The organism is Kribbella sp. NPDC059898, assembly GCF_042730855.1.
Taxonomy (GTDB): Bacteria; Actinomycetota; Actinomycetes; order Propionibacteriales; family Kribbellaceae; genus Kribbella.
On record NZ_JBHWKR010000003.1, the window covers coordinates 558,418 to 780,294 of the forward strand.

The 221,877-nt window shown below is 69.1% G+C and carries 212 protein-coding genes (1 of these 212 only partly in view); 95 read left to right on the forward strand and 117 right to left on the reverse strand.

All coding sequences use genetic code 11. The features are described from left to right. Positions 1-25 carry the 3' end of a hypothetical protein gene (locus ACFV9C_RS12870; protein WP_380193188.1) on the forward strand. 131 nt of this gene lie to the left of the window's left edge, so only the last 25 of its 156 coding nucleotides appear in the window; its start codon lies beyond the left edge, outside the window; the stop codon is at positions 23-25. Positions 26-1,462: 1,437 nt separating this feature from the next. Here the strand turns inward: ACFV9C_RS12870 and ACFV9C_RS12875 are convergent. From ACFV9C_RS12875 to ACFV9C_RS12890, 4 genes are read right to left on the reverse strand one after another with little or no spacing between them, the layout of a single operon-like run. Beyond that, positions 1,463-2,923: a mannitol dehydrogenase family protein gene (locus ACFV9C_RS12875; protein WP_380193190.1), complete on the reverse strand. Its 1,461-nt coding sequence runs from the start codon at positions 2,921-2,923 to the stop codon at positions 1,463-1,465. Then, positions 2,916-3,686: an ATP-binding cassette domain-containing protein gene (locus ACFV9C_RS12880; RefSeq protein WP_380193192.1), complete on the reverse strand. Its 771-nt coding sequence runs from the start codon at positions 3,684-3,686 to the stop codon at positions 2,916-2,918. The genes ACFV9C_RS12875 and ACFV9C_RS12880 overlap by 8 nt, the downstream gene beginning before the upstream one ends. Further along, on the reverse strand, positions 3,679-4,704 hold the full coding sequence (locus ACFV9C_RS12885; protein WP_380193194.1) for an ABC transporter permease: 1,026 nt from the start codon (positions 4,702-4,704) through the stop codon (positions 3,679-3,681). Before ACFV9C_RS12885 ends, ACFV9C_RS12880 begins: the two co-directional genes overlap by 8 nt. An 11-nt stretch (positions 4,705-4,715) precedes the next feature. Next, positions 4,716-5,705, reverse strand: a complete 990-nt coding sequence (locus ACFV9C_RS12890; protein WP_380193195.1) for an ABC transporter substrate-binding protein — start codon at positions 5,703-5,705, stop codon at positions 4,716-4,718. Positions 5,706-5,852: 147 nt separating this feature from the next. Here ACFV9C_RS12890 and ACFV9C_RS12895 point away from each other — a divergent pair, with 147 nt between their 5' ends. From ACFV9C_RS12895 to ACFV9C_RS12905, 3 genes are all read left to right on the forward strand, one after another. Further along, positions 5,853-6,875 carry a LacI family DNA-binding transcriptional regulator gene (locus ACFV9C_RS12895; protein ID WP_380193548.1) on the forward strand — a complete coding sequence of 341 codons (1,023 nt, stop codon included), beginning with the start codon at positions 5,853-5,855 and terminating at the stop codon, positions 6,873-6,875. Next, positions 6,872-7,501: a nucleoside/nucleotide kinase family protein gene (locus ACFV9C_RS12900; RefSeq protein WP_380193197.1), complete on the forward strand. Its 630-nt coding sequence runs from the start codon at positions 6,872-6,874 to the stop codon at positions 7,499-7,501. The genes ACFV9C_RS12895 and ACFV9C_RS12900 overlap by 4 nt, the downstream gene beginning before the upstream one ends. Before the next feature lie 74 nt (positions 7,502-7,575). Continuing rightward, positions 7,576-8,124 carry an NADPH-dependent F420 reductase gene (locus tag ACFV9C_RS12905; RefSeq protein ID WP_380193198.1) on the forward strand — a complete coding sequence of 183 codons (549 nt, stop codon included), beginning with the start codon at positions 7,576-7,578 and terminating at the stop codon, positions 8,122-8,124. On the opposite strand, the gene ACFV9C_RS12910 is transcribed toward ACFV9C_RS12905, so the two are convergent. Continuing rightward, positions 8,094-8,717 carry a carbohydrate-binding protein gene (locus ACFV9C_RS12910; RefSeq protein ID WP_380193200.1) on the reverse strand — a complete coding sequence of 208 codons (624 nt, stop codon included), beginning with the start codon at positions 8,715-8,717 and terminating at the stop codon, positions 8,094-8,096. The two genes, ACFV9C_RS12905 and ACFV9C_RS12910, sit on opposite strands and share 31 nt — an antisense overlap. A 92-nt stretch (positions 8,718-8,809) precedes the next feature. Continuing rightward, complete coding sequence (locus ACFV9C_RS12915; RefSeq protein WP_380193201.1) at positions 8,810-9,667, reverse strand: SDR family oxidoreductase; 858 nt, start codon at positions 9,665-9,667, stop codon at positions 8,810-8,812. A gap of 84 nt (positions 9,668-9,751) precedes the next feature. Here ACFV9C_RS12915 and ACFV9C_RS12920 point away from each other — a divergent pair, with 84 nt between their 5' ends. Beyond that, on the forward strand, positions 9,752-10,384 hold the full coding sequence (locus tag ACFV9C_RS12920) for a TetR family transcriptional regulator (RefSeq protein ID WP_380193203.1): 633 nt from the start codon (positions 9,752-9,754) through the stop codon (positions 10,382-10,384). A 112-nt stretch (positions 10,385-10,496) separates the two neighbouring features. On the opposite strand, the gene ACFV9C_RS12925 is transcribed toward ACFV9C_RS12920, so the two are convergent. Beyond that, positions 10,497-10,871: a hypothetical protein gene (locus ACFV9C_RS12925; protein ID WP_380193205.1), complete on the reverse strand. Its 375-nt coding sequence runs from the start codon at positions 10,869-10,871 to the stop codon at positions 10,497-10,499. Positions 10,872-11,041: 170 nt separating this feature from the next. Between ACFV9C_RS12925 and ACFV9C_RS12930 the strand changes: the two genes are divergently transcribed. Together ACFV9C_RS12930 and ACFV9C_RS12935 are read left to right on the forward strand one after the other, a co-directional pair. Then, positions 11,042-13,840, forward strand: coding sequence for an AAA family ATPase (locus tag ACFV9C_RS12930; protein WP_380193207.1), 2,799 nt, complete (start codon positions 11,042-11,044; stop codon positions 13,838-13,840). An 89-nt stretch (positions 13,841-13,929) separates the two neighbouring features. Next, positions 13,930-14,610: an alpha/beta hydrolase gene (locus ACFV9C_RS12935; RefSeq protein WP_380193209.1), complete on the forward strand. Its 681-nt coding sequence runs from the start codon at positions 13,930-13,932 to the stop codon at positions 14,608-14,610. Here the strand turns inward: ACFV9C_RS12935 and ACFV9C_RS12940 are convergent. Beyond that, positions 14,607-15,473: an alpha/beta fold hydrolase gene (locus ACFV9C_RS12940; protein ID WP_380193210.1), complete on the reverse strand. Its 867-nt coding sequence runs from the start codon at positions 15,471-15,473 to the stop codon at positions 14,607-14,609. The genes ACFV9C_RS12935 and ACFV9C_RS12940 overlap by 4 nt on opposite strands. Positions 15,474-15,594: 121 nt before the next feature. On the opposite strand from ACFV9C_RS12940, the gene ACFV9C_RS12945 reads away from it, so the two are divergent. The 4 genes from ACFV9C_RS12945 to ACFV9C_RS12960 all read left to right on the forward strand — a co-directional run bounded on the left by ACFV9C_RS12945 (position 15,595) and on the right by ACFV9C_RS12960 (position 19,915). Next, positions 15,595-16,434 carry an alpha/beta fold hydrolase gene (locus ACFV9C_RS12945; protein WP_380193211.1) on the forward strand — a complete coding sequence of 280 codons (840 nt, stop codon included), beginning with the start codon at positions 15,595-15,597 and terminating at the stop codon, positions 16,432-16,434. Between the two features lie 14 nt (positions 16,435-16,448). Next, the gene (locus tag ACFV9C_RS12950; protein WP_380193213.1) at positions 16,449-16,871 is read left to right on the forward strand and encodes a 4-oxalocrotonate tautomerase family protein; all 423 of its coding nucleotides are present in this window, start codon (positions 16,449-16,451) and stop codon (positions 16,869-16,871) included. A gap of 79 nt (positions 16,872-16,950) precedes the next feature. Further along, positions 16,951-17,148, forward strand: a complete 198-nt coding sequence (locus ACFV9C_RS12955) for a hypothetical protein (protein ID WP_380193215.1) — start codon at positions 16,951-16,953, stop codon at positions 17,146-17,148. Between the two features lie 58 nt (positions 17,149-17,206). Further along, positions 17,207-19,915 carry a helix-turn-helix transcriptional regulator gene (locus tag ACFV9C_RS12960; RefSeq protein ID WP_380193217.1) on the forward strand — a complete coding sequence of 903 codons (2,709 nt, stop codon included), beginning with the start codon at positions 17,207-17,209 and terminating at the stop codon, positions 19,913-19,915. A 101-nt stretch (positions 19,916-20,016) separates the two neighbouring features. Here the strand turns inward: ACFV9C_RS12960 and ACFV9C_RS12965 are convergent, their stop codons facing one another. After that, a complete protein-coding gene (locus ACFV9C_RS12965) occupies positions 20,017-20,505 on the reverse strand; it encodes a MarR family winged helix-turn-helix transcriptional regulator (RefSeq protein ID WP_380193219.1) in 489 nt (162 codons plus the stop codon). Positions 20,506-20,605: 100 nt separating this feature from the next. Here ACFV9C_RS12965 and ACFV9C_RS12970 point away from each other — a divergent pair, with 100 nt between their 5' ends. Further along, the gene (locus ACFV9C_RS12970; RefSeq protein WP_380193221.1) at positions 20,606-20,977 is read left to right on the forward strand and encodes a nuclear transport factor 2 family protein; all 372 of its coding nucleotides are present in this window, start codon (positions 20,606-20,608) and stop codon (positions 20,975-20,977) included. Between the two features lie 38 nt (positions 20,978-21,015). Here ACFV9C_RS12970 and ACFV9C_RS12975 read toward each other — a convergent pair whose 3' ends face one another. Genes ACFV9C_RS12975 through ACFV9C_RS12990 form a run of 4 tightly spaced genes read right to left on the reverse strand, consistent with a single transcriptional unit; the run spans position 21,016 to position 24,780 of the window. Further along, entirely contained in the window at positions 21,016-22,017 is a 1,002-nt protein-coding gene (locus tag ACFV9C_RS12975) for an alpha/beta hydrolase (protein WP_380193222.1), read from the reverse strand. After that, a complete protein-coding gene (locus ACFV9C_RS12980) occupies positions 22,014-23,027 on the reverse strand; it encodes an ABC transporter permease (RefSeq protein WP_380193224.1) in 1,014 nt (337 codons plus the stop codon). The genes ACFV9C_RS12975 and ACFV9C_RS12980 overlap by 4 nt, the downstream gene beginning before the upstream one ends. After that, positions 23,024-23,803, reverse strand: coding sequence for an ATP-binding cassette domain-containing protein (locus tag ACFV9C_RS12985; RefSeq protein WP_380193226.1), 780 nt, complete (start codon positions 23,801-23,803; stop codon positions 23,024-23,026). Before ACFV9C_RS12985 ends, ACFV9C_RS12980 begins: the two co-directional genes overlap by 4 nt. Beyond that, positions 23,800-24,780, reverse strand: a complete 981-nt coding sequence (locus ACFV9C_RS12990) for a sugar ABC transporter substrate-binding protein (RefSeq protein WP_380193228.1) — start codon at positions 24,778-24,780, stop codon at positions 23,800-23,802. Before ACFV9C_RS12990 ends, ACFV9C_RS12985 begins: the two co-directional genes overlap by 4 nt. Before the next feature lie 141 nt (positions 24,781-24,921). Between ACFV9C_RS12990 and ACFV9C_RS12995 the strand changes: the two genes are divergently transcribed. Continuing rightward, positions 24,922-25,563, forward strand: coding sequence for a TetR/AcrR family transcriptional regulator (locus ACFV9C_RS12995; RefSeq protein WP_380193231.1), 642 nt, complete (start codon positions 24,922-24,924; stop codon positions 25,561-25,563). Here ACFV9C_RS12995 and ACFV9C_RS13000 read toward each other — a convergent pair. After that, positions 25,523-28,303 (reverse strand): AAA family ATPase, encoded by a 2,781-nt coding sequence (locus ACFV9C_RS13000; protein ID WP_380193232.1) that lies wholly within the window; start codon positions 28,301-28,303, stop codon positions 25,523-25,525. The genes ACFV9C_RS12995 and ACFV9C_RS13000 overlap by 41 nt on opposite strands. A 123-nt stretch (positions 28,304-28,426) precedes the next feature. On the opposite strand from ACFV9C_RS13000, the gene ACFV9C_RS13005 reads away from it, so the two are divergent. Genes ACFV9C_RS13005 through ACFV9C_RS13015 form a run of 3 tightly spaced genes read left to right on the forward strand, consistent with a single transcriptional unit; the run spans position 28,427 to position 30,906 of the window. Next, positions 28,427-29,128: an alpha/beta fold hydrolase gene (locus ACFV9C_RS13005; RefSeq protein WP_380193233.1), complete on the forward strand. Its 702-nt coding sequence runs from the start codon at positions 28,427-28,429 to the stop codon at positions 29,126-29,128. Positions 29,129-29,139: 11 nt separating this feature from the next. Then, a complete protein-coding gene (locus tag ACFV9C_RS13010; protein ID WP_380193235.1) occupies positions 29,140-29,949 on the forward strand; it encodes an alpha/beta fold hydrolase in 810 nt (269 codons plus the stop codon). 27 nt (positions 29,950-29,976) lie between these two features. Beyond that, entirely contained in the window at positions 29,977-30,906 is a 930-nt protein-coding gene (locus tag ACFV9C_RS13015) for a prolyl oligopeptidase family serine peptidase (RefSeq protein WP_380193236.1), read from the forward strand. Here the strand turns inward: ACFV9C_RS13015 and ACFV9C_RS13020 are convergent. Continuing rightward, positions 30,903-31,466, reverse strand: a complete 564-nt coding sequence (locus tag ACFV9C_RS13020; protein WP_380193237.1) for a TetR/AcrR family transcriptional regulator — start codon at positions 31,464-31,466, stop codon at positions 30,903-30,905. The genes ACFV9C_RS13015 and ACFV9C_RS13020 overlap by 4 nt on opposite strands. A gap of 79 nt (positions 31,467-31,545) precedes the next feature. Between ACFV9C_RS13020 and ACFV9C_RS13025 the strand changes: the two genes are divergently transcribed. Next, a complete protein-coding gene (locus tag ACFV9C_RS13025) occupies positions 31,546-32,475 on the forward strand; it encodes a ketopantoate reductase family protein (protein WP_380193238.1) in 930 nt (309 codons plus the stop codon). Here the strand turns inward: ACFV9C_RS13025 and ACFV9C_RS13030 are convergent. The 3 genes from ACFV9C_RS13030 to ACFV9C_RS13040 are packed head-to-tail and all read right to left on the reverse strand — an operon-like array spanning position 32,458 to position 35,136. Continuing rightward, positions 32,458-33,492, reverse strand: coding sequence for an MBL fold metallo-hydrolase (locus ACFV9C_RS13030; protein WP_380193240.1), 1,035 nt, complete (start codon positions 33,490-33,492; stop codon positions 32,458-32,460). The two genes, ACFV9C_RS13025 and ACFV9C_RS13030, sit on opposite strands and share 18 nt — an antisense overlap. A 19-nt stretch (positions 33,493-33,511) precedes the next feature. After that, positions 33,512-34,186, reverse strand: a complete 675-nt coding sequence (locus ACFV9C_RS13035) for an SDR family NAD(P)-dependent oxidoreductase (RefSeq protein ID WP_380193241.1) — start codon at positions 34,184-34,186, stop codon at positions 33,512-33,514. Then, positions 34,183-35,136, reverse strand: a complete 954-nt coding sequence (locus tag ACFV9C_RS13040) for an MBL fold metallo-hydrolase (RefSeq protein WP_380193244.1) — start codon at positions 35,134-35,136, stop codon at positions 34,183-34,185. Before ACFV9C_RS13040 ends, ACFV9C_RS13035 begins: the two co-directional genes overlap by 4 nt. Positions 35,137-35,232: 96 nt before the next feature. Here ACFV9C_RS13040 and ACFV9C_RS13045 point away from each other — a divergent pair, with 96 nt between their 5' ends. After that, complete coding sequence (locus ACFV9C_RS13045; protein ID WP_380193245.1) at positions 35,233-37,800, forward strand: LuxR C-terminal-related transcriptional regulator; 2,568 nt, start codon at positions 35,233-35,235, stop codon at positions 37,798-37,800. Here the strand turns inward: ACFV9C_RS13045 and ACFV9C_RS13050 are convergent. Continuing rightward, positions 37,783-38,403, reverse strand: coding sequence for an ester cyclase (locus tag ACFV9C_RS13050; protein ID WP_380193246.1), 621 nt, complete (start codon positions 38,401-38,403; stop codon positions 37,783-37,785). The genes ACFV9C_RS13045 and ACFV9C_RS13050 overlap by 18 nt on opposite strands. After that, positions 38,400-39,896 carry an MFS transporter gene (locus ACFV9C_RS13055; protein WP_380193248.1) on the reverse strand — a complete coding sequence of 499 codons (1,497 nt, stop codon included), beginning with the start codon at positions 39,894-39,896 and terminating at the stop codon, positions 38,400-38,402. The genes ACFV9C_RS13050 and ACFV9C_RS13055 overlap by 4 nt, the downstream gene beginning before the upstream one ends. 235 nt (positions 39,897-40,131) lie before the next feature. Between ACFV9C_RS13055 and ACFV9C_RS13060 the strand changes: the two genes are divergently transcribed. The 3 genes from ACFV9C_RS13060 to ACFV9C_RS13070 all read left to right on the forward strand — a co-directional run bounded on the left by ACFV9C_RS13060 (position 40,132) and on the right by ACFV9C_RS13070 (position 43,004). Beyond that, positions 40,132-40,974: an AAA family ATPase gene (locus ACFV9C_RS13060; protein WP_380193249.1), complete on the forward strand. Its 843-nt coding sequence runs from the start codon at positions 40,132-40,134 to the stop codon at positions 40,972-40,974. Then, positions 40,928-42,715, forward strand: a complete 1,788-nt coding sequence (locus ACFV9C_RS13065; protein WP_380193251.1) for a LuxR C-terminal-related transcriptional regulator — start codon at positions 40,928-40,930, stop codon at positions 42,713-42,715. The genes ACFV9C_RS13060 and ACFV9C_RS13065 overlap by 47 nt, the downstream gene beginning before the upstream one ends. A gap of 67 nt (positions 42,716-42,782) precedes the next feature. Then, positions 42,783-43,004: a hypothetical protein gene (locus ACFV9C_RS13070; RefSeq protein ID WP_380193253.1), complete on the forward strand. Its 222-nt coding sequence runs from the start codon at positions 42,783-42,785 to the stop codon at positions 43,002-43,004. Here ACFV9C_RS13070 and ACFV9C_RS13075 read toward each other — a convergent pair. The 3 genes from ACFV9C_RS13075 to ACFV9C_RS13085 are packed head-to-tail and all read right to left on the reverse strand — an operon-like array spanning position 42,987 to position 45,988. Continuing rightward, positions 42,987-43,826: an amidohydrolase family protein gene (locus ACFV9C_RS13075; RefSeq protein WP_380193255.1), complete on the reverse strand. Its 840-nt coding sequence runs from the start codon at positions 43,824-43,826 to the stop codon at positions 42,987-42,989. The genes ACFV9C_RS13070 and ACFV9C_RS13075 overlap by 18 nt on opposite strands. Beyond that, complete coding sequence (locus tag ACFV9C_RS13080) at positions 43,816-44,793, reverse strand: aldo/keto reductase (protein WP_380193256.1); 978 nt, start codon at positions 44,791-44,793, stop codon at positions 43,816-43,818. Before ACFV9C_RS13080 ends, ACFV9C_RS13075 begins: the two co-directional genes overlap by 11 nt. Beyond that, the gene (locus ACFV9C_RS13085) at positions 44,786-45,988 is read right to left on the reverse strand and encodes a mandelate racemase/muconate lactonizing enzyme family protein (protein WP_380193259.1); all 1,203 of its coding nucleotides are present in this window, start codon (positions 45,986-45,988) and stop codon (positions 44,786-44,788) included. Before ACFV9C_RS13085 ends, ACFV9C_RS13080 begins: the two co-directional genes overlap by 8 nt. Positions 45,989-46,155: 167 nt before the next feature. Here ACFV9C_RS13085 and ACFV9C_RS13090 point away from each other — a divergent pair, with 167 nt between their 5' ends. The 9 genes from ACFV9C_RS13090 to ACFV9C_RS13130 all read left to right on the forward strand — a co-directional run bounded on the left by ACFV9C_RS13090 (position 46,156) and on the right by ACFV9C_RS13130 (position 55,745). Next, positions 46,156-47,088 (forward strand): LysR family transcriptional regulator, encoded by a 933-nt coding sequence (locus ACFV9C_RS13090; RefSeq protein WP_380193260.1) that lies wholly within the window; start codon positions 46,156-46,158, stop codon positions 47,086-47,088. Between the two features lie 250 nt (positions 47,089-47,338). After that, positions 47,339-48,178: a carbohydrate ABC transporter permease gene (locus ACFV9C_RS13095; RefSeq protein WP_380193262.1), complete on the forward strand. Its 840-nt coding sequence runs from the start codon at positions 47,339-47,341 to the stop codon at positions 48,176-48,178. A gap of 7 nt (positions 48,179-48,185) precedes the next feature. Further along, on the forward strand, positions 48,186-49,061 hold the full coding sequence (locus ACFV9C_RS13100; protein WP_380193264.1) for a carbohydrate ABC transporter permease: 876 nt from the start codon (positions 48,186-48,188) through the stop codon (positions 49,059-49,061). A gap of 28 nt (positions 49,062-49,089) precedes the next feature. Further along, complete coding sequence (locus tag ACFV9C_RS13105) at positions 49,090-50,445, forward strand: ABC transporter substrate-binding protein (RefSeq protein ID WP_380193266.1); 1,356 nt, start codon at positions 49,090-49,092, stop codon at positions 50,443-50,445. 7 nt (positions 50,446-50,452) lie between these two features. After that, positions 50,453-52,759 carry a glycoside hydrolase N-terminal domain-containing protein gene (locus ACFV9C_RS13110; protein WP_380193267.1) on the forward strand — a complete coding sequence of 769 codons (2,307 nt, stop codon included), beginning with the start codon at positions 50,453-50,455 and terminating at the stop codon, positions 52,757-52,759. Between the two features lie 76 nt (positions 52,760-52,835). Further along, positions 52,836-53,738 (forward strand): alpha/beta hydrolase, encoded by a 903-nt coding sequence (locus tag ACFV9C_RS13115; protein WP_380193268.1) that lies wholly within the window; start codon positions 52,836-52,838, stop codon positions 53,736-53,738. Further along, a complete protein-coding gene (locus ACFV9C_RS13120) occupies positions 53,735-54,163 on the forward strand; it encodes a nitroreductase family deazaflavin-dependent oxidoreductase (RefSeq protein WP_380193270.1) in 429 nt (142 codons plus the stop codon). The genes ACFV9C_RS13115 and ACFV9C_RS13120 overlap by 4 nt, the downstream gene beginning before the upstream one ends. Next, positions 54,160-55,041, forward strand: a complete 882-nt coding sequence (locus ACFV9C_RS13125; RefSeq protein WP_380193272.1) for an NmrA/HSCARG family protein — start codon at positions 54,160-54,162, stop codon at positions 55,039-55,041. The genes ACFV9C_RS13120 and ACFV9C_RS13125 overlap by 4 nt, the downstream gene beginning before the upstream one ends. Then, on the forward strand, positions 55,038-55,745 hold the full coding sequence (locus tag ACFV9C_RS13130) for an SDR family NAD(P)-dependent oxidoreductase (protein WP_380193274.1): 708 nt from the start codon (positions 55,038-55,040) through the stop codon (positions 55,743-55,745). The genes ACFV9C_RS13125 and ACFV9C_RS13130 overlap by 4 nt, the downstream gene beginning before the upstream one ends. Before the next feature lie 32 nt (positions 55,746-55,777). Here the strand turns inward: ACFV9C_RS13130 and ACFV9C_RS13135 are convergent, their stop codons facing one another. Then, the gene (locus ACFV9C_RS13135; protein WP_380193276.1) at positions 55,778-56,191 is read right to left on the reverse strand and encodes an alpha/beta fold hydrolase; all 414 of its coding nucleotides are present in this window, start codon (positions 56,189-56,191) and stop codon (positions 55,778-55,780) included. 306 nt (positions 56,192-56,497) lie between these two features. Continuing rightward, entirely contained in the window at positions 56,498-57,415 is a 918-nt protein-coding gene (locus tag ACFV9C_RS13140; protein ID WP_380193278.1) for an NmrA/HSCARG family protein, read from the reverse strand. Between the two features lie 98 nt (positions 57,416-57,513). Between ACFV9C_RS13140 and ACFV9C_RS13145 the strand changes: the two genes are divergently transcribed. Continuing rightward, a complete protein-coding gene (locus tag ACFV9C_RS13145) occupies positions 57,514-58,065 on the forward strand; it encodes a TetR/AcrR family transcriptional regulator (RefSeq protein WP_380193280.1) in 552 nt (183 codons plus the stop codon). A gap of 64 nt (positions 58,066-58,129) precedes the next feature. Here ACFV9C_RS13145 and ACFV9C_RS13150 read toward each other — a convergent pair whose 3' ends face one another. The 6 genes from ACFV9C_RS13150 to ACFV9C_RS13175 all read right to left on the reverse strand — a co-directional run bounded on the left by ACFV9C_RS13150 (position 58,130) and on the right by ACFV9C_RS13175 (position 61,862). Further along, a complete protein-coding gene (locus tag ACFV9C_RS13150) occupies positions 58,130-58,363 on the reverse strand; it encodes an SDR family oxidoreductase (RefSeq protein WP_380193281.1) in 234 nt (77 codons plus the stop codon). A gap of 347 nt (positions 58,364-58,710) precedes the next feature. Beyond that, a complete protein-coding gene (locus ACFV9C_RS13155) occupies positions 58,711-59,205 on the reverse strand; it encodes a DUF3995 domain-containing protein (RefSeq protein WP_380193283.1) in 495 nt (164 codons plus the stop codon). Beyond that, a complete protein-coding gene (locus tag ACFV9C_RS13160; RefSeq protein ID WP_380193285.1) occupies positions 59,198-59,641 on the reverse strand; it encodes a hypothetical protein in 444 nt (147 codons plus the stop codon). Before ACFV9C_RS13160 ends, ACFV9C_RS13155 begins: the two co-directional genes overlap by 8 nt. Before the next feature lie 254 nt (positions 59,642-59,895). Further along, entirely contained in the window at positions 59,896-60,270 is a 375-nt protein-coding gene (locus ACFV9C_RS13165) for a hypothetical protein (protein WP_380193286.1), read from the reverse strand. A 369-nt stretch (positions 60,271-60,639) separates the two neighbouring features. Continuing rightward, positions 60,640-61,137 (reverse strand): DUF1269 domain-containing protein, encoded by a 498-nt coding sequence (locus ACFV9C_RS13170; RefSeq protein ID WP_380193287.1) that lies wholly within the window; start codon positions 61,135-61,137, stop codon positions 60,640-60,642. A gap of 113 nt (positions 61,138-61,250) precedes the next feature. Beyond that, entirely contained in the window at positions 61,251-61,862 is a 612-nt protein-coding gene (locus ACFV9C_RS13175; protein WP_380193289.1) for a MarC family protein, read from the reverse strand. Positions 61,863-62,021: 159 nt separating this feature from the next. Here ACFV9C_RS13175 and ACFV9C_RS13180 point away from each other — a divergent pair, with 159 nt between their 5' ends. The 8 genes from ACFV9C_RS13180 to ACFV9C_RS13215 all read left to right on the forward strand — a co-directional run bounded on the left by ACFV9C_RS13180 (position 62,022) and on the right by ACFV9C_RS13215 (position 70,319). Further along, a complete protein-coding gene (locus ACFV9C_RS13180) occupies positions 62,022-62,486 on the forward strand; it encodes a CBS domain-containing protein (RefSeq protein ID WP_380193290.1) in 465 nt (154 codons plus the stop codon). Positions 62,487-62,546: 60 nt separating this feature from the next. Then, the gene (locus ACFV9C_RS13185; protein WP_380193292.1) at positions 62,547-63,455 is read left to right on the forward strand and encodes a LysR family transcriptional regulator; all 909 of its coding nucleotides are present in this window, start codon (positions 62,547-62,549) and stop codon (positions 63,453-63,455) included. 148 nt (positions 63,456-63,603) lie between these two features. Next, on the forward strand, positions 63,604-65,019 hold the full coding sequence (locus ACFV9C_RS13190) for an OFA family MFS transporter (RefSeq protein WP_380193294.1): 1,416 nt from the start codon (positions 63,604-63,606) through the stop codon (positions 65,017-65,019). Positions 65,020-65,038: 19 nt separating this feature from the next. Next, on the forward strand, positions 65,039-65,176 hold the full coding sequence (locus ACFV9C_RS13195) for a hypothetical protein (protein ID WP_380193296.1): 138 nt from the start codon (positions 65,039-65,041) through the stop codon (positions 65,174-65,176). Between the two features lie 76 nt (positions 65,177-65,252). Beyond that, positions 65,253-65,735 (forward strand): NAD(P)H-dependent oxidoreductase subunit E, encoded by a 483-nt coding sequence (locus ACFV9C_RS13200; RefSeq protein ID WP_380193297.1) that lies wholly within the window; start codon positions 65,253-65,255, stop codon positions 65,733-65,735. Continuing rightward, entirely contained in the window at positions 65,732-67,279 is a 1,548-nt protein-coding gene (locus ACFV9C_RS13205; RefSeq protein ID WP_380193299.1) for a formate dehydrogenase beta subunit, read from the forward strand. Before ACFV9C_RS13200 ends, ACFV9C_RS13205 begins: the two co-directional genes overlap by 4 nt. Then, positions 67,276-70,119: a formate dehydrogenase subunit alpha gene (gene fdhF, locus ACFV9C_RS13210; RefSeq protein WP_380193301.1), complete on the forward strand. Its 2,844-nt coding sequence runs from the start codon at positions 67,276-67,278 to the stop codon at positions 70,117-70,119. Before ACFV9C_RS13205 ends, fdhF begins: the two co-directional genes overlap by 4 nt. Then, positions 70,116-70,319, forward strand: coding sequence for a formate dehydrogenase subunit delta (locus ACFV9C_RS13215; RefSeq protein ID WP_380193303.1), 204 nt, complete (start codon positions 70,116-70,118; stop codon positions 70,317-70,319). The genes fdhF and ACFV9C_RS13215 overlap by 4 nt, the downstream gene beginning before the upstream one ends. A gap of 3 nt (positions 70,320-70,322) precedes the next feature. Here ACFV9C_RS13215 and fdhD read toward each other — a convergent pair whose 3' ends face one another. From fdhD to ACFV9C_RS13245, 6 genes are all read right to left on the reverse strand, one after another. Continuing rightward, positions 70,323-71,147, reverse strand: coding sequence for a formate dehydrogenase accessory sulfurtransferase FdhD (fdhD, locus tag ACFV9C_RS13220; RefSeq protein ID WP_380193304.1), 825 nt, complete (start codon positions 71,145-71,147; stop codon positions 70,323-70,325). Beyond that, positions 71,135-72,343, reverse strand: a complete 1,209-nt coding sequence (locus tag ACFV9C_RS13225; RefSeq protein ID WP_380193305.1) for an MFS transporter — start codon at positions 72,341-72,343, stop codon at positions 71,135-71,137. The genes fdhD and ACFV9C_RS13225 overlap by 13 nt, the downstream gene beginning before the upstream one ends. Next, complete coding sequence (locus tag ACFV9C_RS13230) at positions 72,327-74,612, reverse strand: FdhF/YdeP family oxidoreductase (protein ID WP_380193307.1); 2,286 nt, start codon at positions 74,610-74,612, stop codon at positions 72,327-72,329. The genes ACFV9C_RS13225 and ACFV9C_RS13230 overlap by 17 nt, the downstream gene beginning before the upstream one ends. A gap of 72 nt (positions 74,613-74,684) precedes the next feature. Continuing rightward, positions 74,685-75,656, reverse strand: coding sequence for an AAA family ATPase (locus ACFV9C_RS13235; RefSeq protein WP_380193310.1), 972 nt, complete (start codon positions 75,654-75,656; stop codon positions 74,685-74,687). Between the two features lie 4 nt (positions 75,657-75,660). Further along, positions 75,661-76,086, reverse strand: a complete 426-nt coding sequence (locus ACFV9C_RS13240) for a ribulose bisphosphate carboxylase small subunit (RefSeq protein WP_380193312.1) — start codon at positions 76,084-76,086, stop codon at positions 75,661-75,663. 13 nt (positions 76,087-76,099) lie between these two features. After that, on the reverse strand, positions 76,100-77,536 hold the full coding sequence (locus tag ACFV9C_RS13245) for a form I ribulose bisphosphate carboxylase large subunit (protein WP_380193314.1): 1,437 nt from the start codon (positions 77,534-77,536) through the stop codon (positions 76,100-76,102). A 99-nt stretch (positions 77,537-77,635) separates the two neighbouring features. Here ACFV9C_RS13245 and ACFV9C_RS13250 point away from each other — a divergent pair, with 99 nt between their 5' ends. Then, positions 77,636-78,538 (forward strand): LysR family transcriptional regulator, encoded by a 903-nt coding sequence (locus ACFV9C_RS13250; protein ID WP_380193316.1) that lies wholly within the window; start codon positions 77,636-77,638, stop codon positions 78,536-78,538. Positions 78,539-78,574: 36 nt separating this feature from the next. Continuing rightward, complete coding sequence (locus ACFV9C_RS13255) at positions 78,575-79,576, forward strand: class I fructose-bisphosphate aldolase (RefSeq protein ID WP_380193317.1); 1,002 nt, start codon at positions 78,575-78,577, stop codon at positions 79,574-79,576. Positions 79,577-79,589: 13 nt separating this feature from the next. Here the strand turns inward: ACFV9C_RS13255 and ACFV9C_RS13260 are convergent, their stop codons facing one another. Next, entirely contained in the window at positions 79,590-80,747 is a 1,158-nt protein-coding gene (locus ACFV9C_RS13260; RefSeq protein WP_380193319.1) for a GAF domain-containing sensor histidine kinase, read from the reverse strand. After that, positions 80,744-81,430 (reverse strand): response regulator, encoded by a 687-nt coding sequence (locus ACFV9C_RS13265; protein WP_380193321.1) that lies wholly within the window; start codon positions 81,428-81,430, stop codon positions 80,744-80,746. Before ACFV9C_RS13265 ends, ACFV9C_RS13260 begins: the two co-directional genes overlap by 4 nt. Before the next feature lie 138 nt (positions 81,431-81,568). Between ACFV9C_RS13265 and rpe the strand changes: the two genes are divergently transcribed. The 3 genes from rpe to ACFV9C_RS13280 are packed head-to-tail and all read left to right on the forward strand — an operon-like array spanning position 81,569 to position 84,874. Next, a complete protein-coding gene (rpe, locus tag ACFV9C_RS13270) occupies positions 81,569-82,243 on the forward strand; it encodes a ribulose-phosphate 3-epimerase (RefSeq protein ID WP_380193323.1) in 675 nt (224 codons plus the stop codon). Next, on the forward strand, positions 82,243-84,171 hold the full coding sequence (gene tkt / locus ACFV9C_RS13275; protein WP_380193324.1) for a transketolase: 1,929 nt from the start codon (positions 82,243-82,245) through the stop codon (positions 84,169-84,171). Before rpe ends, tkt begins: the two co-directional genes overlap by 1 nt. A 1-nt stretch (position 84,172) precedes the next feature. After that, complete coding sequence (locus ACFV9C_RS13280) at positions 84,173-84,874, forward strand: HAD-IA family hydrolase (protein ID WP_380193325.1); 702 nt, start codon at positions 84,173-84,175, stop codon at positions 84,872-84,874. 98 nt (positions 84,875-84,972) lie between these two features. Here ACFV9C_RS13280 and ACFV9C_RS13285 read toward each other — a convergent pair whose 3' ends face one another. Continuing rightward, on the reverse strand, positions 84,973-85,851 hold the full coding sequence (locus ACFV9C_RS13285) for a phosphoribulokinase (RefSeq protein WP_380193326.1): 879 nt from the start codon (positions 85,849-85,851) through the stop codon (positions 84,973-84,975). Between the two features lie 9 nt (positions 85,852-85,860). Then, positions 85,861-86,943 (reverse strand): class 1 fructose-bisphosphatase, encoded by a 1,083-nt coding sequence (locus ACFV9C_RS13290; RefSeq protein ID WP_380193328.1) that lies wholly within the window; start codon positions 86,941-86,943, stop codon positions 85,861-85,863. A 188-nt stretch (positions 86,944-87,131) separates the two neighbouring features. Here ACFV9C_RS13290 and ACFV9C_RS13295 point away from each other — a divergent pair, with 188 nt between their 5' ends. Next, the gene (locus ACFV9C_RS13295; RefSeq protein WP_380193329.1) at positions 87,132-88,148 is read left to right on the forward strand and encodes an HAD-IIA family hydrolase; all 1,017 of its coding nucleotides are present in this window, start codon (positions 87,132-87,134) and stop codon (positions 88,146-88,148) included. Positions 88,149-88,198: 50 nt separating this feature from the next. Here the strand turns inward: ACFV9C_RS13295 and ACFV9C_RS13300 are convergent, their stop codons facing one another. Together ACFV9C_RS13300 and ACFV9C_RS13305 are read right to left on the reverse strand one after the other, a co-directional pair. Then, on the reverse strand, positions 88,199-88,858 hold the full coding sequence (locus ACFV9C_RS13300) for a hypothetical protein (RefSeq protein ID WP_380193331.1): 660 nt from the start codon (positions 88,856-88,858) through the stop codon (positions 88,199-88,201). Between the two features lie 27 nt (positions 88,859-88,885). Then, complete coding sequence (locus tag ACFV9C_RS13305) at positions 88,886-89,047, reverse strand: hypothetical protein (protein ID WP_380193332.1); 162 nt, start codon at positions 89,045-89,047, stop codon at positions 88,886-88,888. 317 nt (positions 89,048-89,364) lie between these two features. Here ACFV9C_RS13305 and ACFV9C_RS13310 point away from each other — a divergent pair, with 317 nt between their 5' ends. Beyond that, on the forward strand, positions 89,365-90,588 hold the full coding sequence (locus ACFV9C_RS13310) for a PucR family transcriptional regulator (protein ID WP_380193334.1): 1,224 nt from the start codon (positions 89,365-89,367) through the stop codon (positions 90,586-90,588). A 101-nt stretch (positions 90,589-90,689) separates the two neighbouring features. On the opposite strand, the gene ACFV9C_RS13315 is transcribed toward ACFV9C_RS13310, so the two are convergent. Then, positions 90,690-92,843 carry an alkaline phosphatase family protein gene (locus tag ACFV9C_RS13315; RefSeq protein WP_380193336.1) on the reverse strand — a complete coding sequence of 718 codons (2,154 nt, stop codon included), beginning with the start codon at positions 92,841-92,843 and terminating at the stop codon, positions 90,690-90,692. A 204-nt stretch (positions 92,844-93,047) separates the two neighbouring features. Between ACFV9C_RS13315 and ACFV9C_RS13320 the strand changes: the two genes are divergently transcribed. Beyond that, positions 93,048-94,205: an imelysin family protein gene (locus tag ACFV9C_RS13320; protein ID WP_380193337.1), complete on the forward strand. Its 1,158-nt coding sequence runs from the start codon at positions 93,048-93,050 to the stop codon at positions 94,203-94,205. Then, entirely contained in the window at positions 94,198-95,382 is a 1,185-nt protein-coding gene (locus tag ACFV9C_RS13325; RefSeq protein WP_380193338.1) for a Dyp-type peroxidase, read from the forward strand. Before ACFV9C_RS13320 ends, ACFV9C_RS13325 begins: the two co-directional genes overlap by 8 nt. A gap of 3 nt (positions 95,383-95,385) precedes the next feature. On the opposite strand, the gene ACFV9C_RS13330 is transcribed toward ACFV9C_RS13325, so the two are convergent. Next, positions 95,386-96,090 carry an NUDIX domain-containing protein gene (locus ACFV9C_RS13330; protein WP_380193340.1) on the reverse strand — a complete coding sequence of 235 codons (705 nt, stop codon included), beginning with the start codon at positions 96,088-96,090 and terminating at the stop codon, positions 95,386-95,388. A gap of 67 nt (positions 96,091-96,157) precedes the next feature. Here ACFV9C_RS13330 and nadC point away from each other — a divergent pair, with 67 nt between their 5' ends. The 3 genes from nadC to nadB are packed head-to-tail and all read left to right on the forward strand — an operon-like array spanning position 96,158 to position 99,530. Next, positions 96,158-97,027 carry a carboxylating nicotinate-nucleotide diphosphorylase gene (nadC, locus tag ACFV9C_RS13335; RefSeq protein ID WP_380193342.1) on the forward strand — a complete coding sequence of 290 codons (870 nt, stop codon included), beginning with the start codon at positions 96,158-96,160 and terminating at the stop codon, positions 97,025-97,027. A gap of 32 nt (positions 97,028-97,059) precedes the next feature. Next, on the forward strand, positions 97,060-98,028 hold the full coding sequence (gene nadA, locus ACFV9C_RS13340) for a quinolinate synthase NadA (RefSeq protein WP_380193344.1): 969 nt from the start codon (positions 97,060-97,062) through the stop codon (positions 98,026-98,028). Beyond that, complete coding sequence (nadB, locus tag ACFV9C_RS13345) at positions 98,025-99,530, forward strand: L-aspartate oxidase (RefSeq protein WP_380193346.1); 1,506 nt, start codon at positions 98,025-98,027, stop codon at positions 99,528-99,530. The genes nadA and nadB overlap by 4 nt, the downstream gene beginning before the upstream one ends. A gap of 6 nt (positions 99,531-99,536) precedes the next feature. Here the strand turns inward: nadB and ACFV9C_RS13350 are convergent, their stop codons facing one another. Next, positions 99,537-99,971: a ribonuclease H gene (locus tag ACFV9C_RS13350; protein WP_380193347.1), complete on the reverse strand. Its 435-nt coding sequence runs from the start codon at positions 99,969-99,971 to the stop codon at positions 99,537-99,539. Positions 99,972-100,061: 90 nt separating this feature from the next. Between ACFV9C_RS13350 and ACFV9C_RS13355 the strand changes: the two genes are divergently transcribed. Beyond that, a complete protein-coding gene (locus ACFV9C_RS13355) occupies positions 100,062-100,820 on the forward strand; it encodes a PIG-L deacetylase family protein (protein ID WP_380193348.1) in 759 nt (252 codons plus the stop codon). Here ACFV9C_RS13355 and ACFV9C_RS13360 read toward each other — a convergent pair. After that, a complete protein-coding gene (locus tag ACFV9C_RS13360) occupies positions 100,811-101,149 on the reverse strand; it encodes a TraR/DksA family transcriptional regulator (RefSeq protein WP_380193350.1) in 339 nt (112 codons plus the stop codon). The two genes, ACFV9C_RS13355 and ACFV9C_RS13360, sit on opposite strands and share 10 nt — an antisense overlap. Positions 101,150-101,309: 160 nt before the next feature. Here ACFV9C_RS13360 and ACFV9C_RS13365 point away from each other — a divergent pair, with 160 nt between their 5' ends. From ACFV9C_RS13365 to ACFV9C_RS13380, 4 genes are read left to right on the forward strand one after another with little or no spacing between them, the layout of a single operon-like run. Beyond that, positions 101,310-101,927, forward strand: coding sequence for a chemotaxis protein CheB (locus tag ACFV9C_RS13365; RefSeq protein WP_380193352.1), 618 nt, complete (start codon positions 101,310-101,312; stop codon positions 101,925-101,927). Next, positions 101,927-103,777, forward strand: coding sequence for a CheR family methyltransferase (locus tag ACFV9C_RS13370; protein ID WP_380193353.1), 1,851 nt, complete (start codon positions 101,927-101,929; stop codon positions 103,775-103,777). The genes ACFV9C_RS13365 and ACFV9C_RS13370 overlap by 1 nt, the downstream gene beginning before the upstream one ends. A 10-nt stretch (positions 103,778-103,787) precedes the next feature. Beyond that, on the forward strand, positions 103,788-104,573 hold the full coding sequence (locus ACFV9C_RS13375; RefSeq protein WP_380193355.1) for an ANTAR domain-containing protein: 786 nt from the start codon (positions 103,788-103,790) through the stop codon (positions 104,571-104,573). Next, positions 104,570-105,277: a GAF and ANTAR domain-containing protein gene (locus ACFV9C_RS13380; protein ID WP_380193356.1), complete on the forward strand. Its 708-nt coding sequence runs from the start codon at positions 104,570-104,572 to the stop codon at positions 105,275-105,277. The genes ACFV9C_RS13375 and ACFV9C_RS13380 overlap by 4 nt, the downstream gene beginning before the upstream one ends. A 10-nt stretch (positions 105,278-105,287) precedes the next feature. On the opposite strand, the gene ACFV9C_RS13385 is transcribed toward ACFV9C_RS13380, so the two are convergent. From ACFV9C_RS13385 to ACFV9C_RS13395, 3 genes are all read right to left on the reverse strand, one after another. Beyond that, entirely contained in the window at positions 105,288-105,956 is a 669-nt protein-coding gene (locus tag ACFV9C_RS13385; protein ID WP_380193358.1) for an alpha-ketoglutarate-dependent dioxygenase AlkB family protein, read from the reverse strand. Then, positions 105,953-106,390, reverse strand: a complete 438-nt coding sequence (locus ACFV9C_RS13390) for a hypothetical protein (RefSeq protein ID WP_380193359.1) — start codon at positions 106,388-106,390, stop codon at positions 105,953-105,955. The genes ACFV9C_RS13385 and ACFV9C_RS13390 overlap by 4 nt, the downstream gene beginning before the upstream one ends. Before the next feature lie 111 nt (positions 106,391-106,501). After that, positions 106,502-106,936, reverse strand: coding sequence for an Lrp/AsnC family transcriptional regulator (locus ACFV9C_RS13395; protein ID WP_380193360.1), 435 nt, complete (start codon positions 106,934-106,936; stop codon positions 106,502-106,504). A gap of 152 nt (positions 106,937-107,088) precedes the next feature. On the opposite strand from ACFV9C_RS13395, the gene ACFV9C_RS13400 reads away from it, so the two are divergent. Genes ACFV9C_RS13400 through ACFV9C_RS13410 form a run of 3 tightly spaced genes read left to right on the forward strand, consistent with a single transcriptional unit; the run spans position 107,089 to position 110,392 of the window. After that, a complete protein-coding gene (locus tag ACFV9C_RS13400) occupies positions 107,089-108,279 on the forward strand; it encodes a trans-sulfuration enzyme family protein (RefSeq protein WP_380193362.1) in 1,191 nt (396 codons plus the stop codon). Next, complete coding sequence (locus tag ACFV9C_RS13405; protein ID WP_380193363.1) at positions 108,276-109,556, forward strand: amidohydrolase family protein; 1,281 nt, start codon at positions 108,276-108,278, stop codon at positions 109,554-109,556. The genes ACFV9C_RS13400 and ACFV9C_RS13405 overlap by 4 nt, the downstream gene beginning before the upstream one ends. Further along, the gene (locus tag ACFV9C_RS13410) at positions 109,553-110,392 is read left to right on the forward strand and encodes a PhzF family phenazine biosynthesis protein (RefSeq protein ID WP_380193365.1); all 840 of its coding nucleotides are present in this window, start codon (positions 109,553-109,555) and stop codon (positions 110,390-110,392) included. Before ACFV9C_RS13405 ends, ACFV9C_RS13410 begins: the two co-directional genes overlap by 4 nt. 3 nt (positions 110,393-110,395) lie before the next feature. Here ACFV9C_RS13410 and ACFV9C_RS13415 read toward each other — a convergent pair whose 3' ends face one another. Further along, a complete protein-coding gene (locus tag ACFV9C_RS13415; protein WP_380193367.1) occupies positions 110,396-111,469 on the reverse strand; it encodes a zinc-dependent alcohol dehydrogenase family protein in 1,074 nt (357 codons plus the stop codon). A gap of 152 nt (positions 111,470-111,621) precedes the next feature. On the opposite strand from ACFV9C_RS13415, the gene ACFV9C_RS13420 reads away from it, so the two are divergent. Continuing rightward, positions 111,622-112,488, forward strand: a complete 867-nt coding sequence (locus tag ACFV9C_RS13420; protein WP_380193369.1) for a universal stress protein — start codon at positions 111,622-111,624, stop codon at positions 112,486-112,488. On the opposite strand, the gene ACFV9C_RS13425 is transcribed toward ACFV9C_RS13420, so the two are convergent. After that, on the reverse strand, positions 112,478-113,287 hold the full coding sequence (locus ACFV9C_RS13425) for an amino acid-binding protein (protein ID WP_380193371.1): 810 nt from the start codon (positions 113,285-113,287) through the stop codon (positions 112,478-112,480). The genes ACFV9C_RS13420 and ACFV9C_RS13425 overlap by 11 nt on opposite strands. Positions 113,288-113,441: 154 nt before the next feature. On the opposite strand from ACFV9C_RS13425, the gene ACFV9C_RS13430 reads away from it, so the two are divergent. Then, on the forward strand, positions 113,442-114,224 hold the full coding sequence (locus ACFV9C_RS13430; RefSeq protein WP_380193373.1) for a universal stress protein: 783 nt from the start codon (positions 113,442-113,444) through the stop codon (positions 114,222-114,224). Between the two features lie 109 nt (positions 114,225-114,333). On the opposite strand, the gene ACFV9C_RS13435 is transcribed toward ACFV9C_RS13430, so the two are convergent. Next, the gene (locus tag ACFV9C_RS13435) at positions 114,334-115,068 is read right to left on the reverse strand and encodes a dienelactone hydrolase family protein (RefSeq protein ID WP_380193376.1); all 735 of its coding nucleotides are present in this window, start codon (positions 115,066-115,068) and stop codon (positions 114,334-114,336) included. Positions 115,069-115,144: 76 nt separating this feature from the next. Between ACFV9C_RS13435 and ACFV9C_RS13440 the strand changes: the two genes are divergently transcribed. Continuing rightward, positions 115,145-116,749, forward strand: a complete 1,605-nt coding sequence (locus ACFV9C_RS13440) for a SulP family inorganic anion transporter (RefSeq protein WP_380193377.1) — start codon at positions 115,145-115,147, stop codon at positions 116,747-116,749. Here ACFV9C_RS13440 and ACFV9C_RS13445 read toward each other — a convergent pair. From ACFV9C_RS13445 to ACFV9C_RS13490, 10 genes are all read right to left on the reverse strand, one after another. Then, the gene (locus ACFV9C_RS13445) at positions 116,711-117,490 is read right to left on the reverse strand and encodes a class I SAM-dependent methyltransferase (RefSeq protein WP_380193379.1); all 780 of its coding nucleotides are present in this window, start codon (positions 117,488-117,490) and stop codon (positions 116,711-116,713) included. The two genes, ACFV9C_RS13440 and ACFV9C_RS13445, sit on opposite strands and share 39 nt — an antisense overlap. Before the next feature lie 197 nt (positions 117,491-117,687). Next, positions 117,688-119,001, reverse strand: a complete 1,314-nt coding sequence (locus ACFV9C_RS13450) for a sensor histidine kinase (protein ID WP_380193380.1) — start codon at positions 118,999-119,001, stop codon at positions 117,688-117,690. Then, a complete protein-coding gene (locus ACFV9C_RS13455) occupies positions 118,998-119,669 on the reverse strand; it encodes a response regulator transcription factor (RefSeq protein WP_380193381.1) in 672 nt (223 codons plus the stop codon). Before ACFV9C_RS13455 ends, ACFV9C_RS13450 begins: the two co-directional genes overlap by 4 nt. Positions 119,670-119,705: 36 nt before the next feature. Then, entirely contained in the window at positions 119,706-120,224 is a 519-nt protein-coding gene (locus ACFV9C_RS13460; protein ID WP_380193382.1) for a hypothetical protein, read from the reverse strand. A gap of 82 nt (positions 120,225-120,306) precedes the next feature. Beyond that, a complete protein-coding gene (locus tag ACFV9C_RS13465) occupies positions 120,307-123,231 on the reverse strand; it encodes a DUF5722 domain-containing protein (protein ID WP_380193384.1) in 2,925 nt (974 codons plus the stop codon). 14 nt (positions 123,232-123,245) lie between these two features. Next, on the reverse strand, positions 123,246-124,688 hold the full coding sequence (locus ACFV9C_RS13470; protein WP_380193386.1) for an ABC transporter substrate-binding protein: 1,443 nt from the start codon (positions 124,686-124,688) through the stop codon (positions 123,246-123,248). Between the two features lie 27 nt (positions 124,689-124,715). After that, entirely contained in the window at positions 124,716-125,579 is an 864-nt protein-coding gene (locus ACFV9C_RS13475) for a carbohydrate ABC transporter permease (RefSeq protein ID WP_380193388.1), read from the reverse strand. A gap of 2 nt (positions 125,580-125,581) precedes the next feature. Continuing rightward, on the reverse strand, positions 125,582-126,502 hold the full coding sequence (locus tag ACFV9C_RS13480; RefSeq protein WP_380193389.1) for a carbohydrate ABC transporter permease: 921 nt from the start codon (positions 126,500-126,502) through the stop codon (positions 125,582-125,584). A gap of 119 nt (positions 126,503-126,621) precedes the next feature. Next, positions 126,622-127,632, reverse strand: coding sequence for a LacI family DNA-binding transcriptional regulator (locus ACFV9C_RS13485; protein WP_380193391.1), 1,011 nt, complete (start codon positions 127,630-127,632; stop codon positions 126,622-126,624). A gap of 16 nt (positions 127,633-127,648) precedes the next feature. Further along, positions 127,649-129,214 carry a DUF5722 domain-containing protein gene (locus ACFV9C_RS13490; protein WP_380193393.1) on the reverse strand — a complete coding sequence of 522 codons (1,566 nt, stop codon included), beginning with the start codon at positions 129,212-129,214 and terminating at the stop codon, positions 127,649-127,651. Between the two features lie 174 nt (positions 129,215-129,388). Between ACFV9C_RS13490 and ACFV9C_RS13495 the strand changes: the two genes are divergently transcribed. After that, positions 129,389-130,345 (forward strand): VWA domain-containing protein, encoded by a 957-nt coding sequence (locus ACFV9C_RS13495; protein WP_380193395.1) that lies wholly within the window; start codon positions 129,389-129,391, stop codon positions 130,343-130,345. Positions 130,346-130,360: 15 nt separating this feature from the next. Here ACFV9C_RS13495 and ACFV9C_RS13500 read toward each other — a convergent pair whose 3' ends face one another. The 3 genes from ACFV9C_RS13500 to ACFV9C_RS13510 all read right to left on the reverse strand — a co-directional run bounded on the left by ACFV9C_RS13500 (position 130,361) and on the right by ACFV9C_RS13510 (position 132,577). Next, the gene (locus tag ACFV9C_RS13500; protein WP_380193397.1) at positions 130,361-131,242 is read right to left on the reverse strand and encodes a hypothetical protein; all 882 of its coding nucleotides are present in this window, start codon (positions 131,240-131,242) and stop codon (positions 130,361-130,363) included. Continuing rightward, a complete protein-coding gene (locus ACFV9C_RS13505) occupies positions 131,239-131,733 on the reverse strand; it encodes a SigE family RNA polymerase sigma factor (protein WP_380193399.1) in 495 nt (164 codons plus the stop codon). Before ACFV9C_RS13505 ends, ACFV9C_RS13500 begins: the two co-directional genes overlap by 4 nt. A 67-nt stretch (positions 131,734-131,800) precedes the next feature. Continuing rightward, positions 131,801-132,577 carry a phytanoyl-CoA dioxygenase family protein gene (locus ACFV9C_RS13510; protein WP_380193400.1) on the reverse strand — a complete coding sequence of 259 codons (777 nt, stop codon included), beginning with the start codon at positions 132,575-132,577 and terminating at the stop codon, positions 131,801-131,803. A gap of 170 nt (positions 132,578-132,747) precedes the next feature. Here ACFV9C_RS13510 and ACFV9C_RS13515 point away from each other — a divergent pair, with 170 nt between their 5' ends. Together ACFV9C_RS13515 and ACFV9C_RS13520 are read left to right on the forward strand one after the other, a co-directional pair. Continuing rightward, positions 132,748-132,945 carry a hypothetical protein gene (locus ACFV9C_RS13515; RefSeq protein ID WP_380193402.1) on the forward strand — a complete coding sequence of 66 codons (198 nt, stop codon included), beginning with the start codon at positions 132,748-132,750 and terminating at the stop codon, positions 132,943-132,945. 167 nt (positions 132,946-133,112) lie between these two features. Next, positions 133,113-133,943 carry a ZIP family metal transporter gene (locus tag ACFV9C_RS13520; RefSeq protein WP_380193404.1) on the forward strand — a complete coding sequence of 277 codons (831 nt, stop codon included), beginning with the start codon at positions 133,113-133,115 and terminating at the stop codon, positions 133,941-133,943. 11 nt (positions 133,944-133,954) lie between these two features. Here the strand turns inward: ACFV9C_RS13520 and ACFV9C_RS13525 are convergent, their stop codons facing one another. After that, the gene (locus ACFV9C_RS13525) at positions 133,955-134,668 is read right to left on the reverse strand and encodes a helix-turn-helix domain-containing protein (protein WP_380193405.1); all 714 of its coding nucleotides are present in this window, start codon (positions 134,666-134,668) and stop codon (positions 133,955-133,957) included. Between the two features lie 71 nt (positions 134,669-134,739). On the opposite strand from ACFV9C_RS13525, the gene ACFV9C_RS13530 reads away from it, so the two are divergent. Genes ACFV9C_RS13530 through ACFV9C_RS13540 form a run of 3 tightly spaced genes read left to right on the forward strand, consistent with a single transcriptional unit; the run spans position 134,740 to position 137,718 of the window. Continuing rightward, positions 134,740-136,254 (forward strand): FAD-dependent oxidoreductase, encoded by a 1,515-nt coding sequence (locus ACFV9C_RS13530; RefSeq protein ID WP_380193407.1) that lies wholly within the window; start codon positions 134,740-134,742, stop codon positions 136,252-136,254. A gap of 20 nt (positions 136,255-136,274) precedes the next feature. Continuing rightward, positions 136,275-137,423: a cellulase family glycosylhydrolase gene (locus ACFV9C_RS13535; RefSeq protein WP_380193409.1), complete on the forward strand. Its 1,149-nt coding sequence runs from the start codon at positions 136,275-136,277 to the stop codon at positions 137,421-137,423. Between the two features lie 55 nt (positions 137,424-137,478). After that, positions 137,479-137,718, forward strand: a complete 240-nt coding sequence (locus ACFV9C_RS13540) for a hypothetical protein (protein WP_380193410.1) — start codon at positions 137,479-137,481, stop codon at positions 137,716-137,718. Here ACFV9C_RS13540 and ACFV9C_RS13545 read toward each other — a convergent pair. The 6 genes from ACFV9C_RS13545 to ACFV9C_RS13570 all read right to left on the reverse strand — a co-directional run bounded on the left by ACFV9C_RS13545 (position 137,708) and on the right by ACFV9C_RS13570 (position 141,011). Further along, positions 137,708-138,184 (reverse strand): GNAT family N-acetyltransferase, encoded by a 477-nt coding sequence (locus ACFV9C_RS13545; protein WP_380193411.1) that lies wholly within the window; start codon positions 138,182-138,184, stop codon positions 137,708-137,710. The two genes, ACFV9C_RS13540 and ACFV9C_RS13545, sit on opposite strands and share 11 nt — an antisense overlap. 18 nt (positions 138,185-138,202) lie before the next feature. Further along, complete coding sequence (locus tag ACFV9C_RS13550) at positions 138,203-139,111, reverse strand: SDR family NAD(P)-dependent oxidoreductase (RefSeq protein WP_380193413.1); 909 nt, start codon at positions 139,109-139,111, stop codon at positions 138,203-138,205. 9 nt (positions 139,112-139,120) lie between these two features. Further along, positions 139,121-139,459, reverse strand: a complete 339-nt coding sequence (locus ACFV9C_RS13555; protein ID WP_380193414.1) for a GNAT family N-acetyltransferase — start codon at positions 139,457-139,459, stop codon at positions 139,121-139,123. Beyond that, entirely contained in the window at positions 139,456-139,950 is a 495-nt protein-coding gene (locus ACFV9C_RS13560) for a carboxymuconolactone decarboxylase family protein (RefSeq protein ID WP_380193415.1), read from the reverse strand. Before ACFV9C_RS13560 ends, ACFV9C_RS13555 begins: the two co-directional genes overlap by 4 nt. 66 nt (positions 139,951-140,016) lie before the next feature. After that, positions 140,017-140,604 (reverse strand): O-methyltransferase, encoded by a 588-nt coding sequence (locus ACFV9C_RS13565; protein ID WP_380193417.1) that lies wholly within the window; start codon positions 140,602-140,604, stop codon positions 140,017-140,019. Positions 140,605-140,609: 5 nt separating this feature from the next. Then, complete coding sequence (locus ACFV9C_RS13570; protein WP_380193419.1) at positions 140,610-141,011, reverse strand: hypothetical protein; 402 nt, start codon at positions 141,009-141,011, stop codon at positions 140,610-140,612. 3 nt (positions 141,012-141,014) lie between these two features. On the opposite strand from ACFV9C_RS13570, the gene ACFV9C_RS13575 reads away from it, so the two are divergent. Continuing rightward, on the forward strand, positions 141,015-141,581 hold the full coding sequence (locus ACFV9C_RS13575) for a DUF2249 domain-containing protein (protein WP_380193421.1): 567 nt from the start codon (positions 141,015-141,017) through the stop codon (positions 141,579-141,581). On the opposite strand, the gene ACFV9C_RS13580 is transcribed toward ACFV9C_RS13575, so the two are convergent. Further along, complete coding sequence (locus ACFV9C_RS13580; protein ID WP_380193422.1) at positions 141,565-141,735, reverse strand: hypothetical protein; 171 nt, start codon at positions 141,733-141,735, stop codon at positions 141,565-141,567. The two genes, ACFV9C_RS13575 and ACFV9C_RS13580, sit on opposite strands and share 17 nt — an antisense overlap. A 155-nt stretch (positions 141,736-141,890) precedes the next feature. Between ACFV9C_RS13580 and ACFV9C_RS13585 the strand changes: the two genes are divergently transcribed. Continuing rightward, positions 141,891-143,357 (forward strand): N,N-dimethylformamidase beta subunit family domain-containing protein, encoded by a 1,467-nt coding sequence (locus ACFV9C_RS13585; RefSeq protein WP_380193424.1) that lies wholly within the window; start codon positions 141,891-141,893, stop codon positions 143,355-143,357. Here the strand turns inward: ACFV9C_RS13585 and ACFV9C_RS13590 are convergent. From ACFV9C_RS13590 to ACFV9C_RS13615, 6 genes are read right to left on the reverse strand one after another with little or no spacing between them, the layout of a single operon-like run. Next, positions 143,354-144,331, reverse strand: coding sequence for a cytochrome c oxidase assembly protein (locus ACFV9C_RS13590; RefSeq protein ID WP_380193425.1), 978 nt, complete (start codon positions 144,329-144,331; stop codon positions 143,354-143,356). The genes ACFV9C_RS13585 and ACFV9C_RS13590 overlap by 4 nt on opposite strands. A gap of 28 nt (positions 144,332-144,359) precedes the next feature. Then, positions 144,360-145,862 (reverse strand): inositol monophosphatase family protein, encoded by a 1,503-nt coding sequence (locus tag ACFV9C_RS13595; protein WP_380193427.1) that lies wholly within the window; start codon positions 145,860-145,862, stop codon positions 144,360-144,362. After that, positions 145,859-146,932, reverse strand: coding sequence for an ABC transporter ATP-binding protein (locus ACFV9C_RS13600; protein ID WP_380193428.1), 1,074 nt, complete (start codon positions 146,930-146,932; stop codon positions 145,859-145,861). Before ACFV9C_RS13600 ends, ACFV9C_RS13595 begins: the two co-directional genes overlap by 4 nt. Before the next feature lie 10 nt (positions 146,933-146,942). Beyond that, positions 146,943-147,806: an ABC transporter permease gene (locus ACFV9C_RS13605; RefSeq protein WP_380193430.1), complete on the reverse strand. Its 864-nt coding sequence runs from the start codon at positions 147,804-147,806 to the stop codon at positions 146,943-146,945. Continuing rightward, the gene (locus tag ACFV9C_RS13610; protein ID WP_380193432.1) at positions 147,806-148,717 is read right to left on the reverse strand and encodes an ABC transporter permease; all 912 of its coding nucleotides are present in this window, start codon (positions 148,715-148,717) and stop codon (positions 147,806-147,808) included. The genes ACFV9C_RS13605 and ACFV9C_RS13610 overlap by 1 nt, the downstream gene beginning before the upstream one ends. Next, on the reverse strand, positions 148,714-149,871 hold the full coding sequence (locus ACFV9C_RS13615; RefSeq protein ID WP_380193434.1) for an extracellular solute-binding protein: 1,158 nt from the start codon (positions 149,869-149,871) through the stop codon (positions 148,714-148,716). Before ACFV9C_RS13615 ends, ACFV9C_RS13610 begins: the two co-directional genes overlap by 4 nt. 205 nt (positions 149,872-150,076) lie before the next feature. Between ACFV9C_RS13615 and ACFV9C_RS13620 the strand changes: the two genes are divergently transcribed. The 3 genes from ACFV9C_RS13620 (at position 150,077) to ACFV9C_RS13630 (ending at position 153,354) form a co-directional block, all read left to right on the forward strand. Beyond that, on the forward strand, positions 150,077-150,511 hold the full coding sequence (locus tag ACFV9C_RS13620) for a pyridoxamine 5'-phosphate oxidase family protein (protein WP_380193436.1): 435 nt from the start codon (positions 150,077-150,079) through the stop codon (positions 150,509-150,511). A 9-nt stretch (positions 150,512-150,520) separates the two neighbouring features. Beyond that, a complete protein-coding gene (locus ACFV9C_RS13625) occupies positions 150,521-152,266 on the forward strand; it encodes a GAF domain-containing protein (RefSeq protein WP_380193438.1) in 1,746 nt (581 codons plus the stop codon). 110 nt (positions 152,267-152,376) lie between these two features. Further along, positions 152,377-153,354, forward strand: coding sequence for an Acg family FMN-binding oxidoreductase (locus ACFV9C_RS13630; RefSeq protein WP_380193440.1), 978 nt, complete (start codon positions 152,377-152,379; stop codon positions 153,352-153,354). Positions 153,355-153,360: 6 nt separating this feature from the next. On the opposite strand, the gene ACFV9C_RS13635 is transcribed toward ACFV9C_RS13630, so the two are convergent. After that, positions 153,361-154,200 (reverse strand): universal stress protein, encoded by an 840-nt coding sequence (locus ACFV9C_RS13635; protein WP_380193441.1) that lies wholly within the window; start codon positions 154,198-154,200, stop codon positions 153,361-153,363. A gap of 111 nt (positions 154,201-154,311) precedes the next feature. Beyond that, the gene (locus tag ACFV9C_RS13640) at positions 154,312-155,037 is read right to left on the reverse strand and encodes a VIT family protein (protein ID WP_380193442.1); all 726 of its coding nucleotides are present in this window, start codon (positions 155,035-155,037) and stop codon (positions 154,312-154,314) included. A gap of 107 nt (positions 155,038-155,144) precedes the next feature. On the opposite strand from ACFV9C_RS13640, the gene ACFV9C_RS13645 reads away from it, so the two are divergent. Beyond that, a complete protein-coding gene (locus ACFV9C_RS13645) occupies positions 155,145-155,924 on the forward strand; it encodes a RibD family protein (protein ID WP_380193444.1) in 780 nt (259 codons plus the stop codon). Here ACFV9C_RS13645 and ACFV9C_RS13650 read toward each other — a convergent pair. Both ACFV9C_RS13650 and ACFV9C_RS13655 read right to left on the reverse strand, forming a co-directional pair. Beyond that, positions 155,885-157,840 carry a beta-galactosidase gene (locus tag ACFV9C_RS13650; RefSeq protein ID WP_380193445.1) on the reverse strand — a complete coding sequence of 652 codons (1,956 nt, stop codon included), beginning with the start codon at positions 157,838-157,840 and terminating at the stop codon, positions 155,885-155,887. The two genes, ACFV9C_RS13645 and ACFV9C_RS13650, sit on opposite strands and share 40 nt — an antisense overlap. Beyond that, on the reverse strand, positions 157,837-158,688 hold the full coding sequence (locus tag ACFV9C_RS13655; RefSeq protein ID WP_380193446.1) for an AraC family transcriptional regulator: 852 nt from the start codon (positions 158,686-158,688) through the stop codon (positions 157,837-157,839). Before ACFV9C_RS13655 ends, ACFV9C_RS13650 begins: the two co-directional genes overlap by 4 nt. Before the next feature lie 85 nt (positions 158,689-158,773). On the opposite strand from ACFV9C_RS13655, the gene ACFV9C_RS13660 reads away from it, so the two are divergent. Beyond that, positions 158,774-159,589: a phytanoyl-CoA dioxygenase family protein gene (locus ACFV9C_RS13660; protein WP_380193447.1), complete on the forward strand. Its 816-nt coding sequence runs from the start codon at positions 158,774-158,776 to the stop codon at positions 159,587-159,589. A 3-nt stretch (positions 159,590-159,592) separates the two neighbouring features. Here ACFV9C_RS13660 and ACFV9C_RS13665 read toward each other — a convergent pair whose 3' ends face one another. Together ACFV9C_RS13665 and ACFV9C_RS13670 are read right to left on the reverse strand one after the other, a co-directional pair. Beyond that, on the reverse strand, positions 159,593-161,131 hold the full coding sequence (locus tag ACFV9C_RS13665) for a CehA/McbA family metallohydrolase (protein ID WP_380193448.1): 1,539 nt from the start codon (positions 161,129-161,131) through the stop codon (positions 159,593-159,595). Positions 161,132-161,198: 67 nt separating this feature from the next. After that, positions 161,199-161,642 carry a hypothetical protein gene (locus ACFV9C_RS13670; RefSeq protein ID WP_380193450.1) on the reverse strand — a complete coding sequence of 148 codons (444 nt, stop codon included), beginning with the start codon at positions 161,640-161,642 and terminating at the stop codon, positions 161,199-161,201. A gap of 34 nt (positions 161,643-161,676) precedes the next feature. On the opposite strand from ACFV9C_RS13670, the gene ACFV9C_RS13675 reads away from it, so the two are divergent. Then, positions 161,677-163,431, forward strand: a complete 1,755-nt coding sequence (locus ACFV9C_RS13675; protein ID WP_380193452.1) for a hypothetical protein — start codon at positions 161,677-161,679, stop codon at positions 163,429-163,431. A gap of 3 nt (positions 163,432-163,434) precedes the next feature. Here ACFV9C_RS13675 and ACFV9C_RS13680 read toward each other — a convergent pair whose 3' ends face one another. Both ACFV9C_RS13680 and ACFV9C_RS13685 read right to left on the reverse strand, forming a co-directional pair. Further along, positions 163,435-165,525, reverse strand: a complete 2,091-nt coding sequence (locus ACFV9C_RS13680; RefSeq protein WP_380193454.1) for a hypothetical protein — start codon at positions 165,523-165,525, stop codon at positions 163,435-163,437. A 62-nt stretch (positions 165,526-165,587) separates the two neighbouring features. Next, positions 165,588-169,022: an indolepyruvate ferredoxin oxidoreductase family protein gene (locus tag ACFV9C_RS13685; protein WP_380193455.1), complete on the reverse strand. Its 3,435-nt coding sequence runs from the start codon at positions 169,020-169,022 to the stop codon at positions 165,588-165,590. 156 nt (positions 169,023-169,178) lie between these two features. On the opposite strand from ACFV9C_RS13685, the gene ACFV9C_RS13690 reads away from it, so the two are divergent. Then, positions 169,179-169,628, forward strand: coding sequence for an Lrp/AsnC family transcriptional regulator (locus ACFV9C_RS13690; protein ID WP_380193457.1), 450 nt, complete (start codon positions 169,179-169,181; stop codon positions 169,626-169,628). A gap of 28 nt (positions 169,629-169,656) precedes the next feature. Here the strand turns inward: ACFV9C_RS13690 and aqpZ are convergent, their stop codons facing one another. From aqpZ to ACFV9C_RS13730, 8 genes are all read right to left on the reverse strand, one after another. Next, complete coding sequence (gene aqpZ / locus ACFV9C_RS13695; RefSeq protein ID WP_380193459.1) at positions 169,657-170,418, reverse strand: aquaporin Z; 762 nt, start codon at positions 170,416-170,418, stop codon at positions 169,657-169,659. Positions 170,419-170,482: 64 nt separating this feature from the next. Next, entirely contained in the window at positions 170,483-171,937 is a 1,455-nt protein-coding gene (locus ACFV9C_RS13700) for an LCP family protein (RefSeq protein WP_380193461.1), read from the reverse strand. 33 nt (positions 171,938-171,970) lie between these two features. Next, the gene (locus ACFV9C_RS13705; RefSeq protein WP_380193463.1) at positions 171,971-173,563 is read right to left on the reverse strand and encodes a DUF4091 domain-containing protein; all 1,593 of its coding nucleotides are present in this window, start codon (positions 173,561-173,563) and stop codon (positions 171,971-171,973) included. 158 nt (positions 173,564-173,721) lie between these two features. Further along, the gene (locus ACFV9C_RS13710) at positions 173,722-174,450 is read right to left on the reverse strand and encodes a polysaccharide deacetylase family protein (RefSeq protein WP_380193465.1); all 729 of its coding nucleotides are present in this window, start codon (positions 174,448-174,450) and stop codon (positions 173,722-173,724) included. Continuing rightward, the gene (locus ACFV9C_RS13715) at positions 174,450-175,286 is read right to left on the reverse strand and encodes a glycosyltransferase family 2 protein (protein ID WP_380193467.1); all 837 of its coding nucleotides are present in this window, start codon (positions 175,284-175,286) and stop codon (positions 174,450-174,452) included. The genes ACFV9C_RS13710 and ACFV9C_RS13715 overlap by 1 nt, the downstream gene beginning before the upstream one ends. An 82-nt stretch (positions 175,287-175,368) precedes the next feature. Then, complete coding sequence (locus tag ACFV9C_RS13720; protein WP_380193468.1) at positions 175,369-176,382, reverse strand: hypothetical protein; 1,014 nt, start codon at positions 176,380-176,382, stop codon at positions 175,369-175,371. A 67-nt stretch (positions 176,383-176,449) separates the two neighbouring features. After that, entirely contained in the window at positions 176,450-177,034 is a 585-nt protein-coding gene (locus ACFV9C_RS13725; RefSeq protein ID WP_380193469.1) for a MerR family DNA-binding transcriptional regulator, read from the reverse strand. 42 nt (positions 177,035-177,076) lie between these two features. Then, complete coding sequence (locus ACFV9C_RS13730; RefSeq protein ID WP_380193471.1) at positions 177,077-178,384, reverse strand: serine hydrolase domain-containing protein; 1,308 nt, start codon at positions 178,382-178,384, stop codon at positions 177,077-177,079. Between ACFV9C_RS13730 and ACFV9C_RS13735 the strand changes: the two genes are divergently transcribed. Both ACFV9C_RS13735 and ligA read left to right on the forward strand, forming a co-directional pair. Further along, positions 178,383-178,517 (forward strand): hypothetical protein, encoded by a 135-nt coding sequence (locus ACFV9C_RS13735; RefSeq protein WP_380193473.1) that lies wholly within the window; start codon positions 178,383-178,385, stop codon positions 178,515-178,517. The genes ACFV9C_RS13730 and ACFV9C_RS13735 overlap by 2 nt on opposite strands. A 166-nt stretch (positions 178,518-178,683) precedes the next feature. After that, positions 178,684-180,681: an NAD-dependent DNA ligase LigA gene (gene ligA, locus ACFV9C_RS13740; protein WP_380193475.1), complete on the forward strand. Its 1,998-nt coding sequence runs from the start codon at positions 178,684-178,686 to the stop codon at positions 180,679-180,681. A 176-nt stretch (positions 180,682-180,857) separates the two neighbouring features. On the opposite strand, the gene ACFV9C_RS13745 is transcribed toward ligA, so the two are convergent. Next, the gene (locus ACFV9C_RS13745; RefSeq protein ID WP_380193476.1) at positions 180,858-181,163 is read right to left on the reverse strand and encodes a hypothetical protein; all 306 of its coding nucleotides are present in this window, start codon (positions 181,161-181,163) and stop codon (positions 180,858-180,860) included. Positions 181,164-181,326: 163 nt separating this feature from the next. On the opposite strand from ACFV9C_RS13745, the gene ACFV9C_RS13750 reads away from it, so the two are divergent. Next, on the forward strand, positions 181,327-182,937 hold the full coding sequence (locus ACFV9C_RS13750) for a DHA2 family efflux MFS transporter permease subunit (RefSeq protein WP_380193478.1): 1,611 nt from the start codon (positions 181,327-181,329) through the stop codon (positions 182,935-182,937). Here ACFV9C_RS13750 and ACFV9C_RS13755 read toward each other — a convergent pair. Beyond that, the gene (locus ACFV9C_RS13755; protein WP_380193480.1) at positions 182,934-183,500 is read right to left on the reverse strand and encodes a GNAT family N-acetyltransferase; all 567 of its coding nucleotides are present in this window, start codon (positions 183,498-183,500) and stop codon (positions 182,934-182,936) included. The two genes, ACFV9C_RS13750 and ACFV9C_RS13755, sit on opposite strands and share 4 nt — an antisense overlap. A gap of 59 nt (positions 183,501-183,559) precedes the next feature. Here ACFV9C_RS13755 and ACFV9C_RS13760 point away from each other — a divergent pair, with 59 nt between their 5' ends. Continuing rightward, positions 183,560-183,709, forward strand: a complete 150-nt coding sequence (locus tag ACFV9C_RS13760) for a hypothetical protein (protein WP_380193481.1) — start codon at positions 183,560-183,562, stop codon at positions 183,707-183,709. Here the strand turns inward: ACFV9C_RS13760 and ACFV9C_RS13765 are convergent. From ACFV9C_RS13765 to ACFV9C_RS13775, 3 genes are all read right to left on the reverse strand, one after another. Further along, entirely contained in the window at positions 183,687-186,725 is a 3,039-nt protein-coding gene (locus ACFV9C_RS13765; protein WP_380193483.1) for a BTAD domain-containing putative transcriptional regulator, read from the reverse strand. The genes ACFV9C_RS13760 and ACFV9C_RS13765 overlap by 23 nt on opposite strands. An 85-nt stretch (positions 186,726-186,810) precedes the next feature. Beyond that, the gene (locus tag ACFV9C_RS13770) at positions 186,811-187,191 is read right to left on the reverse strand and encodes a hypothetical protein (protein WP_380193485.1); all 381 of its coding nucleotides are present in this window, start codon (positions 187,189-187,191) and stop codon (positions 186,811-186,813) included. Positions 187,192-187,317: 126 nt separating this feature from the next. Beyond that, positions 187,318-187,758 carry a hypothetical protein gene (locus ACFV9C_RS13775; RefSeq protein ID WP_380193487.1) on the reverse strand — a complete coding sequence of 147 codons (441 nt, stop codon included), beginning with the start codon at positions 187,756-187,758 and terminating at the stop codon, positions 187,318-187,320. Between the two features lie 119 nt (positions 187,759-187,877). Between ACFV9C_RS13775 and ACFV9C_RS13780 the strand changes: the two genes are divergently transcribed. Further along, entirely contained in the window at positions 187,878-188,447 is a 570-nt protein-coding gene (locus tag ACFV9C_RS13780; protein ID WP_380193489.1) for a hypothetical protein, read from the forward strand. Between the two features lie 35 nt (positions 188,448-188,482). Here the strand turns inward: ACFV9C_RS13780 and ACFV9C_RS13785 are convergent, their stop codons facing one another. Together ACFV9C_RS13785 and ACFV9C_RS13790 are read right to left on the reverse strand one after the other, a co-directional pair. Further along, the gene (locus tag ACFV9C_RS13785) at positions 188,483-191,854 is read right to left on the reverse strand and encodes a sugar-binding protein (protein WP_380193490.1); all 3,372 of its coding nucleotides are present in this window, start codon (positions 191,852-191,854) and stop codon (positions 188,483-188,485) included. Then, positions 191,851-192,912: a LacI family DNA-binding transcriptional regulator gene (locus ACFV9C_RS13790; protein WP_380193492.1), complete on the reverse strand. Its 1,062-nt coding sequence runs from the start codon at positions 192,910-192,912 to the stop codon at positions 191,851-191,853. The genes ACFV9C_RS13785 and ACFV9C_RS13790 overlap by 4 nt, the downstream gene beginning before the upstream one ends. A gap of 200 nt (positions 192,913-193,112) precedes the next feature. Between ACFV9C_RS13790 and ACFV9C_RS13795 the strand changes: the two genes are divergently transcribed. Beyond that, positions 193,113-194,054 (forward strand): hypothetical protein, encoded by a 942-nt coding sequence (locus tag ACFV9C_RS13795; protein WP_380193493.1) that lies wholly within the window; start codon positions 193,113-193,115, stop codon positions 194,052-194,054. 13 nt (positions 194,055-194,067) lie between these two features. Here ACFV9C_RS13795 and ACFV9C_RS13800 read toward each other — a convergent pair whose 3' ends face one another. Then, positions 194,068-194,565 carry a hypothetical protein gene (locus ACFV9C_RS13800; RefSeq protein WP_380193495.1) on the reverse strand — a complete coding sequence of 166 codons (498 nt, stop codon included), beginning with the start codon at positions 194,563-194,565 and terminating at the stop codon, positions 194,068-194,070. A gap of 75 nt (positions 194,566-194,640) precedes the next feature. Further along, positions 194,641-196,545, reverse strand: coding sequence for a DUF222 domain-containing protein (locus ACFV9C_RS13805; protein WP_380193497.1), 1,905 nt, complete (start codon positions 196,543-196,545; stop codon positions 194,641-194,643). A gap of 160 nt (positions 196,546-196,705) precedes the next feature. Here ACFV9C_RS13805 and ACFV9C_RS13810 point away from each other — a divergent pair, with 160 nt between their 5' ends. The 3 genes from ACFV9C_RS13810 to ACFV9C_RS13820 all read left to right on the forward strand — a co-directional run bounded on the left by ACFV9C_RS13810 (position 196,706) and on the right by ACFV9C_RS13820 (position 201,614). Next, the gene (locus ACFV9C_RS13810) at positions 196,706-197,614 is read left to right on the forward strand and encodes an LLM class flavin-dependent oxidoreductase (protein WP_380193498.1); all 909 of its coding nucleotides are present in this window, start codon (positions 196,706-196,708) and stop codon (positions 197,612-197,614) included. Between the two features lie 141 nt (positions 197,615-197,755). Next, the gene (locus tag ACFV9C_RS13815) at positions 197,756-200,002 is read left to right on the forward strand and encodes a N,N-dimethylformamidase beta subunit family domain-containing protein (RefSeq protein ID WP_380193499.1); all 2,247 of its coding nucleotides are present in this window, start codon (positions 197,756-197,758) and stop codon (positions 200,000-200,002) included. 10 nt (positions 200,003-200,012) lie between these two features. Further along, positions 200,013-201,614 carry a DUF4139 domain-containing protein gene (locus ACFV9C_RS13820; RefSeq protein ID WP_380193501.1) on the forward strand — a complete coding sequence of 534 codons (1,602 nt, stop codon included), beginning with the start codon at positions 200,013-200,015 and terminating at the stop codon, positions 201,612-201,614. Here ACFV9C_RS13820 and ACFV9C_RS13825 read toward each other — a convergent pair whose 3' ends face one another. Then, entirely contained in the window at positions 201,615-203,162 is a 1,548-nt protein-coding gene (locus ACFV9C_RS13825; RefSeq protein WP_380193502.1) for a multicopper oxidase family protein, read from the reverse strand. Next, positions 203,155-203,517: a hypothetical protein gene (locus ACFV9C_RS13830; RefSeq protein WP_380193503.1), complete on the reverse strand. Its 363-nt coding sequence runs from the start codon at positions 203,515-203,517 to the stop codon at positions 203,155-203,157. The genes ACFV9C_RS13825 and ACFV9C_RS13830 overlap by 8 nt, the downstream gene beginning before the upstream one ends. Positions 203,518-203,590: 73 nt before the next feature. On the opposite strand from ACFV9C_RS13830, the gene ACFV9C_RS13835 reads away from it, so the two are divergent. Then, positions 203,591-204,508 carry a LysR family transcriptional regulator gene (locus tag ACFV9C_RS13835; RefSeq protein WP_380193505.1) on the forward strand — a complete coding sequence of 306 codons (918 nt, stop codon included), beginning with the start codon at positions 203,591-203,593 and terminating at the stop codon, positions 204,506-204,508. Here ACFV9C_RS13835 and ACFV9C_RS13840 read toward each other — a convergent pair. Further along, positions 204,444-205,592 (reverse strand): PucR family transcriptional regulator, encoded by a 1,149-nt coding sequence (locus tag ACFV9C_RS13840; protein WP_380193506.1) that lies wholly within the window; start codon positions 205,590-205,592, stop codon positions 204,444-204,446. The genes ACFV9C_RS13835 and ACFV9C_RS13840 overlap by 65 nt on opposite strands. 132 nt (positions 205,593-205,724) lie before the next feature. Here ACFV9C_RS13840 and ACFV9C_RS13845 point away from each other — a divergent pair, with 132 nt between their 5' ends. The 4 genes from ACFV9C_RS13845 to ACFV9C_RS13860 are packed head-to-tail and all read left to right on the forward strand — an operon-like array spanning position 205,725 to position 210,862. Beyond that, positions 205,725-207,218 (forward strand): long-chain fatty acid--CoA ligase, encoded by a 1,494-nt coding sequence (locus ACFV9C_RS13845; protein WP_380193507.1) that lies wholly within the window; start codon positions 205,725-205,727, stop codon positions 207,216-207,218. Beyond that, a complete protein-coding gene (locus ACFV9C_RS13850) occupies positions 207,215-208,894 on the forward strand; it encodes a PHA/PHB synthase family protein (protein ID WP_380193508.1) in 1,680 nt (559 codons plus the stop codon). The genes ACFV9C_RS13845 and ACFV9C_RS13850 overlap by 4 nt, the downstream gene beginning before the upstream one ends. Before the next feature lie 10 nt (positions 208,895-208,904). After that, entirely contained in the window at positions 208,905-209,693 is a 789-nt protein-coding gene (gene phaZ, locus ACFV9C_RS13855) for a poly(3-hydroxyalkanoate) depolymerase (protein WP_380193550.1), read from the forward strand. Further along, positions 209,690-210,862, forward strand: a complete 1,173-nt coding sequence (locus tag ACFV9C_RS13860) for an acyl-CoA dehydrogenase family protein (RefSeq protein WP_380193509.1) — start codon at positions 209,690-209,692, stop codon at positions 210,860-210,862. The genes phaZ and ACFV9C_RS13860 overlap by 4 nt, the downstream gene beginning before the upstream one ends. Before the next feature lie 4 nt (positions 210,863-210,866). Here ACFV9C_RS13860 and ACFV9C_RS13865 read toward each other — a convergent pair whose 3' ends face one another. The 8 genes from ACFV9C_RS13865 to ACFV9C_RS13900 all read right to left on the reverse strand — a co-directional run bounded on the left by ACFV9C_RS13865 (position 210,867) and on the right by ACFV9C_RS13900 (position 218,966). After that, positions 210,867-211,130, reverse strand: a complete 264-nt coding sequence (locus ACFV9C_RS13865) for a hypothetical protein (RefSeq protein ID WP_380193511.1) — start codon at positions 211,128-211,130, stop codon at positions 210,867-210,869. A gap of 20 nt (positions 211,131-211,150) precedes the next feature. Next, positions 211,151-212,659, reverse strand: coding sequence for an NADH-quinone oxidoreductase subunit C (locus tag ACFV9C_RS13870; protein WP_380193513.1), 1,509 nt, complete (start codon positions 212,657-212,659; stop codon positions 211,151-211,153). Next, positions 212,656-214,134 (reverse strand): proton-conducting transporter membrane subunit, encoded by a 1,479-nt coding sequence (locus ACFV9C_RS13875; RefSeq protein WP_380193514.1) that lies wholly within the window; start codon positions 214,132-214,134, stop codon positions 212,656-212,658. Before ACFV9C_RS13875 ends, ACFV9C_RS13870 begins: the two co-directional genes overlap by 4 nt. After that, positions 214,134-214,778 carry a hypothetical protein gene (locus ACFV9C_RS13880; protein ID WP_380193516.1) on the reverse strand — a complete coding sequence of 215 codons (645 nt, stop codon included), beginning with the start codon at positions 214,776-214,778 and terminating at the stop codon, positions 214,134-214,136. The genes ACFV9C_RS13875 and ACFV9C_RS13880 overlap by 1 nt, the downstream gene beginning before the upstream one ends. A gap of 5 nt (positions 214,779-214,783) precedes the next feature. Next, positions 214,784-215,713, reverse strand: coding sequence for a respiratory chain complex I subunit 1 family protein (locus tag ACFV9C_RS13885; RefSeq protein ID WP_380193518.1), 930 nt, complete (start codon positions 215,711-215,713; stop codon positions 214,784-214,786). After that, positions 215,710-217,725: a proton-conducting transporter membrane subunit gene (locus ACFV9C_RS13890; RefSeq protein WP_380193520.1), complete on the reverse strand. Its 2,016-nt coding sequence runs from the start codon at positions 217,723-217,725 to the stop codon at positions 215,710-215,712. The genes ACFV9C_RS13885 and ACFV9C_RS13890 overlap by 4 nt, the downstream gene beginning before the upstream one ends. After that, on the reverse strand, positions 217,722-218,234 hold the full coding sequence (locus tag ACFV9C_RS13895) for an NADH-quinone oxidoreductase subunit B family protein (RefSeq protein WP_380193522.1): 513 nt from the start codon (positions 218,232-218,234) through the stop codon (positions 217,722-217,724). The genes ACFV9C_RS13890 and ACFV9C_RS13895 overlap by 4 nt, the downstream gene beginning before the upstream one ends. A 222-nt stretch (positions 218,235-218,456) precedes the next feature. Beyond that, complete coding sequence (locus ACFV9C_RS13900; protein ID WP_380193525.1) at positions 218,457-218,966, reverse strand: DUF2505 domain-containing protein; 510 nt, start codon at positions 218,964-218,966, stop codon at positions 218,457-218,459. 146 nt (positions 218,967-219,112) lie between these two features. On the opposite strand from ACFV9C_RS13900, the gene ACFV9C_RS13905 reads away from it, so the two are divergent. The 4 genes from ACFV9C_RS13905 to ACFV9C_RS13920 all read left to right on the forward strand — a co-directional run bounded on the left by ACFV9C_RS13905 (position 219,113) and on the right by ACFV9C_RS13920 (position 221,103). Further along, the gene (locus ACFV9C_RS13905; RefSeq protein ID WP_380193526.1) at positions 219,113-219,688 is read left to right on the forward strand and encodes a sigma-70 family RNA polymerase sigma factor; all 576 of its coding nucleotides are present in this window, start codon (positions 219,113-219,115) and stop codon (positions 219,686-219,688) included. 20 nt (positions 219,689-219,708) lie between these two features. Then, entirely contained in the window at positions 219,709-220,095 is a 387-nt protein-coding gene (locus tag ACFV9C_RS13910) for an ArsR/SmtB family transcription factor (protein ID WP_380193528.1), read from the forward strand. Between the two features lie 220 nt (positions 220,096-220,315). Further along, complete coding sequence (locus tag ACFV9C_RS13915) at positions 220,316-220,876, forward strand: hypothetical protein (RefSeq protein WP_380193529.1); 561 nt, start codon at positions 220,316-220,318, stop codon at positions 220,874-220,876. A gap of 14 nt (positions 220,877-220,890) precedes the next feature. Next, a complete protein-coding gene (locus tag ACFV9C_RS13920) occupies positions 220,891-221,103 on the forward strand; it encodes an antitoxin (RefSeq protein ID WP_380193531.1) in 213 nt (70 codons plus the stop codon). 51 nt (positions 221,104-221,154) lie between these two features. Here ACFV9C_RS13920 and ACFV9C_RS13925 read toward each other — a convergent pair whose 3' ends face one another. Further along, a complete protein-coding gene (locus tag ACFV9C_RS13925; RefSeq protein WP_380193533.1) occupies positions 221,155-221,730 on the reverse strand; it encodes a TetR/AcrR family transcriptional regulator in 576 nt (191 codons plus the stop codon). Positions 221,731-221,877 lie beyond the last annotated feature (147 nt).

Genomic DNA, 221,877 nt, shown 5'->3' on the forward strand with positions numbered 1-221,877 from the left:
CATCTACACGCGCTCGTGCGGTTAAGGTGCGTGTCCGGCCTCGGACACGCACACTATCCACACGCTGGCCTGGTGTGATCGACACTTCGGCCGCCCGGGTTCTGTGGTCATAGTTGATCGTCAGACGCAGCCCGTCGTACAAGGCGGCGAGGTCGTCCATTCACCCGGTCGAGTACTCGACCGATGTCTCCGAGTGGGTCGATTATCGTCTGGCTCGTCAGCTCGGCCGGATCCCATCCCGCCTCAAGGGCACGACGAAGTCTGACCATCGTTTCGTCCGCTGAAGCGATCCGTCGTCGGTACTCCGCCTCGGCGCGCTGCTCGGGGCCGCCTTCGTTCGCGGCGCTGGCGAGAGCGTCGACTGTCGAGTCGATGTGCTCGGGCCTGAAGAGCTTCGCAATCCAATCGTCAACTTTGCTGCTGAGCTGATCTTCCCTTAGTACACCGTTGGCGGATGACCGTCGGCAGCGGTTGATCCGGGCGCCAGCGTTTGGACGGCGCAGCGGCTGAAGGCCGTCTTCTTCCGCATCGCGCCTTCCATCTTCCGGCCACAGATCGTGCAACGGAAACGATCGCGGAACAGGCAGGAAGGTCGCGTCCGTACCCGAGTCCGCTCGCGAGAGGTCGGCTCGCGAAGGTCAGCCCCGCGCCGCGAGCGGATCTCAAGCTGGACGCGTGTGAAGACCTCCACGGAGAGCGCGGGATGCGCTGGCCTAGCTTCGCAACGATCTGGCCCCCGAGCGGCTCAACAAGCCGCGAGGCCTCGCCCATTTGCCACGCCAGTGAGGTCTTCGGCTCCTGATTGTCCTCAGTGGAACAGCGTCCGTAGAACGTCAGGCGACCGAACCCCTCGCCTTCCGACGGCTTGTCAGCGAGTGCCTCCGTCCCCAACAGCTCGTCGAGGACCTCCCACTCACCCTGCCCGTCGCCGCTCAATCCCCTGACCCTCCGTCTTGGAGCCGGCCTCGGATCCACGCTCCACCCGCGTCAGTCCTACAACAATCCGGCAAAGAACACGGGCAGCCTGTGGATAGAGCATCGGCATCGCCGCCGGCGCCGAATCCGACCTCGTTGCCTACCTGGTCGGCTACTATTTCGGACTACGCGCGTACGCCATCGGCTCGTCGATCTTCACCCTCGGCATCGCACTCGGGCCTTTCACTCTCGCCGCGGTCGTCGACCGCACCGGCACGTACGCGTACTGACCGTGCCGACGGCGCCGCCCTCAACCGGACCCGATCGGGCGTTCGATCCGGCCCCGCCCGCATCCGCCCAGCACACAGATGAGGACCGCGACCGCAGCGATTCACCGCGCTCGCCCCGAGAACCAGGGAACCCGCTGCGAGCAGGTCGGCCAAGCGTTTGAGTACTCGAACGCGGCCGTACCAAGGGCAATGTCGTCGTGACAATCTGACCAAGCTCGACGTACTCGGCGCGACCTCGCGGGCATTGTGGTCGCTCCCTAGGCCATCGTGAGCTCGCGCAGCGCGGTGCGGGTTCCCTTGGTGCGGATCAGCTCGAGCGCCTCGGTGTACGCCGAGGCGAAGCGGGGCGAATTCGCCAGTGCGCCGAAGACAGACTCGTCCTCGATGAAGGCAGTCGGGTTACTTGCCTGCCGTTGCGCTGCTGCCGTCAACTGGTCGCGGCGGGGGTCGACGACATCGATCCAGTGGCCGGCTTCGTCCGTACCCTCGGCGTACCGTGCCCAGCTGGCGACCACCGCCGCACAGGCCCGTACCGGCCCGCCGCGTTCGAGTTGCGCGGCGACGACCGGGAGCACGAACTTGGGGATGCGGTCGGACGTGTCCGCGCAGATCCGCGCCAGCGGGTCACGCATCTCCGCGTTGCCGAAGCGCTCCAGCACGGTCCGTCCGTACGCGCGCGGATCCACGCCGGCGATCGGGCGCAGCGTCGGTACGGCCTCCTCGAGATACGCCGCCAGCAGCGCTCGCACGTCCGGATCCGCGATCGCTTCGTGGACGTAGGTGTGGCCGAGGAGACATCCGAAATAGCACAGAGCCTGGTGTGTGCCGTTGGCGAGCCGGAGCTTCATCAGTTCGTACGGCTCCACGTCGCCCACCACCTCGACGCCGGCGTCCTCAAGCGGCGGGCGCCCGGCCGCGAAGGTTTCCTCGAGCACCCACTGGTGGAACGGCTCGCAGGTCACCGGCCACCGATCGCGGTAGCCGTACGCCGACTCGACATAGGCACGGTCCGCGTCCACTGTCCCCGGCGTCACCCGATCCACCATCGAACTCGGGAACGCGACATTCGCCCGCATCCAGCGCGCCACACCCTGATCCGCCGCCTCCGCGAACCCGAGGAACGCCGAGGCTGCCACGCTCCCGTTGTGCTCGATGTTGTCGCACGACATGATCGTCAGCCCGCCGGCACCGCGGTCGCGTCGCAGCCGCATTGCCTGCAGAACCAGACCGAACACGGTCCGCGACGGCGTCCGGTCGCGGAGATCCGCCTGGATCTCCGTCGACGCGCCGGTGAAGTCGCCAGTCACCGGATCGGTCCCGTAGCCGCCCTCGGTGATCGTGAGCGACACGATCCGGATCGCGGGGTCGGCCAACGATTCGATGAGCTCCGCGCCGTACCGGTAGCCGTTCACCGACCCGATCACCCGGCTCGGCCGGGAGCCGTCCGGTTCCTTGACGGTGAGTGTGTACAGGTAGTCCTGGGCAGCCAGCGCGTCCCGGACGCGCCGGTCCCCCGGCCGCACACCGCCGCCGCAGATCCCCCAGTCGAGCGCAGTGCCCTGCCGCAGCAACTGATCGACGTACATCGCCTGGTGCGAACGATGGAAATGGCCGACCCCGAGATGCACGATTCCGTTGCGGAGCGCGCTCCGGTCGTACGTCGGAACGTTGACGGCGGCGGGGATCCTGTCCAGGGTCGACGAGGTCAGGTCATACATCGGCGGCCCTTTCGGCGGTCAGTCCGGTGATTGCCTTGAGCAAAGAATCGGGGGTGAAGGTGGAGGTGGGTTCATCGGCCACCACCCGCCCGAGCCGCAGCACGACCGTGCGGTCCGTGGTCTCCAGTACGTGCGGCAGGGTGTGCGAAATGAACACGACCCCGAGGCCGCGGTCGCGAGCCCGGCGGATCACCCGCAGCACCTCGCCGGACTGTCGTGCGCCCAGGTGGTTGGTCGGCTCGTCGAGGATGATCACTTTGCGAGCCCAGGCGACGGCGCGGCCGATCGCGACCGCCTGGCGCTGACCTCCCGACAGCTTGCTGACCGTACGACGGACTCCGGTCAGGTCGACGCCGACTTGCTCGAGCTGTTCGCGCGTGGTCGCCGCCATCGCCTTGTTGTCGAGCACACCGAGCTTGCCGAGCAGACCGGGACGCAGCCGCTCGCGGCCCAGGAAGACGTTGGCGTTCACCGACAGATCCGGGCACAACCCCGCATCCTGGTACAGCGTCTCGATCCCCGCCTCCAGCGCCTCGTGCGGGGAGCGCCAGCTCCGCTGCACGCCGTCGAGGTACACCGAACCACCGTCCGGCTGATGCACGCCGGACAACACCTTGACCAGGGTCGACTTCCCGGCGCCGTTGTCGCCGACCAGTCCGACGACCTCGCCGGCGTGCAGCGCCAGGTCGACGTTCTCCAGCGCGACGACGCTGCCGTACGACTTGCTGACGCCGCGCGCCTCGTAGATGGGTGCCTCAGCCACGACCGGATCCCCTTCCACTCCGCAGATTGACTTGCTGTACGCCGACCGCGGCCGCGATCAATGCGCCGATGACGACCTGCTGCCAGTTCGGAGCGACGCCGATCAGGATCAGACCACTCAGTACCGACGTCGTGATCAGCGCACCGAGCACCGTGCCCGACATCCGCCCGCTCCCGCCGAACAGACTCGTCCCGCCGATCACCGCCGCCGCGATCGCGGCCAGCTCCTGGCCCTGCCCGGACGTCGGCGACCCGGAGCCGAGCCGGAAGTAGATGAACAGGCCACCGACGCCCGCAAGCAGTCCGGACAACAGGTAGACCTTCACCAGATGGGCGTTCACGCCGATTCCCGCACCGCGGGCGGCGAACGAGTTCGAGCCGATGGCGTAGGTCCAGCGCCCGAACCGGGTCAACCCGAGCACCATCCACGTGACCGCCAGCACGACGAGAACCACGATCAACGGCAGCGTAAGCAGTGAGCCGTACTGCGTGTTGCCGAGCTCGATGACCTTGACCGGGCCGCCGGCGATCTGGACGCCGCCGGTGACGACCAGCGTCAGCCCCGCGCCGGCGCCCATTGTCGCCAGCGTCGCGATGAACGGCGCCAACCCGACGCGCGTGATCAGCAGGCCGTTCACCAGCCCGACGAGCATGCCGGTCACCAGCGCGGCGACCACACCGGCGGCGATGGTGACCGCCGTACCGTTGCCGCCCTCGGTGAGCGCGCGCATCACCAGTGCGCACGCGACCCCGCACAGGCCGAGGTTCGAGCCGACCGAAAGGTCGATGCCGCCGGTGATCACGACGAACGTCTGACCGATCGCGAGCAGCATCACCGGCGCCCAGTCCTGCAGGATGTTCGCGAACGCGAACGTGCTGAAGAACACCGGGTTCAGCACTGTGAAGAACGCGACCATGATCGCGAGCACACCGAGCAGCAAGACGTCCTGCCGAAGCAACAGACCGGCAAGTCGATGCCCGTCGACCGGCCGTGCCGGCTGGGTGGTTGTGGCTGTCATCTCCGTTCTCCTCATTTCGCCGGGTACTGATACTTGGCGTTCGCGGCGAGGTTCTCCGCGGTCAGTACGACGTTGGGCAGCACAACCTGCTTCTGGATCTGGCCGGTGTTCTGCTTCTTCAACGTGTCGACGAGGTCCTGTAGCGCGAGCGCCGCCTCGTCGCCCGGCTTCTGCGCCACCAGAGCGGAGTACAGCCCGGCCTTGAGATCCGCGACCTGGTTGTCGTACGCGTCGTACCCGATGAGCTTGACCTTGCCTGCCTTGTTGGTGTTGCGAAGCGCGGCGACCGTGCCGGTGCCCGTCGTGCCGTCGACGGCGAAGATGCCCTTGAGGTCCGGGTACTTGAGCAAGATGTTCGTCACGGCCGAGGTCGCCTTGGCCGGCTGGCTGTAGGCGAACTCCTCGCCGACCAACTGGATGTTCGGATGGTTCTTCAGCTCGTCCTTGAACCCCTTCGAACGCAGCCGGTTCGTGGTCGCGGTCGGCGAGCTGTTCATGACGAAGACCTGCCCGGCGTCGCCGATCTGCGCGGCGAGCGTCTTGGCGGCCTGGCGACCGCCGTCCTCGCTGTCGCCGGTGATCGCCGCGGTCAGGTAGCTCTGATCGGTGACCGTCGTGTCGACCGTGACGACCGGGATCTTGAGCGCCTTCGCCTTGGAGACGCTCGGCTGCAACGCGTCCGGATCCGTCGGGACCAGGACCAGGCCGTCCACCCTCTGCGTGAGCACCGCGTCGACGAACGGGATCTGCGACTGCGGCGAGTACTCGCTCGGCGAGCCCTGCCAGATCAGCTTGACCCCGAGCTCCGTCGCCTTCGCCTCGGCCCCGACCTGCATCGCCCGGAAGAACGGATCGGACGCGATACCCGGCACGAACCCAATCGACAACTGCTTTCCAGCAGCCGCACTGCTGCTCGCCGACGTCCCACTTCCACACGCGGCCGGCACCACGGCAAGTACGCCGGCCACCACGACACCCACGACTCTTCGACTGATTCTCATCCCACTCGTCTCCTCTGCGACCTGCCAAAACGGGGACGCAAGCGCTTGCGTCCTCACCGTGACACGCTCGCAAGCGCTTGCGCAAGACCTTGCGCGGAGATAAGTTCAGAACGCCGGAACACAGAGGAGGAGGTCGCCGTGACCACGATGGCGGAGGTGGCCAGGCTCGCGGGCGTGTCGTCGACAACGGTCTCGCACGTCCTCAACAAGACACGTCCCGTCGCACCCGAGACCGAACACTTGGTGATGCAGGCGGTCGCCGCGACCGGCTACCGGCACAACCTCGCGGCCCGCGCACTGGCCACGCAGTCGACAGACACCATCGGCGTGGCGATGTCCGTCGTCACCAACCCGTACTTCGCCGAGCTCGTCCGGGACATCGAGCGACTGCTCCGGCACGCCGGCTACACCATGATCGTTGCCGACACCAACGATGACCCCGCCGTCGCGACCGACGTCATCAACCACTTGATGGCCCGCCGGGTCAGTGGACTGATCGTCAGCCCGCTGGAGGGCGACGCCCAGCTGACCGGCAGTCTGACCAAGCTGCTCGACGACGACTTCCCACTACTCTTCCTCGACCGGCGCTCCGACCTTCCCGGCGACCAGGTGTACTCCGAGTGTGTGGACTCGATCTACCACCTCACCGCGCACCTCGCCGGCCAGGGGCATCGTCGGATCGGGTACATCCAGGGCAGCCTGACGTCGATGTCGGCGACCGACCGCCTGGCCGGGTACCGGAAGGCGGTCACCGAGCTTGGCCTGGACGACGATCCGCGCCTCGTCATCGCCGGCGAGTCCGACGAACACGTCACCGAACAACGGGTCGCGGCCCATCTCGCCGTTCCCGACGAGCGCGCCACCGCCCTGGTCGTGTCCAACAACCAGATGACCCTCGGGACCATGCGCGCCATCAAGCAGGCGCGGCTCCGACTGCCGCGCGACATCGCGCTGATCTGTTACGACGACTTCGAGTGGGCCGACCTCTTCGAGCCGCAGATCACCGCGATGGCCCAGGACGCGGCGACCCTCGCCGCGACCGCGGTGGACCTGTTGCTGGCGCGGATGAAGTCACCCGACCGTCCGCACCAGTCGGTCGCGGTCCCGACCGAGTTCCACCACCGCGACTCGTGCGGCTGCGGACGCCGCAAACACCGAGCGGCACGATGACCGCAGTCGTCGATGTCACCGTGGCCGGTCTCGCCGAGCGCGTACGACGGGTTGCCGCCGGCTCGACTCGTACCATCGTCGGACTCGCCGGACCACCCGGCGCCGGGAAAAGCACCGTCGCCGAGGCACTCGTGCACGAGTTGAGCCCCGACGCCGTACTCGTGCCGATGGACGGATTCCACCTGAGCAACGCAGTACTCGAAGCACTCGGACGCCGCGACCGCAAAGGTGCGCCGGACACCTTCGACGCCGCCGGGTACGTCGCCCTGCTCCGCCGGCTACGGACTCCCGGCCGCGACGTCGTCTACGCGCCGACGTTCTTCCGCGACATCGAGGAGCCGATCGGGTCGAGCATCCCAATCGCACTCGACACCCCGATCGTGGTCACCGAAGGCAACTACCTGCTGCTCGACACGCCCCCGTGGTCCCAGGTACGCGGACTCCTGGACGCTGCCTGGTACCTCGAAGTCGACGACGCCGTACGCCTCGAGCGGCTCGTCGCCCGCCACATCGCCTACGACAAGCCGCCCGAAGCAGCCCGCGCCTGGGCAGAGGGCACCGACCAACGCAACGCGGAGGCCGTGGCTGCCTCCGCGCGCAACGCCGACCTCGTGTTGCGGATCTGATCGGGCTGTCGGACCGAGTTGGTGGAGTAGCGTGCGTTTGCTGGGTAGTGACCTCGAGCCGGATGGGTGGAGCGATGCGGATCATTGTGGTTGGCCGGGGACATGTCGGTGGTGGGCTGGCGGGGCGGTGGAGGGCGGCTGGGCACGAGGTGACCGCGGTAGGGCGGGACGGTGGGGATGCCACTGGGGCCGACGTGGTGGTTGTGGCGGTTCCGGGAGACGCTGTCGAGGCCGGGTTGGCTGCGGTCGCCGGGCTCGATGGGCAGCTGACCATTGATGCCACCAACAAGTTCGGCGCACGACCGGACGGGTACGACTCGGTCGCGCAGCAGGTCAAGGCGATCGTTGGTGGCCCCACCGCCAAGGCCTTCAACACCAACTTCGCGTCGCTCTACGACGCTGTGGACGCCGAGCGCGTACCGCCGGGAACCCTGTACGCCGCCGACACCGAGGCTCGCGAGACAACCGAGCAACTGATCCGCGACGCCGGGTTCGATCCGATCCATCTCGGCGATCTGACCCTGGCACCGTTACTGGAGAGCCTTATCGCCCTGACGTCCGCGCTCGACCGCGGAGACCTCGGCCCGTTCTTCTACCGCTTCAACCGACCAGGCGAGCTCTGACCTTGGCCCGCTGTGGTGAACAGCAGGCTGTTCAGGTTCCAGCCTCCGTTGTCCTGGTAGATCGTCACAGTCTGCCGCCCCGCCGGCAGGGTCACCTGCGCGGTGACGGTTGACCAGTTCTGCCAGCCACCGGTCGCGGGCACGCTGACGGGCCCACTCAGGTTGGTACCGGAACTGTCGGCCAGGTGGAACGCGCTGTTCGCCGCGCCCGGTGCCGCGACACGCATCGCCACGCTGTACACACCCGCCTCGGCGACATCGACCGTATAGCGGAACCATTGGCCCGTGCTGGTCCAGCCCAGGTTGTACCCGCCGCCCGTATCCCCCGTGGCCTCGAGGTCGACTCCGTCGGCGCGATAGCCGTTCGCGGTGCCATTCACCGAGTTCACGTTGTATGCGACACCTTGCCCGCCGGTGTTGTAGTTCTCGGCTTGCACGGTTCCGGGGACTGCGGCAGCCGATCCGCCGTACGGGCCTTCCTGCCAGCTGTTTCCGCTGAGCGTTGCCGCGAAACCACCAGAGTTGTTGAGGTACGGCGTGCCGCCGCCGCTGACCGTATTAGGCCGTCCCGAGTGGGCGCCTGCGGCGATCACCGATGTCAGTCAATTGCGCCAAATGATCAACAATTTGCGTAGACATCGTACGAGGATGAAACGCGAACGCCGGCCGTCCGTCAAGATCGCAGCTATCGGTCGGCGGGGACGGGAGTCGGCATCAGAGTTGCCCAGAGCGGGCTGGTTTCGGCGCGGTTGTGGGCGCTGTGCTCTTCGAAGTACCAGTCCTGGCCGAGGAGTTGCTTCACGCGTGGGATGGCTTCACCGTCCGGTCCGCTGTAGTAGTGGACCTTCCGGGCGTCGCCGTCGGTCACCATCCGGAACATCACCTCGGCCGTGATCGCCGGGTCGGAGCGAACCAGGTTCTGCGCCGCGAACTTGTCCCATGCGGCCTGGTAGTCGTCCGGGACACTCTCGGCGAGGTCGACCTTGCTGAAGATCCTGGTCTCCATGCTGCCCGGATGCAGCGCTTTCACGATCACGCCGAGCCCCGCCAGCTCGGTGTGCAGCCCCTCGGTGAGCGATGCGACCGCGGCCTTGGACGCCTGGTAGTTGGAGGTGAACGGGTATCCGGCGTCCGCACTGATCGAGCTGACGTTGACGATCACACCGGACCGCTGCTTGCGGAAGATCGGGATGAACGCCTTGTTCAGCGCGATGAGCCCGAAGACGTTGGTCTGGAACTGCCGATGGACCTGATCCATCGTCGTCGCCTCCAACGGCCCGCCCTGGTAGTAGCCCGCATTGTTGATCAAGGCATCGACCCGCCCGAACTGAGTCCGCGCGAGCTCACCGAAGGCCAGGTCGGCCTCTTCGTCGTCCACGTCCAGCAGCAGCGTCTTCACGTGGTCGAGCTCCGCGTGCACGTCCAAGTCGTGCTTCTTGCGGACGGTGGCGACCACGTTCCACCCGGCCCGCGCGAACCGCTCGACCGCGATCCGGCCGAAGCCGCTCGAGGTTCCGGTGATGACGATCGTCGGCAGTGACATCGCAATTCCTTTCGTTTGGGATCCCTCCATTTAGTGCAACACGGTTGCACTAATAATGCAACCCCGTTGCGCTAGCATGGGAGTATGCCCTTCGAACGCGCCCGCTCCGCCGACGCCAAGCAGCTCCGCGAGGACGCGATCCTGCGGTCCGCCACCGACCTCGCGCTGGCCCGCGGGATCCGCGACGTCACGCTGACCGACATCGCCGCCGGCGTCGGCATGCACAAGTCGACGATGCTGCGGTACTTCGAGACGCGCGAGGAGATCTTCCTCAGGCTCGCCAGAACCGGGTGGCCCGAATGGGCAGCCGCGGTCGTCGCCGAGCTGCAGCTCTCGGACAACGCAGCAGAGATACTCGCGTCCACCCTGGTCGCACGCCCGCTCTTCTGCGAGTTGCTGGCGCATGTCCCGCTCAACCTCGAACGCGGTGTCTCCGCTGCCGCCGTCAAGGACTTCAAGGTCGCCGCTATCACCGCCGCCGACGACGTCGCGACCGCCCTTCAACAGACCGCCGGCATCGACCTACCGGCCGCCGGAAACGTCGTCGCCACCGCGACCGCGATGGCCGGCGCCCTGTGGCAGATGGCCGCGCCGGGCACCGAACTCCGCAAGCTGTACGAGTCCGATCCCGACCTCGCACACGCGATCGTCGACGTCGAACCCCGGCTGACAGACATCCTCACAGCACTGCTGACTGGATACACCTCGCAGAGGTGACATACCCGGTCAGCGGAACGACGACATAGGCGGGCTCGCCGCGACGCCAGTCAGGCGCCGGCAGGTCTGGACGGGCGGCGGACCTCGTCGGCACGTCGGTACATCACCGAACTCACAATGGTGCGGCTTCAGCTCTCACTGTGCGGTGCACGGTGAATGCTCCCAGGGTGACCAGGTTTGCAGCGACAGCGGCCAGGATGGCGAGGGCGAGGTAGGTGTCTCGCCGTTCCGAGCAGTCGCGAGCGATCGCGGCGCGCCCCGCGTCCACGTTGACGTCGCCGTCAACGTGGTCGCCCCACGAGCTCGAGCCGTCGGTGCCCAGGTACGAGTGATCGCTCGGCCAACCCACCGCGATCACCGAGCCACACCGCACATGGACCGGCCCCGCCGCGTAGTCCGCGATCGTGTAACTCGGTCCCTTGAACAGCAACACCAACATGCCGACGTACAGCAGGCCGACAGCGATTCCCCATGCCTTGCGTGCCACAGGACCCTCCTTCAGATGAAGACGCAGCCTACGGCGCCGACCTCCACGAAGGCTGGATGTTGCCCGTGCCGCCGCGGGCCTCTGTGTGTCATCTGTTCCGTCAGCGTCTGCAAGGTGGTTTTGTGGAGGGCACGCAGGTGACCACCCTCAGCGAAAGCGAGGTGCCAAGGGTGACCGTTCTGCCGTCGCTTCCGGTGCGTGGTCGTGATGAGCAGTTGGCTGTGCTGGATCAGGCACTGGCGGATGCTGCGGCGGGTCGTGGGTCGGTCACCGTGATCGAGGGTGGGCCCGGCATGGGTAAGACCCGGCTGTTGCAGGCAGCCTGGGCCAGGGCCTCCGCGCAGGGCTTCCGGATGGGCCGGGGTATGGCGGATCCGACGCAGCGGGTCGTCGAACTCGCGCCGCTGTTCGAGGCGCTGTTCGAGCACGACCCGCCGCTGCTCGACCGATCGAGACTCCAGCAGGTGTACGCCGCTCCCGAACAGCGGTTCTGGCTGTTCCAGGAGATTCAGACGCTGCTCGAGGAAGTCGCGTCACCGGCCCCGGTCCTGATCGTGCTGGACGACCTGCAATGGGCCGACTCCGGTACGGCGGCAGCCCTGAGACTCCTGCCCGCACGACTCGCGGGTACGCCGATCGCGTGGCTGCTGACGCTCCGCCCCGGCCAAGGATCCGCGTCCCTGCTGTCCACGATCGCGGTCCTGGTGGACGCCGGCGCCACCACCCTCCACCTGGGACCGCTCGACTATGAGGCGATCGCCTCGATCGCCGCCGATCTTCTCGACGCCACGCCGGACGACGCGTTGATGAAGCTGCTGCGGTCGGTCAACGGAAACCCGTTCCTCCTGGTCGACGTCGTCCGTGGGCTGGCCGCCGAGGGTAACCTTTCGGCCGCGGAGGGGCACGTGACGCTGCTCGAGGAGCGGATGCCGAGCCGCGTGAGCGACGGCATGCGGCTGCGACTGGCCAGGATGTCCGAGGTCTCCGAACGGATCGCGACCTGTGCGGCCGCCCTGGGGCGCCGGTTCACGGTGGCCGACATCGCGGCGATGACAGGGATGTCGGTGCCCGACCTGGTGACGCCGATCCGGGTCCTGATGGAGGCCGACATCCTCGCGGAGAGCGACGACCGGCTGTCGTTCGTCCACGACCTGGTACGGGACGCAGTACGGGCGAGCGTGCCCACCGCTGTCAGGCGGGCGCTGGACCGCGAGGGCGCCGACGTTCTGCTGAAGCGCGGAGCCCTGCCGGTCGAAGTCGCGGCACAGTTGGCGGAGAGTGCCTCGTTCGGAGACGCGGTGGCGATCGGGGTGCTCGCCGACGCGGCCGAAGCGTTGGGGACCACCGACCCGGCGATGTCGGCCGAGCTCGCGGAGCGTGCGTTGCTCCTCATGCCGGAGCGTCACGAACTCAGAGGACCACTGGTCGGACGACGTGCGGTCTCGCTCTTCGCCGCCGGCATCCGCGACGAAGCGAAACGGTACGTCGACACCGTGCTCCGCCAGACCCTTCCGCCGACCCAGCAGGCTCAGCTCCGGCTGCGGATCGCCAGCATGTTCGGCCTGTCCCCCGACATCCGGGTGGAGAACGCACGCCACGGACTGGCGCTCCCCGGGCTGCCCGACGATCTCCGCGCCGAGCTGATGGCCGCGGAGGCGCACAACCTGGTGGTCGGCGGCCGGGTGGCCGAGGCGATCGACACTTTGCCCGCCGCGGAAGAGGCCGCGCGACAGTGCGGCAGCCGTGAAGCCGAGTTCGCCGTGGATTTGTCCGGTGCGGGCCTGGACTACCAGCTGTTCGAGTTCTCCAGAGGCCTGACGCGGCTCGATGCTGCGATCGCTCGTGGTACGTCGGAGGATGTTCGCGCGCGACTCGCGGTCTACTTCCGTGGCTGGTTGCTGGCGGCAATGGACCGTTTCGACGACGCACTCGCCGTCGCTGCGGAGGGTGCGCACGCTGCCCGTCGCGACCGGCAGCACTGGGCCTTGTCGATCTTCGAGACGCTGAAGGGACTCGTCCAGCTGCAGGCAGGACGGCTGCCCGACGCCGCCGCAACCCTGGAAGGTCATCTCTCGGTCCTCGACGGAACCGTCGTCGGCGGCCTGATCGATGCCGTTAACCTGTCGAGTCTGACCCTGCTGCGGGTACATACCGCCGACGAGTGGGGCAGTCGCGAAGCAGTCCGGATGTGCGAAGGAATGCTCAACTCGACCGCGCCGGCGATCCGTGCGCACGCGGCGTGGGGACTCGCCGCCCACGCGGACGCCCACGGGCAGGTCGAGCAGGCCCACAAGTGGCTGCGGCTCGTCTGGGACGCGGAGCCGCCGTACTCCCGTCGCTTGTATCCGCACGACATCGCCGGCGACGTCGAGGTCGTCAGGATCGGGCTGGCCGTGGCCGACGACGAGCTGGTGTCCGAGACGCTGGCCGGCGCGATCGAACGTCGGCACCGCAACCCCGAGGTCGGCTCGATCGCGGCCTGCGTTCACCACCTGCACGGCCTGATCGACCATTCGTCCGCCGAACTGGCTCACGCCGTACCGCTCATGCGCTCCGCGGGCAGGCCGCTGGCTCTCGCCTGCCTGCTGGAGGATTATGCGCGCTCGTTGATCGCCGACGGCTCGACGACGGACGGTGTCGAGGCGCTCAACGAAGCCCTCGACATCGCAGTCACGATCGGCGCGACCCGGGTCGCCGGCCGAGTCCGCGGTCGCCTTCGCGACCACGGTGTCCGGCGTCGCATCCTCCCGTCGACCGACCCGCACACAGGATGGGACGCACTCACACCGACGGAATCCCAGGTGGCCCAACTGGTCGTCGACGGCTGCACCAACCGCGAGATCGCCGAACAGCTGTTCGTGTCCATGCACACCGTGAACACGCACGTGCGGCACATCTTCGAGAAGGTACAGGTCCGTTCGCGGTTCGAACTCGCCCGGCTGGCGGGCCGGCTCGACAACGGAACCTGAGGACAACAGATCCCTTATCCGTGTGATTGCGCTGCGCACCGCCGGCGCCGACCGTCGGAGGTGCACACACCACGAAGGGAGCTCTCGCAATGACAAGTAACGTCAGCATCGTGTTCGCCCACGGTCTGTGGGCCGACGGCTCGTGCTTCAGCAAGGTGATGGGGCCGCTCCAGGCCGAGGGGTACGAGTGCCTGGCGTCCGAGCACGCCCTGGACAGCCTCGCGAACGACGTCGCGAACGTCCGGCGCAACGTCGCCCGGGCGTCGAACCCGGTCCTACTGGTCGGTCACTCGTACGGCGGCACCCTGATCACGAATGCGGGGATCGACGACCGGGTGCGCGGGCTGGTCTACATCGCGGCACTGGGACCGGACGAGAACGAGACCTCCCAAGGTCAGCAGAACAACTACCCCAAGACGCCGATCTTCGAGCACATCGAAGTGGCCGAGGACCGGATCTGGCTCAAGAAGTCAGGCGTGCCGTTCTTCGCCGGCGACCTTCCGGAAGCCGAACAAGCACTCGTGTGGGCCACTGCCATGCCGCCGGTCCCGGACCTGTTCGACCAGAAGGTCGACGGCACCGCCTGGCGGACGAAGCCGAGCTGGGCCATCGTCGGCACCAACGATCAGACCGTCCAGCCCCAACTCGAGCGCGACTCGGCCAAACGGATGGGCGCCAAGACCTTCGAACTGGACTCCAGCCACGTCCCGATGCTGTCCCAACCGAAAGCCACCCTCGACATCATCCGGGAAGCGGCCGAATCCCTCTAGGCGTCTGGGCGCCGCACCTCGGGTGAAGGGGCGGTGCGTCGGTGGCCGGCGGTGATCCACTCCACGAGTAGACGGGCGTACTCAGGCGCGGCCTCCTCCCAAGCGAAATGGCCGGCGTCGAGCGGGTGGGTCTCGACATGGGGAAGGTGATCGGCGAGGAACTGGTTGTTCGACCAGGGGACGAGGTCGTCGGCCTTGCCGGCCAGGATCTGCACGGGTGTGGTGATGGTCGGCAGAAGGTCACGCAGGACCGGGTTCTGCTGCGGATAGTGCCGTACGAAGCGGGCCGACTCGGCGAAGCGGCCGAGGTCGTACGCGCTGACGTAGTCCTCGTGGACCTCTGGCTCGTCGGCGGCCGAGGCGGCCGCCTCCACGGCGTACCCGATGTTGGTCCTGGCGTCCAGGGCGCGGACGACGTCCAGGTCCGGTGCCTCGATCACGTCCTTGAGCACGCCGCCGGTGTCGATCGGGAAGCGGACCGCGCCCCCACCGACGGTCAGGCTGGTCACGCGGTCCCCGGCGGTCGCCGCGAGGAACAGCGCTGCCGCCGTACCGACGTCGGGACCCACCACGTGCGGTGCGCCGAGACCCCACTCGTCGATCAGCCGCGCGAGGAACTGTCCCATCGCGTCCGGAGCGATCAACTCGGCGCGCTGGTCGGAATGCCCGAAACCCGGCAGATCGAGGGCGACCACCCGGCCTACCGGTACGACGAGATCCCAGATCCGCCGGAACGCCAGCAGACTCTCAGGCCACGGCGCGAGCATCAGCACGGTCGTGTCCGAGTCCGCCTTCGTGTCCGCGTACCGCACACGCACGCCGTCGCAGACCCTGAAGAACGTAGGAATCGATGCTGCGCTCATCTCGCTGCCCCTCCTCGAATTCACTGCCCCGTACAGCGCGAGCCTTCCGCGTCCGCCACCGCAAAGACATCACTCGAACAGGTGATGGTGCCCTCCGCCCGGACCGGCCAGGGTGGAATCCATGACTGTCGGGTACTCAGAGGCCGCGACCAAGCGGGTGACCGGACGTAGCGGGATCGAGTACGCCTACCGGGAATGCGGTGCGGGTGCCGTACCGCTGATTCTGCTGCAGCACTTCCGGGGGAACCTGGACAACTGGGACCCGGCGTTGGTCGACGCGTTGGCGGCCGAGCGGCGAGTGGTTGCCTTCGACAACGCGGGCGTCGGCGCGTCCGGCGGTGAGGTCCCGCACACCGTCGCCGAGATGGCGCGCGACGCGCTGGTGTTCCTCGACGCGATCGGCTGCGAGCAGGCCGACGTCCTCGGATTCTCGATCGGTAGCTTCGTCGCGCAGGAGATCGCCCTGATCCGGCCGGACGTCGTACGGCGGCTGGTGCTGGCGTCGTCGGCGCCGCGGGGCGGGCCGGACATGCACGGGTGGGCTGCCGAGGTGATCGGCGCGGTCGGGCAGCCCGAGCCGAATCCGGAAGGGGTGTTGGGCGTCTTCTACGCGGAGTCCGACAGAAGTCGCCAGGCAGGGATGCAGGCTTTCGGCCGGATGGCGGTGCGGGTGTCGGACCGTGACGAGCCGACCACCTGGGCGAGCGGGCTCGCACAGTACGACGCCGTCTGTGAGTGGGGCGTTCCGGACCACGCGCTCCTCGAGCGGGTCGGCGCGATCAAGGTCCCGGTCTTCGTCGCGAACGGCGACAGCGACCCGATGATCCTGCCGCGCTACTCGTACCTCCTGGCGGGCCTGCTCACCCAGGCCCGGCTCAAGATCTACCCGGACTCGGCCCACGGTTTCCTGTTCCAGCATCACGCCGAGTTCGCCGCGGACGTCAACGTGTTCCTGACCTGAAGGGGCCTTCTGCCATGCCGATGATCGATGTCTACGCGCGTGCCGGAACGTTCGGCGACAAGCATCAACTCGCTGTCGACCTCGCGACCGCCCTGATGAGGATCGAGGAGGTGCCGGACATCCCGATGTTCCGGCAGAACACGGCCGCGTTCGTGCACGAACTCGACAGCCTCGCGAACGTCGACGGCGAGGACACGTACGTGCGTGTCCAGGTCCTCACCAACCACGCGGCACTCGACCGTCCGAAGCAGCTCGCGGTCGTCGCCGAGCTCACTCGGATCGTGGCCGAGGCAGCCGGCGACCCCGCGCTGGCAAGCCGCACGTGGGTCCTGCTGACCGAGGCACCCGACGGCGGCTGGGGCCTCGCGGGCCACGCGAACACGAACGCGGAACTGATTGCCGCCGCGCGGGCCCAGATCGCCGAGCTCAACAGCTGATCGCGCCGCCCAACCCACTCCGGAGCCTCGCCTCCGACGCCGCTGGATCGCCGCGCTGATCGCGTCGCTCGAGGGGCCGGTGCTGCTTGCCGGCTGGAAGACCCTCCCCTTGTGGTCGCTGATCCCCGACCACGACAAGGCGATCGCACCGGCAGCTCAGCGGTTCAGGGCCGAACGGATGCGCGCCACGACCGTTCGGATCGCGGGCTCGCACAGCGTGTTCATCGCCCGGCCGGTCGTCGTCGCACAGTTCGTCCTGCGCGCGCTGGACGGATGACCACTGCCCGCGCTTGCCCGGTCTGCTTCGATGGGGCTGGACATGAGCGGAGACGAGGATGGTCGACAGCCGACCGTTGCGCGGGCGCAGTGAGCAGCTGAGCGTCGCGCTCAGCGCGGTCCGCCGGGTCCGTACGGCGGACGCGTCCGGCGTGGTCCTCGTCAGCGGCCCGGCCGGGATCGGAAAGACCGCCGTACTGACCGAGATCTGCCGCCAGGCGTCCGGTCAGCGGTTCCGGGTCGGCCGGGCCAAGTGCGACGAGATCGAGCAGGTCTCCCCCGGCGCACCGGTCATCGCCCTGCTGCGATCAGGCCGGGATCCGCTGATCTCCGCCGACGACAACGAGCCCCTCGGCCGGCTGGCGCCATTGGTCCTCGCCGACCGGATCGCGACGTACCTGGAAAAGGCGGTCGCGGCCGGTCCGCTGGTACTCGCGATCGACGACCTGCACTGGGCCGACCGGGTCAGCCTGTTCCTGCTTCGCGCGCTCGTCCCGCGACTGATCGGCCTGCCGGTGCTGTGGGTGCTGACCAGCCGTGATCGACGGCTCGAGTCCGAGCTGGGAACCGTGGACCACATCCGGTTCGAGCACCTGGCACTGCCGCCGTTGACCGCCCCCGACCTGGCCGCAATGGCCCACGACCGGCTGGGCGGCGTGCCGAGCCGGCATACCCAGCAGCTCCTGGCGGCCTCCGACGGCAACCCGTTCCTGGCCGTGCAGATCCTCGACGGAATCCTGCCGGGCTCCCAGTGCTCCGAGGGCTCAGTTCCGGCCGAGTTCACCGCGGCCGTGCGGCGCCGGCTCGCCGACCTCGACGAGCCCGTACGGCGAACAGTCGAGCTGCTCGCGGCCGCCGGTCAACCGCTGCCGATCGACGACCTCGCGATCCTCACACCAGGTATGTCGCCCGACGTACCCGGCAACCTGCTGGCCGAGACGCCGGACGGGCTGGCTTTCCGGCACGACCTGATCCGCGAGACGGTCTATGCCGCGATCCCGCGCAGCACGGCCCGGGAACTGCATCGCCGGATCGCGGATCACCTGCTCCACGCCGGGCGCCCGTTGCTCGCTGCGTCGCACGTCAAGGCCGCTGCGATCCCGGGCGATCTCGACAGCGCGCTGATTCTCGCCTCCGCGGCGGAACTGCTGGCCTCGATCAGCCCCGACGACGCCAGCCAACTGGCGCTGCGCGCGTTCGAAACGCTCCGGCCCAGTCACGATCGCTGGTTCGGGATCGGCCGGCGCTGCCTGGCGGTCCTCGCGCGCGCCCAGCACGTGGACGAGACGCTGGCGATCGCCGACCAGTTGCTCGCCCGCACGGACGACGCGGACATGATCGGACAGCTCGAGACCGCGACAGCCCGTCCGCTGTGGCTGGGCGGCCGGCTCATCGAACTGGACGAACGCTGCGAGCGGGCGCTGCGCCTGCCCGGCCCGGCGCCGGCGATCGCGGCCCGTCTCCGAGCGGCACGCGCGCTCGCCCGGACCCGGATGCTCCCCGGCTCGGAGGCTGCCGAAGGCGCCCGGCTCGCCCTCGAAGTGGCCCGCGCGGCCGCGGACGAGGAGGCGATCACGCTCGCGCTGCAAGCCTCGGGTGAGGCGGCGAAGAACGAGGGCCGGCACCGCACGAGTCTGCAGAACTTTCGCGAGCTGCGGTCGCTGCTCGGTACGTCGTACCTCGCCGAGGAGATCATCGCGCTGCAACTGCTCGACCGGTACGACCACGCGCAGACACTGCTAGACCAGGCGCGACGCGACAGCGACTCCGACGTCGAAGGCGCGCTGCCCGCGATCGCTTACGCGCAGCTGTGGCAGGACTTCAACCTCGGCCGGCTGGACGATGCCGACGCGGGCGCGCTCGGTCTGGTCGAGCTCGGCCGGCAGCTCGGCACGAGCGTGCACGCGTTCGAGGCGCGGATGATCCACGCCGCGGTCCTGCTCCAGCGGGGCGACCACGAAGCCGCGGGCCACCAGATCGACGAGGCCGCGCGACTGGGCGGCGCGGACGTGAACATCCGGGAGCCCGGCGTACCACTGATGCGAGGCTGGCTCGCCGCGGCCCGGGGCGATCTCGACCGTGCGACCGCGATCCTCCGGCCGCTGCTCGGTACCGCCTCTGAGTCGCGAACGTACTGGCCGTGGTGGCCCGGCTGGACGGCGGTGTTCTACGAGATCGGGACCGCGGCCGGCGAGCCGGAATTCGCCCGGCAGGCGGTCGAGCTCGCCGAGCTCGGTGCTGAGCGCAACCCGGAGGTCGTCAGCTTTGAAGGACTCGCCCTGAATCTTCGCGGCCGAGCGCGGAAGGACCTCACACTGATCGCCCGGTCCGCGAATGTGCTTGCTGCTAGCCCGCGACCGGCGTTGCAGGCGGTCGGTGCGGCGAGCTACGGACAGGCGCTGCTCGCTGCGGGCGATCGCGAGGCCGCGATGATCCAGCTCGACCACGCGTGGGACCTCTACGACACGATGAGCGCACCGGACAGCCGCGCCGGCATCGAGGCCATCATGCGCCGCGCCGGCGCCCGCCGCGCCAAATGGCAGCATGCGGCAACCCGGCCGGCGACCGGCTGGGACGCCCTGACCGCCGCCGAACAACGCGTCGCCTCGCTCATCGCCGCCGGCCACACCAACAAGTCGGCCGCTGCCACACTCGACATCTCCGTCAACACCGTCGGCACCCACCTCCGCGCCGTCTTCACCAAACTCGGCATCCAGTCCCGTGTCCAACTCGCCAACACCCTCCGCACTCACCACGAAGGCACCTGACAACCTGGCGGCAGGGCTCATTCGCCAGGCGTACGCCTGAAGTCTGCTGCACCATCCTCTCCGACGGAACCTGATCACCGCCGGTCCAGCATCGGGGATCATCATCGAGGTCTGATCGCGTCGAGCTCGGTCATGTGGCCGTGAATCTGCTCGAGCGCGACGGTCAGCGGTTCGAGCAGATCGGGCGCCAGTCCGTCGAAGAACATCCGCCGCACCAGCGCGACGTGCGCGCCCGCCGCTGCTCGGACTGTCTCCCAGCCCGACGCTGTCAGGCTGACCACGGTGACCCGGCGATCGTCGCTTGCGAGCGCCAGGTCGACCAGGCCGCGCTTCTGCATGCGGCGAGACTGATGGGACACGCGGCTGCGCTCCCAGCCGATCCGGGTCGCCAACGCAGTGATCCGCAGGCACCCGTCCGGCGAGTCCGACAACGCGTGCAGCACATGGTAGTCGGACAAGGAGAGCTCGTTGTCGCTCTGCAGTTGCCGGTTCATCTCGTAGCTCAGCTGCAACTGAACCCGCATGTACGCCTGCCAGACCCGCTGCTGTTCGTCGGACAGCCATGCCGGCCTCTTCGCACTCCTGGACATCTCGCGACCTCACTGTCGGTGTCGCACTGACATTACGTGATATGTCATGTAATGTCACAGACGCCGACGCGTATGGCGCCGCTGGACGAGAGGATTCGCGATGACGAAGTCACCGGCCGAGCTGATGCGGCAGAACCTTCTGGAGGTCTTCAACCAGCCAGACCCCGCGCGCCGGGCAGCGGTCATCGCAGAGAACTACGCAGCGGACGTCGTCTGGCACGAGCCGGACCGAGTCATCAACGGACGCGCAGGGCTGGAACGTCGCGCCACCGAACTGCTCGCCGAGAACCCCGACTGGGTGTTCCACCCCGGAGGCACCGCATCCGAACTCGACGATCTCGGCCATCTCGCGTTCCAGTACGGCCCGCCGAACGAACCGGCCGTCGTCTCAGGCATGGACATCGCCCGCACCGAGAACGGCCGCATCGTCGAGCTCTACACGATCGTCACAGAGGTCCGGCCACAGCAGTAGTCGATACGCAATGTGCCTCACCAGCATCGCCCAGCTCTCTATCCGTGCGGGTCGTTGCCCAGAGCAATGAGAGCCTCCAGCGAGTTGCTGCAGGCATCTCGGGCTGCTCCGATGAGATCGGCCTGGTCGAGCCAGCCGTGGATGAGATCAGGGTGATGGACGTGCGTGACCTTGACGCCGAGTGCGGACAGTCGCTCGGCGTAGGCGCGGCCTTCGTCTTTCAGAGGGTCGTAGCCGGCGGTGGTGATGACGGCGGGGGCGGCTCGCGCGAGGTCGCTGTCGGCTGCCGCGGTGGGCGTGCACCGTCTGTCGGGACCGTCGGATTCACTGAGGTAGGCGTGCCAGTAGAACGCCATCGTGTCCCGATCGAGTAGGTACCCGGTGGCGAGCTGTTCGTGGGAGGTCGTGGACATGGTCGGGTCCAGGGCCGGGTAGAACAGCAACTGGGCCTCGCACTGGGTGCCGTGAATGGCTGCGTCGATGGCCATTGCTGCGGCGAGGTTGCCGCCGGCGCTGTCGCCGGCGACTCCGAGCCAGCGCGGCGACCAGGTCCGCGCGACCCATCGGTGTACGGCGACGCAGTCGTCGAATCCGGCAGGAAAGGGATGGCCGGGTGCCATCCTGTAGTCGACGGAAACTACGACTGCGCCGAGGTGGGTGGCGATTCGCCGTACGTGCGGATCAGCCGCGTCCAGATCACCGAGGACCCATCCTCCACCGTGGGCGAAGACAAGCACCCGGTCGGCGGTCGATGCCCGGCCGGGGCGGTAGACGCGAGTGGCTACGAGCCGGTCACCGACCGGTACCGCGAGGTCTTCAATGGCACCGTCGAACCTGGGCGGCCGAGAGGGATGCAACGTGTCGATGAGCGAGTCGAACGCCTTGCGCATCTCGGCCACGGACTCGGCGACGGTCGTTGAGTCTGCCGGTGTAGCGGTGGGTGCGGTCGCGGTCAGGAGGGCCAAGAGGGCTGCGACCTCGGGGTGCAAGGCGTGCGTTGCCGAGGTCGGCTGGTCGGGAACCCGACTGGCCGCGCTCATCGGCGTCGATAGATTCGCTGGCGGCGCAGGTGGTCGACTGCGACTGCGGCAATCAGGATCGCGCCGACAACGATGTTGTTGTACTGCGGTGGGATGGCCGCGATGACCAGCGCGTTGTCGATGACGGACAGCAGGACAGCCCCGACGGCAACGCCAGTGATGGAACCGAGGCCGCCCAGCAGGCTGACGCCGCCGATGAGCACCGCGGTGACGACCACGAGCGTCGTGGATGATCCGCCTGCTTCGACCTGTCCCGCGCCGACGCGCGCCGAGTAGATGATGCCGGCGAACGCTGAGGTGACACCGGCGAGCACGTACAGCGCGAGGTCGAGCCGCCCAATCCGGATGCCGTTGCCGATCGCTGCTTGGCGGTTGCCGCCGAGAGCGCGCACGTTGACACCGAAGCGGGTTCGTTCGAGCAGTACCCAGAAGACGACGCCGGTGAGTACGGCGTACCAGATGACGCTCGGGACGCCGGCGAACGCAGTCTGCCCCAACGCGGTGAAGGCATCCGGGAGCGGAAGGATGTCGACGCCACCTGTGACGCGGGAGTTGTAACCCAGAACGATGAAGAAGGTGCCGAGGGTGGCGATGATCGGCGGCACGTGCAGGTAGGTGATGACGAGGTGGTTCACCAGTCCTAACGCGGCGCCCGCCAGGAGGCCCACGAGGATCGCGACGGGTACCCAGACTCCATCCGCAAGCAGGCTGCAGCAGGTGAGCGCGCCGAGCGTGAAGACGGCGCCGGCGGAGAAGTCGAGCCCGCCGCCGATGATCAGCAGCGCTGCCCCACAGCCCATGACGAAGTAGATCACCGAGCTGCGCAGGATCTCGACGACGTTGCTCTGGCTGAGGAAGTCGGGGTTTCGCAGCGTGGCCAGTAGGGCAATGACGGCGATGACCAGCAGGAGGCTGGTTTCCTGGCGGATCAGCAATGTCGTCAGCAGTGACCGCGTTCGGGAGCGCCGGTGTTCGAGCGTGGCGCCCGCGGCTTCGCTGTGACTGGTCATCTGGGGTCTCCTGACTCCGGATCGGCAGGCGAGGCCGGCGCGAGGCCGGTGATCATCGAGATGATCTCGTCGCGCGAGGTGTCCTGGACTTGGCGGGTGCCGACGCTGCGCCCAAGTCGCAGGACGGTGATCCGGTCGGCGTGCTTGAACACGAACTCGAGGTCATGGCTGACGCAGATGACGGCTTTGCCGGCTGACTTGAGCTCATTGATGATCCGACCGACGTGGGCCGACTCCTGTACGCCGAGCGCGGCGGTCGGCTCGTCGAGCAACACGATCGGCTTGTCCATGCGTACGGCCCGGGCGATGGCGACGACCTGGCGCTGGCCGCCGGACAGCAGGCCGACGGGCGTCTTGACGTCACCGACGCGGACCTTGAGCTCGACGAGAACCTTGGCGGCCTCGCGGTCCATCCGGCCGCGGTCGAGCAGGAATCTGAACTTGCGGGGCAGGTTGCCGAGCGCCATGTTGCTGGAGATGTCCAGGCATTCGACGAGCGCAAGGTCTTGGTACACGGCGGCGATGCCGTGGTCCTGGGAGTCCGCGGCACCGTGGCGGAGCGCGAGTGGCTCGCCGTTGATCAGGATCTCGCCTGCATCGCCGCGGTGGATGCCGGTGACGATCTTGATGGTCGTCGATTTGCCCGCCCCGTTGTCGCCGACGATGGCGTGAACCTCCCCGGCGTACGCGGCGAAGTCGACGTGTGACAGGGCGCTGACCGACCCGAAGGACTTCTGGATACCCCGCAGTTCCAAGGCGGGGACGGTGGCGCTCATCCCCAGCCCTTGCTCAGGTAGCTCTGCAGATCATCCTTCGAGGCCAGCGCGGTGCCCACCTTGACGAACGGGACGCTCGACGCGGCGGTCTTCTTGGCGCCGAGTTGGTCCGAGACAGCGTTGACGGCATCAGCGCCCTCGCCGCAGAGATCTTGCACGAGAAGGCGCCATACTCCGCCGGAGGCCAGGCCTTCCTTGCCGCCGTTGTCCGGTCCGTTCGCGACAAACGCGATCGAGTCGGTCTGTCCCTTGCTCTTGATGGCAGCGATCGCGCCGGGGGTGACAGTGCCCATATGGGTGGCGACGACGTTGATGTCGGGGTGGGCAGTCAGTAGGGCGCTGGTCTGCGGCAGCGCCTTGGCCGCGTCGTCGCCGGTGTAGACCTCGCCGACGATGGTCACGTTGGTTGTCTTGGCGGCCGCAGCCTTCATTCCGTCGAGCCAGGACTTGCCGACGCCGGTGTCCGCCACGGCGATGAGGCCGACCTTCTGCGGTCCGGGCCGCTCGGCGATGGCCTTGACGTACTGCTCGCCGAGCGCGCTCCAGTCCACGCCGACGTTGGCGTCCGCTCCGCTGTCGGCGGCGCCGGACCCGTACATGGTGACGGTCACGATGCCGGCCTTCTGCGCCTGCTGCAGGACACTCGCGAAACCCTCGCTGGCGGGGAACGTGACGATCGCGTCCTTCTTCGCGGCGATCCCCTCCTGCACCTGCTGAATCATCTTGGTCGCGTCCAGGGTGCCGGTCGGACCGGTCTCGACGAAGTCGAAGCCCTTGGTCTGCGCTTGCTTCTTCATGCAGTCGCCGATCGTTCGCCACGCGGGGTAGTTCGGCAGCGGATTGACGAACTGCATCGAGGTCTTCGAGCTGTCACCACCGGCGGCCGCTGCGCTGCCGGGAGCGTCGCTGCTGCAGGCGCTCAGTGTCAGCCCCAGCACGGTGACGGCCGTGGTGCCGATCAGGGTTGTACGGGACATGGCGGGCCTTTCGTCGGAACGGGACGGCCGGATTCGCTGAGTGGTGCGCCTCCAAATCTGCATCCGGCTGCGATATTTGCAGGCTAAGGCAAAGTTGCAGAAGGTGGCAATAGTTGCAGTGTCATGTAGTACGATCTGGTCATGGCCAGCTCACTGAGGGAGAAGAACAAGCAGCGCACCCGCGTGGCGATCGTCCGTGCCGCGCTAGAGCTCTACATCGAGCGTGGCTATGACCAGACGACGGTGTCGATGATCGCGGAGCGAGCCGGCGTCTCACCGCGTACCGTCTCGACGTATTTCCCGATGAAGGCCGATATCGCGGTGGGTCCGCTGGAGACGATCTTCTCCCGGCTCCAGACCTGTATCGACTCTCGTGGCCGGGGCCAGGACACCCTCGATGCGCTCGAGAGCTGGATGCAGGGGGAAGCCGAGATAGGCGACGAGACCGGGCAGAACCTGGTGCGGCGCGCCATGGCCGCCAACCCGCTGCTGCAGGTCGTCGAACGTGAACGGATGATCGGCGCGGAGAAGCTCATCGCCGAATCCCTCATCGAGGAACACCGGCTATCGCCGGGCGACATCGGCCCGCACCTACTTGCCAGTGCCGCTCTCGCCATGACGTTCGAGCTGTGGGGTCACAAGCACGTGAAGGAACCGCATCTCGACAGCCCGCACATCTCCGACCGCGTCGAATTCATCCCGTACGCCATCGCGATGCTGCGGTCGGCAGAGCAGTCGATGATCACGAACCTGGCCTACTCTCCCGAGGCCCGGACGAGCTGAAGTGGTTCGCCAGATCGGTGCGGGTGCGAAGGGACAGCTTGCGGTAGACACGGGTGAGGTTGGCTTCGACGGTCTTCACCGACAGGAACAGCTGGGCGGCCGTCTCCTGGTTCGAGGCGCCGGAGGCCACCAGCTCGGCCACCCGACGTTCGGTCTCGGTCAACCCTGTCGAGGTGTGGAGCCCGGTGCGGCCGGCTTCGTCCAGAGCACGCTCTGCCCAGCACGGCGTACCGAGCTTGGTGAACATGCTCGCCGCAGCGCTCAGCAGCTCGTTCGCCGTACCTTTGTAGCCGGCTCGGCGGCTGACCTGACCGAGCGCAAGCACCGACCGCGCGGCCTCGAACGGACACTCCGACTCGGCGCGATCCACCACAGCACGCAATGAGGTCAGGGCGGTCTCCACGTCACCGCGGGCGGCGGCGAGCAAGGCATCACATCGGTCCGCCGCGACGGATGCTTCCGCCCGGCCGGCTGCTCCTTGGCGGCGCAGCAGGCGTACGGCGACGGCGACCTCGTCCAGTGCGCCGACCTGGAGGGCGGCGTCGGCGTAGTCGACGGCCCAGAGCAGCTGCTCCAGATCGACCATCATGGTGTTCTCGACGATCACCGCGAGTTCACGGAGTGGTTCGAGGGCCGCTTGCCAGTTCCGGGCCGAGACTTCGACGAAGCCGAGCTGGGCCAGGAAGCCACCCAACCAGTACGTGAGGCCGCCGTCTCGCGTTCGTGCGGCCATGGCTGTCGCGGCGTCGCGGGCTTTCGTCAGCTCACCTGAGTACGCATTGACGAGCGCACGCGCCATCCCCTCCTGCAGACCGTAGCCGCTCCCCCAGGCGCCGATCCGGTCCGCGTCGTCCAGGGCGGCCGCGGCGTCCTGCACCTTCGAGCGTCTGATCAGCGTGAGGATCAGGCAGATGTACAGGCTCGACAGGTCGCCGTACCGGCCGGCCTCGACCGTCCGGGCGATGCCCTCGCGGACCCGGCGCTCCGCGGCCCGGTCGGTCCACGGGGCGTGGAAGCCGTGCGCCCAGGCCCACTCCGCCGCCGACAGCTCGCCCGATGTCTGGTCCACCAGCAGGTCGATCTCGGCCAGCGTCTCCCGCGGATCGCCCAGCCCGTACAGCCGCTGCACGCTCTGCAGCTGGTTCAGCGCGGCCAGCTGTACGTCGGGACGCCCGACGGCGGCCGCCTCCCGGATCGCGAACCGGTCGAGCCGCAGCGCCAGCCGCCCGTGGCCCTCCATCCGGTGGTACTCGCCGAGCTGCTGCAGGATCTCGGCGCGGACCTCGCTGCCGGCGGGCGCCAGCCGGAATGCCTGCTCGGTGACCGCCCGGGACGCGCCGATCCCATCCACCAGCCAGGCCTTCCGGACCAGGATCTGGGCGCGTTGTTCCGCCTCGGCTGCCAACGCCGACGCCTTTTCCAGCGCCGTACGGGCGGCGAGCTGATCGCCGGCGGAGACGTACGTGTCGACTGCTCGCAGCCACCGGAGCAGGCTGCCGGTCGTGTCGAGGTCCGTCGGGGTGGCGAGAGCTGCGCCTTCGAGCAGTTCGCCCGCGAGTTGCAGCGCGCCTCGGCTCCGGGAGATGTCGGCGGCCCGGTCCAGCTCCTCCGCGACCGCCGCATCCGGAGCGCTGATCGACTTCGAGCGATGCCGGGCGCGCTCGACCGGATCTTCGAGCTTGTCCGCCAGCAGCCGGTGTGCCTGGCGCCGTTCGGCCGTGGTCGCCTGGTCGTAGATCGCCGACGCGAGCAGCGGATGGGTGAAGTCGACGACCGAGCCCGCACCGATCCGCGCCACGTCGGCGTCGTCGGCGTCCTCGAGCGCGGCCCGCAACCGGGTCTCCTCCACGATCCGCTGCAACTCGGGCACCGTCAGCCGGCCCGCGGCGGCGACCAGCAGGAGGACGTCGCGGGACTCTTGGGTCAGCAGCACCGACACCTTCTCGCTGAGCAGCCCGACCAGGCTCGGGGGTACCGGGAAGATCGGATCGCTGCCCTGCTGAGCGCCCCAGCGCCACTTGGACAGGTCGGACTGCATCGCCTGCGCGATCATCAACGCCAGGAACGGGTTCCCGGCACTGGCCCGCGCGACGCCCGCGCTCATCGGCGGCGTCCACCGCTGACCGAGATGCTTGCGGAGCAGCTTGCCGATCGCCCAGTCCGGCAACGGTCCGAGGACAACCTCCCGGCGCGGCTCGGGCAGCGACCGGACGAGGTCACCGTTCGCCGCCGGATCGGGCCGGGTCGCGGCCAGCACCTGCAGATTGCCGACAGTTCGTACGGCGAACGCGAGGCTGCCCGCACTCGCACGGTCCAGCCATTGCAGATCGTCGGCAATCACCATGATCGGCTCGGATTCGCTCACCGCGATCAGCAGGCTCCGGACCGCGAGCGGAACCGCCAGCGCGTCCACCTCACCGCTCTCGATGCGTTGCAGAGCGACGGCCAGCGCGCGCCGTTGCGGCTCCGGCAACCGCTCCTCCACACCGGGCGGACATTGGCTCACCAACTCGGCCAGCCCCGCGAACGGCAACCCGCGATCGAACTCCGTCGGCGCGACCGACAGCACTCGCCGACCGCGCCGCTGCGCGAGCTGATTCGCGACCTTCAGCAGACTGCTCTTCCCCAGCCCGGGCTCCCCCACCACGACCGCGCTGCCCCCGGTGTCCAGCAGGTCGTTCACCACCTGTACGACGTCCTCCCGGCCGAACAGACCGTACGCCGCCGATGCCCCATCCATCAGCACATCATCGGGCATCCCTCGCCTCCGATCGAGGGTCCCGCCGAGGGTTTCCTCTGCTGTCTCACGCGCACCCCCGCCCCTAGCGTCAGCGACATCGCAACCAGCCCCGAGGAGGAAGCAATGAACGCAACGAACGAGCCGACCGTCCTGCTGGTCCACGGCGGATTCGTCGACGGATCCGGATGGCGCGGCGTCTACGACCGCCTGCGCGCACAAGGCCACCGCGTCGCCGTCGTACAGAACCCGACCCTGTCCCTGGAGGGCGACGTCGCCGCCACCAAGCAACTCCTCGACCGGATCGACGGACCCGCGATCCTCGTCGGGCACTCGTACGGCGGCATCGTCATCACCGAGACCGGCTCCGACGACCGCGTCGCCGGCCTCGTCTACATCGCCGCGTTCGCCGCCGACAAGGGCGAGTCCGTCAACACCCTGATCGCCGACCCCGCGCCGGGCGACCCGGTACCGCCGATCCTGCCGCCCACCGACGGGTTCCTGTTCCTGGACCGCGACAAGTTCCACGACTCGTTCGCCGGCGACCTGCCCGCCGACGAGGCCGCCTTCATGGCCGACTCCCAGGTCCCGTGGGGCGTCGACGCCCTCGCCGGCACCGTGACCGAGCCCGGCTGGCGCGGCACGCCGACCTGGTACCTGGTCGCCGCCGACGACCGGATGATCCCGCCGCACGCTCAGCGCGACATGGCAGCCCGCGCCGGCGCGACCGTCCGCGAAGTCCCGGGCAGCCACTCGGTCTACGTCTCCCAGCCCCAGGCGGTCGCCGACCTCATCCACGAAGCCGTCCAGTCCCTCGCCGCGAACTGAGGAGCCTGACCATGCACATCTCACGCCGGAGCGTGCTCGCATCCGGAGCGGCAGCGCTCACCGCTACCGCTCTGGGAGCGACCACGGCAACCGCTGCCACCACCCGGACCAAACCCACGATCGTGCTGGTCCACGGCGGGTACGCCGACTCGTCCTGCTGGAACGCCGTCATCCAGGAACTCCAGGACAACGGCTACCCCACCATCGCGGGCTCGAACCCGCTGCGCGGCATCCCCACCGACGCGCCGTACATCGCCAGCCTGCTCGACTCCGTCACCGGCCCCGTCGTCCTGGTCGCCCACTCCATGGGCGGCACCGTCATCACCAACGCCGCCGCAGGAAAGACCAACGTCAAGGCACTCGTCTACATCGCGGCGTTCGCACCCGACGTCGGCGAAACCCAGGGCGAACTCATCACCAAGTTCCCCGGCAGCCTGGTCGGCCCGGTCAGCGTCCCCGTCCCGTACACGAAAGCCGACGGCACCACCGGCACGGACCTCTACCTGAGCAAGGACGGCCAGGCCGCCTTCGCGGCGGACATCTCCACTTCGGCCTTCCGGATCCTCCAAGCTACCCAACGACCGTTCGACGCGGACTCGTTCATCTTCCCGACGACCGCCGCCGCATGGCGAACCATCCCGTCCTGGGGCCTGGTCGCCGGCCGCGACAAGGCCATCCCACCCGCGACCGAACGCTGGATGTACAACCGCATGAACGCCCGCAAGATCGTCGAACTCCCAACCTCCTCCCACGTCGCCATGCTCAGCCACCCCCACGCCGTCGCCGGCCTCATCCAAGACGCCGCCAGAGCAACCTCGTGACGGCATCGCCGGCAGTATCGTGATCCGATGAGGCTCAGCACTCGGCTCATCCTGGCCCTCGCCGCCGCGGCCGGACAACCCATCCGGGTCTCCGGCACGGCGGCGCCCGACCCGGACCCCGACAGCATCCTCCTCGAGCCGGAAACCAGCCCGCAGATCCGCGCCGGCCGTCCCGACCAGATCCACAGCGGCATCCGGTACGACGGGAAGCTCCGGATGGACGTGCTCGTTCCAGCAGGCCCCGGACCGCACCCGCTGGTGCTGTACCTGCCTGGCGGCGGATTCGTCACCGCACGCCGCCAGCTCGCCAGGAAGCAACGCCGGTACGTCGCCGCCGCCGGGTATGTCGTCGCGAGCATCAACTACCGCACAACCTCGACCGGCGCTACGTATCGCGACGGCCTCACCGACGTCGCCACCGCGCTCGCCTTCCTCCGGCAGCGCGCAGCGACGTACCGCCTCGACCCTGACCACGTCGCGGTGTGGGGCGAGTCAGCGGGCGGGTACTTGGCGGCGATGGCGGCGACCGAACCCGGCAACCGGCTCAACGCAGCGGTCGTCCTCTTCGGCGCGTCCGACCTCGCCGACCTCGGCACCGGCTTCGACCCCGCCATCCGCGACTTCTACACGACGGCGGGTACGCCGATCCCGTCGTACGTCCTCGGCCCGGACCGAGCACCGGCCGACCACCCGGACGAGATGCGCGCAGCGGACCCAGCCAATCGCGTCACCCCGCAGACACCACCCTTCCTGATCCTGCACGGCGACGACGACCGCATCATCCAGCCCGCGCAGACCGCCCACCTGCACCAAGCACTCCGCTCAGCAGGCGCCGACTCCACCCGATATGTGCTCCGAGGAGCCGGCCACGGCGACATCTCCGACAACCCCGAAGTATGGACAAGCGTTCCACTGATGAACCGCATCACCGAGTTCCTGCACACCAACCTCCGTTAGGGCCCTGGATGGTCGGGCACCTTGAGGGCTGCGATCAGTAGTTCGGTCGCGGCTCTCGAATCGGAGGGCCAGTTGGCTCGCCGTGAGGACGCGCTGATGCCGTGGAGGATGACCATCACCGGCCCGGGCGACGCATCGCGGTGGATGGCGCCGTCTGCCGCCGCTTGGTCCATCAGTTCACCGATGGCGTGTTCGAGCTGGTTGCCGCCTTCGGTTTGAGTCGCTGTATCGACGAGGACAGACAGCGTCTGGGCGAGGCCGGGGTGAGCGATGACGTACTCGACGAACGACCGCAGGAACGCCTCGAGCACCTCTCCGGGCGGCTGCGTCGACGCGCGCGACTGTTCGATCAACGCTGAGACCTCGCCTCGATACACAGCAGCGGCCAGCGCCTCCCGGGTCTCGAAGTGCCGGTACAGCGTGCCTACGCCGACGCCTGCTCTGCCCGCGAAGTCGTCGAACCGTAGCGCCTCGCCGCTGTCGAAGATCGTCCGCGCCGCGGCGATGATCGCTTGCCGATTCCGCTGGGCGTCCGCTCTGAGCGGTCTGCTGTCGGGCATCCCTCATCCTTTGACAACCGGAGATGGTCTCCATATCGTACAAGTGGAGATCATCTCCACTTTAGCGAAGGGATGCATCGTGCGCATTCTGATGTTCGGGCGCGGAGTCATCGCCACGATCTACGGACACGCACTCCAGGCCGCCGGGCACGACATCGAGTTCTACGTCCGCCCCGGCCGGGCCGCAGAGTACGGCGGCGGCGTGGAGGTCGATGTCATCGACGTACGACGCGGGTGGCGGGATCGGCGCATCCGTGAGTTCTTCCCCAGCCGCTTGACCGAGACCTTGGAGCCGGGCGACGCGTTCGACCTGGTCATCCTCAGCGTCGGGCACCACCGGCTCACCGAAGCGGCCGCCTTCCTCGCGCCGCGGATCGGGACGACCCCCGTGCTCGTGTTCGGAAACGTGTGGGACGAGCCCGCGACCGCGCCCTTGCCTCCGGAACAGGTGGTGTACGGCTTCCCGCAAGCGGGCGGTGGATTCGCGGACGACGGCGTACTGCATGGTGCGATGTTCCGGTCCGTGCTCCTCGAGCGATCCTCCCGCGCTCAGGCCGTTCAGCTCCTCTTCCATCAAGCCGGATTCACAGTCCGGGAACAGGAGGACATGCACGGCTGGCTTCAGATCCACTTCGTCGCCGACGCCGGGATGTTCGCGCAGAGCATCCAGTCCGGGTCCATGGCCCGGATGGTCGGCGACTGCCGAGCCTTGCGCGGCGCACTCGTCACCACCCGCGAACTGCTCCCGGTCCTCACCGCTCGCGGCGTCGACCTCCGCCGCCACAGCAACACGTTGGCGCCGTACCGGATGCCCTCACCGACAGCGGCCGCGATGGCCGTTGCGACAAAGTACGTCTCGGTTGCCCAGGTGAGCATGGCAGCCCACACGGATCCATTCGCGCCGGAAGCCCGGGCGGTCCTCCAAGACACCCTCACCGCCGTACGCCGGCACGACGTACACGCACCCCGCCTCGAAGCTGCCACACGCAAGTCACGGACGGACCTGTGACCCCACGCCGAGGTCCAGGCGTACCGATTCGAGGATCAGGAACGTCGTGGTCGCCGTGTACACGTCGGCCGCAGCCAGAACACCGAGGTACTTCTTGATCACCGGGTCGGAAGCGTATTTCACCTGTGCGGCCTGGTACTCCTTCACGGCCGCCCAGGCGTTGTTCCCGTACTTCGCGAAGTAGGGCGTCGGGTCAACGTTGGTCAGCGCCAGCTTCACGTTCGCGACGATGTCGTCGATGTACTGCCGGTACACGACCATGTCCTGCCGCGTCCCGAGCCGGCCCATGTGCCCGCCGATGTAGTGCTTCCACGGATAGCGCAGCGCGTTGCCGGGCGCCGCCATCGAGCCGGGCACGTCCTCGTTGATGTTGAAGAAGTCGAACGGCACCCACCCGGGCAGGTTGACGTCGACGAGCATCAGCGTGTCGTGGTCCGGGAAGTGGATGTAGATGTTGTCCGGCGTGTGGTTCGTCCCGTGGTACGCCAGCTCGATCCGCTCGCCGCCCACGCGCAGCGTCTTCCGGGTCTCGAAGGTCACGTCCGGCACCGGCCGTGTCGGGTCGTTGTCCCGGGCAAGCAATTGCTTGTTCTCGGCGTGCCCGATCCGGACGACGTCCTTGCCGAATAGCGACGACGCGCCCAGGTGGTCGGCGTGGTGGTGCGAGTACACGAGGTGTGTCACCTTGTTCGGTACGCCGTTCGCGGCCGCGATCTCGTCGATCGCCCGCTGCAGGTTGTGCCCGATGCTCGGTGGCGCGTCGAACAGCACCACCCCGTCCCTCGTGGTCAGGAACGCCGCCTGGTACGTGCTGTCAGTGACCCAGTACAGGTTCTTCTGCACCCGGCCGACGTAGTAGCCCTGCGCGTTGACCGCGGGTCCGAGCGCCGACGGCGGGATCGGCGCATAGTCGGGCAGGGTGTCGGCGGCCGCGGACAGCTCACCGAGGAACTGGGTCGCGGCCAGCGCGGCTCCGCCGGCCAGTCCGCCGGCGAGGAAGGTTCGGCGATTCGTCATGACAGTCCTTTCGAGGAGCTCAAGCGCCGTACGTCGGCACGATCGCGCCGCTCACCACCGCGGCGGCATCACTGACGAGGAACGCGATGACGTCGGCCACGGCCTCCGGTTTCACCGCGTGGGCGAGCAGTTCGGGCGGCAGGTACGGACGGGTCTTGTCCGTGTCGAGCAACGCCGGAGCGACCGCGTTCACCCGGATCCCTTGCGGCCGCAGTTCGACATCGAGCACGCGCACGAGGTGCACCAGCGCCGCCTTGCTCACCGCGTACGTCGTCATTCCCGGCGCCGGCTCGAGACCGGGGCGGGCGGCGACATGCACGACAGCCCCGCCGCCGCTCATGTGGGGCACGACCGCCTGCGTCAGCCAGAGCGCGGCGCCGGCGTTCACATCCAGCATCAGCTTCAGGTCGTCCGGGGTCGCGTCAAGCGCGCCGCCTACGTGGTACGTGCCGAGCGTGTTCACCAGCACCTCCGGCGGCCCAACCTCGGACGCGATCCGGTCGATCAGGGTCTTGGCCGCGGCCGGGTCGGTCGCATCGCCGGTGAATTGCTGGATGCCGTCCGGCAGTTCGGCGAGACCTTCGGCGTTGCGGTCGACGCCGGCCACAGTGAATCCGGACGCCGCGAGTTTGCCCGCGGTCGCGCGGCCGAGTTCGCCGCCGGCGCCGACGACGACTGCCACCCGGGCGCTCATGGGTGCACCTGCGATCCGTGGCCGAGATCAAGCCGGATCGACTGCAGGATCGAGAACGTCGTGCTGGTTGTCAGCGACGGTATGTCGGCGGCCGCGAGTACGCCGGTGTACTTCTCGATGACCGGCGCCGCGGCCTCCGCAGTCACGGCGTCCAGGTACCCGGTAACTCCGCCCCACGCGTTCTCGCCGTACCTCACGAAGTACGGCGTCGGATCGACCGAGGCCAGGGCGGTGTTGGCGCTGTCCACGATGTCCGCGATGTAGCGCTGATGCAGTTCGACGTCCGGACGGGTGCCGAGCCGGCCGAGGTGACCGCTCAGGTAGTGCGTCCACGAGTACTCCATCGCACGGTCCGCGGCGTCGATGTAGCCGGGTACGTCCTCGCTGAGGTTCAGGTTGTACAGCGGGACCCAGCCGATGTTGACGATGTCGATCTGCATCAACGTGTCGTGGTCCGGGAACAGGATGTCGATGTTGTCCGGTGAGTGGTTCGGTCCGTGGTACGACAGCTCGACCCGGGACCCACCGACCTCGAGCGTGTAGCTGTCCTCGAACGTCACGTCAGGTGCCGGCCGCGCCCGGTCGTTGTCCCGCTGCAGCAGCCGCCGGGTCTCCGCATGCCCGACCCGGGTCACGTCCCCGAACAGGTACGACGCTCCCGCATGGTCGGCGTGGTGGTGCGAGTACACCAGGTGCGTGACCTGGTTCGGCAGGTCCTCGGTGGTGGTGATCTCGTCGATCGCCCGCCGGAGGTTGTTGCCGATCGTCGGCGGCGCGTCGAACAGTACGACGCCTTCCGGTGTCGTCAGGAACGCGGCCTGGTAGGTGCCGTCGGTGACCCAGAACAGGTTGTCCTGCACGCGCTCGACGAAGTACCCGTCCGCATTCAGCTCGGGGCCGAGCGCCGCTTCCGGCACCGGACCGTACTCCGGCCACTGCGACGCAGTCATCGGTTGCTCCCTCCGGTTTGGTTCTCCAAGACTCGCGACCGGAGAGCGCGCGAGCGTCACCAGGATCAGGTGATTTCCAGGGGTTACGCTGACCGGGTGCCTGGCCAGAGGCTGATCGACCGCCGCCACCTGATCGACGCGCTCGACCGCGCCGCGGCGCAACAGGTCACGGTCATCTCCGCACCAGCCGGTAGCGGGAAAACCTCACTGCTGCGTAGCTGGGCCGCGCACACGGACCGTCGTACGGCGTACCTCGCGATCCGGACGGATCAGTACGACGCCCAGCTCTTCTGGCTCGCACTGCTCACCGCCGTCCAGGAGACGACCGGTAGCACACAGCCGCCGCCGTCCTCGCCGGGCTTCGACGCAACGGCGATGGTCGACACCGTACGGTCCGAGCTCGGTGCCGGCGCCATCGTGCTGATCATTGACGACCTGCACGAGCTGACCTCCGCCGACGCGATCACCCAGCTCAGCACGCTGCTGACCACTCTGCCCCCGGAAGCGCACGTCGTGATCGCCACCCGCGGCGAGCCCACGGTCCGGCTTCAGCGACTCCGGCTGGTCGGCGAGCTCGCCGAGATCCGAGCGCCAGACCTTCCGTTCACCGAGGCCGAAACGCGCGAACTCCTCGCCGACGCACGAGTCAACCTGTCCGATGCCGCGATCGCCGTACTGCAGGACCGCACCGAAGGCTGGGCGGCCGGTCTGCGGCTCGCGCTCCTGTCGCTCGCCGGGCACCCGGATCCCGAGCGGTTCGTCGCCGAGTTCTCCGGTACGGACCGGACCGTCGCGGAGTACCTGCTCGCAGAGATGCTCGACCGGCAACCAGACGACGTCCAGCGGCTGCTTCTCCGTACGTCAGTGCTGGATCGCGTGAACGGCGAACTTGCCGATCTCCTCACCGGGGCCGTCGGGTCCGAACGGATCCTCCTCGCGCTCGAGGACGCCAACGCGTTCGTGGTGTCGCTCGATCACGAGCGCACCTGGTTCCGGTATCACCACCTGTTCCGCGACCTGCTGCGGCTGGAACTTCGGCGTACGAACGACGTACATCAACTGCATCGTGAAGCGGCGCACTGGTTCTCGGAGTACGGCGACATCGCCGAGGCCGTACGGCACCTGCAGGCCGCCGGAGACTGGGCCGAGGCCGCACAACTGCTGACCGACCACGCGCTCAGCCTCACCCTCGACGGCGAAGCCGCCACCGTCGCCGCACTTCTCGGTTCGTTCCCGCCCGGTGCCGATCTGCCGAGCCTTGCGGTGGCACATGCTGTCGCCGAACTCAACCGCGGACGCCCGGAACGCGCCGCCGCGCATCTCGACGTCGCACGAGCCGATCCCTCCGCCGGCCGTAGCTACCGGATGGCGACCACAGTCGCTGCTCTGGACTTGCTGGTCGCGCGGTTGCGCGGCAACTTCGACGGGGTCGTCGAACAGATCGAAGCGTTGCCGTCAGCAACCGACCTCTCGCCGTCAGACGTTGCATTGAGCAATGATGCACGGGCGACCGCGTTGCTCAACCTCGGCGTCACCGCAGCCTGGTCGCTGCGACTGGCGGAGAGCGAGAAGTACCTGCTGGAGGGCGCTGCCGCGGCACGCGAGAACGGACGGCCGTATCTGGAGGTCGCCTGCCTGGCGCACTTGGGATTCGCGGCCACGCGCGATTCACTCGCCGACGTACGCCGGTACTGCGAGGATGCTATCGCCCTGGCGACACGGCACGGTTGGGCAGGCGAGCCGGTCATCGCTCCGGCGTACATCACGCTGTCCGCGACCGTCGCCTGGACAGGCGATTTCGACGAGGCCGAGCGGTGGCTCGACCGTGCCCGCGCCGCGGTTCCGCCGGACGGCGAGCCAGGCGTGCAACTGCTCCTCCACCTCGCCACGGCCACGCTCGCAGCCGGGCGGGGCCGGTACGACGACGTACTTGCCTCGCTCGTCGCAGCCGGCAGCGTGCGGATGACCGGCCGCCATGCCCTCACTTCACGCGTCCTGGGCTGGACCATCGCCGCACAGGTCCGCCTCGGCCAACTGGATCGTGCGCGCGAAACCCTCGCCGCTGTTGACGATCGCTCCAGATCGACCGGCGAGATCCGCATCGCCGCGGCCGTTCTGCAGGTCGCCGAAGGACATCCGGATCAGGCCCGGGCCGAGCTGCGCGCAGTCCTCGACGGCACCGCCCCCAGCAACCCGCGGCTGACCACGATCGAGGCCAATCTGCTCGACGCACTGGCTGCCCGATCCCTCGGGGACGACGAGTCGGCGCGCGCCTCGACCGAGCGAGCGCTCCAACTCGCCGAGCCGGACCGCATCGTCCTCCCGTTCCTGATGGCACAAGCCGGGCCGCTCCTCGCAGAGCTTCCGACCCACGGTACGACGCATGCCGCGCTCGTCGCCGACATCCTCGACCTCATCCCGGCCGAACCCGTCGTCCCGGCATCTGCAGACCCGCTCAGCCGCACAGAGCTCCGCGTACTGCGCTACCTACCGACCAACCTCACACGTCCCGAGATCGCGGACAAACTCTCGGTCTCGCTGAACACCGTGAACACACACATCCGCCACATCTACACGAAACTCGGCGCCACCGACCGCTCAAACGCAGTCCAACGCGCCCGCGAACTACGACTGCTCTCCCCCACCTCAACCGCCTATCGCTGACGCGAAGTCCGGCATCACGCCCAGCTGTGCATACAAGGTGGTGAAGGCGATGTGGCAGTCGAACCTCTCGATCTTGCCGTTGCGCAGATACCAGAAGTCAGCGGTCGGGAAGTCGATCTTGGCGCCCGTCGGCTTGATCACGCCGGCCGGCGTGTCGAACGGTCCGCGGAACGTCCCCTGGATCGACAACTCGATGCTCACCACGTCACCGTTCACGGTGATCTGCTTCAACTCGCGGTGGATGTCTGGAAGGAAGTTGCCCAGCCAGGTGATCAGATAACCGAGCTGATCACCACGCAATGTCGACCGGCCGTCCACACCGCCGATGCCGTTCAGCACGCCGTCGGCGGCGAACAGTTGCATGAAGCCCTGAGCATCGAGGACGGTCCCCTCCCCCACGTGATAAGCCTGCAGAACCACAGCGAGGTTGGCCTTCTCGTGCGCGGTCAAGTGACGGTCAGTGAGCGGCAACTCGCTCAGCCTTACTCCGGTCTGCGTGTTGTCAGAAGCGGATGCAGCCTGCGACGGAGCCGCGCCACCAAGGAGCACCAAGCTCGCAGCCGTGGCCAAGGCAGCGACGGACTTCCAGCGGTGAGCGTTCATTTGCTTCTGTCCTCCAGTAGTTTCGAGAACGGTGTGCCGTCCTGGACCAGCGGTCCGCTGCGGAATAGGACGCCGCCGATCACGGCGCCGGCGGCGAAGATCGCGGTGATCCACCAGAACGCGGTGTCGTACCCGTGAACCAGCGCCAAGGCGTTGAACGCCTGGCGATCCATCCGCCGGGCCACGTCGGTGTGTGCTTCGATGTACGACGCGACCGCGCCGGCGAAGATCGTGTTCACCAGCGACGCGCCGACCGAGCCGCCGAGCATTTGGCTGACCGTGACAGTCGCCGCCGCTACGCCGGCATCCTCCTGGACGATGCCGAACGTGCCGGTGCTGATGGCCGACGCGATCACAAGGCCCATTCCGAGTCCGGCGAGCACCAGTGGACCGAGCACACCCGTGACGTAGCCGCTGTGCGGACCCAGCTGTGCCAGCCAGGCTGTTCCCGCCGCGGTGGTCACCATCCCGGCCGCCACCACCGGCCTGGGACCGAACCTGGGCATCAAGGCGTTGGTGGCCAGATTGGACGTAGCAATCAGGCCGGCACTCATCGGCAGGAATGCGAAGCCGGTCACGAGCGGCGTATACCCCAACGTCTGCTGCAGGTAGTACGTCAGGAACAAGAGTGTTCCGAACAGCCCGGCCGTACCGATCAGGATCGAGAGATAGGCACCGCCCCGGTTGCGGTCAAGCACGACCCGCGGCGGCAGCAGCGGCTGCCTGGCCCGCCAGAGCCAGACCGCGAACGCGACGCCGAGAACGACACCACCGACGAGGAAGCCGTACGTCGACGCTGCCCGCCAGCCGTTCGTCGCCGCGTTGGACAAGCCGTAGACGAGGCAGAACACCGCGCCGGCAACCAGCAGGGCGCCCGGCACGTCAAGTCGCGGCTTGGACGGAGACCGCTGCCCCGTGAGCAGTAGCAATGCACCGACGAACGCGATTCCGGCAAAGATCAGGTTGACGTACAGCGTCCACCGCCACGACAGGTACTCCGTCAGCGCGCCACCGAGCAGCAGCCCGACCGCGCCTCCCGCCGCAGCGATCGCGCCGTAGATGCCGAAGGCTCTGGCGCGATCTTTGGGCTCGGTAAACGTCGTGGTCAGCAGCGACAGTGCCGACGGCACCAGCAACGCCGCGAACGCTCCCTGGCCGGCCCGCGCCGTGATCAGCATGGCGAAGTTGACCGAGGCGCCCCCGATCGCCGACACCACCGCGAATCCGGCCAGCCCGATCAGGAACGTAGTCTTTCGGCTCACCAGGTCAGCCAGCCTGCCACCCGGCAGCAGGAGGCTGCCGAACGCCAGAGTGTACGCCGTTACCACCCATTGCCTGTCTGCCGTACTGAACCCCAGCGCCTGCTGCGACGACGGCAGCGCGATGTTCATGACGGTGATGTCCAGGACCACCATGAGCTGCGCCAGGCCGATGACGCCCAGGATCAGCCAGCGCCGTCCCTGGCCGCCATCGAGTGAGGTGGCATCAGACATGAGACACACCACGTCCTTCTCTGCGGTCGACCTGCCCCGTGCATGGCGAGCCTCGCCGCTGAGCAGGTGAGAGGCCGTCACCGGATGTCGGTGATTCACCGGAGACTTCCCCGGACCTGAGGTGCCGGTGCGGCATAATCAGGCGCCAGAGGTAAGGCGTGGCTATCAGGGGGGCGGGCCTTTGACGGTGGCTCCAGCGACTCCCCGGCTGATCGACCGGGAAGATCTTGTCGCTGTGCTGGATCACGCGGCGGCACGGAAGGTGACGGTCATCTCCGCTCCGGCAGGCAGCGGCAAGACCTGCCTACTGCGCGAGTGGGCAGCGGGTCCCGGGCAGCAGCTCCGGCTGGCCCTCGTACAGGTGCAACGTGACGAGCACGACGAGCAGCAATTCTGGCTCTCCTTGCTCGACGCGGTCGGCCACGCGGAACCGCCAACGGCCACACCTGACTTCAACGGACCGGCGATGGTCGACCGGGTGCTGTCGGCGCTCCGCGATGCGCGCGAACCCGTCGCGTTGGTCATCGAGGATCTTCACGAGCTGAACTCGCCACCGGCCCTGGCTCAACTCACACAGCTTCTCGCGGGGCTTCCACCGCACGCACACGCGATTCTGACGATGCGGCACGACGTACGGCTCCGGCTGCATCAGCTGCGGCTCGCCGGAGAGTTGGCCGAGATCCGCGCGGCGGACCTGACGTTCTCGGAGCGCGAACCCCGTCAGCTCCTCGAGAGCTCCGGTATCGACTTGTCGGCGCCCGGCGTGGCGCTGCTGCACCAGCGGACGGAAGGGTGGGTAGCGGGGCTGCGCCTCGCCGTTCTGTCGCTGGCCGGGCATGCCGATCCGGAACGGTTCGTCGCGGAGTTCTCCGGCAGCGACCGGACGGTTGCCGAGTATCTGATCGCCGAGATGCTGGAGCGCCGGCCCGTCCGAGGTCCAAGAGCTGCTCCTGCGCACCTCGATCCTGGACCGCGTCAACAACGAACTGGCCGACGTACTGACCGGACGCCCGGGCTCGGAGCGGATCCTGTTGGAGCTGGAGAGCGCCAACGCGTTCGTCGTGTCGCTGGACGCTGAGCGCACCTGGTTCCGGTACCACCACCTGTTCGCCGATCTCCTGCGGCTGGAGCTCCGCCGGAGGCTGCCCGAAGAAGTCGCGACGTTGCACCGGCGCGCCTCCGAGTGGTTCATAGTGCACGGCCAGGTCGCTGCGTCGGTCCGGCACACACAGGCGGCCGGCGACTGGCACCAGGCGGCCCGGCTGCTCGCCGACCATGCGTTCAGCCTCACCCTGGACGGGCAGGCGCGGACGATGCAGGCGCTGCTCGGTGCCTTCCCACCCGGCGAGGACCACCCCGAGCTGGCCCTCGTACGCGCGACGGTCGGCATCGCGTCGGGCCGACTGGACGAGGCGGCCACGCACCTCCGGTCCGTCGAGAAATACGCCGAAACCGGCAGGCATACAGCCCAGCCGAGCCGGCAGCGTCGACTCCGCATCGCGGTCGCGGCGCTCAACCTGTCTCTCGCCGGCCGCAGCGGCAACTTCGCCGGTGTCATAGAACAGGCGAACTTCCTCGCGGCACCACCGGGCGAGCCATCCGACAAGGACATCTCGCTCGACAACGACGTACGCGCGATCGCCCTGATGAACCTGGGCATCGCCCGAACCTGGAGCCTCGGGCACAAGGACGCCGTGGACGCCGAACGCCATCTCCGGGACGCCGCCGTGCTGGCCCGGGAGATCGGCCGGCCGTACCTCGAGGTGGCCTGCCTCGCGCGACTCGGATACGCATCGCTGGTCCTGCATTCGTTCGCGACGACACAACGGCACTGCCGGGAGGCGATCGCGCTCGCCGAGCACTACGGCTGGGGTTCGGAACCGGTCATCGCACCCGCCCTGGTCATGCTGGCCGGAACGCTTGTCTGGACAGGCGAGTTCGACGAGGCCGACCTCTGGCTGCGGCGCACGGAACAGGCCTTGCACACAGACGCTGGGCCCGACACCAGGCTGCTGCTTCATCAGACAGCCGGTGTACTGCACGCCGGCCGCGGCCGGCACCGCGAAGCCCTACAAGAGTTCGCCGGGGCTGAAGACCTCGCGACGCGGCTCACCGACCTGCATCCGCTGGCGAGCCGGGTGACCGGCTGGTTCCTCTCCACCAAGGCCCGGCTCGAGATGACAGCCGAAGCCCGGGCCGCTCTGTCAGCACTCGACGAACGAGCCGACTCTGCCGAGCTCCGCAACGCCCGCGCGACGATCTGCCTCATGGACGGCGACCCGGCCGGAGTAGTGAGTGTGCTGCGCGACGTCCTGGCGGGCACGACACCAGCCGTCGCCTATGCCACGGTCGTCGAGGCGAACCTGCTGGCCGGAATCGCCCACCGGCAGCTCGGCGACCAGCGCGCCGCGAACCAAGCCGCCGAACGCGCGCTCGCCCTCGCCGAGGCCGACCGGCTGATCCTCCCGTTCGCCCTCACCGGCGCTGCCGAGCTACTCGAGTCCCTGCCGCGCCACGAAACTGCCCATGCCGCACTACTCGCCGACATCCTCGACGTACTGCGTGGCGCGATCCCCACGCCCGACGACCAGTTCCCGGTGCCGCCGTTGGTGGCACTCAGCCCTGGCGAACTGAAGGTACTGCGCTACTTGCCGACCAATCTCTCGCGACCGGAGATCGCCGGCGAACTGTGCGTCTCGGTAAACACGGTCAGCACGCACCTGCGCAACATCTACGCCAAGCTCCAGGTCAGCGACCGCTCCTCCGCGGTGCAACGAGCAAGAGACCTCCGACTGCTGGCAGTCGACCGCAGGCGTTGACGAACACCGGCCCAGTCATCAGATCCCGGTGATGTGAATTCACCCGGCAGGCCACGACGATGGCTGCATGGACCCAACGCCTGCCCAGTATGCGATCCGGGTCCGCGGCCGCCTCGGCGCCACGATGCTGTCCGCCTTCCCAACACTGGAACCCCGCCCGCACGGCACCGACACCATCCTCACCGGCCTGCTGGACAGGTCGGCCCTGTACGGCGCACTCGCCGAGATCGAGGCCCTCGGCCTGGACCTCGTAGAAGTCCGTCAACTCACCTCACCTGACGGCAGCTAGCGAATACACACGCTCGGCGTTCCCGCCATAGAGGAGGTCTCGTTCGGTTGTGGTGAGGGTGGGTAGTGCTGCGTTCAGGCCGGTGCGGACCTCGTCGTAGGACCCCGCGAGTAGGCAGACCGGCCAGTCCGAGCCGAAGAGGATGCGATCGGTGCCGAACCACTCGACGACGCGTTCGACGAAGGGGCGCAGGTCGTCAGCTGTCCAGCGGTTCCAGTCGGCCTCGGTGACCATGCCGGACAGCTTCACCGCGACGTTCGGGGACGCAGCCAGGCCCGGCATCAGCTCGCTCCACGCCGGGTCGGAGCCGTCCGCGATCCGTGGCTTCGCGATGTGGTCCAGTACGAACTGTAGGTCCGGGAAGGCTCGGGCGGTGGCGATCGCGGCCGGGAGGTCCCGCGCGCGGACGAGTAAGTCGTACACGAGCCCGTGGCGCTGCACAGCCGCCAGCCCTCGGCGTACGTCATCCCTCAGCAACCAGTCGGGATCCGGTTCGTCGTGGACCTGGTGGCGGATCCCGATCAGCCGCCCCGGTCCGTCGAGCAGCTCGGACAGTTCGTCGTCGACCTTTAGCGACGTCAGGTCGACCCAGCCGACGACCCCAGCTATGAAGTCCGCCTCCAGTGCGAGAAACTCCCGTGTCTCGTCCAGGTCCGGCAGAGTCTGGACCAAGACCGTACGGTCGATGCCTGCAGCAACCAGTACGTCGCGGAGATCGTCCGGCGCGAATGCCCGCCGTACCGGATCCATCGCCGCACCATCCATCCACGGATAGCTGTACCGTGCGGGATCCCAGAAGTGCTGGTGTGCGTCAACGCGCATCTGTCAGCCCTGCGTTCTGCAAATCGGTCCACAGCGCGGACGGGATCTCCACGTCCAGCAAGGCCAGGTCTTCGTCCAGCTCGCCGACCGTCCGGGCGCCGATCAGCACCGTGCTGACCCGCGGATGCGCCAGCGGGAACTGCAGTGCGGCGGCCGCCAGCGGTACGTCGTACTTCCGGCACAGGTCCCGGATCGCGACCGCTTTCGCGACCACCTCGTCCCGCGCCGGGATGTAGTCGAATGATGCCCCGGGCAACGGGTCGACGAGGATGCCGCTGTTGAACACGCCGCCGATCACCACCGAGACCTCACGCTCCTCACACGCCGGCAACAGGTCGGCCAGCGCGGACTGATCCAGCAAGGTGTAACGCCCGGCGAGCAGCACGACGTCGAGGTCGCACGAGCGGACCAGCTCGGTCAGCGGCGCCGAGTGGTTCATGCCGGCGCCGATCGCGCTCACCGTCCCGGCGGCGCGCAGGTCGCGCAGGGCGGCGTACGCCGTGGTCGCCGCCGCCTCGAGGTGGTCATCCGGATCGTGCATGAGCAGTACGTCGAACCTCTCCAGCCCGGTCCGCTCCAGACTCTCCTCAACCGAACGCCGGATGCCGTCGTAACTGAAGTCCCACACCGGCCCGACCGGCGGAACGTCGAGGTAGAACGGCACCCCGTCGTAGTACTGCGTCTCGTCCCGCGGCGCGTCCGGCCGCAGCAATCGGCCGACCTTCGTCGACATCACCAACTGGTCCCGATCAGCCGCCGCCACCCCGCGACCGACACGCTTCTCGGCCAGCCCGTGGCCGTACAGCGGCGCGGTGTCGAGGTACCGAATCCCACGGTCAAGCGCGTGGTCGACGACCGCGACCGCATCGGTGTCGCTGATCGCCTGCTGAAAGTTGCCGAGGGCAGCGGTTCCGAGCCCGATCCGCGGCACGAACAGGTCCGTGCGCCCGACCCGTACCTCATTCATGCGAGGTCCTGCCACCGACGCCGCGCAACTGCCACTTCTCGCGGGCCTCCTTGCGTACGGCGGTCGACGCGCCGGGCGTTTGCGGCCGTTCGGCGAACCCCTCGTTCACCACGCTCCGCGACTCGAACACGTCCTGCGTCCACGGGATGAACTCCAGCAGCGGCGGGCTCTCACTCAGTACGACGCCGGCGAGATGCTGGTGCACCTGCATCATGTCCCCAGCATGCGGGACGAGGCGCAACCCACGTGCTCCCGCCTGCTGCGCCACCTGCATCCACTCGGTCACCCCGGCCAGGCGCGTCACGTCAGGCTGAACCACACGGATGGCGTCTGCCTCGATCAGTCCCGTGAACGCGTGGTACGAGTACAGGCTCTCCCCCGCCGCGACGTCGACCGTCCCGACGGCCTGCAGGCGACGATGGGCGCCGAGATCGTCGGCGTGCACGGGCTCCTCGATCCAGTCCATTCCGGCCTCCGCGAGTACGGGGAGCATCCGATGCGCGGTCGCCAGATCCCAGCGCTGGTTGGCGTCCGCCATCACCGTGATATCGGACCCGACCGCCTTCCGGACCGCGCGGACGCGAGCCGCGTCCTCGCGCCAATCCGGCGTACCGACCTTGATCTTGACCCGGCGCCAACCGCGGTCGACCAGCGATCCCAGATCGCGCACGACCTCGGCGACGCTGAGGTTCAGCCAGCCGCCGTCCGTGTTGTACGTCTCGATCGGGTCGGCAGAGCCTCCGAGCAACCGCCACAACGGCACCCCGGCGCGCTGCGCGGCGAGGTCCCAGAGGGCGATGTCGACCATCGACAGGCCCATGTGCACGACCCCGGCACGGCCGATCCAGTGCGTCGGCAACCAGTACAGCCGCTTCCAGGTGCCGAGGATGTCCTCCGACGACGCGCCGACGAGCGCGGGCGCGTAGTACCGGTCGATTACCTGGCACAGCATCTCGGCGCCGGTGTGTACGCCGGAGATCCCAGTGCCGACTCGGCCATCAGCGGTCCGGATCTCGACGACCGGGACGATCCACGACTTCAGCGCCGCGGTGGAGTCCGCCAGCGGTTGTGCGAGCGGCACGGCGAGAGCGTACGTCTCGACCGCGACGATCACGTTGCCCTCCTCACCCGGCGCGAGATCGTGCCGCGCCGGCGACAACAGCCCCAGCGCCTCCTGCGGCATCTCGAGTTCCACTCGCGGGCCCCTCCGTTCCAGGCTGATTCGACCTGGCAATTCACGCACGCCGAGCGGCCGCGGAACAACGCCGATGTACGAATACACGGGTTTCGTCCGACGAATACCGATCCGTGGGCCACCTGGTACGGTCCGGAGAAACCCGCCGAACCGTGGAGGAGGCAGCCGTGCTGGACGTGGAGCTGTCCTGGCTCCGGACCTGGATCGAGGTCGTCGACTCCGGCGGGTTCGCCCGTGCGGCGGCCCGCCTGCACCTGTCGCAGCCGCGGGTCTCGGCCCGGGTGGCGAGCCTGGAGCGCGCTCTCGGCTGTGTGCTGATCGAGCGCCGGATGCGTCCGCTGACGTTGACCGACGACGGCCAGCGCCTGCTCCCCCGGGCCCGGCTGATCGTCACGGCAATGGACGATACGGTCTCCGACATGCGCTCGGCCGCGGGCTCGTTCACCGGCAAGCTGGCGGTCGCGAGCTTCGCCAGCGCCAGCTCCGAGTTCCTCCCGGACCTGTTGATCCAGTTGCGTACGGCGAACCCGCTACTTGAGATCGCCGTTCTGGACGGGGACGTCCAGGTCATCGACGACTGGCTGTCGGACCGGCGCGCAGCTGTCGCGCTCCGCCCGCTCCGCCCGGAACCCTCCGATCACGCACTCATCCACCGGGCGATCTGGCGCGAACCGTTCGTCGTCCTCGCACCACCCGGCCATCCCGTCCTCCAGCACGACACCATCAGCCTCGACGACGTCGCCGCGCATCCGGTCATCACCATCGGCGATCCGCTCGGCGACCCGAGCCTCGGCTACGAGGCCTGGTCGGCCATGCAGGCGAGCCGGATCGAGCCGGCCGCCGGCGTCGTCTCACACCAGCCGACAACCCTCGCCGCGATGGTCCGGGCCGGCCACGGCCTCGGACTCGTGAACAGCCTCGCGGCCGCGATGGTGCGCACCGACGGTCTCGAGGTGCGCGAGGTGAGCAGCGTGCACCTCTATCGCGACGTCGGCCTGTGGTGGCACGCGGAACGGCCGCTGAGCCGCGCCGCGCAGGCCTTCGTCGACCTTGTCCTGCAGGCCGACCGACCACCCGGCACATTGCCCATCCCCGACTGACGGTCGTATTCGCCGGACGAATAGCACCCATCCGGGATGCGTCGTTGCACGGTCTCGGGCGGCCGTGACTGAATGTCCACAAGGTTAGTTCCGCGAGTCGCACAGCATTCGCCGGCGCCCATTCCGCGCCATGACTCGCCGCATCTGTTCTGCGAAGGAGCCCATTGTGGTGTCAGTCGCCGCCGGCGCACGCCTGCGCGCAAAAAGAGCCGCCGGACCGGCCCACCGGTCGGACTGGAAACTCGCGCTCGTGCTCATTCTCCCGGCCGCCGCCGGCTTCATCACGTTCGCCGCAGTCCCGGTAGTTCGCGGTATTTATCTGAGCTTCACCAGATTCCGCATCCTGACGCCGCCTGTGTGGACTGGACTGGACAATTACCGGCGATTGCTCGGCGACACGGTGTTCTGGAAGTCGCTCGCGGTCACCGCAGAGTACGTCGTACTCTCCGTCGTCCTCGGCCTCGCGGTGTCGCTGCTGACGGCGGTGATCATGCACCGGCTGACCCGCTCGGCCGTCATCCGCGGACTGGTGCTGCTGCCATTCCTGGTGTCCGGGGTCGTCGCCGCCCTGATCTGGCAGTGGATGCTCGACCCAGGCCTCGGCATCGTCAACGTTGTCGTCAAGGCGGTCACCGGCCACGAGATCCTCTTCCTCGGCTCACAGGGCTGGGTGATCCCGACGCTGGCGTTCATCGGCGTCTGGAAGTCGATGGGCTACAACGCGATCCTGATCTTCGCCGGTCTGCAGACGATCGCACCGCAGATCTACGAGGCCGGCCGGATCGACGGCGCGACCGAACCCCGAATGTTCCGGTACCTAACGTTGCCGCTGCTGCGCCCGATCATGGCGATGGTCGCGGTGCTGACCGTGATCAGCTCGTTCCAGGTCTTCGATCTCGTCGCCGTCACCACCAAGGGCGGCCCCGCCGACGCATCGAAGGTCCTGCCGCTCTACATCTATGCCAAGGGCTTCAGCGAGTTCGACTTCGGCTACGCACTGACGATGTCGATGGCGTTGTTCGTGTTGCTGCTGGCAATCACCTTCGTGCAGCTGCGGCTGCTGCGCGCCAACGAGTCCGACACGAACTGAGGTCCCCGTGAAGCTCTCGCTCGGCCGGACCGCGGCCTGGATCTACCTGGTCCTCTTCCTGCTCATCACTCTCTTCCCCTTCTACTGGATCGTCCGGACAGCTCTGTCCAACAACTACGCGCTCCTCGACCACCCGTCGTCGCTGCTCCCGGTCGACGTCACCTTCGGCCCATTCGCGCGCGTCCTCGGGCTCGCCAGCCGCGAGCAGGCCGTGGCCGAGGGCGGCTCCGGCGCAACGATCCAGCTCGGCCTCTACCTGCGGAACTCGGTCATCTACGCCACATCGCTGACCGTGCTGGTGGTGTTCTGCTCGCTGCTCGCGGCGTACGCGTTCTCGAGGTTGCGGTGGCGGGGCAGGGATCTGGTCTTCGGTGTCTTCCTCAGCGCGCTGATGATCCCAGGCATCATGACCCTACTGCCGAACTTCGTGCTGATCCACGGCCTCGGCCTGACCAACACCTTCGCCGGACTCATCCTGCCCGGCGCGCTGTTCTCGGCGTTCAGCATCTTCTTCCTCCGCCAGTTCATGCTCGGGCTGCCGACCGAGATCGAGGACGCGGCACTGATCGATGGCCTCGGCCGGTTCCGGCTGCTGTTCCGGATCACGGTCCCGATGAGCCAGGGGCCGATCACGACACTCGCCTTGCTGACCTTCATCAACGCCTGGAACGACTACTTCTGGCCACTGATGATCGCCGGCAACTCCGACGTCCGGCCGCTGACCGTGGCCCTGGGCGTCTTCCAGCAGGCGTCGCCGCAGACCCAGCCGGACTTCGCGGGCCTGATGGCGGCCACCCTCGTCGCCGCGTTCCCGATGCTCGCACTCTTCACGCTCTTCGGCCGGCGCATCGTCGACTCGATCGGCTTCACCGGTCTCCGGTAGCCGGCTCACCCTTCCGAAAGGGGAAATGGTGAAAACCACACGCCTGACCAGGGCGGTCGCACTGACCGCCGCCGTACTGACCGCTGTGGCCGGATGCTCCAGCGGCGGCTCCAGCGACGCCGGCGGTACCACCACCGTGAACTGGTGGACCTGGTCGCCCGACCAGGCGATCGCCTACCAGCAGTGCATCCCGGCGTTCGAGAAGGCCAACCCGGATATCAAGGTGAAGATCACCAACTACAACGTCAGCGACTACTTCACCAAGCTGACGTCCGGCTTCGTGTCCGGCGACGCTCCCGATGCGTTCATGAACAGCGTGACGTTCCTTCAGTCGTACGCCGGGCAGGGCCAACTGCTCGCCCTCGATGACTACATCAAGAAGGAGAACCTCGACCTCGGGAAGTATGCGATCGGGACCGAGGGCTGGAAGTACAAGGACGGCAAGCAGTACGCGCTGCCGATGGACTGGGCCACCGGTGCCCTGTACTACAACAAGGATCTGCTCGCCAAGGCCGGCTACTCCGACAAGGACGTTGCCGCCCTCAACTGGACGTCCGCCGACGGCGGCACGTTCTGGAAGATGGTCAAGCACCTGACCGTCGACACTGCCGGCAAACGCGGCGACCAGCCCGGCTTCAACCCGGCCGCAGTCAAGACCTACGGGCTCGGCAACCTCGAGTCCACCGGTGACCCGTTCGGTCAGAATGCTTGGGGCTGGCTGCTGCCGAATGACGGCATCAACATTCCCGACAAGCAGCAGTGGGCGACCGTCTTCAACTACAACGACCCCAAGGTCGTGCAGTCGGTGAAACTCGTCCGGGCGCTCACGAACGACGGCTTCACACCGAAGCTCAACCAGTTCACCACCGGCAACAGCCAGCAGGTCGGGTCCGGCAAGATCGCGATGGTCGTCGGCGGCACCTGGGAGGCAGCGACGTACGCCGGGCTGAAAGGCACCAAGGTCGGTACGGCGCCACTCCCGGCTGGAGCCGACGGCAAGCGGGCGCTCATGACCAATGCCAACGGCAACAACCTGTGGGCCGGCTCGAAGCATCCGGACCAGACCTGGAAGTGGGTCTCGTACCAGGAGAGCGAGGAGTGCCAGACGACCGCGGCGACGTACAACGCCTCGCTGTTCCCGTCGATCGCGGCCTCGATGAAGGCACTCGCCGACCAGCAGACCGCCAAGGGCACCGACTTCACCGTGTTCAACAACTACCTGACCAGCGGTGAGCTCGTTCCCTGCCCGATCTACAACAACGGCGCGGCGCTGACCAACGCCATGACGCCGCAGTTCGAGGCGTACTTCACGAACAAGGCCGACGAGAGCATCTTCCCGAAGATGCAGGACCAGAGCCGCACCATGCTCGCGGAAGGCAAGTAGCCAACTCATGCTCAAGGCAACCCCCGGATCCGGGCCGCACCCAGTCATACCGGCCGGCGAGCTCTGGTACGACCGGCCCGCCGAGCGCTGGTTCGAGGCGCTCCCGATCGGCAACGGGCGCCTCGGCGGCATGGTGTACGGCGGGGTGCCGTTCGAGCGGATCGACCTGTCCGAGTCGACGGCGTGGTCCGGTGGACCGTCGGCCCACGACCTGAGCCCGACGGCGCGGGAGCAACTGCCGTACATCCGGAAGCTGCTCTTCGCGGGTGAGTACGCCCAAGCCCAGCAGTTGGCCGCCGAACACCTGCTGGGCACCCGGGCGTCCTTCGGGACAAACCTGCCGCTTCCACACCTGTCCATGACGATCGACCACTGGCCGGCGGCGAACTATCGGCGAGCGCTCGACCTCGACAAAGGCCTGGTCTCGGTCACCTACACCGCCGGCGGCATCCACTTCACGCGCGAGATCCTGGCCTCGAATCCGCACGGCGTCATCGCCGTACGGCTCACCGCGGACCGGCCGGGAGCGATCAGCTTCTCGGCCGGCATCAACGGATCTGTCTTCCCCGGCGGGCCTGGCGCCGGGATCGCCTTCAGCGGCCGGGCAGTCGAATCCCTCCACAGCGACGGAACGTCCGGCGCGCAGGTCGAGATCCGCGCACACGTCGAGGCCACCGGGGGTAGGACTACTCTCGCCGACGGCCGGTGCGACGTGGCCGGCGCCGACACCGCCGTACTGTTCATTGCCGTCGGCACCGACTGGGACGGGGCCGATCCGGTCCGCCGGGTGGACGAGCTGCTTGGCGCCGCGGTCGAGTCCGGGTACGACGAGATCCGCTCCGCACACGTCGCCGATCACTCGGGACTGATGGGACGGGTCTCGCTGGACCTCGGCGCCGGGCGCGACGACGTACCGACGGACCAACGCCGACAACGACTCGCTGCCGGAGAACAGGACGACAGCCTGTTGGCGCTGTACTTCCAGTACGGCCGCTACCTGACTGTCGCCGGCTCGCGCGCCGACTCACCGCTACCCCTGGCACTGCAAGGACTGTGGAACGACGGCCTGGCCAGCAGCGCCTCGTGGAGCAACGACTTCCACCTCGACATGAACACCCAACAGAACTACTGGGCCGCCGAACCCACCAACCTCGCCGAATGCCACACTCCCCTGCTCCGCTTCGTGCAACGACTCGCCTCCACCGGCAGGTCGACCGCAACCCAGATGTACGACGCTCCCGGCTGGGTCGCGCACACCGTGACCAACGCCTGGGGCTACTCGGCACCAGGCACCGCAATGGGCTGGGGCCTCAACGTCACCGGCGGCTTCTGGCTCGCGACCCACCTCTGGGAGCACTACGAATACTCCGGCGACCTGACCTTCCTAAGAGAACTCGCCTATCCGGTGCTCCGGGACGCAGCGCTCTTCCTGCTGGCATACCTCAGCGAGGACCCAGCAACCGGCCACCTCATCGCGGGCCCGTCTGAGTCCCCCGAGAACTGGTACGTCGCCCCGGACGGCGCGCGCTGCTCGGTTGCTATGGGCAACACCGTGGACCGGGTCTTCGCCGCCGCGATTCTCCGCGACTGCGCGACGGCCGCGGAACTCCTGAGCGTTGACGCGGCACTACGCCGCCGGATCACGTCGGCGCTGGCGCGGCTCACGCCGTACCAGATCGGCCGGCGGGGCCAACTGCAGGAATGGCTCCACGACTTCGACGACGCCGACCCGGCGCATCGCCACACCTCGCACCTGTGCGCGCTGTTCCCCGAACGCCAGATCAGACCTCGGGACACGCCGGAGCTCGCACGTGCCGCCGAGGTCACGATCGAACGCCGGCAGCACGCGGACGGCTGGGAGCAGACCGAGTGGGTCGAGGCGAACTTCGCGCTCTTCCACGCCCGTCTCCTGCAGGGCGACAAAGCGCTCGCCCACCTCACCAGCCTCATCACCGATGCGAGCGAAGCGAACCTGATGAGCTACTCCGTCGGCGGCGTCGCGGGGGCCGCGCAGAACATCTACTCGTTCGACGGCAACGCCGGCGGCACAGCAGCCGTCGCCGAGCTGCTGCTCCAGTCGAGCCCTACCGAACTCGAACTGCTGCCCGCTCTCCCCCGCCCATGGCGCAACGGCTCGGTCCGCGGCCTCCGGGCGCGTGGTGGCATCACCGTCGATCTGATCTGGGCCGACGGACGTCTGGTGAGCGCGACCCTTCATCCGGCACGCGCCGGCCGACACCGGATCCGGTACGGCGACGACACGCTCGACCTCACTGTGACGCGTCAGGAACCGATCACGATCAGCGCCTCGTGAATCACCGGGATCCGGTGATGCCTCCGTACCGGCCGACGGCAAGACTCGCGGTGGTGTGCGCGAAAGGAGTTTCAGGGTGACCACTGAACAGCGAGCGACACTTGACGCGATCCTGCGGCAGAACTCGTTCCCGCCCGACATCGGTCTGGAGGAGCAACGCGCGCAGCTTCGCGCGCTGCTGTCGGCGCAGCCGCTGGCGCCCGACATCACGGTGACGGCCGGCGAGCTGGGCGGCGTGCCGACGGTCGAGGTCACGGTCGAGGGCGTCGAGCCACGCCACACGGTGCTGTACTTCCACGGCGGCGTCTACGTGATGGGCGACGCCGCCCTGTCCGCTGATCTCGCCGCACAGATCGCGCGACGCACCGCGGCGAGAGCGCTCTCCGTCGACTACCGGCTCGGCCCTGAGCACCCGTACCCGGCAGCAGTCGACGACGCGCTCGCGGCGTACCGAGGACTGCTCGACAACGGCACCTCCCCCGCCGACATCGTGTTTGCGGGCGAGTCGGCCGGTGGCGGGCTGATCGTCGCCACACTCGTCAACGCCCGCGACCACGGCCTGCCGCTGCCCGCCGCGGCGTACGCGATGTCGCCGTACGCCGATCTGACGCTGGCCGGCGAGACGATGAAGACCAAGCGCGAGGCCGATCCGCTGATGAACCCGGACGCCCTGCTCGCCCGGATCCCGGACTACGTCGCGGACCACGACGCCGCGCTCGGCCTGATCAGCCCGATCTTCGCCGACTTGTCCGGTCTGCCGCCGCTGGTGATCCAGGCCGGATCGCACGAGGTGCTGCTGGACGACGCCATACGCCTGGCCCGGGAAGCGGCGGCCGCCAACGTCGAGGTGACGCTCGGCATCACCCCCGGCGTACCTCACGTCTTCCAGGCGTACCACGCGATCCTCGACGAAGGAGCGACCGCGCTCGACCGCGCCGGCCGGCTCCTCGCGACCTACCTCAACGGGAGTGCGACATGAGCGACTGGAACACCCAGACCATCACCGAGTTCCGGGCCAACGAAGGCAAGGTCGGCGGACCCTTCGAAGGCGCGCCAATGACTCTTCTCCATCACCGCGGCCGCAAGAGCGGGCACGAGTTCATCACCCCGGCGATGTACCTGGCCCATGAGACCGACCCGAACACCATCTACATGTTCGCGTCCAAGGGCGGCGCACCCACCAACCCGGACTGGTACTTCAACCTGACCGCGGCGGGCAAGGCCACCATCGAGCGCGGCACCGAGACCTACGACGTCACCGTCCACGAGATCACCGGCCCCGAACGGGACCGCATCTACGGGATCCACGCCGGCCGCTACCCGGGCTTCGCGGAGTACGAACGCCAGACCGCCGGGATCCGGGTCATCCCCGTCCTCGAACTGAAGCGGATCACAACGGCGTGACGTCCTCCGAAGCGCCGGACCGCCGACCGGTCGCAGTGGTCGGGGCGACCGGCCGGCAAGGCGGCGCCACCGTTCGTGCGCTCGTGAACGCGAACGCACCGGTGCGCGCATTGACCCGCCGCATCGACTCCGACGCAGCGAACGCCCTGCGCGAACTCGGCGCGGACGTCGTCGCCGCAGACCTCGACGACCCGAACAGCCTCCGGGCGGCGTTCACCGGCGTCGACGCGGTCTTCGCCATGACGACGCCTGGCTACGATGCGCAGATCGAGCGCGAGATCGCCCACGGGCACGCCATCGCCGATGCGGCGGCGGCAGCCGGCATACCGCACGTCGTCTACAACTCGGTCGGCGGCGCGGAACGGTGTACCGGGATCCCGCACTTCGAGAGCAAGCGTGACATCGAGCTCTACCTGATCAAGCAGGGCCTGTCTACGACGTTCGTACGGCCGGTGTTCTTCATGGACAACTTCGCGCAGTTCCTCACGCCCATGGTGCAGGACGGAACGCTGACCGTCCGGTTGCCGCTGCCGGACGGGATTCCGCTGCAGATGATCGCCGCCGAGGACATCGGTGCCGTCGCCGCAGCCGCCGTGCTGGACCCCGAACGGGTCGCCGGCGGATCGATCGAGATCGCCGGTGACGAGTTGACCGGGGAGCAACTGGCCGAGGCCTACCAGGAACGGTACGACGTACCTGCCCGCTACGAACCGCTACCGATCGACGTCTTCGGCGCGGACGCTGACCAGCAGGCAATGTTCACCTGGTTCGCCCACCCGCCCGCCTTCCAGGCCGACTTCGCGGGCACGAAGTCTCTCGCCCCACAGACCAAGACCTTCGCGCAATGGTTGGCGACCCAGCCGGACGAGCGTTCATGAAGGTTGCCGGGAGCATCGCCCTCGTCACCGGAGCAAACCGCGGCCTCGGCGCGCGGCTGGTACAGCAATTGCTGGCAGCGGGCGCGGCCAAGGTCTACGCCACGTCACGTGGCGGCGCTGACGTGGCAGATCCCCGCGTCGTCCCGCTGACACTGGACGTGACCGACGAGGCCAGTGTGCAAGCAGCCGTCGCGGCAGCTCCCGACGTGACCCTCCTCGTAAACAACGCCGGCGTGGTCCGCCCCGGCAGCGGGCTGACCGGAAACCTTGACGACTTCGAACACGAACTCGCCACCAACTACCTCGGGACGTTACGCGTCACCCGCGCCTTCGTCCCGGTCCTCGCGCAGCACGCACCCGCCGCGATCGTCAACGTACTCACGCTGCTCGCCCTCGCACCCGTCCGCTCGACAGCCGGCTACAGCGCGTCCAAGGCGGCCGCCCACTCGATGACCCAGTCACTGCGCGGACAGCTTCGCAGCCGCGGAATCACCGTCGTCGGCGTCTATCCCGGCAGCATCGACACCGACATGATCGCCGACGTCAACACGTACAAGGCATCTCCCGAGTTGGTCGCCGAGCGCATCGTCACAGCCCTGGCCGCCGGGGAAACGATGGTGTTCCCCGACGACGCATCCGCCGCGGCAGGAGCGATCTACCTCCAGGATCCGCTCAAGCTCGAACAGATGCTGACCGGCTACTGATCCGCTGCAAGCCATGGAGGTGGGTCCTTTGTTCAGGACTCGATGAAGGCGAGCAGGTCCTTGTTGATGGTGTCCGCGTGTGTCGTCGGCATGCCGTGGGGGAAGCCGGCGTACGTCTTCAGCGTGCCGTTCTTCAGGAGCTCGACTGCTCGCAGGCCCGAGCTCGCGTACGGGACGATCTGGTCGGCGTCGCCGTTCATGACCAAGACCGGAACGGTGATCCGCTTCAGGTCCTCGGTCCAGTCGTCCTCGATGAAGGCCGTGACGCAGTCGTACTGCGCGTTCGCGGCGCCCATCATGCCCTGCCGCCACCAGTTGTCGATGACAGCCTCCGACCGCGTCGTTCCCGGCTGGTCGAAGTTGTAGAAGGGACCTGCCGCGACGTTGCGGTAGAACTCCGACCGGTTCGTCGCGATCCCGGCGTGCAGGCCTTCGAAGCCGGACACGGGCGTACCGTAGGGGTTGGCCATGGCGAGGCCTCGCAACCCGCTATGACAAACACGCCCGCACCTACCGAGCCGCCATCGTCCTCAACGCCGTCACAGCGCAGAGGCTGATCCAGGCACCAGCGTGCGGGCGTTGCACCGGTAGTAGATCGTGTCCTCCCTGCCGAGCCGCTCCTTCCATCTTGCGGGTGCAGTCGCCACACGTGATCCGACCGCGACAGACGTACACCCGTTTGCTCGGCACCCGCCGCCACTTCAGTCCCAACCAACCAGCCTTGCCGCCGGCCGCCTACCACCGCTGACTGGTTACGGCTTCAGGTTGTCGTGGAGCCAGGCGTCGAAGGTTGTCAGTGGGATGCCGAGTTCTTGTGCGTACTGCGGCCGCGCCGGCTGGCCGACCGCGTTCAGCCACTCGTGTGAGGCGCCCATGGGCGGCATCCCAGCGGCCAGTGCCTCGGCTTCGGTCAGGTCGGGCGGAGCGAGCTCGACTCCGACAGTCTTCGACAGTGCGGCGGCGACTTCTGCCATCGAGAGGAAGTCTCCGGCCAACTCGAGTTCCACGCGGTTGAACCGTTCCGGATCGGCGATCGCCGCGGCAGCCGCAGCCCCGATGTCGTGGACCGCGACGAGCGATAGCCGGGTCGTAGGTTTCAGGACACTGACCAGTCCGCCCTCGATGCCCCGCGGGAACAGGAACGCCATCGACGGCAGGAAGTTCTCCATGAAGAACGCCGGCTTCAGTAACGTCCAGGTCGGGAATCCCGCCGTACGGACGTGATCCTGGATGGCAGCCTTCGCGCCGAGGGTCGGCTCCATCATCGCCCAGCGACCCTCGGCCCAGCCTGGCGCATCGACATGCTGACCGGCGCCCGACACCGACGTATGCACGAACTGCCGGACACCAGCAGCCACCGCACCGTCCACGAGATTGATGCCCTGGGCAACCTCGCCGGCGAAGTCGAACCCGTCCCCCTCGAAAGCCGGCATCTGCACCGAAAACACAGCCCGGGCACCGGTCGCGGCCTTCACCACCGAGTCGCGATCACGCAGATCGCCCCGCACCAGTTCGGCCCCCAGCGCCTGGACCGCCTTGGCACCCTCTGCCTCGGTGTCGCGGACCGGCGCCCGGACCGGGACACCTGCTGCCAGCAAGGCTCGGGCGGTCGCGCCGCCCTGCCTCCCAGTGGCACCGGTCACCAGGACCGGCGCGGACTCGTTCGACATCGTTCACTCCCCGGATCGGATGTAAATGGCGGGGCCCGCCACTTATGATCAGCTACGATATGGCGGACCCCGCCAGATAGCAACCCGGAGGTGACCGCATGGTCGAGCAACGTGCGGACGCGCGCCGCAACTACGCACGGGTCCTTTCCGTGGCCGAGCAAGAAGTCGCCACCCACGGCCCCAGCGCCTCCCTGGAACAGATCGCCCGGATCGCCGGCGTCGGCTCAGCCACCGTGCGCCGCCACTTCCCCACCCGCCGTGCGCTCCTGGAAGCAGTCTCTCGCCAGCGCATCGCCGCCCTGTGCGCACGAGCCGAGGAATTGTCCACAAGCGACGACAGCCGTGCCGCGCTCCTGGACTGGCTCAGCGACGTCGTCGACTACTGCGTCTCCGCCCGCGGCCTCGCCGAGGCACTCGCCTACGACGGCGACACCCACAACAACAGCTGCTCCAAGGCCCTCGAACACGCCGCCGGCCCGCTCCTACAGCGAGCGGTACACGAGCGCCTCGTCGCCGCCGACGTGACCGTCGAAGACCTCATCACACTCGCGGTCGGGCTGGCCCTGGCGACCGAGCACTACCCCACACCCGCCGTCCAGGCCAACAGACTCCTCCAACTCACCGTCAACGGACTCAGCCCACACATCTGACCACCGGTGCCGACCGCCCATCGGCCGGCCACCTGCAACCAGCAAGAAGTACTGTCTGCCGTTGTCAGAAGGTGGTGGTCATTCCTCCGTCGACGACGAGTGTCTGGCCGGTGACGAACGCGGCGGCGTCGCTGGCCAGGAAGAGGGCGGCTCCTGCCTTTTCGTGGGGCACCTCGACGACGTGGCGACCGCGATCGCGCCGCGGCCAACCACCTGATGGTCGTCGCATTCCGCAGCCGCGATGGCCTTGTCCAGCCTGCTCGCCGACCTGGTCCTCAAGAAACTCGGCCGCCGCCACGTGGTCAAGGTCGCCTCAGCCTTCGAATCCATGAGCGAACTCGACGGCGAAGACCGAGGCTACAGACGACCGGGCACGAGCTGACCGCGAACCTGGTCGGCGTGATACCGATCAGGATGCGGCCGGACGCGACACCGTTGACCTAGCAGTCCTCGGTCTTCAGGTCGTGGCGGGTCCATGTGGACGGCGTGTCCAGCGGGATCGTGTGCTCAGTGGTAGAAGCCGGCGTTGTCGGCGAGCCCGTACAGGCAGTTGCCGCCCGCCGCACCAGAGGGGCTGAAGTTCAGCGAGCGGATGCTCCCCACCCCGAAGCCACCGCACTCGCCGGTGTCGCATGGTCAGCGACGTCATGGACGGACCGCCGGCTTCAGGAGCCGGACGGCGGTGGTCGTCCAGCAGATGCCCCAGATCAGGAAGAAGGGCGACCAGAGGAACAGGTCCCAGCGCGCGAGTTCCGTCTCCAGGGCCGAGACCGGTCGAGCGCCGGTCAACACCGAGACATCGCCGACGAACCCGAACCCCACCATCCCGACGGCCCGCGCGATCATCACGATCCCCAAGGGCCAGGTGATCAGCAGTTGCAGTGGGCGTGGCGCCACGCTCCCCCACCTGCGCACCGTCGACAAGGCAACCACAACACCGACCACCGCGGCACAGGCGAGTATCCAATGACTCGCGACGAACACCGGATCGCGGGCCAGCAGCCGCTCGCGCAGCTCAGGCGGCAGCGGGTCTTTGTCCGCCAGCGCCGTCGCCCCCAGCGCCTGCGCCAGCTTCATCGATCCGTACGCCGCGCAGCACGCGGCCGCGCCGTACGCGCCGAACCGCAACCGATCAGCCATGGGTACGTCGAGTAGCGGCCACGTACGACCGGAGAGTCTCGAGGGACAGCGCAACGCAGACGATGCCCACGACGCCGTGGTACCAACGCCATCCGATCCCAAGTCCGATGAAACCGTCGAGGCTCATGATCGCGGCACCCGCCGCAACCGGCAGCACAACTGCGGCGAGCGCGATCAGTATCACCCAGCGCGGAAGTCTCCGGCCGAGCGACGTCACCGTCGCCAGCACGATCCCGGCAGCCACCAGGCCGCTCACGCAGGCGAGGGTCTGGGCGATCACCGGGTCCAACGGGTACCTGTCCGCGTCGGCGGCCGACACCGGTGGACCACCGGGAAACCCGAGCCGCCCCTCCCGCGCGCGAGCGGCCTTACCCACGGCATACCCGACGAACAGCACCGCCATCACAGTTGCGGGCCAACGACGCGATTCACTCATGTTCCCGACCGTAGTCAGCACCCGCCCGCGGTTCCTCCCCCGCGGGGGTGAGGCGCCTCCCCCAACGGAGCGGATCGGCCCACAGATCGAGCCCCGCAGCGGCGGTCATGTCGGTCGCGTTCGGTTGACCGCTCGTCCAGCGGCGCCAGTACGCAACCGTCAGGAGTGCGGGCATCGCAGCACCAACGGTGGGTAGGAGGCGTGGAGCTGTCGGCCCGCCTGCTCGGCCTACTGATTGCCTGAACCCGATCTGCTCATCCCTTCGGCAGTTCGGGTAGGTCGGCGTGCACGACCTTGTAGTCGCCCTTGGTCACCGGAGCGAACGGGGCCGGCGCCATGCAGGTGCCGACTCGTGCCTCATTCCACGCCCCGTCGGCGTTCTGGTCGAGATTCACCACGGTCCACGAGAGGCCGACCCGGTCGTGCTTGCCGTTGTCCTGGACGCTGAAGCCGAGCCGCTTGCCGACCCAGTCCTCAACCGGCGCCTCTGCTTTGGTGATCTTCGCGGTCAGTGTCGCCAGGCCCGGCGCCGTGACCAGGCAGTCGACCGTCCCCTCGGCGTGGACGGTCTTCTTCCAGGCGGCAACGTAGTGCGAGATCTTGACCGTGCCGCGCGCATCGGTCGGCAACCCCGTCGGCGCGCCCTCGATCGGACGGGTGAACGGCGCCGCGGTGGCATCGAACTCGAAGTGCCGGACATCGTCGTCGGGGAAGAGAACGGCAGCATGAAGTCGGCCGCACCGGTCACTCGGGCTGCCCTCGGCCGGGCCGGCCCGGCCTCGGCGGTAACAGCAACACCGGAAAGAACGGTCCCGGCGGCAACGGTCAGTACGATGAGCTTGCTGGTCATGTTCATGCAGCGATCCTCCGCAATCGACCGCCCGCGCACCTCCCCCGCGAGGCGGGACCGCCTCCCCCGAACGAGGGACCGCCCGACCTCCCTGACCCACAGTTGCTCACCGCAACTATCCGCCGCACCCCCAGTAGTGGCGTACTTCTCAGCTCTCGGGGAGGTTCTTGAGCTCGCGTTCGAACTTCTTGGCGTCGGCCTTCTCGAGCTTCTTGACCTGGTGGTCGACCGCTTTGAGGGCCTCGGTGAACTCCCGGTCGAACTCGGTGGTACTGATCACGACCAGGTCGGACTCACCGGCGTCGAGGATGTCACCGAGGTCTTTGAGATCACCCCGCGACAGGCCGCGCCGGAAGTGTTCGACCAGACCGGCGACCGCGGCGCCGACGGCTCCGGTGATCAGCACCCCGGCAGGTACCAGGATGCCCACCAGCGCGCCGACTGCCGCCCCGTCCCACGCGGCGTTCCGCACCGACTCGTCGTGCCGGCGGACGCGGACCTTACCGTCCTCGTCCTTGGCGACGACCGCGGCGTCGTACGTCCGCAGTACACCTCCCGAGTAGAGGTCTCGAACCACCGCCAGGTCCGCCTTCGCGGCCTGCTCGTCGACGTACGTTCCGATGTAGACGTAAATCGGCTCCGACATGGATCCTCCTCAGGACGACGCGGCCAGCCCGCGCCGCCGACACTAGTGACGCAGGCGCTTCGGGTCATTGGCGTGCGGACCACACTGCATTGGCGTCTCCAACAACTCCCGGATCACCGCGTGGCCAGCACGCCGTGCGTCACCAATTCCACCCCGATCGCCAGAGTGAGGAATCCGATCACCCGCGTGAGAGCTCCCACACCTGTCGGACCGAGCCGATCGACGAGCGGGGTGCCGTACCTCAGCAGCAGCGCCACGGCGGCGGCAAGTACGGCGGTCGCGGCGACGACACCGGCACGGCCGCCGGCGCCGGGGTGCCGCGCCACCAGCGCGATCACCACACCGATCGCCCCCGGACCGGCCACCAGCGGCAGCGCCATCGGCGAGAACGACACGTCCTTCTTCGTTGCGCTCTGACTCTTCTCGTCCGCGGTCAGCGACGCCCGCGAGTTCAGCATGCCCAGTCCGGACTGCCCGACCACCAGACCGCCCGCGATCTGCAAGGCCGGCAGCCCGATTCCCAGGCCTGCCAGGACGACGGTCCCCAGCACCGCGAAGACGGTCAGGATGACGAAGGCGTAGAGGCCGGTCATCACGGCTTGCCGGCGCACGGCAGTGTGGCTGAAGCCGTCCGTCAGTCCGGCGAACGTCGCCAGTGCGCCGACCGGATTCGTGATCGGCAGCAGCGCCGCCAACGCTGCGATCGCAACGTGCACAGGCTCCATCCTCCGGACAGTAACAACGATGGCGCCGCCGGAGCGCGAACTGTCGCGGGTGACAACCGGTTCTGTGCAGTCGGCCAGAGGTCTCGTGCAGTCGATGCCGGGCGTTGCCGGAACGGCGGGATCGCGTCACGATGGCCGCGCGCCGAAGGGAGGACTGCGATGGGGCTCGAGATCGTTCCGGACCCGCGGCTGGACGGCCGCACGGTCGCCGATGCGATGGTCCGCCGTCCGAAGCTGCTCGGCGCAGCGACTACGGTCGCGGAGGCGCACGACTTCTTCGCCGACGACCACGTGCACTGCGCGCTCATCGTTGCCGGCCGCAAGCTCCTCGCCGTCGTCGAACGCTCCGATCTGAGGATGTCCCTACCGAGCCAGGCTCCTGCGGTCGCGCTGGGTTCCCTGGATGCCAGGGTCGTCCGTCCTGACGCCGACCTGCGCACCAGCTGGGACGCGATGACCGCGAGCCGCCGGCGCCGTCTCGCCGTGATCGATGACAACGGCAACTGCGTCGGGCTGCTCTGCCTGAAACGCAGCGGCACAGGCTTCTGCTCGGACGCCGATGTGGAGGCCAGGGCGGCAGAGTTCGCGGACCGGGTCTCCTGCTGCGCCGACTTGGCCGATTGACGATGTCTATCATTCACGATCAAGCCGATCTCTGGTATTTATGGCGGCATGCTGCGGCAGTTGGAGTATCTGCGAGCGCTCGCGCGCGAGGGCCACTTCGGCCGCGCGGCCGAGGCGTGCCACGTCTCGCAGCCCGCACTGTCGGCCGGCATCCGCAAGCTCGAGGCCGAGCTCGGCGTGCAGATCGTCCAGCGCGGACAGCGGTTCGAGGGATTCACCCCGGAGGGCGAGGAGGTGCTCCGTTGGGGGCAGCGCATGCTGGCCGAACGCGATGCTCTCGACCACACCCTCTCGAGCATGCTGTCCGGCCTGTCCGGAGTCCTGCGGATCGGCGCGATCCCGACCGCGCTCAGCGTGTCGTCGCTGCTGACCGCACCGCTGCGCATCCAGCACCCGTCGGTGCGGTTCGCGCTGGAGTCGATGTCGTCACGGGAGATCGTGACGAGACTCAACGACTTCGACATCGATGTCGGCATGACGTACGTCGACGGCGAGCCGCTGGGCCGCGTCCGGGTGCTGCCGTTGTACCGGGAGCGCTATCTCTTCCTGACGCCGGGCGACGGCGCCTTCGCCGGACGCGACGCGGTCACCTGGAACGAGGCCGCCGCGGCCGACCTGTGTCTGCTGACGCCGTCGATGCAGAATCGCCGGATTCTCGACGGGTACTTCGCGGAGGCCGGAGCAGAGGCTGCGCCCGTCGTGGAGACAGACACCATCTCGGCCGTCTACGCGCACGTCGCGGCGATGGGGTTGTCGAGCGTCGTACCGCACACCTGGCTGCACGGCTTCGGCGTACCCCCGGGAGCACGGGCACTCTCGCTCCCGCCGCCGAAGCGGTCGTTCCATGTCGGGCTCGTTCTGCCCGCGGCGGGACCCGAATCGTTGCTCGCCCGCACGCTTGTCGACACGGCCGGCGAGGCGGAGCTGAGCAGCCGCCTGGACGACGCAGTACGACGTCACCAGCAGTAGGCGAACCGCCTCGGCATCGTGCGCGGCCGGTAATCCACCCTCGCACTCACCCCTGGAGGGGAGGGCTGTCGCCGGGGCCGTCTGGTGTGCTCCAGATGCGGTGACGCGCTCCCACAGTTCCGTCACACCTCACCCAAGGAGGTGCGCTTTGGCCGCACTCTCGTTCCTGGATCGCCGGCACACCGTTGCTCCGCCCGGCTACAGCCGCTGGCTGATACCGCCTGCGGCGCTCGCGATCCACCTGTGCATCGGTCAGGTCTACGCGACCAGCGTCTACAAGCCCTCCCTGGTTTCGTACTTCAAGGCCGACCTCACCGCGATCGGTGTCATCTTCTCGATCGCGATCGTGATGCTTGGCCTCTCCGCGGCAGCGTTCGGGACCTGGGTAGACCGGGTCGGCCCGCGGAAGGCGATGTTCGCGGCAGCCTGTTGCTGGGGCACCGGGTTCCTGGTCGCATCCCTCGGAATCGCCACCAAGCAACTCTGGCTCGTCTATCTCGGGTACGGCGTGATCGGCGGGATCGGCCTCGGCATCGGGTACATCTCGCCGGTGTCGACGCTGATGAAGTGGTTCCCGGACCGGCCCGGCCTGGCGACCGGTATGGCGATCATGGGCTTCGGTGGCGGGGCGCTGGTGGCCTCACCGCTGTCCCGCGAACTGCTGTCGGCGTTCCACGCGCCGAACGCGGCCGGAGCGTTTCCGGGATCCGCCGTGGCGAAGCTGTTCCTCACCCTGGGGATCACGTACTTCGTGGTGATGATGTTCGGCGTCTTCACGGTCCGCGTCCCCGCCGACGGCTGGGCGCCGGCCGGCTTCGACGCCACCAAGCTCAAGGCGAAGCCGCTGCAGACGACCGCCCAGGTCTCGGCCAACAACGCGATCCGTACGCCGCAGTTCTGGATGCTGTGGGTCGTGCTGCTGTGCAACGTCACCGCCGGTATCGGAATCCTGGAGAACGCCGCGCCGATGATCCGGGACTTCTTCCGCTCCGGTACGTCGACGTCCGTCACGCTGGTGGAGGCCGCGGGCTTCGTCGGACTGCTGTCGATCTTCAACATGGCGGGCCGCTTCGTCTGGTCGTCCACGTCGGACTACCTCGGGCGCAAGCGGATCTACATGCTGTACCTCGGCGTCGGCATGGTGCTGTACGCACTGCTGGCGTTCACGGGATCCAGCGCCACCGCGTTGTTCGTCCTGTTGTGCGCGCTGATCATCTCCTTCTACGGCGGCGGCTTCGCGACCGCACCGGCGTACCTGCGGGACCTGTTCGGCACGTATCAGGTCGGTGCGATTCACGGCCGGTTGCTGACCGCCTGGTCGACGGCGGGCGTGCTCGGCCCGCTGATCGTCAACCGCATCCTGGACACCCGCGGCGAGCCGGGCAAGCTCGTCGCCGCCGACTACCGACCCGCCCTGCTGACGATGGTCGGGGTCCTGGCCGTGGGCTTCGTGTCGAACCTGCTCATCCGGCCGGTAAGCCTGCGCTGGCACGAGAAGACCGAACACCACTTCCTCGACGAGCCCGCGGCATCACCGGCGCCCGCGCCGGCACCGTCCAACTGACCAAAAGGAGGCACGACAGATGACCGACACCGAAGTGGAGAAGGCGGCCGGCACGCAAACGCCCCGCATCATCGTGTCCTGGGCGCTGGTGGGTATCCCGCTCGCGTACGGCATCTACGAAGCCGTCAAGGCCAGCACCCAACTGTTCACCGGCTGACACCGCCCCGATCCCGGGTGCCCGCGCTCGTCGAAGGGCACCGGGGCCGCGGCGACCAGTCTCAGAGGAGGCTCAGATGACTTCGACGATCCCGACTGCTGCCGAGCTGACGGAGCTGGTCCGGTCCGTCGTACGGCAGCATCGCGGTGAGCGCGGCCCGCTGCTCGAGATCCTGCACGCTGTCCAGGAGCAGCTCGGGTACGTCGACCCCGCGGTCGTCCCGCTGCTCGCGGCCGAGCTGAACCTGTCCCGCGCCGACGTACACGGCGTGGTGACGTTCTACCGCGACTTCAGGTCCGCACCGCCGGGCCGCACGACGATCCGGTTGTGCCGCGCGGAGGCCTGTGCGTCGCTCGGCGCCGAACAACTGGTGCGGGCGGCAGAGCAGGCGCTGGGGATCGGTGTCGGCGCGACCACGGCCGACGGCGCGACCACGCTGGACGAGGTGTTCTGCCTCGGCAACTGCGCACTCGGTCCGTCGGCCCAGATCAACGGCCGGGTGCGCGGGCGGGTCGACGTACAGCAGGTGCTGGCGGCCGCGCGCGGCGGTGGCCGATGACCACCGTGTACGTCCCGCGGGACTCCGCCGCGACCTCGGTCGGAGCCGACGACGTCGCGCACGCCATCGAGGTCGCCGCGGCGGCGATCGGGAGGGCCGTCCGGATCGTGCGCACCGGTACGCGCGGGATGCTCTGGCTCGAGCCCCTCGTCGAGGTCGCGACCGGCCGCGGCCGGATCGGCTACGGCCCGGTGCGGCCAGGCGACGTACCCGGCCTCGTCGCCGCGGGCATGCTGGACGGAGCGCCGTACGACGGTTGCCTCGGCCGCGTCGAGGATCTGCCCTGGATGCGCGACCAGCAACGGCTCTGCCTGGCCAGGGTGGGAATCGTCGACCCCGTCTCCGCCGACGACTACGTCCGCACCGGAGGACTGACCGGTCTCCGTCGGGCGCTCGCCCTGCCACCTGTGGAAGTGGTTGCCGAGGTCATCGAATCGGGTCTGCGCGGCCGCGGTGGCGCGGGCTTCCCCGCGGGCATCAAGTGGAAGACCGTCGCCGAGGCGGACGCCGAGCGGAAGTTCGTCTGCTGCAACGCGGACGAGGGCGACAGCGGGACCTTCGCGGACCGGATCGTGCTGGAGGGCGACCCCTTCAGCCTCCTCGAGGGAATGACGATCGCGGGCTACGCGGTCGGAGCGCACGAGGGCTACATCTACCTGCGCTCGGAGTACCCGGACGCCGCGGCGACCCTGCGGGAAGCCATCCGGGCCGCCCGCGCGCAGGGATGGCTGGGCGCGGACGTGCTCGGTTCGGGGTTCGCGTTCGAGATCAACCTGCGGGTCGGCGCCGGCGCCTACATCTGCGGCGAGGAGACCTCGATGCTCGAGAGCCTGGAGGGGAAGCGCGGCATGGTCCGCGCGAAGCCACCGATCCCGGCGCTCTCCGGTCTGTTCGGCAGACCGACGGCGGTGAACAACGTCCTCACGCTGGTGAGCGTCCCTGCGGTCCTCGCCGACGGAGGACAGGCGTACGCCGCGCTCGGCGTCGACCGCTCCCGTGGGACGCAGGTGTTCCAGCTCGCCGGCAATGTCGCCCGGGGCGGCGTGTTCGAGACGGCCTTCGGCATCTCACTGGCCGAGCTCGTCAATTCCTACGGCGGCGGCACTCGTACCGGCCGCCCGGTCCGGGCAGTGCAGGTCGGCGGCCCGCTCGGGACGTACATCCCCGCCGGCAGGCTCGACATCCCGACCGACTACGAGGCGTTCGCCGCGGCCGGTGCGATGCTCGGGCACGGCGGCATCGTGGTGTTCGACGACACCGTGGACATGGCGGCGATGGCACGTTTCGCGATGGAGTTCTGCGCCGAGGAGTCCTGCGGCAAGTGCACGCCCTGCCGGGTCGGCGCAGTCCGCGGTGTCGAGGTCATCGACCGGATCGTCGCCGGTGACGACCCGGACGGCAACCTGGCGGTGCTCAACGATCTGTGCGAGCTGATGACCGACGGCTCGCTCTGTGCGATGGGTGGCCTGACACCGAATCCGGTGCAGAGCGCCCTGCTGCACTTCCCCGAGGACTTCACTTCTCGACGCGAGGAGGCAGGATGACGCTGACCAAGGACCACGACCTGGGTACGCCGCCACCGCGGCCCGGCGGACAACCGGTGATGCTGGAGATCGACGGGATCCCGGTGATGCTGGAGATCGACGGGATCCCGGTGACCGTTGCCGAGGGCACCTCGCTGATCAGGGCCGCGGCACTCGCCGGCATCGACATCCCCAAGCTGTGCGCGACCGACAGCCTCGACGCCTTCGGCTCGTGCCGGCTGTGCCTGGTCGAGGTGGACGGCCGTCGCGGTACGCCGGCCTCCTGCACGACGCCGGTCGACCAGGGCATGCGGGTCCGCACGCAGTCGCCGAAGCTCGAGAAGCTCCGCCAGGGCGTGATGGAGCTGTACATCTCCGACCACCCGCTGGACTGCCTGACCTGTCCGGCCAACGGCGACTGCGAGCTCCAGGACATGGCAGGCGTCGTAGGGCTCCGGCAGGTCCGGTACGGCTCCGGCGGCGAGAACCACCTGGAGCTCGAGAAGGACACCAGCAATCCGTACTTCGACTTCGAGCCGTCCAAGTGCATCGCATGCTCGCGCTGCGTCCGCGCCTGCGGCGAGATCCAGGGCACGTTCGCGCTCACCATCGAGGGCCGCGGCTTCGGCTCGAAGGTGTCCGCCGGTGCGGGCGAGTCGTTCATCGACTCCGAGTGCGTCTCCTGCGGTGCCTGCGTCGAGGCATGCCCTACCTCCACGTTGCAAGAGAAGGCCGTCGTCGAGCTCGGTATGCCGACCCGCACGGTGAAGACCACCTGTGCGTACTGCGGCGTCGGGTGCTCGTTCAACGCCGAGCTGCGCGGTGACGAGCTGGTCCGCATGGTCCCGGACAAGAACGGCGGCGCCAACGAAGGGCACGCGTGCGTCAAGGGCCGGTTCGCCTTCGGCTACGCCACCCACCCGGACCGTGTGCTGTCACCGATGATCCGGGAGCGGATCACCGACGACTGGCGCGAGGTCGACTGGGACACCGCGATCGGTCACGTCGCGGAACGGATGCGCGCCGTCCAGGACCGGTACGGCGTCGGCGCCATCGGCGGCATCACCTCCTCGCGCACGACCAACGAGGAGGTCTACGTCGTCCAGAAGATGGTGCGCGCCGCCTTCGGCAACAACAACGTCGACACGTGCGCGCGGGTCTGCCACTCCCCGACCGGCTACGGCCTCAAGCAGACCTTCGGCGAATCGGCCGGCACCCAGGACTTCCGTTCGGTGGCCGCGGCGGACGTGATCCTGGTGATCGGCGCGAACCCCACCGACGGGCACCCGGTATTCGCCTCCCGGATGAAACGGCGGCTCCGCGAGGGCGCGCAGCTCGTCGTGATCGACCCGCGTCGCATCGATCTGGTGCGGTCACCGCACATCGAGGCGAAGTACCACCTGCCGCTGGCGCCAGGGACCAACGTCGCGATGGTGAACGCCCTGGCGCACGTGGTCGTCACCGAAGGGCTGGTGGACCGCGAGTTCGTGGACGCGCGGTGCGAGGACTTCGACGCCTGGGCGGAGTTCATCGCCCGGCCGGAGAACAGCCCGGAGTCGGCCGCGACGACCACCGGCGTACCCGCCGACGACATCCGCGCGGCCGCCAGGCTGTACGCCGGCGCGCGGAACGCGGCGATCTACTACGGCCTCGGCGTCACCGAGCACAGCCAGGGTTCCACGATGGTGATGGGCATGGCGAACCTCGCGATGGCGACCGGCAACATCGGCCGCGACGGCGTCGGGGTCAACCCGCTGCGGGGCCAGAACAACGTCCAGGGGTCCTGCGACATGGGGTCGTTCCCGCACGAGCTGCCCGGGTACCGGCACGTGTCCGACGACGCCGTACGACAGGTCTTCGAAGACCTGTGGCAGCGCCCGATCGACGCGCGGCCCGGACTGCGGATCCCGAACATGTTCGACTCCGCGCTGGACGGTTCGTTCCGCGGGCTGTACGTCCAGGGCGAGGACATCGCCCAGTCCGACCCGAACACCAGCCACGTGTACGCGTCGCTGAAGGCGCTGGACCTGCTCGTCGTCCAGGACCTGTTCCTCAACGAGACCGCGCAACTCGCCCACGTCTTCCTGCCCGGTACGTCGTTCCTGGAGAAGGACGGCACCTTCACCAACGCCGAACGGCGGATCAACCGGGTGCGGCCGGTGATGGCGCCACGCACCGGGAAGCACGAGTGGGAGATCCCGTGCGAGATCGCCCGGGCGATGGGGTACCCGATGGAGTACGACGACCCGAGCCAGATCATGGACGAGATCGCGGCGCTCACCCCGACCTTCACCGGTGTCTCGTTCGCGAAGCTCGACCGGCTCGGCAGTGTGCAGTGGCCGTGCAACGCCGACGCCCCCGAAGGTACGCCGATCATGCACGTCGACGAGTTCGTCCGCGGCAAGGGCCGCTTCGTCGTCACCACGTTCGTGCCGACCACCGAGCGGGCCACCCGCAGGTACCCGCTGATCCTCACCACCGGCCGGATCCTCAGCCAGTACAACGTCGGAGCCCAGACCCGGCGGACACCGAACGTCGTCTGGCACGCCGAGGACGTCCTGGAGATCCACTCCAGTGACGCCGAACTGCGCGGGATCAGCGACGGCGACGAGGTGACGATCAGCAGCCGGACCGGTGAGACCGTTCTGCGGGCAGTCATCTCGGACCGGATGCCGGCCGGGGTCGTCTACACCACCTTCCACTACCCGCTCACCGGCGCGAACGTGGTCACCACCGACAACTCCGACTGGGCGACCAACTGCCCGGAGTACAAGGTGACCGCGGTCCAGGTCACCGTCGGCTCGCACCCGGCCGGCGAGGCACTCGCCTCAAGCGCGGCCGGTCGAAGGGGTGACGGGTGAGTACGCCGCCGGCGCTGCGGCTGGCCGGTGACATCGCCGCCCAGTTCCAGCATCTCCCGGCCGACGAAGCCGCCGAACGCGTCGCCCACCACATCACGCTGTTCTGGGATCCCCGGATGCTCGCCCAGCTACGGGCGCTGGCGGGCGCCGGCTGCGATCCGATCGTCGCCCGCGCCGTCACCCTCCTCGGCGCGTCCTGACGGTCACCCCGCGACTCGGCTTCCTCCGGTGTACACGTTCATCGACGTACCCCGGAGGAAGCCGACGAGCGTCAGCCCGCTCTCGGCCGCGAGGTCGACCGCCAGCGACGACGGAGCGGAAACCGCCGCCAGCAAGGGGATCCCGGCCATCACGGCCTTCTGCACGAGCTCGAACGACGCGCGACCACTCACCATCAACACGGTCGAACGCAGGGGCAGCAGGCCAGAGCGCAGCGCATACCCGACGACCTTGTCGACCGCGTTGTGCCGGCCGACGTCCTCCCGGAGACAGACCAGCTCGCCGGCCGCGGTGAACAGCCCGGCCGCGTGCAGTCCCCCGGTGCTGTCGAAGACTCGTTGGGCCGCCCGTAGCCGGTCCGGCAGCGCCGCCAGGACCTCCGGCGCGACCCGCAACGGATCGTCGCCCACCGACCACGCAGCCGTGGTCCGTACGGCGTCCAGACTCGCTTTGCCGCACAACCCGCAGGAGGAGGTCGTGTAGAAGTTCCGCTCCAGGGACGCATCGGGCGGCTCGACCCCGGGCGCCAGCCCGACGTCCACCACGTTGTACGTGTTGCCGCCGTCCGCTGTCGCGCCGGCGCAGTACCGTACGGCAACCACGTCGTCGGCGGCATGCACGACGCCCTCGCTCACCAGAAAGCCGACCGCGAGATCGAAGTCGTCGCCGGGCGTCCGCATGGTCACGGTGAGCGGCCGGCCGGCGACCCGGATCTCCATCGGTTCCTCGGCGGCCAGGGTGTCGGGACGGTGCTCGCCCACACCGTTCCGGATCCGCAGTACCCGCCGCCGTACTGTCACTCGTCCCATGAGGTGAGCCTTTCGCCGGAGCTCGGTTCGGGGTGGCCGTGCTTCCGGCTGTACACGGCCGCGACGGTGAGGAACACCAGGCCGACCAGCGCGAGCACGACGAGCATTTCCTGGTACGACGCGGACCTCGCGCTGATCGCGAGCACCAGCGGCGCGAGGAACCCGCTGTGCGCGACGCCCTGGAACAGCGCGGCCGCCGTCGGCAACGCGGACGGCGATGCCAGCCGACCGATCTCGGCCAGCCCGGACTCGAGCGTCAGCCCGTAGCCCGCGCCGAGCACGACCGCGGCGGCCACGACCGCGACCGGGGAGGCGCGATCTACGGCGACCGAGCCGACGAGCAGGCCGATCACCACGGTGGCCATCGCGATCAGCGTCGCTCGCGCGCTGCCGGGCCGGTCGATCCGAGCGGCGGCCGGCTGCACCAGCAGCCCGACCGTCAGCGTCACGGCCGCCACCAGGCCACTGAACAACGGCGCATAGTCGTGGATGCGATCGACCACCAGCGGGGGCAGTACGACGTACGACACGGTGACAGCGGCGAAGACGGCGGGACTGGCCGGCAACACGACACCGACGAAGCGCGGATGGGTGACCGCGGACCAGCGCTCGGCGGACACGTGCTGACGGACCGCGCGACGGCCGGCCGTCTCAGGAAGGTTCGCGGTCGCCCGGAGCAGCAGCAGGGCGAGTACGGCGTGCACCAGCGGCGGCAGGACCAGCGGATGCGGCAGCCACTCGACCATCGCACCGGCCGCCAACGGCCCGAAGGCGAACCCCGTGCCGGTCGCGTACACGGCGTACCGGGTCCCGGAGCCCTGCGACGACTGCCCCAGCCACGCCGCGGCCGCCGACACGATCACGCCGGTGGCCACGCCGGTCGACAACCGACTGACGTACACCGCGGCCTCGGAGACAACCGAGAGCGCAAGCACACAGCTGGCGACCGCGGTCAGCGCCAGGGCGAGGCGTACGACGCGACGTACGCCGAACCTGTCCGCGGCGCGACACCCCAGCAACAGCGCCGGAACCAGCCCGAGCAGGTACGTCGTGAACATCGCGACGACCCGGAGCGTCGACCAGCCCTGGTCCAACCGGTACGCCACGGACAGCGGCGTGAACTGGTTCGCGCCCCAGCCACCGACCACCAATGTCGCCGCGATCAGGAGCCTGGCACGCTCACCCCGCGGCGGCAACGGGCTCCAGCCGAACGATCACGCCTTTCGAGGTCGGCGTGTTGCTGATGTCGGCCACGCTGTCCAGCGGCACCAGGACATTCGTCTCCGGGTAGTAGGCGGCCGCCGACCCGCGGGCCGCCGGGTACGCGACCACGCGGAACGCCGGAGCACGCCGCTCGACACCGTCGTCCCACACGCTGACTACGTCCACCAGTTCACCGTCCGAGAGCCCGCGCTCCGCCAGGTCCTCGGGGTTGACCATCACGACGCGGCGGGCGTGGTGGATGCCGCGGTACCGGTCGTTCATCGCATACGGGACGGTGTTCCACTGGTCGTGCGACCGCAGCGACTGCAGCACCAGGTATCCGGTCGGTGGTGTGAGCATCGCGAAGTCGTTGCAGGTGAAGACGGCCTTGCCGCTGGGGGTATGGAAGACGCCTTCGTTGACCGGGTTGGGCAGATGGAAGCCTCCGGGCGCGGCGACGCGCGCGTTGAAGTCCTCGAAGCCCGGGACGACCCGCGCGATCCGAGCGCGGATCGTGCCGTAGTCGCGCTCGAACTCCTCCCAGTCGACCGGCACGGCGTCACCGAGCGTCCGGCGGGCCAGCCGGCAGAGGATCGCGACCTCGCTGAGCAAGGACGGCGACGCCGGGTCGAGGCGCCCGCGCGAGGCGTGTACGTCGCTCATCGAGTCCTCGACCGTGACGAACTGCTCGCCCGACGCTTGAAGATCGCGGTCGCTGCGGCCTAGCGTCGGCAGAATCAGCGCGATCTCCCCGCAGACCGTGTGCGACCGGTTGAGCTTGGTGGAGATCTGCACGGTCAGCCGGCAGCGGCGCATCGCCTCCTCGGTGACGTCGCTGTCCGGGGCCGCGCGGACGAAGTTGCCCGCGGCACCGACGAACACCTTCGCCCGGCCGTCGCGCATCGCCCGGATCGCACCGACCGAGTCGACACCGTGCTCGGCCGGCGGGGTGAACCCGAACTCCCGGCCGAGTGCGTCGAGGAACTCCTGCGGCATCTGCTCCCAGACGCCCATCGTCCGGTCGCCCTGCACGTTGCTGTGCCCCCGGACCGGGCAGACCCCGGCGCCCGGGCGGCCGATGTTCCCCCGGAGCAGCAGGAAGTTCACCACCTCACGGATGGTGGGTACGCCGTGCTTCTGCTGCGTCAGCCCCATCGCCCAGCAGACGATGACCTTCTTGCTGCGGAGCACCCGCTCGTGCACCTCGACGATCTCCTCGAGGGTCAGGCCGGTGGCGGCGAGTACGTCGTTCCAGTCGGCCTTCCGCGCGTGCTCGGCGAACGCCTCGAAGCCCACGGTGTTCCGCCGGATGAACTCGTGGTCGAGTACTGCGCCTGGCGCGGCGTCCTCGGCCTCGAGCAGCAGCCGGTTGAGCGCCTGGAACAAGGCGAGGTCGCCACCCGGCCGGATCTTCAGGAACTGGTCGGCGATCGCCGTCCCGCGGCCGATCACGCCCCGCGCCTTCTGCGGATTCTTGAAGCGGATCAGCCCGGCCTCGGGCAGTGGGTTGACGGCGACGATCGTTCCCCCGTTGCGCTTGGTCTCCTCCAGCGCGGACAGCATCCGCGGGTGGTTCGTCCCCGGGTTCTGCCCGACGACGAAGATCAGGTCGGCGTCGTAGATGTCGTCCAGGGACACGCTGCCCTTGCCGATGCCCAGCGTCTCCTGCAGGGCGAACCCGCTGGATTCGTGACACATGTTCGAGCAGTCCGGCAGGTTGTTGGTCCCGAACGCCCGCGCGAACAACTGCAGCAGGAAAGCTGCCTCGTTGTTGAGCCGGCCCGAGGTGTAGAACAGCGCCTCGTCGGGCGAGTCCAGTCCGCGGAGCTCGTCGGCCAGCAGGTCGAAGGCCTCGTCCCAGCTGATCGGCTGGTAGTGGGTGCCGCCCGGGACCTTGATCATCGGCTCGGTCAGCCGGCCTTGCTGGTTCAGCCAGTAGTCCGACGTGCCGTCCAGCTCGGCGATCGAGTGCTCGCGGAAGAAGTCTGCCGTGACCCGACGGGTGGTGGCCTCGTCGTTGATGTGCTTGGCGCCGTTCTCGCAGTACTCGTTCTTGTGCCGGTGCTTCGGCTCCGGCCACGCGCACCCCGGGCAGTCGAACCCCTTGGTCTGGTTGATGTTCAGCAACGTCAGGGCGGTACGGCGTACCGAGTTCTCCTCCAGCGAGTACTCGATGGCGTGTGCCACCGCCGGTACGCCGGCCGCCCAGGTCTTCGGCGGGGTGACGGACAGATGGTCGCTGGGGTCCTCGATCGTGCTCATCACCGACATCGTCCGGCACCCTTCCTGAAGGGGTCAAAGAACCATGTTCGATGACCCGATAGCCACTGTCGATCAGCTCTGGTTCCCGGCGAACAGGCTGCTGCCGTACACGTCCTCGGCAGTCAGCGTGACGAGATCCTGCTTCCCCAGCGGCCGGTGCAGCCCGACCAGCCGGCGCGCCTGGCGCAACCGGCAGCGCTCGATCGCGTTCCGGACGCTCCGGGCGTTCGAGAACCGCGGCCGCTGCATCCGCAGGGTGAGGTACTCCGAGAACACCTCGCGGGCCTGCTCGTCGAACCGGAAGTTCTCCGACGCGACCATCAGGTCCGCGATCTGCACCAGTTCCTCGTGGGTGAAGTCGTCGAACTCGAGGTGGTGCGGGACGCGCGAGCTCAGCCCCGGATTGGCCGAGAAGAACGTGGCCATCCGGTCCGGGTAACCGGCGAAGATCACCACCAGGTCGCCGCGTTCGTTCTCCATCTCGGTGAGCAGGATCTCGATCACCTCCTGGCCGTAGTCCCGTTCGTTCTCCGGGCGGAACAGGTAGTAGGCCTCGTCGATGAACAGCACGCCACCCGCGGCCCGCGCGATCGCCTCCTTCGTCTTCGGGGCGGTGTGCCCGATGAACTGGCCGACCAGGTCGTCGCGGGTGACGGTGTGCACCCGCGGCGCCCGGATGTAGCCGAGCGCGTGCAAGATGGTTGCCATCCGCAACGCCACGGTCGTCTTGCCGGTTCCCGGCCCGCCGGTGAAGCTCATGTGCAGCGTCGGTCTCGAGGCCGTCAGCCCGAACTGGTGCCGGGCCCGGTCGACCTGGAGCAGCGAGGCGATCTCCCGCACCCGGCGCTTCACCGACGCGAGGCCGATCAGCTCGCTGTCCAGCGCGGTCAGGGTCTCCTCGACCCTCGCCGCCGCCTCGTCCGCCGACAGGTCGAGCTCAGCGTCGTCGCCGAGGAGCTCCGGTTCGGGCAGCGCCTCGCCGTCGGTCGGTGCGGCCGCCGCGTCGGACGGCCGTGGAAAGCCGAATCCCTTGGGCTTGTCCATCGGATCACTCGCCCGCGTAGCGCGCCCCGGCCGGCGTGGTCGTGGCGTAGGACTTCACCGAGTAGCGCTGGGTACGGTCCGGCCCGTCCTGACGCTCGAGCACGAAGCCTGGCTCCTCCGCCGGAGACTGGACCAGGAAGGACAACGCGGTGGACTGACGGCCGAGACGCGCGTCGTACGCGAGCACCCGGACGTAGTGGCCGGGATACGTCGTACGGCATTCGTTGATCTGGGCGAGCACGCCGTCCGGCTCGGCGAGGTCGAACATCGGCAGACCCCACATCTCCCAGTAGATGTTGCGCGGGTGCGGGTCATCGGTGTACTCCACCGACACCGGCCAGCCGTTGTCCAGGGCGTACCTCACCTGGGCGGCGATCTCGTCGTCGGTGAGGTCGGGCAGGTACGAGAACGTCCCGTAGCGGAACTTCATCGGTCAGCTCCTTTCAGGCCGACGCCGACGCGGTCGGCACGAAGTCCGGCGCATCGGTGCTCGTGTAGTCGAAGGTGACCTCGCCCCAGGTCGACAGCGCGGCCGCCAGCGGCTGGCAGGACTTGGCCGCGTTCCGCAGTACGTCGGGACCCTCGCGCAGCAGGTCGCGGCCCTCGTTGCGCGCCTTCACCATCGCCTCCAGCGCAACCCGGTTCGCCTCGGCGCCCGCGGCGATGCCGTACGGGTGGCCGATCGTCCCGCCGCCGAACTGCAGGATCACGTCGTCGGAGAACAGGTCCAGCAGCTGATGCATCTGGCCGGCGTGGATGCCGCCGGACGCGACCGGCATCACTCCGGGCATCGAGGCCCAGTCCTGGTTGAAGAAGATCCCGTTCTCCAGGTTCAGCGGGACCCGGTTCTCCCGCAGCGTGTCGTAGTACCCGCGGGTGGTGGCCGGGTCGCCCTCGAGCTTGCCGACGACCGTCCCGGCATGCAGGTGGTCGACCCCCATCAGCCGGCACCACTTCGCGATCACGCGGAAGCTCACGCCGTGCGTCTTCTGCCGGGTGTACGTCGAATGCCCGGCGCGATGCAGATGCAGCAGTACGCCGTTCTGCCGGGCCCAGATCGCCATCGACTGGATCGCGGTGTAGCCGATCGTCAGGTCGATCATGATCACCAGGCTGCCGAGCTCCTTGGCGAACTCCGCGCGCCGGTACATCTCCTCCATCGTCCCGGCCGTCACGTTGAAGTAGTGCCCCTTCAGCTCACCGGTCTCGGCGACGGCCTTGTTGACCCCCTCCATCCCGAACAGGAAGCGGTCCCGCCAGCGCATGAACGGCTGCGAGTTGATGTTCTCGTCGTCCTTGGTGAAGTCCAGGCCGCCCTTGCAGGCCTCGTAGATCACCCGCCCGTAGTTGCGCGCCGACAGGCCGAGCTTCGGCTTGATGGTTGCTCCGAGCAACGGACGGCCGTACTTGTTGAGCAGCTCGCGTTCCATCACGATCCCGTGCGCGGGCCCCTGGAAGGTCTTCGTGTACGCGACCGGGATCCGCATGTCCTCCAGCCGCAGCGCCTTCAGCGGCTTGAACCCGAAGACGTTGCCGATGATCGACGACGTCAGGTTCGCGATCGAGCTCTCCTCGAACAGGTCGATGTCGTAGGCGATGTAGGCGAAGTACTCCCCCGGCCTGCCCGGGACCTCGTCGACGCGGTACGCCTTGGCCTGATAGTGGGTGTTGGCGGTCAGCCGGTCGGTCCAGACCACGGTCCAGGTCGCGGTGGACGACTCGCCCGCCACGGCCGCCGCCGCCTCGATCGGCTCGACACCGTCCTGCGGCGCCACCCGGAACACCGCCAGGACGTCGGTGTCCTTGGGCACGTAGTCGGGGTTCCAGTACCCCATCCCGGCGTAGCTCTGGACGCCCGGGTCCCAGCGTTCTTTCGTCATCGGCACTCCCCTTCTCGGTTCAGGTGCTACCAGTCTGGGAGCGGAACAGATCAACTACAATTGACAAATCTCTGCTCATCGATAAGGGATGATTTAACGATGGCCGATCTGCCGGCGGCCGCCACGTGGGGCCGGCTCCAAACGTTTCTGACGCTGTACGAGACCGGAAGCGTCCGCGCAGCTGCCGAGGCCCTGCACGTGACACCGCCCGCCATCTCGGCGGCGGTCGCGGCGCTGGAGTCCGCTCTTGGTACGACGCTGTTCGCGAAAGCCGGCCGGGGCATCGTGCCCACCGACTCGGGCGAGACCTTCGCCCGCTACGCCCGCAAGCTGCTCGGCCTGCTCGCCGAGGCATCCGGCGCGGTGCACGACGCCGATCGCGGCCGGGTCCGGATCGGCGCCGTGGCGACCGCGAGCGAGTACGTCCTGCCCCGGTTGATGGCATCCTTCGCCGCGGAACATCCGCAGGTCATGCTCTCGCTGTCGGTGCTGCCACGCGACGAGCTGTTCGCACTCGCCGCCGACCACGCCGTCGATCTCGTGCTCGCCGGTCGCCCGCCACGAGGTACCGGACTCGTCACCAGGGCGCGGCGGCCGAACCGTCTGGTGCTGGTCGGTCACCCAGGTCTTCGTGAGAACCCACTGACGAAGACCTGGCTGCTCACCGGACTGGGGTCCGGCACCCGCGACACGACGCTGTCGCTGCTCGGCAGGCTCCAGGCCGCGCCGCCGTTGCTCACCCTCGGTACGTCGGGAGCGGCGGTGGCCGCGGCGCGCGAGGGCCTCGGCGTCACGCTCGTCCACGAGGAGGCGGTCCGCGCCCACCTGGACACCGGCCGGTTGGCGTCGTACGCCGTACCTGGCACTCCGCTCGACCGGCCGTGGCACCTGTGTACGACGTCCGAGCCGACGGCGGCCACGCGCCTGTTCCTCGAGCATGTCTGCGACACCGACCGCGTCGGCGAGGCAGCGTTTCACACCCGGAATCGCCCGAAAGGGTGAGTGCGGCCAGGGGTCGCGAGGCGCAGCATGCTGGGCATGACGACCACGATTCCCGCCCACGTGCCGACCCTGGCGGAAACCGCGCAGCGGATGACCCGCGGCGGGCGCGGTGTGCTCGCCGCCGACGAGTCGATCAAGACGATGTCGGCCCGGCTCGAACAGGAGGGCATTGCGGCGAGCCCGACCGCGCGGCGTGACTACCGCGAACTGCTACTCACCGCCGCCGGTCTCTCCGAGTCGGTGAGCGGCATCATCTTCGCCGACGAGACGTTCGGCCAGCAGCTCTCCGACGGCCGGAGCTTCCCGGACGCCGCGCACGAGCTCGGCGTCCTCCCCGGCATCAAGGTCGACACAGGCACCTCTCCCCTGGCCGGCCACAACGGCGCCCTCATCACCGAGGGTCTCGACGGTCTGGGCGCGCGACTGGCGTCATACGCCGAGCGGAGGGCCGCGTTCGCCAAGTGGCGCGCGGTCTTCGACGTCCACACGATCACCGAGTACGTCGCCCGGGCGAACGGCCATGCCCTGGCGAGGTACGCCGCCCTGTGCCAGCAGCACGGGATCGTGCCGATCGTCGAACCGGAGGTGCTCTGCACCGGCGATCACGACCTGGCGTCCTGCGACCGGGCCACCCGGCTGGCGCTGACGGCGCTGTTCGACGAGCTGCGGCAGGCCGGTGTCGACCTGACCGGCATCGTGCTCAAGCCGAACTTCGTCACGCCCGGCCTCGCGGCGCCTCCGGCACCCGCCGACGTCGTCGCGCGGGCGACGTTCGAGGTGCTGCACGACATCGTGCCCGCCGCCGTACCGGGGATCGCGTTCCTCTCCGGCGGGCACACCACGGCCGACGCCTGCTCCTTCCTCCACGAGTTGAGCGGTATGCCGGACCTTCCCTGGTCCGTGACGTTCTCCTTCGGACGAGCGCTGGTCAGCGCCGCGCTGCAGGCCTGGGCAGGCGACCCAGCGAACGTCGCGACCGCCCAGCAGAAGCTGCTCGCCAACTGCCGCGAGGCGGCGAGCGCGACCCGCCCGAGCTAGCTGCGGCGCCCGATCAGAGCGGCAGCTCGACCAGGACGGTCGTGCCGCGGCCGGACACGGACTCGATCCGCAGTGACGCCTCGATCATCGCGCAACGCTCCGCGACCGAGCTCAGCCCGAAGTGCTGCGCACCGTCGACGCCGGCCGTCCGCACCACCCGGCGCAGCCCGGTGTCGAAGCCCTTCCCGTCGTCGGCGCAGCCGAACACGATCGAGTCACCGACCCGCCGCAGCGACAGCACGATCCGCTCCGCGTCGGCATGTTTGACCGCATTGGCCAGCGTCTCCTGGGCGATCCGGTAGAGCGCGGCTGCCGCGTGATCGGGAATGTCCTCGAGATCGGCCGCGGGGTCGACGACCAGATCGACCGCCGGTCCGTCCTCCCGGGCGACCATCTGGGCCAGTGACTCGATCGCCGCCACCAGCCCGAGATCGTCGAGCACCAGGCTGTGCAGACCGGAGATCGCGGCCCGGGTCTGGTTGTACGCCAGGTCGGCCAGGGTACGCGCGGACACGAGCTCCGCGCGGGCACGTTCGAGGTCCTGGGCCTGGCCAGTCCCGGTCGTGTGGGCCGCGACCTCCGAGACGGTGAGGTCGGCCGCGGACAGATGGAACGACATCGACGCCAGCGCGGTGGTCACGCCGTCGTGCAGGTCGAACGCGATCCGCCGGCGCTCGGCCTCCTGCGCCGAGATCGCCTGCTTGATCAGCCTGTCCCGCTCCGTGCGGTGATGGTTGACCGCGCGCCACAACTGTTCCGCGTGCAGTCCGAGGCCGAGCACCGCGACGTACGGCCGCGCGGTCTCCACGTCGCCCGGACCGAACGGCCGTTGCGGGCTGCGGTGCACGGCGAGGACACCGACGATCCGGTCCTCCAGCCCGAACAGCGGCAGGCACATCCGGGCGACGGTTTCCTTCGGCTCGAGCCCCAGCAGCTGGCGGTGCAATGGGTTCCGCGGGGAGTCCGCGTCCAGCAGCACCGGCTCCTTCGTGCGCGCGACCAGACCGGTGACGCCGAACCCGACCTGCAGGGTGAGTTTCCCGGAGGACGGGTGCCCGGGCCACAGGTCGGCGATGGTCAGATCCTGGTCGTCGATCGCATAGATCAGGACGCCGTCGGCTGCGAAGACCCCAGCGAGCTCTGCCGCGGTCGGCACCGCGCCGCGGCTCAACGGAACAGACCCTCTCGCAGGGCGACCGCGATCGCGCCGCTGCGGTCGGAGACGCCGAGCTTGCGGTAGAGCCCGCGGATGTGCGTCTTCACAGTGTCCTCGCTGACCACGAGCTTGCTCGCGACCGCCCTGTTCGAGTGGCCGGAGACGAGCAGCTCCAGCACCTCCGACTCACGTTGGGTGAGTCCCAGGTGTGCGCCCGACCAGAACTCCCCCGCGCTGAGGCGTGCCGCGGACAGGGCGACCCGGCCCGCCAGCGCGTGGTCGACGGCGGTCTCGCCCTCCCGAACACGATTCAGATGACCGACCAGCTCCCGGCCGTCGATCCGCTTCAGGATGTACCCCGAGGCGCCGACGCGGAGCGCCTGGTACAGGTAGTGCTCGTCGTCGTACACGGTCAGCAGCACGACCTTGGTGTCCGGGTACTGCGTGGTGATCTGCCGGCAGAGATCGAGGCCGGACTCCTTGCCGATGCGGACGTCGCAGAGCACGATGTCGGGCCGCTGCTCCGTGACCAAGGCGAACGCCGCCGTTGCGTTCGTCGCGTGCCCGACGATCGTGACCTGGTCCGGGAAGTGCCCGAGCATCGAATCGAGGCCGTGCAGCACCATCTCGTGGTCGTCGACCAGCACGAGCCGCAGCGGCGGCAGCGCCGTCGGAGGGGTCGGGGATGACACCGGCATACCGATCAGCGTACGGCGGCCGACGGGGTGATCCGCCGCTTTCGCCGCGATTTCACCCGGGGCTCCACCCGGCCGGGTGAGTCCGCCGGGACGCCGTACCCGGTCCGATGGAGCCAGCCGATCAGAAAGGCCAGAACCATGACCGAGCCGCTCGTCGTGCCGTCCGTCCTGCCCGCCGACTTCGCCCGCCTCGGCGAGGAGGTCCGCGAGCTGTGCGAGGCCGGTGTCGACCGGATCCAGTGGGACGTCATGGACGGCGTGTTCGTCCCGAACCTGACGTTCGGCCCCGACGTCATCGCGGCGGCCCGGCCGTACAGCACCGTCGGCTTCGAGGCACACCTGATGGTCGTGGAGCCCGACGAGCTGCTGGGGCGCTACGTGGACGCCGGCTGCGAGCTGGTGATCGTGCACGCCGAGGCCTGCAGACACCTGCACCGCACGCTCGCGCGGATCCGCGACCTCGGCGCCCGGAGCGGCGTCGCCCTGAACCCGCACACCCCGGTGGACACGGTCGCGCACGTACTGGCCGAGACCGACCTGGTGCTGGCGATGACGGTGAACCCGGGGTTCGGCGGGCAGGCGTACCTCGCCGCGGTGGAGCCGAAGATCGCCCGCCTGCGACGGATGATCGACGAGTCCGGGCGGCCGATCGAGCTCGAGGTCGACGGTGGCGTCACCGACAAGACGATCCGGGCGGCGTCCGCGGCCGGTGCCGACGTCTTCATCTCGGGTTCGTGGATGTACGCGTACCCGGACGGCAAGGCCGCGGCAGTGAAGCGGCTACGTGCCGCGGCGAAGGAGGAGGCAGCCTGATGACCGACGTTCTGCACACCCGGTTCGTGCCGTCCACGGAGACCGACCGGCTGGCGATCGACACGCTCCGCTTCCTCGCCGCCGACATGGTGCAAGCCGCCAATTCGGGCCATCCGGGGATGCCGATGGGCGCCGCCCCGATGGCCTGGACCGTGTGGAGCCGGCACCTCCGCCACGACCCCGCAGCGCCCGGCTGGGCAGACCGCGACCGCTTCGTGCTGTCCGCGGGCCACGGCTCCGCCCTGCTGTACGGTCTGCTGCACATCTTCGGCTACGACCTTCCCGAATCCGAGTTGCGCCGGTTCCGCCAGCTGGGTTCGCGCACTCCGGGCCATCCGGAGTACGGCGAGACGCCGGGCGTCGAATGCACCACCGGACCACTCGGCCAGGGCCTCGCGATGGCCGTGGGTATGGCGCTCGCGGAGCGGCTGGAGCACGCGCGCTACCCGGAGATCACCGACCACCACACGTACGCGATCGTCGGCGACGGCTGCCTGATGGAGGGCATCAGCCACGAGGCGGGATCGTTCGCCGGGCATCTCGGTCTGGGCCGGCTGATCGTGCTGTGGGACGACAACGCAATCACCATCGACGGCAGTGTCGACCGGTCGTGCGGCGATGACCAGCAGGCCCGCTTCGCGGCGTACGGCTGGCACACCGAGGCGGTGCTCGACGGGACGGACGTCGAGGCCGTCGACCAGGCGATCAAGCGGGCGAAGGCCGACCCACGACCCAGCTTCATCGCGGTCCGGACCGTCATCGGCCGCGGCGCGCCGGGTGTGGAGGGCACGTCGAAGGCGCACGGCTCGCCCTTGGGTGACGAGCTGCTGGCCGAGACCAAGCGGCTCGCGGGCTGGAACTATCCGGCCTTCACGGTGCCGGCGGAGGTCCGTGCCGCCTGCGCCACGCTGGCCGCGGAAGGAGCCCGCGAACACACAGCCTGGCAGGATGCCTTCGCAGCCTTCTCGGATGCTGCCCCGGAGCGCGCCGCCGAGTTCCGCCGGGCCGCGGCCCGCGAGCTGCCCGCGGGCCTCGATGCGGCCTTGCGATCCGTCGTCGGCGCTGTTCCGCGGGCCACCCGGCAGTCCTCCCAGGCCTGTCTGAACGCCGTTCGCCCGATCATGCCCGAGCTGGTCGGCGGCAGCGCGGACCTCGCCGGGTCGACCGGCACCGTGTTCGGCGAGCTGGTCACGAAGGACAACTACTCCGGTCCGGCGATCGCGTTCGGGATCCGCGAATTCGGCATGGCCGCGTTCCTGAACGGCATCAGCCTGCACGGCGGCTTCCGCGTCTTCGGCAGCACCTTCCTGGTCTTCGCCGACTACCTCCGGCCGGCGCTCCGACTGTCGGCGTTGATGAAACAACCAGTGATCTACGTGTTCACGCACGACTCGATCGCCGTCGGCGAGGACGGCCCGACACACCAGCCGATCGCGCACCTCGACTCGCTCCGGGTGATCCCCGGCCTCCAGGTTCTCCGCCCGGCCGACGACGCCGAGACCGCCGAGGCGTGGCGTCTCGCGCTCGAACGGACCGACGGCCCCACCGCGCTGGTCCTGTCGCGACAGGCGGTCCCGCAACTCGACCGGCGGGAGTTCGCCGACGACGAGCCCGTGTCGATCGAGATCGTCGCCACCGGTTCGGAGGCATCGCTCGCGGTCGCGGTCGCGGAGCGCCTGCGCACGCTCGGCTACAGCGTGCGCGTCGTACCTGTGCTCGACCGGTCGCAGTATGTGCCTGGGATGGCACCGACAACCGTCAGTATCGAAGCCGGCAGCACCGCCGGGTGGAGCGGGCTCGTGGATGTTGCCATCGGCATCGACTCGTTCGGATCGAGCGGTCCCGGCGACGAGGTGATGGCACACCACGGTTTCACGGCGGAGCAGGTCGTCGCCCGGATTCAGGATCACCTGTCCGAGCGGAGCTGACGTGACAGCCCGGCTCGAGGCCGTGATCTTCGACGTCGACGGCACGCTCGTCGACAGCGAGCGGGACGGACACCGGGTAGCGTTCAACGCCGCGTTCGAGGAGGCTGGACTGCCCGATCGGTGGGACGTGGCGACGTACGGGCAACTCCTTCGGGTCGCCGGTGGGAAGCAGCGGCTGGCGTTCTGGTTCGAAAACACCGGCCGAGCGCGGGCCGAAGCACTTGACCTCGCGCAGCGCCTGCATCGGCGCAAGACGCAGTACATGCAGGCACTCGTCGCGGAGGGCGCTATCCGGGCGCGGCCCGGCGTACACCAGCTGCTCGACGTGCTTGAGACGAGCGGCATCGCGCTGCATGTCGCCACGACCGGGACCCGGGCCTGGGTCGAGCCGCTGCTGGACGGCGTGTTCGGGCCCAGGTTCCACACGATCGTCACCGGTACCGAGGTTCCGCGGCTGAAGCCCGATCCCGCGGTCTATGAGCGCGTGTTGCAGCTGACCTGTCACCGGCCCGGCGTCGCGATCGCCGTCGAGGATTCCGCGAACGGAGTCCGCGCCGCAGTCGCGGCCGGCCTGCGGTGCGTGGCCGTACCCAACGCCTACACCCGCGATGACGACCTGGCCCGGGCGACGCTTGTCACCGACGGGCCTGATGATCCCGTGCTGGTCAGATGGTTCCAGCGTCAGCTCGCCGGAGGCGGATGACCGGCAGCACCCGTGGCCGAGGCCGGGCTCCATCCGCAGACGCTGCAGGCGTGCTCATGCGGTCGGCGCCCATGGGCAGGTTCCTCGTCGTACCGACCTCAGGACGCGGCCCGGTCCCGGCGCTCGAGCAACCGCCACAACATCGGCGTGAAGATCAGCTGCATCGCCAGGTCCATCTTCCCGCCCGGGCAGACGATCGTGTTCGGACGCGACATGAACGAATCGTGCAGCATCGAGAGCAGATACGGGAAGTCGATCCCGCGCGGGTCCTTGAACCGGATCACCAGCATCGACTCGTCCGGTGTCGGGATCGTCCGCGCGATGAACGGGTTCGACGTGTCGACCACCGGCACGCGCTGGAAGTTGACGTCCGTCCGGGAGAACTGCGGGCACATGTAGTTCACGTAGTCGTGCATCCGGCGCAGGATCGTCTCCGTCACGGCCTCGGTCGAGTAGCCGCGTTTCGCCTTGTCCCGCTGCAACTTCTGGATCCATTCGAGATTGATCACCGGAACGACACCGATCAGCAGGTCCGCGTACTGCGCGACGTCGACCTTCTCGGTGGCCACGGCGCCATGCAGCCCTTCGTAGAACAGCAGATCGGTGCCGCCAGGGATCGCCTCCCACGGCGTGAACGTGCCCGGCTCCTGCCCGTACGGCGCTGCCTCGTCCTGATCGTGCAGGTACTTGCGGACCCGTCCGGTGCCGCTTTCGCCGTACTCCCGGAACAGGGTCTCCAGCTCCTCGAACAGGTTGGCGTCCGGCCCGAAGTGACTGAAGGTATGGTCCCCGTCGCTCAGCGCCCGGGACATTTCGCCCTTCATCGCCATCCGGTCGTAGGAATGAAAGCTGTCGCCCTCGACGAACGCGGCGTCGACCTGCTCGCGGCGGAAGATCTGCTCGAAGGTACGCATCACCGACGTGGTGCCGGCGCCGGACGATCCGGTGATGGCGACGACAGGGTGCTTGACCGACATGGCTGCTCCTCAGGTGGTGGCGCGAAAGAGACCCCGCAGGCCGTACAGCGGGTGGTCCTGCTCGTCGACCCCGTCCGCGGCCGGGGCCTCGTGGTGGTACCTGGTGATCCGCTCGACCTCGTCACGGGCACCGAAGACGAGCCCGATCCGCTGGTGCAGCTCGGTGGGAACGACGTCCAGCACCCGCTCGCGACCGGTCGTCGCCAGGCCTCCGGCCTGCTCGATCAGGAGCGCGACGGGATTGGCCTCGTACAGCAACCTGAGGCGGCCTTCCTTCGTCGGGTCCTTGGAGTCGCGCGGATACAGGAAGACACCGCCGCGGGTGAGGATCCGGTGCGCCTCGGCGACCAGCGACGCCACCCAGCGCATGTTGAAATCCTTCCCGCGCGGCCCGTTGACGCCCTGCAGACACTCGTCGATGTACCGCATCACGGCCGGCTCCCAGAAGCGCCGGTTCGACGTGTTCACGGCGTACTCCGAGGTCGTGGCCGGGACGCGGATGTCCCGGCGGGTCAGGAAGAACTCGCCGAGATCCGGATCGAGGGTGAACGCGTGCACGCCGGTGCCGACCGTCAGCACCAGGACCGTCGACGGACCGTAGATCGCGTAGCCGGCGGCGACCTGCTCGGTCCCGGGCTGCAGGAAGTCCTCGGTCTTCGCCGGCTCCCCCGGCACCGCGGCGCGCAGGATCGAGAAGATGCTGCCGACCGACACATTGACGTCGATGTTCGACGAACCGTCCAGCGGATCGAACGTCAGCAGGTACTTGCCGCGCGGGTACTGGGGTGGGATCGGGTACGGCTCGTCCAGCTCCTCCGACGCCATCCCGGCCAGCTGCCCGCCCCACTCGTTGGCCCGGAGGAAGAGGTCGTTGGCCACCACATCGAGCTTCTGCTGCTGCTCGCCCTGAACGTTGACGGCGCCGTGCTTGCCGAGCACGCCGGTCAGCGCGGCCGACGCGATCTGCCGCGAGATCGCCTTGCAGGCCAGCGCGACGTCGTGGATCAACGCGTTCAGCTCGCCGCTCGAACCCGGGAACCGCCGGCGCTCCTCGATGAGGAACTGGGTCAGTGTCGAGCGCTCGGTCAACATCTCATCACTCCTCACAGATCGGCCGCATCCCCAGAACACCAGGCCGCCGGGAAGGCGACATCCACCCGTGGGGTGACCGCGGGGGTGGACCTTCCGGATCGCCTGCGAGTTCACTCCCACGGGTGAACCGGCGGGCTGTCCGCGGTTCTAGCCTCGTGCGCACGACCTGCACTCGTCGAAGGAGCGAGATGACAGCCGAACCTCTGATGACGCGGTACCGGGGGCTGATCTGCGACCTCGACGGCGTGGTGTACCGGGGAGCGGCCGCCGTACCAGGCGCGATCGAGACTCTCAACGATCTCATCGCCGACGGCGTCCAGGTCGCCTTCGCCACCAACAACGCCTCGCGTCCGCGCGACGCCGTCCAAGGTCACCTCCGCGCACTGGGGCTCAGGCCCGGCCGGTGGTCAGCGGTCACCAGCGCGCAGGCCGCCGCGTCGTACCTGTCCGCACGCCTCCCGCCACAGACCCCGGTGCTGGCTGTCGGCGGCGCCGGCGTCGCCGATGCGCTCGCGGACGTCGCTCTCAGACCGGTTCGGGCGTCGGAGCTCACCGGTACGCCGGTTGCCGCGGTCGTCCAGGGTCTGGGCGCGGATGTCTCGTGGAGCGAGCTAGCGGAGGTGGGCTACCTCGTCCAGGCCGGGACGACCTGGGTCGTCACCAACCTCGACCTGATGCTGCCGACCGCACGAGGCGCGGCGCCCGGAAACGGTGCGCTCGTCGCGGCCGTGCAATCCACGACCACCGCGATTCCGCACGTGGTCGGCAAACCGGGCCCGGCGCTGTTCGACCTGGCCCGGTCCCGCCTCGGAACCGGGCCCGCCGCCACGCTCGTGTGTGGTGATCGCCTCGACACCGACATCGCCGGAGCGAACGCGGCCGGCCTCGACTCGATCCTCGTCCTGTCCGGAGCGGCTCGCCTGCAGGACCTCGCCTTCGCGCCCCCGGCAGAGCGACCGACGTACGTCGCAACCGGCCTCACCGGCCTGCTCCAGCCTCCGCTGCGTCTGCGCGTCGAGCCGACCGACCACCTCGAGGCCGGCCCGGACGCCCTGCTACGACCCCACTCGGCCGGCAATCGCAGCGTGATCCAGTCCGTGGTAGCCGCCGCGTGGGCCGCCTGCGACCAAGGCCGCGTCGTCCTCAGCGACCGGTCCACCTGGCACGCCCTCGAACACCACCTCGGCCTCACTGTCGAGGCATGAAGTCCACAGGCGAACCGTCCAGTGACGTTCTGCTCACGACGAGGTGCCGGTCAGCGACCGGTAAGTTCCTTGGCCTTTGACTCCAGATCTGCGTCGGTCGCGGCGGAGAGGTCGATGTCAGCGGTCGCGGCGAGCTGCCGCGCCACCTGCGGGTGATGGGCCTCGAGCCGCTCGACGAACGCGGCCGCGGCGTCCGATTTGCCGGCGCCGTGCCCGAACAGCACGAAGGTGCGGGATCTCACCAGCGGCCGCAGGGCCGACGCCAGGTCGTCGAAGAATCCTTTGAGCTCGGCTTCGTCATCGCGGCCACGCTTGCGCTCGACGGTACGCATCCGCCGGGCAGACGCGCTCTGGTTGCGGACATCCCGCTCGGTCTCCCGCACCTTGGGCGTCTCCAGATCGAAGTCCAAGATCCGGGCGCCGAGGTCGTCGATGGTCACGACGAGTAGATCGCCGGCACCCTTGTCGTCCGGCGTATCAGCAAGCAGGTGGCGTGCCATCTCGACGTCCTCGATCGACACCCGGCCGTTGTGCGGACGATGAAACACCATTCGGTGCCCGTTGAGCTTCACAGCCAGTCGGTCGCCGCTCTCATCCTCGACGTCGTCGGCGATGTCCTTCCACATCGTCACGAACCGATCCCACAGCAGGTCTCTCGGTGCAGGTTGCGCCAGAATCGCCTCATACGTCTTGCGAATGTGCCCGTCCACTGTCTGCCTCCAAACCACGAGATGTCGCTACGTCTTGGCGATCGGCCGATGGCGGCGGATCCGCGCGTCGAGGGTGTCGACGACGAGGGCGATGCCGTCCTTGGCGAGCATCGACATCCCGGAGTTCAGGATGAAGCCGCCGGTTGCGAGCCGGAGCGGAACCTGCCATGCCTTCCAGTCAAGCCTCATGGTGATCCTCCCGCTCGTTCCGGACCAGATCGTTGCTGCAGGCATCAGCCGGAGTGCCGGAGCGCAGGCACCCTGGAACCGTACCGCCAGGCGAGTGGACCGGCAGTAGGTCGCGGCAGCATTTGTTCGATGTCACTGCCCCAGTTGTCCGGCACACCATCCGCACCGCGGACCCGAAGCTGTGAAGGTCGTCGTGACCGTGATCGCCAGATTGGTCGCACCAACAACCTCCGACGGCTGATCCGTCGTTCGACGACACCGGGGCGCGGATGTGCTGAGATAGGACGCAGCATCCGGTCCGTCATGAGAGCGAGCACATGATCGACAACCAACCGGTCGGCCTGAGTGATCTGCTCACCTGGGCCGAGGAGCAACTGCCCGACCTGATCGAGCAGGCTTGCACGGCGGTACTCGCCCGGATTCCCCTCTACCGAGCCGCCAAGGCGGTCCCGATCGCGGACCTGCGCCGCGCCGTCGGCCGCAACCTCGAATTCCTGGTCACCGCTGTCCGCAACCCAGGTGCGCCGCTCGATCTGTCTGTGCCGCGGGAGACCGGCCGCCGGCGGGCGCAGCAGTCCGCTCCACTGCCCGAAGTACTGCAGGTCTATCGGATCAGCTTCGCGACCCTTTGGGACGCGTTGCTCGACCACGCCCGCAAGAGCGGCGACACATCGACGACCGAGGCTCTGCTGTCGACGGCGAGCAGGATCTGGCAGATCACCGACGAACACGCACTAGCCGTCACCGAGGCCTACCGCGAAGCGACCGCGGAGCTGCTGCTCGCCCGCCAACGTCGCCGTGGAGCCTTGGTCGAGGCCTTGCTGACCGGCCAGCCGGGCCCCGACGGCGGGCCCTGGGAAGCCGCGGCCCTGCTCAGTTTCCCTCCTGGTGCGCAGGTGTTCGTCGTCGCGGCCGAGACCCGCTCGTTGGCAGAGGAGAGCCTGCCTGCAGTCGAACGCCGATTGGCCGAGCACGGGGTGGTCTCGGGCTGGCGACTGACTCCGACGCTGCAACTCGGGCTCATCGCCGCCACCGCCGCGCAGCAGGACAGCGCGCTGCTCACCCTGCGTGACATCGTCACGGCGCGGACCGGTGTCAGTCCGGCGTACTCGGACCTGACCGACACTCCGAGAGCACTGCAACTCGCGCGAACCGCGATGGCCAGCTTGCCGGCCGGGCACGCCGCGGTCCACCGCTTCGACCCCAGCCCGCTCGCCGCTCTCGTCGCGATGGACCCGGGCGAGGGCCGGCGGATCGCCTCCGCGGTCCTCGGTCCGGTGCTGGTGCTACCTGCCGAAGACCGCGAAGTCATGCTGTCGACGATCGACGCCTACATCCGCCACGAAGGCTCCGCCGAGCACGCCGCCCGGGTCCTGAACTGTCACCCGAACACCATTCGCTACCGGCTTCGGCGCCTGCAGGAACTTACCGGCCGATCCCTCACGGACCCTCGCGACGCGGCTGAACTCGCCGGCGCGTCGTACGCCGTCCGCCTCGATCCGATCGCGCCGACTCGAGGCGCGGCCCGTACCGGAACCTGATTGCCGACAGCTGGCAGCGTACGGACTGGGCCGTCGCCGCCTCGCAGAGGTGCCCGGGGTTCGGGCACCTCTGTGAGCTGCTCAGCTCAGTGGCGGAAGGGTTACTTCTCCGCGACGCGGCCGGCGTAGCGGTGGTTGAAGTCTGGGGACTCCTTCGCGGTGATGATGACGTCGTAGTAGCCGTCCTCGGTCGGCCAGGTGATGACGGTCTGCTTGCCGGCGGGGACCTGGATCGTCGTGGTCCGGCCGGCGAAGTCGTTCGCGGTGAGCGTGTAGGTCACTGACTTGCGGCCGACGGCGGACAGGGTGAACTCGACCGTTGCGGCCGAACGCCCATGTGCCTTGACCAGCCGGACGTCGACCCGCGGCTGGGGCGAGGTCTGGTCGGTGGCGACCGTGCCCGCGAAGGACCGGATGAAGTGGTCGGGGCCGTAGAACGTGAACGCGTACTTGCCGTTCGTCGTCCTGGTGTCCCACGTGTACGACTTCGGCCGGCGGTTGCAGGCCGTGAGCGGCAGCGCGTCCTGGCCGATGCCGAGCGGCTCGGCGCCGGTGAGGGCGGGTACGTACTTGTCGGCCAGCCCGACCAGGCTGATCGCCTTGCCGTCGGGACCGCCTTCGACGGTGAAGGTCGCGGTCACGGCGCCGGTGACCGGGTTCTCGACGAGGACTCCGTTGGGCTGGTACGACAGCGGGCTCCGCTTCGCCCGGCCGGTGATCGGCTGGGTCGGCATGACCTGGGCACCGACGGCCGGCTGGGGTACGGGCGGCAGGCCGGCGTCGACGACGACCGACTTCAGCAGGTCGGCCGGCTTCGGCAGCTTCGGGAACGACGTGTCGAAGGTGCCGAAGTCGATCGCCGACAGCAGGTTGCCGGCGACGCTGCGCCGCCAGTCGTTGATGTTCGTGCAGATGGCGGGCTTGCCGAGGCTCTTGGTCCACTCCTCGATCAGCTGGATCGTCGAGGTGTGGTCGAAGACCTCGGAGTTGACGAAGCCGCCGCGGGTCCACGGCGAGACCAGCACGAACGGCACCCGGCCGCCGAAGCCGGGCTTGATCCCGGGCGCGCGCTCGCCGGTGGTGCCGGCCTCGGGGATCGGCGGTACGACGTGGTCGAAGAAGCCACCCTCACCGATCCGGTTCGCGTGGTCGGGCTCGTCGTAGTTCAGGATGATCAGCGTCGACTCCCACAGTTCGGGGTTCTCGTGCACCGCCTGGATCACCCGGTCGGTGTAGACAGCGCCGTTGTTCGGGGCGTACGTCGGGTGCTCGGTCCACGCCGCGGGCGCGACGATCCACGACACCTCGGGGATGTCGCCGGACGCGCAGTCGGCGATGAAGTCGCGCAGTACGTAGTCGACGTTCGAGGTGTCGTTCTTGATGCCGGCCGGCTGCGTGGTGTGGGCGTACACGACGTTGCCGCGGGCAAGCAGGCCCTGGCGGGGCAGGGTGTTCTCCGGGTTCGCGTTCTTCGGGTCGAACGCCGCGAACGAGCGGACCGTGTTATCGGTGTAGTCGCCGAGGAAGTTGTCGTCGGTGTCGTTGTTGACGTAGATCTGCCAGCTGACACCGGCGTCCTGCAGCGTCTCGGGGTACGTCTTGAACTTGTACGCGTAGCCGTAGTCGCCGTTGTTGTTGATGACCGGGCCGCCCTGCGTGCCGGCCGCGTCGTTGGTGCCGGCCCACATCATGATGCGGTTCGGGCTGGTGCTGGTGTCCAGCGAGCAGAAGTAGTGGTCACCGACGGTGTAGGCCTTGGCGATCGCGTGGTGCCACGGCACGTCGGCTTCCATGAAGTACCGGTTGCGCGCGCTGGTGTTCTGCGCGTTGTACTTCAGGCTGTCCGCGTGGTACGGCAGCAGGTAGCCCTCGGCGCGGCTGTTCGGGTCGTAGTAGATCGTCCGGCCGTTCTGCCAGGTCAGCACCTGCTTGTCACCGAAGCCGCGGGCGCCGGCCAGGTCGAGGGTGCCGAAGTAGTGGTCGAACGACCGGTTCTCCTGCATCACGATCACGACGTGCTTCAGGTCCTTGATCGTGCCGGTGCGGTGCGAGTGCTGCGCCGGCTGCGAGCCGGTCGTGCTGCCGGCCGTCGCGGCCGGGTTCGGCGCGGCCTGGGCCGGAACGCTCGACAGCCCCCCGGCGGCGACCGCGGCGCTCGCGGCGCCCGCGGTCTGCATCAGCCGGCGCCGGCTGATCCGGTTGCGCTCCGGGGTCGCCTTGGTGCCGTCCGCGGGTGCCGCATCGTTGTCAGACATGGGTTTGCTACCTAGCCTCTCGTGGCGGGGATTCCCACAAAGTCAATGTCGAAAGGTCCGGACCTCGCGAGCATCGTGTCGTGAACATTCCTTGAAGACTCAGTGAGTCCGCGAGTTCGGCCCGCCCGGCAGGTCACCCGCTGTTCACCAGCGCGTCGTGGGCAGCATCGGATCCGTTCACCACCGCCGCCCAGCGTGGGGCTGGTGAGCAGCAGGACGGCCTCGGCGGCCGCACAATCCTTGCCGTCGAGCCGGCCGCAGCCCATCGTCCTGATCGTTGGCTCGCCCTACGGCATCGACGACTGGCTCGGCGGACAGGCCGGCCGCTACGACTTCGTGTTCGTCAACAACGAAGGCGCCGGCGCGGAGGTCTACCTGGAGGATCCCGCGACCGGACGGATCTACCTCGAGGTCGAGCACTTCGGCCGCGGCGTCAGCCGTGCGGTCACGGCACCGGTCCCGCCCGGAACGTACCGCTGGGTCTGCATCACCGACTACACGATCAAGTACAGCCGGCCGGTCGTCGTCACCGGCGACCCGCTGCCGTACGACGTGCACGGGATCGTCCCCGTGACCGGGCTCGACCTGCGGATCCCGATCAACTCCTACGTCGCCTGGATCACCGGACAACTGCCCACGCTCACCCGCCAGGTCGAAGAGCTGAGGGACACCTTGCGAGCCGGTGACGCGGCCAAGGCCCGGTGTGACTGGCTGGCGGCCCACCTCACGTACGAGACGCTCGGCGGCGCGTACCGCGCGTACGACGAGACCGGTGACGACATCAACGCCGACCCGCCGCGCGGCGTCGCCCCCGACCGGCTCGCCGACGCTGACTTCGCCGGCTTCCGCAAGATCGAGGCGATGCTGTGGCACGACCGCCCGGCCGCGACGATCGTGCCGTCCGTCGACGCGCTGGTCGAGGCGATCGGGCGGCTCGCCGAGGAGCTGGCGCTGCCGAACGCGATCATGCCGATCGACATGGGCCGGCGGGCTCACGAGATCCTCGAGGACGCACTGCAGTGGGATCTGAACGGGATCGGTGACGCCGGCAGCCAGAGCGAGTTGGCGACCGTGGATGCGAACCTCACCGGGGTCTGGCAGGCGCTGGACCCGCTTCGGCCGATCCTGCGCAAGCAGAACCCGTACCTGGACCAGACCGACGAGCAGCTCCGGCTCACCCAGCAACTGGTGCGCACCCATCACCACGACGACGGGTGGGTCGGCCTGAAGCACCTCTCCGTCCGGCAGCGGGCCGCCGTCAACGCGGCGGTCCAGCACAGCGTCGAGCTGCTGTCCCACGCGGCCGCCATCGTCGACCCACGCAACGCCACCAGCGACCGAGGCCCGATCACCCATGACTGACCCCGCGCCCGTACCCACCGTCCCCGTAGTACCAGCTGGCCGGCCGTTCGAAGGCCCTCACCAGGCCGGCATTCTCGACCCCGCGCAGCAGGCGGCGATCGTCGTCGCGTTTCTCGTGACCGCGGCCGACCGGCCGGCGCTGGAGCGGATGTTCCGGACGCTCACCGCGACCATCCGGTACCTGGTCACCGGCGACGACGCACCGGCCGGGCGCGGCAGCCACGACGGTCTCGTGTCGACGCCGTACGAGAACGGCGTACTCGGCCCGGGCACGGTGCCCGACGGCCTCACGGTCACGGTCAGCGTCGGCGCCGGGCTGTTCGACGACAGGTACGGCCTCGCCGACGTCAAACCGGCCCGGTTGCGGCCGATGGACGAGTTCCCGAACGACGCACTCGACCCCGACCGCTGCGACGGTGACCTGCTGCTGCAGATTTGCGCCGACCACCGCGACACCGTCCTGCACGCGCTACGCATCCTGATGCGCGCGACCCGCGCCGACCTGCAGGTGCTGTGGCAGCAGGAGGGCTTCACCAGCCCGCCACGGCCGACCGGGACGCCCCGCAACCTGTTCGGTTTCAAGGACGGCACGGCCAACCAGGAGATCCTCCACCGTCCCGATCTGCTCGACCAGCTGGTGTGGACCAAGGCCGGCGGCGACGAACCGGCCTGGGTGACCGGCGGTTCGTACCACGTGGTCCGGCTGATCCGGATGTTCGTGGAGTTCTGGGACCGAATCTCGATCAACGAGCAGCAACGCATCTTCGGCCGCGACCGCGACACCGGCGCACCGCTGTCCGGCCGTCCGGGCGAACGAGTCGCCGGCCAGGAGGAGCTGCAGCTTCCGAGCTACTACCGGGACGCGCACGGCAACACTGTCCCGCTGAACGCCCACATCCGCCTCGCCAATCCCCACGACGGCACCGCCGAGGACCGGCGGATGCTGCGCCGCGGCTTCAACTACAGCGCCGGAGTCGAGCCGAACGGCCAGCTCGACCTGGGGATGATCTTCATCTGCTTCAACGCCGACCTCGACCGCCAGTTCGTCGCCGTACAGACCCTCCTCATCGACGAACCCTTGGTCGACTACATCTCCCCCTTCGGCGGCGGCTACTTCTTCGCCCTGCCCGGCGTACAGAACGCCGACGACTGGTTGGGGCGCACCATGCTCGCCTGAACGTCAGCGGGGTGGGCGGAGTACGGCGAACGGGTCGGTGACGGTCAGTTCGCGGGCCGCGAACTTGTAGACGGTCGCCGGGCGGCCGCCGCTCTGGCCGGGGCTGGCTCGGCGTTCGGTGGGGTCGATCACGTGTCTGCGGGTCAGGACGCGGGTGAGGTTGGTGGCGCCGAGCTCGTAGCCGAGTGCGGCACCGAACAGATCGCGGAGCTCCGCGATGGTGAACTCCAGCGGAGCCAGCGCGAAACCGATGTTCGTGTACGACAGTTTCGCGCGCAACCGCGCGACCGCGGCCTCGATGAAGTAGTGATGGTCGAACGCGGTCCGCGGCAGCTCGTCGACGAGGTGCCACTGCGTGTCGGACGGGAGCTTCGGCTGTACGTCGGACGGAACGAGGCCGAGGTAGGCCGTCGCCAGCACGCGGGCCCGCGGATCACGATCGATCGCACTGTGCGTGGCGAGCTGTTCCAGGTGTGCGACGTCGCGCACGTCGACCTTCGTCGCGAGGTGCCCGGTGATGGCGTCCCGGAGCCGCTCCGTGGGCTCGACCCCGCCGCCGGGAAGCGCCCAGCGGCCTCGGTACGGGTTCTGGGCGCGTTTCCAGAGCAGCACGCACAGTCTGCCGTCGCGAACGGACAGGACGACGGCGAGCACCTCGTGCGGGTAGCTGCGGAAGTTAACCGGATCACCTTTCTTGGCTGTGGGCACGCTGCCGATGGTAGCGTGCCAGCTAGTTATCGCCTCTGAAGCGAAAACATGACGGAAGGTGCGACGGATGGAAGCGGAGAAGGTCCGGACCGCGGTGGCGGCAGCACTGGCCGAGGACCATGCGGCGGACGACGTCACGACCCGGTGGAGCGTCCCGGAGTCGCTCGAGGTCGAGGCGACGATGATCGCCAAGCAGTCCGGGCGGGTGGCCGGCCTGAGCGCCGTACAGGAGGTGTACGCCGCCGTCGATCCCACCGTGAAGGTGCGGACGGCCGTTGCCGACGGCGATCCGGTGGTCCCGGGGCAGCCGCTGGCGTGGATCAGCGGCCCGGCGCGGTCGGTCGTCACCGGCGAGCGGGTGGCACTGAACTTCGCCCAGCGGATGTCGGGCATCGCGACCCTCACGGCGGCCTTCGTAGCCGCGATCGGACCGCGTCCGGTCGCGCTCCTCGACACCCGCAAGACAGCGCCTGGGCTCCGGGCCATGGACAAGTACGCCGTGAGTTGCGGCGGCGGAACCAACCACCGGCTCGACCTGTCCGCGATGGTGCTGCTCAAGGAGAACCATCTCGCCGCGGCGGGCGGCGTACTCCCCGCCGTACGCCGGGTTCGGGACGGCATGGCCGCCGAGGACGCCGACGTCGCGATCGAGGTGGAAGTCACCACTCCCGACGAGGCCCTGGAAGCGCTCGACTGCCAGGTCGAGTGGATCCTGCTGGACAACATGTCTGTCGAGCAGATGGCCCAGATCGTCGAGCGGCGCAACGCCACCGGATCCACCACCCGGCTCGAGGCCTCCGGCAACATCACGCTGGACACCGTTGCGGACGTCGCCGGCACCGGCGTCGACGCCGTCTCGGTCGGCGCCCTGACCCACTCCCCCAGCGCACTCGACATCAGCCTGTTGGTGGCTTTGCCATCTCCAGTTATCGCTTGATAAGCGAAAACCTCCCGAAAGAAGGACCTGTTGTGACCACGGCAATCAGCTGGCAGGAAGAGGTACGGCGGCTCGCCGAGGAGCGGGACGCGGTGATCCTCGCCCACAACTACCAGGAGCCGGCGATCCAGGACGTGGCGGACCACGTCGGCGACTCGCTCGCCCTGTCGCGCATCGCGGCGAGTACCGATGCGTCTACGATCGTGTTCTGCGGCGTGCACTTCATGGCCGAGACCGCCAAACTGCTCAGCCCGGACAAGACCGTGCTGATCCCGACGGCGCAGGCGGGCTGCTCGCTGGCGGACACCATCGACGCCGACCAGCTCCGGGCCTGGAAGGCCGAGCACCCCGACGCCGTTGTCGTTGCCTATGTCAACACCAGCGCGGCGGTGAAGGCCGAGGCGGACGTCTGCTGTACGTCGTCCAACGCGGTCGACGTGGTGAACTCGATCCCGGCGGACCGGCCGATCCTGTTCCTGCCCGACCAGTTCCTCGGCGCGCACGTCCGGCGGCAGACCGGCCGGGACAACATCGAGGTGTGGATGGGCGAATGCCACGTGCACGCCGGCATCAGCGCGGCCGACCTGCGCGCTCAGGTCGCCGCCGATCCGGAGGCCGAGGTCCTCGTCCACCCCGAGTGCGGCTGCGCGTCGTCGGCGGTTTGGCTGGCCGGCGTGGGTGATCTGCCGGCCGAGCGGACCCATATCCTGTCCACCGCCGGAATGCTGGACACCGCTCGCGGCCTGACCGCGAAGACCGCACTGGTGGCCACGGAGATCGGCATGCTCCATCAGCTTCGCAAGGTCAACGATCGTACGACGTTCCTGCCGGTGAACCCGAAGGCCTCGTGCCGCTTCATGAAGATGATCACGCCGGAGCTGCTGGTGCGGTGCCTGCGGGAGGGGCGTGACGAGATCCAGCTACCGCCTGAGGTCGTCGAGCGGGCCCGGCGCTCGGTCGAGCGGATGGTTGCCATCGGCAAGCCTGTGGGTGCTCGATGACACGGGTCGCCGACGTCGTCGTCATCGGCTCCGGTGTCGCGGGCCTGTCAACAGCACTCGGTCTCGCGGCGACCCGCGACGTACTCCTGCTCAGCGCCGGCGACGGCAGCACGCCATGGGCCCAGGGCGGCATCTCGGCGGCGTACGGCGAAGACGATCCGCTCGACCACGCGCACGACACCCAGGTCGCGGGCGCGGGATTCTGCGATCCGCGCAACGTCCGTGCGCTGGTCGAGGAGGGACCGCAGCGGCTTGCCGAACTCATCGCGCACGGGGCACGCTTCGACCGCAACGGCGACGGCTCTCTGTCGAGGACCCTGGAGGGTGGCCACAGTCGTCCCCGGATCGTGCACGCCGGTGGTGATGCGACCGGTGCCGAGGTTCATCGTGCCCTCGTGGCCGCTCTGCAGCGAACCAGCGTGCAGACGCTGACCGGGCGTACGGTCGGCCTTCTGCAATCGGAGTCCGGAAGCATCGTCGGGGTGCTCGTCGAGACGGGCGCCGAGGTCACGCAGATCGAGGCCCGCGCCGTCGTACTGGCGACCGGCGGCATCGGCAACGCCTACCTGGCGAGCACCAATCCGTCGACGGTGCGCGGCGACGGCATCGCCTTGGCGCTGCGAGCCGGTGCGTCGCTGGTCGACATGGAGTTCGTCCAGTTCCACCCGACCGCGCTGCACACCGGCGAGACCAGCGGTCAGCTTCCCCTGGTCACCGAGGCCGTCCGGGGCGAGGGCGCCGTACTGCGTGACGTCCACGGCCGCCGGATCATGGCCGGCCGTCATCCACGAGCCGACCTGGCACCGCGGGACGTGGTCGCCCGGGCGATCGAGGCGACGATGCGCCGCGACGGATCCGACCATGTCTGGCTGGATGCGACCGACGTCGCGCCGGACGTACTCCGGAGGCGGTTCCCGACCGTGCTGGCCTCCTGCGCCCGCATCGGCGTCGACCTGCTGTCGGAGCAGATCCCGGTCGCGCCGGCCGAACACTTCCTCTGCGGCGGCGTCCGGACCGATCGGAACGGCGCAACCGACGTACCCGGCCTGTACGCGGTTGGCGAGGTGGCCGCGACCGGCGTGCACGGCGCCAACCGGCTCGCCTCGAACAGCCTGCTGGAAGGACTCGTCTTCGGCGGGCGCGTCGCAACGGCCCTGACCCTCGACCTGCCCGCGAAGGACCTCGGCCGGGTGCGCGAACTCAAGCTGGGCGACGATCCTCAGCCGGAGCGGATTCGCTCGATCCTCAGCCGGTACGCCGGCATCCGCCGCGACGGCGCCGGTCTGAACGCCGCCGCGGACGAGCTCGACGCCCTGGGCACCGGACCACTCGCGACGGTGGCGCGGGCCGTCGTCGTCGCGGCGACTGCGCGACAGGACAGCCGCGGTTGCCACTGGCGCTCCGACTATCCGCACACCGACGGACGATGGGACAACCACACGGTCGTACGCCTCGACCACGAAGACCGCCCGACGACGCGCCAGCCTGTCACCGCAGGCTGATCGGCGTCACTGGTTCGCGCAGGCGGCGACGGCCAGGGCGTCGACGAAGTCGTTCATCTCGTGGCCGGAGTGACCCTTCACCCACTGGAAGGCGACGTCCCCGCGGTCGGTCACCAACGTCACCAACGGTTCCCACAGGTCCCTGTTGGCGACCGGCTGCTTCGCCGACGTGAGCCAGCCCCGCTCGAGCCAGCCGGCGTGCCACCGGTCGCGGAAGCAGTTGACGACGTACGTCGAGTCCGAGACCACCAGCAACGGTCCGTCGTTCGCCCGGACCGCCTCGAGCGCGGCCCGGATCTCCATCCGCTGATTCGTCGACGGAGCCTCGTGACCAGCGGCGTACTCCGTTTTCGACAACGCCCACGCCCAACCGCCAGGCCCGGGGTTACCAGCGCAGGCGCCGTCGGTGAACACCGACCGCGCACCAACTGGAACTGTCATGTCGGGTGGCCGAGGGCGGCGCCGGCGAACGGGAGGCATGGGCCGAAACTGTACTCCCGGAGCGATCCTCGCGGTGGCAAGATGGCCCGCATGACCCTGCCTGCTCTCCCTGAGGAATCGTTCCAACGGGTGCTGTGCGTCGTCGCGCACCCTGACGACATGGAGTACGGCGCGTCCGCGGCCGTCGCTCGCTGGACGGCGCGCGGCATCGAAGTCGGATATCTCCTGCTCACCCGTGGTGAGGCCGGCATGCCGAACCGTCCCGAGGAGACGGCCCGTTTGCGCGTCGCCGAGCAGCGGGCCGCCTGCGCTGTCGTGGGCGTCAACCACCTGACCGTCCTCGAACATCCGGACGGTGTGCTGGTCTACGGCCTCGACCTGCGCCGGGACATCTGCCGGGAGATCCGCCGTTTCAAGCCCGACGTCGTTCTCGGCTCCGGTTACGAGATCGAGACGCCGTTCGGCTTCGACCAGGCCGACCATCGCGCGGCCGGGCTCGCGACCCTCGACGCGGTGCGCGACGCGGGCAACCGGTGGGTCTTCCCGGAGCAGATCGACGACGAGGGCCTCGAACCGCACTCCGTGCGCTGGTACCTCGTTCCCGGACTCGCCGGCATCGCGTCCCACGGCGTCGACGTCACCGGGGAGCCGCTACGCCGCGGCATCGCCTCGCTCGAGGCCCATGCGGCGTACCTGGCCGCGCTTCCCGGTCATCCCGCGCCCGCGGACCTCATCCCGCAGTTCACCGCGATGAGCGGAAAGGCCATGGGCGTCCAGCATGCCGTCCTGTTCCGCGCCCACGACCTGCAGGCACCACCGGACTTCTTCACCGACGCCGCTCAGGACTGAGCGCAATCGATACAGGTACGGGCCGTCGGCCTTGCCTCGAGGCGGGCCGGTGCGATCGGTTGTCCGCACCGCTCGCACAGCCCGTAGGTGCCGTCCGTCAAGCGGTCCAAGGCCGCCTCGATCTCGGCCAAATGACGCTGGGCCTGCTCCACGAGCGCCGCAACCTGTGACCGCTCGAAAGCGATCGTCGCACCCTCGGGATCGTGCTCGTCGTCGGCGTTCGCATCCCGCGAGGCCGCGACCACCTCGTCGAAATCGCCGGTCAGCTCGGACAGCCGCCGAAGCACCCGCGACCGCTCCGCCTCCAGCAGTTCACGAGCCCCGTCCATCCCACCATCCTGACACCAACCCGCACGGTCGAGGCTCTTCCGATCAGCGGGCTGCCCCGCGGTCGTCCGGCTCGGTCCGCGCTGATCTGGCCCGTACGGTGTCGGGTCGACGCCCTGACCATTAGGCTCGTAGCGTGTTCCACGGTCGGCGTACCAGATCATGAGCCAGCCTGAGCCGGACCGGCCCGCTGCCGAGCAGAGCGAGCGGTTCGAGATCGTCGCGATCGCTTCGTCGGCCGGCGGCATCCGCGCGCTGACCCAGGTGCTCGGCGCGCTCCCGCCGGGGTTCCCGGTGCCGGTCGTGGTCGTCCAGCACCTCGATCCGCGGCACGAGACCGTGATCGCCGACGTCCTCGTCCGGCGCAGCGCGTTGCCGGTGAAGCTCGCAGCGGCCGGTGAGGCCGCGACCGCCGGTACCGTCTACATCGCGCCGCCGAACCGCCACCTGCTGGTCGGTGCGGGGGGCGAGCTGACACTGACGAGCAGCGAACTCGTGCACTTCGTCCGGCCGTCCGCGGATCTTTTGTTCGAGTCGGTGGCGGGAGCCTACGGTGCCCGCGCGATAGCCTGCGTGCTGACCGGATCCGGCAGCGACGGGGCGATGGGAGTGAGCGCGGTCAAAACACGTGGCGGCACCGTGATCGCGGAAGATCCGCAGTCGGCGGAGTTCAGGGGTATGCCGGAGGCGGCGGTCGGCACCGGGTCGGTGGACTTCGTACTACCGCTCGGCGAGATCGCGGACGTCATCGACGCCCTGGTCGAATCGAGGAGTGTCTGATGGCGAGCGAGCCCATCGAGGGCCGGGACCCGGGACTCGAGCAGCTGCTCGCGTTCATCCGGGACGCGCGGGGCTTCGACTTCACCGGCTACAAGCGGTCGTCGCTGGCGCGGCGGGTGCGCAAGCGGATGGCCGATGTCGGCATCGCGGAGTATCTCGACTACCGGGACCTGCTGGAGGCGAGCGCGGAAGAGTTCGACTTCCTGTTCAACACCATCCTGATCAACGTCACCAGCTTCTTCCGCGACGCCGACAGCTGGACCTACCTGCAGCGGGAGATCGTTCCCGAGCTGCTGAAGACCGTCGGCTCCGAGGAGGACATCCGGGTCTGGAGCGCGGGTTGCTCCAGCGGTGAGGAGGCGTACTCGCTGGCCATCGTCTTCGCCCAGGCGCTCGGGATCGAGGAATGTGCCCGGCGAGTCAAGATCTACGGCACCGACGTGGACGAGGAGGCGCTGCGGGAGGCCCGCTCCGGGTCGTACTCGGAGAGGTCACTCGAGGCGCTGGCCGACGATGTGCGCAACGAGTACTTCGAACAGAGCGGATCGCGGTTCGTGTTCCGGTCCGACCTCCGCCGCCGGGTGATCTTCGGCCGTCACGACATCACCAGGGACGCGCCGATCTCCCGCCTGCATCTGCTGGTCTGCCGCAACACGCTGATGTACTTCAACGTCGAGGCACAGTCGCAGATCATCGACCGGTTCCACTTCGCGCTGCGCGAGAGCGGCCACCTCTTCCTCGGCAAGGCCGAGATGCTGTTGTCCGACGGCGAGCGGTTCGAGGTCGTCAGCATGCGGCAGCGGATCTTCCGGCGCCGATCGGGACGGACCGACGCCCAGCACCTCACCATCCCGCTGACGCTGGACCCGGCCGCCGGGGTCGAGGTGCGCGACGTCGCGCGGAAGCGGCAGCTCCGCGACCTGGTTCTGGAGACCGCACCGAACGCCATGATCTCGGTCGACCTCGACGGAATCGTCATCCAGGCGAACAGCCAGGCGCGGGCCCAGTTCGGGCTGACGTCGCAGGACGTCGGGCGACCGTTCCGCGACCTGGAGATCTCGTACCGTCCCACGGAGCTCCGCTCGCTGATCGAGCGGGCGCACTCCGAGCGCCGCTCGATCCGGGTGAACGCGGTGGAGCGCCGGCTGTCGGCCGACGACGTGCAGTACCTCGACATCACCGTGCAGCCGCTGACCGCCGACGACGGCCTGGTCGTCGGATCGTCCGTGGCATTCGTCGACACGACCGCGCTCACCCGGCTGCAACTGGAGGTGAAACGGAACCGGGAGGACCTGGAGACCGCCTACGAGGAACTCCAGTCGACCAACGAGGAGCTCGAGACCACCAACGAGGAACTCCAGTCCAGCATCGAGGAACTCGAAACCACCAACGAAGAGCTCCAGTCCACCAACGAGGAACTCCAGTCGGGCAACGAAGAGCTGGAGACGATGAACGAGGAGATCCGGATCCGCAGTACCGAGCTGGACGAGGCGCGCACCTTCCTCGAAGGCGTGCTGTCCAGCGTCGCGGCCGGCGTGGTGGTGCTGGACAGCGAGCTACGGGTGCGCAGCTGGAATCGCGGCGCGGAGGAGCTGTGGGGACTCCGCGGCGACGAGGTCCAGCGCCAGCCGTTCTTCCACCTCGACTTCGGGCTGCCGACCGAAGCCCTGGTCGAGGTCGTGAACCGTTGCCTGGTCACCGGCGTACGCACGGAGCCGGTCGACCTGATCGCGGTCAACCGCAAGGGCCGCAGGATCCGGTGCTCGGTGATCTGCTCGCCGCTCGACAGCCAGTCCGACGGTGTGGTGCTGCTGATGGAGGACATCCAGGAGCTCGCCGAAGACGGCTAGACTGACGAACGTGGCGGGTGGGCTGTCCGTTTGGATCGGTCCTGCTCAGGAGCAGGCCGAGCTGCAACGCGCCCGGGCCGGCCGAGCGGCCGCGATCGCTCGCCGTCACGAGGCGCTGGCCACCACCGCACCAGAGGCGCTCCGCGGAGTCCATGTACGCCTGGCGGAGCTGCACCGCAGGAGTGAAGAGCGCCACCTGACCACCGCGCGGCTGCACGACGCCCACGTCCAGCGGCTCACCCACTGGTACTCAGCGGGGGTGGAGCTCGACCGTCCGCGCCTGATCTCGGCCGTCGCGGAGTTGGTCGGCGCCCGCGGCGCGGGGCTCACCCTGCTCGGTTCCGGGCGGATGGAAGCCTCGTCGATCGCGTCGGGCCCGTTGGGCGTTCACTCGCTCGCCGTCGTACCGCTGGGATCGGGCGGACGCTGCGTCGGGGCGCTTTCCGTGTTCGATCCACCGGACGTCGCTCGGCCGGATCCGCTCACCGGCGACCTGGAGGACCTCGCCGACGCGCTCACCCACACGATGCTCCTGACCGAGCAGTGCCTGGCCCAGTTGATCGACGCGAGCGGGACGGCCACGGCGGCGTACCTGCTGGATTCCCCGAACCAGCGGGTGGTCCTGCACCAGGCGGTCGGCATGGTCGCCGCCCAGTGCGAGTGCAGTATCGAGGACGCGCTCTCACTGGTCAGGGCCCGCGCCTTCGCCGACGACGTCCCGGTCACCGACGTGGCGCTGCTGATCGTCGAGAGGCGGCTGCGGCTCGATGCGCCGGACGAGGAGCGCGACCGATGAGCGAGGCGGAACACCCGCCGTGCGGCGCGGTGTCGGAACTCGTCGGCAGATTCGTGACGGACACGGATCTGGTCGGCACGCTCGGCTGGCTGACGGACCGGTGTACCGAGTTGGCGGGCGTCAGCGGGTCCGCACTGTCACTCGCCGATCGGCAGGGCACGCTCGACGTCGTCGCGGCGTCCTCGGAGGCGGCCCACGGGCTGCAGCAGACCGTCGAAGGTCCGGCACAGGACTGCTACGCGACCGGTTTCCGCATCGACTGTCCGGACCTGGACCAGGCCGATGCGCGATGGCCCGGCTATGCGGCCGCGGCCCGCCGGGACGGCGTACGCGCGGTCCACGCCTTCCCGATGCCGCTGCTCGAGCGGACCATCGGAGTACTGACGCTGTTCCTGGACACCGTCGGCAGTCTCTCCCCCGAGGCGCTCGAGACAGGCCAGCTGCTTGCCGCCACGGCGGCTCTCGGTGTCGAGAGTCATCAGGCCACGCAGCACGAGATCCGGGCCGACCAGTTGCAGTCCGCACTGAGCAGCCGGGTGGTCATCGAGCAGGCGAAAGGCGTGCTCGCCGAGCGGCTCGGCCTCAGCCTCGCGGAGTCTTTCGAGGTACTGCGGGGGTACGCCCGGCGCAACGGTCGCCGGCTCACGGACGTGGCCACAGCCGTACTCGACGGCAGCCTCGTCCTCCCCACGCCGCCGCGCTGACGAACGTCCGTCAGTCGGTGAACCCCGTCATTCGCAGGGTGAGGTTGATGCGGCCGGTGGTGAGGCCGCAGCCTTCGGGAGCGGTCTGCGGGTGGATCCGGGTGACGCCGTGGTAGGCGAGGCGGGAGGGGCCGCCGAAGACGAAGAGGTCTCCGGAGCGCAGGCGGAGGTCGGCGTACGGCTTGCCGCGGTTCTCGGTGTTTCCGAACCGGAAGGTGCACGCATCCCCGATGGACAGCGAGACGACCGGGGCGAGGGAGCGTTCGTCCTTGTCCTGGTGCATGCCCATCCGCGCCGCGTCGTGGTAGTAGTTCACGAGGGCGGTGTCCGGGGTGTACGCCTGGACCTCGGCGTCGGGGTGACCGGTCGCCTGGAGCGCGCGCCGGCCGAGGCGGACGAGCCATTCCGGGAACGGCAACACCCGCGCCCCGTTCACGTCGGTCGCCGCCCGCGTGTACTTGTACGGCTGCCAGTGCCACCCCAGACACACCGTCCGGACCGACATCTCGTGGCCGCGGACCTTGGCCGCGCGGATCGGGACGGGGCCCGCGGCCCACTCCCGGAACTGCCCGGCGATCCATGCCTGCTGCTCGAGGGCGAGCCAGCCCGGAACCAGCACCGCGCCCGGACCGGGCGCGCTCGCCGGTCCGCCGTCCAGGTCGAGGGGCAACTCCGTCATCGTTCGAATCCTCGCATCATCACGATCCGGTCGTCGGCACCGACGTACCACGGCTGCCCGGCGCGGGTGACGCCGGCGATCCCCGTGAGGTTGTGGCGTCCCACGAGGTCGAGCGCCCGTGGGTCGGAGACCGCGGCGGCGAGCAGCGCACGGGCAGGATCCCACGGTGTCGACCACAACAACCGCCGGGTCAGCTGCGCCCAGCCGAGCGGCGGGCCGAACATGATCCACAGGTCGGCATCGGCCCCCGCGAACCGGGTCGCCTGCCGCATCCACGACGCCGCAGTCTCCGGCCACGTCAACTCCAGCACGACCTCACCATCCCAGCCGTCCGCCAAGGCTCGTACGGCGTCCACAGAAGCAGGATCGCGCCCCGAACCGATGGCGATCGACCGCGCACCACGCATCCGCGCCAGCCCGACGAGACCCGCCACCTCCCGTGCGCCGACCGACGTGTCATTCGGCGGACTGTACTGAAGGCGTAGCAGCGGGCTCGGGTTCACAACCATGAAACGCCGGCCGCGCCAGTCGTGTGAGCCGCCGACTCAGCCGGGGAGCGTCTTCATCGTGACGTAGCTGGTGACCGCGGCGACCCCTGGCAGGTCCGCGAGTTTGTTGGCGTGGAAGGACTCGTACGCCGGCAAGTCGGCGACCTCGACCTGGAGCAGGTAGTCGAAGTTGCCGGTCACGTGGTGAGTCTGGACGACCTCGGTCAGACGAGTAACGGCACGTTCGAAGGCCTGTACGTCGGTACGCGCGTGCCGCACGAGCCGGACACCCGCGATCACCCGCAGCCCGCGGCCGATCGCCGCCGGGTCGATCACCGCCCGGTAGCCGCGAATCACGCCCGCTTCCTCCAGCCGGCGGACGCGCCGCAGGCACGGCGACGGCGACAGGCCGACCCGCTCCGCCAACTCGGCGTTGCTGATCCGGCCGTCCCGTTGCAGCGCCTCGAGGATCGCCCGATCAACCTCGTCCATGGGCAGATTATTGCCCAAACAGCCCTTCTACTACCTGAGACGCACAGCACAGGCACGCAACTTGCTACCAAATTGCGGCAATCCGGACCTTCACGACTGCCGCTGCAGACATCCTGGTCGGGTCCGATCCGGCGAGTCACAGGAGCAGCGCGATGCCGGGAACCAGTACGACCGCCATTCACGGCGACCGCGACGTCCATCCGAGCCGAGCCGTCGCGCGGCCGATCTACCAGACCGCGACCTTCTCGGCCGAGGACGCGGAGACGTTCGCGCAGGTCGCCGTCGACCGGCGCGGCCACGACTTCTACACGCGCTACGGCAACCCGAACCACGCCCAGGTCGCCGCCGTCGTCGCCGAACTCGAACACACCGAGGCCGCGATGGTCACCGCGTCCGGCATGGCCGCCCTGACCACCGCAGTACTGGCGCTGGTCACAGCCGGCGACCACGTCATCGGCCAGAAGTCCACCTACGGCGGTACGGCGTCGGTGCTGCAGAACCTGCTTCCGCGCTTCGGGGTGACGACGACTCTCGTCGACCAGACCGACAGCGCGGCATTCGAGCGAGCCATCACCCCACAGACACGGCTGATTCTGGTGGAGTCCCCCAGCAATCCCCTGCTGCAGATCACCGACCTGCGAGCTGTCGCGGACCTCGCGCACACTCACGGCATCCTGACGATCGCGGACAACACGTTCGCGACCCCGCTCAACCAGCGACCGACGGATTTCGGGATCGACCTCGTCTGGCACAGCGCGACGAAGTACCTGAACGGGCACACCGACGTGTCGGCCGGGGTGCTGGCCGGGTCCGCGGAGCTCCTGGACCGGATCTGGGATGTCGGCGTACTGACCGGCGCCGTGCTCGGGCCGTTCGACGCCTGGCTCCTGCTCCGAGGGCTGCGCACCCTGCCCCTGCGCGTGCCGCGGCACAACGCCAACGGGCAGGCACTCGCCGAAGCACTCGAAGGGCATCCGGCAGTCGTGCGGGTGCACTACCCGGGTCTGACGTCCCATCCGCAGCACGTGCTGGCAGCTTGGCAGCTGAGCGGCTTCGGCGGCGTCCTCGCGGTCGAATTCACCGGCGGCTTCGCCGCGGCGGACGCCTTCCTCGGGCAACTGCGGTACGCGCGACGCTCGGCCAGCCTCGGCGGAGTCGAGACGCTCGCCGTCCACCCCGCATCGATGTGGCGCGGAATGCTCAGCGACGACCAGATCGCCGGCTCGGGCGTGCCGCTCGGCCTCGTCCGGCTCGCGGCCGGTCTCGAGGACACCGCCGACCTGGTCGCCGACGTACTCGCCGCCGCGGACGCGGTGGCCGTCAAGTTCGGAGAAGCGCGATGACCTCGACCCTGATCACCGGCGGCACCGTACTGAACACGGGGCCCGCGGACGTCTTGGTCACCGACGGCGTGATCGTTGCTGTCGGCACGCAACTCGCCGTACCCGAGAACACCGAGGTGATCGACGCGGCCGGCTGCCTCGTGATGCCCGGGTTCGTCGACACGCACCGGCACACCTGGCAGACCGCGTTCCGCGGCGTCGGCGCGGACTGGACGTTCGCCGACTACGCCGCCGGGATCCACGGCATCCTCAAGCCGCACTACCGGCCCGAGGACGTGTACGTCGGCAACCTGCTGGGCCGGCTGGAAGCACTGCACTCGGGCGTGACGACCATGCTCGACTGGTTCCACGCGGCCCAGACACCCGAACACGCGGACGCCGCACTCGCCGGCCTGCGGGACGCGCCGGGACGGTCGATCTTCTGCTACGGCGCCGGGTACCGCACCGACGATCCGATCGAGGCCGAGGTACGGCGCGTCCACGCCGCGATGCCCGGCGACGACCTGCTCAGCCTCGCGCTGGGACTGCGGGGTCCCGACGAAACCACGATGGACAACGTCGCGCTCGACCTGAAACTCGCCGACGAACTCGGGCTGCGCACCAGCGTGCACGTCGACGGCCTCACCGGCAGCCGGCCGGTCGCGGCGTTGCGGGAGCGCGGGCTGCTGCGGGCGAGTACGACGTTCGTGCACGCCAACGGGATCGGCGACGACGAACTGCGGATGCTCGCCGACGCCGGCGCGTCGGTCTCGATCAGCCCGGACGTCGAACTCAAGATGGGCTTCGGGCAGCCGATGACCGGCCGCGTCCTCGCCGCCGGACTACGACCGACGCTGTCCGTCGACGACACCCCCGCCGTCGGCGGTGACATGTTCTCCACGATGCGCACCGCCTTCGCCGTCCAGCGGGGCATCGACGGCGGGCTCACCGCGCAAGAACTGTTGCAGTTCACAACGATCGACGGTGCTGAGGCCTGCGGTCTCGGCGACCGCGTCGGAACCATTGCCCCCGGCAAGGATGCCGATCTGGTGCTGCTCCGCGCCGACGATCTCACGGTCGCACCGTTCAGCAACCCCGCCGGTACGGTCGTCACCTCCGGCCACCCTGGTCTCGTCGACACGGTCCTGGTCGCCGGCCGGATCGTCAAGCGCGACGGCCACCTCGTCGGCCTCGATCTCCCCGCGCTGAAGGACCGCCTGCTCGAGTCCCGCGATCGCATCGCCGCCGCGGCCGGCGTACCACTCGACGGCACCTGGCGCCCGGGAACCACCACATGACCGCACGCCCACGCGACTTCGTGCAGGTCGACGTGTTCGGCACCGCGCCGTACCTCGGGAACCCCGTTGCGGTCGTCCTCGACGGCACCGGCCTGACCGACGACCAGCTGCAGCGCGTCGCCCGCTGGACCAACCTGTCCGAGACGACCTTCGTCCTGCCGCCGACCACCCCGGCCGCGGACTACCGGCTGCGGATCTTCACGCCCGGAGGCGAGCTCCCGTTCGCCGGGCATCCGACCCTCGGCTCGGCACACGGCTGGCTGGACGCGGGCGGCGTACCGGCGCGGGCCGATCATGTCGTACAGGAGTGCACCATCGGCCTGGTGGAGGTACGTCGTACCGGCGACACGCTGGCCTTCGCCGCACCATCTCTCCTCCGCACGGGCGCACTTGACGAGGAGTACGTCGGCGAACTCGTTGCCGCGTTCGGCATCACCCGGGGCGAGGTCGTCGACCACCAGTGGGTCGACAACGGTCCCGGTTGGGCCGTACTGCGGCTCGCCACCGCCGCCGACGTCCTCGCCCTCGAACCCGACCTCACGCGCATCCCGACCGCGATGGCCGGAGCGATCGGTCCTTATCCGAGCGGCTCCGAGTACGACTTCGAAGTACGCACGTTCGCGCCCGCCGCCGGCGTACCGGAGGACCCGGTGTGCGGCAGCATGAACGCCGGAATCGCCCGCTGGCTCGCCACCTCCGGCCTCGCCCGCTACCGGGTCTCCCAGGGACAGCGCCTCGGTCGCGTCGGCGCCGTCGGCATCACCGCCGACGACGACGGCACCATCTGGGTCGGCGGCGCGACCGTCACCTGCGTCCGCGGCGCCATCACCTTGTAGGACTTATCCGAGCCGGGCGTTGGCGCGTTCGAAGCCCTGCTCGCTGAACAGGGCGACCTTCAGTGCGCCGGAGGTGGCTGGGGTGCTGAAGACGTCATACGCGTCCTGCATCTCGGCCAGGCCGAAGCGGTGGGTGATCAGGCCGGGCAGCTGCAGTCGGCCGGCGGCCAGCATGGACAGGAGGCGCGGGGTGGAGAACGTGTCGACCAGCCCGGTCGTGATCGTGACGTTCTTGATCCACAGGTCTTCGAGGTGCAGCGTCGCCGGTGCGCCGTGGACGCCGACGTTCGCGACCCTGCCGCCCGGGCGGACGAGACGTGTGCAGAGCTCGAAGGTCGCCGGTACGCCGACCGCCTCGATCGCCACGTCGGCGCCCAGCCCACCGGTCAGCTCGCGGACCTTCGCCTCGACGTCCTCGTCGGGGCCGAGGGCGAGGTCGGCGCCGCGTTCGAGCGCGGCCTTGCGGCGCGAATCGGCGGCGTCGACGACCACGACGCGGGCGGGCGTGAACAGCTTGCTCGTCGCCAGCGCCGCCAGCCCGATCGGCCCGGCGCCGACGATCACCACGGTGTCGCCGGGCGAGACGTTGCCGTTGAGTACGCCGACCTCGTAGGACGTCGGCAGGATGTCGGCCAGCAGTACGGCGTCCTCGTTGCCGACGTCGTCCGGCAGCTTGTACACCGAGCGGTCGGCGTACGGGACGCGGACCAGTTCCGCCTGGGTGCCGTCGATCAGGTGGCCGAGGATCCAGCCGCCACCGCCGAGGCACTGCCCGTAGCGCCCCTGCCGGCAGTACTCGCACCGCCCGCAGGAGGTGATGCACGAGACCAGAACCCGGTCCCCGACCGCCACGCCGCGGACACCGGTGCCGACCGCGGTGATCGTGCCGACGGCCTCGTGACCGAGGATCCGTCCCGCCTGTACGGCCGGCACATCCCCCTTCAGGATGTGCAGATCGGTGCCGCAGATGGTCACCGCGTCGACGCGGACGATCGCGTCCTCGGGATCCTGCAGCACCGGGTCAGGCACCTCGCGCCAGCTCCGCTGCCCCGGACCGTTGTAGACCAATGCCTTCATCTCCGAACCTCCCTGAACGAGACTTCCCACCCCCGACTCTCGGCGACCCGGCCCGCCCCGGCAGCGGCCAAAGGACACCTGTCCACCGGGACCTTCCGCCCTGCCTGCGCGAGTGCCTCGGGACTTGAATGGAACTGCCGCGAGGAGGCGCCATGACGAAAGAGCTACCTGTGCTGGTGGGGATCGACGGGTCCCGGGACGGCCTGATCGCACTCACCTGGGCAGCGTCGTACGCCGCTGTCTGCAACGCCGCGCTCCATGCGGTGTACGTCGTGGACGAGCAACTGCCCGCGGGTCCGCCAACGGACGACGGCAGCGCGGTACTTGCCGACGCAGCGCGAAGGCTCGACGAGCTAGGTTTCCGAACCGCGTCGCTCGAGGTCCGGCACGGCCACCCCGCGCAGGTGCTGCTCGACCTCTCCGAACGTTCCCAGGCCCTCGTCATCGGCCGCCGCGGGATGGGCGGCTTCGCCGAGCTGGTGATCGGCTCCACGTCCCAGGTGTGTACGGCGCTCGCCACCACGGTGCCGCTGGTCGTCGTACCGGACACCTGGGACCCGGCGGCCCCGGCGTACCACCGGATCGTGGTCGGGGTCGACGGCTCCGTCGAAGGGCAGGACGCGCTGCGGTTCGGGTTCGAGCTCGCGGGGGCGACCGGCGCGGAGCTGCTCGGCGTCCACGCGATCGAGGTACGGGAGACGTACCCGGACCCGAACAGCTGGTTCGATCCGAGCCGGCCGTGGATCGAGACCGCCGACGAACTGCTCGCGCAGACCCTCGACGGCTGGACCGAGAAGTACCCGGACGTCCGCGTCGGCAGTCACGGGGTCGTCGACCATCCCGTCCTCGTCCTGGCCCGCGAGTCCCAAAACGCGGACCTCGTGGTGGTCGGCGGCCTCGGCCGTACGGCGTTCTCCGAACTCCGGATGGGCTCCGTCGCGCGCGGCCTCCTGCACCACTCGCACTGCCCGGTCGCGGTGATCCACCACCCAGCTCCGAGCCGCACCGCTAGCGACTGATGGTCTGGGCCGCCTCCGCCAGCTCGGCAAGCCGGTGTGCGCGGGCCGACTCGGCCGGGGTGAACGGCTCACCCGGTCGGCTGAACACGAACAGACCCGTCCACGGCGACGGCACCTTCAGCACATCGCCCGGCAGCTGTCCGGCCAGGGCAGCGCGGTCCGTGACCAGCTGAGCGCCGAGGAGTTCGGCGACCGCGTGGGGCAGCTCGGCCGGGTCCGCGACGACCCGCGCCGACAGGCTCAGCGCCTTCGTCTGCCCGTCGACCAACGCCAGCGCGGTCGTCGGCCAGACGTGGGTCTCACGTCCGCCGCCTGCCCTGACCGCTGCCTCGACGTCGGTCGCCGTCAGCTCGTCCGGCGCCGACACCACCAGTTCGTCCCGCACACCGTCGTCCACCGGATGCACATGCAGCCCGAGGATGTTCGCATCCAGTACGGCGAGCCGTCGGGTCACACTCTCCAACGAGCCGGCGCGGTCGTCGAGTGTCACCCGAATCCGCCACAACGTCCCGGTCCCCTGCCGCGGCCGGACCGTCGGCGCGTGCAGCCATGAACGGAGCAGCCGCATGGTCGACGGCTCCACCACCCAGATCACCAACGCGGTCGTCACGCTCGCGAGCACGGCCACGGAAATCAGGTACGGCGGATGCGCGGCGAGCACCACCGCATGCAGCGCCAGCTCCACGGGCGCGACCGCGACGAGCTTCGCCAGCGTCAGGCGCAGCCTCCGCGGATGCGGCAACCGCCCGCACACCTCGCACGCCGTACCACCGGTCAGCGTCGTCCGCAGCGACTCCATGGTTCCAGAGTCCCCGGCCCGGATTGCCCGCGTGTTGCGCGGCTGTGAAGTTCATCAGTCGGGTCGAAGGTCCCGGGTAGTGGGTACCGAACGGCCGGTGCCGGCGGGTATCAGCTGGTGGATGCTCGGGTCCATCACCTTGAGGAGACCCCGCATGATTCACCGACCCGTTGTCGTCGGCATCGACGGCTCTCCGGCCGCGGACGTCGCGGTCCGCTGGGGATCCCTGGAGGCCGCGTCGTTGACCAGCGATCTGCGCTTGCTGTGTGCGCTGCCGGCCGGCGCGTCCGCACCCGCCGCGGCGGACATCCTGAACCGCGCGACCTCCCTCGCCCGCAGCGTCCGGCCCGGCATCGTCCCGGAGACCCGGATCGAGAACGGCACGCCGTCGACCGTGCTGGTGAAGGCCTCCGGCGAGGCCGCGGTCGTGGTGATCGGCAGCCGCGGGCTCGGCCTGATGCTCGGGTCGCTGGTCGGCTCCACGGGCCTCGACCTCGCCGCGAACGCGCGCTGTCCGGTGGTCGTCGTACGGCCTGACCTCGGCAGCACGGCCGGCATCCGGGTGGTGATCGGGTACGACGGTTCGCCCGGGAGCGAGGTCGCGCTCGACTACGGACTCGACTACGCCCGCCGCCACGATCTCCTGGTACGGGTCGTCGCCGCGCAACCGGTCGGGACCGAGCTGCACCGGATCACCGAGGACGACCTCCGCCGAGCGGTCCACCAGCGCGGCGGCCACGACGCCGAACTCGTCCAGATCTCCGGCCACCCCGCCGAACACCTCCTCCGCCTCGCCGCCGACGCCGGCCTGATCGTCCTCGGCGCCCGCGGCCGCGGCGGCTTCGCTGGCATGTTCCTCGGCTCCGTCAGCCAAACCGTCCTGCACCACGCCGACTGCCCCGTCGCGGTGATCCCCGCCGCGATGACCGACGGCTGACCCTGCGGATCTGCACGCCATCACAATCACAGCTCGCCCGCCTCCGTCAGCCTCCGCCCGCGACGAACGCCGCGCGGCCGACGATTGTGATGGCCTGGAGATCCACCCCTCAGTGTGCGGTCAGCTTCTCCTCGAAGAACGCCAGGACGCGGTCGACGCCCTCCTGCTGACGGTTCTCGGTCAACGTCGAGTGTTTGCGACCAGGGAACTCCACCGCGATGAAGTTGTCGCCGAGCTCGCGGCGAAGGGTGTCGAACCGCGTGCCGACGGCCGGATCGTCCTTGTAGCGCAGGCCGAGCACCTGACACCCCGCGGCCACCTTCGCCTTCACCGACGCCAGGTCGGCCGGACTGAGCCCCAGGTCGGCCTTCCGTGCGGCGCCGACCGGAGCAGGCGACGCAGGCTGGGCAAGCACCGGCGCCGCAACAGGCGCATCGGCCAGCATCGCGAGGGCGAAGCCACCCGTCATACACATGCCGACCGCGCCGACGCCCGGTCCACCCAGCTCGTCGTGCAACTCGCGAGCCAGCGAACGCAACCAGCCCGCGACCGGGGTCGTCCGCCCCATCGCGAACATGCTGAACTCCCTGCTCACACAGATCCCCGCAACGGTCCGCAGCGACTCCCCCATCGAGGCTGGAGCACCCGGCCGCCCGAACAGCGACGGCATCACGACCGTGAAGCCACGAGCCACCACTTCTTCGGCGAACTCGAGCACCCCGGGCGTGATGCCGGGGATCTCATGAATCACAACCACACCCGGCCCGCTGCCCTTGCGGTACGTCGGGTGTGTAACGCCGTCTGCCGTGTGGCTACCGAGAGCCCAGGAGTCGAGCGAACTCATAGCACCGGACCATACACCTGGAGTACTGCCACGAGCCGCCGCGACTTTGGTCCCACCCGCCAGAGTCCAAGGCCTCTTGTCGCACGCCCCGGCCGCGACCGTCGCGGGACTGCCGCCGGTCACTGGACTCTGGGCCAGCATCGGCCCGCTCGCCGTCTACCTCCTGTTCGGCTCCTCGCGGCAGCTGTCCGTCGGCCCGGAGTCGACGACCGCCTTGATGACAGCAGCCACGCTCGGCCCGATCGCGGCGGGCGATCCGGCCCGGTACGGCGCGCTGGCCGCCGCCCTCGCGGTGATGGTCGGCGTACTGGCGGTCCTGGGCCGGCTGGCCCGGCTCGGGATTTTCGCCGATCTGCTCTCGAAACCTGTGCTGGTCGGCTACATGGCGGGAATCGCCGTGCTGATGATCGCCAGCCAACTGGGCGCGGTGACCGGCGTCGCGGTCACCGGCGAGGGCTTCGTACCCAATGTCCGTTCGTTCGTCGCCCTGGCCGATCACTTGCACTGGCCGACCACTCTGCTGGCGGCGGCTGTACTCGTCCTGCTCCTGGTCGTCGGGCGATTGTTGCCGAGAGCACCAGGTCCGCTGATCGCGGTGCTGCTGGCGACCGCGACTGTTGCCCTGTTCTCCTTGCGCGACGACGGCATCAGAGTCGTTGGCCAGATCCCGCGCGGTCTACCAATCCCCGGCTTCGACCGGGTCCAGGCCTCCGACCTCACCCGACTCGCGCTGCCCGCCCTCGGCGTTCTCCTGGTCGGCTTCTCCGACAACGTACTCACCGCACGCGCCTTCGCCAGCCGTACAGGCCGGACGGTCGACGCGAACCAGGAACTGGCGGCACTCGGCGCGACCAATCTCGCCTCGGCCGTCCTGCACGGATTCCCGGTCAGCTGCAGCGGGAGCCGTACGGTCATCGGCGACTCGCTCGGCAGCCGGTCGCAGCTCTACTCGGCCGTCTGCCTGGTCGGCGTCGTACTGACGCTCGTCGTCGCCGGACCCGCCCTCACCGGGTTCCCGACCGCGGCGCTCGGCGCGATCGTCGTGTACGCCGCACTCCGGCTCGTCGACGTCGCGGAGTTCCGCCGGATCGCCCGCTTCCGGTACAGCGAGCTGGTACTCGCCGTCCTCACCACCGTCGCGGTCCTCGGCCTCGGCGTACTGTACGGCGTCCTCGCGGCGGTCGCGTTGTCGGTCATCGACCTGATGCGCAAGCTCGCGCACCCGCACGACGGGATCCTCGGCTACGTACCCGACGTGGACGGCATGCACGACATCGACGACTACCCGGACGCCAGGCCCGTCCCCGGCCTCGTCGTCTACCGGTACGACGCCCCGCTGTGCTTCGCCAACGCCGAGGACTTCCGCCGGCGCGCACTGGAATCGTTGTCCTCAGCAACAGACCGGACCGAGTGGTTCCTGCTCAACGCCGAGGCGAACGTCGAGCTCGACGTCTCCGGCGCGGACGCCCTCGAGCAACTGCGCGCGGAACTCGACCGGCGCGGCATCGTGTTCGCCATGGCCCGGGTCAAGCAGGACCTCCGCGACCAGCTGACCGCCGCCGGCCTGGTCGAGCGCATCGGCGCCGACCGCATCTTCCTGACGCTTCCCACCGCGGTCGAGGAGTACCGCCGCCGGCACTCCTCAGGGTTTGGTGGCGCGGGTGGCGTAGTAGCCGGGTAGCCAGCCGGCGGTGGCGTCGGCGTGGTGCGGGGCCTCTTCGAAGCCGGTGATCACGAAGCCGGCCGCGAGCTGGCCGCCGAGCTGCTCGGCCATCGTGTGGCTGTACTCGAGCGGCGCGTTCGCTCCCCACAGCCGCTCGCGTTCCTCGGCCGGGACGTGTGTCAGGTCGCTGTACGGCAGGCGGTGCCGGACGACCAGCTCGCCGCGGGCGTCCATGATCTCCTGGTCGAACAGGTACACGTCAGGGTTGAGGAACCCGCACAGCAGGGTCCCGCCCGGCCGCAGCACGCGGAAGCACTCGCGCCATACGGGTGCCAGCTCGGGGACGAACAGGTTCGAGACCGGGTTGAAGACCAGATCGAACGAGGAGTCGGCGAACTCCGACAGGTCGCGCATGTCGCCGAGCACGGTGCGCAGGTCGAGCCCCTCGCGCTCCGCGACCAACTGGTCCTGCTCCAACTGACGCGGCGAGTTGTCGAACACCGTCACCCGCGCCCCGGCCGCGGCCAGAATCGGCCCTTGCTGCCCGCCACCCGAAGCCAGACAGAGAACGTCCACCTCGGACAAGTCCGCCGGGAACCACGCCCGGTCAACCGGCTGGTACCCGATCAGTACGACGGACCAGTCCCCGGCCCGCGCCCGCTCGACAACCTCGGGAGCGACCGGCTTCGACCACTCGTTCCCACTGTCCACCTCAAGGTCCCACGCCACACGGTTATGCGCCACCGGATCAAAACTCACGCCCATACGGTAACGCCCCCCGCCCCCGATAACGTGATCCTTTTCCTATCAGGCGGGGGGATCCGATGTCAGTCACCAATTCCTGGACAAAGATCGTCGAATGGCTGGCCGCTTGTGGATGGACGTCGCACGCTCCGGGTCTCCGCGAATGGGCGATTGCCGGAGGTGGACGAGGGTTATCTGCGGTGGTCCGCTCCCTAGGCCTCGGTGGGGAAGGTGAGGGTGAACGTCGAGCCGTGATTGTCGGTGCGTACTTCGAGGGTGCCGTCGTTGGCGTGGGCTACGTTGCCGACGATTGCCAGGCCGAGGCCCGAGCCGGGCATTCCGCGGGCGGCCGGTGATCGGTAGAAGCGTTCGAAGATGTGGGGCAGGTCGTCGTCGGGGATGCCCGGACCATGGTCCGTGACCGAGACCCGGCCGCCCGCCACCACGACCTCGACGGCGCCGGGGCTCCACTTGAGGGCGTTGTCGATGAGGTTGCTCACGGCGTGCTCGACCGCGCCGGGATCGACGTACACCAGGCAAGGCCGCAGCTCGGTCTCGACCGGGCGGTTCCGTACGGCGGCGGCGGTCACGAGATCGAGGCGCACGAGCTCCCGATGCGGCACGGTCTCGCCGTACCGGGCGAGGTCGACGAGGTCGCTGATCAGCTGCCGCAGCTCCCCCGCCTGCTCCCGGGCCGCCCGGACCAACGCCGGCGCCTCCGGATCGGCCAGCGCCGCGCCGTCGTCGAGCAGGTCGAGGTTCGTGGTGAGACTCGTGAGCGGTGTCCGCAGCTCGTGCGAGGCGTCCGCGACGAGCTGGCGCTGCGCGGTCACCGACTCGTCCAACGCGCCCAGCATCGTGTCGAACGCGGCACCGAGCCGGCCGACCTCGTCCGTCCCGTCGGCACCGAGACGCGCCGTCAGGTCGCGGGTCCGCGTGACATGCTCGGCGGCCGCGGTGAGCTCCGCAACCGGACGCAGGATGCGGCCCGCGGCGAGACGAGCAACGCCGTACGTGATGAGCGCGGCGGCGATCGTGAGCCCGGCGAGCAACAGTACGGCGTTGCGCAGCGCGCTGTCGTCCGCGTTCCCGGCCCGGCTCGTGCGCACCAACGCACCGACCGAGGTGTCCGGCATCGGAGCGGTGTAAAGGCGGAAAGGCTGGTTGTTGTAACGCACATCGGCGAAATACGCCGGCTGCGCACCCGAGGCCGTCGCGACATCCCGACTGTCGAGCGGACCGAAACGGGTGGACTGACCCGCGTCGACGGGTCCGGGATACAGCTGGACGTCGATCGAGCCGACCGTTACAGGCTTGTCCAGTACGGGCGTTGCGCCCTTGTCGCTCGTCGACTCCTTCAGCCGCTGGGCGATCGCGGACGCCTGTTGCGCCGCGTCGATCAGCGAGGCGTCCACCCGTCCGCGGAGGCTCGCCGCGTACGACAGGTACAGGACAGTACTCACGCCGGCCGCGACCACCAGCACGATCAGCGCCGCCGCACCCGCGATCCGGTTCCGCAGCGTCACGGGGTATCCCGCAGTACATATCCGAGCCCACGGACCGTCTGGAGAACCCGTGGCTCACCACCCGCCTCGAGCTTCCTCCGGAGGTAACTCATGTACACCCAGAGGTTGTTCGACCCCGGACCGAAGTCGTAGCCCCACACCGCCTGATAGATGCTCGTCTGACTCAGCACCCGGCCGGGGTTGCGCAGGAACAGCTCGAGCAGCAGGTACTCGGTACGACTCAGCACGATCTCGCGGGCCCCCCGACGTACCCGGGAGCCGGCCAGATCGAGTACGACGTCGCCGTACACCAACTGCTCGCTGCTCACCTCGTTGCGGCGAAGCAGCGCGCGGATCCGCGCCCGCAACTCGGTCAGCGCGAACGGCTTCGTGAGGTAGTCGTCCGCGCCCGCGTCCAGCCCCGCGACGCGGTCGTCGACCAGCTCGCGTGCGCTGAGCATCAGGATCGGGGTGCGGTCACCGCGGGAGCGGAGCCGGCGGCAGACCTCCAGCCCGTTCGGCTCCGGCATCGCGACGTCGAGCACGATCGCGTCGACCGGCAGCCGCGCGGTCTGGCGCAACGCCTCACCGCCCCCGTCGGCGGTGTGGACCTCGTAGCCGTCGCGTGCGAGTGCGACGACCAGCGAGCGGCACACCGCCGCGTCGTCGTCGACCACCAGCACTCGCACGCGACTCATTGTGCGCCGTACTCGCCCGTTCCGCCCCTACTTCCCGGCCATGCTCTGCTTGACCGCGTCCAGCGCGGCCGCGAGCTGCGCCGGCTGGACGCCGAGGTCGTGCGCGACGGCAGCGAACCCGGCACTGTGCAGGTCGACGCCGTCCGGTTCGCGGCTCAGCGCGCCGATCCGGTCCAGCGCCCGCTGCGCGGCAGCTGCCGGTACGCCGAGCCGCGACGCGAGGGCGCCCGCCGCCACCGGACCGGTCAGGCTGCGATCGCCCTGAATGCCGAACACGGAGTACACGATCCGCTCCGCCGTTGCCCGGCTGGTGTGAGCAGCCGCCGCGAACGCCGCGATACCCGCGTCGGTACTGCCACCGGCCCGCTTGGCGGCGACCAGCCCCGCCTGCAGCCGGCTCTCGCTCAGTCCGGCCGAGGCGGCCACCGACGGCAGCTCCGAGGGCTTGCTCGGCTTCGGCGACGTTTGGGCAATCGCAGGGACCGCGATCCCCGCGGCGGCGACGACTCCCACGATGGCGCCGACCAGGCGACGGTTGAGTTTCATGACAGGCTCCTTTACTGCTGTTGGTACCTGCCACTCCACCCAACCGCCCCTAGACCCACCGTCCGAGAACCTTAGAGAACCCCTAAAGGCTGTCGAACCACCCCAGCGAGTCGACCTGGAAGTGCGCACCCCAGTTCGGATAGTCACCGCCGACCGCGTGCATCGTCACCTCCACGTGATCCACCGACGACCGACCCGCCCAGTTCGACACGTCGAGGCTGACCTCGTTCCACTGATCCGCCTTGTACGGCTGGGTGATCGTCTGCACCGACGACCCCGACCGCAGCGTGAACGTCACCTCGTACCCGGTCGAGTTGGGCGCCCCGCCGTACGAGTCGACCCACGCCACGACCCGCTTCGCCGCGGACAGGTCGAGCGGCTTCGGGGGGTCGACATACATCGTCTTGGGCAGCAACGACGACTCCACCGGCGAAGCACCGTCGAGCATGTACGGACCCGCCTGCGGTACGCCGGGACCGTTCGCCGTCGCTGTTGCCGCCGAAACGGACGCGATGCCCGACCCGGCCTGCCAACCCTGTGTCGTGCCGTCGTCGAAGTCGAACAGCGGCTTCGCCACCGGCACCGGCTTCGGCGGTACGGCGACCGCGACCTCGTACTCGAATCCGGCCACCTGGAAGCACATCCGCGGACTGTACGGATCCGCCGGCGCCGACCTGGCCACCGTCGCAGCGAACGTCGTCGCAGCCCCCGGCGCGATACCGGTCGTCGGGAACGTCGACGGGTCGAGCGTGACGCCGTCGCACGGCCTCACGTCCGTCGGATCGCTCACCGGCCGCAGGTCGTCGTTCCGGACGGTCACCCGTACCGGCTTCCCGGCGCCGATCCCCTCCGGCGCCGCGGCCGCGATCGAGAGGTTGCCGGTCCGATCCGCTCCGGCGAGGGCGCCGGCCAGTTGGACGTCGTCCAGGTCGAACGACCCACTCCACGCCGCCTGCGTACTCCCCCGGACCCACACCTTGATCCGGGCGATCCGTCCGCTCCACCCGGACAGGTCGATGCTCGCCCGCTGCCAGTCGGCACCGTCGCCGAGCCGGGTAGCGCCTTCAACGACCCGGCCGTCGTCGCCGTACGCCTTGATCTTCACGAACCGCGTGCCGACCGCGGCGTCCGCCGGGATTCGGATCCGGACCGAGAGCGCCTGCGCCCCAGCTGTGTCGACCGCCTGAGGCAGTACTACGTCCGTACCGCGCCACAGCTGGGCGAGCTGCGCCGCGTTGCCCGCCGACCAGGTGAAGTGGGTACGCAGTACGCCGTCCACAGCCGTCACCTGATCCGACGCGTCGGACACCCGCCAGCCCTGCGTACCGCTGGTGAAGTCCATCAACGTGCGCACCTGCCGCGGCATCGCCGTACGGCTGGCGCCGACCGTCGCCGGATTGCTCCGGACGGCGAGCTTCGCCGGATCCCAGCCGGGCACCAGCTCCGACCAGTCCTTGATGCCGATCACGTCGAGCGCGAACTTCGTCGCCTCCAACGACCGGCTGGTGTCGATGTCGCGGAACACGTTGTACACGAGCTTCTGCGTCTTCGGCGCGGCCGGTGCGTCGACGGTGTCGTCCCACCACCACAGGCCGAGCCGCAGCCCGCCCTCCTGCCGGTGGTCGACGTGCCGGTGCAGGATGAACGCGTCGATCCCGGGCAGGAACGCGACCTTGTAGTACGCCAGCGCGTAGCAGGCGGCCTGGTTGCGCTCCGACTCGGCGCTCGTGTTCGGGGTGTTGCAGCCCTGCTCGGACAGGATGATCCGCCGCTGCTGACCGTCGTACGTCAGCCCCGGACGGGACAGGTACTGCGGCAGCACCTCGATGTTGCGCAGGGTGATCTTCGGGGTGGAGTCCGGGTCGCTGGTGGTGTTGCCGTCCTTCCAGAAGCGCGGGTCGACCAGGTTGTCCGGATAGGGGTGGTAGGCAACGTTCCACGGGTAGTCCCCGTGTACCTTGGTCATCGCGTTCAGCCGATCGACGACGTCCTTGCCCGCGTAGTACCGCTGCGGATCCGGTACCAGCGAGCGCGCCCAGGCGTGCGTCAGCGATACGTACGTACGGGCTTCGCCGTACGCCTTGCGGGTGGCGAGGTACGTGATCCGCAGCGCGCGTTCGTAGTACGGCAGGAACTCGTCGATGGTCTTCAGGCCCATGTTCTGCCAGTCCCACGGCGCGTCGATCTCGTTGCCGACGATGAAGCCGGTGGCCCGGCCGTACTGCTGGTCGGTCCGGGTGTACCGCTGAGCGAGGAACTCGACCGCGGCGGTGTAGTACGCGATGCCCTCGGCGGTCTTGGTGTTGAAGCCGAAGACGGGTCCGCCGCGCAGGTCCGCGTCCGGATGCTTGAGCACCTGCCAGCTCGAGTTCGGGCGGTCGTCGCGGTAGAGCAGCAGGATCAGGTTGACCACGGTGCGGTTGTCCGACAACGGCTTGATCTGCCGGTCGATCCCGCCGACCGCAGCCGCGTCGAAGTAGAACGTCCGGCCCTGGGACACGAACGGGATCGACTGGCCGGCCCCGGCGTCGGACATCTGCATGATCTGGTTGAACGCGACGTTGATCGCGGCATGCCCGACCCCGAGCTCCTCGGCGTCGGCGGTCAGCTGGACCTGCAGGCCCTTCTTGGTCGGGCTGGTCGGGTACGGGTACGAGTTGGTCGGCGTGATCGCGACGTCGTCGACCTGGTGGTCGGTGCCGACGATCGCTCCATCGGCGACGGCCACGAACTTGTCGTAGTACAACTGCGTCGAGACTGTTGCCGCGAAGGCACCGGCGGCGTCGGATCGTACGGTCGCCACCGGCGTGCCGCCGTTCCACGCGGAGTCGTCCTGCTCGACCCCGAGCGCGTAGACGGCCACATCGGTGGCGGCCCCGGCAGTCCCCTTGACCTGGATCGATTGGTCGGTGGCCCGGACCGAGGTGATGCCGGCCGGAGCCGCCGCGGCGGACGTGGTCACGAGTGCCGCGGCGGTGAGGGCGGTGACCACCGCCGCGGTGATCATGCGTCGGATACTCGTCATTTCGCCCACGCCTCCGTCCACCCGGCGTCCTTGGCCTGTTCCTTGACCGCGGCGGTCCAGTCCTCCTTGAGTTTCTGCATCGTTTCGGACTCGCTCTTGGTACCGAGCAGATAGCCGTCGTACACGGGCTTCCCGGCCAGCGCCTTCGGCCGCAGATCGAGGCCCATCACCCGCGGCGGATGGTTGAACCACTCCCCGCTCATCAGCCCCTGCAACCCCGGCGCCGCCTTGCCGTCCCTGGTCGCCGGGATACCGCCCGACTTGTCCAGCCAGGCCTGTCCGCCCTCCGTGCTACTGGCGAACTGCAGGAACTTCACCGCGGCGTCGAGCTGCTTGCCCTTGGTCGTCGACGGGATCATGTACGACGTCCCGCCGGCCTCCGCGCCGAACCGGGCCGGCGTACCGTCCGACACCGAGGTGTCCGCCGACGTGATGGTCGGGAACGGCATCGTGCTGTGCTTCCAGGTCACCTCGTCCAGGCTGGAGTCGGCGAAGTTCGTGCCCCACGCGATCGCGGCCTTCCCGCCGACGAAGTCGTTGCCGCCGACGAACGAGGCACCACCGGCGATACCGGACCAGTTCGGCGTCGCGCAGGCGTCGAACATCTTCTTGATCAGCCGCAGCCCCTCGGCCACCTCCGGCGTCGAGGTCGGGTCCAGCTCGCCGGTCAGGATCGCGTGCGCGACCGACTTGGCCGTCAGCTGCGCGGCCTTGCCGGGTTTGCCGTCGGCGTCGAACTGGTTCCATTTCGCGTAGTACTTGTCCATCAACATGCCCATCACGACGTTGTACGTCCAGCCCTGGCCGAGCCAGCCGTTGTCCATCGCGAGCGGCGCGTACCCGGCCGCCTTCAGTTTCGGGCAGGCCGTCAGGAAGTCGCCGTACGTCTTCAGCGGCGCTTGAACGCCGGCCTTCGCGAACGCGTCGACGTTGTAGTAGAGGCCGATCGTCACCAGGTTGAACGGCACCCACTCGTAGTGGCCGGCGGCGTTGCGCACCTTGCCGGACTTCGGTCCGAACTGGTCCGGGTTGAAGATGTCGATCCAGTGCTGGTTGCCGGGGACGTACGGGTTCGGCTTGGTCAGGTAGTCGTCGAGGGCAACGACCTGGTCGGGCTGGTGCGGCGCCTGGTTGAAGACCAGCTCGGGCGCGGTGCCGGCCGTCAGCTGGGTGGACAGGGTCTGGACGAAGTCGGGGATCGGCAGCACGGTCGTCTCGACCTTGATCCCCGGCTCCTTCTCCTCGAACCGCTTGACCAGGTCCTCCCAGGCCGGGCCGAAGCTCTTCGGGTCGGAGTTCCACTGGTTCGGCCCGGCGATCGTGATCGTCACCTGGTCACCGGACCCGGCCCCCGAGCCGTTACAGGCAGCTGTCAGTGACAGCAGCCCCGCCAACGCGATGCACGACAGCGCGCGGGCGGCGCGATGCGGTCTCGCCATCGAGATTTCCCTTCTGGAGGTGGGGTTTCAGTGACTGCCCGGAAGACCGCCTTGGACTCCGGCCAGGAAGTGCTTGGACAGCAGGACGAACAGCACGAGCAGCGGCAGGCTCGCGAGCATGTAGCCGGCGAACATCGGGCCGTACGCCGTGCCCGTCTGGCCGTGGAAGAACAGCAACCCGACCGACACCGTGCGGTACTGGTCCTTGGTGATCGTCAGCAACGGCCAGAAGAAGTCGTTCCAGACGCCGTTCACCGTCACCAGCGCGACTGTTCCGATCACGGGCATCGACAACGGCAGCATGATCGAGGTGAACATTCGCACTCCCCCGGCACCGTCGGTCCGGGCCGCGTCGAACAGCGACTGCGGGATGCTCTCGACGAACGTCTTCATCAGGATCGTGCCGAGGACGACACCGCCCGCGATGTGCGGGATCACCAGGACGGCGTACGTGTTCAGCAAACCGAAGTCGCGCATCATCACGAACAGCGGGATCAGGCTCGAGATGCTCGGCACCATCATCAGCGCGGCGATCATCGCGAACAGGAACCGCCGGCCGGGAAACGAGTACCGGGCCAGGACGAAGCCGGCCACCGACGACAGCAGCAGGATGCCGACGATCGCCGCCGCCGCGACCAGGAGCGACGTGAGCAGGTACGGGCTGATCTGCTGCCACGCGGTCGAGTAGTTCTCCAGGTGCAGCGGCCAGGACGGCAACCAGTAGTTCGTCGCGAACTGCAGGTTGTCCTTGACCGACGTACCCAGCATGAAGACGTACGGCCCGAGACTGAGCAGCACCAGGATCGTGAGGCCGGCAATGACGCCGGCCTGGCCGCGCTTCCGGCGCGTCCGGTGGACAGTCCGGCGCCGGGTCGCTCGGGTGTCGAACATGGTCACATCCCCTTCGCGTCGGACAGGCCGCTGCTCCGGCGGCGAACGAAGACGATCACGCACGACAGCACGAGCGTGATCACGAACAGCGTGGTGGACAACGCCGCCGCGTAACCCCAGTCACCGCCCTGGTACGCGACGTCGAGCATCCGCAGTACCGGCACCGTCGTCGCGCCGTCCGGACCTCCGGACGTCACGATGTATGCCAGGAAGCCGTACTGCAGCGTGGCCACGACCGCGAGGAAGAACAGCAGCTTGATCTGGGCCGCCAGCAACGGCAGGTCGATCGCCCAGACCCGGCGCAGCCTGCCGACACCGTCGAGCTCGGCGGCCTCGAAGACCTCGGCCGGGATGTTGCTCAGGCTCGAATAGATGATCAGGAACGGCAGCCCGGCCACGAACGGGAAGCCGATGAACAGCAGGCTGATCAGCGCGAGGTGCGGGTCGCCGACCCAGTTCTGCCGCAGCCCGGGCAGGCCGACCGCGCCCAGCGCCTGGTTGATGACGCCCTGGTTCGGGTGGTACATGAACGACCACACCAGCGCGGTCACCACGCCGGGGAACGCCATCGGCACGATCAGCAGCGTGCGGTAGACGAACTGCAGTCGCCGGTTGCGCAGCGAGATCAGCAGCTCCGCCGCGAGCAGCGGGATCGCCCACATCACCACACCGAAGACGAAGATCAGCCCGAGGTTGCGGAACGAGCTCCACCACAGGTCGTCGTGCAGCATCGTCCGGTAGTTGCCCAGCCCAACGAACGTCGAGTGGCCGGCCGGCTTCCAGTCGAAGAAGGAGTGCCAGATGCCGCTCGCCGCCGGGTAGTACTGGAACACCAGCAGCGTCGCCAGCACCGGGATCAGGGTCAGGTAGACCGCGAACGGCCACCGCCGCCGCCGTCGCGCCACGGTCGAGGCCACCGACATGAAGGGCTCCGTTCACCGAGTCGAAACGTTTCAGTGGAACTGTGGCGGAGCACTACCTGCCTGTCAAGGGCGGAACGGCGAGCTGTCCAGGATCGGACGGCGCCCGGATTGTAATCGTTTCAGTGGCGGCGTGAACTCGCGCGCACGATCAGCTCGGGCTGGATCTCGACATGCCGCGGCGGTCCCGGCACCTTGGCCCGGGCGAGCTCCCGGACGAAGTCGACGGCGGCCCACCCGAACACGTCCCGCGGCCGCCGTACCGTCGACAGGGGTACGACGGACGACGACGCGAAGTCGATGTCGTCGTACCCGACGAGCGCGACGTCCTGCGGGATCCGCCAGCCGGCCGAGATCACCAGCGACTGCAGCAGCCCGACCGCGATCAGGTCGTTGATCGCGAACACGCCGTCGGGCCGGCGGCGGACGGACCGGCGGACCAGCTCGTCGCCCGCGTCCCGGCCCGCCTCCACCGTGCGCTCCTTGGTAGGCACGATCTCCAGCGTCACCCCGCGGCGGCCGGCCGCCGCCTGCTGGGCGCCGAGCACGCGCTCCTGGATCTGCGGCAGCGTCGCCTCTCCCCCGATCACGGCGATCCGCCGGCAGCCCTGCTCGATCAGGTGCTCGACCGCCCGGCGGGCGCCGGTCACGTCGTCGATGGCGACCGACGCGAACCCGTCCCGATCGGCGTGCCCGTCCATCAGCACCGTCGGCACCTTGTGCCGGTCGAGCAGGTCGAGGACGTCGGGCGTCGCGCTGCCCGACGCGAGGATCATCCCGTACACCTGCTTCTGGACGGCGAGGTCGACGTACCGCCGGTCGCGGTCGACGTCGCCATGGCCGTACAGCAGCATCAGGAACAGACCGAAGTCGGTGGCCCGCTGCTCGATCACCTCGGCCACCTCGCCGAAGAACGGGTTCCGCAGCTCCATGCTCAGCATCGCGAGCATCCGGCTGTGCCCGGCGCGCAACTGCCGGGCCGCCTCGTTCCGGATGTAGCCGAGCTCGTCGATCGCCTTCTGGATCCGCCGCGCGGACTCCGGCCCGACGCGCTCGGGGGCGTTCAGGTACGTCGACGCCGTACCGAGGGAAACCCCGGCTTCCCGTGCGACGTCGCGAATACTGGCAGGCACCGTCTCATCGTACGGTCTACGTCACGACGTACCCGAGCACCGACTCCAGCACGTAGCCCTCGCAGTTGCTCTGCACCGTGATCAGGTGGTCGTTGTCGGCGTCCCGCCGGCAGCGGTACAACGGCTGGGTGCCGGCGACCTGAGTCGTGTACGCGTAGCCGACCGGGCCCATCGGGAACTGTCCCTCGCAGTCGACCGCCCGGGTCAGGAACGTCTGGCTGCCGAGCTTGCACTCGTAGAGCATCACGGTGCCGGCGGCGGGCTGACGGAGGACCTTGTACGTCTGCTCCTGCGTGACACCGCTCGGCAGCAGGCGGGAGGAGGCGCGGTGCTTGCCCGCTGCCGCGTCGTACCCGCGGCGGAGCGTGATGTACGGCAGGGTCTCGAAGCCGCACGACAACTGGGCCGGTGTCAGGTCGTTGCGGTTGGCAAGCGCATACGTGGACCACGCGGGTTTCGCCGTACCGTCGGCGCGGTGCAGGCCCAGCGAGACGCCTTCGCCCGCGTTGTCGGACATCCGGTGGTAGATGTAGCTCTCGATTCCAGGTGTTCCCAGTACGTCGATGAACGATCGGCATACGCCGTCCGCCTGGGCCGCCTCGCTCGACGGGCTCGCCGAGTTCACGCCGTTCTCGGTGAGCTGGACCTCCCACGCCGACGGGGTGTTCGGGAACTGCTTGCGCAGCCAGCCGACCAGCACGCCGAGGTTGCCGAAGCTGACCCGCGGGTAGTCGTCAGCGCCGAAGTCGGGACGGGTGAGGTCCGGTGGGTAGGCGTGATGGGCGACCCGCCAGGCGCGGGCGCCGAGCTTAGGCGCGAGGGCGGTCAGCATGGTCTGCTCGGACAGCACCGGACTGCTCGCCGCCGGCTGGTCGAACACGGTGCCGAAGCGGTGATCCAGCGAGATCAGCACCTTCGCGGTGGACTGCTGGGCGACGACAGCGTCGTACGCCGCGTTGTAGTTCTGCGCGTACGTGTCGATCCAGGCGTTCTGGTCACAGGCGACGCCCTGACCACAGCCGATGTCGAACCAGTCGTTGGAGTTGACCTCGTTGTGGATCACGAAGTCCGCGAGCCGGCCGTTCCCGTGCTGCCCGTCGTACCGCTGCGCCAGCATGCCCGCGAATCGCCCGTAGTCGGCCGCGTTGTCCGGCGCGCAGAAGATCTCGAACCCGGGGTACGCCGGCGAACAGGCGCGATTCACCCGCGCCCAGGCGGGCACGCCGTACACGACCGCCGTCACGACGACGCCGAGGTCCGTGTACGCCTTGATCTCGGCATCGGTCCGGGCGTCGACGGTGAAGCAGTGGTTGTCGAACTGCTGCTGACCGCCCGCGCACGGCGGCGCGGTCACCGACGGCTCCCAGTTGGCCCAGACCATGTTCATCGCGACACCACCGACGTTGTTCCCTGCCACCTCCGCCCGGTTCGGCCAGAAGTCGGGCTGCAGCCCCTTGATCCGGTAGTCGCTCCGGGTGGGGTACGGCAGCGCACTCGAGACGGCGGCGGGTGGGCCGCCGGTGAACTGCAGGAGCGTGGAGAGAACCAGCAAACCTGAGAAGAACCTGCGAGCCAGCTTCATGGCGACCTCCTGGGGGCGGGCGGAGCTGTCCAGACCATTAGCCACCGCCGCCGCCCCTGAGCCCACCATCTTGACCGCCATCGGCCACGCCTGGAGTGCGGGGTTACAGTGGCCAAACCATGAAACTCGCGCTGTCGGTCCCCGGCTGCCTCACCCGCGAACGACGGCGCTGAGGTGTCGCACTTCCTGTCGCCCGGGCGGCTCTGGCTGCTGATCCTGATTCCGGCCGCCGTCGCGGTCTACCTGATCCTGCAGCGGCGGCGGAACGCGTACGCGCTGCGGTTCACCAACCTCGCGCTGCTGGACCGCGTCGCGCCGCGCCGGCCGCAGTGGCGCCGCCACCTCACGGTCGCGCTCGTACTGCTCGCCGCGACGTCGTCGGTGATCGCATTCGCCCGGCCCAAGGCCGAGGTCAAGGTGCCGCGGGAACGCGCGACCATCGTGATGACCATCGACGTGTCGCTGTCGATGATGGCCACCGACATCGACCCGAGCCGGCTCGGCGCCGCCAAGAAGTCGGCCAAACAGTTCGTCAACCAACTGCCGGCCAAGTTCAACGTCGCCCTCGTGGCCTTCGCCGGCACGGCGACCATCGTCGTCCCGCCGACCACCGACCGGGCCGTCGTACTGCGTGCCATCGACGGCCTGCAACTCGCCGAGTCGACCGGGACCGGCGAAGGCATCTTCGCCGCGCTCCAGGCGATCACCCAGCTGCCGCCGGACCCCGATCACCCGAACGAACCGGCGCCCGCGCGCATCGTCCTGGAGTCCGACGGCAAACGCACCGTCGGGCGCACCATCCAGGAAGCAGCCGCCGCGGCCAAGGCCAAGAACGTCCCCGTCTACACGCTGACGATCGGCACCCAGTCCGGCTTCATCGAGATGGACGGCATCCGCGAACGCGTACCACCCGACCCGGGCGAGATGCAGGAGATCGCCCGGATCACCGGCGGGAAGGCCTACAACGCCGAGTCCTCCGACCAGCTCGACAACGTCTACAAGGACATCGGCTCCTCGGTCGGCTACGACAAGCAGGACAAGGAAATCACCTCCCGCTTCGCCGGCATCGCCATGCTCCTCACCTTCGTCGCCGGCGCCGCCTCCATCGCTACTGCCACCCGCTTTCCCTAACCTACTGGGGCCTCGTCAGCTGCTGATCTTGAACTTCGGTGAGGTGACCAGCTCGGCCAGTTGGTTGGTGGTGAAGATCGGCTGCGTCAGCGGCGAGCGGGCGTCGTTGTCGGTCTTCTTGGTCTGTGCGAGGTACACGACCGTGCCGTCGGGGTACCGGTAGGCGGCCCACTGGTCGTAGCTGTCGTGGCCCTTCGTGGTCACCACGCCGACCTTCTTGCCGGCGACATCCACGACAGCACAGGTGCCGGTGCCACCCCAGAACTTCTGGGCCAGCTTGCACGGAGTCGTCGACGGCTTCCCGTCAGGCGTGGTCGACATCGCCAGCAACCCGCCGACCCGGTCGCCCTTCTGCACCGGGATGATCGCCTGGTACTCCCAGTAGTCCGGCTCGCCGTCGTTCGACGCGTACTGCGCCTGCGGCCACCGCATCCCCCGACCGTCCGGGTACTTCAGGCTCGGCGCGGTGAACCCCGCCGGTACCGCCGAGCTCAGCTGGTTCATCAACGCCACGGCTCGGTCGGCGCGCGGACCCGCGGTCGCCGTACGGTCCGTCTGCCCCTCCGGCCACGGGTCGCCCGACTTCCGGGTCGCGGGCGCCGACGGCGTCACGGTGGAGACCGCCGAGGGCGTCGCGACCGTCGGCGTCGCGGCCGCCGGCCCGGTGCCTGCCACCATCGGGTTCGTCGGCCGGTTGCCGGCGTAGTGCACGACCAGCGCCGGACCGGCCCCGAGGACGACCGCCATCGAGACGACCGCCGCCCCGGTCACCGCGATCCTGCGCCGCTTGAGCGCCCGGCGGCCCTGGACGAGGGCACTCGCCGGGTCCATCGACGGCGGCGGAGTCGTGCGCACCATCAGGTCGTGCAGCGCCTCGCCGAGATCCTCTTCCTTCATCGCACTCTCTCCTCTGCCAGCAGACCGCGCAGCGTCGCCAACCCGCGCGCCGCCTGGCTCTTGACGTTTCCCGCCGAGCAGTCGAGCAACTCGGCCGTCTGCTCGACGGACTGGTCCTCCCAGTACCGCAGGACCAGAACGGCCCGCTGCCGCGGCGGCACCTTCGTCAGCGCCTCCAGCAACACGAGCCGTTCGTCGGCCAGGCCGGACGACGGCGCGGGCCGGTCGGTCTCCGGAGACCCGACCGACTCGTGCCGGAACCACCCCCGGCGCCGCTCGGACAGGAACGTCCGTACGAGCGTCTGCCTGGTGTAGCTGTCCATCGCCTCGTGCCGCTGGATCCGGCGCCACACCAGGTAGATCTTCGTGAACGTCTGCTGAACCAGGTCCTCCGCCCGATGCCAGTCGCCGCACAGCAGGTACGCCGTACCGCGCATGGCGTCGGACCGTGCGGCGAAGTACGCCTCGAACGCGGCGTCCCGGTCACTCATCTGTCCTCCCGGTCCTCGATACCGGGTTAGACACGCCTACGAGTGCGAAGTTGGTTGCATCGGCGGGTCAGATCGGCAGCGGATCGTAGTTCGCACCGAAGGGAGCATCCGGACGGGCGAACTCGCCCAGCAGGGCGCGCCGCAGCGGAGTGGTGCGTTCGAGGAACTCGGGGTCGTTGCCGAAACGGTCGGCCGGACGGACCCACGGCGGGCTGTAGACGTAGTGGGTCGTGAAGCGGTCGTAGTCGCCGTCGTGGCGGTAGGTCCGGTGCCAGACGCCGTTGTGGAAGACCAGCGCGGCTCCCGCCTCGGCGCACACGACGTGGCCGATCGCGACGTCGCCCTTGTTCTCCCGGATCGAGGCCGGCAGGGCCACCCGCGAGCGGTGGCTGCCCGGGATCAGCTCCATGTTGCCCATCCCGGGCTTGGTCTGGTCGGTCAGCAGGTACGACACGCGCAGCTGGATCAGCGGAACCGGGTAGCCCAGCTCCTTGAAGTCGAACGCGGACGATCCGTCCTGGTGCCAGCCGCCGTTCCCCGCGTGCGCGGGCTGCATGGTGTTCCAGCCGGCCTGCAGCACGAACCGGTCACCGAGCAGTCCCTGAACCTTCGGGAGTACGTCGGGATGGTCGATGAGCCGCTCGAGCACCGGCTCGCTCTCGTACGTCCGGCCGATCTGCCCGAACTCGCGGTCCCGGTCCGCGTGCAGCCGCTGCGAGACGTCGTACGCCTCCGCGGCCTCGTCCTTCGTCAGGACACCGGGAATCAGGAAGTAACCCCACGACTCGAAGATGAAGCGGTCGGTCTCGGTCAACGCACCCTTGCCGACGACAGGATCGAGCATGTCTGTGCCCTCTTTTCGTGGTGAACCGGCGGTCACCCACCAATTCTGACGCCACCCGTGTACCGATAAACATCCCGACTCGCCACGAAGGCGGTCGGGACAACCAGGGTGGGTGCCGCTACGTTGAAAATCGACATTCCTGACCCAGAAGGGACGCGAACATGTCCGCAATGGACGCAAAGCTGGACAAGGCATACGAAGGCAAGTCGCTCGAGGAGCTCGCGAACGCTCCGGTGGCTGCCCTCCAGGGCGTCAGCGACAGCGACGCCGAGCACCTGAAGGCGGCGTTCAACATCGTCACGGTCGGCGACCTCGGCACCAACAAGTACTTCCTCTGGGCGCAGGCCATCGCCAAGCTCGCGGAGTAACGCAGACCGGTCGAGTACCTGCGCCGGGCGGTCGCGCCGGCCGCAGGTACCACCGGGTCTGCTCAGCGGATTCTCAGCGGGAGCGTGAGTTCCGTCTCGGGACTTGTGAGGTCAGCCTTGCCTCACCTAATGTCCGAGCTGCACTTCCACCTTCCCGGAGAGTCTTGATGTCCAGCTCGCAGGTCGCGGTTCTCGGCGCAGTCGCCGGTCTCACCATCTATCTCGGTCTTCCGATCGGCCGGCTGCGCAATCCCGCGCCCCGTCTCAAGGCGGGGCTGAACGCGCTCGCGATCGGCATCCTGTTGTTCCTGCTGTGGGACGTCCTGGCGCACGCCTGGGAGCCGATCGACACCGCGCTCGCGGACAAGCACTGGGGTACGACGCTCGGCCACGGCCTGGTCCTCGCGGCCGGGCTGGGGATCGGGCTGCTCGGCCTGGTGTACTACGACCGCTGGATGGCGCGGCGCCGTACGTCGCAGCCGAAAGCAGGCCCAGGTGCCGCCGCCACCGGCGATCCCGCGCTGAAGCCGCAGGCAGCCTCGGCCGCGGCCGGGCTGGCCACGATGATCGCCACCGGGATCGGCCTGCACAACTTCGCCGAGGGTCTCGCGATCGGCAACTCCGCGGCGACCGGCGAGATGTCGCTGGCCGTCCTGCTGATCATCGGATTCGCCCTGCACAACGCCACCGAAGGCTTCGGCATCGTCGCACCGCTGGCGGCCGCGGGCGAGCGGCCGTCCTGGCTGACCCTCGCGCTGCTCGGGCTGATCGGCGGCGGGCCGACGTTCGTCGGAACCCTCATCGGACAGCGGTTCGTCAACGACACCCTGTCGGTGGCGTTCCTCGGCCTCGCCGCCGGTTCGATCCTGTACGTCGTCATCGAACTCCTGGCCGTCGCCCGCAAGACCGGCCTCAAGGAACTCACGACCTGGTGCATCCTGCTCGGCCTCCTGGCCGGCTTCGCCACCGACGCCGTCGTCACCGCCGCCGGAGCCTGAACGGCAACAAGTCAGACCCTGACAGTCTGTCGGTACTGCGATGGGGACTGGCCGGTGTGGTTGGTGAACACGCGGCTCAGGTAGAAGGCGCTTCGGTAGCCGGAGTGTTCGGCGATGGTCTGGAGGGTGTCGTCAGTTTCGGTGAGGAGCTCGCGGGCTCTTCGCAGGCGGGTACGGCGGAGGTAGTGGGCCGGGGTGACACCGTGGGCCGCCTTGAAGCGGCGGGAGAACTGGGCAGGGCTGATGCCCAGCTGATCGGCCAGGTCTCCTAGCGACAGGTCCGGTGAGGTGAAATGGTCGTGAAGGTAGGCCGTTGCCTCAAGCACCAACTTGTCGCCGGGGCGATGGGCGCGGGACGCCAGCAGCACGAGGTCGGTGACCACGTGGGTCGCGACCAGCGAGGGGTGGTCCTCGTCGAGCATGGCCAGGTCCGCGCGAAGGCGATCGAGGTCCAGCAGGCGGGTGCGACCGACCGGCGGCTCGAGTTTGGTACTGAAACGTGCATGGAAGACGGCGGTCGGACGCAGCATCCGCCGCCACAGCGCCCCGCCCGGCGGGCAGATCACGATGTCGCCGAACTTCGCGACACCCCGCGGTACGCCGGTGACCTCGTAGGCGAAAGCGCCGCTCCTGGGCAGCAGCAGGCTCCACGTCTCGTACGTGTCGACGGCGAGGCTGAACTCCTCCCGCCGTGGCGCGAGTAGATAGCCGTCGAGCGTGAGCACGGCAAAAAAGTACATGCCCATGCTCAGAATCGCTATACCAAAGACGCAAACACAGCGGCAGAGTGCATGCCATGGTCGATGTCTGTGTGTACGGCGGCACGCCCGCCGGTTGTGTCGCCGCGATGACCGCGCATCAGGAAGGCGCGTCCGTCGTACTGATCGAACCGGGCCGGACGCTCGGCGGCATGCTCGGCGCGGGCATCAAGCCCCGGCAGGACTGCCCGCTTCCCGCTGCCGTCGGCGGGCTGACGAGGGACGCGGTCTTCGGCTTCGGCGACCACCCGCACGACGTACAGCGTGCCTTCCACGCCTGGACCGCGGAGATCGACGTGCACTTCGAGCGTCGCGTCCGCTCGGTGACCCGCGACGGCAACCGCATCACCGCGATCCAGCTCGAGACCTCGACCCCGGATCGCTGGGGCGTCCCGCTGCCGGGCAGCGAGTCGGTCGAAGACATCGACGTACAGGCAGACGTCTTCATCGACGCGTCGTACGAAGGCGACCTGATGGCGCTCGCCGGTGTCCCGTACCGCACCGGGCGCGAGTCGCGGGACGACTTTGGCGAAGACCTCGCCGGCGTCCGGCCGGTCACCAACTGGACGCCGATCGACCCGTACGCCGCCCCCGGTGTGAGCCTCCCGTTGCTCGACGCGGACCACGGCCGCCCGCTCGGTGCGGCGGACGACTACGCCCAGGCGTACAACTTTCGCTTCTACGTCACGACCGACCCGGCGGCCCGTACGCCCATCACCCCGCCCGACAACTACTCGCCCGACGACTACGAGCTGGTACGGCGGTACGTCGCGCACCTCGGCCACGACCTCGACGCGCTGCGCGGGATCTTCCCTGGCTGGCTCAACTCAGGCGAGTACAACTACCAGCGGGCCTCCCTGATCACCAACGCCCCGCTCGGCGTGAGCCGCGAGTACCAGGACGGCGACTGGGACACCCGGGCGCGGGTGTGGCGCCAGCACATCGACTACCTGCGCGGGTTGCACCACTTCCTGTCGGCGGATCCCGGCGTACCGGCGGAGTTCCGCGCCGAGACCGCGGCGTACGGGCTCGATGCGAGCGTCTTCCCGGACACCGACGGGTGGCCGCCGCAGCTGTACGTGCGGGTCGCCCGCCGGCTCGACGGCGTCTACACCGTCACCCAGGCGGACGTCGCCAACCTGCACGACCCTGCCGACAGCATCGGCCTGGCGCTGTTCGGTGTCGACGTCTATCCGGTACGGCGGATTCCTTGGCGTGACGCCGGCACCGGGCAGCTCGGCGTGGCGACCGAGGGCGACATGTTCATCGGCGGGCATCTCGGCACCGGGCGGCCGTACCCCGTCCCGTACCGGGCCGTCACGCCGAAGGCTGTGGATTGCGCGAACCTGCTCGTCCCGGTCTGCCTGGCCGCGACACACGTCGGCTACGCGGCGACCCGGATGGAACCGGTGTTCTGCGTACTCGCCGAGTCCGCGGCGGTGGCGGCGGTGCAGGCCGTCCGGGCCGGGTCCGACGTACAGGACATCGACGTTCCCGCGTTGCAGAAGCGGCTCGTCGAGCGGGGCCAGGTCCTCAGTTGGGATGTCGCGTGACGAATCGGAGAGACTGAGCCATGACCGAACCGGACCGCCCAGCCTTCGGCGTCAACTACGTACCACGGCAGCAGTGGTGGAACGCCTGGCTGGACTTCGACGAACGCTCGATCGCCGACGACCTGGCAGCGATCGCCGCGCTCGGCTGTGACCACGTACGCGTCCAATGTCTCTGGCCCGCATTCCAGCCCACGCCGACCACCGTCTCGGCCACCGCGATGAGCCGGCTGTCGGTCCTGCTGGACCGCGCGCACGACGTCGGGCTCGACGTCTGGGTCACCGTCCTCAACGGCTTCCTCTCCGGCTGGGTCTTCCGGCCGCCGTGGATCCCGAAGGCGAACCTCTTCACCGACGCGCTCGCGCTGTCCGCCGCCAAGACCTTGATCGGCTCCGTCGCCGAACTCGTCGCCGACCACCCCGCCGGCGCCGGCATCGACCTCGGCAACGAGCCGAACATGCTGGTCGGCTTCGAGCCCTCGACGGTGACCACCCAGGACCTGGACGACTGGGCGCGCACCCTGATCGACGCCGCGCACGCCGCAGCGCCGGGTCTGCCGGTTGTTCTCGGCGCGGACCACCAGCCGTGGACCACCTCGCAGACCGGATTTACCCCAGCGCTGCTCGCCAACGATCCCGATCTCACCACGGTCCATGCCTGGCCGTACTTCAGCGGGTTCATCGGTCACTTCGGTGAGGAGAACGACCTTGCGTGGTCGATCGGTGCGTACCTCGCACAGGTCGCCGCCGCACACCAGCTCGCGCCGAAGCCCATCTGGATCCAGGAGATCGGCGTCGCGCCCGAATGGGTCACCGGCGTCAGCGTCGAGCATGCGACCGAACGGCTGCTCCGGCACTCGCTCTCGGTCCCTGGCGTCAGCGCGGTGACCTGGTGGGCGTCGCACGACATCCGGCCCGAGTACGGGGGTTTCGCGCCGCTCGAGTACGGCCTCGGGCTGCTCGACGTCGACAACCAGGTCAAGCCGGCCGGGCGGCGCTTCGCGGAGGTCGTCGCCGACCTGCGAAAGGTTGCCCCGAGCACCGAGCTCGCTCCGGCGATCGTTGCCTTGCCACCGGACGACGTCGCCGATCTCGCCTTCACCACACGGTGGGCCGAGGCCTGGTCCGACGGACGTCCACCACAGATCGTCCGAGAGATGAACATCGAGTAACAGCCCGGCTGACGCTCGCGTACCCCTCCGGTGGCGCGGCGCCGAGCTGACGCGGGTGTGGTGGGACGACTACGACCGGCTGCGCAGCCTCCGCCCCAAGGAGCGCGGACCGTGGGTGCTGGAGCAGGTCCAGCGCGCCGTACCGTCGTTCGACGCGCCGCAGACTCTTCTCATCGGCAAGTCCCTGGGAAGCCACGCGGCCACCCCCGCCGCCTCAACCGCCGTACTCGGCGAAGTCGCCACCGCCATGGAAGAGTTCCTCGACAAGGTCGTCTGGGACACCGTCAGGAGCTGAGTTTCAGCCGCATGTCGTAGTTCGGGAGGTTCTCGCCGCGGATCCAGTTCTGCTCGTTGGCGCGCGTGACCTCGAAACCGAAGCGCTCGAACGCGGGCCGAGCGGTCCGGCTCGCGTGGGTGTGGATTTCCGTGAGGCGCAGGGAGCGGCCCTTCGCGACGACCGCCGAGACCAGGGCACGGGCGACACCGCGGCCGGTGGCCGACGAGTGGACGAAGAGCATGTCGAGGAGGCCGCCATCGGTGAGGTCGCTGAAGCCAACCACCTGGTCGTTGATCAGGGCAACAAAGGTGTGGGCGGCGGCGCGGCGCGCGTTCCACTCCTCGAGGTCGACCTGTTCCGGAGCCCACGCCGCGACCTGTTCCGGTGAGTAGTCCTTCGAGGCGGTGTCGCGGATTGCGTGGAAGTACGACTCCCAGGTCGGTTCCGCGTCTTCGGGCTGATAGGTACGCACGCTGACGGTCACCGTCGAGACGATAGCTCGTCAGGCTGGGTCGGGGGTGACGCCCGTCAGTTCGGCGGTGCTGGCCCAGAGGCGTGCGCGTACGGCGCGATCCTGGGCGCGGGGGTCGACGCGGGCCGGGCCGACGCCGCGGAAGAACTCGCCGAACTTCGACGGGCCGTAGTAGTCACCACCCCGTACGTCGCGACCGGTGGCGGCGTACAGGATCGGCAGCGTGCCCTCGGACACCGGTTGGGACAGGGCTTTCGTGAGCGCGTTCAGTGGTCGTGCGACGGCGCCGAGGCCTTGATTGCGGGCGCCGGCAGCGCCGATCTCTGTCGCGGTGAAGCCGGGGTGCGCGGCGACGCTGATCACCTGCGAGCCGCGCAGGCGTTCCTGCAGTTCCAGCGCGAACATCAGGCCGGCCAGCTTGGACTGCGAGTACCCGTACGCCATCCGGAACCGCCGCCGCTCGATGTTGAGATCCTCGACGTCGAACCCCTTGCCACGCTGCGCCATGCTCGACACAGTCACGACCCGCGCCGCCCCCGCGGCCCGCAGCGCGGGCATCAACAACCACGTCAGCGCGGCGTGCCCCAGGTAGTTCGTCGCGAGGATCGACTCATGCCCGTCGACCGTACGCCGAAACCGCCCGGCCGGAATGCCCGCGTTGTCGATCAGCAGGTCAACCCGATCCCCCGTACGCTCCCGAATCTCCCCCGCCGCCGCCCGCACCGACCCCAGATCAGCAAGATCCAACACGACCAACTCACCACCCACCACGCCCGCCGCCCGCTCCCCCCGCTCCCGCGACCGACAAGCGAGCACCACCCGCGCCCCCTTGCCCGCAAGCACAGTCGCCGCCCGCAACCCCAGCCCGGAGTTGGCGCCGGTGATCACGACGGTGCGCCCGCCCTGATCGCCGATCTCGTCCTCGGACCATCCCGCCATACCGTGCGGCTACTTCTCGCGGGAGGCGACGGCGCGGAGGTGGTCTGGGCGGGGTTTGACGACGTGGTCGGCGTACTCGGGGTGTTTGGGGAGCCAGGCGGCGACGTACGGGCAGACGGGGACGATGGAGTAGCCCTGGGCGATGACGTCGTCAACCACGGCGCGGACAAGCTGGGAGGCGAGGCCCTGGCCGCTGTAGTCGTCGGAGACGCCGGTGTGGAAGAGGACGCGTTGCTTCTCGACGTCGACGTAGTCCTCCTCGCCGATCACCTCACCGGACTCGGTGTCGATCAGGACGTACCGGGACTCTTCGGGCCGGTTCTGTACTTCGAAGCGCTGGTCGGTCATCGTCGTCCTTCGTCGTCGGGGTTGATCAGCTTGCCGTCGGCGTCACGCGGGCGGACCGGGTGTTCGCTGAGGATCGAGATGCGGTTGAACGCGTTGATCGTGACCACCACCCACTCGGCCGCGGCGAACCCGTCGACGCCGAGGATCGACTGCGCGACTTCCAGGTCGGCGCGGCGGTCGTCGTTCAGCGGGAGCAGGGTACCGGCCTCGGCGACGGCCAGTACGGCGGTCTCGCGGTCGGTGTACAGGCCCGTCTCGCGCCAAGCCGGCAGTACGTCGAGCTTCTGCGCCGGGATCCCGGTCTGTCGGGCCTTCCGCGAATGCAGGTCCAGGCAGGAGGTGCAGCCGTTGAGCTGCGAGCAGCGGACGTTGATCAGCTCGATCTCCTGAGCGCTCAGGCCCCGTGCGACCGCCGCCGTCCGGATCTCCTGCACGTACGCCTTCGCGGCCTCCCACGCCTCGGGCATCGCCTTGTCCAGGAACGGTCGCATCGGTCTCCTCTCGCGTCCTGGAATGGTAGTCACACCGTGTTCGACAGCAAGCAGCGCGGCACACGTTCACTGATGGCGGACGATGAGGAGTACGCCGGCGCCGGTCGGGGTGAGGGCTTCGCCGACGCGGTCGTCGGCGGTGACGAGGGCGCGGAAGTCGGCCACCTGGTCGGCGTGCGAGAGGACGTTGTCGACCGCGAGGAGGCCGCCGGGCCTGAGGACGCGGACGAGGTCGGGCCAGTACGAACGGTAGGCGGGGCGCTCGGCGTCCAGGAAGACCATGTCCCATTGGCTGTCGGCCGATCGGCTCAGGGCATCGGCGGCGTCCTGGATGCGGAGGTCGACGACGGAGCGGAGGCCGGCGCGATCGAGGTTCGATGCTGCCTCGGCGCTGCGGGCGGGGTCGAGTTCGACGCTGGTCATTCGGCCGCCGTTCGCCCGGACGGCGTCGGCCAGCCAGAGGGTCGAGTAGCCGTTGGAGGTTCCCAGTTCGAGGAGGTTCCGGGCGTTGGTGGCGCGGACCAGGAGGGCGAGGAGGGCGGCGCTGTCGGGTTCGAGGTTGCGGAGGCGGTCGAGGCGGTCCGGCTTGTCCGCGTCGTGGGCGACGCCGTACTCGTGAAGTTCGTGGGTGAGGGTCGTCAGGTTCTCGTCCATGGCGCTCACTTTCTGGTGAGGTGGGCGATGCAGAGGTCTGGTTGGGCGAAGGGTTCGAGGGTGTCGACGGTGAGGGGCGATTTCCAGGATTCCAGCGCGCCTTGCATCAGGCCGAGGTGGATCGCGCAGACGACGCCGGAACGCTCCTCGGCCAGCTCGAGGAACGGGCAGTGGCGCAAGCCGATCCGCGGCGGACCATCCCCCGGCAACTCCTCCGGCGCGAACCCCAGCCCGTCAAGCATCCCAACCAACCGCCCCACCGGGTTGTCCGACGGCGACGTGGTTTGGGTGCGGCCCCAGTGGTAGCCGGCTTCGGTGGCTTGGGTGGTGGGGTTGGGGGCGGTGGCGAGGTTTGCGGTGAGGATTTCTGCCAGGACGCGGTAGTGGCGCGGGCCCAGCGGGTCCATTCGGTGTGCTGCCTGGAAGAGCAGTGGTGGGCGGCCCGGGCGGCGGCGGGCGGCGGTGGTGCGCTCGACCTGGCCGTCGGCGCGGGGTTCGTACTCGTGAACGACCACGACCCGCAGCACCTGCACGAGGAGTTCGAGGCGGACCACGCCGGCAGCTACGGCTGGGAGTACCTGAACCGCGATGCCCGCGACTGGCGGATCAGGATCACCAAGCTCGCCAGTACGCCGCTCCCCCGCGTACTGGTCGACACCAGCACGATCACCAGCGACACGACCGGCGCGATCTGGAGACTCGAGGCCCGCGAGCGAGACCTCGACTCGAACATCATCGCGCTCGCGCCCGGCCAACGCATCGACGCGCACACCGGCCCGGATCTCGACGTACTCGTCCACGTCCTCGCCGGCAGCGGCCAACTCACCACCGAGCTCACCACGCTCGACCTCGAGCCCGGCGCCCTCGTCTGGCTGCCCCGCCGCTCGCGTCGCCAGTTCACCGCCGGTCCCGCCGGCCTCCGCTACCTGACCGTCCATCAACGCCGCCAGGCGCTCGTCCTCAACCCAACGCGGTGAGCAGACGGTTGATCGCGTCGTCGACCGTGCTGCGCGGGCAACCGAGATTCACCCGCAGGTAGCCGCGCCCTTCCACCCCGAACTTCTGGCCTTTGTCCAGCCACAGCCGGGCCTTGGTCAGCATGAACTTGTCGAGCGCCTCGGCTGCTCCCAAGGATCTCAGCGTTTACTCATTGTTGCCTGTCTACGATGCTTCCCGAACTCGGGAGGTGCTGGTTGAGGGGTGCGAGGCTGCTCGCTGTTGGGGTGGCGGCGATAGCGGTCTTGTCCGGCTGCTCGGGGCCGTCGCCCAGCTCCGGGCAGAGTCAGGTGGACGTCGGGCCGGAGCAGGGCGAGATCGCGATCGGCTGGGGTCGCGAGGCGTGGCAGATCCCGGACAGCAAGGTCGCCGGGCCGATGGAGCTCGCCGGGTACGCCGATCACGTGAGCGTGCGGAGCGGTCAGCCGTTCCGGCTGTTCGTGACCTCGTCCGCGGGCGCGTTCACCGTCCGTGCGTACCGGGTCGGGTGGTACGGCGGCGCCGGCGCGAAGCTGATCTGGACGTCGGCGAGCATCCCGGGCAAGTCGCAACCTCAGCCGAGCAAGTCCGCGGACCGGATGATCAGCGCCGTCAACTGGACGCCATCGTTGACCGTCCAGACGAAGGGCTGGCCGGCCGGCGGCTATCTCCTGCTGCTGCGTGGGGCGAACGGCAAGGAGAAGTACATCCCGTTCATGGTCCGCTCGGACACGGCACGCCGCGCCGTACTGATCGTCGACGCGGTCAACACCGAGGAGGCGTACAACGCCTGGGGCGGGTACTCGCTCTACCACGGCCCGCACCGGCTCGCGACCAGGCGGTCGCTGATGGTCACGTTCGACCGCCCGTACGACTTCGACGGCGCCCGCGGGGTGCTGAACGAGTACGACCCGCTGATCCAGCAGGCCGAGCGCAGCGGCGTACCGCTGGCGTACGCGACCAGCGTGGACCTCGCGGCCGACCCGGGGCTGCTGACCGGTGCACGGGCGATCGTGTTCAGCGGGCACGACGAGTACTGGACGCTCGCGGCGCGCGCAGCGGTCACGCGAGCGCGCGACGCGGGAACGAACCTGGCGTTCATGGGCGCGAACTCGGTGTTCTGGCGGGTCCGGTACGGCGTGGACGCGCACGGCCCGAACCGGATCATGTTCGGCTACAAGGACGCCGCGCTGGATCCGATCCACGACGCGCCCGACACGACCGTGCACTGGCGGGCGGCGCCGCACCCCGACCCGGAGAACTCGCTCACCGGCACGCTCTACGAATGCGCTCCGGCGAAGGGCAACTTCACGGTGTTCGACCCGAACTTCTTCCTGTTCGCGGGGACCGGCGCCGGGCTCGGGTCGTCGTACCAGGGGCTGATCGGCGACGAGGCGGACCGCGCGTACCCGATCGCCGGGACGCCCGCGAACCTGCAGGTGGTCGCCCACTCGCCGACGACCTGCGGCGTACGGAACACGGTCGCGGACTCGACGTACTACACAACACCGTCCGGCGCGGGCGTGTTCGGGACCGGGACGATCGAGTGGGTCCGCGCGCTGGAAGGGCCGGACCCGGAGTTCAACGTGAACCAGCCGTCGGTGGACTTCGCCCGGCAGGTCACGCTCAACCTGTTCAAGGCACTGGCCGCGGGACCGATGGGTCGTACGCATCCGGCAGTGCCGAACCTGGCCGCCGTCCACAACCAGGCCTCCACCGCGACCGGTACCGGCGGCAAGGTCGGTGTCGAGGCGCCGATGCCCAAGCCCGAGTCCTAGGAGCGTTTGTCCTGATCGCCGGCGAGCCGCTGCAGCATCCGGTTGTACGCCTCGTGGGCCTCGTCGCTGTCGGGATCCAGCTGCTCCTTCGGATCCGCGCCCACCTCGGTCGCGATCACCCCACGGCGTACGGCGTCCAGCCAGGTCCCGGTCATCCGCTCACGTTTCGCCGGTGACGTGACGACGCTGATCATCAGGCCGACGGCGGCGAACATCATCAGCCCGTCACCGGCCGCCCACATCAGTCCCCCGGCGGCGTGGATGTCGTCCAACGCCGGGGGTGCCCACTGTGGATGCATCGCCATCATCATCGGGAACGGGTTGCGGGTCGTCTGCAGCAGCACGATGCCGACAACCGTGTCCGGCAGCATCGCGATCAGGAACAGCACGAGCCGGAGCAGGTACCCCGGGTCCGAGTGCAGCGGCTCCTCCCCCAGCAAGGGCAGGAAGAACAGGTAGCCGGCGACGACGTACAGCACCTGCTCGCCCGTCATCAGCCAGGGAGTCATCGCCATCTGGTCCATGAACCCGGTCAGGTGTGTCCCGACGATCACCAGCGTGTAGATCGCCAGCCCCGCCGCCGGATGCGTGAGCAGGCCGACCGGCCGTGACGCGACGATCCGCCGCGCGCGGGACTGCCGGTCGGCGGGCGCGGACTCGAGCGCGACCGTGATCGGATGCCCGAGCACGAGCAGGATCGGAACGACCATGATCAGGGTCAGGTGCAGCACCATGTGCATCCAGAACACCGACATCGCGTACGCGCCGATCCCGGACGCGATGCACACCCACAGGATCGCGCAGCCGAGCACGAACGACGCCACCCGCCAGGGACGCACCGTCGACCGCCCGCGCCCACGGAGCCGCAGCAACAGGTAGCCGCCCGCGAGTACGACGCACACCGCGAGCCAGATCGGCGCGAGCCGCCAACTGCCCAGGAACGAGGCCCAGGTCAGCGGCTCCATCCCACTCATGCCAGACAGCATTACACACGGCGGTCCGTCACCCGCGGGCGGTGCTCCACACCTCGTACAGCTCGGCCGCGTACTCCGGACGCGCGGCGAGAATCCCACCCGCGGCAGGCCACACGGTCTCGTTCCCAGCGTCGTCGAGCAGTACGCCGCCTGCCTCGCGAACGATCAACGCCGCGGCCAGGTGGTCGATCGGGCTGAAGCGCTCGATCACCGCTCCGGCACCACGCCCCGCGGCGGGACCCGTCAACGACAACGTCCCCGACCCCATGATCCGGGCAGTGCAGAACCGGTCCCGCAACGCATCGAAGAACGCGTACATCCCGGGCCACGCCTGGTGCCCCAGCAACTCGGTGCCGACCATCGTCCCGGTCAGGCTCGCGCTCTCCGCCGGCGGCAGCTCCAGCGGTACGCCGTCCCGCTCCGCCCCACGCCCCGCGACCGCCCCGAACACCTGCCCGTGCCAGGTGTCACCGACCACCGCGACGAGCGGCTCCCGGTCGATCGCCAGCGCCAGCGAGAACGACGTCCAGGGCATGCCGTTCGCGAGGTTCGCCGTACCGTCGACGGGGTCGACGTACCAGCACGGCGTACCGGGTCGGGCGACGCCGCCGAGCTCCTCGCCCACGACCAGATGGCCCGGTAGACGCTCGGCGATGACCTCGCGGACGTGTTGCTCGACCGCAACGTCCACCGCGGTGACGTGGTCCGCGGCGTGCGCCTTCGTCCGAATGACACCGAGCTCGGCGCTGCTCGTGTAGTCGACGGCCCAGCGGGCCAGCTCTTGGGCAACCGCCACGGCCTCTTCCAGCTCCTCGTACGTCAGCAGTGCCGGCCGCGGCGCGCTCTTCCAGGATTCGGGGCCTTCGGCAACGACTCCCTGCAGGATGCGCAACCGGTTCGTCGTCACGGCGTCCGCGCCGGTGGCGAGCACCCAGCGCATCACGTCCTCGTCATCGACCGTCCAGCAGGCCACCTGAGCGCCCGCCGCATGCGCCGCCTCGACGAGCGCGGGGCTGAGGAAGATGTACGCCGAGTTGACGACCTCGGGCCGCAGCTCGTCGACGAGGTCCGCCGACGGAAGGTCGCGCCGGTCCCACGGCAACCAGATCCGCGCGTCCGCGTCGAGCCCACGGATCCGCCGCATCGCGTCCAGGTCCCCGCACCACGCGACACGCGCGTCCGGCACCTCCCGTACGACGGCAACGGCGGGCGCGGCGCACTCCGGGTCGGACATGTCGATCAGCAGCGTCACCGACGTACCGGCAACGGCCTTGAGGGCATCGGCGAGCAGCGGGATCCGGTCGTCGCCGTCGCCGAGCGCGGACACCTCCGCCCAGTCGACCTCCGCGACGGCGCGGTCATCTCCCCACAGCCGTTCCAGCGTGGCGTCGTGCAGCAGTACGACGCGGCCGTCGCGGGTGACGCGGACGTCGATCTCGACCCGGTCGGCGCCGGCCTCGACCGCGGAACGGACCGCGGCGAGCGTGTTCTCCCGGTACCGCTCGACGTCTCCCCGGTGCGCGGTGATCAACGGGCCGACCCCTGACGTACGAGCTTGCCGTCCTCGAACTCGAGCCACTTCTCCACCCGCGCCTGCCCGCGTACCCCCACCGGCGGCAGCGCACCGGTGACGTACGCGCGGAGCTCTGCGTCCTCACGCTTGACGTACAGCTCGGCGAAATGCCCGCGCGGCACCACCCGCTCGACCGTCGCGGCCACCCAGCCGTCCTTGCTGTCGGCAACCTCCGTCGAGAACCGGACGTCCTCCGGGCGAATGCCGACCACACCCTCCCCGGCCGCAATCCGGCCGGCCTCGATCCGGCCCTCGAACCTGTTCAGGCTCCCGATGAACGTCGCGACGAACTCGGTCGCCGGCGCGCTGTAGAGGTCGACCGAGGTGCTGAACTGCTCGATCCGGCCGTCGTTCATCACCGCGATCCGGTCCGACATCGACATCGCCTCCTCCTGGTCGTGCGTGACCACGACGGTGGTGATGCCGAGCCGCTGCTGGATCTCGCGGATGTCCTCACGGACCTTCACCCGCAGCTTCGCGTCCAGGTTGCTCAGCGGTTCGTCGAGCAGCAGCAGCTCCGGCTCCTGCACGAGCGCGCGGGCCAGCGCCGTCCGCTGCTGCTCGCCGCCGGAGATCCGCGCCGGGCGGGAGTCCTTGTGGTGCATCAGGTTCACCAGCGCGAGCGCGGCGTCGACGCGCTCGGCGATCTCCTTCTTCGGGAGCTTGCGCAGCTTGAGCGGGAAGCCGACGTTCTTCGCGACCGTCATGTGCGGCCAGAGCGCGTAGTTCTGGAACACCATCGCGCTCGGCCGCCGCTCCGGCCCGAGCCGGACGACCTCGCGGCCGCCGACCTGGATCGAGCCCGCGTCCGGGGTGAGGAAGCCCGCGATCATCCGCAGCGTCGTGGTCTTGCCGCAGCCGGACGGCCCGAGCAGCGAGACCAGTTCGCCGGCCTGGACGGTGAGGTCGAGGCTGTCGATGATGGTCCGGCCGCCGAGCGCCTTGTGCAGGCCGCTGATCTCCAGGCCGGCCGCAGCTTGCTCGGTGGCCGCTTCGGTCGCGGTGGTCACGGTTGAGTTGGTGGTCACGGGCGCGCCTCTACTTGATCTGGAAGCCCTCGGCGAGCTGGCCGCCGACGATGTGCTTCTGCGCGGCCAGCAGCAGCGCGACGGAAGGGATGGCGAGCAGGATCGAGAACACCGCCGCCACCTGGGTCGGATAGTTGAGCACCAGGCTGTACATCTCGGTCGGCATCGTCATGTAGTCCGGCGCGCCGACCAGGTACGTGCCCTGCGCCTCGTCGAACGACGCGAGGAAGCTCATGATCGCGGCCACCAGGATGCCCGGCAACGCCATCGGCAGCGTCACGCTGAAGAACGTCCGCAGCTTCGACGCCCCGGCGTCCCGCGCCGCCTCCTCGAGACTCCGCGGTACGGCGGCGAACGCGGCGGCCGGGATCCAGGTCATGAACACCACCGTGCCGAGCACGTGCACGATCAGGATGCCGAGGATCGTGTTCATCAGGTTCAGCGCGTAGAACAGCGCCGCCAGCGACACGAACAGCCCCATCTTCGGGAACGCGTTCGCGGCGAACAGCCCGATCAGGAAGAACCGCCGGCCGGGGAACGAGAACCGCGCGAACGCGTACGCCGCCGGCAGGCAGACGACCGCGGACGCGAGCACCGTGATCGGCGCGAAGAACAACGAGTTCTGTACGGCGACCCCGAGCGCATGGTCCTGCGACACGACGCTCCACCAGTGCAGCGTCCACGCGTCCGGAAACAGGTTCGGGTACGTCCAGCTCTTCGCGAACGCGTGCACCGCGAGCCAGGCGAGCGGGCCGATGATGAAGATCGCCAGCGCCAGCGCGAAGATCGTCGCGACCGCGCCGCTCACGGCCCGCCGCACCGCCCGGGACGTCTCCGCCACCGGGGCCACCCGCTCGATGGTTGCCTCGGCCATCAGACCGCCCCGCTTTCCTTGGCCGAGCGGAAGTTCGCCCACACGTACACCGCGGCGATCCCGGACGCGATCGCGAACACCACGAACGCCATCACCACCGACTGCTGCGGCTGGTTGAACGCCGAGAAGTAGTTCGACATGTCCACGCCGAGCATGTTCGGCGAGTTCGGTCCGGTGAAGTACGGCACCGTGAACGAGCCGAGCGTACCGATCGCCGTGAACGTCGTCGCGATCACGATCGGCACGCCTGCCATCGGGACGAGCACCGACGTGACGACCCGGAAGAACGAGGCGCCGGCGTCCCGGGCGGCGTCGATCATCGCCTGTGGGACGGACTGCAGCCCGGACGAGACCAGGAGCGTCGCGAACGGCAGCGACGTCCACACCGACCCGATGATCACCGTCACCATCGTGAACGACCAGATCGGGAACTCCACCCCGAACTGTGCCGCCACGCTGCGCAGGAACCCGTCGGCCGAGTAGAACCCGAGGATCGCCCAGGACGCGATCACCACCGGGATGAACAGCGGGATCACCGCCAGCGCCGACAGCACCTTGCCGAGGATCCCGCCGCGGCACTTCAGGTACAGCCCGATCGTCGTCGCGAGCAGGATCACGACCGTCGTACTGACGAGCGTGACGACGACCGTCACCACCAGGTCCCCGAGGAAACGCTGGTCGGAGAACAGGTCGGAGTAGGCGCCGAGTGTCGGCGTACCGCCGTTCGCGTGGTGGACGTTCTGGCCGATCAGCGCGATCGTCCGGTTCAGGCCACCGGTGTAGCCGAGGCTGAACAGGAACGCGAGCACGATCGGGAACCCGATGAACAGCGCGATCAGCACGATCGGCGGCAGCGCCATGAACAGGCCGCGAGCCTGCCCCTCCCGGCTCCGTCGCACCGGCCGGCTCACTTGCCGGGCACCTTCTCGTCCCACAGCTTGTTGAGGTCCTTGCCCATCTGGTCGTAGTAGCCCTTGCGCAGGTTCCGGGTGTCGGCGTTCGCGAACTTCGCCGCGACCGCGGCCGGCAGCTTGTCCTGCGAGATCGCCGGGTAGCCGGAGATGTCCTGCACGATCGACGCCTGCTGGGCCGGCTCGAGGACGAAGTTCACCAGCTTCAGCGCGGCGTCGCCGTTCGGGGTGTTCGCCGGGATGCCGAGGTACGCCGCGCCGCCGGTGAACGACGGGTCGGAGATCTGCGCGGCCTTCACGCTCGCCGGGATCGAGCCGTTGGCGACGCCGGTGGTGAACTGGTCGGACCAGACCGGGGCCATCGAGATCTGCCCGTGTGCGAGCAGGTCCAGCGTCTGCTGGTTGCCGTTCGGGTAGACGCCCTTCTGGTAGACGTACGGGTCCAGGCCCTTCAGCTCGGCGAAACCCTTGTCCCAGTTGGACTCGAGGTCCTTCTCGTACCCGACCGTCATCTTCTCGCGCGCGTCGGCGGGCACGTACTTGTCCAGGACCGTCGCCACGAACGCGCCGCCCGAGCCGCCGGACTTCGGCGAGTTGTACGTGAACTTGCCCGGGTGCGCCTTGATCCAGGCGAGCAGTTCGTCGAGCGTCTTCGGCGGCGCCGGCACGGTCTTGGTGTCGTACGCCAGCAGCACGGACGAGCCGCGGTACGGGATGCCGCCGGTGCCGCCCGCCTTCACGACGTCCGCCGGGATGTCGGACAGCGCGGAGATCTTGCTCGCGTCGACCGGCTGCAGCAGGTTCGCCGCCGAGGCCTTGGCCACGAACCCGCCGTCGACGATGTCGAAGCCGGGGTCCTTCTTCTGCGCGACCGAGCTGGCCAGCTTCGCCATCGTCTGCGCGTCGTGCTCGCCGTGCAGGTCGAGCGTGACGTCGACCTTGTAGCCCGGGTTCGCCTTCTCGAAGGCCGGCGCGAGGTCCTTCTCCCACAGCGTCTGGACGTTGGTGTCGCCGCTGAGGAAGACCCGGACGGTCTTCGTCCCGGAATCCCCACCGGTGTCCGTGGAACCGGTGCTCTTCTGAGCACATCCGGCGAGGCCGAGGGCCGCCGCGGCGATCGCCGCCGTGACCCCGACGGCAGACGTGAGCTTCACACGAACCTCCTGATCGAGCGCCGCGCCCAACCCGCGCAGCGACAATTTGGCGAACGCTATCCTCACAGCGGCGCCCCCGGCAATGCTGCCTCAGGCAACATTGCCAGGTACGTCAATTTGTTTTAACAAATCGTGTCCGAATGGGGAAGATCTCACGGGACTTTCGGCCCTGGCCGTAGCGCGTCGCCCCGGCCACCCTGGAGACGTGAGTACCCGCAAACTGTCCGATCGGTCCCGGCTGGCGATCCTCTCCCCGGCCGAGTGCCTGCGGCTGCTCGGCTCCGTGCCGCTCGGCCGGCTCGTCTTCACGTACGCCGGACTGCCTGCCATCCGGCTGGTCAACTTCGTCCTGGACGACGACACGATCGTGTTCAGCAGCGGGCAGGGCGACAAGTTCCGGGCCGCGGAGCGCGGTGACGTCGTCGCGTTCGAGGCCGACGAGGTCGAGCCGGAACGTCACGTCGGCTGGACCGTGACCGCGATCGGGCACCTGTCCGTCGTCACGGACGACGAGGCCGCGGCGTTGCGCCATACCCTCGCCTTGCATTCCTGGATGCCGATGGACGAGCCGCGCCTGATCCGCCTCGGCATCGAGTCGGTCCAGGGCCGCAGGCTGGTGCCATGGGGGCGGGTTGCCTAGGCTGACCGTGTGGAGGGGGACTCCGGCAGGGTGCGTGGGACCTGGGACGAAGGGGCGTTGGAGCCCGCGGGGCTGTCCCGGGTGCGGCTGGATGCCCTGCTGCAGGAGTTGCTCGGCCGGGTCGACGAGATCATCGAGTACCAGGACCGGCTGCGGGCGCTGCTCGACGCGGTCGTCGGCATCGGGGCGGATCTCGACCTGAACAGCACGCTCGACCGGATCGTCACGGCCGCCTGCGAACTCGCCGGCGCCCGGTACGGCGCGCTCGGGGTGGTCGGCGCCGACGGCAAACGGCTCGTCCGGTTCATCACCCACGGAGTGACCGACGAGGAGATCGCCGCGATCGGCCCGTACCCGGAGGGCCACGGGATCCTCGGTCTGCTGATCGACCACCCGGAGTCGATCCGGCTGCACGACCTCGCCGAGCATCCGCGGTCGTACGGGTTCCCGGCCAACCATCCGCCGATGAAGAGCTTCCTCGGCGTCCCGATCCGTACCCGGGAACATGCCTTCGGCAACTTGTACCTGACCGAGAAGACCGGCGGCGCCGACTTCACCGAGGACGACGAGCGCACCGTCACCGCTCTGGCCGCTGCCGCTGGGGTGGTGATCGACAACGCCAGGCTGTACGCCGACACCGAGCAGCGCCGGCACTGGCACGAGGTGACCGCCGAGATCACGCAGCTGATGCTCGGCGAGTTCGACACCGACCAGGCGCTGCAGCTGATCGCCCAGCGGTCGCGCGAGGTGCTCGGCGGGCAGGTTGCCGCCGTACTGCTCACCGATGCGGACGAGCTTGTTGTGCGTGCTGTCGACGGGCCGGCCGAGTTCGCGAAGTACGTCGGGCGTCGGGTTCCGGGGACTGTTCCGATCTTGGGGCGGGTGGGGGCCGGCGGCGGAGAGCAGGTGGTGATCGAGGATCTCGCGCAGGTGCTGCGGAACGCCGGCGGGCTGGACGAGTTTCCGGAGGGGGTGGCGCTGGGCCGTACGACGCTGGCGTCGTTGCCGCCGGGGAGTTCCGGGACCGGCGGCGTACTCGTCGTCGCGGCGGAGTCCGGGACCGGCACCCAGATCGCCGAAGGTGCCGAACTGGCCCGGATGTTCGCCGGGCAGGCGACGCTGGCGCTCGAACGTGCCCAGGCGCAGCGTGACCGCGACCTGCTTGCCGTCCTCGAGGACCGGGACCGGATCGCCCGCGATCTGCACGATCTCGTCATCCAGCGGCTGTTCGCGACCGGGCTGCAGCTGCAGGGCATGCAGCGGCTCGTACGGCCCGAACAGCAGCAGCGGCTGACCCGTGCGGTCGACGACATCGACACCACCATCCACGACCTCCGCGCCGCGATCTTCGAACTCCAGCAGCCGCCGGGGGCCAGCTCGTTGCGGGCCGACGTACAGGCGCTCGTCGCGGAGTACGCCGAGGCCCTCGGCTTCCGGCCACGGCTGGTGTGCACCGGGCCGATCGACACCGTGGTGTCGGCGGTGATCCGTCCGCAGATCCTGGCCACCGTGCGCGAGTCCCTGTCGAACGTCGTCCGGCACGCCCAGGCGTCCGAGGTCACGGTCGAGGTCAGTGTCGACGGCGACGAGGTCATCACCCGAACCACCGACAACGGCGTCGGCATCGACGACCGCCGCCGCAACAGCGGCCTCCGCAACCTCACCGAACGCGCCCAATCCCTCGGCGGCACCGTAGAAATCACCGCCATCCACCCCCACGGCACCATCGTCGAACTCCGCGCCCCCCTCACCTAGCTCAACCCATGTGTGGTCGAAGGGCCTGTGGGTTCGGGACTTCTGGCTGCGGCGGCGGGTGCGCCGCGGGCGGCAGGGTGGGAGTGGAGAACTAGTGGGAGGAGCCTGTGGTGTCCGGTCAGCTTTCGGCGGGGGACGTCGACGTACTGGTCTCGGCGGCTATTGCCGCGCCGAGCATGCACAACACGCAGCCGTGGCGGTTCGAGGTCGACGGGCGGGTGGTCGACGTGTACCTGGACGGGTCGCGCACGCTGCCCGCCGAGGACCCGAGCGGGCGGGCGATGCGGATCGCCGCCGGTGCCGCCACCTTCAACCTGCGGTGTGCGGCCGAGACCCTCGGGTACGGCGCCTGGTTCGGGCTGGCGCCGTACCCGAGTGACGAGCCGGACCTGCTCGCCCGGATCGTCCTCGAGCCGTCCGCGGCGCGCGACGACGAGTTGCTCGACCTCGCCCGGTACATCCCGTACCGGCACACCGATCGCGCGCCGTCCGACGCCGTACCGATCGCCGAGAACGTCCGCGTCGCGCTCATGCGGGCCGCGCACGCCGAGGGCGCCGAGCTGACCTGGCTGGGCGATGCGGATCTGCGGATTGTCTACGATCTGATTGTCGACACCGACCTGCGCGAGGTCCACGACTGGCGCCGTCGCGCCGAGCGCGAGCATTGGGTCGGCGGCGAGCGACCGGTCGACGGCGTACCCAGCACGGCTCTCGGACCGCGATCCAGCGGCTATCCGTCGGCCGTCCGGGACCTCGGCACCAAGCCGGCCGATCGGCTGCGCGGCGAACGCCGGTTCGAGCAGCACCCGGATCTCGCCGTACTCTCCACCGAGTTCGACGAGCCCGCCGACCACGTGACCGCGGGCGCCGCGCTCGAACGCGTGCTGCTGACCGCGACCCGGGCCGGCGTCAGCGCGTCGTTCCTCAACCAGCCACTGGAGTACGACGACCTGCGCCGGAAGGTGCAGCGCCGTACCGGGCGGCCGGGGCACGCGCACATGATCATCCGCTTCGGCCACGACCGCCCGCACAGCACCACCGCACGCCGGCCGGTCGCCGACTTCCTGCAGCGGCCAGGGCCGCGGTGACGTCGGTCAGCGGCGTCGGATGATCGCGACCGGGGACGCGGCGTGGTGCAGGAGGCTCTGGCTGACCGAGCCGAGCAGCAGGCCCTTCACGCCGCCGCGTCCACGGGAGCCGACGACGACCAGCGAGGCGATCTCGGACAGCTGGATCAGGCTCGCGCTGGGCCGCCCTTCGACGACCGTCGCCCGGACCGTCACCGCGGGGTACTTCTCCTGGTACGGCGCGAGGCTCTCTGCCAGCCAGTTCTTCAGGAGTTCCTTCGTGCTGTCGACGAGTACGGCGTACTCCGCCTCCGGCCGCCGGCAGTACACGACCCGCAGCAGCTCGCCGGCCCGCGCCGCCTCCTCGAAGGCGAACGCGATCGCGTCCTCGGAGTCGGGCGAACCGTCCGAGCCGACGACGACCGGCCCGGCGCGGTGCTCGCCGCGGACCACGACGACCGGGCAGGGCGCTTTCGCCGCGACCGCGGTGGCGACCGAGCCGAGGAACGCGGCCGACATCTTGTTCGGCGACCTGGTACCGACGACCACCAGCTCCGCGTTCCCGGTCTCGCCCAGCAGCGCGTGTGCGGGATCGAGATCTGCCAGCACTCCCGAGGCACGCTCCTCGCCGAGCCGGTCCCGGACCAGCCGCACCGCCTCGTCGAGTTCGTCCTGGAACTGGTCCAGCGGCAGCGGCGGCGGCACGTACCCGGCCATCCCGATCGCCGGCCAGCGGTCGAGATCGTTCAGATAGGCCCGTACGACGCGTACGGCGAGACCGCGCTGCTCGGCCGCGTCCACGGCCCAGCGCAGTGCCACGTGTGCCTCCGGCGTACCGTCCACACCCACGAGGATGTACTTGCTCATCACAACTTCCTCCCTGTCGTCGGGCCGCGTTCTCGCTACCCACCCTCGTCGTCGCGACACGACTACGACAGAGTCCAAAGTCCCGACCTCCCCGTCTGCTGCGCGTCGGGTTCAGGCGCCTGTTGAGCCGACGAGTTGGCCTACGGCGAAGGTGACTGCCATCGCCAGTGCGCCGCCTACGACGAGGCGGGCTACGGCCGGTAGGTGCCGGGCTTCGCCGAGTTGGGCGCTCAGGGCGCCGGTGCCGGCGAGGGCGAGGAGGACGACTGCGAAGGTGATCGGGACGCGGGTGCTCGGGCCTGGGAGGAGGATCGCGATCAGGGGTAGCAGCGCGCCGGCCGTGAACGCCAGGGCCGACGCGCCGGCGGCGTGCCATGGGTTCGTGAGGTCGTCGGGGCTGATTCCGAGCTCGGCCTCGGCGTGCGCCACCAAGGGGTCTCGCTCGGTGAGCTCCACCGCCACCTGCTTCGCCGTGTCCGGGTGCAGCCCTTTCGCCACGTAGATCGCGGTCAGTTCCGCCAGTTCGTCCTCCGGCGACTCCGCGAGCTCCGCGCGTTCCTTCGCGAGCAGCGCGCGTTCGGTGTCGCGCTGGCTGCTCACCGAGACGTACTCGCCCAGCGCCATCGACACCGCCCCGGCGACCAGGCCGGCGATGCCCGCGGTCAGGATCGCGGTCGCCGACGTGGTCGCGCCGGCCACGCCTACGACGAGGCCGGCTGTCGACACGATGCCGTCGTTCGCGCCCAGCACCCCCGCTCGGAGCCAGTTCAGCCGCTCGGCGATGCCGCCGCGGTGCGGTTCACCGGGATGTGCGTCCACGTCGTCGAAGCCCGTCATGCTGTTCCTCCTCCGGATTGCGCTACACCTCAAAGGCTCCCATCGATTCCATCAGAACTGTCGGTGGGTGCTGGTACAGCTTGGGGCCCACGATCTGGGAGGCGACGATGAGTGAGCGGCCGCGTGTGGTGGTCAGTGCCGGGGCGAGTGCCGACGGGAAGGTGGCGCTGGCTCGGGACGCGTTGCTGATGCGGCCGCCGAGTTCGGAGTTGTGGGCAGCGCTGACTCCGAAGGCGTCCGATGCGGTCGACGTCATCGAAGTGCTCCGGGCGCAGTACGGCTGCAACGCGTTCCTCGAAGGGAGCGGCAGCCTGGTCGCGGAGAACGAGACGCCGGCCGCGCTTCCGGCGTACGACGGCGACGCCGACGGGCTGTACGAGCATTTCCTGCCGGCGGACATCGTCGGGCAGGAGTCGCCGCCGCACATGTGGTTCACGGTCGTCGACGGCCGCGGGCGGGTCCGGTGGACGGAGAAGCACGAGAACTGGGACGCCCTCGTGCTGGTGTCGCGGGCGACGCCCACCGACTATCTCGCCTACCTCCGCCGCGAACGCATCTGCTACCTCGTCACCGGCGACGACCACGTCGACCTGCCCGCGGCCATCACCGCCATGGGCACCGAGCTCGGCATCACCTGCGTCCTCTCCACGGCCGGTGGCGGCCTGAACGGCGCCCTCCTGCGCGCGGACCTGATCGACGAGCTCTACGTCACGGTCCTACCCGCCCTGATCGGCGGCCTCGGCACCCCGTCGGTCATGGACGGCCCACCTCTCGCGGTCGGCGAGCCCGCTACCCAACTGGAGCTGCTCTCAGCACACACAGACACAACAGGAACCGTCCGCCTCCACTACGCCGTCGCGGGGAGGCGGATCACCTTGACGTCATAGGGCTGCAAGCGGATCTCACCGCCGCACTCGGTGCCGGTGAGCAGGTCGACGCCGGCCGGGGCCGTGTGGTCCACCGGGACCGCTTGGTGGTTGAGGACGACGTGGTAGCGGTACTCGCCGCCGCGCCGTTCGACGACCTCGACCATCGGTGCCGCGGCGTGGCCGTGGACGCCTGCCCGGCGGCAGACCTCATCGAGGACACGTACGGCAAGTGGGTCCGACAGGGTTGCGCCGACGTACGTCGCGATCCCGGCGCCGTACGTATTCGCTGTCACCACGGGCGTTCCGGCCCACGGCCCGTCCGTGTAGCGGGACAGCACCGTCGCGGTCTCGGGGACGATGATGTCCTGCCAGAGCACGGCGTACCCGTCGTCGACAGGTACTTCGACACCGGCCGGGAGCGGGTTCGCCTCCTCCACGCGCAGCCCGAGCACCTCACGGAGCGGGCCGGGTGCTCCCCCGGCATGCACGGCGGCCGTGGTGTCGATCGTGCCGGTGGCGTACGACGCCAGCAGGTGGCCGCCGTCGGCGACGTACTGCACCAGCGAAGGGTTCTCGTCGAGGGCGAAGGCGGCCGGCAGCAGCACCAGGCGGTACGCCGACAGGTCGTCGGTCGGGCGGACGAGGTCGACGGCGATGTTCCGATGCCAGAGCTGCCGGTAGTACCGCAGCACCTGGTCGCCGTACGTGACGTGTTCCGACCTGCGCGGCGACTCGTCGAGGGTCGTCCAGGACGTCCAGTCCCACACGATCGCGACATCCGCGGACACCGTCGTACCGGCCAGCTCGGCGAGCTTGCCCAGCTCGTGCCCGAGGGCGCTGACCTCGCGGAAGATCCGGCTGTCCGGTCCGCTGTGCGGGACCATCGCCGAGTGGAACCGCTCGGCGCCGCGCCGCGAGGCGCGCCACTGGAAGAACATCACCGCGTCCGCGCCCCGCGCTACGGCCTGCATGGACGCCACCCGCAGCTGGCCCGGGTCGCGTGCCGAGTTCACCGAGCGCCAGCCGACCGCGGACGTCGCGGACTCCAGCAACAGCCACGGCTGCCCGCCGCGCAGAGACCGCATCCGGTCGTACTCCAGGCCGACGTCGATCGACCCGGTCGGGCTGTGCGGATCCGGATAGGCGTCCAGGGCAACGACATCCTCCGCGGCCGCCCAGGTCCAGTGGTCGACCGTCTTGTGCATGGTCATGAAGTTCGTCGTCACCGGGACCCCCGGGGTACGCCGGCGGATCGCGTCCCGCTCGTTCACGAAACACGCGAGCGTCGCGTCGGACACGAACCGGCGCCAATCGAGCAGCCGCGCCGGGTTGAGCAACGTGATCGACGGCCGCGGCGGCTCCACCTCCGCCCACTCGGCGTACGTCTGCCCCCAGACCGCGGTCCCCCAGGTCTCGTTCAGCGCCTCGATCGTCCCGTACCGTTCCCGCAGCCACGCGCGGAAATCGGCAGCCGAGACGTCGCAGTAGCACTCGGCGTTGTACTCGTTGTTGATGTGCCACAGCGCCAGCGCCGGATGATCGGCGTACCGCTCGGCCAGCGCGTCCGCGATCGCCGCGCTCCGCTGCCGGTAGCGCGGTGACGACGGGCAGAAGTGCGCGCGGGATCCGAACGTACGCCGCTGCCCGTTGCGGTCGACCGACAACGTCTCAGGATACCGCCGCGCCATCCACGCGGGCGGTGCCGCCGTCGGCGTCGCGAGGCAGACCTTGATCCCGCCCTCGTGCAGCAGCTCGAGCACCCGGTCGAGCCAGCCGAACTCGTACTCCCCCTCGACCGGTTCGAGCCTCGCCCAGGAGAAGACGCCGACCGTGACCATCGTGACGCCGGCCGCCCGCATCAGCGCGACGTCCTCGATCCACGTCGCCTCGTCCCACTGCTCCGGGTTGTAGTCACCGCCGAACTGAATACTCATCGGGCGGAGAGCGTAGCCGCCGGGTGCGCCGCGCGGTACTCGGTGGGTCGCATCGACTTGAGTTCGCGGAAGCGGCGGTTGAAGTTGGCGAGGTTCCGGAAGCCGCTGCGGGTCGCTACGTCGGTGATCGGGAGCGAGGTGGTCGTGAGCAGCCGGCTGGCGGTCTCGACGCGCAACTGGTTGACGTAGTCCGTGAGGGTGCATCCGAGGGCGCGGCGGAAGAAGCGGCTGAACGACGTCGGCGTGAGGTGCACGAGCGCCGCGATCTCCTCCAGTTGCACCGGCTCCGTGTGCGTCTCCTGCAGGTGCCGGCACACGACATCGACCCGGTCACGTACGACGATGCTCGGCGCGGCGGCGTACCCGGCGCCCGTGACGGGTGTGGACGCGGCCGTCGCCAGGCGGGCCAGGACGTCGAGCAGCCGCACGGTCTGGTCGGCCGGTCCGAGCTGAGGCAGCGCGGCGATGGCGGCCGACAGCTCCGGCGGGACGGCGCCGAAGGACAGCCCCCGCGACGATCCGCCCAGCAACCGCCGGATCGCGCCGAACTGCGGGAGGTCGAAGAAGCCCGGCCCGAGGAAGTCGTGCCGGAACTGCGTGACCGCGGCCTCGGACCGCTGCGCCGACGCGTACGTGTGCGGCAGCTCGGGACCCAGCAGGACGAGGTCACCCGGTAGATACCGCTCGACAGTGGTACCCACATATCTCGTGCCGGATCCGGCCGTGATCAGCGTCAGCTCGTACTCGCTGTGGAAGTGCCACGCGAAGTCGAACGAGTCTTCACAGCGCAAGAAGCTGAGGAACGTCGAGCCGTCCGCGACCCCGGGTCGCTCGTAGCGCGGCTTCATCGGCCCATCGTAGAAGGACAACCCAGTACCAGAACAGGCCATCAGCGACGTAGCGCCGACGACGCCGGATTGGAATCGTTGGAGTATGACGACCGAGCTGGACACGCCGTACGACACGCTGCCCCCGACCGCCACCGCCGACTTCACCCGCGACGGGTTCGTTCACCTCTCCGGTGTCCTGAGCCCCGAGACCATCGCCGAGTACGAGCCCACCATCACCAGCGAGGTGATCCGGCTGAACACGCAGCACCTGCCGCTGGCCGAACGCGACACCTACGGCAAGGCGTTCCTCCAGGTGATGAACCTGTGGCGGCAGCACGAGAAGGTCAAGGAGCTGGTCTTCTCGCGCCGCCTCGCCGGCATCGCCGCACAGCTCCTCGGCGTGCACTCGGTACGCCTCTACCACGACCAGGCGCTCTACAAGGAGCCGAGCGGCGGCATCACGCCCTGGCACGCCGACCAGTACTACTGGCCGCTGTCCAGCGACCGCTGCGTGACGATCTGGCTGCCGCTGCAGGAGACGCCGCTCGAAATGGGGCCGCTCGCGTTCGCCCGCGGCAGCCACAACTTCGCGTTCGGCCGGGACCTCGGGATCTCCGACGAGTCCGAGGAGCGGCTCGCGCAGGCCGTGGCCGAGCAGAAGTTCGAAGACGTCGTCGAGCCGTTCGCCCTCGGCGACGCCAGCTTCCACCGCGGCTGGACCTTCCACCACGCCGGCCCGAACCGCGGCTCGGTCCCGCGCCGGGTGATGACCGTCATCTACCTGGACGCCGACGTACGCATCACCGAGCCGACCAACGAGTTCCAGCGCAACGACATCGCCAGCTGGATGCCCGGCGCACAGATCGGTCAGGTCCCGCAGACTCCCCTGAACCCCGTCCTGTACGCCGGGCCCGCGTGAGCGTCAGCCGCGCCCGAGGAAGATCGGGTTGGTGAGCGCAGCCATCGAACCGAAGGTCAGGCCCGGGTCCATCGAGGTGTGACCCGGCGTACCGTCGGCGAGCGGATGCCGGACCTCGGCGCGGACGAACGCGGCGCTGAGCGGCGTGGTCAGCCAGGTGACCGTACCGGCGCCTGTGCTGTCCAGGCTGCTCTGCAGCATCTGCCCCTCGTCGGTCAGGATCCGCACGGTGCCGTTCGGTACGCCACCGACCTTGGCCGTCACGGTGATCTGCTCGGTCGGCTGCGCCGCCAGCCGCTCGCCGATCCCCGCCTTCCGGCCGTACGCCGAGGTCGCGGTGAACTCGAGAGATACCTTCGAGGACTCGGCGATCCACGACCGGCCGGCCTTCAGACCGGCGAGGACCGCGTCCTTGGACAGGTCGTCGGCGAGGACGACGTTTTGCGGCAGGCCGATGACGTTGCCCGGGTTGTGGGCGTCGCTGTTACCCATCGCGGGCAGCCACGGCTTCTTCTCCCGGACCGCGGCGGCGAGCAGGTTCGCCCAGGTCGAGACGGCCGCGTCGTCGTCCCATCCCCACGGGCCGGTCCACACCTCGGTCGCGTCGAGCCCCTCGAACCCGAACTTCCACTCGCTCGCGATCCACGGGCAGTACAGGTGCGCCGACACGCACAGCCCGCCGGCCTTGTGGACCTGCTGCTGGATCTTGTCGAACACGCCGTCGCGCGACCGGAACCGCCAGTCCACCCACTGTCCCGGCTTCGTACCGAGGGCCAGCCAGTGGCCGTTGCGCGTGGTGACCTCCTCGCCCGTGACGATCAGCAGGTCGTCACCGGCGAGCGGACCCCACGAGCCGTGCGAGGCGCTGGTGTTGTGGTCGGTCGACACCATGAAGTCCAGGCCGGCCGCGCGCGCACCAGCGGCCACGTCCGCGGGCTGGTTGCGTCCATCGGAGTACACGGTGTGCAGGTGGCAGTCGCCGCGGTACCAGTCGCGGCCGCGGCCCTTCGCCCGGTTCGGCGGGTACGCCGGGACGTACGCCGCGCCGGGGTCGCCGTACGTCAGCGTGACCTCGACGTGGTAGTCGAGGCCCTGCGGCGCCACCTGGTACGGGCCGAGCACGATGTGCCAGGTCCCCGGCATCACGTCGCCGGGCAGGTACCCCGGGGTGGCCTCGGTACGACTGATGCTGAACGCGGTCCGGAAGCCACCGGACCAGCCGCGGAAGCCGGACCCGTTGAAGTCGAAGCCCCGCGCGTCGAAGATCCCGATGTCGCAGGAGTTCCCCGGCGTACCGGACGGGACGGTCGGCTTGGAATAGCTGTAGCTCACCGAGATCTGCTGCACCCCTCGCGGGACGTTGACCGGCAGGTACACGAAGTCCGTCGGCCCTGGTGCGATATGTCCCTCCACCACCTGGGTGTTCGTCGTGCCGGTCGCCGCAGCCGCGAAGCTGATCGGCGCCAAGGCGACGATCGTCCCCGCACCGGCTGCGGTCAACAGACCTCTCCTGGTGATGGCGGTAATTGCGGCATCAGTCATGCCGGAAACCAAACACCCCACAGCGACTTCCAGGCAACGGCAACATGACCGCAGCCCGAACGGGCTCTCAGAGGCCGTTCAGGTATTCCTGAACAGCCTTCTTGAGATCAGCGACCGCCCGCTGGTAGTCGAGCCTCGCCTCTAGAAACACGTCGCGGGTACGCGACGTCCTCGTGGTGAGTGCGACCAGCCGCACGCCGGCGGCCAGCACAGCTGCCAGCTCCGCGGCAGCGAGCGCCGGCGCCGCGAACTCGACCGACGCCCGCTCGAACCGCAACTGCGCGAGAGCCGCGTCCGGTGTGGGTTCTCCTGGTACGTCGCCGGTCGCATCGTCGAGTGCGTCCGCTGCCCGGAAGAGAGCGGTGAACACCGTCCTGCACTCGCTCCGCCGACGCTCGGTCCTAGCCGCAGAGTCCAGCCGGTCGGCACGGCGATCGGCCCGCCATTGGGTGAGCAGGATGCCCGCCAGGCCGATGAACGCCACCAGCAGAGTTACCCAGGTCGGAGTCATGGCGGCAAACTACCGGTCCGAACGGTGACGTGGCGTGCGGCGGCCCGATGACTACGATGGCGTACACCCACTGTCCGAGGAGATCCCGGTGCCGATCGAAGGCAGACTGCCCGCCGTTGTCGATCCGGACGCGGCCGATCGGTTGACCATGGCAACGGAACGCACGGTCCTCGTCGTCGTACACACGATCACCGCCTGGAACAGGTTTCAGGATGTTCTCCCGGTCTTCGACTCGGATCGCCGGATCCAGCTGGTCTTCACGTTTCCTGACGCGGCGGTGATCTCACCCGACCTCAAGCAGTACCTGGCCGCCGCCGGAGCTGTCGTCGTTCCGTGGGAGCAGGCGTTGCGCACCAGGTTCGACCTTGCGCTGTCGGCTCACCACAGCGGACCTTTGCAACGCATCCAGGCACCACTCGCCGTGCTCTCTCATGGTATGGGGTATACTAAATACTCGACCGGGAGCCGGGAGCCGGGAGCCGGGAGCCGGGAGCCGGGAGCCGGGAGCCGGGACACCTACGGGCTGTCTGCGCCGTGGTTGGTGCGTGATGGTGAGCTGATCGCGAAGGCGATCGTGTTGTCGCACACCGAGCAACTCGACCGCTTGCGGTCAGCCGTACCTGAGGCTGCGACGGCGGCGATCGTTGCCGGCGACCCCTGTTTCGATCGGCTTCTCGCCAGCACGCACAACCGCGTCCGGTATCGGGAAGCACTCGGAATCGACGACGACCGGACGCTCGTCACGATCAGCTCCACCTGGGGGCCGCGCTCGCTCTTCGGCAGCCGCCCCGACCTCGTTGCCAGTCTCACTGCCGAGCTCGACCTCGACAGCTACACCCTGGCGCTCGTCCTGCACCCGAACATTTGGTACGCCCACGGCGCCGCCCAGATCAAGCTCTGGCTCGGCGACTGCCTACGCAGCGGCCTACGGCTGATCCCACCGGACCGCGGCTGGCAACAGACCATCTTGGCTTCAGACGTCCTCATCGGCGACAACGGTGCCGTCAGCGGGTACGCCGCAGCAGTCGGCGTACCCACCGTACTCGGGGCATTCGAGTACCAGGACGTCGTACCGACATCCGCCATCGACGCCCTCGGCCGTACGGCGCGCAGGATCGACCGGCGTCGTCCGTTCCCAGAGCAACTCGCCGTCCATGTCACCGATGCACGCCAGCAGTCACCGGTCCGTACCCTCGTGTCATCCGAGCCAGGCATGGCGTCGGCCAGACTCCGGATCGCCTTCTACCGGATGATGGCGCTCGAACCGCCGACGTCTCCCGCGCCGACGCCGCCGTACTCCCCCGCAGACCTCAGCCCCATCGGGACCGCCGCGACCACCTGGTGGGCATCCGTCACCGGTTCGACCGAAAACAGCTATCACGTACGGCGTTGGCCGTCGGAACCCGAGGCACGCCGCGATCAGGAACCCAACCGCGTACGACGCCACCTCCTGGCGGCCACCGACGAGCCCCGCCCGGATCTCTCCGGCCTCGCGGCAATTCAGGTGGCCGATGAAGTACTGACGAGCGCCCAACTGCGGGAGGTTTTCGATCGCCACCCGGCCTGCTCGATGATCGCCGTCCCCGGACCGGTCTGCCGGGTCGTCCGCCGCGACGGAGCCGAACTGCTCCTGCGGACCGACACCGGTGACCCACTGCCGGCTGTGTCCGTGCTGTACGCAGAACTTTCGCGCGGCATGTCCTGGTTGGACTTGCCGACGACCTTCGACGTACGACTCGGGCACCGCATGCTGCACGCGGAGATCGTCCGTCACTCGTCGGCCAGGTGACATTCAGTCCCGAGCGAGCCTCGCCTTCATCGCCGCGGCACGCTCGTCGCCGAGCTCGGCGAACAGACCCTGGGCCGCGGTGAACTCCGCCCGGGCGCGCTCGTCCTCGCCGAGCGCGGTCAGTGCGTCGCCGAGATCGGCGCGTGCCGCAGCCTCAGCGCGAGGTGTCCGATCGGCCGCGAACAGTGCGACGGCCTCGTCGAACCGCGCAACGGAGACGCTGGGATCGGCGCTGAGCAGTTCAGCCTGACCCAGCAACTGCAGGCATTTGGCGCGATTGTCGAGCTCCGGATGGTCCGGCCCGAAGTAGTCGAGCGCTACAACCGCGTGCGTCCCGGCAATGTGCGCAGCCTCAGACACGGCCGTCGCAGGCAGTCCCGCGCGCTGACACGCGAACGCCTTCGCCACGGCTGCTCGCGATTCCTGCATCGCAAGCAAGGCGAGCATCCGATCGGTCTGACCGACCGGCAGCGCCGCCCCCGCTCCGGAGACGACCTGCCGGGAGAGACCGAAGTACCGCATGGCAGCGGCGAGGTGGTCGTCGCCGGCCGTGAGCGACCCGGCGGCGACGCGCCAAGCTACCCTCGCTCTTGCCAGCTCGGTCTTGCCGAGCCATTCGTAGCCGCTCTGCAGACCAGGAAGATGACTGATCCGGTTCGCGAACTCCAGTGAATTCCGGAAGTCTGCCTCGGCTGCGTCGAGATCGCCTTTCGCCAGCCATCCGGCGCCTCGCTGGGATCGAAGCTGCATGACGGCGCCAAGATCACCGGCCAACTCCGCGGCTTCCAGGCCGGCGTTGTGCGTTTTGATGCAGTCGTCGATGTGGCCCCGGATCCGCAGATAGCTGAAAACACCGACACAAAGCTTCCACGCCAGGTCGTTGAAGCCGTACCGCGTTGCCGCGATGACGCCTGCACACACCGAACGCCACTCGGCATCGAACCAGCTGAAGGCCACCGATCGCGACTCCAGCGCGCCGGTCGGCGTCAACGGCCAGACTCGCCATCGCTCGACCAGAGCCTCCTCACGCGGACCGACCGCCTCGAGCGCCCACTCCAGCACCGTGCGGACGACGCTCGCGCAACCTGCCGATCCCTCGGTTGCCAACGCTCGCTCCTTCGCGTCCTCCCGAAGAATCGTGTGGAACTCGAAACGGTCACGTTCCCGATCGTGGTGCAAGACCTTGCGATCGGCGAGCTCACGCAGCTGACGATCGGTCGCGTCCTCAGACAGCCCAAGCGCGGCAGCAGCGGCGGAGATGCCGAAATCAGGCCCCGGAATCAGGGCGAGCAGCCGATATGCCTGCTGCTGCGCGCGGGTGAGACCGAACTGGTATACCCTGTCCAGCGTTGCGGCGATGTGCCCGGAGTCGTCCAGGCCGACCACCGAGATCCGGGACGCGCGTACGTCCGAGACGATCTTCCGGGCGACCTCCGGCTGGCCTCGGAGCTGAGCTGCGAGCACTCGCAGCAGAAGCGGATGGCCGTCGCACAGTTCCAGCAGTTGCCCCATCGTCGCCGAGTCGATCTCGTCGTGCTCGGTCAGCAGGAGTTCACGCATCAATTGCGCGCCGAACGGCTTCGGGAGCTTCCCCAGCTCGATCGCTTCGAAGTTCAGCCGGCGAAGTTCGCGCATGTCGTGATCGACTGTCACGATGACACCGGCTGTCGGCGAGGACGGCAGCAGCGGCTCGACCTGCTCGACCGTCACGACGTTCTTGAGCACCAGCAGGAACTTGTGTCGTGCGCTCAGCAGACCGTATTGGTGCCGACGTTCGTCGTCGGAGTCGGGCAGCTCGCTCGCCGGAACGCTGAGCCCGCGAAGCGCCTGACCGAGCATCTCTCCCGGTGCGACCAGGGTGCCGTCTGCCCGCCGGGCCTCGACCTCTACCCAGGCCTCGCCGAACGCCTCCTTGTATTCGTGGAAGAACTCGGCGGCCAGACTGCGGCGGCCGTATCCGTCGAGCGCATGCACGTAGAAGCGAAACGCTGTCCCGCGCTGCAGGCTGATCGTCAGTTGCCGCACCAGCGCCTCACGCTGATCCGCACGGTCCACATGCGGCGGGTTGAGCAGCGGCCAAGGTGTCTCGAGCATCTGGCGATCTCCTATTGGAACCCAACGGTGGCGTTGAGTAATCATAGGCGAGCGCTTGGGTTCTAGATGTGCGGCAGTGTCACGCCGAGGTCCTCGAGGGCGGCGGTGTAGTGGTCGATGGTGCGGAGCTTGACCGACTCGTAGCCGCGGATCAGGTCCGGGAGCTCGGCCAGCTGGACGGCTCGGTCGTACGACGTCGGGTCGAGGGTCGCGGCGAGGTCGACGACCAGGCTGCGGTAGTGGTCGCGGAGAGCGCGTTCGAGTTTCCGGACGTGGGCGTACCCGAAAAGGTCGGCGCGGGTGCCGCGGAGCGGTTTCAGGTGGGCAAGGATCCGCAACGCGCCGTGCGTGCGTGGGCCGAAGGAGATCTTCTTGGTCCGGCCGAGCGCCCGCAGGATCGGCGGGTGCAGCTTGAAGGAAACCGGGCCGTCCGTCGTCGCCAGGAACTCGGGGTCGGTGAGCAGCCGGGCGACCTCGTACTCGTCCTTGTACGCCATCAGTTTGAACAGGTTCCGCGCGACGGCCTCGCTGAACCGCGTCTCCGCGGTCACGGCCTGCTCGGCGTCCGCGACCCGCGCGACGACGTCGACGTACGCGTCGGCCAGCTTGACGTTCTGGTACGCGACCAGGTCGGTGGCGCGCTGGGTGACGAGCCGCAGCACTTCGCCTTCGAGACCGGAGGTTGCGACCGAGGCGGGAACCTCGCGGACCGGGGCCGGCGTCTCCGGTGCGCGGAAGGCGGCCGGATTCGTGACCGCCGTCCGGCCCCAGCGGAACGCGGCGATGTTGGCCGCGACCGCGGTGCCGTTGATCTCGATCGCCTCCTCGATCGCGGCAGCCGGCAGGCGCAGGGCACCGGTCTGGTACGCCGCGCCGACGAGCAGGAAGTTCGCCGCGAGCGTGTTGCCGAACAGTCGCTCAGCGGCCTCGAGCGCGTCGAACGCGAACAGCTCGGCGGTGCCGGTGCGCACCCGCTCCAGCAGGCCGGCCTCCTCAGGATGCCGGACGGCCGGGTCGTACACCATCGCTCCGGTCGCCGTCCGGCTGGTCGAGACCACGGTCCGGGTCAACGCACTGTTGCCGTAGGCAAGGTTCCGGTCCTCGGCGAGGGTGAGCAGGTCGAAGCCGAGGAAGCAGTCCGCGGAACCGGGCGTGAGCCGGTTCGCGGGTTCCAGTTCACCCTCGGCGAACCGCAGGTGGCCGGTGACCGGTCCCGCCTTCTGGCTCAGGCCCGTCTGGTCGAGCGATTCGACGGAGTACCCGGCCCGCAGCGCGGCGGTCGCCAGTACCTGGTTGACCGTGACGATCCCGGTGCCGCCGATGCCGGTCATGAACACGTTCTGGGTGCCGGTCACCCGCTCCTCGGCGCTGCTCGGGACGACCGGCGGCGGCTCCGGGAACGCCGTACGTTTGCGGCTCGACGCCGTCTCCACGGTGACGAACGACGGGCAGTCGCCGTCGAGGCAGCTGTAGTCGGTGTTGCAGGAGGTCTGGTCGATGCGGGTCTTCCGCCCGTACTCGGTCTCGACCGGCTGCACCGACAGGCAGTTGCTCTTCACGCCGCAGTCGCCGCAGCCCTCGCAGACGGCCTCGTTGATGACGACGCGCTGGGTACGGGCGGGCAGGTTGCCGCGCTTGCGCTGCCGGCGCGCGTCCGCGGCGCAGTGCTGGTCGTAGATCAGTACGGTGACGCCGGGCGTCTCCCGGAGCATGCGCTGCGCCTCGTCGAGCCGGTCGCGGTCCCACAGCAGCGTGCCGGGCGCGAGGTCGCGGCGGCGATGCCGGCTCGGGTCCTCGGCGCAGACGACGATCTTCTCGACGCCCTCGGTGCGCAGCTTGTGCGTCAACTGCGGCACGGTCAGCGCGCCCTCGGCGTCCTGGGCGCCGGTCATCGCGACGACCTCGTTGTACAGCAGCTTGTACGTGATGTTCACCCCGGCGGCGATACATGCCTGTACGGCGAGCTGGCCGGAGTGGAAGAACGTACCGTCACCGACGTTCTGGAAGATGTGTCCCGCGTCGGTGAACCACGCCTGCCCGATCCACTGCGCGCCCTCACCGCCCATCTGGGTGACGCCGGTGACCGCGCTGTCCTCGCGGTCGGAGATCGTCACCATCGCGTGGCAGCCGATCCCGCCGCCGCCCATCGAGCCCTCCGGCAGCGCGGTCGACCGGTTGTGCGGGCAGCCGCTGCAGAAGTACGCCGACCGGCCGGTCGACAGCAGCGGGAGCTGCGTCCGCTGCGGCGCCGGCGGGGTGATCGCGACCAGGTCCTGCAGGAGTTGGCGGAGCGGACCGAGCAGACGGCCCGACGTCAGCTCGCCGTCGGCGGGGATCAGCATCCGCCCGGCCGCGTCCCGCTTTCCGACGATCTGCGGCGCGTTCGGCGTACCGTAGAGGATCTCGCGGAGCTGGGTCTCGACGAACGCGGTCTTGTCCTCGACCACGACGATCCGCTCGAGACCTTCGGCGAACGAGCGAATGGTGCCTGTGGCAACGGGGCTCATCAGGCCGAGCCGCAGGACCCGGATCCCTGCCTGCGCGAGTGCCTCGTCGGTGACTCCGAGGTCGGTCATTGCCTGCCGCATCGAGTCGTAACAGCTGCCCGAGGCGACGAATCCGACCCGCGCGGTCTTCGGGGCGACGTCGAGTACGTCCAGTTCGTTCGCGACGGCGTACGCCCGGACGAGCTCGGTCCTCGGCCCGACCAGGTCCGCCTCGGCACGGACGATCGCGTCCGGGCGGATGATCATCGGGCGCTGCTGATAGCTGTACGGCGCGCCGTCCCACTCGATCGCGGGCGCGACCGGGCGTACGTCGGCCGCGGCGGCGTCGACGACCCAGGCCCCGTCGGCGACGTCCGCGACGATCTTCAGCGCGACGACGCAGCCGGTCGACCGGGACAGCTCGATCGCGTGCAGGCCGAGCGTCACGATCTCCGCGGCGTTCCGCGGGAACAGCACCGGGATGCCGAGCGCGGCCAGCGAGCGCTCGCTGACCGCCGGTACGGTCGACGACTTCGAGGCCGGGTCGTCGCCGACCAGGAGTACGGCGCCGCCGCGCGGGTTCACGCCGTACATGTTGGCGTGCCGCAGCGCGTCGGTGGCGCGGTCGACGCCGGGGCCCTTGCCGTACCAGAAGCCGGTGACGCCGTCGTGGGTGGCGGTGCCCAGCGGCAACTCGATCTGGCTCCCCCACACCGAGGTGGCGGCGAGTTCCTCGTTCAGGCCGGGCACGAACCGGATGTCGTTCGCCTCCAGGACGTCCGGCATCCCGCCGAGCAGCTTGTCGAGGCCGCCGAGCGGGCTGCCCTGGTAGCCGGAGACGAACGACGCGGTCCGCAGCCCACGACGCCGGTCCAATGCGCGGTGCTCGACGAGCAGCCGGGCGATCGCCTGCACCCCGGTCAGCAGCGTCGGCGGGCCCGCCGTCCGGAAACGGTCGCCAAGGTTGTAAGGCGCCGAGGTGGCGACCGGGCGATCGAGCAACTCGGTCATGCGTACTCCCAGCATCGGCGACGGTTGCCCCGAGCGTGAGGCTTGGTGGGCCGGGTCACAACACCGGTCCTCCAGTTTGGCGACAATTCGCAATCGGTACGCCGATCCGCCGGGCGCGTGCGCAACATACGCGCTGTGCGGCGTACATTTTGTTGCGTGACCGACCAGGCGACCCTCGACCGTACCGACCGCGTGATCCTCGACCTGCTCCGGGAGAACGCCCGCCGGCCGCTGCGCGAGATCGCGGCCGCGGTCGGACTCACGGTCGCGCCGGTGCAGCGCCGGATCGCGCGGCTGGAGAAGCTCGGCGTGATCGAGCGCTACACGGTGAAGATCAACCACGGCCGGATCGCCACCGGCATCGAGGCGATGACCGAGCTGCACTTCGCCGACGACCTGGACCTCGCGCAGATCATGGAGTTCGTCGCGCAGATCCCCGAGGTCGAGGAAGTGCTCACGCTGGCCGGCGACCCGGACGCGCTCGTGCGGATCCGGGTCGAGGGCGTCGACGACCTGCGCCGGGTGGTCAGCAAGCTCCGCTCCGGCGAGGGGATCTCGGGGACGAAGACGCTGGTCGTCCTCGAGCAGTGGACCAGGCTCGGCTGACGGCGTACCGCCCGCCGAGCCCCGCGTCCTACGGGTTGTTCGCGACGCCCAGGTCCACCTCTTCGTCCGCGCGGGCGCCGGTGATCGCGGCGTAGCTCACGCCCGCGATCGCGGCCCCGACGATCGGCGCGACGATGAACAACCAGACCTGCCCGAGCGCGGCTCCGCCCGCGAACCACGCGACGCCGAGCGAGCGGGCCGGGTTCACCGACGTGTTCGTGACCGGGATGCCGACCAGGTGGATCAGCGTGAGGCTCAGCCCGATCGCGATCGGCGCGAACCCCTTGGGGGCGCGGTCGTCCGTCGCGCCGAGGATGACGTACAGGAAGAAGGCGGTCAGCACGATCTCCACGACCGCGCAGGCCAGCAGCGAGTACCCGCCGGGCGACCGGTCGCCGTACCCGTTGCTGGCGAAGCCGGTGTCGACCGCGCTGAACCCTTGCTTGCCGTTGGCAATGACCAGCAGGATCGCGCCAGCCACCGTGCCGGCGACGACCTGGGTGACGATGTACGTCGGCACCCACTTCCACTCGATCCGCTTGGCGACGGCCAGCCCGATCGTGACCGCCGGATTGAAGTGCCCGCCGGAGACGTGACCGACGGCGAACGCCATCGTCAGCACCGTCAGGCCGAACGCCAGCGCGACACCGAGATACCCGATGCCGACCGGCACCTTGTCGGGGGTGAGCACGACGCCGGCCAGCACCGCCGCACCGCAGCCGGCGAACACCAGCCAGAACGTTCCGAGAAACTCCGCACCTATCCGAGCAGCAGGACTGGGTGATTCCACGACTGCCTCCTTGTAGTGAACGTACTGTTACAGTACGACACAGGACCGTGACAGTGTGTGCATTTCAGCTCGGATGGTAGGCACAGAGTTGCGCGAGGCTCTCGGTCGGAGCCGCAGTGGCAGCGTGCCGGGTGATGGCTGCGTGATGGACCGGATGTAGTGCTTGTTGCACCAGTTCGCGGATCGCGGGGTAGTTCGGGTCGCGGCCGGTCGGGAAGTTCTTGGCGCCGTCGAGGTCGACGTTCGTGATCGCAGCGTGCTTCATCTTCACGGCCAGCCGGACGAGCGCGGGCAGCAGTTCCTGCGGGATGTCGGTGCGCAGCAGTTGCTTGCCGGCGGCAGCGATCTGCTGGTACCTCGACACCACCGTTGCCGGGTTCGCGCTGTGCACCAGGGTTTGGATCGTGCACCGCTGCCGCGCCTGCCGGGACGGATCGTCCAGCCCGTACCGGCCGCGGGCGAACCACATCGCGTGGTATCCGTCGAGCTTCTGGTTCGGACCCGGCTCCAGGTATCCGGTCGGCTTGCGCGGACCGCGCGTACCGGGACCGATGCCGTAGTCGCCGCCGATCGGCACCGGGTAGTTGATGTTCACCGTGACCCCGCCGAGCGCGTCGATCATCTTCTCGAAGCCCTGGACGCTGAGCTGGACGTAGTAGTCGATCGGCAGCCCCACCGCCGCACCGACCGACTCCTTCAGGACGTCGGCACCCTCGTTGTCGGTCGGCCCGAGGATGCCGGGATGCGCCTTCGGGACGTTGTCGTACATCGCGTCCAGGTAGTACTCCGGCTGCTCGACGTCGCCGAGCGCCGGATCCCAGAACCCGTCCGGATACGCCTTGTGCAGCGGGGAGTTCGCCGGGAACGGCATCCGCATCCAGTTCCGGCTGAGCGAGATCAGATGCGTCGCGCCGGTACGGGTGTCGATGCTCGCGACCATCACGCTGTCGGTGCGGATGCCGGTCCGGTTCGCGCCGCCGTCACCGCCGAGCAGCAGGATGTTCAGCTCCGGGCGGTTCGCCCACGGGTCGCGTACGTTCACGTCCGGCCGGGTCGCGCTCCGCGAGTCCAGTCCGGGCAGGAAGACGCTGCCGATCAGGTCCCGCTGCGACAGTACGGCCGTCACCGCCGCGGTCGTCGGCAGCGCGATCGCGAAACTCAGTACGCCGACCAGCAACGCCCCGGCCAGCCGCGGCACCCATTTCATCGTGAGCGGCCGAACCAGTTCGTGCGACGCGACCACGACCCACACCCAGGCGAGTCCCACGGCGACCAGCGCGGCCGCGACGATCAGCAGCTTGTGCGGCGACACCACCAACGCGAGCACCGCGGGCGGCCGGGCGATCGCGACGTACGCCGCGGCCCCGACCAGCGCCAGGCTCACCGCCAGCACGAACGCACCCAGCTTGCGCCGTCCCCCGACGATCAGTCCGACGCCGGGCAGGATCGCCCCGATCACCGTCAGTGCGAGCACGACCGCGGTGGAACGCGTACGACGCCGGTCAGCGAAGTCCCTCACACCTGAAGGACTCCACTGCCGTCGCGCCGGTTGTCACCCCTCGGAGGTCAGCGCCGCCACCATCCGGCGGCGTGCCTCGTAGTAATGCAGCGGGTCCAGAACGGGGCGGTCGAAACGGAGCGTGCGGTCGGGGTCGACGATCTCGGTCGCCGCCGCGGTGCCCTTGGCCGCACGGATGGCCTGGAGGGCGCGGTGGTCCCACATGGCCTGGGCGAAGACGCGGTGCCGGAGCGACGGCCACGGCGTACCGTCCGGGCCGGGGTAGACCGTGAACGGATCGCCGGACGGGAAGGCGCCGCCGGCGGACGTGTCGGCGAACGGGTCGATGCGGCGGATCGAGTGCTGCGTGTACCAGAAGTTGAAACCCCAGTGCAGGAAGCCGTCCACGCCGGACGCGAACAGCTGGTGGCCGATCGCCCGGTTGCGGGCCGACGGCATACCGATGAAGCGGTTCGCGACGTCGCGGTCCTGGCTGACGCAGTAGTAGACCCACAGCTTCTCGGGGCGCTCGGCGAGGAACGGCTCGACGTGGTTCGTCGCGACGACGGGGAGGGCGACCGCGCCGGAGGTGTAGAACGAGTGCTCGCTGAGCGCGTCGACGACGGTCCAGCCCTTCAGCAGATCGGCGACGACGGCCTTCGCGTCGAGGTAGCTCGCCAGCCCGTCCTCCCCCGACGGCTCGTCGGAGATGTGGAAGACGACGTACTCCCGGTCCCACTCCTCGTCGAGCACCGCCTGCAGTGCGGGCAGCAGGGCTTGCATCAGGTCGCGGTACGTCGGGTCGGTGGCGGGGACGTCCCAGCCGAAGGCGCGTTCGCCGTTCACCACGATGCCAGGCGTGGCCTTGGCGCCCCACTGGGTGAACAGGTGCGCGACCTCGACGCCGGTGATCCCGGTACTGCGGCACAGCTCGAGCCAGCGCCGCAGCCGGTCGAAGCCGAACACGTACCCGTCGGCCGTCGTGGTGATGTCGATCAGCTGTACGACGGTCCGGTACGAGCCGACCGCGGTGTCGAGCGGCGGCGTCCAGACCGGTGCGAGCAGAGACGTCGCGCCCATCTCCGCCGCGGACGCCATGAACCGTTCGACAACCGCCCAGTGGTCCTCGCTGAACACCTCGACGCCGTAGTGGTCCGCGAGCGCGTCAAGGTGCATCCAGTGGCTCGACACGATGTCCAGCGGGGGCAGCTCGATCCCGGTGAGCTCGACGCTGACCGGCACGCGATGCAGCTCGGAGCCGTCAGGCGCATTCAGCACGACCGTGAGCTCATGGACGCCGGCTCGCGCCGGGTCGCTCGTCGTCACGTCGAACCACAGCGCGCTCCAACTCCCGAACCGCACCCGTGCCTCGCCGTCCGCGACCGGCCGCAGCACGTCGGGATAGAGCCCGGGTTCGTCGAACTCGTACCCGTCGTCATGCCCCGGCAGCGCTACGAACGTGCACGGCACGAGATCCACGGCCGACACCGCCACCAGATCCGCCGCCGCACCCTCGACCCGCACACTCAGCGGCGAAGGATCCCGGAACTCCGGATCGAGCGGCGGCCGATACGCCAGCTGGAACGACGCCGGCTCCCCCAGAAAAGCCTGGAACTTCGCCTCTCCGGCCGGCCGGGGATCCCGCACCGGATGAACCTTCACGAGCGCGTCGCAAAGCACGAACTCCCATGTCGCGGTCACAGCAGACCAGTCCTCCAGGGCTAGGGTGCGTAATCCTGCCCCCAATCATGCAGATCTGCGCAACATCGCACAACAACTGGTCCGGCCGGTGGTCCTCCTCGAAGTCACTCCGCAGTGCGACTGTAGGCCGGTACGCCGAGAAGTTGGTCCGCGGTGGTGAACGTGTAGCCCTTCGCGCGGAGTCCGTCGACGACGAGTTTGACCGACTCGACCGTCGCTGCACGGGGACCGCCCTTGCCGTCGCGGCCGTCGTGGAAGATCAGCATCGAGCCGGGGCGGGTGACGCGGACGGCGAGACGGGCGATGCGCTCGGGGCTCGGCTGGGCGACCTCGAGCGGGTGGCAGAACTCGCCGGACACCAACTGCAGGCCGTGTTTGCGGGCCAGGCCGTGCAGTGCGGGGATGCGCAGCAGCCACGGCGGGCGGTACAGGGCTGGGCGGATGCCCACCTCGGCGAACGCGTCGAGGCCGCGCTCCAACTCGTCGGCGAGCGTCTCACGACGGAGGTACTGCGTGAAGTCGTGCGTGTAGCCGTGCAACCCGATCACGTGACCCGCGTCCGCCAGCCGCGTGGTCACCTCCGGGTGTCGCTGTACGGCGCGGCCCACCTGGAAGAACGTCGCCGTGATGCCTTCGCCGTCGAGGTAGTCCGCGAGCTGCGACGTGTACGGCTCGTTCGGCCCGTCGTCGAACGTCAGCGCCACCGTCCGCCCGCCACCCCGGCCGCGGTACGGGAACGGCCCGAACAGCTGCGAGTACGGCGACATCATCAGCCAGTACGCCGTACCGACGCCGGCTGCCACACCAGCCAAGGTTTTCGTTGCCCGACGCATCAGCCGTCCATCAGCCGGTCCGTGAGTACGGTCGCCGCCGCGGCCGCGAGCAGCCAGCCGATCGCGAGCACCCGGGTCCGGTACCGCCGCGGCGCCGGCCACCTCTTGTCGGTCCGGAAGCACGGCGCGGTGCCGATCACGGTCCGCCCGGCCAACCGGTTCAGCGTGACGGCGAGCGCGTAGTAGTAGAGGAACGACACGACCACGTTGTACGTCAGGCCCTGCGCGAGCCGGCGCGCGGACGTCAGCGTCGGGTTGCCGCGGTCGAACGCGACCTTGCCGCGGGACCGCAGTTGCCGGAGCAGCCCGAGCTCGTCGGCGCCCTGCGTGCCGGTCAGGTCGTACCCGGACCAGGCGTCCTTGCGGAACGCGATGTTCGTCGCGGTCACGTACCCGACCCGCCCGGTCACCCGGTACGTCAGGTACACCGACTCGAAGAGGATCCGCGCGTACACCTTCCCCCACCACGGCCCCTCGGGGTACCGGCACGGACCGGCGACCGCGACCCGCCCGGGACCCTGCCGGAACGTCCGGTCGATCCCGGCGAGCCAGCCGGCCCCGAACACGGTGTCCGCATCCGTCGACACCACGATCTCGCCGTTCGCCGACAACGTCCCACGATGCCGCGCTGCGCACACGCCGGGCGTCTTCTCACGCACGACGATCGCCCCGCAGCTCCGGGCGATCTCGGCGGTCCGGTCGGTGCAGTTGTTGTCGACGACAATCACTTCGTACTCACCGGCGAACTCCTGCCGGGCAAGTGATCGCAGACACTCCGCTATCAGCCGTTCCTCGTTGAAGGCCGGAATGACCACACTGAACCTGGGCCCACCCATGCAATCTGCCTCTCTCGGTGCGGTCGCTGAGCAGGACGACTGTCATCCTGTCGAGCAACCGCTGAGAGAACGCTGAGAGTCGTCAGTAGGTCGTGTAGTAGATGAGTTCGCCCGACTCCCCCGGCGCCGCGCCCTCGCTGGGGACGAACAGCGTGACCACGATCGCGGGCCGGCCGTCCGGTGCTTTCAGGTTGGTGATCGTGGGATTCGCGAACGCCGTACTGCCGCCGTCGGTGGTGATCGCGGTGCGGTCGGCGTTCCCGGTCTGGTAGTCGTACACGAACGTCCGCCAGGACCCGAAGTCGCCCTTCGTGTACTGCCCCTCGATCAGCCCGAACTTGTAGCCGCCGTACGTCGTGTTGTCGCGGTCGCCGATGTTGCCGCCGACGCCCCAGTAGAGCAGCGCGTTGTCGAAGTTCGGCTGGGCGCTCGTGGACCAGGAGCTGAAGTTGGTGAGCGTGCCGCGCTGCTGGCGGTCGCGGTCGCAGTTCCACCAGTAGTGGCCGCCGATGTCGATCGTCGAGTGGTCGATGTCCGGCGAGAGCGTGACGCTGTAGATGTTCGGCGTACCTTCGGCGCAGGACGAGAGTCGGCGCGGGGCGTCGTACGAACGACTGACCGTCCCGGCGAGGAGGTCCGCGCGATTGGCGAAGTACCGGAAGGCGAGGTGGTTGTTGCCGCCGCCGGGTTGTTCCTGCTCCCAGGCGAGCACGAACCCGCCGTTCGACGCCTGGATGATGGTCGGTTGCGAGGCGGGGCCGGTGTTGCTGCCCGCCAGCTCCCGCACCCAGTGCCAGTTGAGCAGGTCGGTGGAGGTCGCCAGGTTCACCCGGAAGTGCCCGTCGGCGGCAAGGTGGTGCGAGACCGCCAGGTATCCACCGGTGGAGTCCTGGATGATCTTCACCGTGTCCATCACATGACCGGCGTCGTCCTTGACGGCGTACCGCTTCCCGGTCGCGCCGGCGACGTTCTCCACGATCCCGCGCAACGCGGCCCGCGCCGGATCCGACGCGGCACTCGTCGACGCCACGGCCGGCCCGGTCACCCCGGCCAGCAGCACACACGACACCATGGCAACACGAAGAACTTTCAGCATGGGCGGCTTCCTCCGTGATGGACTTGTCAATCCACGACGTTACGGCAGATCCGCGCGGCGCAGCGGGTCAGGCGGCGTGGTCGAGCTCGAGCTGGAGTTCCACGATCCAGTGGTCCTGGTCGCCGTCGGCCTCCAGGAACAGCTGCCGCCAGCAGCCCCGGTCGCGATCACCGGCCCAGTCGCGCAGGACGTCGTACGGCAGGTCCGTCATCAGGCCCTGGTGGATCGTCGAGGCCACCGTCACCGCCGGGAGCCGCCGCGTCTCCAGCCCCGGCACCGAGTCCGCCGGTACGACGTACCCCGCGGTGATCTCGACCGTTGCCTCGTCGACGGATTCGATGCGAGCGATCGGAGCGGTACGGTCGGCGCCGGCCATGCGTGCGATCACCCGGTCGAACAGGGCTTCCAGGTCCACGCTGTCGCGCGGCGCGGTCGTGGTGAGGCCAGCGACGATCACCGCGTCGAGGTGCTTGAGCTGTACGTTCATCCGATTCTCCTTGTCGAGGTGCAACCGCGCGAGCTGGTCGGCGCCGTACCCGCGGCGGCCGTTCGGCTCGGTGCGGGCCGGGGTGAGCAGGCCGATCCGGTCGTAGTGCCGGAGCATCCGCGCGGACACGCCGCCGAGGCGGGCGAACTCTCCGATCTCCATCATGACGTGGACACTGCCACCTGACACCGTGTCAACTGCAAGGGTCTATGCAACGTCAGGTCGGGTCATCAGCGGCGATCGCACGTGCAACTCGAGGCTGGGGCCGGTCAGGGGCAGGGTGCTCCAGGTCGCCGTCGCTGTTCCCGCGTCGGCGTCGACGGCCAGCCGAACGCGGTGCGGGGTCGTGATGACGTAGAGGTCGGCGACGTACGTGTTGCCCTGCCACGCACCGGTCGCGACGATCGGCCGGCCGAGCGGGGCGCTCTCCCGCCAGTCACCGTGACCGACCTCGACCTCGAAGAGCGACTCGAATCGCACCAGCCATCCGCCCTCGGTGGGATCAACGACGACCGTCGTTCCGTCTGGCAAAGCAGACCCCTCGGCGGCAGCATCGATCCTCGCGCTGACGGCACGACCCGGCGCGGCTGAACCCGGCACCGGCCGCAGCGACAGCCGTTCCAGCCGAGAGGCGAGCATCGCGTCGTCCTCCGCACTTCCGGTGTGCCCCACGCCCGGCAGCAGGCACTCCCAGATCGCGTCGAACACGTCCTGGGAATCCCCTTCGGCGGTCACGGCGACGACGAGGTCGTGGGACGGGACCACCACACACTGCTGCGCATACGAGCCGTGACCGTGGTACCCGTTCCGCGACATCCAGAACTGGTACCCGTAGCCGTACGAGAAGTCCGTCTGGTTCGTTCCGTCCAGGATCCACTCACTGTCGATCTGCCGGCTGGTCGCCAGCTCCACCCAGCCGCGAGGGACGAGTTGCTGGTCGCCCCACCTGCCTCCGCACCGCAGCAGTTCGCCGAAAGCGGCGACGGCCTCGGTCGTCAGGTGCAGTCCGTGGAACCCGAAGGCGGCACCACTGGCCACTCGGTCCCACTCGGCGTGGTCGATGCCCATCGGCCTGAACAGGCGCGCGTCGAGGAACTCCGGAAGGCCGCGGCCCGTGACCCGCTCCACCATCCGGGCCAGGATGTAGGTGGTGGAGTTGTCGTAGACGTGCCGGGTTCCTTCGACCGCGGCGAACGGCAGGCTCAGGAAGCCCTTGACCAAGTCGCCGGGTTCCCGCTCCCACGCCTCGGCGAGGCTGTCGGTGGCGTGGCCGGCCGTCATGGACAGCAGCTGGTGCACGGTGATGCGGCAACCCTGCTCCGAAACGCCGGCCGGGACACGGTCGGGCAGCACATCCACCACGCGATCGTCCAGCGAGAGCAGCCCGTCGCCGATCGCGAGGCCGACGGCGATCGCCGTGAACGACTTGGTCAGCGAATAGAGGAGGTGCGGGCGATCGGCCGAGTACGGCGCCCACCAGCCTTCGGCCACGACGCGGCCGCGGTGCACGATCATGAGCGAGTGGCTCTCACCCGATCGCGCCTCGAGCCTGTCCACCATCGCGGAGATCGCCCGCGACGAGATCCCCGCCGCAGCAGGCGCCGAACGAGGGAGCAGACTGCGCTGGGACGCCATCCCCGCTTTCTAGCACATCCACACGAGCCCGGATCGTCGTACGCCGCAGACACCCGGTTGCCACCGGCAACCTCACCCACCCAGCTGCCGAGCCCGTCCCGTGTACCGCGTTCCGGTGTTCGGGGTCGGGCGGCGTTACGGGCAACGGATTGTCGGTTGGGGCGGGTAGGGTCCTGGGGGTGGATGTTGGGGAGCGGATTCAGGAGCTGGCGGCGCGGATCGTCGGGTGGCGCGATGCGTACTATCGCGGCGCGCCGGTGGTGGCGGACGCGGAGTACGACGCGGTCGAGGACGAGCTGCGGGGGCTGATCGAGGGCCATCCGGAGCTGACGCCGGAGCCGAATCCGCTGGACCAGGTGGGCGCGCCGACGGTGCTGCATGCGCCGGTGCGGCACTCGCGGCCGATGTTGTCGCTGGAGAAGGCGACGAAGCCGGAGCAGGTGGAGGCGTTCTTCGCGCGGTTCCCGGGGCAGTCGGTGGTGGTGATGCCGAAGCTGGACGGGCTGTCGCTCGCGCTCGTGTACGAGAACGGGCAGCTCGCCCGCGCGGTCACCCGGGGCGACGGGACCACCGGCGACGACGTGACGCCGCTGGTGCGCGCGCTCGCGGACGGCGTCCCGGACCGGCTCGACGTACCGGACCGGATCGAGGTGCGCGGCGAGGCGGTGATGCTGCGCTCGACCTTCGCCGCGTACAACGCCGCCCACCCGGACAAGCCGCTGATCAACCCGCGGAACGCCGCCGCCGGAACGCTCCGGGCGAAGGACGCGGCCACGGTCGCCGAGCGGCGGCTGCAGTTCCTCGCGTTCGACCTGCTGACCGAGCGGGAGAGCACCGACGCCGACCTCGAGCGGGCCTTACAGACGATGGGCTTCACGGTCGCGGACATGCGGCACTGCGCGGACGCGACCGCGGCGCAAACAGCGATCACCGCGATCGAGCAGCAGCGCAACGAGCTGGACTACGACCTCGACGGCGCCGTACTGCGGCTCGCCGACCGGGACGCGTTCGCCGCCGCCGGCACCCGGTCCAGCTCGCCCCGCGGCGCGCTGGCGTACAAGTTCGCCGCCGAGGAGAAGACCACGCTGCTGCTCGACGTGGTCTGGGACGTCGGCAAGATCGGCAAGGTCGCCCCGGTCGCCTGGCTCGAGCCGGTCTTCGTCGGCGGTACGACGGTGACCCGCGCGACGCTCGCGAACCAGGAGGTGATCCGCGCCCGCGACATCAAGATCGGCGACACGGTCCTGGTCCGTCGCGCCGGTGACGTGATCCCGTTCGTGGCCGGCGTACTCGACGCCTCGAAACGCACCGGCGAGGAGCGCGACATCGAGCCGCCGGCCAGCTGCCCGTCCTGCGAGCAGCCGCTGATCGAGCAGGGCAACAGCCGCGAGCTGTTCTGCACCAACGTCTCCTGCCCGGCCCAGACGGTCCGGCGCCTGATCCACTGGGCGTCCCGCGCGGCCGCGGACATCGACGCGATCGGCGGGGTCTGGATCGAGCGGCTGTCGGACGCCGGCATCCTCGAGCACCCGTCGGACTTCTACCAGCTGACCGCCGAGCGGCTGCTCGAGTTCGACCGGATCGGCGAGGTCTCGGCGGCCCGGATGATCGAGTCGATCGACGGCAGCCGTCAGGTCGGCCTGCGCCGCGCACTGATCGGCCTCGCGATCCCGATGGCCTCGGAGGGTACGGCGGCGCGCCTGTGCCGCGCCGGGTTCGGTTCCCTGGAGGAGGTCGTGGACGCGGGCGTCGACGGGCTGGTCGCGGTCGAGGACATCGGCCCGAAGGTCGCCGCCTCGCTGATCGAGCACCTGACCCGGCTGCGCCCCGAGCTCGAACGGCTGCGTGCCGCCGGCGTCTCCCTCGACGTACGGGAGGAAGACCTGCCACCCGTGGTCGCCGCCGGCGCACCGCTGGCCGGCAAGACCGTCGTCGTCACCGGCGCGATCAGCGACCCACGCTCCGGCGAGAAGGTCGCCCGCCCCGCCTTCCAGCGCCTGTGCGAGAAGGCCGGGGCCACCATCGCCTCGTCCGTCTCGGCCAGCACCGACTTCCTGATCACCGGCGCGGACGTCGGCGCCGCCAAACTCACCAAGGCAGACAAGCTCGGCGTCACCGTCGTCGACCAGTCCGAAATCTGGCAACAACTCCAAGAGGCCGACCTACTCCCCCGCTGAGCGACGCCGGGGACTGTCCGTCCCCGGCGCCGTCGTACCTCAGCAGGTGATGAACGCCCCCTGGATCCACACGTCGTTGCGGATGCCCGTCACCAGCACGGCAGCACCGCCCAACGCGGCCACCGCGAGTGTCCGGAAGATCTTCGTACGCATATGTTCACCCCTCCTGGTCGTGGTCAGCTGCTGCAGTAGTCGCCGTAGATCCAGACGCCCTTACGACCGCCCCACAGATCGCCGTACAGCCAGCGGCCGTCGTACCTGTAGGTGTAGAAGCCTTGTCCCCTGTTCACCTGGCCGTACGAGGAGTACTGGGTGCCCGGGCCGGACCGGTAGTTGACGTTGTCCTGCGTGATGAAGCAGTTCGTGCCGATGTCGTCGGTCGCCGCCGACGCGGTCGTCGCGGTCGCACCGGTGATCGCCATCGCGAGCGCACCGGACGCCACCGCCAGGCGCCGGCCGCTCTGGTTCAGTCGGATTCTCATCTGTTCCCTTCCGCTGGTGGATGGTTCACCAGGACAGATGCGTTCACTGTTCGCAAAGGTTCGCCTACGCAGCGGATTCGAGCAGGGTCGAATGGTCTCCGGATGTCCGTCGGCGCGTAGGCTTTGACCGAAACGTGCCGTGTGCCCGAGGGGGGACCGAATCGTGAGTCAGTCCGCGACGCAGCCGGGTGTTCCGGAGTATCCCGACAACATCGATGCGGCTGTGCTGAAGATCGCCGGCGTCGTGGTGCTGGGGGCGATCATGTCGATCCTCGACATCACGGTCGTCAACGTCGCGCTGCCGACGTTCCAGGACGAGTTCGGCACCCCGCAGAACCCGGTGGCGTACTCGACGGTCGCCTGGACGGTCACGGCGTACACGCTGGCGCTGGCCACTGTGATCCCGCTGACCGGCTGGGCGGCGGACCGGTTCGGGACCAAGCGGCTGTACATGACCGCGGTCTTCCTGTTCACCGCCGGGTCCGCGCTGTGTGCGACCGCGTCCAGCATCGACATGCTGATCAGCTTCCGGGTGCTGCAGGGCCTCGGCGGCGGCATGCTGATGCCGCTCGGGATGACGATCATGACCCGCGCCGCCGGTCCGCACCGAATGGGCCGGCTGATGGCGATCCTCGGCGTACCGATGCTGCTCGGCCCGATCCTTGGGCCGATCCTCGGCGGCTGGCTGATCCAGGTCGCGAGCTGGCACTGGATCTTCCTGATCAACGTGCCGCTCGGCGCGATCGCGCTGGTCTACGCGTGGCGCGCGCTGGAACGGGACCACCCGCAGCGGGCCGAGTCGTTCGACTTCCTCGGTGTCGCGCTGATGTCGCCCGGTCTCGCGCTGTTCCTGTTCGGCGTCTCCTCGCTGCCCGCGAAGAACGGCGACTTCGGCGCGCCGCGCGTCTGGGTGTCGATGCTGGCCGGCGTGATCCTGATGGTGGCGTTCGTCTTCCACTCGTTCCGCCCCGAGCATCCGCTGCTCGACCTGCGGCTGTTCCGGAACCGGAACCTCACGGTGTCGATCGTGACGATGTTCCTGTTCGGCGCCGCGTTCTTCGGCGGCCTGCTGCTGGTCCCGACGTACTACCAGCAGATCCGCGGCGAGTCGACGCTGCACGCCGGCCTGCTGGTCGCGCCGCAGGGGCTCGGCGCGATGGTCACGATGCCGATCGCCGGCCGGCTGGTGGACAAGCTGCCGATCGGGCGGATCGTCCCGTTCGGGATCGCCGGGATCGTGGTCGGCATGTTCGGCCTCACCCAGATCACCTCGACGACGCCGTACGGCGTGATCATCGCGATGCTGTTCGTGATGGGGCTCGGGATGGGCGGCACGATGATGCCGCTGTTCACGTCGGCGCTCCGGACGCTCGCCGGGCCGCAGGTCGCCCGCGGGTCGACATTGCTGAACATCACCCAGCAGATCGCGTCGTCCTGCGGCGTCGCGACGATGTCGGTGATCCTCACCAACCACCTGAACAACTCGCCAATCATCCCCGGCACGCAGAACATCCCCGGCCTGAACGGCGGACTCCGCGAAACGCAGGCGGCGATCCTCACCAACACCCGCCCGGAGAACGTCGCGCAACTGCACCTCGACCCCGCCGCGGTCGGACGTGGTCTGGTCGACGCGGCGTCGTCGTTCGCGCACACCTACTGGGTGGCGTGGGCGCTCGTCCTGCTGACGCTGATCCCCGCCGTGATGCTCCCCCGCAAACGCGAACGCTCACAGCTCCCGGCCGAGGCGGCCGTCGACCAGACAGAGCCCAGCTAGAGCTTCAGCGTCACCACCCAGCGGTGGGGTGAGATCTGCCGGGTGCGGGTGAATCCGGCGCGCTCGAACGCCGCCATCGGCCCGGTGTGCAGGAACGACCCGGAGACCTTGCGGTCGTCGGTTTCCTCGGGATAGCCCTCGACGACGCCGCCGCCGTTCTGCGCGATCTCCGCGAGCGCCCCGCCCAGCGCGGCATCCGCGACGCCGCGACCACGGAGTCCCTTACCGGTGAAGAAGCACGTGATCCGCCAGTCGGGCAGCGCGACCAGCTCCTTCTCGTACAACCGGCGGCTCTTGATCAGCGGCACCTCGTCCGGCGCACCGAACTGGCACCAGCCGAGGCACCGGTCCCCGTCGAACACCAGCGCGTTGTGTGTCGTGCCGGCCCGGACCCGTTGCTCCTTGTCGGCCCGGTTCTGCTCGGCAGTCCGGTCCTTGCCGAGCTTGACGTGGAACCCCATGCACCAGCAGCCGCCCCAGACCCCGTTGTTCGCCTCCACCAACTCGGCGAAGGCAGGCCAGGTCTCCTCACTCAGCATCCGCACCACATAGCCGTCGTCCACAAGTGAACCGTAGCGGTCATGATGGACATTCCGACGCCCATCACACGGTAGGAGACCGCATGGCAGTCGACGCTTGGTCCTTCGATGACGACCGGCAGCAGCACGTGACCGCACCCACCCGACCGACCCGGATCCTGCCGTGGAACCCGGAGCCGACGCTCACCTGCGAAGCGGCCACGGCCTTCGTCAACCAGCTCGCAGGCAACTGAGCGCTTCGTCGACCGCGGCGAGATCCGTGGCGTTTCCGGCCAAGGTCAGGTGATCACGCGCGGCCGTCCACGACTCGCGGGCGGCCGCCGCGTCGCCGGCGCGGAGCTGGGCGCTGCCGAGGCGGCGCCGGATCCGGCCCTGCAGCAACGGGATCTGGATCTCGTCGGCGATCTGCCCCGCGGACTTCAGCAGCGTCGTCGCCCGGACCAGGTTCCCGCGCGCCGCCTCGGCGTCACCCAGGCCGCGCAGCGCCACCGCCTGCCCGTACGGCCAGCGATCGATCTGGGCGAACCGCAGACACCGCGCGAACACCTCGACGGCCTCCTCGAGCTCACCGCGGCGCAGCCTGATCTCGGCCAGCACGAGCTGCAGGAACGCCTCCTCGCCCGGCGAGCCGATGCTGCGGATCAACCGGAGCGCCTCCTCGACCGCCGGCACCGCCTCGTCGTACCGGCCCTGCTCCATCCGCAGGTAGCCGAGTTCGCCGATCAGGTGGATCTGCTGGCGCAGCATGCCGAGCTCGCGGGCGATCGGCAGCGCCGCCTCCGCCCACCACGCGGCCTCGTCCAGCCGGCCGGTACGGCGCAGCGTGACACCGATCTCGTTGCACGCGTTGACGACGCCCATCGGGTACTCGCCCTCGCACGCGAGCGACAGGCTCAACGCCTGACTCGCCAGCGCGGCGGCCGGACCGTCGTGTACGCCGAGCAGCTCGCCGCGCAGGTGATGCGCGTCCGCGGCACCGGCCGCGTGCCCGATCTGCTCGAACAGTTCCGCCGCGGCGACCGCGTGCTCGATCCCGTCGGCGGGCTCGAAGACGCTCCGCGAGCGCGCACAGATCGCCAGGTTCCGCAGCATCACGGCCTCGCCGAGCCGGTTGCCGGCCCGGCGACAGCCGTCCAGGCTGTAGCGCGTGGTGCTCTCCAGCAGGTCGAGCGCGAACAGTTCGCCGTAGTCGACCATCGTGTCGGCGAGCTCCCAGGCGGCCTCGTCGGCGCCGTGCTCCCCGGCGGTCCGGACAGCGGCGACCAGGCCGTCGCGTTCCGCCTCGAACCAGGCCAGCGGGTCCGCGACCAACCGTTCGACGGGTGCCTGCGGCAACTGACAGCGGGCGGCCCGGCCGCCGATCCGCGGCACCACCCGGATGTGCGTCCCGTGGTCGGCCGCGTCGGCGACGGTCAGCCAGGCGGCGAGGGCGCGGCGTACGGCGGCATCGCGGTCGGCGGCGGTCTCCTCGGCGTACGCGCGTTCGCGGGCGTACAGGTGCAGCAGCTCGTGCAGGCGGTGCCGCGGGCGGCCGTCGATGTCGCGGCCGACGACGTTCAGCAGCTGGGCGTCGACCAGCGTGCGGATCCCGCGATCGGCCTCGGCCGCGGGCGTGCCGAGCAGTGGTGCGGTCAGCCAGCTCGGTACGTCGCCACCGTCGAGCAGACCGAGCAACCGGAACAGCCGGCGCGGTCCGGCCGGGAGCCGAGCGTACGACTGCGCGAAGACCGTCCGCACGGACGCGGCCGCGGAACCTTCGACCTCCAGGGCGTCGAGACGATCGCCCTCACGCAGTTGCAGCACCTGGTCCCGGATCGACAGGTACGGCTGGTCCGCGCAGTTCGCGCCCGCCAGCCGGAGCGCCAGCGGGAGGAACCCGCACGCCTCGGCCAGCTCGGCGGTCACCTCCGGGTCCGCTCGTTCGACGCCGAGGATCGAGGCGAGCAGGCGGACCGCGTCGTCCGCGGGCAGCGGTTCGAGTTCGATGCGGCGGGCGCCCAGGTCGGACACCAGGCCGGTGAGCCGGTGCCGGCTGGTGACCGCGACGACGCAGTCCGGGGCGCCGGGGATCAGCGGCAGCACCTGGTCGGCCGACGACGCGTTGTCCAGAATGATCAGCATCCGCCGTCCGCTGACCATCGTGCGGAACAACGCGGACGCCTCGCTCTCCGTCCCGGGCACGCGGTCGGTCGCGACGCCGACGGCGCGGAGCAGTTGCTTCAAGGCGTCGTACGACGTGAGCGCGGGCGACGCGTCGTACCCACAGAGGTTGAGGAAGAGCTGTCCGTCCGGGTACGCGTCGACCAGCGTGTGCGCCCAGTGGACGGCGAGCGCGGTCTTGCCGACACCGCCGATACCGGACAGGACGACGACCCGGACGGTGCCGTCGTGCGTGAGTGCGGCCTCGGTGAGGCGCGCGAGCTCGCGGTCGCGGCCGGCGAAGTGCGGGACGCTCGGCGGGAGCTGGCGCGGAACCGACGGCGGCGGTACGGCGATACGCTCGCGCGCACCGTCCAGGCCGGGCTCGCGGTTGAGGATCTGGCGGTGCAGGTCGCCGAGCATCGGCCCGGGTTCGACGCCGAGCTCGTCGAGCAGCGTCCTACGGATGTCCTGGTAGGCGTCGAGGGCGTCGCCGATCCGGCCGGCCCGGTACAGGACCTGCATGTACTGGCCGCGGAAGCGCTCGTTCAGCGGGTCCTCCGCGATCAGCGCGGCCAGCTCGGACGCCAGCCGGGCGTCGCGGCCCAGGCACAGGTCCGCGTCGATGCAGCGGTACTGCGTTTCCCGGCGGCGCTCGTCCAGCTTCGTCGCGACGACCTGCACCGCGGCGCTCTCGACACCGCTCAACGCCGGTCCACGCCACAGTCCGAGAGCTTCGCGCAGTACGCCGGACACCGCCGCCGGCTCGTCCGTGGTCGCGACCTCGGACACCAGCTGGTCGAACTCCATCGCGTCGAGTTCCTCGGTGTCGGCGCGCAGCAGGTACCCGGCCGGCAGCCTGCGGATCCGGTTGTCGTCGAGCAGCCCGCGCAGCCGCCACACCGCGGTCTGGATCTGCTTCGCGGCCGTCGACGGCGGGGCCTCGCCCCAGGTCGCGTCGACCAGTTCGTCCGCGGACACCGGACGGTTCGGCTGACACAGCAGCCGCGCAAGGACTATCTGCTGGCGTCGCCCGTTGATCGCGACCTCTCGGTCCTCGACCGCGATCTGCATCTCCCCCAGGATCTTGAACCGCACCCCCGACCCCATACGATCACGATCGCATAACAGAGGGTCAGCAGCTGAAAGGGCGCCGTCTCCGCTGGAGACGACGCCCTTTGGAGCAGAACCTGGGTCAGCCCTTGACGAGCTTCACCGAGTTGATCGGCGTCAGGTTGTAGTCCCAGTAGGTGTACTGCGCGTTGTAGTTCGTGCAGTTGGTACCGTCGGCCCCCTTGCAGATCCACGAGCCCGCGCCGCCGTACTGGTTGTTGAAGACCCGGTGCGTGCCGTACTGGTTGTAGATCTTGTGCGGGCCGTAGCTGTAGAAGATGTACGTCGGGTGGCCGTTGGCCCAGCTGCCGTTCGGGTACACGCACACCGCGCCGTACGGGCATCCCTCGTACGTGCCGGCCGCCTGGGCCGGGGCCGCGACAGTGGTGACCGCGGCGATCGTGCCGGCCGCCAGCGCGGTCGCCGCCAGCGGCTTGCTCAGCTTGCGCAGGTTGAAGCGCATTCAAAACTCCCCTCCTACGTCCCCGAGGACCATCCACGGGAGAAGACACGATCAGCCTCACCGCCCGCGCTCTCCCGCCGCTCTCCGGCCGCTCTCCGCCCACTCTCTGGCAGCTTCAGCCGACTCTCAGTGGCGCTTCTCGATCGCCCGCACCGAGTTCTGGAACGCCTTCACCAGCACGCCCTTGCCGGCAGTCGCGAACAGCGCGGCGAAGATCCGCCCGCGCAGGTTCTTCCCTTCCCGTACGACGGTGTAGTCGACGTCCGTCGTCCCGTCGGCGCGCGGCGTCAACCGGTACGTGTGCCCGGACTTCCCGCCCCACGCGTTCGAGTCGGTGGTGGTGAGTACGACGTACCGCGGATCCGACCAGTCGTAGGTCAGCCGCTCCCACACCCCGCCGGACCCCTCCGTCACCTCCGCGTGGTCGATCCCCTGGTCGTGCACCACCAGATCCTTGTCGGCACTGTTCCCGAACAGCGCGTTCCGCCCCGGCCCGAAGTCGGTCAACCCGTCGACGAACTGCTCCGGGGTCGCGGTGGTGTTCGCGTGCAACTGAATCGTGGTCATCGTCCTGCTCCTTCTCGTCATTCCCGATGCCACAACTCTCACCCGCCGGCCGCCACCTCCGCGCCCGTCGAACTCCCTGGTCCAATCACGGGGCCTCGTGGCCCGTTAGTGTCCGTGGGGTGAGTCAGTTCTCGGGGATGGGTCAGGTGCCGGTCCGGCGTTCGCCGTTGGTTGCGGTTGTGATCGTCGGGGCGGTGGTGATGGCGTTGCTGCTGGCGATCAGCGTGGTGAGTGTGGCTGGGTACTTCGGCATGCGGGCGAAGGCGAACTCCGAGTGGGAGCGCGCCGACGGGCTCGCGCAGCGGACGACGGCGCCGGCCGCGGCGGACCCGGCGCCGGTGCTCGCGGCGGGGCGGAAGGACGTGGAGGCGGCGTTCACGTACGACTGGGCGCACCTCGAGCAGTTCGCTGCGAACGTGCAGGAGGTGTCCACGCCCGCGTTCGTCGACAAGTTCACGCCGTCGGTGGCGGCGATCAAGCAGCAGCTCGCGCAGCGGCCGAGCGCCGGCGGGAAGGTCTCCGATCTCGCCGTACGGGAGCTGTCGGGCGACACGGCCGAACTGCTGGTGTTCGCCGACGTAACGACGAGGGCGGCCGCCCGGCCGGCGGCGGTGAACAAGATCCGGCTTCGGGTGGAACTCAAGCGACAGGGCGATCGATGGTTGCTGAACGACCTGACCGCCGTCTGACGGCCGGCAGCTGAGCCCGGCCGTCAGACCCGGATCTAGAGGGTGTGCCTGAGGACGATCGTCACCCGGGAGGTGCCTCGCGGGAGCTTGATGGTGCCGGCAGCCTGGTCCACCGTCGAGCTGACCGAGACGTTCGCGATGTTGTCGCGCAGACCCGGCAGTTCGATGCTGGACGCCGGCGTCTTGCCGGTGAACTGGATCGTGACCGTCTTGCCGGCGACCCACAGCTGGTAGCCGAGCCGCCCACCGCTGATCGGGTAGTCCTTCAGCCCGATCTTCTCGCCGTTCCCGCGCAGCCACTCGTCCGGTACGCCGCGACCGACGATCACCGTGCCGTCCGCCTTCTCCGCGATCAGCGAGTCGAACAGCACCTTGGTCGCCGTCGACTGGCCCCACATGTGCTGGTTCGAACCGCCGCCGCCGGCCGCGTGGTCGATGTTCCACGGCGAGGTCACGCTCGGGTAGTCGACGCCCTCCCACCAGCCGAACGGCCCGCTCTGGCTCTTGTCGATCATGAACTGGTACGCCTTGATCCCGAGGTCGCGGTACTGCTCACCTCGCAGCGCGGCGCTCCCGTACCCGGCGTTGTACGCGCTCGAGAAGTACCCGTGCGGGTACCCGCCGAAGTTGTAGATCGTGTCCGAGATGTCCTTGCGCCGGTCGAACCCGTGCGTGTAGGTGTCGTCGATCTTGGTCAGCATCGTCCCGGTCTGCTCCGCGCCGAACAGGTACCCGTCCCACGCCCACCGGCCGAACAGGAACATCGACGCCCAGTTCGCGTCCCGCGGGTCTTTCCGCGGCCCGGTCTCGTTCGGCTCGACCATCGAGATCGGGAGATAGTCGAGGTTGTACTGCGCCATCGTCTCGTTGATCCGGTCCGTTGCCACCCGCAACAGATCGTCGTACTGCGCCTTCGCCCAGGCCGCCTCGCCGGTCTCCCCCAGGGCGGTGGCGAGATAGCGGTACGTCGTCAGACCGGTCAGCGCGGCCCAGTTGTCGATCGTCCAGTACCCGTGCGAGTCGATCGCGTTGGTGGCCTTGATGATGCCCTTGCCGCCGTCGATCCGGTCGGTCTCGATCGTGTGGGTGTTCTTCTTGATCGTCTCGAACCGCTCGCGGACGAAGTCCTTGTCGCCGGTACGCTGCAGGTAGAGCGCGTACGGCCAGGAGTACTTCCACTTCGCGTCGTCGTACTGCAGCTGGGCCGGCAGTGACGTCAGGTAGTCCTTCGCGTAGGTGAAGTCGCCGATCGTCAGCAGTGTCGACACGATGCCGATCGTGTCGTGGTCGAACATCTCGTCGTACCCGTTCTCGCCGACGTGCAGTTCCTTGGTGCCGTTGATGTCGTCGCGGATGATCAGCGTGTAGATGTAGCCGGCCTTGTAGGCGTTGATCAGCCGCTTGTCGGGGAGGTTCGTGAGGTTCGCGATCTTCGACAGCCGGTCGTTCCAGTACTGGCGCATGTGCCGGTAGTGCTGGTCGAACCCGCCGAGCTGGGTCAGCTGGTCCGCGGTCGGCCAGTCGTACGTCGCCCCGAACCGGTCGGCCGCCACCGCGTAGTCCCGGACGACGGTCTGCCCGGCGGCGATCGTCGTACCGGCCTCGTTGAGCGGCGTCAGCAGACCAGATACCCGCGGCAGGCGAGCCTCCTCAGAGCCGGTGTTGGTGACGGTCATCCGGGAGTACGCGATCTCGAAGCGGTTGCCGCCGGCAACGGCCAGGTCGGCGAAGTTCTCGACCGTGATCCGCAGCCCGTCCTTCGCGTACTCGCTGACGAACGCCGGCAGGTACCCCTCGGCGTTCGACCACTTGATCTTGCCCGGGATGTTCGGTACGCCGAACGTGATCATCGCGTCGCCCCGGCTACGCAGCCGGTAGCTCCCGTCGATGAAGGCGATCGGCGCGTTCAGATCGCCTTCCCACCCGAACGACGAGGTCAGCCCAGGGTTCGTGACGTAGGTGTACTGCGCGTTCGCCGCCGAGGAGAGCGCCTCGTCGTACGCCGCCTTCACCAGGAGGTACGCGAGCCGCAGGTCGTCCAGCGATGCCGAGCTGTTGCCGAGGGTGGCGCGGGCGGCCGCGATCTCGTTGTCCAGCTGGGCCTGCGCCGACTCGCTCGCGGCGTACACGTCCGCCGTCGCGGCCTCGTCCAGCACGTTCTGCGTCAGCTGCCGATAGCCGGCCGCGGACGTGTCGGCCAGTGCCACGCCGGCGAGCGTCACGTTGCCGGAGGCATTCGTCTTGCGGGTCAGCTGCGCGCTGATCCGGGCCGAGTCACCGGCCGCGAGGTTCAGCTCGAACGACTTGGTCACCGACGGATCCGAGCTCACCAGGTCCGTGTTCACCGTGACCGGATCCGCCGCACCGTTCAGGTACACGGAGATCTTCGCCGCGGCCCGCCAGACGCCGGACACGAACCGCAGCGTCCGCGGCTCCGCGGCCGCCGGCACCGTGAGGTCGTACCCGTACGGGTCGGTCAGGTCGACGCCCGTGCTCGCACCGTCGGCGAAGAAGATCCCGCCGTGGTGCGTGCCCGATTGGGAGGCGGTCGGCGTGCCGTTCGTCCACGAGTAGCTGACCGCGTTGTCGTTCTGGGCACCGATCGTGCCGCCGGTCTGCCGGTTCGTGACGGCGAGCTGCGAGTCACCGACGCGGCGGTTGATCGTGGCGCCGTCGAGGTGCATCCAGTCGGCCGTGCCGTCAGCGGTCAGGTTCATCGAGGCCGGCGCCGCTGTCGCGGAGAAGGTGGAGATTGTTGACAATCCTACTGCCGACAACGACAGGTTCCCGGCCGCCTGCAGCTTGCTCGCGTACCGGCCGGTGACGACGACGCTCTGCCCCGGACGGATCGTCACGGTGTACCGCTTCACGGCCGCCGTACCGCCTGCGGTAACCGGCGTCGCATAGCTACTGTTGCCCGCGGCAACCGTCACGGAACCGGTGGCCTGCCAGATCCCACCCACGAACACCAGGCGTCGTGGCGAGTCGGCGGCGGGCACGATGATCCGGTACCCGGCGTCGTGCGCGGTCGCGTCGCCGACGGTCGTGGTGTCGTAGTTGAACACCCCGCCCGTCGTGACCCCGCTCGCCCCGGGCCAGCCGAACGCGACCGGGCTGTCGCCCAGCGTCGTACGACCGCCGGCCGGATTGAGATCGTCGACGGTGAGCGTCTGCACGCCGGGTTTCCGGTCGATCGAGGTACCGGTCACGTGCACCCAGTCGACGTCGCCGTACGACGGGAGGTCCATCGCGCCGGCGACGCCTTGACCGCTGGGGAGGTTCTCGACGTTGACGACGAACGGGTCAGCGGGCGGGGCGGCCGCTGGTGCGGATGGTGTGTTGATCAGTGCGGTCACCACGAGCGCCCCGGCGGCCAACGCCGCGAGCAGTCTGGTTCGGTGCCTCATCGTGTGTCCCTTCGGCCTGGCAGGCTGGAGTCGCGGACGATCAGTTCGGGTTCGAGCAGTACGTGTTGCGGCGTCCGGGGGTCGCCGGCCATCAGGTTGTCGACGGCGTGGATCAGCTGCCGTCCGACCTCGTCGATCGGCTGCCGCAGCGTGGTCAGCCCCGGGCTCACCAGGGCGGCGGTCGGCGAGTCGTCGTACCCGGTGATCGCGACGTCGACGCCGGGGCGCAGGCCGCGTTCGTGCAGGGCGCGCAGCACGCCGAGCGCGAGGGTGTCGGACGCGCAGACGAGGGCGGTCGCGGGGCGGGCCGCGTCGAGCATCCGGTGCGCTGCCTGGCGGCCGTTCTCGAGCGAGTCGACGACGGCGGCCCGCAGGTCGGTGTCCAGGTTGCGTTCCCGGCAGGCGTCCAGCCAGCCGGCCCGGCGGTCCTCGCCGAGCTCGGACTCGACGGGCCAGCCGATGTGGCCGATCCGGGTGTGCCCCTGAGCGGCGACGTGGGCGGTCGCGGCGCGGGTGCCGGCGCGGCCGTCGACGTCGACCCAGGCCATCTCCTCGTCGCCGTCCCAGGAGCGGCCGAACGCGGCGAACGGCACGCCCCAGGAGCGCAGCGCCGCGACCCGGTCGTCGTTGCGGTGCGTCTCGGCGAGGATGAACGCGTCGATCGAGGTCTTCGTCAGCAGCTCGCGGTACGCCTTGATCTCACCGGCCTGGCCGCCCTCGGCGTGACACAGGATCAGGTGGTACCCGGCGTCGACGGCGGACGCGTTCAAGACGTACAGGAAGTCGTCCATCAGCATCGACGCCTTGTCGGGGCGGGCCGGGCGCATCTTGAACGCGATCAGCGACGAGCTCCGGTTGCGGAGCGCGCGGGCGGACAGGTTCGGCTCGTACCCGAGCTCCTCGACCGCGGCGAGGATCCGCTTCCGGGTCTCCGGCGCGACCCGGTCCGGGTTGTTCAGCGCGTTCGACACCGACTGCGCCGACACCCCCGCGCGCTGCGCCACCTGGACGAGCGTGACGTGTCCGTGCGGGGCCGGCCCGCGGCTGGTTGGCTGCATCGGCGTACTCCAGGATATTAACGTTAAAAGAGGTGCCTGCAAGCTACTGAGTCAGAACCTGCGGCGTCAAGGGCTCAGCCGGCCCTCGCGGTTTTAACGCTCCATCGGTGCTGTGCCAGAGATCGGAGTTGTCCACAGATCGCAACATCGTCCGCCGGGTACGGCTCCATCGCCGTACTTTCTTGGACAAGGAGGATTCGATGACCATCAGGAACAACCGTCCACGCGGCGGGCGCCATGCGGACGTCCAGCAGCCAGATCCGGTGCTCACGCCGCTCACGGCCCACCAAGCCGCGCGATTGGTACGGCTCGCGGAGGCAGCAGTCGCCAAGCGCGGCTTCGCGATGCGGTACGACGGCGCCGGAAGCCTCATCCCGACCGCCGACCAGCCCTCAGACAGCTTCAGCGCCGGCCTGGGGAACCTCGCGCTCAAGGTCGCAGGCCTGCCGCGCCAGCAGTGGCATGCGGCGATCAGCGATCACTTCGACCAGATCCCGGCGCTCGACCAACTGCTGACCGCACCGGACGACCTCGAGAACCAACTCTTTCTCAGACTCGTCCGTGCGGCCGCTCACGATCCAGACATGGTCGAGGACGCACCAGAGTTCGTCCCCGGCCTGGTCACAGCGCCGGCGCTCTACGCAGGCCGCGCCGTTGCGATGTACTTCGACGTCGACCGGCTGGGACTGTCTCGATCGGACGCAACCCGCATCGGCCTGACGAATCTCCGCCGGCTCCACGACGAAGTCGACACCCTCCGCCTCGGCGGTGCCGAACTGAGCGTTCTCACCGGTGGCATGTTCACCGCATCCAGAGCGCTCGTGTTCGACACGGTGCTCCGCGACTCGCTGCACGTCGACGATCCTGCTTTCGGCTGTCTCGTCGCAATGCCGTCCAGGGACAAGCTGCTGGTGCACGTGCTACGCGACGCGACAGCGCTCCATGCGTTGGGCATACTCGCCGCCGTTGCCGCCGAGCTTTTCGGTACCAGCCCCGGTGCTGTCAGCCCACACGTGTATTACGTCATCCGCGACCAATGGCACCAGGTCACCGACTACAGCACCGGAACCTTCCATGCCCACGATGTTGCCCCACTCCTCGAGGCTTTGGAGCGGGTTGGAGCGGTAGACGCCGCTGCCTAACACCAGCGGCTTGTCACAGGTCCGCTGAGCCGCTGCGATCAGGCTGCCGTCTCGCAGGGCGCCGTGGCCACCATGGCCTGCGGGCGTCTCGGAGATAGCGCCCAACTGCCAGGCTCCCCCCGATCGCCACGCACCACCCCAGCCAGATCGCCACGATCAGGATCGTGCCGGACTCCCTGTGATCGCTTCGGCCGGCGGCGGGGATGACCGCGCCGCCGGAGCGCAGGAACACTACGTCGATGTAGTCACCTTCCAAGGGATACGGTCGATTCAGGTCTTGCGTGCCGCGGACCTTGACCTCCGAACCGGTTGGCCCGACGACCAGTATCACCGGCGGCGCGTCGACGTGCGGCTGCACACTGACAACCTGAGCCTTCGACACCGGCGACGAACTGTACGGCCGGTGCCACAGCGCCCAGACCTGCGCCGTCCCCAGCGCCGCCGCCCCTGTCACGAGCAGCGCGAACAAGGTCAGCGACCAGACGATGAAACGACTGAGCGGATCGTTCATACCTCCCAGTATGAGGACGACCACCGACACTTCTCGGCTGCAGCACAAGGGTTTCCAGACTCCGCGACCGCAGCATCAGCCAGCCATTTCCGAGCCGAAGTCCGGCCCTTTCCTGGGCACTTCGGCGCGAGGGACTCGGTGGGTGCCGGTGGGGTCGACGTGGAAGCTGAAGCCGTGGGGTGTGGTCCATTCGAGGGTCTTGTGGTCGATGCGGTGGACGGTCCAGCCGCGGGCGTGGGTCTTTACCCGGTGGCCGAAGCGGCCGAGCGGTGCGAGGTTGGTGGTGCTGGTTTGTCCGGTGGGGCCGAGTGGGTCGTAGGGCTCGATGTGGTCCAGGTCGATGGTGTTGGTGGTTTCGCGGGTTCCGTACGGGAAGAGTTCGACGGGGTGGATGAGCTTGACGCGTTCGCGGATGCGGGTGGGGATTTCGTAGGCGTTGACGCTGACGGCGTCGTTGAGGTCGATGACGGGTTTGACGATGTACGGTCCGTGGCCGACGAGTTCGGCGAGTTGGGTCGCGAAGAGGGGGCCGATGCCTTCGGCGCGTAGTACGCCGGTGTGGGTGGCGAGGGTGTGGTCGGTGAGGTGTACGACGACCTCGGTCTTTCCCGGGCGCAACTGCCCCTTGTCCGGGTTGTTCGCTCGAGTGGGGCGGCTCGGGTTGGTGTGCGCGTCCTGTTTGATCTGGGCCAGGCGGGCACGCAGGGCTTGCTGTGCGGCCGGGGTCATCGGCGCACCGCCGGCCGGGGCGCGGCGCGGATCCGGGCCGGCTGTTCGCCCGTCGAAAGGATCCGAGACCGGGTCGCGGTCCTCAGGTCCAGCAGCCTCCAACCACGCATCATGCGGCGGCTCCCACTGCTCCCATTGCTCCCATTGCTCCAGCAGGTCAGCCGTGCCGGATGCGCTCGTAGAGCCACCCTCGAACCCCGGCCCGCAAACAGGCCCTCCGAGAACAGCCCCGACGGCAGCAGACCCGGCCGGAGCCGGGCGAGCCTGAGCAGGGCCGGCCTGAGCAGGGCCGGTGGGAGCAGGCACGGTGGGAGCGCGCCCGGCGGGAGCGGGGTCGCTGGGAGCGGGGTCGCTGGGAGCGGGGTCGGCGGGATCGGGGTCGGTGGGAGCGGGGTCGGCCTGAGCGGGGTCGGCGGGATCGGGGTCGGTGGGAGCGGGGTCGGCCTGAGCGGGGTCGGTGGGAGCGGGGTGGGTGGGGGTTTGGGCTGCTTGGGCTAGGAGTTCTTGGGTGAAGCGGGGGTCGGGGAGGATGCCTACGGCTTCGGCTCGGCGGTGCTGGAGCGGGCGGGTGTCGCCCAGGGTTTTGAGGGCTTCGGCGATGTCGGCGATGGCCGTGTCGTGGCGGTTGACGGCGGCGGCGGGGGCTTTGATGTAGATGGTTTTGTTCCCGTGCTGGTCACCGCGACCTACGTACACCCCGCGCTCGTCAGCCGCCGCGGCGGCGTCGTCGGCTGCGCGTCGGGAGTCGGCGTACTTCTTGGCCGCGTCGGCGATCTTGTCGAGACGGTACGGCGAGATCGTGTCGATGATCGCGGCCACCCGACGGTCGACGTACCCCGCCGCCGCGTGGTCGAGTTTGGTGCAGGCACGCACGATCTGGCGCGCCTTCCACGGTGTCGCCTCACCCGCCTGGATCCGCGCCCAGGTCAACGGGAACCGATCCCGCAGAGCCAGCGCGTCGGCGATCAGGTCACGGCCCACGCCAGGAGACACCCCGATCACGACCGCGAACTCGGCGACAGCGAACTCCGCGATCTCCGGACAGCCGTCACCGCCCAGAACCACCGCCCGCTCACGGCCGTCACCCGGACGGCGGGCAGGCCGAACCGGACAGCACGACGGGTGATAGCGGTCGGCATAGATCTGGGCACATTCGAGCAGCTGAGCATCGGACCGGTTCGCGATCGCGCGACAGCTCGCGGCCCGCTCCAGCAGGTCACGCGTCGACAGCACATCCGGGTCCTCGAACATGCGTTCGATTCTACGCCCTCCATCGGGCAGCGCCAAACTCTCCGGAACCTTGAAATCCCTTCATCCACAAGGGAAAACGTCACACCGGCACACCGCGAAGTCGCAGATACACTATTCCGGCGAAGGAATTGCCGGGCACAGCGCCGCGACGATCTCCGGCATGGAAAAGGTCGGCGTCCTGCTGCCGAGCGTGCAAGCACAGTGGGAGACCGGCGACGATCCGCGGGCGGCGGTGGACCTCGCGGTCGAGGCGAAGGCCCTCGGGTACGACTCCGTATGGGCGAACGACTCGATCCTGACACCGCGGACCGAAGCGCTGGCAGTACTCACCGCGGCCGCCGCGCGGACCGAGCGGGTGACCGTCGGTACGGCGACATTGATGCCGGTGACGCGCCGCCCGGTGAACGCGGCGCACAGCCTCGCGTCGCTGGACGTGCTGTCCGGCGGACGGCTCGTGGCCGGCGTCGGCGCGGGCTTCCCCGGCCGGTTCGGGCAGCCGCTGCACCGGTGGTCGGAGGTGCCGTGGGAGCGACGGTTCGCGCGACTGGACGAGACGGTCGCGCTCTGGCGGAGGCTGTGGAGCACCGACGGGCCGGTGACGTTCCACGGCGACGTACTGCGGCTGGACGACGTGCCGCCGACCATCCGGCCGCATACCCCAGGCGGTCCGCCGATCTGGCTCGGCGGATCGACATCGGCGGCACTCGAACGGACGGGCCGGCTGTACGACGGCTGGCTCCCCTATCCCCCACGCGCCGACGACTACACCACCGGGCTGAAGGCGGTCCAAGCATCCGGGCGCGAGGTTACGCCCGCCTTGTTCGTCTCGGTCGCGATCACCGACACCGTCGCCGCGGGCGAGGAACGCCTGCGCTCGTACGCCCGCACCAACTACGGCATGGACATCGACGACCTCCGCCGGATCCAGGCCGTCGTCGCCGGACCCCGCGCGTACGTCGCCGACTACCTCCGGTCGTACGTCGAAGCCGGCGCCCAGCACCTGGTCTGCCGCCTCGCGGCCACAGGTTTCGGTGAGTACCGGAATCAGCTCGAACGCCTTGCGCTGTAAGGAATTCCTGCGCCCTTCGCAGCCGTCCGACTGCCGACAGTTACGGTCTGGACCAATTCGACTTTGTTCCTTACCCTGCCGCCAGGGGGAATCTGAAAGTCTGCTCGTCCCTGGGGGGAAACAATGGTCCGCAAGCTGCTCATGGCAGCGCTTGCCCTGATCGTCGGCGCTGTCGCGTTCGTGTTCGTCGACCGGGCCGCCGACGCGGCCGCGGCCGGTGTCTCGATCACCGCGACACAGGCCACGAACGGGACAACCACGCTCACGTACCGCGCGACCGTGCTGAGGGCCGGCACGATCCGCGAGATCACGATGGCGATCCCGGCCGGCACCACCGGCCGGGTCACGTCGCTCAACGGCACCGTCAGCTCGGTGACCCGGACCGTCCTGCGCTGGCGCCCGGCCCGCGTCGTCAAGGTTGCCGTCGGCGCCCGCCTGGCGATCCCGCTGTACGGCCTCCGGCTGCCGTCCGGCGGTCCGTGGACCCTGGGCCTCAAGTCGATGAGTACGACGAACCAGGTGATCACCTCCGGCGCCGGCGTACTGCAACCACTCCGCACCTACACGCCGCAGGTCGCCGTGGTCGTGTCCAACCCGATCCCGGCACAGACGACGAACCTGGTGTACCAGGCGACCGTCACCCGTGCCGGCGCGCTCGCTGCGGTCCGCATGCAACTGCCGACCGACGCGACCGGTCCGTACACGACGATCAACGGCACGGTCAGCGTCAGCGGCGGCTACGCGACCTGGAAACCGAAGGCGCCGATCAACGTCTCGCCAGGAGCCAGGCTCGGGATCCCGGTCAACGGCGTGAAGCTGTCGCGCTTCGGCGGGACGATGACGTTCAACGTCTCCGCGACCACGTCGACCGGCACGGTGCTGACGTCCGGCTCGACCACGCGGATGTTCATCGCGCCACCGGCCGAGATGCCCGCGGTCGCGGCGGATGCCTTCGCCGGCATCCCGGCCGGCTGCCCGCGAACCTGGCCGACGACCACGGTCGAGAACGCCAGGACAGGCACCGGCGACTGGGTCATCCCGGCCACCATGAACGGCACGATGGCCGCCTACCTGACGCAGGTGTCGGCCACCTGTGGCGACACGGTCGACCTGAAGGTCTCGGCCGGCAACAACGTCAGCGTCGCCGCCTACCGGATGGGGTATTACGCCGGCCTCGGCGCGCGAGAAATCTGGCGGCAGGACAACATACCGACGGTCAAGCAACCCGATCCGACCATCGGCGGTACGACGGCCACCGGGCAGCCGCTCAACATGGTGTCCGCGGCGAACTGGACCAAGACGCTCAGCATTCCGATCGACAAGGACTGGGTGCCCGGCACGTATCTGATCAAGATCAGCGACGGAGTCCAGGCGACGTACGCACCGCTGACTGTCCGGGACGACACCGGCACGAAGCACGATCTGCTGATCCAGCAGGCGACTGCTACCTGGCAGGCCTACAACGCCTATGGGGGCCGGAGCTTCTACACCAGCCTTGCGTCCGGGTCCGGGAGGCTGACGTTCGACCGGCCGTACGACGAGGGGCAGGGCTCGGGGCAGTACCTCACGCTCGAGCAGGGGCTGGTGTTCTGGGCCGAGTCGAAGGGTCTCGACGTCACGTACTGGACCGACAACGAGCTCGACCAGTTCGGCGGTCAGTTGAAGGATCGCGCCGGTACGTTGTTCCTGCCCGGGCACGACGAGTACTACTCGCTGCGGATGCGGGCCGCGATCAGCCAGGCGATCAAGCAGGGCGTGAACGTCGCCAACCTCGGAGCGAACACGGCGTACCGCTATATCAAGTTCACCGACGAGAGCCGGCGGTCGTGGGACATCGATCGGTACACCGACGGCTACAACTCGACGACCTGGCGGTACCAGGGCGATGCCTACGCGTCCCAGCCGCTGCTCGGCGCGGACTACGTGTGTGCGGTGACGGCCGGCACGCTCACCACGACGAGCAACTGGCTGTTCCAGGGCGTTCCGGTGGGTACGAAGCTGCCCGGGTTCATCGCCGGTGAGGTCGACTACGTCTGGCCGGGGCTCTACCAGCAGCCCGGGCAGACCACGATCGTGAGCGGCGCGGCGACGTGTCACACGAACGGCCGCGCCGCTCCGATGGACACGACCGTCTACATCGCCCCGTCCGGCGCCCGCGTCCTCAACGCGTCGACGTTCGCGTTCGGCTGCTTCCTGGTACGCCGCTGCCCGTCGAACTGGGCCGTCCCGGAGCCGGACGCTGCCTCCCAGCAGGCCGTCGCAACGATGATCGCCAACGCCACCGTATGGGTCTCCAACGGCACGATCACGGTCCCGAACGACACGGCCGCCGCGAAGGTCCGGGTGGCGGTCCCCAAGTCCGAACTCGCGACCTCGACGGAGGGCTAATCTCGACGGCATGAGCGAACTCGTGGTGCAGGCGCCGATCGTCGCCGTAACCGTTTATCCGGCTCGGGCGCGGGTGACCCGGCGCGGGGTGATCACCGTGCCGGCTGGGGATCGGACTGTGTACGTCGAGCCGTTGCCGTTGGAGTTGGAGAGTGACAGCGTGCGGGTCTCCGGGCGCGGGCCGGCGACGGTGCTCGGGGTGGATCTGGTGCGGCGGCATCATCCACAGGCGCCGGACGAGACGGTCGCCGAGGTCGAGCGGGCGTGGTACGAGGCGCAGGACGCCGTCGCCGCGCTCGCCGACGCGGACGACGTCCAGGCGCAACTGGACACGTTCCTCGGGCAGTTGGCGAAGCGGGCGGGTGGCAGCTTCGCCAAGGCGCTGGCTTCCGGTGAGTCCGACGGGGAGCTGGGCGGGTTCACGGAGTCCCTGGCGGGGCGGTTGGCCGCCGTACGGGCGAAGCGCCGGGAGCTGGCCGCGCAACGCCGAGAGGCCGAGCAGCGGTTCGGGGCGGTCGACCGTCGGCTCACGGCGCTGCGCGAGCAGGTCATGCCGGACCGTCAGGCCGCGGCGGTCGGGCTGGAGCTGGCGGCCGAGGCCGAGATCGAGATCGAGATCGAGCTGTCGTACGTCGTTCCGCTGGCGGGGTGGAGCAGTTCGTACGACGTTCGGCTGCAGGGCGATCGGCTGACGTTGAGCTGGTACGGGCTGATCACGCAGTACAGCGGCGAGGACTGGCCGGAGTGCGACTTGACGCTGTCGACCGCGCGGCCGACGGTGACCGCGAAGGTGCCGGAGCTGGACCCGTGGTACCTGGACCGCTTCCGCCCGCCGGTGCCGGTGTCCGGGGTGCCACGCGCTCCGGGCGCGGTCGCGAGCTTCGCCAAGCAAGCTGATCGACGCGACAGGGCAGCCTTCGATGCGGACGAGGGCCCGTGGACGGTGCAGGAGCAGTCGGCGCTCACGGACCTCACCGCGTCGGTCGAGCAGGGTGTGACTGCGGCGACGTACACCCCGCCGCGGCCCGTCGCCGTGCCCGCCGACGGCGCGTTGCACCGAGCAACCATCGCCTCGCTCGACCTCGACGCCGACCTGGACTACATCACCGCGCCCGTCCGCTCCACCGACGTCCACTTGCGCGCGACCGTGGTGAACTCGTCCGACCACACCTTCCCGGCCGGCAAGGCCTCCGTCTTCCACGAGGCGGACTTCGTCGGCTCCGCGGCGCTCCCGCTGTGGGCACCGGGCGAGGACGTGGAACTCGCCCTTGGCCTCGACGACCGCATCCGCGTCGAACGCAAACTCGTACGCCGCGAAGCGTCCAAGGCGACGCTCGGCTCCACCCGCCGCCGGCAGGTCGAGTACGAGACCCGCATCGAGAACCACACGCCCCGCCAGGCCAAGATCACTGTGCTCGACCAACTCCCGGTGGCTCGCGACCACGAGATCACGGTCAAGCCGGTCACCGCCGACCCGCAGCCGGCCGAGACCACGGACCTCGGCGTCCTCACCTGGAAACTCGACCTCGCCGCCGGCGCGGAGTCCGTGATCAAGCTCGGCTTCCGTGTCGACACCGCCAAGGCGCTCGACCTGACCGGCTGGCGCGAGTAGTCAGACAACCTCCAGGTTCGCCATCATGCCCATGTCCTCGTGCTCGGCGTTGTGGCAGTGGAAGAGGTACCGGCCGCGGTAGCCGTCGAACCGGGTGATCAGCTCGGCGGACTCCCCCGGCCGGAGCGACACGGTGTCCTTCAGCCCGGCGTCGTGCGGCAGTGGATCGCCTCCGCCGCGCGACAGGATCCGGAACCCGACGAGATGCAGGTGGACGGGATGGTGGACGTCCGCCACCAGCCGCCAGACCTCCACATCGCCGAGCCGCGTCGTGACATCGGTACGGTCCGGCGCGAACGGCCGCCCGCCGATCAGCCACCCGTGCCCGTCCCCCATCCGCCCGGCCCGGAACGAGAAATCCCGCACCCGGACGGCGTCCGACCGCTTCCACTCCGGCAGGTCGTCGGACAGCACGTCCGGGATCCGGCTCGGATCAGTCGCCTTCCGTACGACGTGGAACGCCAGTACGTCGCGCATCCGCCCGGAGCCCAGCCGGTTCACGATCCGTACCCGGGCGCCGAGCGGGACCCGGCCGAAGTCCAGGATCACGTCGTACCGCTCGGCCGGCGCAATCGGGAGGTTCCGGTGCGGGACGGGCGTGCGCAGCAGTCCTTGGTCGGCGCCGATCTGGACCAGGTCGAGGCGGCGCCCGTCGTCGAGGACCGCTTCGAGGTCGTAGTGCCGCGCGTTCGAGGCGTTCAGGATCCGCAGCCGGTACCGGACCGCGTCGACCTCGCGCACCGGCCAGGGCGCGCCGTTGACCAGGACCACATCGCCGAGGACGCCCGCAAGATAAGGCTCCTCGACGCCCGGCTGCATCATCAGCGCGGGATCGATCGATGGATAGTCCAACGATCCGTCGGCGGCGAACGCCCGGTCGGCGATCAGCAGCGGCAGCTCGTGCTCCCCGGACGGCAGACCGAGCGCGTCCTCGGCGTCGTCGCGGACGATATGCATCCCGGCCAGCCCGCGCCAGACGGCCGGCGCGGTGAAGTCCATCCGGTGGTCGTGGTACCAGAGCATCGTCGGCCGCTGGTCGAGTGGATACGTATACCTTCGCGTGACCTCGCTCGTCACGGCCCGCGGGTCGTGCATCCCGTGGCCCATGTCGTTCCACCCGGTCGGGGTCACGAGGTCCGTCGGGTACCCGTCGGACGCGGCCGGCGTGCGGCCGCCGTGCAGGTGCACCACGGACGGCACTGGCAACTCGTTGCGGTGGGCAACCGTGATCGCCTGTCCACGCCGCGACTCTATCGTCGGCCCTGGGAACGTCCCGCCGTACGTCCACAGCCGGGTCCGCACACCGGGCAGGATCTCCTTGTCCACCACCTGCTGCACGACGTCGTACCGATCGGCCCCCGACAGCACCGGCGGGACGGGCAGGGGCACCTGGTACGCCGGTGGCAGCGGTACGGCGCTCCGCAGCTCGGCACCTGTCATCGCCGGACGCCGCGACAACGCGGCCCCCGTCGACAGTCCGCCGGCCGAGACCACACCGAGCGCGCCCCCGATCCCCAGCAGCCGTCGACGGCTCATCCGCTCAGGCATGCTCGACCACCGGCCGCCGCCACACCGCGACGAACATCATCGCCACCGCCGCGACCGTCACCACTCCGAGCGGCAGATGCAGCCACAACGTCCCGTCCTGGCCGGCGAAGTACTGCACCGTCTCGGCGGCCACCACTCCCAGCGACGCCAGGAACGGCCACACCGTCCGCCGCCGGATCCACACCACGACAGCGACGATCAGCTGCACGTACCCGATCGACGTCACGACGTCCGCGCCGAGCGCGTGCAGGCGCAACCCGTCGAAATTCCCGCTCAGGTACACGCCCGCGAACACCGGCTGACCGAAGATCACCACCAAATGCGCCGTCACCATCCCGCGCAACACCTTGATCATGGCATCGACACTATGATTCACCTGTTATGAGCGTCCAAGACCAATATCGCTATCTCGTTATGATCGGAGGCGCATGATGGACCTCACCACGCTCCGCCAGTTCGTCGTCGTCGCCCGCCTCGAACACCTCAGCCGCGCCGCCGACGAACTGCACGTCGCCCAGCCGTCGCTGAGCCGGACGATCGCCCGCCTGGAGAGCGAACTCGGTACGCCGCTGTTCGACCGCACGAACCGCCTCCGGCTGAACCCGGCCGGGGCCCTGTTCCGCGGGTACGTCGAACGCGCGCTCGGCGAGCTCGACGCCGGCCAACGCGCCGTCGCCGAAGCGACCGAGCAAGGAGCGGGCAGTGTCCGGCTCGCGGCCGAGACGTTCCTCGCACTGACCGAGCCGATCGCCGCCTTCAAACGCGCGCACCCGACGATCGAGATCGAACTGCACCAACTCCCGGCCGACGACATGCCCCGCCGGCTTCGCACGCAGGACGTCGACCTCTGCGTCGCGTCGCAACCGATCCCGTCCGCCGGGCTCCGGTCCGCCGTACTGCTCGACGAACCGGTGCTCGTGGTGACGCCGCTGGACCACCCGTTCGCGCAGCGGAAGTCCGTGCGGGTCGAGGAGCTCGCCGACGAGCCGTTCGTGATCGCGCGCAAGGGCCAGTGGCAGCGGTGGCTACTCGATCGGCTGTTCGCGCAGACCGGTCTGACGCCGCGGATCGTCTGCGAGAGCGACGAGGCCGCCGCGATCCAGGAGCTGATCCGCTCCGGTCTCGGCATCGGCTTCAACCCGGACTTCGCCCGCCGCGCGGTCCCCGACTACCCGGTCGCGAGGATCCCCGTCGACCACCCGGAGTGCCGCCGTACTCTCTCGCTGCTCTGGAGCGCCGACGCCAACCTGTCGACGGCCGCCCGGTTGATGCGGACCGCGATCACGAGTTGGCCCTGGACGCCTCCAGGGCAAGGAGAAGTTCGGCCACGGCGCGCGGGTCCGTGAGGGATCGGCCGGTGCGTTCCTCGATCCGGTGCAGGCGGTGCCGGACGGTGTTCGGGTGGCAGTACAGGTACTCGCCGGTCTCGGTCGCGGAGCCGTTGTGCGTCGACCACGCGGACAGCGTGTCGAGCAGTACTTCGCGGTCGTCGGGCGCGAGGTCGTCGAGGCCGCCGAGGACCTTGTGGACGAAGTACTGCATGACGTCCGGCGCCGCCGCGGCCACCATCGTGAGCGGCGACTCGTCGAACAACGTGACCGTCTTCGGCCCGGCCAGCGCCACGCGGGCGAACCGTACGGCCTGGCCGGTCCCGTCGAGTTCGTCGTACGGCGGGCTGATGCCCACCCGGCCGGTCGCGGACTTGCCGAGCAGGTCGACGAGTACGCCGAGCCGCCCGGGCGGCACCGCGACGACGCCGATCTGCAGCTCGGGCAGCAGCCGCCACGCCGACGCCAGGCCGACCGCGCGGAGCCGCTCCTCCACGGCGGGGAGCGCTTGCCGACCGACCTCGGGTACGGCGGCCGCGACCACGACGAACGGGCCCTTGTACGGCAATCGCAGCAGCTCGGCCGCTTCCCAGACCGTCCCGCCGCCCGGCATCCGTCCTTCGAGGAGAGCCTCGACAAGCGCGGACCGTTCCTGGTCCTGGGCGAGCAGCCGCCGGGACTGCACGTCGCGGTACGCGTCGGTCATCGCGTCCGTGTACGTCGACTGCACCTGCCACAGCCGGCTCGACGCCTCCACGACGACCTGGTCCGTGAGTCCGGCCGACGCCGCCTCGGCGAGCACCGCGTCCCACAGGTACCGCGTGCCGACCCGGTACGCCGCCATCACGTCGGCGAGCGGCGCCCCCTGCTCGGCGCGCAGCCGCCCGGTCTCGCGCGCCGACACCGGATCGGAACTGGCCCCGGCCAACGACTCGAGCATGTACCGGAAGTTCGCCGCGCACGACGCCCGCAACGCCTCGTGCGGCACCAGCCCGCCGCCGCGGTAGAACTCGATCTCAGCCTCGATCTGCGAGGCCATCGCCTCACTCAGTTCGTCCGCCCGCGCATTCATCCGGTCCACCAGCCCGTCGAGTGCACTCATCTTCGGAGCATAAGAGGCGCGTTGTTCGTGCGCACACCCGCAGCGCCGTGACGTTGGTCGCCGCCCCATCGCCTTCGCGGAGCGCCCGCCCGATCGTGGAGGTACAGCAAGCCGACCACCCCGGAGTCCGCGATGACCAATCTCAGCCTGAACCTTTCCGAGTCCGCCGCCATGTACCCGGACCACCCCGCGATCCGCCTGGACGACGACGTCCTGAGCTACACCGCCCTCGACGACGCGGCCTCCCGCGTGGCCACGCTCCTGCAGGAGTACGGCGTCCAGCCCGGCGACCGGGTCGGGCTGATGCTGCCGAACGTCCCGGAGTTCGCGATGATCTTCTACGGGATCCTCCGGGCCGGCGCGGTCGCCGTACCGATGAACCCGCTGCTGAAGCGGCGTGAGGTCGAGTACTACCTCGGCGACTCCGGCGCGAAGGTGCTGTTCGCGTGGCACGAGGTGACCGGCGAGGCGACAGACGCCGGCGCCCAGCTCGTCCCGGTCGCGCCGGGCGAGTTCCGCGCCCAGGTCGCCGTACGCCGCCCGCTTGCGAACCCGGCCAGCCGCGAGGGCGACGACACCGCGGTCATCCTCTACACCTCCGGCACCACCGGCCGACCAAAGGGCGCCGAACTCACCCACGCCGGTCTGAACACGAACCAGGCCGTCACCGCCCGCACGCTGATCCTGATCGGCCCGGACGACGTGGTGATGGGCTGCCTGCCGCTGTTCCACGTCTTCGGCCTGACCTGCGGCCTGAACGCCGCGATCGCGAACGGCGCAACCCTGACGCTGATCCCGCGCTTCTCCCCCGCCAAGGCGCTTGAGGTGATCCAGCGCGACAAGGTGACGATCTTCGAGGGCGTGCCCACCATGTACGCCGCGATGCTCGGCGTCCCGGATCGCGCGCAGTACGACGTGAGCACCCTGCGCACCTGCGTCTCCGGCGGGGCGGCGCTCCCGGTCGAGGTGCTGCGCGGGTTCGAGGAGGCGTTCGGCTGCATCATCCTGGAGGGCTACGGACTGTCCGAGAGCTCGCCGGTGGCGTCGTTCAACCACCCGAACGCCGTCCGCAAGCCCGGTTCGATCGGTACGCCGATCGAGGGCGTCCGGATGCGGGTCGTCGACGAGGAGCGCAAGCCGGTGCAGCCTGGTGACATCGGCGAGATCCAGATCGGCGGCCACAACGTGATGAAGTCCTACTGGAACAAGCCCGCGGAGACCGCGGCCACCATCGACGCGGACGGCTGGCTGAGCACCGGCGACATGGCCCGCCAGGACGAGGACGGGTACTTCTACATCGTCGACCGGAAGAAGGACCTGCTGATCCGCGGCGGCTACAACGTGTACCCGCGCGAGGTCGAGGAGGTGCTGTACGAACACCCGGCCGTCGCCGAGGCGGCCGTGGTCGGCATCCCCCACCCGTCCCTCGGCGAGGAGATCGGCGCCGCCGTCGCCCTGAAGGACGGCACGACGGCGACCCCCGAGGAACTGCGCGACTTCGTGAAGGGCCGGATCGCGGCCTACAAGTACCCCCGCGCCGTCTGGATCGTCGACGGCCTCCCCAAGGGCCCGACCGGCAAGATCCAGCGCCGCGACGTCGTCGTACCGGAAGGAACCCTCCAATGACCGCCGCCGCTGACGAACTGGCTGCCCCGCTCGACCTGTTGCTGACCAGTGCGGCGGTTGGGCCGTTGCGGCGGTTCGCGCCGAACGCCGCGTGGATGCGGATGGCGAGTGGGCTCGCCGGCCGGCCTCGGACGCTCGGGCACCGGGCGACCCAGCTGGCCGGTGAGCTCGGGCAGATCGCGATCGGGCACTCCGAGCGCGCCCCGTCCCGCCGTGACCGCCGGTTCGCGGATCCGGCCTGGACGCAGAACCCGGTCCTCCGCCGCATCGTCCAGGCCTACCTCGCCGCCGCCGAAACCGCCGAAGCCCTCCCGTCCGACGCCGAACTCAACTGGCGGGACAGACAACGGATGACCTTCGTCGTCGACAACCTCGTCGAAGCACTTGCCCCCAGCAACAACCCGGTCCTGAACCCGTCCACCTGGAAGGCCGTCATCGACACCGCGGGCTTCAGCACGGTAGCCGGCGCCCGCAACCTGATCCGCGACCTCTCCACCGCTCCGCGCGTCCCGAGCATGGTCGACCCGACCGCCTTCGAGGTCGGCAAGACCCTCGCCGTCACCCCCGGCGCCGTCGTCTTCCGCAACGAGGTCCTGGAGCTGATCCAGTACACCCCACAAACCGGCAAGGTCCGCACCGTCCCCTTGCTGATCGTCCCCCCAGTGATCAACAAGTACTACGTCGTCGACCTCGCCCCCGGCCGCAGCATGGTCGAGTACTTCGTCCAGCAGGGCCAGCAGGTCTTCACGATCTCCTGGCGCAACCCCGACGCCCGCCACCGCGACTGGGACTTCGACACGTACGGCGCCGCGATCCTCGAAGCCATGGACGCCGTACGCCGAATCACCCGCACCGACTCCACCCACCTGTTCGCGACGTGCTCGGGCGGCATCCTCGCGTCGATGCTTCTCGGCCATCTGGCCGACCGCGGCGAACTGGACCGGGTCGCGACGTTCACCCTCGCGGTGTCCGTCCTCGATCAGAGCCGGGCAGGCCTCGCGTCGGCCGCCCTCGACGAACGGATGGCCGCGGCCGCCATCGCTTCGTCGGCATCCAAGGGCTTCCTGGACGGCCGAGCGCTCGCCGAGGTGTTCGCCTGGCTGCGCCCGACCGACCTGATCTGGAACTACTGGGTGAACAACTACCTCCAGGGACGCACACCCGCAGCCTTCGACGTACTGTTCTGGAACGCCGACACCACCCGGATGACCGCCGCCCTGCACCGCGGCTTCGTCGAGCAGGCAATGTCCAACGCGCTCACCGAACCGGATGCGGCGACGATGCTCGGCTCTCCCGTCGACCTGTCGAAGGTCACCACACCGTCCTACGTCGTTGCCGGGATCACCGATCACATTTGCCCTTGGCAGTCCTGCTACCGGAGCACGCAGTTGCTCGGCAGCGACAGCCGCTTCGTGCTCTCCACCGCGGGGCACATCGCCTCCATGGTCAACCCTCCTGGGAATCCGAAGGCTACGTATCAGGTAAATGATTCGAACCCCCAGAACTCTGACGATTGGTTGCGGACGGCTACTACCGAGCAGGGGTCCTGGTGGGTGGACTACGTGGGGTGGCTCGGGGCGCGGAGTGGGCGGATGAAGGCGGCGCCGAAGAACCTGGGCGGGGCCGGGTTGGAGCCGCTCGAGGATGCGCCGGGTCGTTACGTGCGGGAGTCGTGACGTGGAGCTGATGGCCGTCGCGGGGCGGCAGATCCGGTACGACGTGCGGCTCGGCGACCCGCGTCGTACCCCGCTCGTGTTGTGTTGCGGGATCGGCGCGGGGCTCGAAGTGCTGCAGCCGGTCGTGGACGAGCTCGACCGCACCGTCATCCGCTTCGACGTACCAGGAGTGGGCGGTTCGCCGGCCGGGTTGTTGCCGGACGGGATCCCGCGGCTCGCGGGGATCGTCGAGCGGCTGCTGGCCGAGCTCGGATACCGGGAGGTCGACGTACTCGGGCTCTCCTGGGGCGGCGCGCTGGCGCAGCAGCTGGCGTTCCAGTACCGGCGGCTGGTACGGCGGCTCGTGCTCGTCAGCACCGGGACCGGCGTACTGATGGTGCCCGGGCGGCCGAGCACGCTGATGAAGATGGTGACGCCGCGACGCTTCGGCGACCCGTCGTACGCGGCCGGGATGGCGGGATACCTGTACGGCGGCAGCGCCCGCAAGCACTCGAACGCGATCCGCACCGTCTTCGGGCGGCAGGTCCGCGCGGGCTCGCGGCGCGGGTACCTCTACCAGCTGGCCGCGGGGGCGTGCTGGACGAGCCTGCCGTTCCTCCCGCTGATCCGGCAGCCGACGCTCGTCCTGACCGGGGACGACGACCCGATCATCCCGGTCGTCAACGGCCGCGTCCTGGCCGGCCTGATCCCGAACGCCGAACTGCACATCTACCGCGGCGGGCACGTCGAGCTCGTCACCGAAGCACCCGCGCTGGTGCCGCTCATCACCGACTTCCTGGACCGAGAGGAACGCTCATGACAACCGACCCGATCGACTTCTACGGCCTGGAGCTGCTGCTCGACCAGCACGACCGCGAACGCCTGCACGCGGTCCGCGAGTTCGGCGACAAGCAGGTGGCGCCGATCATCAACGACTACTGGACCCGGGCCGCGTTCCCGTTCGAGCTGCTCCCGGCGTTCCGCGACCTCCGCATCGTCGGTACGCCATACGAGGGGTACGGCTGCCCCGGCCGGAGCTTCCTGCTCGACGGGCTGATCGCGATGGAGCTCAGTACGGCGGACCCGTCCATCGCGACGTTCTTCGGCGTCCACAGCGGACTGTCGATGGGGTCGATCTACCTGTGCGGCTCGGAGGAGCAGAAGCAGCGGTGGCTGCCGGCGATGGCGCGGCTGGAGCTGATCGGCGCGTTCGGGCTGACCGAGCCCGACGTCGGGTCCGGCGCGTCCCGCGGGCTGCAGACCACCGCTCGGCGCGACGGCGACACCTGGGTGCTGAACGGGCAGAAGAAGTGGATCGGGAACGCGACGTTCGCCGACCTGACGGTGATCTGGGCGCGGGACGTCGAGGACGGTCAGGTGAAAGGGTTCGTGGTCGAGAAGGAGAGGCCCGGCTTCAGTACGTCGAAGCTCGAGGACAAGATGGCGCTGCGCGTCGTACAGAACGCGCTGATCACGCTGGACGACGTCCGCGTACCCGAAGCGAACCGGCTGGCGCGGGCGAACTCGTTCCGGGACACCGCGAAGGTGCTGCTGATGACCCGGGCCGGGGTCGCGTGGATGTCGGTCGGGTGTGCGCGCGGGGCCTACCGGAACGCGCTCGCGTACGCGCGGGACCGGCAGCAGTTCGGGCGGCCGATCGCCGGCTTCCAGCTCGTCCAGGACCTGCTCGTGAAGATGCTCGCGAACACCACCGCCTCCGCGACGCTCTGCGCCCGGTTGTCGCAGCTGCAGGACGGCGGCGTCGCGTACGACGAGCACGCGTCCCTCGCCAAAGCGTTCTGCACCACCCGGATGCGCGAGACCGTCGGCTACGCCCGCGAACTCCTCGGCGGCAACGGCATCCTGCTCGAACACAACGTCGGCCGGTACGTCGCCGACGCCGAGGCCATCTACTCCTACGAAGGCACCCGCGAGATGAACACGCTGATCGTCGGCCGCTCCATCACCGGCATCTCGGCATTCACCTGAGCGCTCAGAACATCCAGAAGCCGGTGATCACGGTCGGGAGGATGCCGAAGATCAGCCACCACGAGAGCGGGTTGCGGCGGTGGATGAGCCGCATGCCGGCGATCGTGGCCAGGCCGATCACGCCGGACATCAGCCACAGGCCGATCCCCCGGCCGCGGTCGTGCGCGGCGAAGCCGATGCTGTACACGGCCAGCGACACCGCCGGGACGCTGCCGACGTGGAACAGGATGACCGACGCGACCCACTTCTGCACGGTCTCGATCTTCATCGGTTTGGGCTGACGGCGTTTCACAGGTCGTTCCCAGCGTAGGAGAGGTTGAAGCTCTTGTTGGTCAGGGGGAAGTCCGGCACGATCGTGTCCGCGAGGGCGACCGGGAGCGCGGGCCAGTTGAAGAACGACGGGTCGACGATCTTCAGCCGGGACACGGTGCCGTCCGGGTCGAACTCGATCCGGTGCGCGATCGTACCGCGCCAGCCCTCGACCAGTCCGACTCCGGACGAGCGGCCTGCCGCGAGCCAGGTGGGCTTGGCGGTCTCGGCGGTCAGCGGCGGGCGGGTGGCCAGGAGTTCGCCGATCAGCGCGACGGAGGCGTGGATCTCGTCCAGGCGGGTGAGAAGGCGGGCCAGTACGTCACCGGCGGTGTGGGCGGCCGGTCGTACGCCGGCGGTCAGCGGGGTGAACTGGTGCTCGCGGCGCGCGTCGTGGTCCAGTTCGCTGGCGCGGGCGACGTACCCGAGGGTGCCGATGTCGCCGGCCTGGTCCGGCGTCAGGATCGCGGTGCCGGTCATCCGGTCGCGGACCACGCTGTTCGCGAGCGCGAGGTCGACGACCTCCTGGATGTCGACGGCGATCGCGGTGAGGACCTCGAGCGTGGGGAGGCTCTGGACCCGGACGCCGCCGGGGGTGACCGCGCCGCGGAGCAGGCGGTGGCCGGTGGTGGCCTTGTTCAGGCGGAGGAGCTGCTCGCGGATGCGCTGGGCGTGCGCGTTCGCGATGCCGTAGCCGACGTCGTTGCACAGGGCACCGATATCGGTGACGTGGTTGTAGAGGCGTTCGAGTTCGAGGAGTACGGCGCGGACGGTCTGGGCCTCCGGTGGGACGACCCAGTCGCGGGCCTCCTCGACGGCGAGGCAGAACGCGAGCGCGTGGCCGACGGCGGTGTCGCCGGAGACGCGTTCGGCGAGCGGGAGGACGTCGGCCAGGAGCTTGCCCTCGGCAAGTTTCTCGATGCCCTTGTGGACGAACCAGAGGCGGGCCTTGAGCTTCAGGATGGTCTCGCCGACGACCGAGAACCGGAAGTGCCCGGGCTCGATCAGGCCGGCGTGGATCGGGCCGACCGGGATCTCGTACACGCCGGTGCCGTCGACGGTCAGGAACGGGTACGGCTCGTCGATGTCGCCGAACGCGGGCGGATCGCCGGCGTCGCGGCGCAACGGGTACCAGCCCTGCGGCCAGTGCTGATGCAGTACGAGACGCCGCGGCAGCGGGTGGTCGATCGCCTCGATCCCGAACAGGTCGTGCAATTCCCGCTCGAACCGCCCCGCCGGGAACGAGAGCCCCGCCAGACTCGGAACCCGCGGCGCGTCCCGCGGCACCGTCACCACCAGCTCCACCCGCCGATCGGGCCGCGCTGCCACGAACAGGTACACAACCCGGAACACGTCCCCGTCGTCCTGCCCCGACACCAGCGCCAACCGATACCCGTCCCCCAACAACCCCGCGGCCCGCTCCCCCAGCCCCGCCGCGCTCACACTCACCTGCCGCCGATTCCGGTAGGTCCGCACGTCCACACTCATCGAACCCCCACAATCGCACCGGCCACATCCAGCAACCGCCCCAAAGGCCACCCCACAACCCCGAACACCCCCACCAAAACCAGTCCAATCACCAGCGGCACCACCACACCCACTCGCAGTCCGGGATAGGTCGTCGTGGTGTTGCCTGTCTGCGTCCCGCCTAGGAGGAGGCTCGTGGTTTTGGTGGTGATGGCGGTGAAGGCGACCAGGAGGAGTAGGAGGACTGCGGCCATGGGCCAGAGAAGGTGGGCGTTCAGGCCGGCTCGGAAGAGGGAGAGTTCGCTGGCGAACAGGCTGAAGGGTGGCAGGCCCAGGAGGGCTATCAGGCCAGTGGCGAAGAGACCCGCGAGGAGTGGTGCGCGGGTGAAGAGGGCCCGGACGGAGGCGATGCGGGTGGTGTGTTCGCGGTTGAGGATCTCGCCGGCCGTGCAGAACAGGACCGACTTGGTGAGGCCGTGGCCGATGATGTGGAGAAGCGTCGCAGCGACCGCGAGCGGCGTACCGATCGCCAGGCCGATGGCGGCCAGCGACATGTGCTCGATGCTGGAGTAAGCAAGCAGACGTTTGTAGTCGCGCTGGGCGAGCAGCAGGCCGGCGGCCAACAACAGAGAACCTATGGCGACAGTCAGCAGCAGCGCGCGCACGAAACCGGGCCCGGCCGAGCCGACCGCGATCACGCGGTAGCGGGCGAGCGCGTAGATCGCCACCGGCAGCAGCACCCCCGACATCAACGCGGACACCGGCGCCGGCGCCTGGCTGTGCGCATCAGGCAGCCAGCTGTGCATCGGGATCAAGCCGGCCTTCGTCCCGAACCCGAGCACCAGCAGCCCGAACGCCAACCGCATCACCCCCTGGTCCAACTCCCCCGAGTGCGCTGCCAGCACCGTCCAGTCGAGCGTCCCGTGGGCCGCGAACCCGGCCTGCTTCGCCGCGTAGTTCACCAGCACCGTCCCGAGGTACGCCAGCGCGATCCCCACCGAGCAGATCACGACGTACTTCCAGGTCGCCTCCAACGACCGCCGCGACCCCCGATGCCCGACCAGGAACGCGGTCACGATCGTCGTCGCCTCGATCGCCGCCCACAGCAACCCGAGGTTGTTCGCCACCACGGCGAGCACCATCGCCGCCAGGAACAACGGCACGAGTACGCCGTACCGCCGCGCCCCGGCCGCGTCCGTGTGCCCGGCCGCCAGCTCGTCCTCGACGTACCCGAGCCCGCACCATGTAGCGATCACCCCGACCGCCCCGATCACGATCAGCAGCACCGCCGACAGCGCATCGATCCGCAGCCAGCTCCCGGCCTCGACCGCACCGCCGTCCGTCGTCGACACCGCCGTACCGACGCCGACCGCCAGCACCACGGCCGCTGCGACGATCGCCCCGACCGCGACCGAACGCCGCCAGCCCATCGCCAGCGCCGCGCCCGCGGCGAGCACCGGCGCGACGATCGGGACCGCCACCAAGAGAACGTCCATCAGTCGTGCAACTCCTGCAGCTCGTCGATGTCCGTCCCGCCGAACGCGGCCCGCAGCCGCGCGGTCAGCACCTGCAGCACGAGAACCACCAGCAGTACATCGAGGGACACCGCCAGCTCGACCACCCCGGGTACGCCGCCCGTGATCAGGAACGCCGTCGTCGCGATCCCGTTGTCCAGCAGCAGGAACCCGACGATCTGCGACAACGCCCGCCGCCGCGTGACCAGTACGAAGAACCCGATCAGCACCATCGCCAGCCCGACCGGTACAGCGTGTGTCTCGGCCGTCGGCGACAACCGCACGATCGGCCGGCTCGCGGCGTACGCGAGCAACGTCAGCAACGCGGCAGCGACGATCGACGCCGTCACGTTCACGAGCGGCTCGGTCTCTCGCGCCTCACCGCTGTCCCGCAGCACCCGCCGCAGGATCCCCGGCACCACCACAGCCTTCAGTACGAATACGCCGACCGCGACCACGCCGAGCTCGACGCTGTCCAGCCGTACGGCGAGTGTCCCGGCCAGCGCGCCGAGCAGCACGCCCTGCAGGACGAGCAGCCGCACGATCGCGGCGAACTCCCGCCGCCACAGGACGAGCACCGTCGACAGCAACAGGCCGCCGCAGATCAGGTAGAGCCATTGGGTCATCACGATCACGCCAGGAAGAAGGAGGACGACACGGCCAGGACACCGAACAGGAACGAGCCCGCGAGCAGTTCCGGCACCCGGAACAGCCGCAGCTTCGCCATGAACACCTCACCCGCGGCCAGCACCGCGCCCGCCACCGCGACCTTCACGACGAACACCGCCGCACCGCCGAGCAACGCGAGCGGCGACTCCGAGGTCGCGATCCCCCACGGCGCGAACAGGTTCACCCACAGCCCGAGCAGTACGGTCAGCCGCAGCGCCGACGCGAACTCGACCAGCGCGAGGTCGCGCCCCGAGTACTCGAGCACCATCGCCTCGTGGATCATCGTCAGCTCGAGGTGCGTCGACGGGTTGTCGACCGGCAGCCGCCCGGCCTCCGCGATCACCACGACCGCGAGCGCGACCGCCGCGAGCAGCGTCGCGGGCGACAGCAGGTCCCCCGGCGAATGGTTGCCCCGCTCAACGATCGCGGCCAGGTTCGTCGACCCGACACGCGCCGACAACGCGAACCCGGCCAGCAGGATCGTGGGCTCGGCCAACGCCGCCACCGTGATCTCGCGACTGGCACCCATCCCTCCGAACGCCGTACCGGTGTCCAACCCGGCCAGCGCCAGAGCAACCGTCCCGAGCAGCAGCAGCGCGACGATCGCGAACAGGTCCGCGACCCCGTCCAACGGCGACACCGTGGCGACGAACGGCGCGACCGCCGCGATCACCACCGTGGTCGCGGCCAGTACGGCGGGCGCCGCGACGAACACCCAACTCGATCCCTCCGGCGAGATCGGCTCCTTCCGGAACAGCTTCCGCAGGTCCCGCCACGGCTGCCCGATCCCGGCACCGGCCCGCCCTTCGAGCGCGGCGCGCACCTGCCGCATCAGCCCCACGAGGTACGGCGCCAGAATCACCAGCACCACCAACTGCAGCACCGCGCTCATGTCACCAGCCCCACGACGACGAGTACGACGATCAGCCCCAGCAGACCGAGCGCGAGGTACCGGTGGACGCTGCCGTTCTGCAGCCGGCTGATCAGCTGCCCGGCGCGCATCCCACCCGCGAGCACCGGCGGGTACAGCAGGTCCTCGAGCCGGTCGTCGACCCGCTGCCGGTACTGCACGCTCTGGATCAGGTACCGCGATTCCGCGTGATGCGTCACGTCGACGTCCGACTCGGGACGCAGTACGTCGTCGAACACCCGCGTCAACGGCTCCGCGAACGAGGTCGCGGTGTACTCCATCCGCGGATCGAGTCGCGTCCCGCCGCAACCCCAGACGAGCGATCGCCGACGCGGCAGCCCGCGCCGGATCACCACGACGACCAGCAGCGCAGCGACGAGCAGCCCGACCAGGATCAGCAGCGGCGACATCCGCCCCTCGATCCCGGCCAGCCGCAGCGTCACGCCACCGCGCAACGGGTCCTGGTCGCGGACCGTGGGCATGGTGCCGAGTACGGCGGTCAGCGCCGGACCGAACGCGGCCGGGACGATCGCGAGCACGGCGCACGCGGCGGCGATCAGGATCATCGCGCCCTTCATGGTCGCCGGCGCCTCGCGGGCCTCCGCCGCGCGCGGCGTCCGCAGCCGGGCCAGGAACCCGACGCCGAACGCCTTCACGAACGTCGCCACGCCGAGCCCCGCCGTCAACGCCACCACACCGACGGCGAGCGGCATCGCGACCGCCACCACCGTGTCGGCACCGGGCAGTCCGTGGATCAGGCCCTGGACGAGCAGCCACTCCGACACGAACCCGTTCCCGGGCGGCAGCGCGGCCGCGGCCAGCGCGCCGACGCCGAACAACGCGGTCGTCACGGGCATCCGCGACACCAGCCCGCCGAGCGCGTCGAGGTCGCGCGTGCCCGTGGACCGCAGTACCGAACCCGCGCCGAAGAACAGCAAGGTTTTGAAGCCGGCGTGGTTCACCGCGTGCAGCACGCCGGCGGCGATCAGCAGACTCGCGAGTGTCCGGTTGCCGTCGGCCGCGAACAGGCCGCCGGCGCCGACCGCGAGCATGATCAGCCCGAGGTTCTCGGTGGTCGAGTAGCCGAGCAGCCGCTTGAGATCCGTCGCGACGCTGGCCTGGAGTACGCCGTACACGGCCGAGAGCGCGCCGGCCGTCAGGACGAGCAGCCACCACCAGCGCGGGCCGCCGCCGAGCAGGTCGAACCCGACCCGGAGTACGCCGTACAGCCCGAGCTTCACCATCGCCGCCGACATCAACGCCGACACGTGGCTCGGCGCCTCGGGATGCGCGCGCGGCAACCACACGTGCAACGGCACCAGACCGGCCTTGGACCCGAAGCCGACGAAGACCAGCAGGAACACGAGCGACTTCGTGGCCGGCGAGAGCTGCGCCGCCCGGAGCGCGTCGAACGACTCGCCTCCGGCCTTGGACGCGAACAGGACCAGACCGAGCAGGATCAGCACGAGCCCGGCGTGCGTCATTGCGCCGTACCAGACGCCTGCCTCGCGGACCGCGGGGCGCAGCCGGTGCTCGGCGAGGACCAGCGCGAGCGACGTGAGCGCCATCAGCTCCCACAGCAGGAGGAACGTCGTCACGTTCGCGGCGACCGGCACCAGGATCATCGCGGCGACGAACACCGGCAGCAACGCCTGCGCCGTCCGCGAACCCGCACCATGAGCGCCCGCGTGGTCCGTGTAGCCGATGCTGTACAGCCCCGCGACGACCGCGACGCCGCCGCTCAGCGCGCAGAACACGCCGGACAGCGCGTCCACCCGGATCGACGCCTCGCTCAACGGCAACAGTTCCTGGATGCGGACGCCGTACGTCGCTCCGCTGAGTGCGGCCGCGCCGACGACCACGCCGAGCGCACCGACGACCGTCGTCGACACGCCCGCGACCACGGCCCGTGAACGCGGACCGAGGAGAGCAGCTCCGAGCGCCCCGAGCCCGGCGACGATCAGGACGCCGAGCAGCGCGAAACCGATGGTCATCGCCCGGTCAGGTCCCGCAGCGCTGCGATGATCTGCGGCGGCTCCGGCGGGCAGCCGCGGACCACGACATCCACTGGGATCACGTCGCTGACGGCGCCCTCGACGCCGTACCCGCCCTTGAACACGCCGCAGTTGTGCGCGCAGTCGCCGACCGCGACCACCCGCTTCGGCGCCGGCGTCGCGTCGTACGCCTTCCGCAGCGGCTCGGCCATGTTCCGCGTCACCGGACCGGTCACCAGCAGTACGTCGGCGTGCCGGGGCGAGGCGACCAGGCGGGCGCCGTACCGCTCCCCGTCGTACACCGGGCCGAACGCGGACCCGATCTCGATCTCGCAGCCGTTGCACGAGCCCGCATCCACGTGCCGGACCTGCACGGAACCGCGGAACGCGGTGTCCTGCGCCGGCTCCCGCTCCGGGGCAGGCTCGGCGACCCGGCCGGTCGACCGGATCTTGCGTAACAGGCCTCTCAACGGACCGCCCTCCACGTGATGCGCAATGCATGCGATCATGAATTGAAGAATTCTGCAACTCGTGAACGGACGGAGCACCTGGTGGACACGTTCAGCGCCGAACTACGGCAGCGGATCCTTGCCGCCCGCGCCGCCCTGCGCGCTGCCCAGGAGGCCGGCGATCTCGATGCCGAACGCGTGTACGCCGGCGAGCTGGACAGTCATCTGCGGATGGCGCTGGAGAACGACGTCACGGTGCCGCCGGAGTCGTCAGAGTCGTCGTCAGAGGGACCCGGACAGCCAGCGTGACGCGACCTTGAACTTGTTCTCGAGCCGCGCCCGGACCGCGTCCGCGACCAGCTGCTCGAGCGTGCCGCGGACGACCGGCAGCGAGGCCGTGATGTGCAGGTCGAACGCCTGCCGGGTGCCGCGCCCGACCGGCAGGATCCGCGTCGTACCGGTCACCTTCACGGTCGCGCCGGCGACCCCCGCTGTACCGGTGACGCCGCCGTCGACGTCGGCCTCACGGGCCCCGTCGACGCCCGCGCGATGCCAGCGCTTGGACTGCGCCAGCTCCAGCTTGTGACCGACGAACCGGCGCGCGACCACCGGCACCTCGGACACCATCCAGTGGACCTGTACCGCGATGGTGTCACCGTCGTCCCCGACCTGCACGCCGTACGACTGCGCCCGCAACTGCTCGAAGACCTGCTCCTGGAACGTGACGTCGGTGATCATCGCGAAGACTTCCTCCGGAGAGGCGTCGTACGAGGTGGCGAGAGACAGGTCCATGGGCCCCATCTTGCACCGACCGGCCACACGCGGTCATGGCCGTATTCAAGTACTCAGCGGAAGGGTGGTGACACGATGGGCGACTTTCGGTAATCTTTTCGTGATGTTCACGGCGTAGCTGACTGAGAACGGGGCTTGGGAAGCGCATGCACATCGCCACAGCTCGACATACCGTCCACACCGAAGACGACGAGGAGGAACTGGTCCGGCTCGCGCAAGCGGGTGACCGAGCGGCCTTCGGCCGGCTCTACGACCGGTACCTGCCGTCGATCTACCGGTACACCTACAGCAAGACCTCGTCGCGATCCGCGGCCGAGGACCTCACCAGCGAGACGTTCCTGCGGGCGTTCCGCGCGATCGCCCGCCGGCCGCGGGCGCACCTCAACTTCGCGGCCTGGCTGGTCACGATCGCCAGGAACGTGGTGATCGACCACCACCGCTCCGGCTGGAGCCGGCTGGCGATCGTCACCGACGAGGTCGAGCCGCGGGTCGACGAGGCGATCGGCCCGGAAGCGGCCGCGCTCGCCTCGGTCGGCGAGGCATCGTTGCGCGCCGCCCTCGGCCGGCTGCCGGACGACCAGCGCGAGTGCCTGCTGCTGCGCTTCTTCACCGGCTTGTCGATCAACGAGACCGCGACCGCGATGGACCGCACCGACGGCGCGATCAAACAACTCCAGTTCCGCGCCACCAACAGACTGCGCCGAATACTCAAGGATCTCTAGCCACCACTATTGTTGGGCAGGTGAGTACGCCGCTGTATCGGGTCAAGGCCGACTTCTTCAAGACGCTCGGTCATCCGGCGCGGATCCGCGTGCTCGAGCTGCTCAGCGAGCGGGACCACTCGGTGGCCGAGATCCTCACCGACGTGGGCATCGAGCCGACCAGCCTGTCGCAGCAGCTCGCCGTACTGCGCAGGTCCGGGCTGGTGTCGAGCCGCAAGCACGGGTCGACGGTGATCTACTCGCTGACCAGTCCGGAGGTCGCGGAGCTGCTGCGGGTGGCGCGGACGATCCTGACCGGCATGCTGTCGGAGCAGGCCGAGTTGCTGCAGGACCTGCGGGAGCCGCTGGCCGCGACGAAGGACCGGCGGCCGGCCCGCGCGGGACGCCGGACCCGGCGTACCGCCTGAGAGCGCGCTGAGTGCTGGCTGAGGATCCGGGTGGCCGGTTCGTGAAGGCACGCGAAACACGGGACAGAAGAGCTTGCGCCACCTCTTACCTTCCGGTAGGAAAGGGCGGGTGCCATCCGGCTCACGACCGCCCCTGTCGTACCGAGCGACATTGATCGACACTGATCGACACGTTCGGCTCAGGGCGGGCGACAACTCATATCTCACGGGGAGATATCGCATGAGCAATCCTTACGACGAAGACCAGCGCAACGACAGCCAGTACGGCGAGCAGGGTGGTCGGGAGGACTCCGGCAACAACTCCGGATCCGGGGGCCAGGGCAACGACTTCGGCCAGGATTCCAGCGGAGGGGAATCCGGGGGGAACTCGTACGGCGGCGACAACGACCGCAACGAGGGCGGAAGCGACTACGGCCAGGGCAACGACTCCGGCAACGACTCCGGTAGCAGCAGCTACGGCAGTGACTCGGGCAACGACTCGGGCAACGACCGGGACGGTGGCTCCAGCTACGGCAACGACTCCGGGAACGACTCGCGCGACGGTGGCAGCAGCTACGGTTCGGGCAACGACTCGAACGACGGCGGCTCCAGCTACGGCAACGACTCGGGCAATGACTCCCGCAATGACTCCCGCAATGACTCCGGCAACGACTCCAACGGTGGCGACTACGGTCAGCGCCAGGAGTCCGGCGGCGGCTACGGCTCGGACGGCAACGACAGCGAGCGTTCGGGCGGCGGCTACGGCTCGTCGAACGACGACAACAACAACTACGGAAACTGATCGGGGATCAGAGCATGGGTGTTTTCGACAACATCAAGGACGCGGCCGAGGGCCTGAAGGAGAAGGCCGCGGACCTGATCGACGGTCACGAGGACCAGGTCGCACAGGGCCTCGACAAGGCCGGCGACTTCGTCGACGAGAAGACCGGCGGCAAGTACGGCGATCAGATCGACAAGGGCGTTGACGTCGCGAAGGACCAGGTCAACAACCTGAACAACGAGGGCTGATCGCAAGCCTGGGTAGCTGAGAGGCGGTCGTGGACCCGGTCCACGACCGCCTCAGGCATGTGCCTGGAAAGCCTGCACGGTAAGGGCCGCGAACCGCCGCGACGCCGCCAGCCGCGCCCTCGGCGAGGACGCGTGCAGCCCGCGATGCGCGGTCAGCATGATCACCAGGTCCGCCAGCTGGAAGTCCCGCCGCAACCGCCCGCGCGCCTTCGCCCGCCGCGCCAGGATCCCCACCGACTTCACCGTGAGCTCGCGGCTCGCACTGCTGTCCACAGCATCGGGGTACGTCGCCAGAAACGCGTCGGTGAATCCGCGGTTGTGCACATGCAGCTCGCAGATCCGCTCGATCACCAGGCAGAACCCTTCCCACGGATCATCCGCGGCGAGCCCGTCCTCGACGATCTGCCGGCACGCCCGTTCCTGTTCGGCGAACGCCGCGGTCGCCAGGTCCTGCTTCGTCGGGAACCGCCGGTACAGCGTGGCCGGGCCGACGCCGGCCTCGCGCGCGATGTCCCGCATCGGGACCGTCAGCCCGTCGCGTGCGAACAAGGTCCGCGCCGCGGCCAGGATCCGCTCGCGGTTGTCCTCCGCGTCGGCGCGCAGTTTCTGAGACAAACGATCGGTCACGGCTCTCACTCTAGCCAAACGGACGCCTGCGTCCACTTATTCTCGAGGCAGTCGAGAGACATCCCAGGAGTTGAAATGTCAAGCTGCAGCGTTGTCTGCGTGGTGCGACCAGGCGGTCGTTTCGTCGTAGAGCGTGCCGGTCTTGAG

Excerpts from the sequence above, each read along its gene's own strand:
- ACFV9C_RS12875 (WP_380193190.1), bottom strand. The coding sequence starts at position 2,923 with ATGTATGACCTGACCTCGTCGACCCTGGACAGGATCCCCGCCGCCGTC.
- ACFV9C_RS12885 (WP_380193194.1), bottom strand. The coding sequence starts at position 4,704 with ATGACAGCCACAACCACCCAGCCGGCACGGCCGGTCGACGGGCATCGA.
- ACFV9C_RS12890 (WP_380193195.1), bottom strand. The coding sequence starts at position 5,705 with ATGAGAATCAGTCGAAGAGTCGTGGGTGTCGTGGTGGCCGGCGTACTT.
- ACFV9C_RS12895 (WP_380193548.1), top strand. The coding sequence starts at position 5,853 with ATGGCGGAGGTGGCCAGGCTCGCGGGCGTGTCGTCGACAACGGTCTCG.
- ACFV9C_RS12900 (WP_380193197.1), top strand. The coding sequence starts at position 6,872 with ATGACCGCAGTCGTCGATGTCACCGTGGCCGGTCTCGCCGAGCGCGTA.
- ACFV9C_RS12905 (WP_380193198.1), top strand. The coding sequence starts at position 7,576 with ATGCGGATCATTGTGGTTGGCCGGGGACATGTCGGTGGTGGGCTGGCG.
- ACFV9C_RS12915 (WP_380193201.1), bottom strand. The coding sequence starts at position 9,667 with ATGTCACTGCCGACGATCGTCATCACCGGAACCTCGAGCGGCTTCGGC.
- ACFV9C_RS12920 (WP_380193203.1), top strand. The coding sequence starts at position 9,752 with ATGCCCTTCGAACGCGCCCGCTCCGCCGACGCCAAGCAGCTCCGCGAG.
- ACFV9C_RS12935 (WP_380193209.1), top strand. The coding sequence starts at position 13,930 with ATGACAAGTAACGTCAGCATCGTGTTCGCCCACGGTCTGTGGGCCGAC.
- ACFV9C_RS12940 (WP_380193210.1), bottom strand. The coding sequence starts at position 15,473 with ATGAGCGCAGCATCGATTCCTACGTTCTTCAGGGTCTGCGACGGCGTG.
- ACFV9C_RS12945 (WP_380193211.1), top strand. The coding sequence starts at position 15,595 with ATGACTGTCGGGTACTCAGAGGCCGCGACCAAGCGGGTGACCGGACGT.
- ACFV9C_RS12950 (WP_380193213.1), top strand. The coding sequence starts at position 16,449 with ATGCCGATGATCGATGTCTACGCGCGTGCCGGAACGTTCGGCGACAAG.
- ACFV9C_RS12960 (WP_380193217.1), top strand. The coding sequence starts at position 17,207 with ATGGTCGACAGCCGACCGTTGCGCGGGCGCAGTGAGCAGCTGAGCGTC.
- ACFV9C_RS12965 (WP_380193219.1), bottom strand. The coding sequence starts at position 20,505 with ATGTCCAGGAGTGCGAAGAGGCCGGCATGGCTGTCCGACGAACAGCAG.
- ACFV9C_RS12970 (WP_380193221.1), top strand. The coding sequence starts at position 20,606 with ATGACGAAGTCACCGGCCGAGCTGATGCGGCAGAACCTTCTGGAGGTC.
- ACFV9C_RS12975 (WP_380193222.1), bottom strand. The coding sequence starts at position 22,017 with ATGAGCGCGGCCAGTCGGGTTCCCGACCAGCCGACCTCGGCAACGCAC.
- ACFV9C_RS12980 (WP_380193224.1), bottom strand. The coding sequence starts at position 23,027 with ATGACCAGTCACAGCGAAGCCGCGGGCGCCACGCTCGAACACCGGCGC.
- ACFV9C_RS12985 (WP_380193226.1), bottom strand. The coding sequence starts at position 23,803 with ATGAGCGCCACCGTCCCCGCCTTGGAACTGCGGGGTATCCAGAAGTCC.
- ACFV9C_RS12990 (WP_380193228.1), bottom strand. The coding sequence starts at position 24,780 with ATGTCCCGTACAACCCTGATCGGCACCACGGCCGTCACCGTGCTGGGG.
- ACFV9C_RS12995 (WP_380193231.1), top strand. The coding sequence starts at position 24,922 with ATGGCCAGCTCACTGAGGGAGAAGAACAAGCAGCGCACCCGCGTGGCG.
- ACFV9C_RS13000 (WP_380193232.1), bottom strand. The coding sequence starts at position 28,303 with ATGGATGGGGCATCGGCGGCGTACGGTCTGTTCGGCCGGGAGGACGTC.
- ACFV9C_RS13005 (WP_380193233.1), top strand. The coding sequence starts at position 28,427 with ATGAACGCAACGAACGAGCCGACCGTCCTGCTGGTCCACGGCGGATTC.
- ACFV9C_RS13010 (WP_380193235.1), top strand. The coding sequence starts at position 29,140 with ATGCACATCTCACGCCGGAGCGTGCTCGCATCCGGAGCGGCAGCGCTC.
- ACFV9C_RS13015 (WP_380193236.1), top strand. The coding sequence starts at position 29,977 with ATGAGGCTCAGCACTCGGCTCATCCTGGCCCTCGCCGCCGCGGCCGGA.
- ACFV9C_RS13020 (WP_380193237.1), bottom strand. The coding sequence starts at position 31,466 with ATGCCCGACAGCAGACCGCTCAGAGCGGACGCCCAGCGGAATCGGCAA.
- ACFV9C_RS13030 (WP_380193240.1), bottom strand. The coding sequence starts at position 33,492 with ATGACGAATCGCCGAACCTTCCTCGCCGGCGGACTGGCCGGCGGAGCC.
- ACFV9C_RS13035 (WP_380193241.1), bottom strand. The coding sequence starts at position 34,186 with ATGAGCGCCCGGGTGGCAGTCGTCGTCGGCGCCGGCGGCGAACTCGGC.
- ACFV9C_RS13040 (WP_380193244.1), bottom strand. The coding sequence starts at position 35,136 with ATGACTGCGTCGCAGTGGCCGGAGTACGGTCCGGTGCCGGAAGCGGCG.
- ACFV9C_RS13050 (WP_380193246.1), bottom strand. The coding sequence starts at position 38,403 with ATGAACGCTCACCGCTGGAAGTCCGTCGCTGCCTTGGCCACGGCTGCG.
- ACFV9C_RS13055 (WP_380193248.1), bottom strand. The coding sequence starts at position 39,896 with ATGTCTGATGCCACCTCACTCGATGGCGGCCAGGGACGGCGCTGGCTG.
- ACFV9C_RS13070 (WP_380193253.1), top strand. The coding sequence starts at position 42,783 with ATGGACCCAACGCCTGCCCAGTATGCGATCCGGGTCCGCGGCCGCCTC.
- ACFV9C_RS13075 (WP_380193255.1), bottom strand. The coding sequence starts at position 43,826 with ATGCGCGTTGACGCACACCAGCACTTCTGGGATCCCGCACGGTACAGC.
- ACFV9C_RS13080 (WP_380193256.1), bottom strand. The coding sequence starts at position 44,793 with ATGAATGAGGTACGGGTCGGGCGCACGGACCTGTTCGTGCCGCGGATC.
- ACFV9C_RS13110 (WP_380193267.1), top strand. The coding sequence starts at position 50,453 with ATGCTCAAGGCAACCCCCGGATCCGGGCCGCACCCAGTCATACCGGCC.
- ACFV9C_RS13120 (WP_380193270.1), top strand. The coding sequence starts at position 53,735 with ATGAGCGACTGGAACACCCAGACCATCACCGAGTTCCGGGCCAACGAA.
- ACFV9C_RS13130 (WP_380193274.1), top strand. The coding sequence starts at position 55,038 with ATGAAGGTTGCCGGGAGCATCGCCCTCGTCACCGGAGCAAACCGCGGC.
- ACFV9C_RS13140 (WP_380193278.1), bottom strand. The coding sequence starts at position 57,415 with ATGTCGAACGAGTCCGCGCCGGTCCTGGTGACCGGTGCCACTGGGAGG.
- ACFV9C_RS13145 (WP_380193280.1), top strand. The coding sequence starts at position 57,514 with ATGGTCGAGCAACGTGCGGACGCGCGCCGCAACTACGCACGGGTCCTT.
- ACFV9C_RS13155 (WP_380193283.1), bottom strand. The coding sequence starts at position 59,205 with ATGGCTGATCGGTTGCGGTTCGGCGCGTACGGCGCGGCCGCGTGCTGC.
- ACFV9C_RS13160 (WP_380193285.1), bottom strand. The coding sequence starts at position 59,641 with ATGAGTGAATCGCGTCGTTGGCCCGCAACTGTGATGGCGGTGCTGTTC.
- ACFV9C_RS13170 (WP_380193287.1), bottom strand. The coding sequence starts at position 61,137 with ATGTCGGAGCCGATTTACGTCTACATCGGAACGTACGTCGACGAGCAG.
- ACFV9C_RS13175 (WP_380193289.1), bottom strand. The coding sequence starts at position 61,862 with ATGGAGCCTGTGCACGTTGCGATCGCAGCGTTGGCGGCGCTGCTGCCG.
- ACFV9C_RS13180 (WP_380193290.1), top strand. The coding sequence starts at position 62,022 with ATGGGGCTCGAGATCGTTCCGGACCCGCGGCTGGACGGCCGCACGGTC.
- ACFV9C_RS13195 (WP_380193296.1), top strand. The coding sequence starts at position 65,039 with ATGACCGACACCGAAGTGGAGAAGGCGGCCGGCACGCAAACGCCCCGC.
- ACFV9C_RS13200 (WP_380193297.1), top strand. The coding sequence starts at position 65,253 with ATGACTTCGACGATCCCGACTGCTGCCGAGCTGACGGAGCTGGTCCGG.
- ACFV9C_RS13205 (WP_380193299.1), top strand. The coding sequence starts at position 65,732 with ATGACCACCGTGTACGTCCCGCGGGACTCCGCCGCGACCTCGGTCGGA.
- fdhF (WP_380193301.1), top strand. The coding sequence starts at position 67,276 with ATGACGCTGACCAAGGACCACGACCTGGGTACGCCGCCACCGCGGCCC.
- fdhD (WP_380193304.1), bottom strand. The coding sequence starts at position 71,147 with ATGGGACGAGTGACAGTACGGCGGCGGGTACTGCGGATCCGGAACGGT.
- ACFV9C_RS13230 (WP_380193307.1), bottom strand. The coding sequence starts at position 74,612 with ATGAGCACGATCGAGGACCCCAGCGACCATCTGTCCGTCACCCCGCCG.
- ACFV9C_RS13235 (WP_380193310.1), bottom strand. The coding sequence starts at position 75,656 with ATGGACAAGCCCAAGGGATTCGGCTTTCCACGGCCGTCCGACGCGGCG.
- ACFV9C_RS13240 (WP_380193312.1), bottom strand. The coding sequence starts at position 76,086 with ATGAAGTTCCGCTACGGGACGTTCTCGTACCTGCCCGACCTCACCGAC.
- ACFV9C_RS13245 (WP_380193314.1), bottom strand. The coding sequence starts at position 77,536 with ATGACGAAAGAACGCTGGGACCCGGGCGTCCAGAGCTACGCCGGGATG.
- ACFV9C_RS13250 (WP_380193316.1), top strand. The coding sequence starts at position 77,636 with ATGGCCGATCTGCCGGCGGCCGCCACGTGGGGCCGGCTCCAAACGTTT.
- ACFV9C_RS13255 (WP_380193317.1), top strand. The coding sequence starts at position 78,575 with ATGACGACCACGATTCCCGCCCACGTGCCGACCCTGGCGGAAACCGCG.
- ACFV9C_RS13265 (WP_380193321.1), bottom strand. The coding sequence starts at position 81,430 with ATGCCGGTGTCATCCCCGACCCCTCCGACGGCGCTGCCGCCGCTGCGG.
- rpe (WP_380193323.1), top strand. The coding sequence starts at position 81,569 with ATGACCGAGCCGCTCGTCGTGCCGTCCGTCCTGCCCGCCGACTTCGCC.
- tkt (WP_380193324.1), top strand. The coding sequence starts at position 82,243 with ATGACCGACGTTCTGCACACCCGGTTCGTGCCGTCCACGGAGACCGAC.
- ACFV9C_RS13285 (WP_380193326.1), bottom strand. The coding sequence starts at position 85,851 with ATGTCGGTCAAGCACCCTGTCGTCGCCATCACCGGATCGTCCGGCGCC.
- ACFV9C_RS13290 (WP_380193328.1), bottom strand. The coding sequence starts at position 86,943 with ATGTTGACCGAGCGCTCGACACTGACCCAGTTCCTCATCGAGGAGCGC.
- ACFV9C_RS13295 (WP_380193329.1), top strand. The coding sequence starts at position 87,132 with ATGACAGCCGAACCTCTGATGACGCGGTACCGGGGGCTGATCTGCGAC.
- ACFV9C_RS13305 (WP_380193332.1), bottom strand. The coding sequence starts at position 89,047 with ATGAGGCTTGACTGGAAGGCATGGCAGGTTCCGCTCCGGCTCGCAACC.
- ACFV9C_RS13310 (WP_380193334.1), top strand. The coding sequence starts at position 89,365 with ATGATCGACAACCAACCGGTCGGCCTGAGTGATCTGCTCACCTGGGCC.
- ACFV9C_RS13315 (WP_380193336.1), bottom strand. The coding sequence starts at position 92,843 with ATGTCTGACAACGATGCGGCACCCGCGGACGGCACCAAGGCGACCCCG.
- ACFV9C_RS13325 (WP_380193338.1), top strand. The coding sequence starts at position 94,198 with ATGACTGACCCCGCGCCCGTACCCACCGTCCCCGTAGTACCAGCTGGC.
- nadC (WP_380193342.1), top strand. The coding sequence starts at position 96,158 with ATGGAAGCGGAGAAGGTCCGGACCGCGGTGGCGGCAGCACTGGCCGAG.
- nadB (WP_380193346.1), top strand. The coding sequence starts at position 98,025 with ATGACACGGGTCGCCGACGTCGTCGTCATCGGCTCCGGTGTCGCGGGC.
- ACFV9C_RS13350 (WP_380193347.1), bottom strand. The coding sequence starts at position 99,971 with ATGACAGTTCCAGTTGGTGCGCGGTCGGTGTTCACCGACGGCGCCTGC.
- ACFV9C_RS13355 (WP_380193348.1), top strand. The coding sequence starts at position 100,062 with ATGACCCTGCCTGCTCTCCCTGAGGAATCGTTCCAACGGGTGCTGTGC.
- ACFV9C_RS13360 (WP_380193350.1), bottom strand. The coding sequence starts at position 101,149 with ATGGACGGGGCTCGTGAACTGCTGGAGGCGGAGCGGTCGCGGGTGCTT.
- ACFV9C_RS13365 (WP_380193352.1), top strand. The coding sequence starts at position 101,310 with ATGAGCCAGCCTGAGCCGGACCGGCCCGCTGCCGAGCAGAGCGAGCGG.
- ACFV9C_RS13370 (WP_380193353.1), top strand. The coding sequence starts at position 101,927 with ATGGCGAGCGAGCCCATCGAGGGCCGGGACCCGGGACTCGAGCAGCTG.
- ACFV9C_RS13380 (WP_380193356.1), top strand. The coding sequence starts at position 104,570 with ATGAGCGAGGCGGAACACCCGCCGTGCGGCGCGGTGTCGGAACTCGTC.
- ACFV9C_RS13385 (WP_380193358.1), bottom strand. The coding sequence starts at position 105,956 with ATGACGGAGTTGCCCCTCGACCTGGACGGCGGACCGGCGAGCGCGCCC.
- ACFV9C_RS13395 (WP_380193360.1), bottom strand. The coding sequence starts at position 106,936 with ATGGACGAGGTTGATCGGGCGATCCTCGAGGCGCTGCAACGGGACGGC.
- ACFV9C_RS13400 (WP_380193362.1), top strand. The coding sequence starts at position 107,089 with ATGCCGGGAACCAGTACGACCGCCATTCACGGCGACCGCGACGTCCAT.
- ACFV9C_RS13405 (WP_380193363.1), top strand. The coding sequence starts at position 108,276 with ATGACCTCGACCCTGATCACCGGCGGCACCGTACTGAACACGGGGCCC.
- ACFV9C_RS13410 (WP_380193365.1), top strand. The coding sequence starts at position 109,553 with ATGACCGCACGCCCACGCGACTTCGTGCAGGTCGACGTGTTCGGCACC.
- ACFV9C_RS13415 (WP_380193367.1), bottom strand. The coding sequence starts at position 111,469 with ATGAAGGCATTGGTCTACAACGGTCCGGGGCAGCGGAGCTGGCGCGAG.
- ACFV9C_RS13420 (WP_380193369.1), top strand. The coding sequence starts at position 111,622 with ATGACGAAAGAGCTACCTGTGCTGGTGGGGATCGACGGGTCCCGGGAC.
- ACFV9C_RS13425 (WP_380193371.1), bottom strand. The coding sequence starts at position 113,287 with ATGGAGTCGCTGCGGACGACGCTGACCGGTGGTACGGCGTGCGAGGTG.
- ACFV9C_RS13430 (WP_380193373.1), top strand. The coding sequence starts at position 113,442 with ATGATTCACCGACCCGTTGTCGTCGGCATCGACGGCTCTCCGGCCGCG.
- ACFV9C_RS13435 (WP_380193376.1), bottom strand. The coding sequence starts at position 115,068 with ATGAGTTCGCTCGACTCCTGGGCTCTCGGTAGCCACACGGCAGACGGC.
- ACFV9C_RS13460 (WP_380193382.1), bottom strand. The coding sequence starts at position 120,224 with ATGAAACTCAACCGTCGCCTGGTCGGCGCCATCGTGGGAGTCGTCGCC.
- ACFV9C_RS13465 (WP_380193384.1), bottom strand. The coding sequence starts at position 123,231 with ATGATCACCGCGGCGGTGGTCACCGCCCTCACCGCCGCGGCACTCGTG.
- ACFV9C_RS13470 (WP_380193386.1), bottom strand. The coding sequence starts at position 124,688 with ATGGCGAGACCGCATCGCGCCGCCCGCGCGCTGTCGTGCATCGCGTTG.
- ACFV9C_RS13475 (WP_380193388.1), bottom strand. The coding sequence starts at position 125,579 with ATGTTCGACACCCGAGCGACCCGGCGCCGGACTGTCCACCGGACGCGC.
- ACFV9C_RS13480 (WP_380193389.1), bottom strand. The coding sequence starts at position 126,502 with ATGTCGGTGGCCTCGACCGTGGCGCGACGGCGGCGGCGGTGGCCGTTC.
- ACFV9C_RS13490 (WP_380193393.1), bottom strand. The coding sequence starts at position 129,214 with ATGAAGCTGGCTCGCAGGTTCTTCTCAGGTTTGCTGGTTCTCTCCACG.
- ACFV9C_RS13500 (WP_380193397.1), bottom strand. The coding sequence starts at position 131,242 with ATGAAGGAAGAGGATCTCGGCGAGGCGCTGCACGACCTGATGGTGCGC.
- ACFV9C_RS13505 (WP_380193399.1), bottom strand. The coding sequence starts at position 131,733 with ATGAGTGACCGGGACGCCGCGTTCGAGGCGTACTTCGCCGCACGGTCC.
- ACFV9C_RS13510 (WP_380193400.1), bottom strand. The coding sequence starts at position 132,577 with ATGCTCGATCCTGTCGTCGGCAAGGGTGCGTTGACCGAGACCGACCGC.
- ACFV9C_RS13515 (WP_380193402.1), top strand. The coding sequence starts at position 132,748 with ATGGACGCAAAGCTGGACAAGGCATACGAAGGCAAGTCGCTCGAGGAG.
- ACFV9C_RS13520 (WP_380193404.1), top strand. The coding sequence starts at position 133,113 with ATGTCCAGCTCGCAGGTCGCGGTTCTCGGCGCAGTCGCCGGTCTCACC.
- ACFV9C_RS13530 (WP_380193407.1), top strand. The coding sequence starts at position 134,740 with ATGGTCGATGTCTGTGTGTACGGCGGCACGCCCGCCGGTTGTGTCGCC.
- ACFV9C_RS13535 (WP_380193409.1), top strand. The coding sequence starts at position 136,275 with ATGACCGAACCGGACCGCCCAGCCTTCGGCGTCAACTACGTACCACGG.
- ACFV9C_RS13550 (WP_380193413.1), bottom strand. The coding sequence starts at position 139,111 with ATGGCGGGATGGTCCGAGGACGAGATCGGCGATCAGGGCGGGCGCACC.
- ACFV9C_RS13555 (WP_380193414.1), bottom strand. The coding sequence starts at position 139,459 with ATGACCGACCAGCGCTTCGAAGTACAGAACCGGCCCGAAGAGTCCCGG.
- ACFV9C_RS13560 (WP_380193415.1), bottom strand. The coding sequence starts at position 139,950 with ATGCGACCGTTCCTGGACAAGGCGATGCCCGAGGCGTGGGAGGCCGCG.
- ACFV9C_RS13565 (WP_380193417.1), bottom strand. The coding sequence starts at position 140,604 with ATGGACGAGAACCTGACGACCCTCACCCACGAACTTCACGAGTACGGC.
- ACFV9C_RS13570 (WP_380193419.1), bottom strand. The coding sequence starts at position 141,011 with ATGGACCCGCTGGGCCCGCGCCACTACCGCGTCCTGGCAGAAATCCTC.
- ACFV9C_RS13590 (WP_380193425.1), bottom strand. The coding sequence starts at position 144,331 with ATGAGTGGGATGGAGCCGCTGACCTGGGCCTCGTTCCTGGGCAGTTGG.
- ACFV9C_RS13605 (WP_380193430.1), bottom strand. The coding sequence starts at position 147,806 with ATGGCCGAGGCAACCATCGAGCGGGTGGCCCCGGTGGCGGAGACGTCC.
- ACFV9C_RS13635 (WP_380193441.1), bottom strand. The coding sequence starts at position 154,200 with ATGAGCAAGTACATCCTCGTGGGTGTGGACGGTACGCCGGAGGCACAC.
- ACFV9C_RS13640 (WP_380193442.1), bottom strand. The coding sequence starts at position 155,037 with ATGACGGGCTTCGACGACGTGGACGCACATCCCGGTGAACCGCACCGC.
- ACFV9C_RS13645 (WP_380193444.1), top strand. The coding sequence starts at position 155,145 with ATGAGTGAGCGGCCGCGTGTGGTGGTCAGTGCCGGGGCGAGTGCCGAC.
- ACFV9C_RS13650 (WP_380193445.1), bottom strand. The coding sequence starts at position 157,840 with ATGAGTATTCAGTTCGGCGGTGACTACAACCCGGAGCAGTGGGACGAG.
- ACFV9C_RS13655 (WP_380193446.1), bottom strand. The coding sequence starts at position 158,688 with ATGAAGCCGCGCTACGAGCGACCCGGGGTCGCGGACGGCTCGACGTTC.
- ACFV9C_RS13660 (WP_380193447.1), top strand. The coding sequence starts at position 158,774 with ATGACGACCGAGCTGGACACGCCGTACGACACGCTGCCCCCGACCGCC.
- ACFV9C_RS13665 (WP_380193448.1), bottom strand. The coding sequence starts at position 161,131 with ATGACTGATGCCGCAATTACCGCCATCACCAGGAGAGGTCTGTTGACC.
- ACFV9C_RS13670 (WP_380193450.1), bottom strand. The coding sequence starts at position 161,642 with ATGACTCCGACCTGGGTAACTCTGCTGGTGGCGTTCATCGGCCTGGCG.
- ACFV9C_RS13680 (WP_380193454.1), bottom strand. The coding sequence starts at position 165,525 with ATGCTCGAGACACCTTGGCCGCTGCTCAACCCGCCGCATGTGGACCGT.
- ACFV9C_RS13685 (WP_380193455.1), bottom strand. The coding sequence starts at position 169,022 with ATGACCGAGTTGCTCGATCGCCCGGTCGCCACCTCGGCGCCTTACAAC.
- ACFV9C_RS13710 (WP_380193465.1), bottom strand. The coding sequence starts at position 174,450 with ATGCGTCGGGCAACGAAAACCTTGGCTGGTGTGGCAGCCGGCGTCGGT.
- ACFV9C_RS13715 (WP_380193467.1), bottom strand. The coding sequence starts at position 175,286 with ATGGGTGGGCCCAGGTTCAGTGTGGTCATTCCGGCCTTCAACGAGGAA.
- ACFV9C_RS13720 (WP_380193468.1), bottom strand. The coding sequence starts at position 176,382 with ATGCTGAAAGTTCTTCGTGTTGCCATGGTGTCGTGTGTGCTGCTGGCC.
- ACFV9C_RS13725 (WP_380193469.1), bottom strand. The coding sequence starts at position 177,034 with ATGATGGAGATCGGAGAGTTCGCCCGCCTCGGCGGCGTGTCCGCGCGG.
- ACFV9C_RS13735 (WP_380193473.1), top strand. The coding sequence starts at position 178,383 with ATGAGCGAGTGGCTCTCACCCGATCGCGCCTCGAGCCTGTCCACCATC.
- ACFV9C_RS13730 (WP_380193471.1), bottom strand. The coding sequence starts at position 178,384 with ATGATCGTGCACCGCGGCCGCGTCGTGGCCGAAGGCTGGTGGGCGCCG.
- ACFV9C_RS13745 (WP_380193476.1), bottom strand. The coding sequence starts at position 181,163 with ATGAGAATCCGACTGAACCAGAGCGGCCGGCGCCTGGCGGTGGCGTCC.
- ACFV9C_RS13760 (WP_380193481.1), top strand. The coding sequence starts at position 183,560 with ATGGCAGTCGACGCTTGGTCCTTCGATGACGACCGGCAGCAGCACGTG.
- ACFV9C_RS13765 (WP_380193483.1), bottom strand. The coding sequence starts at position 186,725 with ATGGGGTCGGGGGTGCGGTTCAAGATCCTGGGGGAGATGCAGATCGCG.
- ACFV9C_RS13770 (WP_380193485.1), bottom strand. The coding sequence starts at position 187,191 with ATGCGCTTCAACCTGCGCAAGCTGAGCAAGCCGCTGGCGGCGACCGCG.
- ACFV9C_RS13775 (WP_380193487.1), bottom strand. The coding sequence starts at position 187,758 with ATGACCACGATTCAGTTGCACGCGAACACCACCGCGACCCCGGAGCAG.
- ACFV9C_RS13785 (WP_380193490.1), bottom strand. The coding sequence starts at position 191,854 with ATGAGGCACCGAACCAGACTGCTCGCGGCGTTGGCCGCCGGGGCGCTC.
- ACFV9C_RS13790 (WP_380193492.1), bottom strand. The coding sequence starts at position 192,912 with ATGCAGCCAACCAGCCGCGGGCCGGCCCCGCACGGACACGTCACGCTC.
- ACFV9C_RS13795 (WP_380193493.1), top strand. The coding sequence starts at position 193,113 with ATGACCATCAGGAACAACCGTCCACGCGGCGGGCGCCATGCGGACGTC.
- ACFV9C_RS13800 (WP_380193495.1), bottom strand. The coding sequence starts at position 194,565 with ATGAACGATCCGCTCAGTCGTTTCATCGTCTGGTCGCTGACCTTGTTC.
- ACFV9C_RS13805 (WP_380193497.1), bottom strand. The coding sequence starts at position 196,545 with ATGTTCGAGGACCCGGATGTGCTGTCGACGCGTGACCTGCTGGAGCGG.
- ACFV9C_RS13810 (WP_380193498.1), top strand. The coding sequence starts at position 196,706 with ATGGAAAAGGTCGGCGTCCTGCTGCCGAGCGTGCAAGCACAGTGGGAG.
- ACFV9C_RS13815 (WP_380193499.1), top strand. The coding sequence starts at position 197,756 with ATGGCAGCGCTTGCCCTGATCGTCGGCGCTGTCGCGTTCGTGTTCGTC.
- ACFV9C_RS13820 (WP_380193501.1), top strand. The coding sequence starts at position 200,013 with ATGAGCGAACTCGTGGTGCAGGCGCCGATCGTCGCCGTAACCGTTTAT.
- ACFV9C_RS13825 (WP_380193502.1), bottom strand. The coding sequence starts at position 203,162 with ATGCCTGAGCGGATGAGCCGTCGACGGCTGCTGGGGATCGGGGGCGCG.
- ACFV9C_RS13830 (WP_380193503.1), bottom strand. The coding sequence starts at position 203,517 with ATGATCAAGGTGTTGCGCGGGATGGTGACGGCGCATTTGGTGGTGATC.
- ACFV9C_RS13835 (WP_380193505.1), top strand. The coding sequence starts at position 203,591 with ATGATGGACCTCACCACGCTCCGCCAGTTCGTCGTCGTCGCCCGCCTC.
- ACFV9C_RS13840 (WP_380193506.1), bottom strand. The coding sequence starts at position 205,592 with ATGAGTGCACTCGACGGGCTGGTGGACCGGATGAATGCGCGGGCGGAC.
- ACFV9C_RS13845 (WP_380193507.1), top strand. The coding sequence starts at position 205,725 with ATGACCAATCTCAGCCTGAACCTTTCCGAGTCCGCCGCCATGTACCCG.
- ACFV9C_RS13850 (WP_380193508.1), top strand. The coding sequence starts at position 207,215 with ATGACCGCCGCCGCTGACGAACTGGCTGCCCCGCTCGACCTGTTGCTG.
- phaZ (WP_380193550.1), top strand. The coding sequence starts at position 208,905 with ATGGCCGTCGCGGGGCGGCAGATCCGGTACGACGTGCGGCTCGGCGAC.
- ACFV9C_RS13860 (WP_380193509.1), top strand. The coding sequence starts at position 209,690 with ATGACAACCGACCCGATCGACTTCTACGGCCTGGAGCTGCTGCTCGAC.
- ACFV9C_RS13865 (WP_380193511.1), bottom strand. The coding sequence starts at position 211,130 with ATGAAGATCGAGACCGTGCAGAAGTGGGTCGCGTCGGTCATCCTGTTC.
- ACFV9C_RS13870 (WP_380193513.1), bottom strand. The coding sequence starts at position 212,659 with ATGAGTGTGGACGTGCGGACCTACCGGAATCGGCGGCAGGTGAGTGTG.
- ACFV9C_RS13875 (WP_380193514.1), bottom strand. The coding sequence starts at position 214,134 with ATGGACGTTCTCTTGGTGGCGGTCCCGATCGTCGCGCCGGTGCTCGCC.
- ACFV9C_RS13880 (WP_380193516.1), bottom strand. The coding sequence starts at position 214,778 with ATGACCCAATGGCTCTACCTGATCTGCGGCGGCCTGTTGCTGTCGACG.
- ACFV9C_RS13885 (WP_380193518.1), bottom strand. The coding sequence starts at position 215,713 with ATGAGCGCGGTGCTGCAGTTGGTGGTGCTGGTGATTCTGGCGCCGTAC.
- ACFV9C_RS13890 (WP_380193520.1), bottom strand. The coding sequence starts at position 217,725 with ATGACCATCGGTTTCGCGCTGCTCGGCGTCCTGATCGTCGCCGGGCTC.
- ACFV9C_RS13895 (WP_380193522.1), bottom strand. The coding sequence starts at position 218,234 with ATGATCGCATGCATTGCGCATCACGTGGAGGGCGGTCCGTTGAGAGGC.
- ACFV9C_RS13900 (WP_380193525.1), bottom strand. The coding sequence starts at position 218,966 with ATGGACCTGTCTCTCGCCACCTCGTACGACGCCTCTCCGGAGGAAGTC.
- ACFV9C_RS13905 (WP_380193526.1), top strand. The coding sequence starts at position 219,113 with ATGCACATCGCCACAGCTCGACATACCGTCCACACCGAAGACGACGAG.
- ACFV9C_RS13915 (WP_380193529.1), top strand. The coding sequence starts at position 220,316 with ATGAGCAATCCTTACGACGAAGACCAGCGCAACGACAGCCAGTACGGC.
- ACFV9C_RS13920 (WP_380193531.1), top strand. The coding sequence starts at position 220,891 with ATGGGTGTTTTCGACAACATCAAGGACGCGGCCGAGGGCCTGAAGGAG.